This window comes from Agromyces cavernae (genome assembly GCF_021044935.1).
GTDB classification, from domain to species: Bacteria; Actinomycetota; Actinomycetes; order Actinomycetales; family Microbacteriaceae; genus Agromyces; species Agromyces cavernae.
In genome coordinates, this window is the sequence record NZ_JAJNMP010000002.1 from 859,829 (window position 1) to 1,087,874 (window position 228,046).

205 protein-coding genes, 3 tRNA genes and 1 riboswitch are annotated in these 228,046 nt (G+C 70.4%); of the genes, 76 read left to right on the forward strand and 132 right to left on the reverse strand.

The annotated features are described in order from the left end of the window. Positions 1–238: 238 nt before the first annotated feature. The 3 genes from LQ757_RS10040 to LQ757_RS19560 are packed head-to-tail and all read right to left on the reverse strand — an operon-like array spanning position 239 to position 2,892. Entirely contained in the window at positions 239–526 is a 288-nt protein-coding gene (locus LQ757_RS10040) for a DUF3039 domain-containing protein (RefSeq protein WP_372459643.1), read from the reverse strand. Between the two features lie 21 nt (positions 527–547). Next, positions 548–2,122, reverse strand: a complete 1,575-nt coding sequence (locus tag LQ757_RS10045; RefSeq protein ID WP_231047066.1) for a hypothetical protein — start codon at positions 2,120–2,122, stop codon at positions 548–550. Further along, the gene (locus LQ757_RS19560) at positions 2,098–2,892 is read right to left on the reverse strand and encodes an ABC transporter ATP-binding protein (RefSeq protein ID WP_231047342.1); all 795 of its coding nucleotides are present in this window, start codon (positions 2,890–2,892) and stop codon (positions 2,098–2,100) included. Before LQ757_RS19560 ends, LQ757_RS10045 begins: the two co-directional genes overlap by 25 nt. A gap of 874 nt (positions 2,893–3,766) precedes the next feature. Here LQ757_RS19560 and LQ757_RS10055 point away from each other — a divergent pair. Continuing rightward, positions 3,767–4,390: a hypothetical protein gene (locus LQ757_RS10055; RefSeq protein ID WP_231047067.1), complete on the forward strand. Its 624-nt coding sequence runs from the start codon at positions 3,767–3,769 to the stop codon at positions 4,388–4,390. Positions 4,391–4,740: 350 nt separating this feature from the next. Further along, positions 4,741–5,433, forward strand: coding sequence for a phosphocholine cytidylyltransferase family protein (locus LQ757_RS10060; RefSeq protein WP_231047068.1), 693 nt, complete (start codon positions 4,741–4,743; stop codon positions 5,431–5,433). 87 nt (positions 5,434–5,520) lie between these two features. Here LQ757_RS10060 and LQ757_RS10065 read toward each other — a convergent pair whose 3' ends face one another. Beyond that, complete coding sequence (locus LQ757_RS10065) at positions 5,521–6,060, reverse strand: ECF transporter S component (protein ID WP_231047069.1); 540 nt, start codon at positions 6,058–6,060, stop codon at positions 5,521–5,523. Positions 6,061–6,144: 84 nt separating this feature from the next. Here LQ757_RS10065 and LQ757_RS10070 point away from each other — a divergent pair, with 84 nt between their 5' ends. Then, positions 6,145–6,972 (forward strand): ABC transporter permease, encoded by an 828-nt coding sequence (locus LQ757_RS10070; RefSeq protein ID WP_231047070.1) that lies wholly within the window; start codon positions 6,145–6,147, stop codon positions 6,970–6,972. After that, on the forward strand, positions 6,972–7,739 hold the full coding sequence (locus LQ757_RS10075; RefSeq protein WP_231047071.1) for an ABC transporter ATP-binding protein: 768 nt from the start codon (positions 6,972–6,974) through the stop codon (positions 7,737–7,739). The genes LQ757_RS10070 and LQ757_RS10075 overlap by 1 nt, the downstream gene beginning before the upstream one ends. A 188-nt stretch (positions 7,740–7,927) precedes the next feature. Here LQ757_RS10075 and LQ757_RS10080 read toward each other — a convergent pair whose 3' ends face one another. Beyond that, positions 7,928–9,184, reverse strand: a complete 1,257-nt coding sequence (locus LQ757_RS10080) for an HNH endonuclease signature motif containing protein (RefSeq protein ID WP_231047072.1) — start codon at positions 9,182–9,184, stop codon at positions 7,928–7,930. A 298-nt stretch (positions 9,185–9,482) separates the two neighbouring features. On the opposite strand from LQ757_RS10080, the gene LQ757_RS10085 reads away from it, so the two are divergent. Further along, on the forward strand, positions 9,483–10,463 hold the full coding sequence (locus tag LQ757_RS10085) for a hypothetical protein (RefSeq protein ID WP_231047073.1): 981 nt from the start codon (positions 9,483–9,485) through the stop codon (positions 10,461–10,463). A gap of 27 nt (positions 10,464–10,490) precedes the next feature. On the opposite strand, the gene LQ757_RS10090 is transcribed toward LQ757_RS10085, so the two are convergent. The 5 genes from LQ757_RS10090 to LQ757_RS10110 form a co-directional block, all read right to left on the reverse strand. After that, on the reverse strand, positions 10,491–11,792 hold the full coding sequence (locus tag LQ757_RS10090; protein WP_231047074.1) for a CDP-glycerol glycerophosphotransferase family protein: 1,302 nt from the start codon (positions 11,790–11,792) through the stop codon (positions 10,491–10,493). 17 nt (positions 11,793–11,809) lie between these two features. Next, the gene (locus LQ757_RS10095) at positions 11,810–12,727 is read right to left on the reverse strand and encodes a glycosyltransferase family 2 protein (protein ID WP_231047075.1); all 918 of its coding nucleotides are present in this window, start codon (positions 12,725–12,727) and stop codon (positions 11,810–11,812) included. Positions 12,728–12,729: 2 nt separating this feature from the next. Next, on the reverse strand, positions 12,730–13,542 hold the full coding sequence (locus LQ757_RS10100; protein ID WP_231047076.1) for a CDP-alcohol phosphatidyltransferase family protein: 813 nt from the start codon (positions 13,540–13,542) through the stop codon (positions 12,730–12,732). A gap of 5 nt (positions 13,543–13,547) precedes the next feature. Then, positions 13,548–14,603 carry a glycosyltransferase family 2 protein gene (locus LQ757_RS10105; protein ID WP_231047077.1) on the reverse strand — a complete coding sequence of 352 codons (1,056 nt, stop codon included), beginning with the start codon at positions 14,601–14,603 and terminating at the stop codon, positions 13,548–13,550. Positions 14,604–14,716: 113 nt separating this feature from the next. Then, positions 14,717–16,504, reverse strand: a complete 1,788-nt coding sequence (locus LQ757_RS10110; RefSeq protein ID WP_231047078.1) for a S1C family serine protease — start codon at positions 16,502–16,504, stop codon at positions 14,717–14,719. Positions 16,505–16,672: 168 nt separating this feature from the next. Between LQ757_RS10110 and LQ757_RS10115 the strand changes: the two genes are divergently transcribed. After that, a complete protein-coding gene (locus tag LQ757_RS10115) occupies positions 16,673–17,884 on the forward strand; it encodes a pyridoxal phosphate-dependent aminotransferase (protein ID WP_231047079.1) in 1,212 nt (403 codons plus the stop codon). 21 nt (positions 17,885–17,905) lie between these two features. Here the strand turns inward: LQ757_RS10115 and LQ757_RS10120 are convergent, their stop codons facing one another. Then, positions 17,906–18,760 (reverse strand): carbon-nitrogen hydrolase family protein, encoded by an 855-nt coding sequence (locus LQ757_RS10120; protein WP_231047080.1) that lies wholly within the window; start codon positions 18,758–18,760, stop codon positions 17,906–17,908. A gap of 193 nt (positions 18,761–18,953) precedes the next feature. Here LQ757_RS10120 and helR point away from each other — a divergent pair, with 193 nt between their 5' ends. Then, positions 18,954–21,113 carry an RNA polymerase recycling motor ATPase HelR gene (gene helR, locus LQ757_RS10125; protein ID WP_304504432.1) on the forward strand — a complete coding sequence of 720 codons (2,160 nt, stop codon included), beginning with the start codon at positions 18,954–18,956 and terminating at the stop codon, positions 21,111–21,113. A gap of 46 nt (positions 21,114–21,159) precedes the next feature. Here helR and LQ757_RS10130 read toward each other — a convergent pair whose 3' ends face one another. The 9 genes from LQ757_RS10130 to LQ757_RS10170 all read right to left on the reverse strand — a co-directional run bounded on the left by LQ757_RS10130 (position 21,160) and on the right by LQ757_RS10170 (position 32,904). After that, positions 21,160–24,249: an FtsX-like permease family protein gene (locus LQ757_RS10130; protein ID WP_231047082.1), complete on the reverse strand. Its 3,090-nt coding sequence runs from the start codon at positions 24,247–24,249 to the stop codon at positions 21,160–21,162. Next, entirely contained in the window at positions 24,239–24,937 is a 699-nt protein-coding gene (locus LQ757_RS10135; protein ID WP_231047083.1) for an ABC transporter ATP-binding protein, read from the reverse strand. The genes LQ757_RS10130 and LQ757_RS10135 overlap by 11 nt, the downstream gene beginning before the upstream one ends. Continuing rightward, entirely contained in the window at positions 24,934–25,614 is a 681-nt protein-coding gene (locus tag LQ757_RS10140; protein ID WP_231047084.1) for an ABC transporter ATP-binding protein, read from the reverse strand. Before LQ757_RS10140 ends, LQ757_RS10135 begins: the two co-directional genes overlap by 4 nt. Next, positions 25,611–26,474 carry a hypothetical protein gene (locus LQ757_RS10145; protein ID WP_231047085.1) on the reverse strand — a complete coding sequence of 288 codons (864 nt, stop codon included), beginning with the start codon at positions 26,472–26,474 and terminating at the stop codon, positions 25,611–25,613. Before LQ757_RS10145 ends, LQ757_RS10140 begins: the two co-directional genes overlap by 4 nt. A 309-nt stretch (positions 26,475–26,783) precedes the next feature. Beyond that, a tRNA-Met gene (locus tag LQ757_RS10150) sits at positions 26,784–26,857 on the reverse strand. Positions 26,858–26,939: 82 nt separating this feature from the next. Next, positions 26,940–27,821, reverse strand: a complete 882-nt coding sequence (locus LQ757_RS10155; RefSeq protein WP_231047086.1) for a hypothetical protein — start codon at positions 27,819–27,821, stop codon at positions 26,940–26,942. 109 nt (positions 27,822–27,930) lie between these two features. Further along, on the reverse strand, positions 27,931–28,794 hold the full coding sequence (locus tag LQ757_RS10160) for a class I SAM-dependent methyltransferase (RefSeq protein WP_231047087.1): 864 nt from the start codon (positions 28,792–28,794) through the stop codon (positions 27,931–27,933). After that, on the reverse strand, positions 28,791–31,718 hold the full coding sequence (locus LQ757_RS10165; RefSeq protein ID WP_372459644.1) for a UPF0182 family membrane protein: 2,928 nt from the start codon (positions 31,716–31,718) through the stop codon (positions 28,791–28,793). Before LQ757_RS10165 ends, LQ757_RS10160 begins: the two co-directional genes overlap by 4 nt. Positions 31,719–31,788: 70 nt before the next feature. After that, positions 31,789–32,904, reverse strand: coding sequence for a YlbL family protein (locus LQ757_RS10170; RefSeq protein WP_231047089.1), 1,116 nt, complete (start codon positions 32,902–32,904; stop codon positions 31,789–31,791). 215 nt (positions 32,905–33,119) lie between these two features. Here LQ757_RS10170 and LQ757_RS10175 point away from each other — a divergent pair, with 215 nt between their 5' ends. Next, on the forward strand, positions 33,120–34,439 hold the full coding sequence (locus LQ757_RS10175; RefSeq protein WP_231047343.1) for a zinc-dependent metalloprotease: 1,320 nt from the start codon (positions 33,120–33,122) through the stop codon (positions 34,437–34,439). Positions 34,440–35,273: 834 nt separating this feature from the next. Here the strand turns inward: LQ757_RS10175 and LQ757_RS10180 are convergent. Both LQ757_RS10180 and nudC read right to left on the reverse strand, forming a co-directional pair. Then, a complete protein-coding gene (locus tag LQ757_RS10180) occupies positions 35,274–37,028 on the reverse strand; it encodes an ATP-dependent helicase (protein ID WP_231047090.1) in 1,755 nt (584 codons plus the stop codon). After that, entirely contained in the window at positions 37,013–37,969 is a 957-nt protein-coding gene (gene nudC / locus LQ757_RS10185; RefSeq protein WP_231047091.1) for an NAD(+) diphosphatase, read from the reverse strand. Before nudC ends, LQ757_RS10180 begins: the two co-directional genes overlap by 16 nt. An 86-nt stretch (positions 37,970–38,055) precedes the next feature. Between nudC and LQ757_RS10190 the strand changes: the two genes are divergently transcribed. Continuing rightward, positions 38,056–39,342, forward strand: a complete 1,287-nt coding sequence (locus LQ757_RS10190; protein WP_231047092.1) for a phosphotransferase — start codon at positions 38,056–38,058, stop codon at positions 39,340–39,342. Here the strand turns inward: LQ757_RS10190 and LQ757_RS10195 are convergent. Together LQ757_RS10195 and LQ757_RS10200 are read right to left on the reverse strand one after the other, a co-directional pair. Next, complete coding sequence (locus LQ757_RS10195) at positions 39,264–42,644, reverse strand: ATP-dependent helicase (protein ID WP_231047093.1); 3,381 nt, start codon at positions 42,642–42,644, stop codon at positions 39,264–39,266. The genes LQ757_RS10190 and LQ757_RS10195 overlap by 79 nt on opposite strands. Beyond that, complete coding sequence (locus tag LQ757_RS10200) at positions 42,641–45,757, reverse strand: UrvD/REP family ATP-dependent DNA helicase (protein WP_231047094.1); 3,117 nt, start codon at positions 45,755–45,757, stop codon at positions 42,641–42,643. Before LQ757_RS10200 ends, LQ757_RS10195 begins: the two co-directional genes overlap by 4 nt. Positions 45,758–45,850: 93 nt before the next feature. Between LQ757_RS10200 and LQ757_RS10205 the strand changes: the two genes are divergently transcribed. Next, complete coding sequence (locus LQ757_RS10205) at positions 45,851–46,075, forward strand: DUF3107 domain-containing protein (protein WP_231047095.1); 225 nt, start codon at positions 45,851–45,853, stop codon at positions 46,073–46,075. A 2-nt stretch (positions 46,076–46,077) separates the two neighbouring features. After that, positions 46,078–46,383, forward strand: a complete 306-nt coding sequence (locus tag LQ757_RS10210) for a hypothetical protein (protein ID WP_231047096.1) — start codon at positions 46,078–46,080, stop codon at positions 46,381–46,383. 32 nt (positions 46,384–46,415) lie between these two features. Here LQ757_RS10210 and LQ757_RS10215 read toward each other — a convergent pair whose 3' ends face one another. Next, positions 46,416–47,126: a ferritin-like fold-containing protein gene (locus tag LQ757_RS10215; protein WP_231047344.1), complete on the reverse strand. Its 711-nt coding sequence runs from the start codon at positions 47,124–47,126 to the stop codon at positions 46,416–46,418. Between the two features lie 151 nt (positions 47,127–47,277). On the opposite strand from LQ757_RS10215, the gene LQ757_RS10220 reads away from it, so the two are divergent. Next, positions 47,278–48,786 carry a DEAD/DEAH box helicase gene (locus tag LQ757_RS10220; RefSeq protein ID WP_231047097.1) on the forward strand — a complete coding sequence of 503 codons (1,509 nt, stop codon included), beginning with the start codon at positions 47,278–47,280 and terminating at the stop codon, positions 48,784–48,786. 96 nt (positions 48,787–48,882) lie between these two features. Here LQ757_RS10220 and LQ757_RS10225 read toward each other — a convergent pair whose 3' ends face one another. Further along, positions 48,883–49,752 (reverse strand): PHP domain-containing protein, encoded by an 870-nt coding sequence (locus LQ757_RS10225; RefSeq protein WP_231047098.1) that lies wholly within the window; start codon positions 49,750–49,752, stop codon positions 48,883–48,885. Positions 49,753–49,815: 63 nt separating this feature from the next. On the opposite strand from LQ757_RS10225, the gene LQ757_RS10230 reads away from it, so the two are divergent. Beyond that, positions 49,816–50,838 carry an endonuclease/exonuclease/phosphatase family protein gene (locus tag LQ757_RS10230; protein WP_231047099.1) on the forward strand — a complete coding sequence of 341 codons (1,023 nt, stop codon included), beginning with the start codon at positions 49,816–49,818 and terminating at the stop codon, positions 50,836–50,838. 176 nt (positions 50,839–51,014) lie between these two features. Beyond that, positions 51,015–52,583: an aminopeptidase P family protein gene (locus tag LQ757_RS10235; protein ID WP_231047100.1), complete on the forward strand. Its 1,569-nt coding sequence runs from the start codon at positions 51,015–51,017 to the stop codon at positions 52,581–52,583. A 314-nt stretch (positions 52,584–52,897) separates the two neighbouring features. Here LQ757_RS10235 and LQ757_RS10240 read toward each other — a convergent pair whose 3' ends face one another. Together LQ757_RS10240 and LQ757_RS10245 are read right to left on the reverse strand one after the other, a co-directional pair. After that, a complete protein-coding gene (locus LQ757_RS10240; RefSeq protein ID WP_231047101.1) occupies positions 52,898–53,248 on the reverse strand; it encodes a TIGR02611 family protein in 351 nt (116 codons plus the stop codon). A gap of 165 nt (positions 53,249–53,413) precedes the next feature. Beyond that, entirely contained in the window at positions 53,414–54,115 is a 702-nt protein-coding gene (locus tag LQ757_RS10245; RefSeq protein WP_231047102.1) for a YflT domain-containing protein, read from the reverse strand. A gap of 81 nt (positions 54,116–54,196) precedes the next feature. Here LQ757_RS10245 and LQ757_RS10250 point away from each other — a divergent pair, with 81 nt between their 5' ends. Genes LQ757_RS10250 through LQ757_RS10265 form a run of 4 tightly spaced genes read left to right on the forward strand, consistent with a single transcriptional unit; the run spans position 54,197 to position 58,109 of the window. Beyond that, positions 54,197–55,525: a magnesium transporter MgtE N-terminal domain-containing protein gene (locus tag LQ757_RS10250; RefSeq protein ID WP_231047103.1), complete on the forward strand. Its 1,329-nt coding sequence runs from the start codon at positions 54,197–54,199 to the stop codon at positions 55,523–55,525. Further along, positions 55,512–56,036, forward strand: a complete 525-nt coding sequence (locus tag LQ757_RS10255) for a DUF1003 domain-containing protein (RefSeq protein ID WP_231047104.1) — start codon at positions 55,512–55,514, stop codon at positions 56,034–56,036. The genes LQ757_RS10250 and LQ757_RS10255 overlap by 14 nt, the downstream gene beginning before the upstream one ends. Further along, positions 56,023–57,225 carry an Mrp/NBP35 family ATP-binding protein gene (locus tag LQ757_RS10260; protein WP_231047105.1) on the forward strand — a complete coding sequence of 401 codons (1,203 nt, stop codon included), beginning with the start codon at positions 56,023–56,025 and terminating at the stop codon, positions 57,223–57,225. The genes LQ757_RS10255 and LQ757_RS10260 overlap by 14 nt, the downstream gene beginning before the upstream one ends. Positions 57,226–57,230: 5 nt before the next feature. Continuing rightward, a complete protein-coding gene (locus LQ757_RS10265; RefSeq protein WP_231047106.1) occupies positions 57,231–58,109 on the forward strand; it encodes a hypothetical protein in 879 nt (292 codons plus the stop codon). Positions 58,110–58,304: 195 nt separating this feature from the next. On the opposite strand, the gene LQ757_RS10270 is transcribed toward LQ757_RS10265, so the two are convergent. Together LQ757_RS10270 and LQ757_RS10275 are read right to left on the reverse strand one after the other, a co-directional pair. Then, a complete protein-coding gene (locus LQ757_RS10270) occupies positions 58,305–59,870 on the reverse strand; it encodes a pyridoxal phosphate-dependent decarboxylase family protein (protein WP_231047107.1) in 1,566 nt (521 codons plus the stop codon). After that, positions 59,867–61,246: an MFS transporter gene (locus tag LQ757_RS10275; RefSeq protein ID WP_231047108.1), complete on the reverse strand. Its 1,380-nt coding sequence runs from the start codon at positions 61,244–61,246 to the stop codon at positions 59,867–59,869. The genes LQ757_RS10270 and LQ757_RS10275 overlap by 4 nt, the downstream gene beginning before the upstream one ends. A 55-nt stretch (positions 61,247–61,301) precedes the next feature. Here LQ757_RS10275 and LQ757_RS10280 point away from each other — a divergent pair, with 55 nt between their 5' ends. Next, a complete protein-coding gene (locus LQ757_RS10280) occupies positions 61,302–62,852 on the forward strand; it encodes a succinic semialdehyde dehydrogenase (RefSeq protein WP_231047109.1) in 1,551 nt (516 codons plus the stop codon). Between the two features lie 59 nt (positions 62,853–62,911). On the opposite strand, the gene LQ757_RS10285 is transcribed toward LQ757_RS10280, so the two are convergent. Next, entirely contained in the window at positions 62,912–63,307 is a 396-nt protein-coding gene (locus LQ757_RS10285) for a sec-independent translocase (protein WP_231047110.1), read from the reverse strand. 93 nt (positions 63,308–63,400) lie between these two features. On the opposite strand from LQ757_RS10285, the gene LQ757_RS10290 reads away from it, so the two are divergent. Beyond that, positions 63,401–64,033, forward strand: a complete 633-nt coding sequence (locus LQ757_RS10290; protein WP_231047111.1) for an O-methyltransferase — start codon at positions 63,401–63,403, stop codon at positions 64,031–64,033. Between the two features lie 62 nt (positions 64,034–64,095). Here LQ757_RS10290 and LQ757_RS10295 read toward each other — a convergent pair whose 3' ends face one another. The 3 genes from LQ757_RS10295 to dapE form a co-directional block, all read right to left on the reverse strand. After that, positions 64,096–64,269 carry a DUF3117 domain-containing protein gene (locus LQ757_RS10295; RefSeq protein ID WP_067875042.1) on the reverse strand — a complete coding sequence of 58 codons (174 nt, stop codon included), beginning with the start codon at positions 64,267–64,269 and terminating at the stop codon, positions 64,096–64,098. 146 nt (positions 64,270–64,415) lie between these two features. Continuing rightward, positions 64,416–65,663, reverse strand: a complete 1,248-nt coding sequence (locus tag LQ757_RS10300) for a putative hexosyltransferase (RefSeq protein ID WP_231047112.1) — start codon at positions 65,661–65,663, stop codon at positions 64,416–64,418. 10 nt (positions 65,664–65,673) lie between these two features. Next, positions 65,674–66,771 (reverse strand): succinyl-diaminopimelate desuccinylase, encoded by a 1,098-nt coding sequence (gene dapE / locus LQ757_RS10305; protein ID WP_231047113.1) that lies wholly within the window; start codon positions 66,769–66,771, stop codon positions 65,674–65,676. Positions 66,772–66,850: 79 nt separating this feature from the next. On the opposite strand from dapE, the gene LQ757_RS10310 reads away from it, so the two are divergent. Further along, entirely contained in the window at positions 66,851–68,077 is a 1,227-nt protein-coding gene (locus LQ757_RS10310; RefSeq protein ID WP_231047114.1) for a carboxylate-amine ligase, read from the forward strand. Positions 68,078–68,129: 52 nt separating this feature from the next. Here LQ757_RS10310 and LQ757_RS10315 read toward each other — a convergent pair whose 3' ends face one another. Beyond that, on the reverse strand, positions 68,130–68,765 hold the full coding sequence (locus LQ757_RS10315) for a hypothetical protein (RefSeq protein ID WP_231047115.1): 636 nt from the start codon (positions 68,763–68,765) through the stop codon (positions 68,130–68,132). A gap of 174 nt (positions 68,766–68,939) precedes the next feature. On the opposite strand from LQ757_RS10315, the gene LQ757_RS10320 reads away from it, so the two are divergent. The 4 genes from LQ757_RS10320 (at position 68,940) to LQ757_RS10335 (ending at position 75,514) form a co-directional block, all read left to right on the forward strand. Then, complete coding sequence (locus LQ757_RS10320) at positions 68,940–71,006, forward strand: sensor histidine kinase (RefSeq protein WP_231047116.1); 2,067 nt, start codon at positions 68,940–68,942, stop codon at positions 71,004–71,006. After that, positions 70,999–71,733 (forward strand): response regulator, encoded by a 735-nt coding sequence (locus tag LQ757_RS10325; protein WP_231047117.1) that lies wholly within the window; start codon positions 70,999–71,001, stop codon positions 71,731–71,733. The genes LQ757_RS10320 and LQ757_RS10325 overlap by 8 nt, the downstream gene beginning before the upstream one ends. A 3-nt stretch (positions 71,734–71,736) precedes the next feature. Continuing rightward, a complete protein-coding gene (gene dapD / locus LQ757_RS10330) occupies positions 71,737–72,702 on the forward strand; it encodes a 2,3,4,5-tetrahydropyridine-2,6-dicarboxylate N-succinyltransferase (protein WP_231047118.1) in 966 nt (321 codons plus the stop codon). A gap of 184 nt (positions 72,703–72,886) precedes the next feature. Further along, on the forward strand, positions 72,887–75,514 hold the full coding sequence (locus tag LQ757_RS10335; protein WP_231047119.1) for a penicillin acylase family protein: 2,628 nt from the start codon (positions 72,887–72,889) through the stop codon (positions 75,512–75,514). A gap of 25 nt (positions 75,515–75,539) precedes the next feature. Here the strand turns inward: LQ757_RS10335 and LQ757_RS10340 are convergent, their stop codons facing one another. Further along, the gene (locus LQ757_RS10340) at positions 75,540–75,971 is read right to left on the reverse strand and encodes an Lrp/AsnC family transcriptional regulator (RefSeq protein ID WP_231047120.1); all 432 of its coding nucleotides are present in this window, start codon (positions 75,969–75,971) and stop codon (positions 75,540–75,542) included. A 122-nt stretch (positions 75,972–76,093) separates the two neighbouring features. Between LQ757_RS10340 and ocd the strand changes: the two genes are divergently transcribed. Beyond that, the gene (gene ocd, locus LQ757_RS10345; RefSeq protein ID WP_255681174.1) at positions 76,094–77,122 is read left to right on the forward strand and encodes an ornithine cyclodeaminase; all 1,029 of its coding nucleotides are present in this window, start codon (positions 76,094–76,096) and stop codon (positions 77,120–77,122) included. A gap of 3 nt (positions 77,123–77,125) precedes the next feature. Then, the gene (gene ctlX / locus LQ757_RS10350) at positions 77,126–78,157 is read left to right on the forward strand and encodes a citrulline utilization hydrolase CtlX (protein WP_231047121.1); all 1,032 of its coding nucleotides are present in this window, start codon (positions 77,126–77,128) and stop codon (positions 78,155–78,157) included. Here the strand turns inward: ctlX and LQ757_RS10355 are convergent. From LQ757_RS10355 to LQ757_RS10375, 5 genes are all read right to left on the reverse strand, one after another. Beyond that, a complete protein-coding gene (locus LQ757_RS10355; protein WP_231047346.1) occupies positions 78,142–79,440 on the reverse strand; it encodes a citrate synthase in 1,299 nt (432 codons plus the stop codon). The two genes, ctlX and LQ757_RS10355, sit on opposite strands and share 16 nt — an antisense overlap. 166 nt (positions 79,441–79,606) lie before the next feature. Further along, complete coding sequence (dapC, locus tag LQ757_RS10360) at positions 79,607–80,722, reverse strand: succinyldiaminopimelate transaminase (RefSeq protein ID WP_308195605.1); 1,116 nt, start codon at positions 80,720–80,722, stop codon at positions 79,607–79,609. 2 nt (positions 80,723–80,724) lie between these two features. After that, positions 80,725–81,045 carry a ferredoxin gene (gene fdxA / locus LQ757_RS10365; protein ID WP_231047122.1) on the reverse strand — a complete coding sequence of 107 codons (321 nt, stop codon included), beginning with the start codon at positions 81,043–81,045 and terminating at the stop codon, positions 80,725–80,727. A gap of 38 nt (positions 81,046–81,083) precedes the next feature. Further along, complete coding sequence (locus tag LQ757_RS10370) at positions 81,084–81,551, reverse strand: hypothetical protein (protein WP_231047123.1); 468 nt, start codon at positions 81,549–81,551, stop codon at positions 81,084–81,086. 11 nt (positions 81,552–81,562) lie between these two features. Further along, positions 81,563–82,021, reverse strand: a complete 459-nt coding sequence (locus tag LQ757_RS10375; RefSeq protein ID WP_231047124.1) for a hypothetical protein — start codon at positions 82,019–82,021, stop codon at positions 81,563–81,565. A 138-nt stretch (positions 82,022–82,159) separates the two neighbouring features. Between LQ757_RS10375 and LQ757_RS10380 the strand changes: the two genes are divergently transcribed. After that, positions 82,160–82,975: an enoyl-CoA hydratase/isomerase family protein gene (locus LQ757_RS10380; RefSeq protein WP_231047125.1), complete on the forward strand. Its 816-nt coding sequence runs from the start codon at positions 82,160–82,162 to the stop codon at positions 82,973–82,975. Positions 82,976–83,122: 147 nt separating this feature from the next. Here LQ757_RS10380 and LQ757_RS10385 read toward each other — a convergent pair whose 3' ends face one another. The 6 genes from LQ757_RS10385 to LQ757_RS10410 form a co-directional block, all read right to left on the reverse strand. After that, positions 83,123–83,800: a M23 family metallopeptidase gene (locus LQ757_RS10385; RefSeq protein ID WP_231047126.1), complete on the reverse strand. Its 678-nt coding sequence runs from the start codon at positions 83,798–83,800 to the stop codon at positions 83,123–83,125. A gap of 324 nt (positions 83,801–84,124) precedes the next feature. Continuing rightward, the gene (gene typA, locus LQ757_RS10390; RefSeq protein ID WP_231047127.1) at positions 84,125–86,029 is read right to left on the reverse strand and encodes a translational GTPase TypA; all 1,905 of its coding nucleotides are present in this window, start codon (positions 86,027–86,029) and stop codon (positions 84,125–84,127) included. Positions 86,030–86,270: 241 nt separating this feature from the next. Then, a complete protein-coding gene (locus tag LQ757_RS10395) occupies positions 86,271–87,989 on the reverse strand; it encodes a dipeptide ABC transporter ATP-binding protein (protein ID WP_231047128.1) in 1,719 nt (572 codons plus the stop codon). Continuing rightward, entirely contained in the window at positions 87,986–88,954 is a 969-nt protein-coding gene (locus tag LQ757_RS10400) for an ABC transporter permease (protein WP_231047129.1), read from the reverse strand. Before LQ757_RS10400 ends, LQ757_RS10395 begins: the two co-directional genes overlap by 4 nt. After that, positions 88,947–89,873 (reverse strand): ABC transporter permease, encoded by a 927-nt coding sequence (locus LQ757_RS10405; RefSeq protein ID WP_231047130.1) that lies wholly within the window; start codon positions 89,871–89,873, stop codon positions 88,947–88,949. The genes LQ757_RS10400 and LQ757_RS10405 overlap by 8 nt, the downstream gene beginning before the upstream one ends. A 131-nt stretch (positions 89,874–90,004) precedes the next feature. Then, positions 90,005–91,627 (reverse strand): peptide ABC transporter substrate-binding protein, encoded by a 1,623-nt coding sequence (locus LQ757_RS10410; protein WP_231047131.1) that lies wholly within the window; start codon positions 91,625–91,627, stop codon positions 90,005–90,007. A 211-nt stretch (positions 91,628–91,838) separates the two neighbouring features. Here LQ757_RS10410 and LQ757_RS10415 point away from each other — a divergent pair, with 211 nt between their 5' ends. Continuing rightward, the gene (locus tag LQ757_RS10415; RefSeq protein ID WP_231047132.1) at positions 91,839–92,600 is read left to right on the forward strand and encodes a CPBP family intramembrane glutamic endopeptidase; all 762 of its coding nucleotides are present in this window, start codon (positions 91,839–91,841) and stop codon (positions 92,598–92,600) included. Here LQ757_RS10415 and LQ757_RS10420 read toward each other — a convergent pair. Then, the gene (locus LQ757_RS10420) at positions 92,542–92,982 is read right to left on the reverse strand and encodes a hypothetical protein (RefSeq protein ID WP_231047133.1); all 441 of its coding nucleotides are present in this window, start codon (positions 92,980–92,982) and stop codon (positions 92,542–92,544) included. The genes LQ757_RS10415 and LQ757_RS10420 overlap by 59 nt on opposite strands. 301 nt (positions 92,983–93,283) lie before the next feature. On the opposite strand from LQ757_RS10420, the gene LQ757_RS10425 reads away from it, so the two are divergent. Beyond that, the gene (locus LQ757_RS10425) at positions 93,284–93,481 is read left to right on the forward strand and encodes a hypothetical protein (protein WP_231047134.1); all 198 of its coding nucleotides are present in this window, start codon (positions 93,284–93,286) and stop codon (positions 93,479–93,481) included. 43 nt (positions 93,482–93,524) lie between these two features. On the opposite strand, the gene LQ757_RS10430 is transcribed toward LQ757_RS10425, so the two are convergent. From LQ757_RS10430 to LQ757_RS10440, 3 genes are all read right to left on the reverse strand, one after another. Further along, positions 93,525–94,019 carry a COG4315 family predicted lipoprotein gene (locus LQ757_RS10430; protein WP_231047135.1) on the reverse strand — a complete coding sequence of 165 codons (495 nt, stop codon included), beginning with the start codon at positions 94,017–94,019 and terminating at the stop codon, positions 93,525–93,527. Positions 94,020–94,132: 113 nt separating this feature from the next. Then, positions 94,133–94,852: an anti-sigma factor family protein gene (locus LQ757_RS10435; protein WP_231047136.1), complete on the reverse strand. Its 720-nt coding sequence runs from the start codon at positions 94,850–94,852 to the stop codon at positions 94,133–94,135. Continuing rightward, positions 94,849–95,355, reverse strand: coding sequence for a sigma-70 family RNA polymerase sigma factor (locus tag LQ757_RS10440; protein ID WP_231047137.1), 507 nt, complete (start codon positions 95,353–95,355; stop codon positions 94,849–94,851). The genes LQ757_RS10435 and LQ757_RS10440 overlap by 4 nt, the downstream gene beginning before the upstream one ends. 106 nt (positions 95,356–95,461) lie before the next feature. On the opposite strand from LQ757_RS10440, the gene LQ757_RS10445 reads away from it, so the two are divergent. Continuing rightward, positions 95,462–95,980, forward strand: a complete 519-nt coding sequence (locus LQ757_RS10445) for a DUF2231 domain-containing protein (protein ID WP_231047138.1) — start codon at positions 95,462–95,464, stop codon at positions 95,978–95,980. 215 nt (positions 95,981–96,195) lie between these two features. Here the strand turns inward: LQ757_RS10445 and gcvP are convergent, their stop codons facing one another. From gcvP to LQ757_RS10470, 5 genes are all read right to left on the reverse strand, one after another. Beyond that, positions 96,196–99,081, reverse strand: coding sequence for an aminomethyl-transferring glycine dehydrogenase (gene gcvP / locus LQ757_RS10450; protein WP_231047139.1), 2,886 nt, complete (start codon positions 99,079–99,081; stop codon positions 96,196–96,198). A 16-nt stretch (positions 99,082–99,097) separates the two neighbouring features. Beyond that, on the reverse strand, positions 99,098–99,469 hold the full coding sequence (gene gcvH, locus LQ757_RS10455; protein WP_231047140.1) for a glycine cleavage system protein GcvH: 372 nt from the start codon (positions 99,467–99,469) through the stop codon (positions 99,098–99,100). 49 nt (positions 99,470–99,518) lie between these two features. Further along, positions 99,519–100,709: a glycine cleavage system aminomethyltransferase GcvT gene (gcvT, locus tag LQ757_RS10460; RefSeq protein WP_231047141.1), complete on the reverse strand. Its 1,191-nt coding sequence runs from the start codon at positions 100,707–100,709 to the stop codon at positions 99,519–99,521. A 139-nt stretch (positions 100,710–100,848) separates the two neighbouring features. Beyond that, positions 100,849–100,952, reverse strand: a riboswitch (glycine riboswitch). Between the two features lie 46 nt (positions 100,953–100,998). After that, positions 100,999–102,924, reverse strand: a complete 1,926-nt coding sequence (locus LQ757_RS10465) for a multicopper oxidase family protein (protein WP_231047142.1) — start codon at positions 102,922–102,924, stop codon at positions 100,999–101,001. A gap of 42 nt (positions 102,925–102,966) precedes the next feature. Then, positions 102,967–103,455: a DUF6220 domain-containing protein gene (locus tag LQ757_RS10470; RefSeq protein ID WP_231047143.1), complete on the reverse strand. Its 489-nt coding sequence runs from the start codon at positions 103,453–103,455 to the stop codon at positions 102,967–102,969. A gap of 248 nt (positions 103,456–103,703) precedes the next feature. Here LQ757_RS10470 and LQ757_RS10475 point away from each other — a divergent pair, with 248 nt between their 5' ends. From LQ757_RS10475 to LQ757_RS10500, 6 genes are all read left to right on the forward strand, one after another. After that, a complete protein-coding gene (locus LQ757_RS10475) occupies positions 103,704–104,408 on the forward strand; it encodes an NUDIX hydrolase (RefSeq protein WP_231047144.1) in 705 nt (234 codons plus the stop codon). Beyond that, entirely contained in the window at positions 104,405–105,727 is a 1,323-nt protein-coding gene (gene nadA / locus LQ757_RS10480; RefSeq protein WP_231047145.1) for a quinolinate synthase NadA, read from the forward strand. The genes LQ757_RS10475 and nadA overlap by 4 nt, the downstream gene beginning before the upstream one ends. Before the next feature lies 1 nt (position 105,728). Beyond that, positions 105,729–107,336: an L-aspartate oxidase gene (gene nadB / locus LQ757_RS10485; RefSeq protein WP_231047146.1), complete on the forward strand. Its 1,608-nt coding sequence runs from the start codon at positions 105,729–105,731 to the stop codon at positions 107,334–107,336. After that, positions 107,336–108,208 (forward strand): carboxylating nicotinate-nucleotide diphosphorylase, encoded by an 873-nt coding sequence (nadC, locus tag LQ757_RS10490; protein ID WP_231047147.1) that lies wholly within the window; start codon positions 107,336–107,338, stop codon positions 108,206–108,208. The genes nadB and nadC overlap by 1 nt, the downstream gene beginning before the upstream one ends. Beyond that, complete coding sequence (locus LQ757_RS10495) at positions 108,205–109,350, forward strand: cysteine desulfurase family protein (protein ID WP_231047148.1); 1,146 nt, start codon at positions 108,205–108,207, stop codon at positions 109,348–109,350. Before nadC ends, LQ757_RS10495 begins: the two co-directional genes overlap by 4 nt. A 224-nt stretch (positions 109,351–109,574) precedes the next feature. Beyond that, complete coding sequence (locus tag LQ757_RS10500; RefSeq protein WP_372459654.1) at positions 109,575–111,068, forward strand: DHA2 family efflux MFS transporter permease subunit; 1,494 nt, start codon at positions 109,575–109,577, stop codon at positions 111,066–111,068. Positions 111,069–111,149: 81 nt separating this feature from the next. On the opposite strand, the gene LQ757_RS10505 is transcribed toward LQ757_RS10500, so the two are convergent. Next, positions 111,150–112,865, reverse strand: coding sequence for a VWA domain-containing protein (locus LQ757_RS10505; protein ID WP_231047150.1), 1,716 nt, complete (start codon positions 112,863–112,865; stop codon positions 111,150–111,152). A gap of 475 nt (positions 112,866–113,340) precedes the next feature. Here LQ757_RS10505 and LQ757_RS10510 point away from each other — a divergent pair, with 475 nt between their 5' ends. Then, a complete protein-coding gene (locus LQ757_RS10510; protein ID WP_231047151.1) occupies positions 113,341–114,033 on the forward strand; it encodes a phosphoribosyltransferase in 693 nt (230 codons plus the stop codon). Here the strand turns inward: LQ757_RS10510 and LQ757_RS10515 are convergent. Next, entirely contained in the window at positions 114,022–114,822 is an 801-nt protein-coding gene (locus LQ757_RS10515) for a putative protein N(5)-glutamine methyltransferase (RefSeq protein ID WP_231047152.1), read from the reverse strand. The genes LQ757_RS10510 and LQ757_RS10515 overlap by 12 nt on opposite strands. Positions 114,823–114,882: 60 nt before the next feature. Then, positions 114,883–115,368, reverse strand: coding sequence for a nucleoside deaminase (locus tag LQ757_RS10520; RefSeq protein ID WP_231047153.1), 486 nt, complete (start codon positions 115,366–115,368; stop codon positions 114,883–114,885). Between the two features lie 147 nt (positions 115,369–115,515). Between LQ757_RS10520 and LQ757_RS10525 the strand changes: the two genes are divergently transcribed. After that, complete coding sequence (locus LQ757_RS10525) at positions 115,516–116,079, forward strand: hypothetical protein (protein ID WP_231047154.1); 564 nt, start codon at positions 115,516–115,518, stop codon at positions 116,077–116,079. 67 nt (positions 116,080–116,146) lie between these two features. On the opposite strand, the gene LQ757_RS10530 is transcribed toward LQ757_RS10525, so the two are convergent. After that, on the reverse strand, positions 116,147–116,734 hold the full coding sequence (locus LQ757_RS10530; RefSeq protein ID WP_231047155.1) for a GNAT family N-acetyltransferase: 588 nt from the start codon (positions 116,732–116,734) through the stop codon (positions 116,147–116,149). 54 nt (positions 116,735–116,788) lie between these two features. After that, a complete protein-coding gene (locus tag LQ757_RS10535) occupies positions 116,789–117,649 on the reverse strand; it encodes an Fpg/Nei family DNA glycosylase (RefSeq protein WP_231047156.1) in 861 nt (286 codons plus the stop codon). A gap of 193 nt (positions 117,650–117,842) precedes the next feature. Here LQ757_RS10535 and LQ757_RS10540 point away from each other — a divergent pair, with 193 nt between their 5' ends. Continuing rightward, positions 117,843–118,067: a hypothetical protein gene (locus LQ757_RS10540; RefSeq protein ID WP_231047157.1), complete on the forward strand. Its 225-nt coding sequence runs from the start codon at positions 117,843–117,845 to the stop codon at positions 118,065–118,067. A 19-nt stretch (positions 118,068–118,086) separates the two neighbouring features. Beyond that, on the forward strand, positions 118,087–118,452 hold the full coding sequence (locus tag LQ757_RS10545) for a DUF4180 domain-containing protein (RefSeq protein WP_231047158.1): 366 nt from the start codon (positions 118,087–118,089) through the stop codon (positions 118,450–118,452). A gap of 13 nt (positions 118,453–118,465) precedes the next feature. Here the strand turns inward: LQ757_RS10545 and LQ757_RS10550 are convergent, their stop codons facing one another. From LQ757_RS10550 to LQ757_RS10570, 5 genes are all read right to left on the reverse strand, one after another. After that, on the reverse strand, positions 118,466–120,184 hold the full coding sequence (locus LQ757_RS10550; RefSeq protein ID WP_231047159.1) for a cell wall-binding repeat-containing protein: 1,719 nt from the start codon (positions 120,182–120,184) through the stop codon (positions 118,466–118,468). Positions 120,185–120,314: 130 nt separating this feature from the next. Beyond that, the gene (locus LQ757_RS10555) at positions 120,315–121,175 is read right to left on the reverse strand and encodes a DNA-formamidopyrimidine glycosylase family protein (protein WP_231047160.1); all 861 of its coding nucleotides are present in this window, start codon (positions 121,173–121,175) and stop codon (positions 120,315–120,317) included. Positions 121,176–121,233: 58 nt separating this feature from the next. Then, positions 121,234–122,607, reverse strand: coding sequence for a hypothetical protein (locus LQ757_RS10560; RefSeq protein WP_231047161.1), 1,374 nt, complete (start codon positions 122,605–122,607; stop codon positions 121,234–121,236). A 92-nt stretch (positions 122,608–122,699) separates the two neighbouring features. Further along, a complete protein-coding gene (locus tag LQ757_RS10565) occupies positions 122,700–123,896 on the reverse strand; it encodes a hypothetical protein (RefSeq protein ID WP_231047162.1) in 1,197 nt (398 codons plus the stop codon). 71 nt (positions 123,897–123,967) lie between these two features. Then, positions 123,968–124,540: an RNA polymerase sigma factor gene (locus LQ757_RS10570; RefSeq protein WP_308195606.1), complete on the reverse strand. Its 573-nt coding sequence runs from the start codon at positions 124,538–124,540 to the stop codon at positions 123,968–123,970. A gap of 263 nt (positions 124,541–124,803) precedes the next feature. Here LQ757_RS10570 and LQ757_RS10575 point away from each other — a divergent pair, with 263 nt between their 5' ends. Next, positions 124,804–125,829: a Vgb family protein gene (locus LQ757_RS10575; RefSeq protein WP_231047163.1), complete on the forward strand. Its 1,026-nt coding sequence runs from the start codon at positions 124,804–124,806 to the stop codon at positions 125,827–125,829. Positions 125,830–125,949: 120 nt separating this feature from the next. Here LQ757_RS10575 and LQ757_RS10580 read toward each other — a convergent pair whose 3' ends face one another. Then, on the reverse strand, positions 125,950–126,489 hold the full coding sequence (locus LQ757_RS10580) for an RBBP9/YdeN family alpha/beta hydrolase (RefSeq protein WP_231047164.1): 540 nt from the start codon (positions 126,487–126,489) through the stop codon (positions 125,950–125,952). A 167-nt stretch (positions 126,490–126,656) separates the two neighbouring features. Between LQ757_RS10580 and LQ757_RS10585 the strand changes: the two genes are divergently transcribed. The 4 genes from LQ757_RS10585 (at position 126,657) to LQ757_RS10600 (ending at position 131,912) form a co-directional block, all read left to right on the forward strand. Further along, complete coding sequence (locus LQ757_RS10585; RefSeq protein WP_231047165.1) at positions 126,657–127,232, forward strand: 1-acyl-sn-glycerol-3-phosphate acyltransferase; 576 nt, start codon at positions 126,657–126,659, stop codon at positions 127,230–127,232. Positions 127,233–127,351: 119 nt separating this feature from the next. Further along, positions 127,352–127,828, forward strand: a complete 477-nt coding sequence (locus LQ757_RS10590; protein ID WP_231047166.1) for a DUF2975 domain-containing protein — start codon at positions 127,352–127,354, stop codon at positions 127,826–127,828. Further along, positions 127,828–128,076 (forward strand): helix-turn-helix domain-containing protein, encoded by a 249-nt coding sequence (locus tag LQ757_RS10595; RefSeq protein WP_231047167.1) that lies wholly within the window; start codon positions 127,828–127,830, stop codon positions 128,074–128,076. Before LQ757_RS10590 ends, LQ757_RS10595 begins: the two co-directional genes overlap by 1 nt. Next, positions 128,073–131,912 carry an SCO7613 C-terminal domain-containing membrane protein gene (locus LQ757_RS10600; RefSeq protein WP_231047168.1) on the forward strand — a complete coding sequence of 1,280 codons (3,840 nt, stop codon included), beginning with the start codon at positions 128,073–128,075 and terminating at the stop codon, positions 131,910–131,912. The genes LQ757_RS10595 and LQ757_RS10600 overlap by 4 nt, the downstream gene beginning before the upstream one ends. Positions 131,913–132,192: 280 nt before the next feature. Here the strand turns inward: LQ757_RS10600 and LQ757_RS10605 are convergent, their stop codons facing one another. Both LQ757_RS10605 and LQ757_RS10610 read right to left on the reverse strand, forming a co-directional pair. Beyond that, positions 132,193–132,741 (reverse strand): GNAT family N-acetyltransferase, encoded by a 549-nt coding sequence (locus LQ757_RS10605; protein ID WP_231047169.1) that lies wholly within the window; start codon positions 132,739–132,741, stop codon positions 132,193–132,195. A gap of 83 nt (positions 132,742–132,824) precedes the next feature. After that, a complete protein-coding gene (locus tag LQ757_RS10610) occupies positions 132,825–133,400 on the reverse strand; it encodes a dienelactone hydrolase family protein (protein ID WP_231047170.1) in 576 nt (191 codons plus the stop codon). Between the two features lie 65 nt (positions 133,401–133,465). Between LQ757_RS10610 and LQ757_RS10615 the strand changes: the two genes are divergently transcribed. Next, on the forward strand, positions 133,466–134,029 hold the full coding sequence (locus tag LQ757_RS10615) for an ArsR/SmtB family transcription factor (RefSeq protein ID WP_231047171.1): 564 nt from the start codon (positions 133,466–133,468) through the stop codon (positions 134,027–134,029). A 660-nt stretch (positions 134,030–134,689) separates the two neighbouring features. Here the strand turns inward: LQ757_RS10615 and ychF are convergent. Both ychF and LQ757_RS10625 read right to left on the reverse strand, forming a co-directional pair. Further along, a complete protein-coding gene (ychF, locus tag LQ757_RS10620) occupies positions 134,690–135,763 on the reverse strand; it encodes a redox-regulated ATPase YchF (protein WP_231047172.1) in 1,074 nt (357 codons plus the stop codon). Between the two features lie 6 nt (positions 135,764–135,769). Beyond that, the gene (locus LQ757_RS10625) at positions 135,770–136,678 is read right to left on the reverse strand and encodes a DMT family transporter (protein ID WP_231047173.1); all 909 of its coding nucleotides are present in this window, start codon (positions 136,676–136,678) and stop codon (positions 135,770–135,772) included. A gap of 116 nt (positions 136,679–136,794) precedes the next feature. On the opposite strand from LQ757_RS10625, the gene LQ757_RS10630 reads away from it, so the two are divergent. Beyond that, positions 136,795–137,478 carry a hypothetical protein gene (locus LQ757_RS10630; RefSeq protein WP_231047174.1) on the forward strand — a complete coding sequence of 228 codons (684 nt, stop codon included), beginning with the start codon at positions 136,795–136,797 and terminating at the stop codon, positions 137,476–137,478. Positions 137,479–137,497: 19 nt separating this feature from the next. Here the strand turns inward: LQ757_RS10630 and LQ757_RS10635 are convergent, their stop codons facing one another. Beyond that, on the reverse strand, positions 137,498–138,289 hold the full coding sequence (locus LQ757_RS10635; RefSeq protein ID WP_231047175.1) for a class I SAM-dependent methyltransferase: 792 nt from the start codon (positions 138,287–138,289) through the stop codon (positions 137,498–137,500). 192 nt (positions 138,290–138,481) lie between these two features. On the opposite strand from LQ757_RS10635, the gene LQ757_RS10640 reads away from it, so the two are divergent. Next, positions 138,482–139,099 carry a 3'-5' exonuclease gene (locus tag LQ757_RS10640; RefSeq protein ID WP_231047176.1) on the forward strand — a complete coding sequence of 206 codons (618 nt, stop codon included), beginning with the start codon at positions 138,482–138,484 and terminating at the stop codon, positions 139,097–139,099. 11 nt (positions 139,100–139,110) lie between these two features. Here the strand turns inward: LQ757_RS10640 and LQ757_RS10645 are convergent, their stop codons facing one another. Beyond that, on the reverse strand, positions 139,111–140,085 hold the full coding sequence (locus LQ757_RS10645) for a helix-turn-helix transcriptional regulator (protein WP_231047177.1): 975 nt from the start codon (positions 140,083–140,085) through the stop codon (positions 139,111–139,113). 136 nt (positions 140,086–140,221) lie between these two features. Here LQ757_RS10645 and LQ757_RS10650 point away from each other — a divergent pair, with 136 nt between their 5' ends. Beyond that, the gene (locus LQ757_RS10650; protein WP_231047178.1) at positions 140,222–140,617 is read left to right on the forward strand and encodes a RidA family protein; all 396 of its coding nucleotides are present in this window, start codon (positions 140,222–140,224) and stop codon (positions 140,615–140,617) included. Between the two features lie 161 nt (positions 140,618–140,778). Next, positions 140,779–142,203: a DNA recombination protein RmuC gene (locus LQ757_RS10655; protein WP_231047179.1), complete on the forward strand. Its 1,425-nt coding sequence runs from the start codon at positions 140,779–140,781 to the stop codon at positions 142,201–142,203. A 72-nt stretch (positions 142,204–142,275) separates the two neighbouring features. Here LQ757_RS10655 and LQ757_RS10660 read toward each other — a convergent pair whose 3' ends face one another. The 4 genes from LQ757_RS10660 to LQ757_RS10675 form a co-directional block, all read right to left on the reverse strand. Then, positions 142,276–142,671, reverse strand: a complete 396-nt coding sequence (locus tag LQ757_RS10660) for a VOC family protein (protein WP_231047180.1) — start codon at positions 142,669–142,671, stop codon at positions 142,276–142,278. Between the two features lie 89 nt (positions 142,672–142,760). Next, entirely contained in the window at positions 142,761–144,143 is a 1,383-nt protein-coding gene (locus LQ757_RS10665; RefSeq protein ID WP_231047181.1) for an MFS transporter, read from the reverse strand. A 46-nt stretch (positions 144,144–144,189) separates the two neighbouring features. Then, positions 144,190–145,191 (reverse strand): class II fructose-bisphosphatase, encoded by a 1,002-nt coding sequence (gene glpX / locus LQ757_RS10670; RefSeq protein WP_231047182.1) that lies wholly within the window; start codon positions 145,189–145,191, stop codon positions 144,190–144,192. Between the two features lie 343 nt (positions 145,192–145,534). Then, on the reverse strand, positions 145,535–146,527 hold the full coding sequence (locus LQ757_RS10675; RefSeq protein WP_231047183.1) for a fructose-bisphosphatase class II: 993 nt from the start codon (positions 146,525–146,527) through the stop codon (positions 145,535–145,537). A gap of 56 nt (positions 146,528–146,583) precedes the next feature. Here LQ757_RS10675 and fbaA point away from each other — a divergent pair, with 56 nt between their 5' ends. Next, positions 146,584–147,648 (forward strand): class II fructose-bisphosphate aldolase, encoded by a 1,065-nt coding sequence (gene fbaA / locus LQ757_RS10680; protein WP_308195608.1) that lies wholly within the window; start codon positions 146,584–146,586, stop codon positions 147,646–147,648. An 8-nt stretch (positions 147,649–147,656) separates the two neighbouring features. After that, positions 147,657–148,289: a DUF6264 family protein gene (locus tag LQ757_RS10685; RefSeq protein ID WP_231047185.1), complete on the forward strand. Its 633-nt coding sequence runs from the start codon at positions 147,657–147,659 to the stop codon at positions 148,287–148,289. A 49-nt stretch (positions 148,290–148,338) separates the two neighbouring features. On the opposite strand, the gene LQ757_RS10690 is transcribed toward LQ757_RS10685, so the two are convergent. Further along, positions 148,339–149,376 (reverse strand): 4-hydroxy-3-methylbut-2-enyl diphosphate reductase, encoded by a 1,038-nt coding sequence (locus LQ757_RS10690; RefSeq protein WP_231047349.1) that lies wholly within the window; start codon positions 149,374–149,376, stop codon positions 148,339–148,341. Between the two features lie 63 nt (positions 149,377–149,439). On the opposite strand from LQ757_RS10690, the gene xseA reads away from it, so the two are divergent. Genes xseA through LQ757_RS10715 form a run of 5 tightly spaced genes read left to right on the forward strand, consistent with a single transcriptional unit; the run spans position 149,440 to position 153,743 of the window. Then, complete coding sequence (gene xseA / locus LQ757_RS10695; RefSeq protein ID WP_231047186.1) at positions 149,440–150,699, forward strand: exodeoxyribonuclease VII large subunit; 1,260 nt, start codon at positions 149,440–149,442, stop codon at positions 150,697–150,699. A gap of 24 nt (positions 150,700–150,723) precedes the next feature. Beyond that, positions 150,724–150,963, forward strand: coding sequence for an exodeoxyribonuclease VII small subunit (locus LQ757_RS10700; RefSeq protein WP_231047187.1), 240 nt, complete (start codon positions 150,724–150,726; stop codon positions 150,961–150,963). Further along, positions 150,963–151,604, forward strand: coding sequence for a DUF4245 domain-containing protein (locus LQ757_RS10705; RefSeq protein WP_231047188.1), 642 nt, complete (start codon positions 150,963–150,965; stop codon positions 151,602–151,604). The genes LQ757_RS10700 and LQ757_RS10705 overlap by 1 nt, the downstream gene beginning before the upstream one ends. Before the next feature lie 10 nt (positions 151,605–151,614). Continuing rightward, positions 151,615–152,271 (forward strand): carbonic anhydrase, encoded by a 657-nt coding sequence (locus LQ757_RS10710; RefSeq protein ID WP_231047189.1) that lies wholly within the window; start codon positions 151,615–151,617, stop codon positions 152,269–152,271. Positions 152,272–152,330: 59 nt separating this feature from the next. Then, entirely contained in the window at positions 152,331–153,743 is a 1,413-nt protein-coding gene (locus LQ757_RS10715) for a class II fumarate hydratase (RefSeq protein ID WP_372459645.1), read from the forward strand. 64 nt (positions 153,744–153,807) lie between these two features. On the opposite strand, the gene phoH2 is transcribed toward LQ757_RS10715, so the two are convergent. From phoH2 to LQ757_RS10730, 3 genes are all read right to left on the reverse strand, one after another. Continuing rightward, positions 153,808–155,211: an RNA 5'-3' helicase PhoH2 gene (gene phoH2, locus LQ757_RS10720; protein WP_372459646.1), complete on the reverse strand. Its 1,404-nt coding sequence runs from the start codon at positions 155,209–155,211 to the stop codon at positions 153,808–153,810. 222 nt (positions 155,212–155,433) lie between these two features. After that, positions 155,434–156,555, reverse strand: a complete 1,122-nt coding sequence (locus tag LQ757_RS10725) for an aminotransferase class V-fold PLP-dependent enzyme (protein ID WP_231047190.1) — start codon at positions 156,553–156,555, stop codon at positions 155,434–155,436. A gap of 49 nt (positions 156,556–156,604) precedes the next feature. Continuing rightward, positions 156,605–157,390, reverse strand: a complete 786-nt coding sequence (locus LQ757_RS10730; protein ID WP_231047191.1) for an isoprenyl transferase — start codon at positions 157,388–157,390, stop codon at positions 156,605–156,607. A 74-nt stretch (positions 157,391–157,464) separates the two neighbouring features. On the opposite strand from LQ757_RS10730, the gene trhA reads away from it, so the two are divergent. Next, on the forward strand, positions 157,465–158,268 hold the full coding sequence (gene trhA, locus LQ757_RS10735) for a PAQR family membrane homeostasis protein TrhA (RefSeq protein WP_231047192.1): 804 nt from the start codon (positions 157,465–157,467) through the stop codon (positions 158,266–158,268). A 51-nt stretch (positions 158,269–158,319) separates the two neighbouring features. Here the strand turns inward: trhA and LQ757_RS10740 are convergent, their stop codons facing one another. Continuing rightward, positions 158,320–158,643: a hypothetical protein gene (locus tag LQ757_RS10740; RefSeq protein ID WP_231047193.1), complete on the reverse strand. Its 324-nt coding sequence runs from the start codon at positions 158,641–158,643 to the stop codon at positions 158,320–158,322. An 84-nt stretch (positions 158,644–158,727) separates the two neighbouring features. Between LQ757_RS10740 and LQ757_RS10745 the strand changes: the two genes are divergently transcribed. Together LQ757_RS10745 and greA are read left to right on the forward strand one after the other, a co-directional pair. After that, positions 158,728–159,138, forward strand: a complete 411-nt coding sequence (locus LQ757_RS10745) for a DUF4307 domain-containing protein (protein ID WP_231047194.1) — start codon at positions 158,728–158,730, stop codon at positions 159,136–159,138. 90 nt (positions 159,139–159,228) lie between these two features. Then, positions 159,229–159,720 carry a transcription elongation factor GreA gene (gene greA, locus LQ757_RS10750; protein WP_231047195.1) on the forward strand — a complete coding sequence of 164 codons (492 nt, stop codon included), beginning with the start codon at positions 159,229–159,231 and terminating at the stop codon, positions 159,718–159,720. Positions 159,721–159,793: 73 nt separating this feature from the next. Here greA and ilvA read toward each other — a convergent pair whose 3' ends face one another. Both ilvA and LQ757_RS10760 read right to left on the reverse strand, forming a co-directional pair. Then, a complete protein-coding gene (gene ilvA / locus LQ757_RS10755) occupies positions 159,794–161,041 on the reverse strand; it encodes a threonine ammonia-lyase (RefSeq protein ID WP_231047196.1) in 1,248 nt (415 codons plus the stop codon). Continuing rightward, on the reverse strand, positions 161,038–162,273 hold the full coding sequence (locus LQ757_RS10760; protein ID WP_231047197.1) for an AI-2E family transporter: 1,236 nt from the start codon (positions 162,271–162,273) through the stop codon (positions 161,038–161,040). The genes ilvA and LQ757_RS10760 overlap by 4 nt, the downstream gene beginning before the upstream one ends. A gap of 42 nt (positions 162,274–162,315) precedes the next feature. On the opposite strand from LQ757_RS10760, the gene LQ757_RS10765 reads away from it, so the two are divergent. Beyond that, positions 162,316–163,548 carry a winged helix-turn-helix domain-containing protein gene (locus tag LQ757_RS10765; protein WP_372459647.1) on the forward strand — a complete coding sequence of 411 codons (1,233 nt, stop codon included), beginning with the start codon at positions 162,316–162,318 and terminating at the stop codon, positions 163,546–163,548. Here LQ757_RS10765 and LQ757_RS10770 read toward each other — a convergent pair. Together LQ757_RS10770 and LQ757_RS10775 are read right to left on the reverse strand one after the other, a co-directional pair. Further along, positions 163,545–164,417, reverse strand: a complete 873-nt coding sequence (locus LQ757_RS10770; protein WP_231047198.1) for a M48 family metalloprotease — start codon at positions 164,415–164,417, stop codon at positions 163,545–163,547. The genes LQ757_RS10765 and LQ757_RS10770 overlap by 4 nt on opposite strands. Positions 164,418–164,426: 9 nt before the next feature. Continuing rightward, positions 164,427–164,993, reverse strand: a complete 567-nt coding sequence (locus LQ757_RS10775) for a LemA family protein (protein WP_231047199.1) — start codon at positions 164,991–164,993, stop codon at positions 164,427–164,429. A 133-nt stretch (positions 164,994–165,126) separates the two neighbouring features. Between LQ757_RS10775 and LQ757_RS10780 the strand changes: the two genes are divergently transcribed. From LQ757_RS10780 to LQ757_RS10790, 3 genes are read left to right on the forward strand one after another with little or no spacing between them, the layout of a single operon-like run. After that, positions 165,127–165,822, forward strand: a complete 696-nt coding sequence (locus tag LQ757_RS10780; protein WP_231047200.1) for a TetR/AcrR family transcriptional regulator — start codon at positions 165,127–165,129, stop codon at positions 165,820–165,822. Beyond that, complete coding sequence (locus LQ757_RS10785) at positions 165,812–166,651, forward strand: ABC transporter ATP-binding protein (protein WP_231047201.1); 840 nt, start codon at positions 165,812–165,814, stop codon at positions 166,649–166,651. The genes LQ757_RS10780 and LQ757_RS10785 overlap by 11 nt, the downstream gene beginning before the upstream one ends. Continuing rightward, positions 166,648–167,382, forward strand: coding sequence for an ABC transporter permease (locus tag LQ757_RS10790; RefSeq protein ID WP_231047202.1), 735 nt, complete (start codon positions 166,648–166,650; stop codon positions 167,380–167,382). The genes LQ757_RS10785 and LQ757_RS10790 overlap by 4 nt, the downstream gene beginning before the upstream one ends. 132 nt (positions 167,383–167,514) lie before the next feature. On the opposite strand, the gene LQ757_RS10795 is transcribed toward LQ757_RS10790, so the two are convergent. The 4 genes from LQ757_RS10795 to LQ757_RS10810 are packed head-to-tail and all read right to left on the reverse strand — an operon-like array spanning position 167,515 to position 171,996. After that, a complete protein-coding gene (locus LQ757_RS10795; RefSeq protein WP_231047203.1) occupies positions 167,515–168,885 on the reverse strand; it encodes a D-arabinono-1,4-lactone oxidase in 1,371 nt (456 codons plus the stop codon). Beyond that, positions 168,882–170,129: an amino acid deaminase/aldolase gene (locus LQ757_RS10800; RefSeq protein ID WP_231047204.1), complete on the reverse strand. Its 1,248-nt coding sequence runs from the start codon at positions 170,127–170,129 to the stop codon at positions 168,882–168,884. Before LQ757_RS10800 ends, LQ757_RS10795 begins: the two co-directional genes overlap by 4 nt. Next, positions 170,129–171,403 (reverse strand): MFS transporter, encoded by a 1,275-nt coding sequence (locus LQ757_RS10805; RefSeq protein WP_231047205.1) that lies wholly within the window; start codon positions 171,401–171,403, stop codon positions 170,129–170,131. The genes LQ757_RS10800 and LQ757_RS10805 overlap by 1 nt, the downstream gene beginning before the upstream one ends. Continuing rightward, the gene (locus tag LQ757_RS10810) at positions 171,400–171,996 is read right to left on the reverse strand and encodes a TetR/AcrR family transcriptional regulator (RefSeq protein ID WP_231047206.1); all 597 of its coding nucleotides are present in this window, start codon (positions 171,994–171,996) and stop codon (positions 171,400–171,402) included. The genes LQ757_RS10805 and LQ757_RS10810 overlap by 4 nt, the downstream gene beginning before the upstream one ends. Before the next feature lie 86 nt (positions 171,997–172,082). Here LQ757_RS10810 and LQ757_RS10815 point away from each other — a divergent pair, with 86 nt between their 5' ends. Next, entirely contained in the window at positions 172,083–173,009 is a 927-nt protein-coding gene (locus tag LQ757_RS10815) for a Ppx/GppA phosphatase family protein (protein WP_231047207.1), read from the forward strand. Between the two features lie 8 nt (positions 173,010–173,017). Here LQ757_RS10815 and LQ757_RS10820 read toward each other — a convergent pair whose 3' ends face one another. Next, positions 173,018–173,815, reverse strand: a complete 798-nt coding sequence (locus LQ757_RS10820; protein ID WP_231047208.1) for a thioesterase family protein — start codon at positions 173,813–173,815, stop codon at positions 173,018–173,020. Further along, positions 173,812–174,516, reverse strand: a complete 705-nt coding sequence (locus LQ757_RS10825; RefSeq protein WP_231047209.1) for an RraA family protein — start codon at positions 174,514–174,516, stop codon at positions 173,812–173,814. Before LQ757_RS10825 ends, LQ757_RS10820 begins: the two co-directional genes overlap by 4 nt. A gap of 107 nt (positions 174,517–174,623) precedes the next feature. Here LQ757_RS10825 and LQ757_RS10830 point away from each other — a divergent pair, with 107 nt between their 5' ends. Next, positions 174,624–174,995 (forward strand): Lrp/AsnC family transcriptional regulator, encoded by a 372-nt coding sequence (locus tag LQ757_RS10830; protein WP_231047210.1) that lies wholly within the window; start codon positions 174,624–174,626, stop codon positions 174,993–174,995. 93 nt (positions 174,996–175,088) lie between these two features. On the opposite strand, the gene LQ757_RS10835 is transcribed toward LQ757_RS10830, so the two are convergent. The 10 genes from LQ757_RS10835 to hisS all read right to left on the reverse strand — a co-directional run bounded on the left by LQ757_RS10835 (position 175,089) and on the right by hisS (position 184,667). Further along, positions 175,089–175,385, reverse strand: a complete 297-nt coding sequence (locus tag LQ757_RS10835) for a Dabb family protein (protein ID WP_231047211.1) — start codon at positions 175,383–175,385, stop codon at positions 175,089–175,091. A gap of 120 nt (positions 175,386–175,505) precedes the next feature. Next, positions 175,506–175,579 (reverse strand) — tRNA-Leu (locus LQ757_RS10840). A 34-nt stretch (positions 175,580–175,613) separates the two neighbouring features. Continuing rightward, the gene (locus tag LQ757_RS10845; protein WP_231047212.1) at positions 175,614–177,107 is read right to left on the reverse strand and encodes an NAD(P)/FAD-dependent oxidoreductase; all 1,494 of its coding nucleotides are present in this window, start codon (positions 177,105–177,107) and stop codon (positions 175,614–175,616) included. 35 nt (positions 177,108–177,142) lie between these two features. Beyond that, positions 177,143–178,432, reverse strand: a complete 1,290-nt coding sequence (locus LQ757_RS10850) for a S8 family serine peptidase (protein WP_231047213.1) — start codon at positions 178,430–178,432, stop codon at positions 177,143–177,145. After that, positions 178,429–178,992 carry a DUF501 domain-containing protein gene (locus LQ757_RS10855; protein ID WP_231047214.1) on the reverse strand — a complete coding sequence of 188 codons (564 nt, stop codon included), beginning with the start codon at positions 178,990–178,992 and terminating at the stop codon, positions 178,429–178,431. Before LQ757_RS10855 ends, LQ757_RS10850 begins: the two co-directional genes overlap by 4 nt. Continuing rightward, positions 178,989–179,558, reverse strand: coding sequence for an FtsB family cell division protein (locus LQ757_RS10860; protein ID WP_231047215.1), 570 nt, complete (start codon positions 179,556–179,558; stop codon positions 178,989–178,991). Before LQ757_RS10860 ends, LQ757_RS10855 begins: the two co-directional genes overlap by 4 nt. A 77-nt stretch (positions 179,559–179,635) precedes the next feature. Then, entirely contained in the window at positions 179,636–180,916 is a 1,281-nt protein-coding gene (gene eno / locus LQ757_RS10865) for a phosphopyruvate hydratase (protein ID WP_231047216.1), read from the reverse strand. Between the two features lie 188 nt (positions 180,917–181,104). Then, entirely contained in the window at positions 181,105–182,070 is a 966-nt protein-coding gene (locus LQ757_RS10870; RefSeq protein WP_231047217.1) for a putative endonuclease domain-containing protein, read from the reverse strand. Between the two features lie 151 nt (positions 182,071–182,221). Continuing rightward, entirely contained in the window at positions 182,222–183,376 is a 1,155-nt protein-coding gene (locus tag LQ757_RS10875) for a glycosyltransferase family 4 protein (RefSeq protein WP_231047218.1), read from the reverse strand. A gap of 28 nt (positions 183,377–183,404) precedes the next feature. Beyond that, positions 183,405–184,667 carry a histidine--tRNA ligase gene (gene hisS / locus LQ757_RS10880; RefSeq protein WP_231047219.1) on the reverse strand — a complete coding sequence of 421 codons (1,263 nt, stop codon included), beginning with the start codon at positions 184,665–184,667 and terminating at the stop codon, positions 183,405–183,407. A gap of 126 nt (positions 184,668–184,793) precedes the next feature. On the opposite strand from hisS, the gene LQ757_RS10885 reads away from it, so the two are divergent. Together LQ757_RS10885 and LQ757_RS10890 are read left to right on the forward strand one after the other, a co-directional pair. After that, on the forward strand, positions 184,794–185,714 hold the full coding sequence (locus LQ757_RS10885) for an ABC transporter ATP-binding protein (protein ID WP_231047220.1): 921 nt from the start codon (positions 184,794–184,796) through the stop codon (positions 185,712–185,714). Further along, entirely contained in the window at positions 185,711–186,793 is a 1,083-nt protein-coding gene (locus tag LQ757_RS10890) for an ABC transporter permease (RefSeq protein WP_231047221.1), read from the forward strand. Before LQ757_RS10885 ends, LQ757_RS10890 begins: the two co-directional genes overlap by 4 nt. Before the next feature lie 113 nt (positions 186,794–186,906). Here LQ757_RS10890 and LQ757_RS10895 read toward each other — a convergent pair whose 3' ends face one another. Further along, positions 186,907–187,440: a ferritin gene (locus tag LQ757_RS10895; protein WP_231047222.1), complete on the reverse strand. Its 534-nt coding sequence runs from the start codon at positions 187,438–187,440 to the stop codon at positions 186,907–186,909. Further along, positions 187,437–188,180, reverse strand: a complete 744-nt coding sequence (locus LQ757_RS10900; RefSeq protein ID WP_231047223.1) for a nucleoside triphosphate pyrophosphohydrolase — start codon at positions 188,178–188,180, stop codon at positions 187,437–187,439. Before LQ757_RS10900 ends, LQ757_RS10895 begins: the two co-directional genes overlap by 4 nt. Positions 188,181–188,332: 152 nt before the next feature. Here LQ757_RS10900 and LQ757_RS10905 point away from each other — a divergent pair, with 152 nt between their 5' ends. After that, the gene (locus LQ757_RS10905; RefSeq protein ID WP_231047224.1) at positions 188,333–189,535 is read left to right on the forward strand and encodes a Na+/H+ antiporter NhaA; all 1,203 of its coding nucleotides are present in this window, start codon (positions 188,333–188,335) and stop codon (positions 189,533–189,535) included. A gap of 50 nt (positions 189,536–189,585) precedes the next feature. Here the strand turns inward: LQ757_RS10905 and LQ757_RS19400 are convergent, their stop codons facing one another. Both LQ757_RS19400 and mfd read right to left on the reverse strand, forming a co-directional pair. Further along, the gene (locus LQ757_RS19400) at positions 189,586–190,779 is read right to left on the reverse strand and encodes a cytochrome P450 (protein WP_231047225.1); all 1,194 of its coding nucleotides are present in this window, start codon (positions 190,777–190,779) and stop codon (positions 189,586–189,588) included. A gap of 64 nt (positions 190,780–190,843) precedes the next feature. After that, positions 190,844–194,545 (reverse strand): transcription-repair coupling factor, encoded by a 3,702-nt coding sequence (mfd, locus tag LQ757_RS10915; RefSeq protein ID WP_231047226.1) that lies wholly within the window; start codon positions 194,543–194,545, stop codon positions 190,844–190,846. A 187-nt stretch (positions 194,546–194,732) separates the two neighbouring features. Here mfd and LQ757_RS10920 point away from each other — a divergent pair, with 187 nt between their 5' ends. Beyond that, positions 194,733–195,419 carry an RNase H family protein gene (locus tag LQ757_RS10920; RefSeq protein WP_231047227.1) on the forward strand — a complete coding sequence of 229 codons (687 nt, stop codon included), beginning with the start codon at positions 194,733–194,735 and terminating at the stop codon, positions 195,417–195,419. A gap of 18 nt (positions 195,420–195,437) precedes the next feature. On the opposite strand, the gene pth is transcribed toward LQ757_RS10920, so the two are convergent. The 10 genes from pth to LQ757_RS10970 form a co-directional block, all read right to left on the reverse strand. Beyond that, positions 195,438–196,070, reverse strand: coding sequence for an aminoacyl-tRNA hydrolase (pth, locus tag LQ757_RS10925; RefSeq protein WP_231047228.1), 633 nt, complete (start codon positions 196,068–196,070; stop codon positions 195,438–195,440). Positions 196,071–196,198: 128 nt separating this feature from the next. After that, the gene (locus tag LQ757_RS10930; RefSeq protein WP_231047229.1) at positions 196,199–196,843 is read right to left on the reverse strand and encodes a 50S ribosomal protein L25/general stress protein Ctc; all 645 of its coding nucleotides are present in this window, start codon (positions 196,841–196,843) and stop codon (positions 196,199–196,201) included. 247 nt (positions 196,844–197,090) lie between these two features. Further along, on the reverse strand, positions 197,091–197,624 hold the full coding sequence (locus LQ757_RS10935) for a gluconokinase (RefSeq protein WP_231047230.1): 534 nt from the start codon (positions 197,622–197,624) through the stop codon (positions 197,091–197,093). Beyond that, complete coding sequence (manD, locus tag LQ757_RS10940) at positions 197,621–198,859, reverse strand: D-mannonate dehydratase ManD (RefSeq protein WP_231047231.1); 1,239 nt, start codon at positions 198,857–198,859, stop codon at positions 197,621–197,623. The genes LQ757_RS10935 and manD overlap by 4 nt, the downstream gene beginning before the upstream one ends. A gap of 3 nt (positions 198,860–198,862) precedes the next feature. Beyond that, positions 198,863–200,389 (reverse strand): glucuronide transporter, encoded by a 1,527-nt coding sequence (gene uidB / locus LQ757_RS10945; RefSeq protein ID WP_231047232.1) that lies wholly within the window; start codon positions 200,387–200,389, stop codon positions 198,863–198,865. A gap of 34 nt (positions 200,390–200,423) precedes the next feature. Further along, complete coding sequence (gene uidA, locus LQ757_RS10950; RefSeq protein ID WP_231047233.1) at positions 200,424–202,196, reverse strand: beta-glucuronidase; 1,773 nt, start codon at positions 202,194–202,196, stop codon at positions 200,424–200,426. Between the two features lie 174 nt (positions 202,197–202,370). Then, positions 202,371–203,834, reverse strand: a complete 1,464-nt coding sequence (locus LQ757_RS10955) for a mannitol dehydrogenase family protein (RefSeq protein WP_231047234.1) — start codon at positions 203,832–203,834, stop codon at positions 202,371–202,373. Next, on the reverse strand, positions 203,831–205,237 hold the full coding sequence (gene uxaC, locus LQ757_RS10960; RefSeq protein ID WP_231047235.1) for a glucuronate isomerase: 1,407 nt from the start codon (positions 205,235–205,237) through the stop codon (positions 203,831–203,833). Before uxaC ends, LQ757_RS10955 begins: the two co-directional genes overlap by 4 nt. 168 nt (positions 205,238–205,405) lie before the next feature. Further along, positions 205,406–206,467, reverse strand: a complete 1,062-nt coding sequence (locus LQ757_RS10965; protein ID WP_231047236.1) for a LacI family DNA-binding transcriptional regulator — start codon at positions 206,465–206,467, stop codon at positions 205,406–205,408. Between the two features lie 139 nt (positions 206,468–206,606). Then, entirely contained in the window at positions 206,607–207,458 is an 852-nt protein-coding gene (locus LQ757_RS10970) for a sugar phosphate isomerase/epimerase family protein (protein WP_372459648.1), read from the reverse strand. Positions 207,459–207,847: 389 nt separating this feature from the next. Between LQ757_RS10970 and gnd the strand changes: the two genes are divergently transcribed. Both gnd and LQ757_RS10980 read left to right on the forward strand, forming a co-directional pair. Continuing rightward, positions 207,848–209,260 carry an NADP-dependent phosphogluconate dehydrogenase gene (gene gnd / locus LQ757_RS10975; RefSeq protein ID WP_231047353.1) on the forward strand — a complete coding sequence of 471 codons (1,413 nt, stop codon included), beginning with the start codon at positions 207,848–207,850 and terminating at the stop codon, positions 209,258–209,260. A gap of 25 nt (positions 209,261–209,285) precedes the next feature. Continuing rightward, positions 209,286–209,648, forward strand: a complete 363-nt coding sequence (locus LQ757_RS10980) for a hypothetical protein (protein ID WP_231047238.1) — start codon at positions 209,286–209,288, stop codon at positions 209,646–209,648. 76 nt (positions 209,649–209,724) lie between these two features. Here LQ757_RS10980 and LQ757_RS10985 read toward each other — a convergent pair whose 3' ends face one another. The 5 genes from LQ757_RS10985 to LQ757_RS11005 form a co-directional block, all read right to left on the reverse strand. Continuing rightward, positions 209,725–210,219, reverse strand: a complete 495-nt coding sequence (locus LQ757_RS10985; RefSeq protein ID WP_231047239.1) for a hypothetical protein — start codon at positions 210,217–210,219, stop codon at positions 209,725–209,727. Positions 210,220–210,221: 2 nt separating this feature from the next. After that, the gene (locus LQ757_RS10990; protein WP_231047240.1) at positions 210,222–211,922 is read right to left on the reverse strand and encodes a long-chain-fatty-acid--CoA ligase; all 1,701 of its coding nucleotides are present in this window, start codon (positions 211,920–211,922) and stop codon (positions 210,222–210,224) included. A 12-nt stretch (positions 211,923–211,934) separates the two neighbouring features. Beyond that, entirely contained in the window at positions 211,935–212,912 is a 978-nt protein-coding gene (locus tag LQ757_RS10995; protein ID WP_231047241.1) for a ribose-phosphate diphosphokinase, read from the reverse strand. 35 nt (positions 212,913–212,947) lie between these two features. Then, on the reverse strand, positions 212,948–214,405 hold the full coding sequence (glmU, locus tag LQ757_RS11000; RefSeq protein WP_231047242.1) for a bifunctional UDP-N-acetylglucosamine diphosphorylase/glucosamine-1-phosphate N-acetyltransferase GlmU: 1,458 nt from the start codon (positions 214,403–214,405) through the stop codon (positions 212,948–212,950). A gap of 1 nt (position 214,406) precedes the next feature. Then, positions 214,407–214,478 (reverse strand) — tRNA-Gln (locus LQ757_RS11005). 127 nt (positions 214,479–214,605) lie between these two features. Between LQ757_RS11005 and LQ757_RS11010 the strand changes: the two genes are divergently transcribed. From LQ757_RS11010 to LQ757_RS11020, 3 genes are all read left to right on the forward strand, one after another. Then, complete coding sequence (locus LQ757_RS11010; RefSeq protein ID WP_231047243.1) at positions 214,606–214,926, forward strand: ArsR/SmtB family transcription factor; 321 nt, start codon at positions 214,606–214,608, stop codon at positions 214,924–214,926. After that, positions 214,923–215,360, forward strand: a complete 438-nt coding sequence (locus LQ757_RS11015; protein ID WP_231047244.1) for an SRPBCC family protein — start codon at positions 214,923–214,925, stop codon at positions 215,358–215,360. The genes LQ757_RS11010 and LQ757_RS11015 overlap by 4 nt, the downstream gene beginning before the upstream one ends. A 92-nt stretch (positions 215,361–215,452) precedes the next feature. Continuing rightward, positions 215,453–215,944 carry a MarR family winged helix-turn-helix transcriptional regulator gene (locus LQ757_RS11020; RefSeq protein ID WP_231047245.1) on the forward strand — a complete coding sequence of 164 codons (492 nt, stop codon included), beginning with the start codon at positions 215,453–215,455 and terminating at the stop codon, positions 215,942–215,944. Positions 215,945–216,089: 145 nt separating this feature from the next. Here LQ757_RS11020 and LQ757_RS11025 read toward each other — a convergent pair whose 3' ends face one another. From LQ757_RS11025 to rsmI, 11 genes are all read right to left on the reverse strand, one after another. Beyond that, complete coding sequence (locus tag LQ757_RS11025) at positions 216,090–216,749, reverse strand: methionine ABC transporter permease (RefSeq protein WP_231047246.1); 660 nt, start codon at positions 216,747–216,749, stop codon at positions 216,090–216,092. Then, positions 216,749–217,777 (reverse strand): methionine ABC transporter ATP-binding protein, encoded by a 1,029-nt coding sequence (locus LQ757_RS11030; RefSeq protein ID WP_231047247.1) that lies wholly within the window; start codon positions 217,775–217,777, stop codon positions 216,749–216,751. Before LQ757_RS11030 ends, LQ757_RS11025 begins: the two co-directional genes overlap by 1 nt. A 96-nt stretch (positions 217,778–217,873) precedes the next feature. Continuing rightward, positions 217,874–218,770, reverse strand: coding sequence for a MetQ/NlpA family ABC transporter substrate-binding protein (locus tag LQ757_RS11035; RefSeq protein ID WP_231047248.1), 897 nt, complete (start codon positions 218,768–218,770; stop codon positions 217,874–217,876). Positions 218,771–218,962: 192 nt separating this feature from the next. After that, positions 218,963–220,867 (reverse strand): ABC-F family ATP-binding cassette domain-containing protein, encoded by a 1,905-nt coding sequence (locus tag LQ757_RS11040; RefSeq protein ID WP_231047249.1) that lies wholly within the window; start codon positions 220,865–220,867, stop codon positions 218,963–218,965. Positions 220,868–220,932: 65 nt separating this feature from the next. Next, positions 220,933–221,865, reverse strand: coding sequence for a 4-(cytidine 5'-diphospho)-2-C-methyl-D-erythritol kinase (locus tag LQ757_RS11045; protein ID WP_231047250.1), 933 nt, complete (start codon positions 221,863–221,865; stop codon positions 220,933–220,935). A gap of 41 nt (positions 221,866–221,906) precedes the next feature. Continuing rightward, complete coding sequence (locus LQ757_RS11050; protein WP_231047251.1) at positions 221,907–222,449, reverse strand: DUF4287 domain-containing protein; 543 nt, start codon at positions 222,447–222,449, stop codon at positions 221,907–221,909. Between the two features lie 9 nt (positions 222,450–222,458). Further along, positions 222,459–223,337 (reverse strand): 16S rRNA (adenine(1518)-N(6)/adenine(1519)-N(6))-dimethyltransferase RsmA, encoded by an 879-nt coding sequence (rsmA, locus tag LQ757_RS11055; RefSeq protein ID WP_231047252.1) that lies wholly within the window; start codon positions 223,335–223,337, stop codon positions 222,459–222,461. A 15-nt stretch (positions 223,338–223,352) separates the two neighbouring features. Further along, complete coding sequence (locus LQ757_RS11060) at positions 223,353–224,243, reverse strand: TatD family hydrolase (protein ID WP_231047253.1); 891 nt, start codon at positions 224,241–224,243, stop codon at positions 223,353–223,355. A gap of 10 nt (positions 224,244–224,253) precedes the next feature. Continuing rightward, entirely contained in the window at positions 224,254–225,813 is a 1,560-nt protein-coding gene (gene metG / locus LQ757_RS11065) for a methionine--tRNA ligase (RefSeq protein WP_231047254.1), read from the reverse strand. A 30-nt stretch (positions 225,814–225,843) separates the two neighbouring features. Then, positions 225,844–226,983, reverse strand: coding sequence for an NADP-dependent oxidoreductase (locus LQ757_RS11070; RefSeq protein ID WP_231047255.1), 1,140 nt, complete (start codon positions 226,981–226,983; stop codon positions 225,844–225,846). A gap of 115 nt (positions 226,984–227,098) precedes the next feature. Further along, complete coding sequence (gene rsmI / locus LQ757_RS11075; protein ID WP_231047256.1) at positions 227,099–227,923, reverse strand: 16S rRNA (cytidine(1402)-2'-O)-methyltransferase; 825 nt, start codon at positions 227,921–227,923, stop codon at positions 227,099–227,101. Positions 227,924–228,046 lie beyond the last annotated feature (123 nt).

Below are 228,046 nucleotides of genomic sequence, written 5' to 3' on the forward strand. Positions count from 1 at the left end.
CCAAGCCCAAGGTTGCGATGAACGCAATCACCCCGGCTGCCGCTGCCTTCCTCGTGAGAGACATCGTGGTTCCTCCCTTCGGGATGCGAGCACGGAGGTCGCACTCAGGGCCCATTAACCTCCGATCTCCGCGCCGCCACAAGGGCTCGACGTGTGAGCAGGGTAAACGGCAGACGCTTGCGCACGCGGCGCAGGCGAACCCTGGCGCACCGGAGGCCGACCTCAGCGGCGTCGCGAGCTACTCGGCCTTGAGGCGTTCGTAGATCTCTTTGCAGGTCGGGCAGACCGGGAACTTCTCGGGGTCGCGACCCGGGGTCCACTTCTTGCCGCAGAGCGCTTTCACGGGCTTGCCCGTGAGTGCCGACTCGAGGATCTTCTCCTTCTTCACGTAGTGCGAGAAGCGCTCGTGATCACCGGGTTCGATCGCCTCGTCTTCGAGGAGCTTCTCGAGCTCGCGGTCGAGAACCGACGTGCCGCCCCCGGGTGCATCGGGGTCGGCGATGCTCATACGCACGGTGTGGATCATGCGCTCGATTCTACGCGGGACTCACGCGCGCAGCGCCGCCGCGAGCATCTCGGGGCCGCGCGCATCGAACACCCGGCCGCCGTACCAGACCCCGAACGCGAGCACGAGCGCTCCGAGGCCGACGCCGGCCGCGAAGGATGCCGCGTGCCACGCCGGGTCGACGAAGAGCCCGAACGCGCCGAACACTCCAGCGGGGAGCGCGATGAGCAGCGCGCCGAACATCGCCAGCGACTGCACGAGCGCGGTGATGGTGCCCGACGACTGCGGCTGCTGGAACGGGCTGTCGCCCGGCTTGACGACCGGGTACGGAAGTCGCGCCGAGGTGATCGAACCGATGCCGAGGCCGCCGAGCAGGAGCGCGGTGCTGACGCCCAGGAGCGACGGCAGCAGACGCCAGTCGTTCAGGATGAACACCGTCACCGCGCTGCCGAGCCCGATCACGATGATTCCGCCGATGAGCACCGGGATGAGTCGCCCGATACGGTCGGAGGTTCCGCGAACGCCCGATGCGACATGCAGCCAGATCGCCGTGGAGTCGTAGGCGACGTCGTTGTGCAGGCTCCAGCCGAGGAACAGGCAGACGAGCGGCACCGGGATGAGCCACAGGTAGAACTGCGGAACGCCCGCGAGCGCGAGGGGGATCATGACGAGCAGCGGCGCGATCGGAACCATGACGAACGACACCCAGTAGCGGGCGTCGCGGAACCAGTAGGTGAGGCCGCGCGCTGCGACGGCGCCGGTCGCGCCCTGGGGCATCCGATCGAACCAGCCGAGCCCGCGGTAGCTCCGCGACGACGCCTCGCGCCCCGGCGTCACGAGCATCTTCGCGACGAGCGCCTGCCAGGCCAGCCAGATGAGCCAGAGGGTCGCCGCGGCGATGAGGAGTTTGAGGATCGACGCACCCCATTGCCCTTCAGCCGCATCGCCGGGCACGGCGAATGCGGCGCCGAGCGGGGTCCAGCCGAGCACGTCGGCGATGCTGCCGAGCAGGGTGAGCCCGGAGTTCGCCCAGTCGAGCGTGGCCAGCCCGACGACGATCGGCGCGGCCATCACGATCAGGAGGACGCCGACAACGCCCATCACCTCGCGTGAGCGCCGCGTCGCGAGCAGGAACGACGCGAGCGACGTGGTCACCCGGGCGATCAGGAGGCAGGTGCCGAATGCGAGTCCGGCCGCGAGGATCGCGAGCAGGGTCTCGGCGACGCCGCGCGACCACGTCACGACGGTGCCGAGCAGCACGATCGCGAGCACGAGCGCCGGAATGCCGACGAGCGCGGCGACGGCGAGCCCGAGCGCGAGGGTGCGGTCGGGCAGCGCGAAGAACGCGAAGCGCCGCGGGTCCATGGTGTCTTCGCTGCCGAACACGAGCGGGAGCACGATGAAGCCGACCACGGTCGCCGAGCCGGCCACGATGAGCGCGTCACGGATGATCGCGACGTCGTCGACGAGGCGCAGCCCGACCAGGGTGAAGAAGAGGAGCGCCGCGAGGCCGAGGCCGTAGATGAGGCCGACGACGATGCCGACGACCTGCCACGTGCTGCGACGGAAGATGTTCGCCAGTAGGCGCAGTTTCAGTCTGAGAAACTGTGCAACCATTCCATGCCTTCCGCAGCCTTGCGCCCGCCCGCGAGCTCGACGAACCGGTCTTCGAGAGTCTGCCCCGCGCGCACCTCGTCGAGGGTGCCCGAGGCGAGCACCCGTCCGCCGACGATGATCGCCGCGGAGTCGCAGACCCGCTCGATGAGGTCCATGCCGTGACTCGAGAGCACGACGGTTCCACCTCCGGCGACGTAGCGTTCGAGGATCTCCGTGAGGTTCGCCGCCGAGACGGGATCCACCGACTCGAACGGCTCGTCGAGCACGAGCAGCCGCGGCGAATGGATCATGGCGCACGCGAGCGCGACCTTCTTCGTCATGCCCGCCGAGTAGTCGGCGACCAGCCGGTCGACGGCGTCTTCGAGGCCGAACGCGGCGATGAGGTCGGCGCTGCGCTCATGCACGGTGCGCGCGTCGAGGCCGCGCAGCACGCCCGAGTAGTAGAGCAGCTGGGCGCCCGTGAGCCGATCGAAGAGCCGAAGCCGGTCGGGCAGCACGCCCGTGGCACGCTTGGCGGCGCGGGGGTCGGCCCACGCGTCGATGCCGTTGATGCTGACGGCGCCCGCGTCGGGACGCAGCAGACCCGTGACCATCGACAGCGTGGTCGTCTTGCCGGCGCCGTTCGGGCCGACGATGCCGAAGAACGACCCGGCGCGCACGTCGAGGCTGATGCCGTCGACGGCCGTATTCTCGCCGAAGCGCTTCACGAGCCCGGTGATCGACAGCACGGTCGGAGCGTCGGGCGCCGGTGCCGCGCGTGCGACACGCAGCGTGCGCTTCTTGCGCGGCGCGGTCTGCTTCGGCGCGGGAATGACCGCCACCGCCTGCGCGGCGGGTTCGGATACCGCTTCGACGGGCTGCGCCTCCTCGACGGGCGGCACCTCCTCGACGGGCGGCGGCACCTCGTCGACGGGCCGCACCTCCTCGACGGGCGGCGGCACCTCGTCGACGGGCTGCGGCACCTCGTCGACGGGCTGCGGCTCCTCGACTCGCGGTGCCTCCTCGACGGACGGTGCTGCGACCGCGGCTTCTGCGGCCGCAGCTGCGGCCAGCGCTGCGGCGGTCGCTCGGTCGATGGCGTCGGATCGTGCGGGCGGTTCGGTCGGCGCGGTCTCTGCCACCGCGACGATGGCGTCGTCGACGTCGATGGGGTCGTCGACGTCGATGGGGTCGTCGACGTCGATGGGGTCGTCGACATCGATGGGGTCGTCGACATCGATGGGGTCGTCGACAACCACCGAGTCGTCGACGACGGGGTCGGGGTCGGCGACCGACGCGTCCTCGGCCCGAACCTCGGCGTCGATCACCGGAGCCGCCTGGGGGTCCGCGTCCGGCTCGACAGCCGCAACCTCGACAGCCGCAACCTCGTCGGTCACAACCTCGTCGGTCGCGGTCGGAGTCTCGGGCGCGGGCGCCGTCTCGGTTTCGGCTCGCGGCGTTCGCTCGGTGGTGATCTCGTCGATCTTCGATCCTGCAACGGCACCGGGGATGACGGGAGGCTCGCTCGCGGCCGCGGCGATCGTCTGGTCGGCGGGGCGCTTCGCGGGCCGTTCGGCCGCGGTGGTGTCGGTCGTCAGTGCCGCGGCGGTGCGCTGCTGACGCTGCGCCGACGCGGCCGTCGTCGCTCGGCTGCGCGCTGCGGGCGTGCTCGCCGTGCTCCTCGTGGCGGAGGCCCTGGATGTGCGGGAGGCCTTCGCCGCCTCACCGCGCGTCGCTGCGGCGCCGGCTGACGCCGAACGCGACGCGGGCGTGCGCTTCGACGCGGGCTTGGGCGTGTCGGCCTCGACCTTCTCAGGTGTCGCCGCGCTCTTGCGCGCGGCCGTCGCCGCCTTGGCCGCCGCAGTCTTCGCCGCTGCGTTCTTCGCGGCCGCAGCGGACTTGGCCGTGCTGGTGCGGGTGGAGCCGGCACGAGCCGTGCTCGCAGGGCTGGACGTCGTCGACGTCGCGTCGCCGGTCGATGCCGAGGTGTCACCCGCCGTCGCGCCACCCGCGGACGCTCTCGTCGAGCGCGGCTTCGCGGTCGGCGACTTCGCGGAACCCGACTTCACGGCCGACGTCTTGGCAGCCGTCGATCTCGCCGTACTCGGCTTGGCGGCCGGAGCCTTCGCGGCGGCCGGCTTCGCAGCAGCCGGCGTGGTGTCGCCGGGCTTCGCCGCACTCGACTTCGCGGCGCTCGACCTGGCCCCGCCGGACCTCGCCCCGCCGGACCGCGGCGCGCGGGACTTCGCCGCGGCGGTGCGCGGGCTCGATGCTGAACTGCCGGCCTGACCTGACCGGGATCCCCGCTGGTCGGACACCCCCGTGCCAGTGCCTTCGGCAGCCTCGTCGTCGTGATCAGGGCGCGAAACGGAAGTCACCCAAGACAACCTACCAATGACGGGCTGCGAATCGCTCGAACCACGGCGGGACGAACGGCTCAGTAGGCTGGGCATCGTCTGTGCGAAGTATCACAATCGCACTACGACCACGCTTGCGCGCTCGTGAGCCGAGCGAGTCCCCCGGTATCCTGATCTGCGGCATAACGGCGTGTCCACATGTGAACTTCCGGGTGAACTGCAGGCGAACTCTCCAGATCGAGAGCGCCGCGGCGGGTCATCCGCACCACCGAAGGAGATGCAGTGACCACCCAGATCGTGATCCTCGCAGCCGGCATGGGAAGCCGACTCGGGCGTTCCCTCCCGAAGCCGCTCACCGAGCTCAGTGACGGCCGCACCATCATGCGCCAGCAGTTCGACAACATCGAGCACGCGTTCGGCGCCAACGCCAACGTGACCATCGTCGTCGGCTACAAGCTCGAGCACATCATCGAGGCGTTCCCGCAGGCCTCGTTCGTCTACAACGAGGAGTACGACCAGACGAACACGTCGAAGAGCCTCATGCGCGCCCTCGCGGCGTCGCAGTCGGGCGGCGTGCTGTGGATGAACGGCGACGTGGTCTTCGATCCCCGCATCCTCGACCGGGCGCTTCCGTTCATCGCGCGCGACCAGTCGTTCGTCACGGTCAACACCTCGAAGGTCTCCGACGAAGAGGTGAAGTACACCACGAGCGCCGAGGGCTACATCAAGGAGCTCTCGAAGACCGTCAAGGGCGGGCTCGGCGAAGCCGTGGGCATCAACTACATCGCGAGCCGCGACAAGGCCACGTTCCTCGCACACCTGCAGCGCGTCGGCGACCAGGACTACTTCGAGCGCGGCCTCGAGCTCGCGATCGAGAAGAACGGCCTGCTCATCGAGCCGATGGACATCTCCGACCTGTACGCGGTCGAGATCGACTTCGCCGAAGACCTGGAGCGCGCGAACCACTTCGTGTGACCTGCACCACAGCACGCAGCGACACAGCACCCATACGAGAAGAGCGGATGCCCCGGGGCATCCGCTCTTCTCGTACATTCGGGCCGCTCAGGTGAGGCTGCGGGCGACACCCGCCCGGCTGAGTGACGCGGCGATGACGCGGCCGAGCCAGGTGAAGACCACCGGACTCAACGCGAAGAGCGAGAGATAGAGCAACCAGAACCACGGCGCGTAGTGTTCGGCGCCGAGGGCGATGAACGTGCCGGCCGCGAGCACGAGGCCCGACCCCGCTGCGGCGATGTAGTAGAGCCAGGGCGACCAGGTGCGGTAGCGGGTCACGAAGAACGGCAGCTCGAGCAGCGCGCCGACGAGGAGGCCGGTGGCGAGGAAGCGCAGGATCCACTGCGGCGCGAACGCCGCGCCGACGAGGCCGGCGATGAATCCGGTGAGGATCCCGACACCGGGGCGCTTCAGCAGCGCGAGCGCGACCGCGCTCGGCAGGAAGTGCGAACCGATCGTGACGCCGTAGAGCATCGGGGCGATTCCCGCGACGAGTCCGGCGAAATAGCCGGCGCCGGCGGCGAAGAGTCCGCCGCCGACTCCGATGGCCGCGCAGCTGAGGATCACGCGGGTGCTGGTGGCGCGCACGACGCTCCTTCCGACTGGGCTCGGCAGGTCGCCACCCGTCAGCTTCAAATCTACCCCGGCTCGGCATCTACGATGAGAGGCGTGATGAGCACGGCAACTGTCGCGTACGGCGAGGCGCATCCGCTGCAGCGCACACCGCTGGCGCGGTACCGGCATGCGCTGTGGCTGCTCACGACGCGCGACCTCAAGGTGCGGTACTCGACGTCGGCGCTCGGGTACCTCTGGTCGGTGCTCGACCCCCTCATCATGGCGGGCATCTACTGGTTCGTGTTCACGCAGGTCTTCCAGCGCCCGGTGGGCACTGAGCCGTACATCGTGTTCCTGCTGTCGGCGCTGCTGCCGTGGATGTGGTTCAACGGCGCCGTGTCGGATTCGACGCGAGCGTTCCTGAAGGATGCGAAGCTCATCCGCTCGACGAAGATCCCGCGCACGATCTGGGTGAACCGCATCGTGCTGTCGAAGGGCATCGAGTTCCTGCTCGCACTCCCGGTGCTCGCGTTGTTCGTCATCGTGTTCTATGTCATCGGCCTCGGGGCGTCGGTGCACTGGGAGCTGGCACTGTTCCCCCTCGCGATCCTGCTGCAGGCGATCCTCACCGCCGGGATCGCGCTCATCGTGGCGCCGCTCGTGGTGTTCTTCCGCGACCTCGAGCGCGCCGTGAAGCTCGTGCTGCGCTTCCTCTTCTACGCCTCCCCGATCATCTACGGCGTCACCGACCTGCCCAGCGAATTGCACTTCTGGGCGGCGTTCAACCCGCTGTCGGGCATCTTCGGGCTCTATCGGGCCGGCTTCTATCCCGACGAGCTCGACTGGTTCAACGTCGCGATCGCAGCCGTGATGTCGGTCGGGTTCCTCGTCGCGGGGCTCTGGGTGTTCCGTTCGACCGAACGCCAGGTGCTGAAGGAGATCTGATGACCGCATCGACCGCCATCGCACCGGTCACGCACGCGATCCGCACCGAGGGTCTGGGTGTGCGATTCCGGCGCAACCGTCGCGGCCGCCGCTCGTTCAAGGACCTGCTCGCGGGTCGACGGCGCCGGACGCGTCCCGGCGAGTTCTGGGCGCTGCGCAACGTGTCGATCGAGGTTCGCCCCGGCGAGGCGATCGGCGTCGTCGGCCGCAACGGCCAGGGCAAGTCGACGCTGCTGAAGCTCGTGGCCGGAGTCATGCTCGCCGATGAGGGCACCGTCGAGGTCTCGGGCGGCGTTGCGCCGCTCATCGAGATCACCGGCGGCTTCGTCGACGACCTCACCGTGCGCGACAACGTGTACCTCACCGCGGGGCTGCACGGCATGACCCGGTCGCAGATCGACGCGAAGTTCGACGAGATCATCGGCTTCGCCGACATCGGCGACTTCCTCGACACCCCCTACAAGCACCTCTCGAGCGGGATGAAGGTGCGCATCGCCTTCGCCGTGATCTCGCAACTCGAAGAGCCGATCCTGCTGGTCGACGAGGTGCTCGCCGTGGGCGACAAGGCGTTCCGCGAGAAGTGCTACCGGCGCATCGACGAATTGCTCGCGAGCGGCCGCACGCTGTTCTTCGTGTCGCACAACGAGCGCGACCTTCGGCGCTTCTGCTCGCGTGGCCTCTACCTCGACAAAGGCGCCCTCGTGCTCGACGCGCCGATCGACGAGGTGCTCGACCGGTACAACGCCGACCACGGGACATCCGCATAGCAGGTCATCGCATGCGCAGTTCGCACCGAGCGCGGCGCAGCGCGCCGTCGACCTCCCAGCTCGCGAAGGTGTCGGCGCCTTCGGCACTGAGGCCGTGGACGACGATGATTCTGCTTCTTCGTCACGGGTCGCGTTCGGGACGGTGACGATGTCTGCCCGGGTTCGGTTCGCCGACCGGGGCCACCGGATCAGGCCGCAGCCGAGTCGCGCGGAGGATCGGCGAAATGTTCGGGTTCGCTCAGGTGCACTCGCCCGGCCGGACTCGTCCACTGGATGCGCCCGTCGGTCAGCTGCTGTACGCGCCAACCCGTGTGATGTTTCAGCCGGTGATGCTGACGACAGAGATGCGCGAGATTCCGATGGCTCGTGTGCCCGGCGTGCTGCCAGTCGCGGGTGTGGTCGATGTCGGACTCGACAGCCCGACGCGTGCAGCCGGGGAAGCGGCAGCCACCGTCGCGGATGCGCAGGTAGCCGGCGAGGTCGCTCGGTACACGGTAGGTATCGCGCCCGTACGAGAGGTAGGCACCGGTCTCGGGGTGGGTGAGGATGCGGTGGAACGACGGCGCGTGCGACGCAAGGCGACGCGCGGTCGCGGCATCGATCGGCCCGAGTCCATCGAGCTCGCCGGGCTCATCGTCGAGACCGAGCAGGGTGAGCACGGGAACGGTGACGTAGACCTCGGGGCGAACGGCGCCGAGGTCTGGCATCGGATCATTCGCATCGGCCGCTGATCGACCCAGCAGCAGCGACACTGCGCAGTCGACCTCGCGCTGTCGAACGGTGCGCGGGTCGTCGCCGGGTGCACGCAGGGCCAGCCGCCTCATGAACGCGACGATCGCGGCGCCTCGTTCAGCCTCGATGTGGAGGTGCAACCACGCCATGTCGTCATGTTCGGGTTCGAGCGCGATGTGCCGCTCGGTACGAGCCGCCGCATGTCGTTCGACAAGGTCGATCGGGTGAAGCCGCTCGCGCAGCCGACGTGCTGCCCGCCGAAACGCCGGCGGCGTCATCTTCGCCGCCTTGTCGAGTGCCGATGCTTCGAACTCGGTCCGTCGCGGCTCAGGCAGCGTGTGCGCGGTGTCGAGCAGCTGCCGAACATGGTGGAGTCCGATCGTGCCCACCGCGAGGGCGTCGCGCGTTGCAATGAACCGCGTGTCGAGCTCGGTCGCGTCGTGAAGCATACGACCCGCCGAGCGCTCGTGAACCCGCAACGTCGTCGCCAGTTCGGCCGCCATCGCCCGACGCACGAACTCGTCGTCGTCGCTTCGGTTGCGCGACGGGTGCGACTCGATCGCGTGCATCAATCGGTGCGCCGCGGCCACCTGTCGCATCTGTTCTGCCTGCGCCGCGCGGATCTCGCGCTCGAGCCGCTCGATGACGACGAGCACAGCGTCGAGCGCGGCCTCGGGTGCCGGCGCCGGCTCGGGCGGCTGCGGTGTCGTCATGCAACGAGTCAATCACCACCCTCTGACATACAGGTCGCTATGAAACAGCCGATCAAGCACCATTTACCCTGTGGATAGCACCGCCCGAAGCGCACCTGTGGAGGACGAGTCCGATGCCCCAGTGCGAGCGAGCCCGGCTGAGTCAAACGAGCTGTCGCTCCACGCCCGATCGAGTTCACCACCCATCTCGCGATGCTCGGCGTCGACGAGCAGCAGGTGCGCGCCCAGCGTACGGGCGCGCGCCTACCGCTCCAGAGATCGACCGCGTTCCACCAGTCGGCTCACGTATCATCGCCCCATGCCCGAACGTGTGCACAAGATCACCTCGTTGGGATCCGAAGCGCCCCAAGAGTCCGGCCCCGACACCGCTGCCGGCCCCGGCGCCCCCCGCCCCGACGAAGGCCGTGCGCACGGCGTGGAGCGCGCCATCGACCTCGCCCTGTCGGTGCAGCGACCGGTCGTCGTGGCTCACCTGCGGGGCATCCGCCGGCGCGTGCCGAACGCGACGCCCGACCAGCTCATCCGAATCCTCGAGCGACGCTACCTGACCGCGGTCACCACGGGCGGCGCCGCCGTCGGCGCGACGGCGGTGATCCCCGGGATCGGCACCGGCGTGACCCTCGCACTGTCGGGAGTCGAGACCGCCGGGTTCCTCGAGGCCACCGCACTGTTCGCGCAGTCCGTCGCCGAGGTGCACGGGATCCCGGTCGACAACCCCGAGCGTGCCCGCGCACTCGTGATGACCCTTATGCTCGGCCAGGAGGGCAGCGACCTCGTGCGCCAGTTCGCCGGGCAGGCGACGGGAACGGGAACACCGCTGAACACCTACTGGGGCGAGCTCGTGACCAACACCCTGCCGAAGGCGATGATGGGAACTGTCGTCGACCGCCTGCGAAGCGTGTTCATCAAGCAGTTCGCGCTTCGGGGCGGGGCGGGATTCATCGGCAAGGCCATCCCGTTCGGGATCGGCGCGGCCATCGGCGGCATCGGCAACAACGTGCTCGGGCGGCGGGTGCTCGTGCAGTCGCGTCTCGCGTTCGGCCAGGCGCCGATGATCCTCCCTGTCGATCTCGAACCGCGCGGCGACGAGACCATGCTCGTGGCGACCGGCAAGCGCGTCGCTCGAGCGGCGGGCGCCGTCGGCGGCGCCGTCGGCCGGGCGGCGAAACGTCCGTTCGGGCGGTTGGCGGCCGGGCGGACGGATGCGGCCGCCGAAAGGTCGGCAGACGGCGACCCGATCGGCGACGATTCGGATGCCCCGGGGCTGAACGGTCGCTGACGGCGGCCAGGCCCGCTGCGACCGCGCTCAGCCGACGGCTTCGGCGTCCTCCTCCTCGACGTCGGCCTCGACGTCGTGGTCGTCGATCTCACCGTCGCCGGCGTGCAGCGCCGCGAACCGCTCCCACTCGGCCATGAGGTGGTCGATCGCCGCGTGGAACCGCTCGGTCGTGACTCCGGGCGTCGTGTCGCCGAAGTACCGCTCGACCCAGAACCCGAGCCGCGCGAGCGCGTCGGCGTCGTGGGCGACCTCGTCGACGCGGGCGACCATGGTCGCGACATCCGTGGCTTCGAGCCACTCGCACGCCTGCAGGTAGCCGCCCCTGTCGATCTCGGCGGCCGGATTCACGGGCCGCGTGATCAGCAGCGGCTTGCCTGCGGCGAGGCGGTCGTAGACCATCGCCGAGATGTCGACGATCGCGACGTCGGCCGCGGCGAGCTGCCAGCCGAGCTTCGGCCCGCTGTCGAAGATGTGCTGCGCCGACGCGTCGGCGGCGTTGGCTGCGGCGAGCGCCGCGATGATCGCCTCGTTGGCCGCCCCGTAGGCGGGATCGACGACGCCCGAGCGCGGGTGGGGGCGGTAGATCACCCGGTGGCGACCGGTGGCGAGCAGTCCGCGCACGAGGTCGACGCCGTGCGACGCGATCGATCCGTAGGCGGCGGCGTCGCGGTCGCCCTCCCAGGTGGGCGCGTAGAGCACCACGTCGCGGTCGTCGGGGGTGTAGGGCAGCGGCGATCCGTCGAGGTAGTGGTCGGCCTGCGGGCGGCCGATCGGGATCGCGCGCTTGTCGAAGTCGTAGTCCCACAGCACCTTGTCGAGCCGTGCCCGCGCCGCGTCGCCGGCGATCAGGGCGTAGTCGTAGGCCTTGAACTGGTTCGTGGTCATGTACATCTTGTCGGACTCGCCGTGGTTGATGAACACGTGCCAGCGGCGCCCGTAGCGCATCATCTGGAAGTTCTTGGCGTTCTGGTTCACGTACAGGATGACGTGCAGGTCCTGCTCGTGGATCACCCGCTCGAGATCGGCGACGCGGCGCACGTAGGCGACCGGCAACGGCGATTCCTCGAGCAGCTTCAGCGCCGCACCCGAGGCGCGACTCAGGATGAGCACCGGGTGGCGCTCGGCCAGCGCGACGAGCGGGGCGTACCACTGCCGCAGCTGGTAGAGATTGACCTTGCCGTCGGCGAAGTACACGCCGACGCGGAAGCGGTGTGGCTCGAAGTCGGGCCGGTCGGCGAGCTTGACGCCGAGTGCCCGCTGCGCGCGGCGCGACCACATGATGTCCTTGGCGAGCTTCACGGCGCGACGCGCGTCTTTCCTCAATCCCACCGTCCAAGGGTAACGACTCAGACGATCGGCGGCCGCCCTGCGCGGGTCATGCGCCATACGGTGCGCCACGACATCGGGTGACGCTCCCCCGGGTGCTCGCGCCATCCGGCGCGCCAGCCGCCGAACCACGCCTTCAGGGCCGACGGGTTGCGCGCCCAGCGCAACACCTGGATCGCGGTCCACGAGCCGACGTACAGCGGCACGAGCACGGCCGGCAGGTTGCGTCGCGCGAGCCACACCCGATTGCGGGCGTTGAGCCGGTAGTAGTAGTCGTGCCTGGTCTGGTCGATGACCGGATGCCCCGCCTCGAGGTCGCCCGCGTACCACGCGACGTGGCCGCTGTCCCAGACCCGCCACGCGAGCTCGATGCCCTCGTGGGCGTAGAAGAACGGGTCGGCCCATCCCCCGGCCGCGTCGAAGACCGGGCGCGGCATCAGCACGGCACCCTCCCAGCACGAGAACACGTTGCTCGAGTGCGCGGCATCGCCCTTGCGGATGCGCGGGATCCACCGGCGCGGCGAGACGAGCCCGGTCGGATCGACGACGCGGGGCTGGATCAACCCGAGCTCGGGCCGATCGGCGAGCATGCGGCATCCGTCGGCCAGGAACGCGTCGCTCGGCAGGAACGCGTCGTCGTCGAGGAAGAAGAGCACGTCGCCCTCGACCTCGGGAACGCCGCGGTTGCGACCGGCGGGGATGCCGAGGTTCTCGGGCAGGTGCAGCGTCTTGACGCCCGCGGGCAGGGGCGGCTCAGCGGTCGCGGGGTCCCAGCCGTTGCCGACGCACACGATGTCGGTCGCGACGCCGCGCTGGTCGAGCACGCTGCGGATGCCCCGTGCGAGGTCGTCGGGCCGAGTACCCATGGTGAGCACGACCACACCGACGTGCGGCGCCTCGGAGGTGCGCTCGGCGCGCGACGGGTCAGGACCGGCCATGATCAGGCGCGAACACGGCGCGACGCCATGATCGCGACGAAGTGTCCGATCACGGCCAGCACCGCGAGCGGCAGCAGTACCGCGACGACCGCGCGGTCGACGAGCGGCTGGCCGACGAACAGGCCGACGACGGCCGCAACCAGGGCGATGAGCGTGAGCTCGACGGAGTGGTACAGGCGATGGAACGGCACGAACCGGGCCGCCTTGCGCAGCGCGGCCACGAGCCCGCCGCGGGGAGCGGTCTCGCCGTGGGTGTCGGCGAGCTTCGGCAGGCCGGCGTTCGCGCGGGCGACGTGCACCATGTCGTTGAGCGCCTTGTTGAGCACGATGACGAGCGCGAGCAGCGCCGCGAGCGTCGTCCACAGGAAGTCGGCGGGGAACTCGAGCGGGTAGGCGGCGGCGCGGATGCCGAGCGCGAGCGGGATCAGCGCCTCGGTCGAGTAGTGGCCGACCTTGTCGAGGAAGACGCCCGCGGGCGACGAGGTGCGACGCCAGCGCGCGACCTCGCCGTCGCAGCAGTCGACGAGCATCTGCAGCTGGCCGAGCACCACCGCGAGCAGCGCACCCCAGATGCCGGGGATCAGCAGCGCCGCGGCCGTCGACCAGCCCACGAGGATCATGAGGCCCGTGACCCCGTTGGCCGAGATGCGGGTCTTCAGCAGCAACCAGGTCAGGTACGGCGAGAGGTTGCGCAGGTAGAGCGAAGCCGTCCAGTGCTCGGCGTTGCGGCGGCCACGCACCTCGGGCGGTTGGGTGACCGCGCGAAGCTCGGCGATGCTCGACGGCCTCGTCGTGACCGGTTCGGCCTGTGACATCCGCGTCACCTTCCCGTGTGCCTTGCGATGTTGCTCGTCAGTGAGAGGTAGCCGAGCACGAACCCGACGCCCCACGAGACGTGTATGCACGGCAACACTACGAGAAACCGGGCGGCGGTGCTGGCGCCACGGCCGCGTGCGGCGACGAGCGTCGCGACGACGACGAAGAGCAGGTAGACGAACGGGATCGCCAATCCGACGAGCAGCCACGGCGTCGCCCCGGCGAGTGCCTGGATGACGCCCCCGATTCCGGCGAGCAGGCCGAGCACGACGCCGACGACCATGAGCGGCGGGATGAAGTACCGGATGCCGTTCGCCGCGGGGAAGCGCCGTGCGAGCTCCCCGCGCCACAGCCCGGTCGAGAGCATCTGGCGCGCGAGCCGGTCGAAGTTCGAGCGTGGACGATAGGTGACCGCGAGCTCGGGGGTGAACCAGACGGTGCCGCCGGTCTCGCGCAGGCGGCGGTTGAGCTCCCAGTCCTGGCCGCGCTTGATCGTCTCGTCGAACAGTCCGACGCGCTCGAGCGCCTCGCGGCGGAACACCCCGAGGTACACGGTCTCGGCCGGCCCCTCATCGCCGCCGACGTGGAAGGCCGAACCGCCGAGGCCGACCCGGGTCGTGTAGGCCAGCGCCACCGCGTGCTCGAACGGCGTCTCGCCGCGCGCGTCCATGATGCCGCCGACGTTGTCGGCACCCGTGCGCTCGAGCGTTTCGACCGCGATGCGGGCGTAGCCGATGGGCAGCATCGAGTGCGAGTCGACGCGCACGACCACCGGATACTGCGCTGCTCGGATGCCGATGTTGAGGCCGGCCGGGGTCGACCCTGCCTCGTTCTCGAGCACCCTGATGCGCGCATCGCGCGATGCGAGATCGGCGACGAGTTCATTGGTGCCGTCGATCGACGGGCCGAGAGCGATGAGCACCTCGACGGGACCCGAATAGTCCTGCGCGAGGATCGACTCGACCGCCGCACGCACGTGCGTGGCGTCGTTGAGCACAGGCATGACATAGGAGACGCCGACGAGTGACGGGGAGGCCGTCTCTGGGTGGTGCTCGGGCATGTTCCTCACTCGTGCTGGGGTCGATCGAGCCTAGCAGCCGAGGGGCGCACCGACGCCGAAGGCCGAGGTCGCGCGGACCCCGGCCTTCGGCGTGCGATCTGCTCGCGCGGCGATCAGCCCTCGAACGTGTCGAGCGTCACCTGCACGGTCTGCGACTCGCCATCGCGGGTGAACGTGATGTCGGCCTCGGCACCGCCGGGCAGCGCCCGCACCTGCGCGGTGAGGTCGGTCTGGTCGGTGATCGGAACGCCGTTGAACTCGGTCACGACGTCGCCGGACTCGAGGCCGGCCGCCGCGGCCGCGCCGTCGGGCGAGACCTCGGAGATGAGCGCGCCGACGACGTCGCTCGACCCCTCGGCTTCGGCGGAGGTCACCGTCGCACCGAGCAGGCCGTGCGTGGCCGACCCGTTCTCGATGATCTCGTCGGCGATGCGCTTCGCGAGGTTCGAGGGGACCGCGAACCCGACGCCGATGTTGCCGGCCTCGGCGCTCGCGCCGCCCGCCGACAGGATCGCGACGTTGACGCCGATGAGTCGACCCTCGGAGTCGACGAGTGCGCCGCCCGAGTTGCCGGGGTTGATCGCAGCGTCGGTCTGGATGACCGGCAGTGCGACCTGCCCGGAGCCACCGCTCGGCGCCTGCTGCTGGGACTCGCCGCCGTCGGGGTTCGGCAGGTCGAAGAAGAAGTCGAACGGGCTCTGCTCGGACCCGTTGCCCTGGTCGCCCTGGCCGCCCTGGCCGCCCTGGGAGTCATCGGGAGTCGTCGGCGCCGCGGACGACGCGACATCGATCGAGCGGTTGAGCGCGCTCACGATGCCGTTCGTCACGGTGCCGGCGAGGCCGAGCGGGGCGCCGATCGCGATCGCCGTGTCGCCGACGTTCAGCTTGTCGGAGTCGGCGAACTCGAGCGGCGTGAGCCCCGAGGCGTCGACGAGCTTGATGACCGCGAGGTCGCTCAGCGGGTCGGTGCCGATGAGCTCGGCCTGGTAGAGGTGCCCGTCGTTGGTCTTCACCTGGATGGTCGGGTCGCCGGTGGCGCCGTCGAGCGTCACGACGTGGGTGTTCGTGAGCACGTAGCCGTCGTCCGAGAGGATGATGCCCGAACCCGTGCCGGCACCCTGGTTGCCCGCGACCGAGATCGTGACGACGCTCGGGCTCGCCTTCGCGGCGACCGCGGTGATCTGGTTCACGGACTCGGAGTCGTTCACGACGATGTTCTGCGCCGATCCCGCGGACTCGCTCGAGGCCGGGCTCTGGTTGCTCGTGATGAGCGCCGTGATGCCGGCGCCCGATGCTCCGCCGATGAGGGCGGCCGCGACGATTGCCGCGGCGACGCCGAGGCCGACCCTGCGCGGCTTGGGCGCGGCAGGTGCGGATGCCCCGGGCGCGGTGCCGTTCGGAACGCCCGCCAGCGGCGCCGTGGGCTGGGTCTGCGTGGCCTGGGGACCGCCGAACGCGGGCGGCACCTGACCGGGCAGAGGCCCGGTCGTGCCGGCAGCAGGGGCCGGAGCGGCCTGCTTCGTGTACTGCGGTGCGTGGTAGGGCTGCGGTGCCTGGCCCGGCTCGTACACGGTGCCGGTCGCGGGCGGCGCGGCCGGTGCGGCGGGCGCGGGAGCGGCGGGCACAGCCGGTGCGGCGGCCTCGACCGGAGCAGGAGCCGCGGCAGGGACATCCGCTGCCGGAGCCGCCGGCGTCTCGGCGACCGGTGCCGCCTCGGGGGCCGGTGCCGTCTCGACGGCCGCCGGTGCCGTCTCGGGGGCCGGTGCCGTCTCGGGGGCCGCCAGTGCCGTCTCGGGGGCCGGTGCCGCCTCGGGGGTCTGGGCCTGCGCCGGGGCGGGGGTGGTCTCGGTGACGTCGCCGTCGCGGGGCTCCCCCGTGGCGCCGTTCGTGGTGTCAGTCATGTCTGCTCCTTCCAAAGCCATGCCAGCATCCCGCTGCAAGCTGTGCACGCGATCGGCGGAGTCTATGACTCTGCTATCTGCGAGCGGTGATTCCCCCGAACACACGGAACCCGCTTCACCACGGCCCCGGGCAAGCGTACTCGCCCGACCCTCGCGTACGGTGTGAGCGTGAGCGACTTCTCCCCCGCACCCGGACTCTCACCCTGGCAGCGCACCGCCGCCGGCGCCGGCCTCCTCGCCGACGACGGCCGCATCGCCGCGACGATCTTCGCCGAGATGAGCGCACTCGCGCTGCGCACCGGGGCGATCAACCTCGGCCAGGGCTTCCCCGACGAGGACGGCCCGGCCGAAGTGCTCGAGGCGGCCCGGCAGGCCATCTCCGACGGAGTCAACCAGTATCCGCCGGGCATCGGCCTGCCCGTGCTTCGCGAAGCCGTGGCCCGCCACCAGCACCGGTTCTACGGCGTCGACGTCGACGTGGCATCCGAGGTGCTCGTCACGGCCGGCGCAACCGAAGCGCTCGCCGCGACGATCCTCGCGTTCGTCGACACGGGCGACGAGGTCGTCACCTTCGAGCCCTACTACGACGCGTACGCGGCACTCATCGCGCGTGCCGGCGGCCTGCATCGCACCGTGCCGCTCCGCTTCCCCGAATGGCGACCCGACCCCGACGAGTTGCGCGCCGCGATCACCGACCGCACGCGGCTCATCATCGTGAACTCACCGCACAACCCCACAGGCGTGGTGTTCGACGACGAGATCCTCGAACTCGTCGTCGAGCTCGCCACCCGCCACGACGCGATCATCGTCACCGACGAGGTCTACGAACATCTCACCTTCGGCGTGCCGCATCGCCCCATCGCGACGCTGCCGGGCGCTTGGGAACGCACCGTGTCGATCTCGTCGGGCGGCAAGACGTTCTCGACCACCGGTTGGAAGATCGGCTGGCTCACCGCGCCCGCGCCGCTCGTGACCGCGGTGCTCGCGGTCAAGCAGTACCTCACCTACGTGAACGGCGCGCCGTTCCAACCGGCGATCGCCGCAGGACTCGAGTTGCCCGACGCGTTCTTCACCAGCGTCGCGGCGTCCCTCGCCGCGAAGCGCGATGTGCTCGTCGGCGGACTCGCCGCGGCCGGGTTCACGGTGTCGACGCCGCAGGCCGGCTACTTCGTGATCGCGGATGCCTCGCCACTCGGTGTCGACGACGGTGCCGCCTTCTGCCGTCGACTGCCCGAGCGGGCAGGCGTGGTCGGCGTTCCGGTCTCGGCGTTCGTGCATCCCGACCGCCACGACGCCTACCGCAGCCTCGTGCGATTCGCGTTCTGCAAACGGCTGCCGGTGCTCGAGGAGGCGTCGGCACGCCTCAGCCGTCTCGGATGAGGCGACGCAGCGGAGTGCTGCTCAGGCCGTGGAATCCCCCACGACGCGCTCGGTCACGCCGAAACGACGCAATGCGAGGGCCGGGTTGATCCTGCGTACGGCGTCGATGCGTTCGCGGGAGATCCAGGCCACCGCGACGTCCGTCGTCTCGCCGACCGTGGCGACCTCGACACCCATCGGGTCGACGACCATGCTGTTGCCGGCGCCGACCGGCGGCGCGTGGTCGGCCGCCGCGACGAAGATCGTGTTCTCGAGCGCTCGCGCCGTCGTGAGCACGCGCCAGTGGGCCTCCTTGAGGGGGCCGCGCACCCACTCGGCCGGCATGCACACGACATCGGCGCCCGCATCGACGATGCGCCGGGTGACCTCGGGAAACCGTGCGTCGTAGCAGGTCTGCAGGCCGAACGTGAGGCCGCCGGCCTCGAACAGCTCGGGCGGGGCGATCTCACCAGGAGCCACCCACTCGGACTCGCGCTGCCCGAACGCGTCGTACAGGTGGAGCTTGCGGTACCGCGCCACGACGCCCCCGCCGGGCGCGACGCCACCGCTCGGCGCGACCGCGACGACCGTGTTCGCGACGCGGGACTCGCCCTCGAGTCGCTCGATCATGCCCGCGACGATATGCACGCCGACGCGGTCGGCGAGGGCGACGAGTGCCTCGGTGAAGGGTCCGCCGACGGGCTGGGCGGCATCGGCCCAGTCGGCGCCCGGCTGCGGAGTGAAGTAGCTCGAGTACTCGGGGAACACGACCAGTGACGCGCCACGCGCGCTCGCGAGCTCGGTGAGGCGGGAGATCTCGGCGAGGTTCGCCTCGGTGTCGTCGCCCGGGGCGAACTGGGCGACCGCGATCGCGAATCCGGCGGTGTCGCTGTGCATGGGCACAGCCTACGGCGCAGTGCGGCGCGGTGGAACGACGTGCGGCACGGTGGAACGGAGAAGGAGAGCACACGGTGCTCTCCACTTTCAGAATATCGGGCAGAGGGGGCCTTGCCGCAAGACCCCCGTCGTGGCGCACAATGGTCGGTCGAGTTGATCGAGTCAAGTTCGACCACGTGAACGAGGAGCAGCCCTGACCACGAGCGTATTCAACCTTCCAGATCGCCTGACCCACAAGGCGGTCCCGACACTGATCGCCGCCGACGAGCAGCACTTCGCCACGATCGCCGAGAGCCTCGAGCAATCGATCGCCGACCTGTCCGAGCGCCTCGATGCCAAGCTCCGGGAACCCGGCCGTGCCGGCGAGCAGGCGCTCGATCGCGACCTCGAGATCCACCGACTGACCGCCCGTCTGCGCACCCTGCGACGCTACGGCGTCGACCTGTGCCTCGGGCACATCCTCAGTGAAGACGACGGGGAGCCCGTCTACATCGGACGGCTCGGCCTCGCCGACAGCGCGGGCCGCCGACTGCTGGTCGACTGGCGATCCCCCGCGGCGGAGCCGTTCTTCGGCGCGACCCACGCCGATCCCATGGGGCTGGCGAGCCGACGCAGATACCGCTGGACCCGCGGGCGCATCAGCGACTACTGGGACGAGGTGTTCACGCCCGACGGCTTCGAAGGGCACCGCGCCGCCCTCGACGACCAGTCCGCGTTCATCGCGAGCCTGGGCGACACCCGATCGAGCCGCATGCGCGACGTGCTCGGCACGATCCAGGCCGACCAGGACGCCATCATCCGCGCCGGTTCTCGCGGAGCGCTCGTCGTCGACGGCGGTCCGGGTACGGGCAAGACCGTCGTCGCCCTGCACCGGACCGCGTGCCTGCTGTACTCCGACCCGCGGCTCGGCCACCGGCGGGGCGGCGTGCTGTTCGTCGGCCCGTCCCAGCCCTACCTCGACTACGTCTCGGATGTGCTTCCCGGCCTCGGCGAGGAGGGCGTGCAGACCTGCACCCTGCGCGACCTCGTCCCCGGCGGAGCGACCGTGCCGATCGAGACCGACGCCGAGGTCGCCCGCCTGAAGGCCTCGGCCGACCTCGTGAAGGCGATCGAGGCCGCGGTCGGGCACTACGAGGCGCCGCCCGGCGAGGAGATGGTGGTCGAGACGCCATGGTCCGACGTCTGGATCGGCCCCGACGAGTGGGGCGAGGCGTTCGGCGCACCCGAGCCCGGCACCCCGCACAACGAGGCACGCGACGAGGTCTGGGAGGCGCTGCTCACGATCCTCGTCGATGATCACGCGGGCGAAGACGTGCCGGCGCAGCTGCTCCGCCGGTCGCTCGCGCAGAGCACCGAGTTGCGCACGGCATTCAGCCGGGCCTGGCCGATCCTCGATGCGGCCGGCGTCGTCGCCGACCTGTGGACGGTGCCCGCCTACCTGCGGAAGTGCGCTCCGTGGCTCGCACCGCACGACGTCGCGGCGCTGCAGCGTGGGGACGCACGCGCGTGGACCGCGTCCGATCTCCCCTTCCTCGACGCGGCGCGACAGCGCATCGGCGACCCCGAGGCCTCACGACGCCGGCGTCGACACGAAATCCAGGTCGCCGCCGAACGCGAGCACTACTCCCGGGTCGTCGACGACCTGATCGCAGCCGACGACAGCGACCTGCTGCTCATGTCGATGCTGCGCGGACAGGACGCCCAGAACTCCCTCATCGACGAGTCGGCGCTTCGCAGCACGGACCCCGACCTGCTCGCCGGCCCCTTCGCGCACATCGTCGTGGACGAGGCGCAGGAACTGACCGATGCGGAATGGCAGATGCTGCTCGCCCGCTGCCCGTCTCGGAGCTTCACGATCGTCGGCGACCGCGCCCAGGCCCGGCACGGCTTCACGGAGTCGTGGCCCGAGCGGCTCGCGCGCGTCGGCCTCGACCGGGTCGAGCTCGCCGCCCTGAGCATCAACTACCGCACGCCGGAAGAGGTCATGTCAGAGGCCGAGCCCGTCATCAGGGCCGCGCTCCCCGACGCCAACGTTCCGACCTCCATCCGCAGCAGCGGCATCCCCGTCGAGCACGGATCCGTCGCCGAGTTGGGCACGATCCTCGAGACGTGGCTCGCCGCAGACGCCGACGGGATCGCCTGCGTCATCCGCAGCGGGGCCGCATCCGCCGGAGCATCCGAAGCGACGCCCCGAGTGCGGTGGCTCACTCCCGAACTGTCGAAGGGACTCGAGTTCGACCTGGTCGTCCTCATCGACCCCGAGTCGTTCGGCACGGGCATCGAAGGGGCGGTCGACCGCTATGTCGCGATGACCCGGGCGACCCGACGGCTCGTCATCCTCACGAGCACGTGACAGCTCGGCCGGATGCGTCGCTGCCCTGGCCGGCGATCTCACCGGATCACTCGTCGCGCAGGAGTTCGGTGGGCTTCAGCGAGTTGACCAACCGGGACGCCACGATCGACGAGACCAGCGTCGCGCCCAGAACCAGCAGGAGGATCGGGACGAGCTCGGCGAACGGCAGGATGTACTCGGGCGTCAGGACGAACAGCGGCCGAAGCACCATCACGAAGTAGTAGCCCATGACACCACCGACGAGGATCCCGCCCAGCGCCCCCGCCAGCGCGGTGAGCGCGGCCTCGGCCGAGATCAGCGACCTCACGGTCGAGTGCCCGAGTCCCTGCGCGCGGAGCGTCACATATTCCCGTCGTCGCTGAAGGAGGATTCCGAAGACGAACACGACCATCGTGACGGTGGCCATGGCGAGGGCGAAGCCGGAGTCGAGGGTGACGAGCCCCGAGATGTTGAGTGCGGCCAAGCTCGACTGGTCCCGATCCAACGTCGTCGTCCTGGTGTCGATCTGGAGGGTGTCCGCCGACGCGGGGCCGACTCGGAGTTCATCGACGGCCTGGACCAGTGCCGCTTCGTCGGGGCCGGTGGCTGCGAGGAAGAAGTCCGGGTTCTTCGACGGCACCAGTTCGGTGTGCGTGCTGATGTTCATGACCGCGTCGGCACCGTCGGGGAAGCCCGGGACGCGCTCGAAGAGCCCGGCGATCGTCATCTGCGCCTCGACCTGCTCGTCGGTGGAGCGAACGAGGAGGACGAACAGCGGGTCACCCACCTCGGCGTGGAGGTAATCCGCCATCTCCTCGCTGACCAGGATCGCATTCGGGTCATCTTCGAGGCCGGTCAGCATGGTCGCGACGGCCTCATCCACCGGCGCCACGGCCGCGAATCCGCTCGGGTCGACGGCGGCCAGGCTCGCCGGATCCGACGTGCGGGCGCTGCGCAGGATCACGTTGTTCACGCCGTAGATGACCGGTGTCACCTCGGAGATGTGCTCCGTGCGGAACACCTCGGCGTCTCCGGCGGCATACGTGAGGCTCGATGTCGGGCTCGGGCTGATCTTGATGTCCGAGCCGTTGGCGTACCGGGCGTCCGCAGCCTTCGCGGCGTCGTATGACGCGGTGAAGGCGGCGAGGCTGACCGCCAGTCCGACGATGAGCGACACGACGATGGTTCCCGTGCTGATCGCCCAAGGACGCCGACCGACACTGCGGCGCACGAGTCCCGGCGCAGGTCGACCGAACGTCGGCCTCGACGGGGGCCGGAGGCGGGTCAATACGCCGCCGGTGAGCCGGGCGATGATCAGGCTGCCGGCCAGCCAGGCGGCGAGCGGCAGGAACAGCAGCGCGAGATTCAGTTCGACCGAACGCCCGAAGTACACCGACCCCGACTGCCCGCTGAACGCGTTCATGCGCAGCGCGATCACCGTGCCGAGGACGAGCACGGCGACCGCGACCAGGTCGAGCCGAAGGCGCTGCCACAGCGGGGCTCGCTCTCGCAGAAGCGCTCGGTCTTCGTTGATCTCCTGGTCGATCGATCGCCGGCCGGTGAGGTAGAGCGCCAGCCCGGTCGCCAGGAAACCGCCGAGCGTCCCGATCCAAGCCGACGTGATCAGGCTGGCGCTGCTGGCGCGAGCCAACGACTCCTGTCCGAGGATGATGCTGGCGGCGAAGTATCCCGCGACCAGCCCGATGATCGCACCCACGGACGTCAGCAGGCCGGTCCGCACGGCGAGCATGCGCAGCAGGTGTCGGCGGCTCGCCCCCCTGATCCGCAGTGTCGCCTGCTCGCGACGCTGCGCGTGCGCGAGCACGCTGCCGGAATAGGCGGCGAGGATCGCGGCGAGGAGCCCGCCGGGCACCCCGAGGAAGACGAACAGGCTCTTCGCCGTGCTCGCGTCACCGGTGGCGACATCGAGGGTGTTCGTGATGTTGTCGAGCAGGTGGTCCGGACTCGGGGCGGCCACGCCCATGACCTCGGCAGCGATGGCTCGGGTCTCGCCGACCGCGGTCGCCGGATCTGCATCGAGCAGCTCGCGGTCGACCGTGATGTCGATCTCCCGGAGGGGTGGGTTCTTGAATCGCCCGGCGCCCTCCTGCGCGATCGCTCGCTCGTACGCGGGGAAGATGCGCTCGGCGAACAGCGGCGGTGAGACGATCACGGCGTTCCGGCTGTAGATGAAGGTCTCGAGGTCGCCGCCTCTGCGGCTCGAGAAGAGCGACCGCGACCGCGAGAGGTCCGCGACCCCGGTGACCTCGAGCTCGAGCTCGGACCCGTCTGGCAACGCAACGGTCACAGGATCGCCCGGCGCCACACCCAGCGCATCCGCGGCCTCTGCGCTCACGACCGCGCCTTCGGCGCTGAGGCCACCGGCCACGATGGAGATCGTCTCATCATTGCCCGCGTACGCCTCGTCGAATCCGAAGATCCTCGTCGGGCCGAACGCGGTCGACGATGCGGTCGTCAGAGCGTCCGAGCCCAAGTCCGCGAAGGAGAGCTCGCTGGCGTGGGCCACGCCCGGCAGCTCCGAGATGCGGGTGGCGAGGTCGGTCAACCCGGCCGAAGCCGCTCGGTTCGCGGCCACCGGGAGGACGGACTCGCGGCTGGAGTAGGTCGAAGCGACACTCGAGTCGTCGAGCTGCGTCTCGGACGCCGACTCCACCGCGTACCTGATGCTGTGGGTGGCTCCGGGTGCGAGCGTCCCGAGGTTGAATCCGGCCTTGCCCTGTCCCGACGCCAGGGGGTTGTCGGAAAAGCCCGTGATCGGCTGACCATCGAGCGCCGCGGATGCGACGACGAAGTTCAGGCCGTCCGCCGGCATCGACCTGATCGTGACGTCGTTCGACTGCACCTCGCCGTCGTTGCGGACCGTGAGGTCCACCCACGTGCGATCGCCGGGACGGAGGACGCCGGTGCCCTCCACCTGCTGGGTGAGGGTGATGCCGTCGGCTGCCTTCTCGGTGACGATGCGCTGCATGTCCAGCGCGAGCGGTTGCACTGCTCGCTGCGTCATCGACGCGGAGAGGCCGTCGACGAAGAACAGGACGCCGCAGAACAGCCCGATGCCGAGGCTCACCCCGATCAGCGCCGAGAGCGTCCGACGCGGGTTGCGCCACAGATCGGTGACGACATACCTAGTCAGCATCGGTCGCCGCATCGTTCGGGATCGGCTGCTCGAGCGCGATGATGCTGTCGGCGCGAGCGGCGATCTTCGGGTCGTGGGTGACGAGCACGAGCGTGGCGCCGATCTTCCGTTGGCTGTCGATCAGCGTGTCGATCGCACGCTCCGCGTTGTCAGGATCGAGCGATCCGGTGGGTTCGTCGGCGAGGATGACCGCCGGCAGGTGGATCACGGCGCGCGCGATCGCCGCTCTCTGGCGTTGCCCGCCCGACAGCTGGTCGGGGAGCCGATCGGCCAGTGCGGCAAGGCCGAGACGCTCGAGGAGTGCGTGGACATCGCCGTCGGGTTGCTCGCCCGGTCGGGCGATGGCCAGCTGGAGGCCGACGTTCTCCTCGACGGTGAGATGCGGCATCAGGTTGTCCTGCTGGTAGAGCATGCCCAGGTTCTCGCGGCGGAACTGGATCCGTGCCTTCTCGGCGAGGGACGAGATCTCGGTGCCGCCGATGGTGACGGATCCCGATGTGGGTCTGGCGAGACCGCCGAGCAGCCCGAGCAGGGTCGACTTGCCGCATCCGCTCGGGCCCATGATCGCGACACTCCCACCGCCCTCGACCTCGAGGCTGCGGTGATCCAACGCCGGCACCGTTCCACGCGCGGTCCGATAGACGACGACGAGATCGCGCGCGCTCACGGAGTTGTCGGCGAGGTTCATCGGAGTCGCACCTGGTGGTCCGTGATCTCGTAGCGGGTGCTGACGCGGTCGGCCAATGCGGCGTCGTGGGTGACGTAGAGCACGGCGACGTCGACCGCGAGAACCGTGTCGATCACGTGTTCGGCGGTCTCGGCGTCGAGTTGCCCGACGACCTCGTCGGCCAGGAGCACGGCTGGATGATTGGCCGTCGCGACGGCGAGCGCGACTCGCTGCGCCTCGCCGCCCGAGAGATGCCGCGGAAGATGGTCGGCACGGTGACCGACCCCGAACTGCTCCAGAAGCTCACGGGCGGCTGCCGGCGCGCGACGTCGTGCGACCTCGCCGCCGAACCCGAGCGCGAGCTCGACGTTCTCGCGGGCGGACAGGAACGGGATGAGGTTGTCCGACTGCAACGCGATGCCGATCGTCCGTGCTCGGACGCCGGCCCGTTCATGCTCGCTCCGGCTCGTCAGCGGCGTGCCGTCGATCTCGACGATCCCGGAATCGGGTTCCAGCAGACCGGCGATGAGCGCGAGCAGCGTCGACTTGCCGGTGCCCGAGGGCCCGATCAGGCTCGCCTTCTCACCGGACTCGATCGTGAAGTCCACCCCACTGAGCACCTGGATCGGCTCTGCATCCGGCAGTGCGTACGACTTGGACACCCCCGTCAGTTGCACGGCCGGTGCGGGGTTCATCATTCCGCCCGAGTCGAGACGGGTTCGCTGCCGTACACGTCGGGAGCAGCGCTTTCGCGAGCGTGGGCCTCAAGGTCCAGCACCAGGTTGCTGGCCTCGGTCAACCCAGAGGGGCTGAGCTCGACGAAGTTCAGCAGTTCGAAGCGGTCCTTGTGGATGCTCGCATCCAGGGGCACGTTCTTGATCACCCCGACCCCCGGGGCGTAGTACTTGTTCTCGTTGTCGGGTGCGCCGGCCGTGCCCTCCTGAACCACGCGCACGTCGTCGTAGCATCCGAACGCCACGCACTCTTGGACGCCGACCTCGGCCGGCATGCCCACCTCGCCGTCCTCGCCCGGTATCTCACCGATGCACCACATGGGCGTGTCGATCGTGACCTCGGCTGGCGCGAGGATGCCCAGCGTCTGGCCCTCCGCAGCGCCGAGCCACGCGTCTTCAGTGTTGGTGTACTCGCCGCCCTCGTAGTCCTCGGTATATGCACCGAGGATCCACACGTTGCCATCCCGGTCCAGCGCGAAGTAGTCGATGCCCACCTGATTGATCTCGCCCGAATCAGTCCCCTCGTCGAGCATGGCGATGGCGGGGACCCCGTCGATGATCCGGATGACGTCGGTCATGGTGGAGATGACCTCGTACGGCACTTCGCGTCCACCGACCAGCGTCGAGCCGCCACGAACCCACTGCAGCCCGGGTTTGGTCGGGTAGTAGGGATTCGTGTTCAGCGTCGGGTCCACGAAGTTCTGCGCGTCGAACGGAACCTCGGTGCCGCAGCCGCCGGACCCACCGCCATCGGGTGACGCAGACGAGTCCGGTCCTGCAGTGCAGCCGGTCAGCGCCACGACGGCTGCGGCGATGGTCGCCATCACGACTGAGCGTCGTGATGGCGAAGCCCATCCTCGGGCATTCCGTCGCGACGTGACTTCACTGGACGTGACTTCACTGTGTGGGCTCACGCAGGACCTCCCGTGTGGCTGGCAACGCGCTCATTATCACATCCATGGGATGCTGACGACTATCCATGAGGTGTGCTGAAACCAGCCTGAACAACCCCGACGTGCCGTGTCGGTCAGCGGCTCGGTCGCGTCCCGATCGGGTCGGCGATCCCCGATACAACGCGAAACGCCCGGCCTCCGAAGAGACCGGGCGTTTCGGGCGTTCTGACGAACACAGCGTTGCGGGGGCAGGATTTGAACCTACGACCTCTGGGTTATGAGCCCAGCGAGCTACCGAACTGCTCCACCCCGCGGCACAAGAGATAACACTAGCATGCAGTTCGAACGTCGTCCAATCGGGCGCAGCGTACGGGAGATCGAGCATGCCAAGGGCCCCTAACTCGACGGCGCCGTCTGGCCGTACACGTCTGCACTGACCTCGTACGCATGAGCCTCGAGTGCCAGCGCTTCCGCACGGATCGCCGCAAGTGCCTCGGGACTCAACTGAGTCACGCTCTCGAGCTGCAGACCCTCCTTCTCCTCGGGTTCGCCGCGCCATCCGACGCTCACTTCGCCGATGCCCTCGGCGTAGTGCTTGAGCTGGAAGATGTCCTCCTCGCCGAGGCTCGATTCAGCGATGACCAGCGTGTCTTCGAAGCACTCGGCATCGGTGCAGGTCTCCACACCCATCTCGTCGATGGTGCCGTAGTCGGTCCAGTCGACCGACTCGGCATAGCCCTGGAAGTAACTGGGCATCCCCACCTTCGGGTCGGCCCACATCTTGACACCGGGGAGCGCGCCATCGTAGCCGGCGATCCAGGTCGGAGCGGCAACGACCTCACTCTTGTCGTATTCCACCGGATGCTCGCCGAAGTACCAGACGTCGCCGTCGACGTTCTGGGCATAGAAGGCGATCTCCTTCTCGACGATTTCGCCGTCGGTGACGTCGACGATGAACGCCACCGCCGTGCTCACTCCCTGGATCTCCTTCGTCAGGTCGGTGACCGTGAACTCGATGGTGTGCGGGAGCGTCTCCTCCGGCGTCTCGAGGAAGCCGTCGTAGATCCACTGGGTGCCGGGAAGCATGACGAGCCACGGGTTGTCGATCACCGCTGACGAATCGTCGAAGGCCGCTGGATCGAACTCGATGTGCTCCGGTTCCGTCGGCGCCACGGTCGCGTCGGGCGCGTCGGTGCGATCCGTCCCCTGCGTCGAAGCGCCCACGGCACAGGCCGACAGCGTCGCCATGAGCACCAGTCCGAACGCCGGCAGCGCCATTCGAGATTCTCTCATCTCGTCCCCCGGCCCCATGCTACCGGTGGTCCGCCGAAATCAGCTACCCGAACGTAGCGCTCTCGGAGCCCCCGATCAGGGGGCTCCCGGCCCGTCAGCGCGACGAGCTCGGGGCTCGGGCGACCAGCTCGAACGAGAGCGGAAGCCAGCGCGTGTCGGGCCAGCCGAACATGCCCTCGCCGAGCGGCACGGCGGCAGGAAAGATCTGCCACGGCACCGAGTAGTGCTCGGTGTAGGTCTCGAGGTCGAGCCCTGCGTCGCGCAGAGCACGCAGCACCTCGTCGGTCGGATGCGTCCACTCCCACGTCGTGGCGTTGACCAGTTGCGCCTCGGGGTCGGCGTAATCGCCCGGGTCGTCGACGACGTCGGGTCGGTCGTTCGAGTATGCGTAGGTGAACGCCGGCAGCCTGCCCGGGCCGCCATCGCCTTCGAACACGAGTGCGCTGGGGTGACCGTCGGCGAAGTAGAGCCGGCCGCCGGGCTTCAGGAACCACGCGACGATGCGGGCCCACTCAGCCACATCGGGAAGCCAGATGATGGTGCCCCAAGTCACGAAGACGAGGTCGAACGACTCGGGCTCGGGCAGCATGTGCCGTGCGTCGTACACGTTCGCCTCGATGAATCGGGCACGGTGCGAGAGACCGATCTCGTCGGCCATGCGCCTCGCCTCGGCGACTGCGGCCGGCGCGAAGTCGATGCCGACGACGGTCGCGCCGAGGTTCGCGAGCGACAGCGAGTCGGAGCCGAAGTGACACTGCAGGTGCAGCACGCGCACACCCTCGAGCCCATCTGGGTGGAGCCGCTCGATGCCCGCACGGGTGATGGGGTCGAGCACTCCCCCGCCCTCGCGCAGCGGTGCCTGGTCGTAGAAGTCGGATGCCAGATGCACGCCGACCCGCTCGTCCCAGCTGGCGCGATTGTCATCGAGCCACTCGCCGCCGCGGAGGTCGGCGGTCATTCGCCGGTGTCTGCGGGGGCGTTCTGCGTGCCGGTGAGCGTGAGCAGGCTCGCGATGATCTCGGCGAGCTTCGCATCGGCCGCACCGTATGCCGCCCAGTCGCCCTCGGCGAGCGCGGCCTGCTTGTTCTGAAGCTCTTGCGCCGCCTCGTTCAGCAGGGCCTGCACCTCGTCGCTCGGCGCGACCGGCGTGGTCGGCGGGGTCTCGCCGCCTCCCTCGGTCGGCGGAGTCGTCGGGGTGGCGCCGGGATCGACCGGCTCATCGCCCGCCGCGGCACCGGAGTCGCCACCGAAGAGCACGTCGAGCGCCTCATCGAGGGTGTCTTGGAAGGCGATCTGGTCGCCGAATGCGACGAGCACCTTCTGCAGCAGCGGGAAGCTCGTGTTTCCGGTCGACTTCACGTAGACGGGCTGCACGTACAGCAGGCCGCCGCCGACGGGCAGCGTGAGGAGGTTGCCGTTGATCACGTCGGACTGCCCCTGCTTCAGCAGGTTGAGCGACTGCGAGACGCTCGGGTCGGAGTTGAATTTCGCCTGCACCTGACCCGGGCCGGGCACGTTGTCGTCTTCGGGCAGCGAGAGCAGCCTGAGCTTGCCGTACCCCTCGGCGCGTTCACCGGCGGTGGCGCCCGCGTCGGCGTCGACCGCGAGGTAGCCGCGCAGCACGTTGCGGCTCTGGTCGCCGCTCGCCTCGGGGATGAAGGTCGAGTAGAGCGAGTACGTCGGCGCGTCTTGGCCGGGCATCTGCATGGTCAGGTAGTACGGCTGCTGCAGGATCGTGGTGTTCGCGCCCGCGGTCGGGTCCTTCGGGGTCGTCCACGCGTCGTCGCGCGAGTAGAACGAGCCCGCCTCGGTCACGTGGTAGCGGCCGAGCACGGCACGCTGCATCTTGAACAGGTCTGCCGGGTAGCGCACGTGGCTCATGAGCTCGCCCGACATCTCGCTCATCGGCTCGATGGTCGCCGGGAAGACCTTCTGCCAGGTCTGCAGGATCGGGTCCTCGTCGTCCCACGCGTAGAGCGTGACCGAACCGTCGTACGCGTCGACGGTGGCCTTCACCGAGTTGCGGATGTAGTTGACCTCGTCGAACGCGAGCGTCGGCGCGACGCCTTCGCTATCAGCGATGGCATCGCTCATCGAGACCTTGTTCGAGTAGGGGTACTGGTCAGACAGCGTGTAGCCGTCGACGATCCACACCATGCGGCCGTCGACCACCGACGGGTACGTGTCGCTGTCGAGCGTGAGGTACGGGGCCACCTTCTGCACGCGCTGGATGGGGTCGCGGTCGTAGAGGATCTGCGACTCGTTCGTGACCTCGTCGGAGAGGAAGATCTGCTCGGACTGGAACTTGAGCGCGTACACGAGCTTCGTGAAGAGGTTGTCGAGCGCCGGACCACCGTCGCCCTCGAACGTCGTCTGCGTCTGCCGTTCGTTCTCGCCGCCCGCCGGGTAGTCGAGCTCGATGGGGTCGGCTCCTTCGGGTGCGCCGACGATCGAGTACTGCGGCGAACCCTCTCCGAAGTAGACGCGCGGCTCGAACTCGCCGAGAACGCCCGACTGGGGAATGCCCGACTGGAGGAAGACCGGCTGGCCGTCGACCGAGCGCTGGTTGCCCGCCGCCGCCACCAGGCCGTAACCGTGCGTGTAGACGAGGTGGGAGTTGAACCACGTGTCGGCGTCGCCGAGGCCCGAGACGTTCACGTCGCGCACGGCGACCACGGTATCGCGGGTCGCGCCGTCGATGTCGTATCGGTCGACGTCGAGGGCGTCGGGGAACTGGTAGTACTGGCGGAACTGCTCGAGCTGCTGGAACGCCGGCGCCATCACGAGCGGGTCCATGAGGCGGATGTTCGCCGTGGTCTCGGCGTCGGCGCGCAGCGCCCCCTGCTCGGCGTCGGTCTTGGCCGCGAACGGGATCTCCTCGACGTCGGCGACACCGTAGGCGTCGCGTGTGAGGTCGATGTTGCGCTGTACGTAGGGCGACTCCAGCGACTTCGCGTTCGGTTCGACCTGGAAACGCTCGACGACCCACGGGTACAGCGAGCCGATGATCAGGCTCGTGACGATGAGCAGGGCGGTACCGACGAGCGGCAGCCGCCACCGGCCGATGATCGCGGTCACGAAGAAGAGGATCGCGACGACGCCCGCGACAGCGGCGAGGATGCCCCTGCCGGGGATGACGGCGTTCACGTCGGTGTATGCCGCACCGGTGATGAGCGAGCCGGTCTCGGTGACGGTCGCGTACTGGTCGAGCCAGATGCTGACGGCCTGCAGCAGCAGGTAGAGGCCCGCGGTGATGGCGATCTGCACGCGCGCCGACTTCGAGATCACGACCTCACGGCCGCTCACGCGAATGGCGCCGTACAGGTAGTTGGTGGCGATGACGAGCAGCACCGAGAGCAGCACGACGGCCGACGCGAACCCGACGATGGAGCGGTAGAACGGCAGCTCGAAGACGAAGAATCCGACGTCGAAGCCGAACTGCGGGTCGGTCGTGCCGAACGGGGTGCGGTTCAGCCACGCGAGCGCGCCCTCCCACCGACTCGACGCCGAGACGCCGGCGAAGATGCCGAGCACGACCGGGATGCCGTACATCGCGAGGCGGCGCAGCGGTTCGAACACCTCTTGGTAACGATCGAGTTGCGAATTGAGTTTCGCGTAGACCGGGCGGGTGCGATAGGCGATCTGGATCGATGCCCAGACCGGTACGGCCATCGCGAGGAACCCGATGACGAACAGCACGATCCGGGAGACCCACTCGGTCGTCAGCACCGGGAGGTAGCCGAGCTGGTCGTACCACAGGACGTCGGCATAAAGCCCGGTGAACGCGAAGAACGCGATCACGAGAGCAGCCACCGCCCCGATGGTTATCGCGATCGGCGCGCGCCGTCGCGGGTTCCTCGGTTCTTGGGTCTGTGCTGACACTCTCGGCCTCGATGTTCGGTCGGATGGGATCGACAATCCATCCTATGGTCGCGATTCTTGGAACGGGCTGTCACCCGGCGGCGCACGACGGGTATGAGCCCGAGAGCTCACCGTCGGCGACGTCTTCGACGATCGTGCGCGCCTCGTCGAGGGTCTCGACCGCGAAGACGCTCAGACCGTCGGGCACGTGGTCGACGACCTCGTCGCAGTTCGACTCGGGGGCGAGGAACCACTCGGCGCCGGCATCGAGCGCACCCCAGAGCTTCTGGCGAACGCCTCCGATGGCTCCGACCGCCCCTGCCGAGTCGATCGTGCCGGTGCCCGCGACGATCTCGCCGCCGGTCATCGCGCCGGGGGTGAGCTTGTCGACGATGCCGAGTGCGAACATCATGCCGGCGCTCGGCCCGCCCACGTTGTCGAGCTGCAGCTCGACGTCGATGGGGAACTCGTATTCCATGCGCACGCCGACACCGAGCACGGCGTTGCCGTTGCGATCGACCGGCGTCACCTCGACGGTCTGCTCGACGCCGTCGCGCACGAGCACGATCGACGCCGGGCCCTCGGAACCGTGCTCGCGCACCGCCCTCTGGAGTTCCCCGACCGAGTGCACGTCGGTGCCGTCGAGTGAGAGGATGACGTCGCCCTCTTCGATGACGCCGTCGGCCGGTGACTCGTCGAGGAGGGTGACGACCGTGACCTCGCGCGGGAAGTCGTAGCCGAGCTCGACGAGCGCCGCGGCGATCGCGTCCTGCTGCGAGTCGACCATCGCTGCCTGGTTCTGCTCGTCGCGCTGCTCGTTGGTGATGCCCGGGGGGAAGATCGCCTCGACCGGCACGACCGAGCGGGTGCGGTCGAACCAGGCGCCGAGCACCTCGAGCCAGTTCGGCGTCGCGCCCGGGCGCCCCACGACCGACACCGTGAGCAGGTTGAGCTCGCCGTCGGTGGGGTACGTCGTCTCGTCGGGGATCTCGATGAGGGGCACCTCTTCGCCGTCGCCGTTCTCGGCGACGCCGAGGGTGTCGTAGACGGGGCCGGGCTGCTCGATCACGTACGGGGACGGCATCAGGGCGAACACGATCGCGATGACCGTGGCGACCGTGATCGCGCCCCACCCGATGCGCTCGCGACGCGAACGCCGCTCGAAACGGGCATGCGGCGACGCAGGCTCGTCGGAGAAGAGGGCCATCGGTGTTCCTTCCGGGGCGACGGGTCGTCGCAGGTGCGCCGGGGCCGGCGCTGTTCGCGAAGGGCGGACACCCGGAACGCCCAGCCTAGGCCATTTCCCAGACAGGCTGCGGTGCAGCGGCGTTACGGTTGAGAACACGAAATGTGGAGGTGACGGCAGTGGCCGATCAGCGCGACGAGCCCGGCGAGCCCAACCCCGAAGACGAGTTCCGCGAGATGCTGCGCGAGCTGCTCTCGGGCTCGGGGGGCATCGATCCCTCGAGTCTCGCGGGTGCCGCCGGGCTGCCCAACGACCGGGCCGCGCTCGCTGCGCTGTTCGCCCAGTTGCAGCAGGCCATGAACAAGGCCGACGACGGCATCGACTGGAGCGTGGCGCTCCGCCAGGGCGAAGAGCGCGCGGCGTCGGCGCAGACCCAGATCACCGACGACGAGCGCGCACGCTTCGACCAGGCCTTCCAGGTCGCGTCGTTGTGGCTCGACGAGGCGGTCGACTTCTCGTCGCTGCCGCAGACTCCCGAGGTGCTCACGCGGCGAGCCTGGGTGTCGGCGACGATGGCGATCTGGTCGCAGCTCGCCGAGCCGGTCGCGCTGTCGATCTCCGACGCGCTCACGCGCGTGATGACCGAGCAGGCTCCAGAAGAGATGCGCTCGATGATCGCGGGCGCGAGCCGCATGATGCGCGGCATCGGCGGTGCGCTCTTCGCGATGCAGCTCGGTCAGGTCGTCGGCCAGCTCGCCACCGAGGTCGTCTCGGGCGGCGACGTCGGCATCCCGCTCCTCGACGACGGTCGTGCCGTGATCCTGCCCCAGAACGCCGCCGAGTTCGGTGCCGGCCTCGACATCCCCGACGACCAGGTCGAGCTGTACCTCGCGGTGCGCGAGCTCGCGCACGCACGCCTGTTCCGTCACGCACGCTGGCTTCGCCTGCACCTCATCACCGCGATCACGGCCTTCGCGCGCGGCATCGACATCGACACCGACCGCCTCGAGCAGCTCGCCGAGGGATTCGATCCGTCGAACACCGAAGAGCTGCGCAACGCGGTCGTGAGCGGAGCGCTCATCCGGCCCAAGAGCGAAGCGCAGCAGGCCGCGCTCGACCGACTCGAGACGATGCTCGCCCTCGTCGAGGGCTGGGTCGACGCGGCGACCGCCGATGCGACGTCGCGCCTGCCGAAGTCCGACGCCGTCGCCGAGTCCATTCGACGCCGCCGGGCGTCGGGCGGGCCGGCCGAGTCCGCCTTCGCGACCCTCGTCGGCCTCGAGTTGCGGCCGCGTCGCCTCCGCGAGGCGACCGCGATGTGGCGCGCCGTGACCGAAGCGGTCGGCGTCGAGGCGCGCGACGCGCTGTGGGCGCACCCCGATCTGCTGCCGACGTCGGCTGATCTCGACGACCCGAGCGGGCTCGTCGCCCGGCTCACCGGCGCCGACAGCGCCGAGGCCACGGCCGAAGACGAGTTCGACCAGGCGCTCGAGCAGCTGCTGCGCGGCGAGACGCCCGCGGCGCCCGGTGAAGAGGGCGAGCCGCCGAAGGGCTGAGCCGAGCAGGCCGGCGCGTCTCGAGACGCTCCGCTCCTCGACCCGCGCACCCCTGTGGAAGGATTCCGCGGCGGCTCCGACGATTCGGGCATGCTCTCGACATGGCCCCCCGCATCGACCCCGCACTCCCCCTCGTGTGGCGCTCGCCCGCCGAGCTGCAGCTCGGCGGGCTGACCCCGCGCGTCGTGATCCGCGACCCGGGCGCGCTCGAGACCGGGCTCGTCGCGGCGCTGCGACACGGCGCCGGCCTCTCGACCCTCCGCACGATCGGCTCGGGACTCGACGGCTCCCCCGCCGAGGTCGATCGCGTACTCGCGTTGCTCGCACCGGCGTTCGACGAGGCGACGGATGTCCCGCGCCCCGCGCCCGACCGGCGCACGGGCCGAGTCGTGGTCGACGGCGACGGCGAGGTCACCCGCCTGTTGCTCGCGAACCTCACCGCCCTCGGCCACAACGCGGTCGGGCTCGACGACGTCGATGCCGACGACGAGGTCGCCCTCGCAGTGATCGCCGCCGCGTGGGTGATCCCGCCCGCACGGCACCTGCCGTGGTTGCGGCGCGATGTGCCGCATCTCGCCGTCGTCGACGACGAACGCGGCATCACGGTCGGGCCGCTCGTCGAACCGGGGCACGGCCCGTGCCTCCGCTGCGTCGAACTCGACCGCCGCGACGCCGACGGGGCCTGGCCCGCGATCGCTGCGCAGCTCGCGGGGCGACCCGCCCCGCACCCCGGGTTCCGCTCGGCGTTTCACGCGGCCGCGGCAGCGGCATCCGTCGTCGACGATCACCTGCGACTCGGCCGCAGCGCCGCCGGCGGGGCGTCGCTCACGCTCGCTACCGGCGCTCCCCCGTCGCTCGTGCCGCACCGACTGCACCCCGAGTGCGGCTGCCGAGCTCCTGCAGGAACCTCGACGGCTCGCGTTCGCCTCGATGCGCGCCGCCCTGGCGTGCCCAGCTCAGTTCGAGCCGACGCCGTGCCCGCGTGATGCCGACGTAGAGCAGACGTCGCTCTTCGTCGATCGCGTCGAAACCCTTGGCGTAGGCGATCGGCAGCATGCCTTCGCTGAGCCCCACGAGGTACACCTCGTCCCACTCGAGGCCCTTCGCCGAGTGCAGCGTCGCGAGCGTGACGACCGCGAGCGCCGGTTCGTGCTGCGCCTCGGCGCGCGCGCGCAGGTCGTCGGCGAACCGGCGGAAGGTCGTGCCCTCGGGCGCGTCGTCGACGAGCCGTGCGATCGCGTTGAGCGACTCCCAGCGGCTGCGCACCGCACCGGGGCCCTCGGGCGGCTGCACGCTCCAGCCGAGCGAGCGCAGCACGTCGCTCACCGACTTGAACAGGGGCTCGCCCGAGATGGTGAGGGCGGCGGCGCGCAACGCGTGCACGGCCTCGCGCACCTCGGGCTGGTCGAAGAACCTCGCGGCGCCGCGCACGCGCGAGCCCACCCCGACCTCGTCGAGGGCGCGCTCGAGGATCGCCGACTGCGAGTTCACGCGCATGAGCACGGCGATCGATTCGGGCGCCGCGCCCTCGTCGATGCGATTGCGGATGCGGGTCGCCACGCCCCTCGCCTCGGCGAGCTCGTCGGCGTAGGCGATGATGCCGGGCTCCGGGACATCCGCCCCGTTCTCGCCTTCGATCGCCGACTCGAGCCGCAGCGCGCCCGCTCGGCCTCGCATCAGCCGGTTCGCGGTGCCGACGATCTCGGCGGTCGATCGGTAGTTGCGCTCAAGCCGCACGACCGTGGCGTCGGCGTAGCGCCGCTCGAACCCGAGCAGGTACTCCGAGCTCGCACCCGCGAACGAGTAGATCGTCTGGCTCGCGTCACCCACGACGCAGAGGTCGTCGCGATCGCCCAGCCACAGCTCGAGCAACTGCTGCTGCACGGGCGAGACGTCCTGGTACTCGTCGACGATGAAGTGGCGGTAGCTCTCGCGCACGTGCATGGCGACAGATGCCTCGGACTCGATCATTCCCGCGGTCGCGAGCAGCACGTCCTCGAAGTCGAGCATGCGCCGTTCGTCCTTCAGCTGCTCGTAGGCCTCGACGAGCGCGAGGAACTGGTCGGGCGTGAGCTTGCCGGGCGCGCCGCGCGTCGCGAGTCTCGCGTCGAAGGCCTCGCGGCCGCGCCCGCTCACCTTGCGCCACTCGATCTCGGCCGCGACGTCGCGCAACGTAGGCAAGTCGACCCTGAGGCGCGCGCGCTCGGCGGCCTGGCCGAGCAGGCGTCCCTTGTACTCGAGCACCCGCGGCGCCGAGCCGCCCGCGACAATCGGCCAGAAGTGGTTGAGTTGCGCGAGCGCCGCTGCGTGGAACGTGCGTGCCTGCACGGCACCCGCGCCGAGTCGGCCCAGACGCGCGCGGAGTTCGGCGGCCGCACGCGCGGTGAACGTCAGCGCCATGACCCGGCCCGGGTCGTACGAACCCGACGCGACTCCGTAGGCGATGCGATGCGTGATCGCCCGGGTCTTTCCGGTGCCCGCGCCGGCGAGCACGCACACCGGGCCGTTCAGCGCCTCGGCGACGACGCGCTGCTCGTCATCGAGCGCCGCGAGCAGCGGATCGTCGACCGTCGTCACGACGTCGGCCATGCAGGCAGGCGCCCCTCGGGGTCGATGGGGCCGCCGTACCAGCGTTCGATGAGCCAGCGCGCGATCGACGTCTCGCCAGGCAGCACGACGCCGCCGTACGCCGCGGTGATCTCGTTGCGGGTGAACCAACGCAGCTCGAGGATCTCGTCGCCGTCGGGCTTGGCGGCTGCAGGATCGACGCCGGGTGCCAGGCGCGCCGTGAACCCCAGCATGAGGCTCGCGGGCAGCGGCCACGGCTGCGAGGCGACGTACTCGACGCGATCGACGTGCAGACCCGCCTCTTCGCCGATCTCGCGGACGACCGCGGACTCGAGCGACTCGCCCGGCTCGACGAATCCCGCCAGCAGCGAGAAACGGCGCTGCTCCCACAGCGCGTTCGAGCCGAGCAGGAGCCGGTCGTCGTCGTCGGTGACGATCACGATGACCGCGGGATCGGTGCGCGGGAAGAGGAGGTTGCCGTCGCGTTCGCAGCGCCGCGCCCAGCCGGCCTGCACGGGCTGGGTCGCCGCGCCGCAGCGCGGACAGAACGCGTGGCCGGCGTGCCAGTTCGCGAGGGCGATCGCTTCGACGGCGAGGCCGGTGTGGTTCGCGGGCAGCACCGGCGCCGCGGCGCGCAGCCCCTGCCAGTGAGCGGCCTCGGGCTCGATGAGGTCGGCCGATGCCTCGTCGAAGACGCGGAGCTCGACAGGCGTGTCGCCGTCGCGACCCAGATAGGAGCGCAGCGTCGGTTCAGGCAGGTCGGCGGGATGCCGCAGCTCGAGAGCGGGCTCCGATCCCTCGACGCGCTCGGCGAGCAGCACGCGGTGACCGCGCACCGCGACCACGCGCGCGGTCGGATCGGCGTCGAACCGAGCGGCGAACGTCGGGTCGTCGCGCTCGGCCGCGTCTCGATCGATGACGGCGCGAGCGAACGGCGGCGCCGACAGGTCGGGATCGGTCACAGTGCACCCTTCGCGGCTCGATGCGGTGTCGGCCCGAACGCGTGGCGGTCGCCCGAAGCCGGAGATGCCTGCTTAAGCTGTGTGCCATGGCCAGACCTCCTCTCACCTTAGCCGCGTTGGCCACGGCGGCAGTGCCCGGCCTCGAGGTGCGCGCCGCCCGCGCGCACACCCGGCGCAGCCACGGGGCGTTCGACGCGGTCGAGTTCCACACGACCGACGACCGGCACCTGCTCATCCGGGTGCCGCGCTCGCAGACCGCCGAGACCGAGCAATCGGCCGACCTCGTCGCCCTTCGTGCGATGACCCCCGGAATCCGCTCCAGACTGGCGTTCCGCGTCCCCGCCTTCGTCGGCCAGGCCCCCATCGACGGCACCCGTGGCGTCGTCACCGAGTTCATTCCCGGCGCAGTGCTGGGTGCCGACGAGCTGACGGCGCACGACCGGCTCGCGGCATCCGTCGGTCTCGCCGTCGCGGCGATCCACTCGCTGCCGACCGGATTCATCGCCGACGCCGGGCTGCCCCGCCAGACGGCCGAGCAGGCGCGCGACGCGGTCGTCGAACTCGTCGGCCGGGCGGCCGACACGGGTCGCCTGCCGGCCGCGATCCTGCGCCGTTGGGAGGAGGCGACCGACGACGCCGCACTCTGGCGTTTCCGTCCGACGGTTGTGAACGGCGCGCTCACGGCCGACTCGATCGTCGTCGACGGCGACACCGTCAGCGGGGTGCTCGGCTGGGCGGCGCTCGCCGAGAGCGACCCCGCCCGCGACCTGCACTGGCTGCTCACGTCGCGCGGCCAGGCGGCCGAGGCGGCGCTGGCCGCGTACGTCGGCGCACGCAACGGGGGCGCCGATTCGCACCTCCCGCAGCGCGCCCTGCTGTACGGAGAGCTCGAGCTCGCCCGCTGGCTGCTGCACGGCGTCGACGCCCGAGATGACGCCATCGTCGAAGACGCGGTCGGCCTGCTCGACGGACTCGTCGAGAGTGTTCACGACCGGTCGAGCGAGCCGCTGTCGCCCGAGACCGGACCGATCCTCGCCGTCGACGACGTCGAACGGATGCTCGACGAGACGCCTCACGACCGGCTCGCCCGCGAGCGCGGCGGCGCACTGTTGACCGACAGCTACGACGTCTCGGAGTTCGAACGCCACGCGGCGGGCGAGCGGCCGACCCCGCCGATGGACGCGACCGCGCCCATTCCGCTCGACCTGAGCGACTGGGGCGACGCGGCGCCGGTTCGACCCGCCGATCGAAGGGTGGGTGCCGATCGCACGGCGGACCGGGCGACCGGCGATGATCAGGCCGTGGCCGACGACCCGTCGGATGCCGCCGTCTCGACCGACGACCACGCTCGGCGCAACGCTGCCTCGTCGTAGAGCCCGTCGGGCCTGATGACGCGGTCGTCCTCGACGAAGTAGAACACGGCGTCGACCGACTCGGGGTCGATGCCGGCCCAACTCGCGTACGCCAGCCGGTAGAGCGCGAGCTGCGTCTGCTTGAGCTCGAGGTCTCGAGCGTCGCGCGGCGACTTTCCGGTCTTCCAGTCGACGACCTGCACACGGATGCCCCGTGCCGCGAGTTCGCTCTCGGGATCGACATCGTACACGGCGTCGAGCTTGCACACGAAGACGTTCGCGCCGATCGGCAGGTGGAGCTCGAGTTCGACGGCCCGCGGCCTGCGACGGCCCCACTCGGAGGCGGCGAACGTGGCCTGCAGCGCACGCAGCCGCTCAGGCGAGGCATCGTCGACCACGGTGCCGCGCCCATCGCCGAGGTCGCCGGTGCCGAACCCGGCGGCGGTGGTGCCGGTGCCGGTGCCGGCGACGGAGCCGAGATCCAGGCCGGTGCCGAGAGCGAGACCGAGACCGAACGGGTCGAGCTGGTCGAGGTCGTCGAGCGCCGATGCCGCTCCCTCTCCGGTCGAGCGGTGCTCGACCCAATCGTGGAAGAGCGTGCCGACGCGGGTGGCCCGGAACGGCCGCTGCGGCATCGGCCGGCGCAGCGCAGCGCCCACCGCGGCAGGGTCGTCGACGTAGTCCTTGAACCGCGACGCCGGCACCCGGGCGGGGATCTCGATGACCGGGTCGCCCTCGTCGCGGCGACGACGCTCTTCGAGGAGCAGCCGCAGGTGCTCGGCGAGTCGTGGCCCGATGCCCGACCCGCTCGGCAGTTCGGCCGCGGCGCGCACGGCATCGGCGGCGGCCACGACCGCCGTGCGTCGTGCTCCGAGCGGGTCGAGCGGCCAGCGCGGGCGCTCGCCGAGATCGCCGCGGGGGTTCTCGTCGTCGCTCGGTGCGGTCGGCAGGACGTCGACCGGGATGATGCCCGCCTGCGCGAGCTCACGCAGGAACGGGCTGGGTAGTCGGGGTGCCTTCTGGGTCGACCACCACGATCCGGTGAGCAGGAGCTCGCCGCGAGCACGGGTGAGGGCGACGTAGGCGAGCCGCCGCTCTTCATCGGCGTGCCGCTCGCGGTTCTCCTCGGCGAACGCCGAGACCGCCTGGTCGAACTCGGCCTGGCTCTGCACGCCGCGCCACTGCAGTTCGGGCAGTTCGTCGGCATCGCCCTTGAACTCGTTCGGCAGCTCGCCGAACGCCAGCCAGCCCTTCGCGGAGCGCGGCTTGGACGGCAGCTCGGCGTCGACGAGCCGCGGAATGGCGACGAGATCCCACTCGAGTCCCTTGGAGCCGTGGATCGAGAGCACCTGCACGGCACCCGGTTCGGGTTCGTCTTGACGAGGTGCGAGGCGGTCGCGCTGCTCGGCCTCCGTGAGCCAGCCGAGGAAGGCACCGAGCGTGGGATGCTCGGCCACGTCAACGAACGCCGACAGGAGCTCGTCGAACGCCTCGAGGCTCGGGCCGGCAAGCGGCTGCGCGGCATTCGCGGCGACCTCGATGTCGAGGAGCAGCTCCTGCTGCACGAGACTCACGAAGTCGACGAGGCCGAGACCCGCGCGGCGGCGCAGGGACTGCAGCTGCGCGCCGGCGCGCCGCATGCGGGCGAGGCCGATCGCGCTGAAGTCGCGAAGTGCCGAGTGCGTGTCGGGGGCGTTCAGCAGGAAGTCGAGTGCGTCGACGATCGAGGGCGACTCGTCGGCGGCGATCGAGGCCCGCAGGCCGGCGCGCACGTCGTCGCCCAGGCGACGCGTGGAGAGGTCGCGGTCGACGAGCCACTTCGCGAGGCCGTGCAGCGCCGCGAGATCGGCAGGTCCTATGCGCCACCGGGCGCCTCCGAGCACGCGCACGAGTTCGGAACCGGCGGTCGGGTCGTGCAGCACGCGCAACGCGCACACCAGATCGGCGATGACCGGCTGGTCGAGCAGCCCGGCCATGCCGAGCACGTGCACGGGCACGCCACGCGCTCGCAGCGACGCGGTGAAGACGGCGACGTTCGCGAAGGTGCGACAGAGCAGCGCACCGGTCGCACCGTCGCCCGCGCCGCGCCCCAACCGCCGCGCGAACCAGTCGGCGACGCGATCGGCCTCGTCTTCCACGGTCTCGGCCCAGACGACGTCGAGCCGGCCTGGGCCGGCGAAGGGCGACGCGCTGAGCGGCGCCTTGGGGATCCCCGCGTCGAGCGAGGCGATGAGCACGTTCGCCGCGTCGAGCACGATGCGCGGGTTGCGCCAGCTGGTGGACAGGTCGTACACGCTCGCCGGCGCCTGTCGTGCGAAGTCACGCCCGAAGCGGGCGAGGTTCGCGGCGCTCGCGCCCCGCCAGCCGTAGATCGACTGGTCGGGGTCGCCGACCGCCATCACCGGCTGGTCGGCGAACAGCGTCGAGAGCAGTCGCGTCTGCACGACGCTCGTGTCCTGGTACTCGTCGAGCAGCACGGTTCGATACCGCTCGCGGTGCGCCGCCACGACCTCGGGGTGCCGTTGGCAGATCGCGAGCGCGAGCGCGATCTGGTCGGAGAACTCGACGTAACCGCGTTGCTGCTTCGCCGCAGCGTAGGCGTCTGCCAGCTCGAGCAGCGGCGGCAGGGCGTCGACGACGCCGAGGGCGTCGACGAACGAGGCGAAATCGGTGCGCTTGCGCGGCGCCTCGATCGGCAGGCCACGCATCTGCAGGAAGTCGCGTGCCATCGCCCGCACGTCGCGGCTGTCGGCGACGTTCTCGGCGAGCGACCGGCTGAGCGAGAGGACTGCACCCGTGATGCGGTCGAGCGTCGCGTCGAGTTCGACGAGCCGAGGGTCCGTCGATGCGACGACGACCGATCGGGCCAACTGCCAGGCGGATGCCTCGCCGAGCACCGCCGCGTCGGGCTCACGCCCGATGAGCATCGCGTGCTCGCGGTAGATCGAGCTCGCGAAGGCGTTGTAGGTACCGACCGACGCGGACTCGAGCGGATCGAGCGAGACGTCGGCGATGCCCTCGTCGACGAGTTGCGCCACGCGCTGGCGTACGCGGTCGGCGAGTTCGGCCGCGGCCTTGCGCGTGAAGGTCAGCCCGAGCACCTCGGGCACGTCGACGTGGCCGTTCGCGAGCAGCCAGACGACGCGGTTCGCCATGGTCTCGGTCTTGCCACTGCCGGCCCCCGCGACCACGATGCTCTGGCCGCGTGGGTCGGCCTCGATCACGGCGCGTTGCTCGGGGGTGGGCGCGTGCAACCCGAGCCGCGTGGCGATCTCGAGCGCGCTGAGGACCGTGGGCGTCGCGGCCGCGCTCGCACCGCTCACGCGGACACCGCCGGGACGAGGTGCACGCGGTACTGCCAGCCCGCGAAGCGCGATCGGTAGCCGAGTTCGGCGGGTCCCTCGAACTCGCTGCCGGACATGGTGCGACCGACCGCGGCGAGCCGCTCGCGGAACGCCGCTTCGGCCTCGTCGTCGAACGGCTGCTGCACGCGCTCGGTGTACGCGACGCCACGTGCAGGCTTCGCCAGGTAGACGAGCTTGGCACCGCCGAGCACGCCGCCGCTCGGGATGTCGCCTGCGCGAGCCGCGAGCTGGTAGGCCGCGAGTTGCGGATGCGCCGCCGTCTGCTCGCCCGTCGGGGGCGTGCGGCCCGTCTTGAGGTCGACGATGACCGTCGTGCCGTCGGCGGACGACTCGACCCGGTCGATCGTGCCCGAGATGCGCACCCGATCGACGACGAGCGTGAACCGCCCCTCGGCGCCGAGCAGCACCTTGCCGTCGTCGGCGAAGTTCGCGAGGTAGTCGGCGGCGCCCTCGGCCATCTTGCGGGCACCGCGCCGCTCGCGCTCGGCGACCCAGCCCGCCTCGAACCGCAGTTCGCGCCACCGCGCCTCGACCGCCGACCAGATCGTCTCGATGCTCGTGTCGCCGTCGTCGCGGGCGCCGACCTCTTCGACGACCGCGTGCACGAGCGTGCCGATCGACGCGGCGATACCCGATGGCGGTGACGCGACGTGGTCGATGAACCAGCCGAGCGGTGACTCCTCGGCGCGATCGATCTGCGACGGCGAGATCGGCACGAGCGCCTCGGGATCGCCGTCGAGATCGACGAGCGGGGCGACCGTCGAGGGGGCGGCGAGGCCGTACCAGTCGGCGGGATCGGCGCCGGGGACCCCCGCCTCGGCGAGCAGGGCGAGCGCGGCCGCAGCCTCGCCCGCCGGGGAGGCCACCGCCTCGTGGCGAAGCGCGCCGACGAGCCCGCGGAGGTGCAGCGGTCGCCGTCGCCCCGCACGGATGCGCTCGGGGGCGTAGCCCATGAGCATCGAGGGCTGCTCGTCGTCGTTGGCGGTGCAGCTGAGCACGAGTTGTCGCTCGGCGCGCGAGGCCGCGAGCGCGAACAGCCGAAGCTCGTCGCCGCGCACCGACGCGCGGGCCTCGGCCACGCCCTCGGGCGAGGGCGACGACGCCCCCGACCGTGCGGCCGCCGCGGCACGGGCGAGCAGCCCCGCGTGCAGCAGGGTGCCTCGCGGACGCAGGTTCGGCCAGACGCCGTCTTGCAGGCCGGCGACGACGACCACGTCGAAGGAGCGGCCGATGAGGGCGGGCGGCGTGGCCACGACGACGGTCTCGGCGCTGCGCTGCGGCGCCAGCGAGTCTTCGGGCAGCTCGCTCGCGAGCACCTCGTCGACGAACCGCACGGCCGAGCCGTCGGGCTCGCGCTCGACATGGCGCTGGGCCGCCGCGAAGAGCGCCACCGCGGCGTCGAGCGCGCGGTTCGCCTCGTCGGCGAGCACACCGGTGCCGCGTGCCTGCGCGCCCCACTCGGTCGCGAGGCCGCTGCCGTCCCACAGCGCCCACAGGATGTCCTCGATCGAGCCGCCGCTCACGGCGACGGCTCGTGCTGCGCCGAGCACCTTCGCGAGCCGGGCGGCGCGACGCGCGGGTGCGGCGTCGATCGTCTCGAAGCCGCCGGGTGCGGCGAGGGCATCGACGAGCAGCTCGTCGCCCGTGCGGTCGCCGCCCGCCGCGAGCTCGTCGTGCCGAAGCGCCAGTCGGAGCCGACGAAGACCGACGCCGTCGAGGCGCCCGATGGGCCCGGTGAGCAACGCGATCGCCAGTTCTGGACCGAGCGGCTCACGGTCGAGCACGAGCGACGCAGCCGAGAGGAGGGCGGCCGCCGCCGGTGCGTCGCGCAACGCCGTGCGGGCTGCGCTGCCGGCGGTGGGGACGTCGGCGAGCGCGAGCCCGCGTTCGAAGGCGGGCACGTCGCCGCCGGACCTCAGCACGACCGCCATCTTCGACCACGGCACCCCGTCGAGCAGGTGGCGTTCGCGGAGCACCCCGGCGACGGCCTGGCACTCGGCCGCGTGCGAGGCCGCCTCGATGCCGAGAACCGGAACGAGCGCGTCGAGAGCCGGCTCGGTGGAATCGGACGAGGTCGCCATCGCCGCGGTGCGATGCCGCCCGCCGAGCGCCGTGCCGATGTGCGCGGTGGCCGACTGCACGACACCGCGCAGTGCCGCGTTGCCGCGGTGCACCGACGGCAGCTCGACGCGGCTCACCTCGGCACCGTCGAGCACGGCTGCGAGCGAGCCCAGCAGCTCGGGGCGGCCGCCTCGGAAGCCGTTGCTGGCGACATCGGGGTCGCCGAGCGCCACCACCTGGGTGCCTCGTGCGGCGAATGCGCCGAGCAGCGCGGCCGTGGTCTCGGTCGCCTCTTGCGCGTCGTCGACGACGAGCAGGCGCAACCCGGCCAGGGTGCCGAGCGCCCGTGCCGCATCGGGATCTTCGACACTGCGCCGCACGATCGCCGCGGCGAAGGCGCCGAGCTCGCTCGAATCGAACTGGGAGGGGCGCAGCTGCTCTTTGACCTCGGCGTACTCTGCGAGAAACGCTGCTGCTGCGACCCATTCGGGCCGGCCCCCGCGCCGCCCCAGCTCGCTGAGCTGCTCGGCCCCGACGCCGTGCTCGACCGCGCGCATCATGAGGTCGCGCAGCTCGGATCGGAACCCGCGAAGCACCCGCACGTCGGGCGTGAGGGGTTCGGGCCACTCGGGCCCGAAGCCGTCTCGGATGCCGCCCTCGAGGAGCTCGCCGATGATGTGGTCGTGCTCGGCGCCCGTGAGCAGCGTGACCGGCGACCCGGTGTACGCCCGAACGAACTGGAACGCGATCGAGTTCGCGGTGCGCGCGAGCGGGCCCCGCGTGGTGACCGCGAGTCGCACGGCGAGCGCATCACGCAGGGAGGTGGCGGCCGAGCGCGTGGCCGACACCACGAGAACCTCGTCGCTGGAGTAGCCCAGTCGCTCGACGCGATCCGCCACGAGCTCGATCGCGAGGGTCGTCTTGCCGCTGCCGGGCGCGCCGAACACCGCCGTGTGCTCGCCTGTCGCGAGCTGTTCGAGGAGGTGGGGAACGGACCGGGTGCCCTGCATGGGCGCAACGCTAACCCGTTCCGCCGACAGTGAACGCGAACGGCTCGGCACGTCGGGTGTCGTAGTGTTTCAGGAACAGCAGAAAGGTGCACCGTGGACGTTCGCATCGGCATCCAGAACTCACCCCGTGAACTCGGTTTCGAGACCTCCCAGTCGGCGGCCGAGGTCGAGCAGGCGGTCGCCGCCGCCCTCGCCGGGCAGTCGCCGTTGCTCAAGCTCGCCGACGACAAGGGCACCGTCTACGTGGTCCCGGCCGCCGCCCTCGCCTACGTCGAGATCGGCTCCGAGGAGTCGCGTCGCGTCGGCTTCGTCGCCTGACGATGGAACTCCTCTTCGTCGCCGTCGGCGGGGCGATCCTCGGCGTCGCCGCCCACTTCGCGTTCCACTACCGGCACCTGCGCGGCGTCGTCGTCGTGCCGGCGATCGGCACCGCCGTCGCTGCGGTCGTGTGGGTCGGCCTCACCTGGCTCGGATGGGCATGGGACGGCGGCTGGATCTGGGTCGTCTCGCTCGTCGCGGCCGGGCTCGCCTCCGCGGCATCCGCGTACCTCATCGGCCCGGGGCGCGAGCGCGCCGATGCCGCGCTCTTCGAGCGGCTGTCGCGTCCCGGCAGCGGGCGCGCCTGACCGGCTGAGCGCCGTACGGCTGCCGGCGCAGCTCAGGCGGTGAGGCCGAGCGCGTCCATGCGTCGCGTGTGATCGGCGATGAGCTCGGTGAACACCGGCTCGACACGCTCGCCCGACCGATCGGCCGAGTCGCTCGCGCGAAGCGCCGACCGCGCGATGAGCAACGTGTCGCCGACGATGCTGCGCCCCCAGAGGGCGAGTCGGTCGGCGAGGCCCGGGTCTGCCTGGATCGCCGCGCGCAGCTCGGATTCGAGCACGCTTGCGGCGCCCGCCTCGTTCAGGATGGCGCGCACCCGGGTTCCGAGTTCGGTGGGCAGTCCCTCGGCGAGGCGTGAGAAGTAGCCGTCGAGCATGCCCGAGGTCACGTGGATGCCGAGCAGCAGCTCGTACCAGTCGGCGCCCGCGGTCGACTCGCCGAGCCGGTCGGTCGCCGGCGCGAACGGCGCCATCACCGCCTCGGGCTCGACGTCGAGGCGGCGCAGCTCGGCGATGAGGGCGTGGTGCTTGCGCAGCGCGACGCCGGCGGCGGCACTCAGGCCCTCCTTCGCGGCGAGCGTCGGCGCCGTCGCCACCGCGCGGGAGAGCGACTCGAAGAAGTCGAGCTGGATGTAGGCGGCCTGGCCGAGGAACGCCACCGGCTCGGGGACGAGCTCGGTGAAGTCCATGCGGGTGAACTCGGTCGGGACGACCCGCGGACGCAGCCGCGGCAACTCGGGGCGCGCGCCGCGCCGGTTCGACCACATCACCACGGACACAGCCTATCCGAGGGCTCACAGACAGTCTCCGATAGGGTGGAGGCTGCACGCGGGCGATGGAACCGCGGCCGTGCGCCTGGGGTTGAGAACGGGGCGCATCCTTCACCGTCACTTTCAGGCAACACCGACAGGCAGGCTTTTGAGCACTTTCACCGAACTCGGCATCGCGTCCGACATCGTCGACGCACTCGCCGGGAAGGGCATCGTCGATGCCTTCCCCATCCAGGAACAGACCATCCCCCTCGCCCTCTCGGGCCAGGACATCATCGGCCAGGCGAAGACCGGCACGGGCAAGACCTTCGGGTTCGGCCTTCCGCTCATCCAGCGCCTCGGCGACGACCCCGAGCCCGGCGTCAAGGCGCTCGTCGTGGTGCCGACCCGCGAACTCGCGGTGCAGGTGACCGAAGACCTCGAGCTCGCCACCTCGAACCGGCCCACGAAGGTCGTCTCGATCTATGGCGGAAAGGCGTACGAGGGCCAGATCGAGCAGCTCAAGGCGGGCGCGCAGATCGTCGTCGGAACGCCCGGCCGCCTCATCGATCTCGCGAACCAGCGCATCCTCTCGCTCGCCGACGCGCACGAGGTGGTGCTCGACGAGGCCGACAAGATGCTCGACCTCGGGTTCCTGCCCGACATCGAGAAGATCTTCTCCAAGGTGCCGGCGACGCGCCACACGATGCTCTTCTCGGCCACCATGCCGGGTCCGATCGTCGCCCTCGCGCGCCGCTTCATGTCGCGCCCCATCCACATCCGCGCGAACGACCCCGACGAGGGCCTCACGCAGGCGAACATCAAGCACCTCGTGTACCGGGCGCACTCGCTCGACAAGGACGAGGTCATCTCGCGCATCCTGCAGGCCGATGGTCGCGGCAAGACCGTGATCTTCACGCGCACCAAGCGCGCGGCGGCGAAGCTCGTCGAAGAGCTCAACGACCGCGGCTTCAATGCCGCCGCCGTGCACGGCGACCTGAACCAGGACCAGCGCGAGCGCGCCATGGCCGCGTTCAAGGCCGGCAAGAAAGACGTGCTGATCGCCACGGATGTCGCGGCACGCGGCATCGACGTCGACGATGTCACCCACGTGATCAACCACACGATCCCCGACGACGACAAGACGTACCTGCACCGCGCCGGCCGCACCGGCCGTGCGGGCAAGACGGGCATCGCCGTCACCTTCGTCGACTGGGACGACCTGCACAAGTGGGCGCTCATCAACCGGGCGCTCGAGTTCGGCCAGCCCGAGCCGACCGAGACGTACTCGTCGAGCCCGCACCTCTACGCCGACCTCGACATCCCCGCGGGCACGAAGGGCAGGCTGAAGCCCGCCTCGGCCGCGGCCGCACCGACACGCTCGGCCACCGCCGGGCGCCACGAGTCGCGCTCCGAGGCATCCGGCGACCGTCCGCCGCGAAACCGCACCCGCAATCGCACCCGCGGCGGCCGCCCCGCCGGCGACGCCTCGTCGGCGCCCGCTCCCGCATCGGCCGACGGTGCCGCGGCGGTCGCCCCCGTCAAGGAGGCCGGAACCGGAACCCACGACGGCAAGGGACACGAGCACCACGACGGCAAGCCCGCGCCCCGTCGCCGTCGTCGTCGTGGCGGCCGCGGCGGCGGTCAGGCGGCCGCGGCGACGACCCCGCAGGCCTGACGCCGGGCGCGCCCGTCGCCGAATCGGTGCTGGAGTGCCGGAACGGCGGATCACGCGCTGCACTCGCGCGCCGATCCGGCACTCACGAGGGAGAGATCAGGGCAGCACCGGCTGCGCGCCCCGCCCCTCGGCGAGGACCTTCGCGACCACGTCGGGCGCCGTGCGGCACTCGCCCAGCCGGTTCGGCTTGCCCGTGCCGTGGTAGTCGCTCGAACCGGTGATCTCGAGGCCGAATCGGGCGGCCAGCTCGCGCAGCCGCGGTTTCGCGTCGGCACGATTCTCGGGATGGTCGACCTCGAGCCCGAAGAGGCCGGCGTCGACGAGCTGGCGGAGCCGCCTCGGCGGGACGACCTGCTCGGCACCGCGCGTGCCGGGGTGTGCGAGCACGGGGACGCCGCCCGCCGCCCGGATCAGGCGCACGCCCTCGAGCGGGTCTGGCGCATAGTGCGGCCGGGCGTAGCCCCACTGCGGGTGCAGGATGCTCGCGAAGGCGGCCGACCGATCGGGCGCGTGCCCCCGCGCGACGAGGGCATCGGCGATGTGCGGGCGACCGATGGTCGCGCCCTCGGCGGTCTGCGCGAGCACGTCGTCCCAGGTGAGGGGATAGTCGCGGCCGATGCGGCGCACGATGTCTTCGGCCCGCGAGAGCCGCGACTCGCGGATACGGGCGGTCTCGTCGACGAGCGCCCTGTCGAGCGGATCGATGAGGTAGCCGAGCAGGTGCACGCTCATGTAGCCCTCGCGAGTCGACAACTCCATGCCCGGGATGAGCGCGACACCGGTCTCGGACACGGCCGCGGCGGCCTCGGCCCAGCCGCTCGTCGAGTCGTGGTCGGTCAGGGCGATGCCCCAGAGCCCGGCGGCGGCGGCCTGCTCGAGCAGGCGCGCGGGCGACTCGGTTCCGTCGGACACCGTGGAGTGCGTGTGCAGGTCGGCTTCGCCGTTCCCCGCAGGGGCGTCTGACATCCCTCAATGCTAGTGCGGCGTCTCACCGCCGACTCCCAGCGCGTCGGCCCTATCGTGGATGGAATGCTCCCCCGCATCATCGGCTGGGCCATCGTGCTCGGTACCGCCGCCGTTGCGTTCGTGCTGGTCTGGCCGCAAGCGCTCGGCCTGCAGAACCAGTGGGTCGCCGCGCACGTCGTCGCCCTGCGCGGTGCGGCGGCGGCAGCGGGCATCGCGGCCGCGGTCGCCTTCGCGCTCATCGCGATCCCCCGCGGTTCGCGTCGCTTCGGCATCGCGATGGCCACAGTGCTCGCGCTGTTCGCGGCGGGCAACATCGCCGTGCTCGCCGTGCGCGGCACGGGCGGGGCCGCAGTCGCCGAGGCCGGGACATCCGACACCGTCACCGTGCTCGCGTGGAACACGCTCGGCGAGGTTCCCGACGCGCAGACGATCGCCGGGCTCGCGCTCGACGAGGGCGCCGACATCGTGGTGCTGCCCGAGACGACCGACCCGCTCGGCGAGGCGGTCGCCATCGCGATGCGCGAGGGCGGGAGCCCGATGTGGGTGCACACCCAGGCGTACGACGACATCGCGAAGGCGCGGTCGACGACACTGCTCATCAGCCCCGACCTCGGTTCGTACGCAGTGACGTCGGCGGAGTCCCCCGGGCCGCCTGGCAACACGAACACGCTGCCGAGCGTCGTCGCCGACCCCGTCGACGGCGTCGGCCCGCGCATCGTCGCGGTGCACGCCGTGGCCCCCATCAGGTGGGAGCTGCGCAATTGGCGCAGCGACCTCGACTGGCTCGCCGCGCAGTGCGAGGGCGACGACGTGATCATGGCGGGCGATTTCAACGCGACGCTCGACCACTTCGCCGGACACGGCACCGACGGCGGCGATCTCGGTCGCTGTTCGGATGCCGCGGCCGCGGCCGATTCCGCGGCGCTCGGCACCTGGCCGACCGAGGTGCCGCCCCTGCTCGGCAGCCCGATCGACCACGTGCTCGCGACGCCCGGCTGGACCGTCGAGAGCTTCCGCGTGATCGACGACCTCGACGGCGCGGGCAGCGATCACCGACCCATCGTGGCGACGCTGAGCCGGGGCTGACGGGCCAGCCGGGCGCCGCCTCCGCCTCCCCGCCCTCCCTGACCCGTCTCTCCCCGGCCTCGCCCGCCCCCTCCCCCGTGATGTCGCGCGAATGGTCGTCAACGTCGTCATGAGCGAGCGATTCGCGCGACACCACCGGCCTGAGGGAAGCCGCGGGCGGTGCGAGAATGGGTGGCATGGCGAATTCGAGCGACACCTCCACCACTGAGACCGCGGCTCCGGCCGTCACCGACGAAGAGGCGGGTCGAAACGCGAATCGCTCGACGACGCCGAGCTCCGAGGGGTTCAAGCGATTCATCGGCAGCGGCTGGGCCGACCGTGACGAGACGCTGCCGTCGGCGCGCGAGCAGGCGCCGTACGCCGCGGCCCGGCGCGCGAAGGTCTCGGCCGCGTTCCCCGGCCAGCGCCTCATCGTGCCCGCCGGCGACATGAAGCAGCGGGCCAACGACACCGACTATCCTTTCCGCGCGCATTCCGCGTTCGCGCACCTCACCGGTTGGGGCTCCGACTCCGAGCCGGGCGCCGTGCTCGTCTTCGAGCCCACCGCCGATGGCCACGAGGCCACCGTCTACTTCCGCGAGCGTGCCGGCCGCGACTCCGAGGAGTTCTACGCCAACCCCGCGATCGGCGAATTCTGGATCGGCGCCCGCCCGTCGCTCGCGCACGTCGCGGCCGACCTCGCCGTGGCGACGCGCGGCCTCGACGAGTTCGACCATGTGGTCGACGCCGTCGACACCGCGACCCTCGTGCTGCGCGAGGCCGATGCATCCGTCACCGAGCGTGTCGACCACGCGCGCATCCGGTTCGCCGCAGAGCAGGCGCTGTCGACGAATGCGGCCGACGCGCCGTTCTCGATCGAGGTCGGCGACTCGCACGAGCCCGACGGCGAGCTCGCCCGGGTCGTCTCCGAACTGCGGCTCGTGAAAGACGAGTTCGAGCAGGCCGAGATGCGCGCCGCGATTGCGGCGACCGAGCGCGGCTTCACCGAGGTCATCGCCGAGCTGCCGCGCATCACCTCCGAGGTGCGCGGCGAGCGCGTCATCGAGGGTGTCTTCGCCACGCGTGCCCGCCTCGAGGGAAACGACGTCGGCTACGGGTCGATCGCCGCGGCCGGCCCGCACGCGACGATCCTGCACTGGACCCGCAACGACGGCCCCGTGGTATCCGGCGACCTCGTGCTGCTCGACGCCGGCGTCGAGCTCGACAGCTACTACACGGCCGACATCACGCGCACCTTCCCCGTCAGCGGCACCTACTCGGCGGTGCAGCGCCAGGTCTACGAGGCCGTGCTCGAAGCCGCCGACGCGGCGTTCGCTGTCGTGAAGCCCGGAGCGGTCTTCCGCGAGGTGCACGCCGCCGCGATGCAGGTCATCGCCCGAAAGACCGCCGAGTGGGGCTTCCTGCCGGTCTCGGCCGAGGAGTCGCTCGAGCCCGACAACCAGTTCCACCGCCGCTACATGGTGCACGGCACGAGCCACCACCTCGGCCTCGACGTGCACGACTGCGCGCAGGCGCGTCGCGACATGTACATGGACGGCGTGCTCGAGGCCGGCATGGTCTTCACGATCGAGCCCGGGCTCTACTTCCAGCCCGACGACCTCACGGTGCCCGAGGAATTCCGCGGCATCGGCGTGCGCATCGAAGACAATATCCTCGTCACCGCCGACGGAGCCGAGAACCTCTCGGCGGGCATCCCGCGGACCGCCGACGAGGTCGAGGCCTGGGTGCGCGGCGCGCGCAACTGAGCACGTCGCCACCATCCGATCTGCGGCGCCGCTCGTCCTCCTTCACCGAGCGTGCACTCCGCGCCCTTCGGAGGGGCGACGACTGCACTCTCGGTCTCGCTCGGCACCCGATGCTGCCGCGTCCGATCCTCGAACGTGCATTCCGCCCCTCGGGGGGCGACGACTGCACTCTCGGTCTCGCTCGGCACCCGATGCTGCCGTGTCCGATCCTCAAGTGTGCACTCCGCGCCCCCTCGGGGGGCGACGACGGCACTCTCGGCGCGGCTTCGGCGCGGGTGGCGCGGCTTCCGCGCGGGTGACCGACGTCGCTCGCGTCAGGTCGACGCCGACGCGCTGCGTTCGGCACGGCGGGCGCGCGACCACGCCCAGAACCGGGCGAGCTGGCGCTTGGTGAACGCGGCGAGGCGTTTCGCCCAGGCGAACTCGGTGCCGAGGATCGCGAGCCCGAGGAACACGATGAGCCACCCCGGGCCGGGCAGCGGCACGAGCAGGAGTCCGAGCACGGCGATGGTGCCGCCGAGCATGGCGACGACGAGGCGATAGGCGCGACGCAGCGCCGGCCGGCCCTCGATGCGACGACGGATGCCCCGCAGGAGTCGTCGGATCGGCCGGTCGGGTCGCTCGCCCTCGGCGATCTCGTGCTGAAGTTCGCGCTCGGTCACCATGGTCGACACGATATATCGCGAGTCTGGGAGAGCGCCGAGGCATGCCCGGAATACCGTGCACCACCGAGTCGAGGGTGCACCCCGCGCCCTGCTGAGGGCGACGAACGCACTCTCGACTTCAGGGCGAGGAAGGGGCGGGATGGCCCGGCTCGCGCGTGCGCGGGCTCAGTCGCCCGCGCTTCGGCGCTCGCGCGCGGCGCGTCGCGCCGCGTCCTGCGCCTCGCCGTAGGTGAGACCGCGCGGCTCATCGTCGACCGCTTCGTCGTTCGCAGCGTCGGATGACCCGGCCCCGGCGTCGTCCGTCGACCCATCGGTCGCGCCTGCCACCGGCGTGGCCGCGGGCGGCGCGGCCGGTGACGCGACCGGCGCGGCCGGGACATCCGTCGTTCCGAGCACCTGGCGCGCCCTGGTGACGTGCGCCGGTTCGGCGATGATCGCGTAGCGGGTGGCCAGCACCTGCATGGTCGAGGTGAAGTCTCGGCGGCGGCGGTTGACCGAGTAGGAGACGAGGCCGAAGATCATGCCGGCGCCGGCGCCGAGCAGGATCGCCGCCAAGAGGATGCCGACCGAGGTGCCCGTCGGCGAGAAGATGAAGAACAGCAGGCCGAGGAAGGTTCCGAACCACGCGCCCGAGATCGCTCCCGCGCCACCGGCACGCCCCCACGTCAGCTTGCCCGTGATGCGCTCGACCGTGGTCAGGTCGGTGCCGACGATCGCGAGCTCCTTCACGGGGAACTCCGCCTTGGCGAGCGTGTCGACCGCCGCCTGCGCCTCGGGATAGGTCTCGAAGGTCGCAACGGTCTCACCCTTCGGCAGGGTGGGGTATGCGCGGCCCATGCGGCCGCCGAACGGCGATTGGTTCGTCACCTCGCCATTCTCCCATGTCGGCAGTCGACGGCCCGCTCGCCAAGCGGTGGGGTTGAGGCGTGCGGGGGCTAAGTTGGAAGCGTGAGCGCCACGAGAGTCTTCGTCGCCCGACTCGCCGGGTCCCCTGTCTTCGACCCCAATGGCGAGCGGGTCGGAAAGGCGCGCGACGTGCTCGTCGTGTATCGCAAGAACGACCCGCCGCGGGTCGTCGGCCTCATCGTCGAGATCCCGGGCAAACGCCGCGTCTTCGTCTCGATCGGGCGGGTCACCTCGATCAGCGGCGGCCAGATCATCACGACCGGACTCATCAACCTTCGCCGCTTCGAGCAGCGCGGCGGCGAGGTGCGCGTCATCGCCGAGATGCTCGGGCGCAAGGTCGCCTTCAACGACGGCTCGGGAGTCGCGACCATCGAAGACGTCGCGATCGAGGAGCAGGAGCTCGGGGAGTGGGAGGTCGACCAGCTCTTCGTGCGGCGGCCGAAGGGCGCCTCGCCGTTCTCGAAGGGCCAGTCCGCCTACGTCACCTGGCGCGAGGTGCGTGAGGCGAACGCACCCGGCGAGGCGCAGTCGGCCGAGCAGCTCATCGCGACGTACTCCGAGCTGAAGCCCGCCGACCTCGCGAACACCCTGCTCGACCTGCCCGCGCAGCGACGGCAGGAAGTGGCCGAAGAGCTGCCCGACGACCGGCTCGCCGACGTGCTCGAAGAGATGCCCGAGTCCGAGCAGGTTCACATCCTCGCCGGACTCGGCGACGACCGCGCCGCCGACGTGCTCGACCACATGCAACCCGATGACGCCGCCGACCTCATCGCGCAGCTCCCCGACGAGCGCGGCGAGCACCTGCTCGAGCTCATGGAGCCCGAGGAGGCCGACGACGTGCGCTTCCTGCTCTCGTACGGCCCCGACACGGCCGGTGGCCTCATGACGCCCGAGCCGATCATCGTGTCGGCCGACGCGACGGTCGCCGAGGGGCTCGCGCTCATCCGCCGCCACGATCTGCCGCCCGCGCTCGGCGCCGCCGTGTGCGTGACCCTGCCGCCGTACGAGCCGCCGACCGGCCGGTTCCTCGGCATCGTGCACTTCCAGCGCATGCTGCGCTACCCCCCGCACGAGCGACTGGGCACCCTCATCGACCAGGGCCTCGAACCCGTCAGGGCCGACACCTCCGCCGCCGAGGTCAGCCGCATCCTCGCCAGCTACGACCTCGTGTCGGTGCCGGTCGTCGACGAGAAGCATCGACTCGTCGGGGTGGTGACGATTGACGACGTGCTCGACTACCTCCTGCCCGATGACTGGCGAAGTCATCCCGAGGATTCCGATATGGGCCGCCGCGCCGCGGCGCGCGCCCAGCTGATGACCGGAAGTATCCCGATCCCACCCGGAAGGAGGGCAGGAGATGGCACGCACTGACGTCGAAGACCGTCGATTCGACACCCCGAAGGGCACCCGCCGATCCGTGCCCTTCCGCGGGTCGGGCGACAGCGACCGATTCGGCCGCTTCACCGAGTGGGTCGCGCGCGGCATGGGAACCCCGGGCTTCCTGCTCGGACTCACGGTGTTCGCCCTCGCCTGGATGGGCTGGAACACGTTCGCGCCCGAGCCCGTGCGCTTCGATTCGATCGCGATCGGATTCACCGCGCTGACGCTCGTGCTCTCGCTGCAGGCGTCGTACGCGGCGCCGCTCATCCTGCTCGCGCAGAACCGTCAAGACGACCGCGACCGCGTGCAGATCGAGCAGGACCGCCAGCGCGCCGAGCGCAACCTCGCCGACACCGAGTACCTCGCACGCGAGGTCGTCGCACTCCGCCTCGCGATGAAGGACCTCGCCTCGCGGGAGTTCATCCGCGCCGAACTGCGTGCGGTGCTCGAGGAGCTCGACCGTCGCGACGAAGACGACGAGGCGGAGCATGTCGCACGCTGACTCAGGCGGGCACAGCCCGGTGCTCGACCCGACGGCACTCGAGGCGGCGGTGCGCGCCGCGCTCACGAGTGTCATCGACCCCGAGATCCGCAAGCCGATCACCGAGCTCGACATGGTCGACCGCGTCGTCGCCGGCGATGACGGGCGCGTCGAGGTCGGCATCCGCCTGACGATCGTCGGATGTCCCGCCTCCGACCGCATCGAACGGGATGTGCGACAGGCCGCCGAGTCCGTGGCCGGTGCGGGCAGGGCCGTCGTCGAGCTCTCGGTGATGACGCCCGAGCAACGGGCCGCCCTCACCGAGCGCCTGCGCGGCGGTCGGGCTCGCACCAATCCGTTCGGGCCGGGCACCCTCACCAAGGTGCTCGCGGTCACGAGCGGCAAGGGCGGCGTCGGCAAGTCGACGATCACCGCGAATCTCGCGGTCGCGCTCGCGGCGCGCGGGCTCGCGGTCGGGCTCGTCGACGCCGACGTGCACGGCTTCTCCATCCCCGGGCTGCTCGGCCTCGTCGACGATGCCGGGCTCGCGGCACGACCGACCCGGGTCGACGAGATGATCCTCCCTCCAGTGGCTCACGGCGTGAAGGTGATCTCGATCGGCATGTTCGTCGAGCCGAGCGAAGCGGGCGGCCGCGCCTCGTCGACGGCGGTCGCCTGGCGCGGGCCGATGCTGCATCGCACCCTGTCGCAGTTCCTCACCGACGTGTACTTCGGCGACCTCGACGTGCTCCTCGTCGACCTGCCGCCCGGCACGGGCGACGTCGCGATCTCGCTCGGGCAACTGCTGCCCAACGCCGAGGTCGTCGTCGTGACGACGCCGCAACCCGCGGCGGCCGATGTCGCCGAGCGTTCGGGCGTGGTCGCGCGGCAGACGGGTCAGCGCATCGTCGGGGTCATCGAGAACATGGCCGGCCTCGTGCAGCCGGGCGGAGAAGTGCTCGAACTCTTCGGTGCAGGTGGCGGCGAACTCGTGGCCGAGCGGCTCTCGGCAGGTCGAGACGAACCGGTGCCGCTGCTCGCGAGCGTGCCGCTCAGCATGGCGCTGCGCCAGGGCGGCGACGCAGGTGTGCCCGTCGTCATCGCCGCGCCCGACGATCCCGCCGCTCGCGCCATCGAGGCGGCGGCGGCCCGGCTCGCCGCACTCCCCCGCGACCTCGCCGGCCGGCGGCTCGACGTCAGCCTGCGATGACTCCGATGCCGCGCGCCAGTCGGATCGGCCGGTTCCCGGTCGGCGCCGCGATCGCGCTCGTCACGATCGGTCTCACGGGGTGCGCGGCGCCGGCGGGGCCGGCCGGTGTACCCGACGGCATCACCGCCGAGCTGCGGCAGGGACGCTTCGACGTCGAGGATCGGAAGCTCGTCGTGAAGGTCGAGAACGCCGGTCCGTCCGCCGTCGAGATCGAGCGACTCGCGGTCACGGCGCCGGTCTTCAACGCTCCGCTCGAACGAGGGAAGCCGCTCGACCTGTCCTCCGGCGACAGCATCGACATCCGCATCGATCTGCCCGCCCCCCAGTGCGGCACCGGCGAGGGCCGGCCGCTCGTCGAGCTGCGTGGCCGTTCGGGCGACGAGCGTTTCGACGGCTCCATCGCCCCGGCCGACCCGTTCGGCACCCTCGAGCGCATCGGCGCCACCGACTGCCTCACCGCCTCGGTCGATGCCGTGGCTGCGATCACACTCCCCGAGCATCTGCGAACCACGGGCGACGGGGCCGCGCAACGCGCCTGGATCGACGTGGTGATCACTCCCGAGCCGACCGGCGACGCGTCGTTCGTCGTCGATGTCGTGCACGGCACGACCCTGCTCGGCGCCGAAGACGGCCCCGAATGGCCGCTCGCGCTCGAGGTCGCCGCGGGCGGCGAGCCGATCACGGTGCCGCTCGCCGTGCGCCCGGCGCGGTGCGACGCGCACGCGATCGCCGACGACAAGCGCGGCACGATCCTGCCGTTCGAGGTCACGACGGGCGACGGGCTCACCGGACGGATCGACCGATCGTCGGGCGACGCACTGCAGGCCGAGCTGTACGACTACGTGACCGAGCGCTGCGGCCTCGGTACGGTGCCGGTCGAGTAGCGACGCAGGAGCGTATCGAGACCACCGCCGGGATCTCGATACGGCGCTGGCGCGCCTACTCGATCGACGGGCAATGCCGCGCTGGCGCGCCTACTCGATCGACGGGCAATGCCGCGCCGGCGCGCCTACTCGATCGACGGGCAATGCCGCGTCGGCGCGCCTACTCGATCGACGGGCAATGCCGCGCCGGCGCGCCTACTCGATCGGCGAACGCGTCGGCTCCACCACGCGCGCCAGCAGCTCCACGAGCAGCCGCTCGGTGAGCGGCCCCGGCAGCGCCTCGACGAGCGCGAGCACGGGCGCCATCCGTTCGGGCAGGGCGCCACCACCCGGCGCGTCACCCGATGAGCCGTCGCCGAGCAGCCCCGCCGCCCGCAGCAGCGCCGCTGCGCTCTCGGCGTCGAGCCCGTCCCCGGCAGCGGCCGCCGCGGCCTCGAGCGCTTCCGCTCCTCCCGGCACCGCCGATGCGAGACCTGCCACCACTAGTGCACCATCGGCGGCCGGCACCCCGCGCACCGCCTCGGCCGCATCGTCGAGCGCCTGTGTCAGCTCGGGCAGCACCGCCTCGGTGACGGGCGTCACCGTGAGGTGCGTGGTGTGCGGCAGCCGGGTGCCGTCGGCCTGGACGAGCCCGGGCTGCAGTTGCAGGTGCCACCCCGAGGCGCGGGCCGCGTCGGCCCAGTGGTGCGGGTCGACCCTCCGGTCGACGGGCACCGAGTCGTCGGTCGCCACGGCGAGCAGCGGTCCGACGGGCGTGCCGACGACCCGGAGGCCCTCGAGGTCCTCGACGCACGAGCGCAGCGCGGCGGTCGCACGTGCCGCGCGGCCGATGAGCTCTGCGAAACCGGGCTCGCCGAGCGCCTCGATGATGGCCCACGCAGCGGCGAGCGGACCTGCGGGCTTCGACCCCGTCATGGTCGGGTTCACGACGGGATAGCCGGGCCACGCGGTCGTCGCGAAGTACTGGTGGCGCTGCCGGTCGCGTCCGCGCGTGAGCAGCACCGAGACGCCCTTGGGCGCGTACCCGTACTTGTGCAGGTCGGCCGAGAGGCTCGTCACTCCCGGCACCGAGAAGTCCCACGCGGGCAGGCGATCGGGCCAGAACGCGAGCGCGAACCCGCCGATGCACGCGTCCACGTGCAACGCGATGCCCCGCGGGGCCGTGATCGCCGCGACATCCGCCACGGGGTCGAGGCTCGCGAACGGGTACGACGGCGCGCTGACGACCACGAGGGCGACATCGTCGCCGAGGCGCTGCTCGATGTCGGCGACGGCGGGAACGCCGGTCGCGGGGTCGACGGCCACGAGGTCGAGCTCGAGGCCGAGGTAGTGCGCGGCCTTGTGGAATGCGGCGTGCACGGTGACCGGGGCGACGATGCGGGGCACCCGGGGCGTCCCGCGGCGGGCCGAGCGCCAGGCATCGCGCGCGGACTTCACGGCGAGCAGGCAGCTCTCGGTGCCGCCCGAGGTGACCGAGCCGACCACGTCGTCGTCACCGCCGAACACCGATCGCGCGAAGCCGACGACCGCGGCCTCCATCACGGCGACGGACGTGAACGTCGTCGGATCGAGTCCGTTGACCGGTTGCGCGAGCCGAGCCGCCGCCCCCGCGAGCTCGTCCAGCTCGGCGACTCCCGAGTCGTACACGTAGGAGAGCACGCGACCGCCGTGGGTGGGCGCGTCGGCGGCGCGCAGCGCCTCGAGCTCGGCGAGGATGTCGGATGCCTCGCGGCGCAGGTCGATCCGGCGCAGGTCGGTCACGGGGTGCTCCATTCGGGCGAGGCCGCTGCGTCGGCGTTCACGTCGGCCCGTCGCAGCGGGTAGGCACGCAGCACGACCACGCTGACGAGCACGAGCACGGCGGGGATGACGCTGAACGCCACGGCGATGCCGGCGATCGCGGTCGGCGACTGCGTCACGGTCGAAGCGCCGACCGACTCGAGGTAGCCGGTGAGCGCGAGCACGACCGTGAGCAGGGTGGCGCCGAGCGCCATGCCCGCCGTCTCGCCCGCGGTCCACACCCCGCCGAAGCTGCCGGCGCGGTCGACGCCGGTCTGGCGCGCGTCGTGCGAGATCACGTCGGGCAGCATGGCCATGGGCAGCGACTGCATGCCCGCGTACGCAGCACCCGCGACCGCGACGGGCAGGTACACCCACGGCCCCGGCGCCCAGACGAGCACGACCATGCTGAGCGCGGCGACGGCGAACACGAGGCTCGCGAGCCGGAACCCGCGCTCCTTGCCGACCCGCCCCGCGACGCGCTGCCAGACCGGGGCGAGCAGCACGGCCGGCGCGATGAGCGCGATGAAGAGCAGCGTGACCGCCGCCTCGGAGTCGAGCACCCACGTCGCCACGAACTGCGCTCCCGCAAGCATCAACCCGGTCGCGAGCCCCTGCAGCACGAAGGCGCCGAGCAACGCCCGGAACGGCAGGCTGCGCCGGAGCGCCAGGAGGCCCTCCCGGTACCCGTCGGCGGGCTTCGCCGCGGCGGGCGCGGCCGGCGGCGGGACATCCGATCGCTTCGCGGTGCCCGCGCTCACGAACATGCCCGCGCCGATCACGAGGCCGGCGACGATCGCCATGACCAGGTAGCCGACCTGCTCGTCGGCGAACGCGCGACGCAGCTCGGGCCCGCCCGCACCGAACAGCAGGATCGCGATCGTGAGCACGACGACCCGCCAGGTGAGCAACCGCGTGCGCTCGTCGTAGTCGGGCGTCAGCTCGGCCGGCAGGGCGATGTACGGCACCTGGAAGAGGCTGAAGGCGGTCGCGGTCGCGAGGAACGCGACGAAGACCCAGACGCCGGATGCCCCGGGCGCGAGGCCGGCCGGCACCGCGAACGTGAGCGCGAACCCCACGGGAAGGGCGATCGCGCCGACGAGCATCCACGTGCGGCGGGTGCCCGTGCGGGCGAGGGCGCGGTCGCTGCGCGCGCCGATCCACGGGTCGATCACGACGTCCCACACCTTGGCCGCGGTGACGACGAGTCCGGCGATGAGCGCACTCACGCCCAGGGTGTCGGTGAGGTAGTACACGAGCACGAGGCCGGGCAGGGTCGCGAAGCCGCCGGTGCCGATCGAACCGATCGCATACCTGGCCACGACCCCGCGCGAGAGAGGTCGCTCCACTGCGGTCATGGAGGCAGTGTACTCACTGCCCGGCGAAGTGGGTCATTTGACCTAGACTGTGCTGATGCGAGCCGCGATCGCCTCCCCCGCCCTCTTCGAGCGCCTCACCGACGACGTCGTCGCGTCGGGCGCCGAGACCACCGCCGTTCCCACCCCGTCGACCGGGGAGGTGCTGCACCACCTGCCCCGTTCGAGCGCCGACGACGTGCGCGACGCCGTCGCCCGAGCGCGCCTCGCGCAGCTGGCGTGGGCTCGCGCGGGGTTCGCCGAGCGCCGCCGCGTGCTGCTGGCCGCGCACGACCTCATCCTCGAGCGTCGCGAGCTGCTGCTCGACCTCGTGCAGCTCGAGAGCGGCAAGACCCGCGGCCAGGCCTTCGAGGAGGTCTACCAGGCGGCCGGCGCCACCCGTTACAACGCGCTCGCGGCGCGCCGAGTGCTCGGCGGGCGCCGCAAGCGGTCGGGCGTGCCGACCATCACGACCACCAGGGTGCGCTACCGCCCGAAGGGCGTCGCCGGGGTCATCACCCCGTGGAACTACGCACTCAGCCTCGCGGCGATGGACGCGGTGCCCGCCCTCGCGGCCGGCTGCGCCGTCGTGCAGAAGGCCGACGACCAGGGCGCCCTCACGATCCTCGCGCTGCGGCGCGCGTTCATCGATGCCGGCGTTCCCGAGGCGCTGTGGGCGGTCGTCGCGGGTCCCGCGGCCGAGGTCGGTGAGGCGCTGACCGACGAGGTCGACTACATCTGCTTCACCGGATCCACCGCCACGGGCCGCAGGATCGGCGAGAAGGCCGGGCGACGCCTGGTCGGGGCATCCCTCGAGCTCGGCGGCAAGAACGCCCTGCTCGTGCTCGACGACGTCGACCCGGCGCAGGCGGCGTCCGGCGCGGCGCACGCCGCGTTCTCGGCGATGGGCCAACTGTGCGTCTCGATCGAGCGAATCTACGTCGACCAGAAGGTCGCCGCGCCGTTCCAGCGCGCCCTCATCGGGCGACTTCGCGAGGCGAAGCTCGGCTCGGCGCTCGAGTACGACGCCGACTACGGCTCGCTCGCGAGCGCCGCCCAGCTCGAACGGGTCGAGGCGCACCTCGCCGACGCGGTCGCGAAGGGCGCGACCGTGCTCGTCGGCGGCAAGCATCGTCCCGACGTCGGGCCGTGGTTCTTCGAGCCGACCGTGCTCACCGGCGTCACCCCCGACATGTCCGTCTACGCCGAAGAGACCTTCGGCGCGATCGCGAGCCTCTACCTCGTAGGCGGCGACGACGAGGCCGTGTTGGCCGCGAACGCGAGCGACTACGGCCTGAACGCGGCGGTCTTCACCCGCTCACCGAGCCGCGCCCGTCGCATCGCCGACGCACTCGAGGCCGGCAGCGTGAACATCAACGAGGGCTACCGCGGGGCGTTCTCATCGGTCGCCGCTCCCATGGGCGGCATCAAGCAGTCGGGTCTCGGGCGCCGCAACGGCGAAGCCGGGCTGCTGCGCTTCGTCGACCCCGTGACGATCTCGTCGACCACCGGGCTCCTGCAACTGCCGCGCACCGCGGCCGACTACAGCCGTCTGATCCCGCCGCTGCTGCTGCTCGCGCGGGTGCTCAAGGCCGCCCGCCGCGCCTGACGCAGGCGACGCGGCATCCGACCGATCCCGGCGCGCGACGACGCAGCCGCCTCAGCCGCCTAGGTCGCCTCGGAGTCGAACGGCGCGGGCTCTTCGGTGCCGAGCGCCTCGCGCTTGCGCTTGCGCTGCAGGTAAGCCGAATTCTCGTTGACGGCCGCCCGGCCGACGACGGGAGCCGGCGACTTCTCTTCGGCGAACGGGTCGACGTCGGTGAGCGCCTCGCGGATGATGCGACGCGGGTCGTACTGGCGCGGGTCGAGCTTCTTCCAGTCGAGGTCGTCGAAGTCGGGACCCATCTCTTCGCGCATGCGGTCTTTCGCCCCGGTCGCCATGTCGCGCAGCGATCGTACGAGCCGCCCGAGCTGCGCGGCGTAGTGCGGCAACCGTTCGGGGCCCAACAGGAAGACGGCGATCACCCCGATGATGAGGAGCTTCTCGAACGTCAGACCGAACATCCCTACAGGATAGTCGGCGGCGAGGCGTACGAACGCCACGTCTCCTCGCCTTTAGGCTGGGGACTCGAGACATTCACCCGGGAGCCGAGAAACGTGTCCGATCACGACCTGAACTGGAAGTACGTCGACGAGTCCGTCGTCGAGTCCGAGCCCATCGCGAAGGCTCGCCAGCAGTCGCTCGAGCTCGGCGTCGACCCGGTCTCGCCGGCGGTCGGTGCGCAGCTCGCCGTGATCGCCGCGGCCACTCGGGCGGGCTCGATCATCGAGGTCGGCACGGGCGTCGGCGTCTCGGGACTATGGATGCTGCAGGCGTCGCCGCGTGCCCAGCTCACCTCGATCGACACCGAGAACGAGTACCAGCAGCACGCACGACAGCACTTCGCCGACGCCGGCATCGCCGCGGCCCGGGTGCGGCTCATCGCCGGGCGCGCGGGCGAGGTGCTCCCCCGCATGAACGAGAGCTCCTACGACATCGTCTTCGTCGACGCCGATGCACCGTCGGTGATCGAGTACGCCGAGCACGGGCTGCGCCTGGCGAAGCCCGGCGGCAGCGTGCTCGTGGCCCGAGCCCTCTGGAAGGGACGGGTCGCCGACCCCTCGAAGCGCGACGAGGCGGCGAGCGCGTTCCGCACGCTCATCGGCGAACTCGCGACGTCGTCAGCAGTCGCGACGGCGATCTCTCCTGCCGGCGACGGCCTGTTGCAGATCGTCAAGCTCGGCGCCTGAGACGCCGCCCGGAAACACCACGAGCCCCGAGTCTCCTCGGGGCTCGTTGGCGCAGGTGTGACTCAGGCAGGGTTCACGACGCCACCGAGGACGTCGTAGAGCTCCTTGGCCTCAGCGTCGTTCACCGAGACGACGAGACGGCCACCACCCTCGAGCGGCACCCGCACGATGATGAGTCGACCCTCTTTCACAGCCTCCATAGGCCCGTCTCCGGTGCGTGGCTTCATGGCCGCCATTGAGCTCCCCTTTCGTGGCTGAGATTCCATTATCTGTCATCAGCGGCGTTGCTGGGAAATCGCCGCGAGGATGTGGAAAGTCGCTCGTTCGGATTCACATGCCGTTCACCACGCCGACAGCGCATGAAAGTGAGGGTTCCTTCCGATCAGGGCGGAGTCCAGTCGATGCCGTCGACGCCCCACGCGATCAGCAGCCAGCCGACCTGCAGCGCGATGAACACCACGACGATTCCCCACCGGTACCATCGCGCCCGCGGCACGGCGAGTGCGCCCACGAGCGGGAACATCGGCGCGAGGATGCGGAACGTCGACGACTGCGGGAAGAACACCGCGAGCAGGTAGAGCCCGTAGCTCGCGAGCCACAGCCTGATGTCGACGCCGAGCCGCTTGACGGCGGGCAGGAACAGCATCGCCGCGAAGCTCACTCCGATCACGACGACGGCGGCCATGCCGAGCCACGCCGGCAGCCGCACCCATTCGGCCCACCACGCGGCACCCTGGAACCACGCAGTGAACGGCACGAGCTCCTGATATCCGATGTAGGCCGACCGCCACGCGAGCTCGGTCGCCATGTATCCATCGAACTCACCGGTCACGAGCCACACGATTCCCGGCCACGCGAATCCCACGACGACCGCGAAGGCGGTCACGGATGCCGCGACCACCCGCTCGCGAATCGGGAACGGATCGCGCCCCCGGTGCCACCACCGCCACACCCAGTGCAACGCGAGCGTGAGGGCGAATGCCAGCGCCCCCGGACGGGTGAACGCCCACGCCGTGAGCACGGGCACGAGCCATCCGTATCGCCGGTCGACGAGCAGCAGCAGCGCGACCGCGAGCCACAGGAATCCGAGCGATTCGGCGTACCCGAACTGCATGATGGGCGACACGGGCGCGACTGCGAACAGCACGACCGCGAACAGCGCGCGGTCGGGTTCGAGGAATCGCGACATGAGGCGGTGCAGAACGAGGGCCGCGCCGAGGCCGGCGAGCACCGCGATGGCGACGGATGCCACGTTCCACGGCAACCCGATCTGCGTGAGCATCCCCGACAGCACGGGGAACACGGGCAGGAACGCCCACGCGTTCTCGCCGACCTGGCCGGCTTCGGTGATCGGCAGCTCCCGCGGGTAGCCGCCGATCCAGATGATCTGGTACCACCGGGCGTCCCACAGGTTCGCGTACTCGAAGTACCCGGGTCTCGGGCCGGTCCAGGAGTTCGCGGCCTGCCCGCTCGCGAGCACGAGCACGATCGTCGTCGTGATGAGCCGGGCCCCGAAGTAGACGGCGACGACCTTGGCCCACCACGGGGTGAGCCGCCATCGCACCCGCGGCGACCAGCGCGTCGCGCGGAACGGGTCGTGCTCGCGCGCGGCGGCCTCCGACATGCTCATGCGGGATCGGTCAGTGCGCCGCGCCCGTGAGCCACGCCCGCAGGGCGTGCTCGGTCGAGCGGATCTGGTCGAGCGCCACACGCTCGTCGTCGGCATGCGCCTTCAGCGGGTCGCCGGGGCCGAAGTTCACGGCAGGCACGCCGAGCGCGCTGAACCGCGCGACGTCGGTCCACCCGTACTTCGGGCGTGCCTCGGCGCCGACCGCACGCACGAACTGCTGCGCGAGCGGCGCGTCGAGCCCGGGGCGGGCTCCTTCGGCGCCGTCGACGACGGTCACCTCGAAGCCGTCGAAGAACCCGCGCACGAATTCGGATGCCTCGGCGAGGCTGCGGCTCGGAGCGAAGCGGTAGTTCACGTCGAGCACCGCGTCGTCGGGGATGACGTTGCCCGCGACGCCGCCCCGCACGACGACGGCGTTCAGGCCCTCGCGATAGGCGAGGCCGTCGACCTCGACGGTCTCGGCCTCGTACTCGACGAGGCGCGTGAGCGCGGGCGCGAGCTTGTGGATCGCATTCTCGCCGACCCAGCTGCGCGCCGAGTGCGCGCGCAGCCCGGTGGTGCGCACCTCGGCGCGCAGGGTGCCGTTGCACCCGCCCTCGACGTGCCCGTTCGACGGCTCGCCGAGGATCGCGAAGTCCCCCGCGAACAGGTCGGGTCGGTTGCCCGCAAGCCGGCCGAGCCCGTTGAGCCCCGCAGCGACCTCTTCGTGGTCGTACCACATCCACGTGACATCGACGATGGGATCGGTGAGCTCGGCCGCGAGCTTCAGCTGCACGGCGACACCGGCCTTCATGTCGACGGTGCCGCGCCCCCAGAGGTAGTCGACGCCGTCGATGGTCTCGAAGCGCGTCGGCAGGTTCGCGTTGATCGGCACCGTGTCGAGATGCCCGGCGATCACGACCCGGCGATCGCGGCCGAGGTTCGTGCGGGCGACGACGGTGTCGCCGTCGCGGATGATCTCGAGATGGGATGCCCCGGCGAGCGCCGCCTCGACGAGGTCGGCCAGGGTCGTCTCGTCGCCCGAAACGCTCGGCACGTCGCAGATCGCCCGCGTGAGCGCGACGGAATCGGCGGAAAGGTCGAGCGAGGTCGGAGTCTCGGCGGGCATCACCCAAGTCTATGGGCGCTGCTAGGCCGTGCCATGTCGCAAGTCAAGCCCTTCCGCCGCCGCCGCCGTGGACGCACACTTGAGTGGAGACGATCACGTCGGCGAGGGGTGGCTGCGCATGAGCCGGTTCGGCATCGAAGAGGAGTTCATGGTCCTCGATCGCCACCGGCTGGCTCCGGTGGGTCTGGGCGAGCAGATGCTGCGCACACTGCGTCACGGTGCGCACGGTGAGCGCGTCACCGGCGAGTTCCTGGCCGCCCAGGTCGAGTACGCGACCTCGATCCATCGCCAGCTGCGACGGGCGGGCGCTGAGTTGCACGGCTTCAGGAGGGAGCTCGCGTCGGTCGCACACGACCTCGATGTCGTCGCGGTCGGGAGCGGAACGCCGTTCGATGCGTGCGACTCTTCGGCGATGGTGACCGACAAGGAGCGCTACCGGCGCATCGCCCGCGACTTCGGCGACCTCGTGATCGACCACCAGGTGAACGGGCTCCATGTGCACGTCGAGGTCGAGGATCGCGAAGCGGGCGTGCGCGCACTCAACGGCGTGCGGCTCTGGTTGCCCTGCCTGCTGGCGCTCACCGGCAATGCTCCGTTCTGGCGCGGTCATGACACGGGGTTCGCGAGCTGGCGCACGATGATCATGCGGCGACTGCCGACGATGGGATGCCCACCGCAGTTCGCCGATGCCGACGACTACGCCGCGCGCTCGCGGGCCCTGGTCGCGACGGGCGCCGCCACCGACCTGCAGTCGCTCGCCTGGGCCGCCAGGCTCTCCGAGCGGTTCCCCACGATCGAGGTTCGTGTCTTCGACGCCCAGCTGACCGCCACCGATTCGCTGCTGGCGGCGGCGCTCACGCGATCCATCGTGACGACCGTGCTCGAGACCCCGCCGCTCGCCCACCTGCCCCAGGAGATCCTCGACGGCTCGCTCTGGCTGGCGGCGCGCAACGGCATGGCCGCCGATCTCGCCGACCCGTTCACCGGCGATCCAGCGACGGCGTGGTCGGTCGCGGCCGCGCTCGTCGACTACATCGGCCCCGCGCTCGTCGGTCACGGCGATCTCGAGTTCGTCACCGAGGCGCTCGCACTCATCCGCGCGCGCGGCACCGGAGCGCAACGACAGGTCGAGGTCTTCCGGCGAGACGGGCCGATCGCACTTCGCCGGTGGTACGCCGACACCCTCACCGAGGGAGCCGGCACGACGCGCAGCGCCGCCCCGGCCTCCGAGGCACTCAGGCGCGCACGCATCGACGCCCGCCCCCGGCTCGAACGCTCGGACGAGCAGAGCACGGTGGCGGGCTGAACCCCGGTGGTCGGCTGAGCCCGGTGCCGGCTGAGCCGATCGGCGAGACCCGTCAACTCGCGGCGGCGAGACGTCGCGCGTCGATGATGAGGGCGAGCGCGGTGAGCGCCTGGTAGACGCCGAGGTGGATCACGAAGGCGAGCCATGCGGTCGAGCCGAGTTCGCCGGCGACCAGCACGACCCCGACGACCGTCATCGGCCAGCTCGCGGTGAGGAACGGCAGCGCACGTGCCGGCCCACGCCAGCGACCGACGGTGAGGATGCCGACGGCCGCGAGCCAGAACACGCCGAGCGTCAGTGGCGAGAGGAACTGCTCGGCCCGCTCGAGGCTCGTCGCCGGCATCAAGGGGCCGACAGCGAGGAACGCGGTCGTGCCGAGCAGCACGGCGAACGAGATGATGCCGACCGTGCGCCACGCCGTTCGCACGCCGAATGCGCCGCCGCGCAGCGCAATGCCGATGACGATCGCCAGGCTCGCCGTGTACGCCACGGCGGCGATGTCGTCACCGAGGTAGGCGTCGCCGTCCGCCGGCCACGGCATCGCCGTGAACAGCGCGAACACGGCGAGCAGCACCGCCGTGCAGGCACCGGCGACGCGAAGCTGCGTCGGGCTGAGCCGTCGGGTCGGGGCATCCCGCATGGGCCGCGTGTCGGTGCGAGCGGGGGGCGGGCTCTGGATGGTCGTCATGGGGGTTCCTTCCGGTTCGTTCGACAGGGCGCCGGGATCGGCGTCGTTCCGAGCATCGCGAGCGGGCGTCCCGGGCTCCAAGGGCTCGGGCGCCCTCGATCGGCCCGCGGATGTCCCGGAAACGTCGGGACAATCGCCCGAGACAGCAGCGGCCTGCCCTGCCACGATGGAGCCATGCGCCCGGCCCGAGGACTCCACGCCGCACGAGCGACCGCGGTCGCCGCGTTCGCCGTGATCGCGTTGTGCGCACTCGGGGCGTTCGTGCTCGACTTCCTCACCCACGACTCCGGCATCGAGATCCCGGCCGCACCCGGCTGGGTGGCCGCGTGGCGCGGACTCGTGCTCGGCTCCACCGGTGCGCTCCTGCTCGCACGCCTGTCGTGGCATCCCGTACCCGTGCTGCTCACCGCAGGCGGCCTGCTCGCCGCGATCGACGGCCTCGCGCTCGCCTGGCTCAACCACGGCGTGCTGCTGTGGCCCGACGCCCCGATGCTGGGTCTCGCCTTCGTGTTCACGCAGCGACTCTCGGTCGTCGCATACCTGGCGCTGCCGCTCGCGCTCCTCGTCTTCCCCGACGGCCGGTTGCCGCGCGGCCCATTGCGCATCGTCGCCATCGTGACGCTCGCGCTGAACGTGCTGATCGCCGCCGCCGACGTCGCGATGCCCTGGCGGGTCGCGCATGCCGTCTTCGGCAGCCCCGACCCCCGGTTGCTGCAGTGGGCGCGCGGTGACTGGGGCGTCACGCTGCCGCCGTCGCTCTGGCAGTTCGTCGGTGCCGTCTGGATGCCGACGGTCATCGCGAGCGTCGTGCTCACCGCGGCGGTGCTGTTCGGCCGCATGGTCGGCGCCGACTCCGAACTGCGACGGCAGCTCAAGTGGATCGTCTGGTCGGGCCTCGTGTACGCCGCCCTGTTCGTACTCGCCGCCGTCGCCCTGCCGTACCACCTCGGGCAGGCCACCATCATCGTCGGCACCGCCGTGATCTGCGGTTCGATCGTCGTCGCCATCACCCGGCACGGGCTCTACCGCATCGACCGGCTGCTGAGCTGGACGATCGTCTACGCGCTCTTCGCGATCTCGGTCGTCGCGGTCGACGTGCTGCTCGTCGCGAGCATCGGCCGGCTCGTCGAGCACCAGGTGCTCGCGGGCGCAGCGATGCTCATCGTGCTCTTCGCCTACATGCCGCTGCGCGATCGCGTGCTGACCGTTGCGAACCGCCTCGTCAACGGCCGACGCAGCGACCCCTACGGCGTCGTGTCGACGCTCGCGGCCCGACTCGAGGAAGCCGACGAACCCGGCGACCAGCTGCACTCGCTCGCGGCCTCGATCGCGACGGCCTTCGCCTCGCGCTACGTCGGCGTGCGGGTCGAGGCACTCGACGGCGGCCACCTGGTCGCGCAGCACGGCACCCCGACCGACGAGGTCGAATCGATTCCGCTCTTCTACCGCGGCGAGCGCATCGGCGTGCTCGAGATGTCGCCCGGTCGGCGTGCGCGCCTCTCCCCCGGCGATGAGCGCCTGCTCGCCGATCTCGTGCGCCACGCCGCGTCGGCCGTGCGCGCCAGCACCCTGAGCACCGAGCTGCAGCAGATCCGCGAGCAACTCGTGAACGCGCGCGAAGACGAGCGGCGGCGCCTGCGCCGCGAGCTGCATGACGGCCTCGGCCCCGATCTCGCCGGCGTGCAGCTGCGCATCGAGGCCGCCCGCAACGTCGCCGCGAGCGACCCCGCGGAGTCCGACCGGCTGCTCGCCTCGGCGGCAGACGACCTCCGGCTCGCGGTCGGCGAGATCCGCCGTCTCGCCCACGACCTGCGCCCGCCGAGCCTCGACGACGTCGGTCTCGCCGGTGCGATCGAGCAACTCTGCCGTCGATTCGGAGGACCCCCGGCGATCGAGCTCGACTGCGACCTGCCCGCGCGCCTGCCCGCCGCCGTCGAGGTCGCCGTGTACCGCATCGTCACCGAAGCGCTCGTCAACGTGCAACGGCACGCGCACGCCCAGCGGGCGTGGGTGCGCATCTCACGCCGCGAGGGCCGGCTGCTCGTCGAGATCGACGACGACGGTCGCGGCGTCGCGGCCGACGCGCCGGCGGGCGTCGGGCTGCTCTCGATGCGCGAGCGGGCCGTCGAGCTCGGCGGCTCGCTCGAAGTGACCGAACGGCAGGGCGGCGGCACCGCCGTCAAGGCTGCGCTGCCCCTCCCCAGTCCCGTCATCGAGAACGAGGTGACCGCCGATGTCTGAAGCCGCGCTCGGAACACCGATGCACGACGACCCTGCGATCCGGGTGCTGCTCGTCGACGACCACCCCGTCTACCGCGACGGTCTCGCCGTGCTGCTGCGCTCGATCGACGGCCTCGACGTCGTCGGCACCGCGGCCGATGGTGTCGAGGCGGTCGCGGCAGCCGACGAGCTGCGGCCGCACGTCATCGTGATGGACGTGCAGATGCCCCGACTCGACGGCATCGAGGCCACGCGCCGCATCGCGGCGAAGCATCCGGCGATCGGCATCATCGTGCTCACGATGTCGGAGGCCGACGAGACCGTCTTCGATGCCATGCGCGCCGGCGCGCGCGGCTACCTGCTCAAGGGCTCCGGACAGGACGACATCTCGCGGGCGATCCACGCGGTCGCGGGCGGCGACGCCATCTTCGGCCCGAGCATCGCGGCGCGCGTCGCGGAGTTCTTCGACCGTCCGCCCACGGTCGCCGACCCCGTCGCCTTCCCGCAGCTCACCGCGCGCGAACGCGAGATCCTCGAACTCGTCGCTGCCGGACGATCGAACGGTGACATCGCGCGGCTGCTCTTCCTCTCGCCGAAGACCGTCCGCAACAACGCGTCGAACATCTTCGCGAAGCTGCAGGTCTCGGGCCGGGCCGAGGCGGTCATCGCGGCCCGTGATGCCGGGCTGGGGCGCGGTGGTGACGACGTCGCCCCGCGTCACACGCCCGACCCGCCTCGCTACCCTTGAAGCATGCCCGCGAACGATGCCGCCACCACTCCTGCCCGCACCGCCCACGGCGCCGGTCTCGCGACCGTCGCTGCCGACGGCACCGTGCTCGACGCGTGGTTCCCGAACCCCGGCCTCGCGGGCGAAGGCGGTGGCGAGACATCCGCCCTCGCACCTGAGCACCTCGCCCTCGCAGGGCCCGACGAGCGACGCAACGTCACCGTCGAGGCGATCGACATCACGATCGACCTCGACGCCGCACCCGCGGGCACGGCCGACGCGTACCTGCGTCTGCACCTGCTCTCGCACCTCGTCGTGCGCCCGAACACGATCAATCTCGACGGCATCTTCGCGCACCTGCCCTCGGTCGTGTGGACGAACGCGGGGCCGGTGCATCCCGACGACTTCACGCGCCTGCGACCCTCGCTGCAGCGCGCCGGAATCCACGCCGAGGGACTCGACAAGTTCCCACGCCTGCTCGACTACGTCACGCCCGATCGAGTGCGCATCGCCGACGCTGCGCGCGTGCGCCTCGGCGCCCACCTCGCACCCGGCACGACCGTCATGCACGAGGGCTTCGTGAACTTCAACGCCGGCACCCTCGGCACCTCGATGGTCGAGGGACGCATCTCGCAGGGCGTCGTCGTGGGCGACGGCAGCGACATCGGCGGCGGCGCCTCCATCATGGGCACGCTCTCGGGCGGCGGCACCCAGCGCATCGAGATCGGCGAGCGCGCGCTGCTCGGCGCGAACTCGGGCATCGGCATCTCGATCGGCGACGACTCGGTCGTCGAGGCGGGCCTCTACGTCACGGCGGGCACCAAGGTCGTGTTGCTCGGCGGCAAGGGCGAACGGCCCAGCACGGTCAAGGCCGTCGTGCTCTCGGGCGTGCCGAACCTGCTGTTCCGGCGCAACTCGCTGAACGGTCAGGTCGAGGCGCTGTCGCGCTCGGGCGAGGGAGTGACGCTGAACGCGGCACTGCACGCCTGACGACGGGCGGGGCGGCGGGGTCTCGAGACGGCGCTGGCGCGCCGGCGCGCCTGCTCGACCTACGGCGCTGGCGCGCCGGCGCGCCTGCTCGACCTACGGCGCTGGCGCGCCTACTCGACCGTCGGGAGTACCACCATTCCTCGGATACAGTGGTGCTTCCGATCACGCATCACGAAGGAGTGACGTGGGTACCGACGCACCCAGAACCAGCAGGCATCGCGGGCTCAGCTTCCTGATCGGTCTGCTCGTCACCCTGCTCGTGCTCGCCGTCGTCGCCGCAGGCGTCGGCTGGTGGACCGTGCAGCGGTCGTTCCCCACCACGAGCGGCCGCGTGGACGTGCCGGGCCTCACCGCGTCGGTCACCGTGTACCGCGACGACGCGGGCATTCCGCAACTCGTCGCCGAGACCGACCACGACCTCTTCTTCGCCCAGGGCTACGTGCACGCGCAGGACCGCTTCTGGGAGATGGACTTCCGCCGCCACGTCACCGGCGGCCGCCTCGCCGAGCTGTTCGGCGAGTCGCAGGTCGGCACCGACGCCTTCATCCGCACCCTCGACTGGCGCGGCATCGCCGAGCGCGAGTACGAACTGCTCGACCCCGCGTCGAAGGCCTACTACGACGCCTACGCCGACGGCGTCAACGCCTACCTCGCCGAGCGCGGCGGAGCCGACCTCTCGCTCGAGTACGCCGTGCTCGCACTGCAGAACCCCGGCTACGAGCCCGAGCCGTGGTCGCCCATCGACTCGATCGCGTGGCTCAAGGCCATGGCGTGGGACCTGCGCTCGAACCTCGGCGACGAGATCGACCGCGCCCTGCTCGCCACGACGCTTTCCCCCGAAGAGGTCGACTTCCTGCATCCCGAGTACGCGTGGGGCGAGATGCCGACCATCACCGGCGGGCCGCTCGCCGCGGCTCCCGCCGCGACGTCGATCACGCCGCTCGAGACGGCAGGGGCCGCGGAGGCCGAGTCGGCCGCCTCCGCTGGCGAGGCGGGGCGCGAGGCGGCGGGTGAGGCGGCCGGCGCGGCAACGGATGTCCCACCCCCCGGTGTCGCCGACGCCCTCACCTCGCTCAGTGCTGCGATCGACGGGCTGCCCGAACTGCTCGGTCCCGAGGGCGGCGATCTCGGCTCCAATTCCTGGGTGATCTCGGGTGCGCTCACCGAGTCGGGCCAGCCGCTGCTCGCGAACGACCCGCACCTCGGGCCGGCCATGCCCTCGATCTGGACGCAGATGGGCCTGCACTGCGCCGAGGTGCGCGACGACTGCGCCTTCGACGTGTCGGGCTACACGTTCTCGGGACTGCCCGGCGTCATCATCGGCCACAACGACCGCATCGCGTGGGGGTTCACGAACCTCGGCCCCGACGTCGCCGACCTGTTCCTCGAACGGGTGGACGGCGACACCTACGAGCTCGACGGCGAACAGGTGCCCCTCACCACGCGCGAGGAGACCATCGAGGTCGCGGGCGGCGAACCCGTCACGATCACGGTGCGCTCGACCGCGCGCGGCCCGATCGTCACCGACATCCGCGATGACTTCGGCGACGTCGCGGCCGACTACCCCGCGGCATCCGGTTCACCCGACGGCGACTACGAGGTGTCGCTGCAGTGGACCGCGCTCACCGCAGGCACGACGCCGCAGGCGGTGTTCGCGATGAACCGGGCGCGCGACTGGAACGGCTTCCGCGCCGCGGCCGACCTCTTCGACGTGCCCTCGCAGAATCTCATCTACGCCGACGACTCGGGCAACATCGGGTACCAGGCGCCGGGCGACATCCCCGTACGGCTGTCGGGCGACGGCACGGTGCCGCTGCCCGGGTGGACGAGCGCGAACGGATGGTCGGGCAGCATCGACTTCGAGGACCTGCCCTCGGTGCTGAATCCGACCGCCGGCTACATCGTGACCGCGAACAACCCGGCCGCCGGCCCCGACGGCCCGCTGCTCACCGAGGACTGGGATTACGGCTATCGCGCCGTGGGCATCGACCGCCTCATCCGCGAGCGCATCGCCGACGGCGGAAAGCTCACGGCAGACGACCTCGCCGAGATGCAGCTCGACACCGCCGACGCGAACGCGACGACGTTCCTGCCCCTCATCGCCGAGCTCGACCTCGACGGCGACGCCGCCCGCGGCGCCGCCCTGCTCGACGGCTGGAACGGCCGCGCCGACGTCGACAGCGCCGAGGCCGCCTACTTCGCCGTGTTCTGGCGCACCCTGCTCGACGACCTGTTCGGCTCGCTGCCCGAACCGACCCGGCCCCAGGGCGGCGACCGCTGGTACAAGGTCGTGGGCACGCTGCTCGGCGAGCCCGATTCGAAATGGTGGAGCAACGGCTCGGGCGCCACGGGCCGCGACGCCGTCATCGCCGGGGCGCTCGCCGCCGCGTGGACCGAGGCCTCCGAGCTCATGGGCGACAACCCCGACGCGTGGCGGTGGGGCGAGCTGCACACGCTGACCCTCACCAACGCGAGCTTCGGCGAGTCGGGCATCGGGCCCATCGAGTGGATCTTCAACCGCGGGCCCTACGAACTCGGCGGCGGCTCGTCGATCGTGAACGCGATCGGGTGGGACGCGACCCTCGGCTACGGCGTCGACTGGGTGCCGTCGATGCGCATGATCATCGATCTCGACGACCTCGACGAGTCGCGCTGGATCAACCTCACGGGGGCCTCGGGTCACGCGTTCAACCCCCACTACGACGACCAGGCGCCGCTCTGGCAGCGTGGCGAGCTGCGCCCCTGGCCGTTCACGATCAACGCCGTGCAGGACGCCGCGAGCGACACGCTGCAACTGCGCCCGGTCGGCTGACAGGCGACTGATGGGGGGCTGACGCCTACCGCAGCACCGAACTCAGCAGCAGGCTCGTCTCGCTGTTCACGACGCCGTCGATCGACCGGATGCGCCCGAGCACGCGGTCGAACTCGGCGAGGTTCTCGGTGCGCAGCTCGGCGACGAGGTCCCAACCGCCGTTCGTCGTGTGCAGCGCGATCACCTCGGGTATGCCCCGCAGCCCGAAGATGACGTCGTCGGTCGTGCGCCCCTCGACCTCGATGAGCGAGATCGCGTGGATGGCGAGCGGTTCGAGCTCGTCGCGCACGCGCACCGAGAATCCGACGATGATTCCGGATGCCACGAGCCGATCGATGCGGCTGTTCACGGTCGCCCGGGCCACGCCGAGGGTGCGTGCGAGGCCCGCCACCGGTGCACGCCCGTCTTCGCGCAACGCGGCGAGCAGCCGCCGGTCGAGGTCGTCGAGCACCGCCATGCACAGATCGTACATCGATGCTCTACGTTCTGTGCTGTCCTACGACGATTCGTGCACGCTTCGGGCGTTGCCGTTGCATATCGCCGAAATCTAGGCTCGATGGCACGACCGAGAGGATCCCGATGACGAGTTTCGTCGATGTACGCAGCATGGCCGCCTGGGTGGCGAGCACCGGCCCCGAGCAGGTGATCGCGGGCCTGGTCGGCGAACTCGACCGCGACTTCCGGCGCTGGGAGTCGTTCGACAAGTCCCCCCGAGTCGCGAGCCACACGCCGTTCGGCGTCATCGAGCTCATGCCCACGAGCGACCACGAGACCTACGGCTTCAAGTACGTGAACGGACATCCGTCGAACCCGGCACGCGGCTACCAGACGGTGACCGCGTTCGGCGTCCTCGCCGACGTGCACAACGGCTACCCGAACTTCCTCGCCGAGATGACGATCCTCACGGCGCTGCGCACCGCGGCCACCTCCGCACTCGCGGCCCGCGCGCTGGCGCGCCCCGACTCGCGGGTGATGGCGATGATCGGCGCGGGCAGCCAGGCCGAGTTCCAGGCGCTCGCATTCCGCACGGCGCTCGGCATCGATCGCCTGCGCGTCTACGACGTCGACCCCGACGCGGTCGCGAAGCTCGCCCGCAACCTGCTGCCTCTCGGCTTCACGATCGAGGTCGCCGGCAGCGTCGCCGAGGCCCTCGACGGCGCCGACGTCGTCACCACGTGCACCGCCGACAAGGCCCGCGCCACGGTCATCGCCGACGAGCTCGTGCGACCCGGCATGCACCTCAACGCGATCGGCGGCGACTGCCCCGGCAAGACCGAACTCGACGCCGCGATCCTCGACCGCAGCGCGGTGTTCGTCGAGTACACCCCGCAGACCCGCATCGAGGGCGAGATCCAGCAGCGCGGCGACGACTTCGCGGTCACGGAGCTCTGGGAGGTGCTCACCGAGCGGGCACCCGGCCGCACCGACGCCGAGCAGGTGACGGTGTTCGACTCGGTCGGCTTCGCGATCGAGGACTTCTCGGCGCTGCGCTACGTGCGCGAGCGCGTGGCGGGCACGCGCTATGCGCAGGAGATCGATCTCGTAGCCGACCCCGACGACCCGAAGGACCTCTTCGGGCTCGTCGGCGCATTCTCCCCGGTGGGCTGAGCCGTGTCGGTGCAGGCACCGTCGGCGGTCGTCATGGTGCGACCGCACCGCTTCCGCCCGAACGAGGCGACACTGGCCGACAACGGCTTCCAGGCCGATGCCGACGGCCTCGATCTCACCCGAGTCGCGGCGACCGCGTTCGAGGAGGTCACGCGCGCCGCCGAAGCGCTCGACGCAGCCGGCGTCACCGTGCACCTCTTCGACGACGAGCGCGACGACCGGCCCGACAGCGTCTTCCCCAACAACTGGATCTCGACGCACTCGGGCGGGCATGTCGCGCTCTACCCGATGTTCACGGCCAACCGGCGCGGTGAGCGACGCGGCGACATCGTCGACCACCTCAAGGCGCAGTACCGGGTGCAGGACGTCATCGACTATTCGGGTCTCGAGTACGACGATGTGTTCCTCGAGGGCACCGGCGCCATGGTGCTCGACCACGAGTTCCGCATCGCCTACGCCGCCCGCTCGAATCGCGCCGACCCGGTCGCGCTCGAACGGTTCTGCACGAACTTCGGGTACGAGCCCATGGTGTTCGACGCCTCCGACGCACGCGATATCCCGATCTACCACACCAACGTCATGATGACCGTGGCCACCGAGTTCGCCCTCGTCGGCCTCGATGCGATCACGTCGCCGATGCGCCGAATCGAGCTCGCCGAGCGGCTCGCCGGGCGCGGCCGACGCGCCGTCATCGAGCTCACGAGCCGGCAGCTCGACGAGTTCTGCGGCAACGCGATCGAACTCGAGGCGCGCGACGGTCGGGTACTCGCACTCTCGCGCCGCGCGTTCAACGCACTCACCGGCGAGCAGCGCGCGCTCATCGAGCGCTCCGCGCGACTCATGCCGCTCGACGTGCCGACGATCGAGCTCGCGGGCGGATCGGTCCGGTGCATGCTCGCCGGAGTGCACCTCGACCCGCGGCCGCAGCGGGCACCGGAACACGAGGCGCTGTCGACCGTGTCGGCCCGCACGGCCACCCCGGCCCCTGAGGCCGCCTCAGTCCGTGAAGCCGAGCCGGCTCAGATGCCCGGGTAGTGCCGCTCGGGCTCGCCGATGTACAGCTGCTGCGGGCGGCCGATCTTCGTGGCCGGGTCGAGGTTCATCTCACGCCAGTGCGCAATCCAGCCGGGCAGGCGCCCGATGGCGAACAGCACGGTGAACATGCGCGTCGGAAAGCCCATGGCCTTGTAGATGACGCCGGTGTAGAAGTCGACGTTCGGGTACAGGCGCCGCTCTTTGAAGTAGTCGTCCTGCAGGGCGAACTGCTCGAGCTCCTGCGCGATGTCGAGCAGCGGGTCGCTGACGCCGAGCCCGGCGAGCACCTCGTTCGCCGACTGCTTGACGATCTTCGCGCGCGGGTCGTAGTTCTTGTAGACGCGGTGCCCGAAGCCCATGAGCTTCACCCCGTCTTCCTTGTTCTTCACCCGCTCGACGTACCTGCCGACGCCCTCACCCGAGTCGCGGATGCGGGCGAGCATATCGAGCACGGCCTCGTTGGCACCGCCGTGCAGCGGGCCCGAGAGCGCCTGGATGCCGGCCGAGATCGAGGCGTAGAGGTTCGCACCGGTCGAGCCCACGAGGCGCACGGTCGAGGTCGACGCGTTCTGCTCGTGGTCTTCGTGCAGGATGAGCAGCCGGTCGAGGGCCTTCGCGAGCGTCGGGTCTTCGACATAGCGCTCGGCCATGTTGCCGAAGTTCAGCCGCAGGAAGTTCGGCACGAAGTCGAGCGAGTTGTCGGGGTAGAGGAACGCCTGCCCGACGCTCTTCTTGTGGGCGTAGGCCGCGATCACGGGCAGCTTGGCGAGCAGGCGCAACGTGGTGAGCTCGACGTGCTCGGGGTCGTGCGGGTCGATCGAGTCCTCGTAATAGGTCGAGAGCGCCGAGACCGCGCTCGAGAGCACCGACATGGGGTGCGCCGTGTGCGGCAGCGCCGAGAAGAAGCGCTTGAGGTCTTCGTGCAGCAGGGTGTGGCGGCGCACCTTCTCGTCGAACTCGGCGAGCTGGTCGGCGGTGGGCAGTTCGCCGTAGATGAGCAGCCACGCGACCTCGAGGAATGTCGAGTGCTCGGCGAGCTCTTCGATCGGATAGCCGCGGTAGCGCAGGATGCCCTGCTCGCCGTCGATATAGGTGATGGCCGACCGCGTCGAGGCGGTGTTCACGAAACCGTAGTCGAGCGCGGTGAGCCCGGTCTGACGAGTGAAGGTGCCGAGGTCGAGGCTCGAGTTGCCGTCGACCGACCGCTGGATCGGGAACTCGGCCCGTCCGCCGGGGAATGAGAGCGTTGCAGCTGCGGGGTTCTGCCCCTCTGCATTGTTCACGACGTCGCTCACGGCGCCTCCTGTGATCGTCACTTGCGCGGTCACCTGCCTTCTGGCGGCGCGCCGGTCGGCGCGTAGCCCGAGATACAGCCTAGACGTGCCATCGGCACACTGTTGCATCCGCCAAGAGAATCGTCCATCCGTTGGAGAGGCGCACAGACGGATGCTACGGGCGTGCGGCCGCTCGCAGCCTCGAGGCCGCCGCCTGCACTCGCTCATCGGTCGCGGTGAGCGAGAGCCGCACGTGCTCGGGGAAGTGCACCCCGTAGAAATGTCCCGGTCCGCCGACGATGCCGAGGTCGGCGAGACGGCCGATCGAGTCCCACGCGTCGCGGCCCTCGGTGGCCCAGAGGTAGAGCCCCGCCTCGCTGTGGTCGATGCGGAACCCCGCCGCCTCGAGCGCGGGCTTCAACAGGTCGCGGCGCGCGCGGTAGCGCTGCTTCTGTTCGGCCACGTGCACGTCGTCGCGGAGTGCCGCGATCATGGCGTGCTGCAGCGGCTGCGGCAGCATGAGCCCGGCGTGCTTGCGCACCGTCGTGAGCCGCGCGATCACGGTGCGGCATCCGGCGACGAAGGCCGTGCGGTATCCGGCCATGCTCGACTGCTTCGAGAGCGAGTAGATGACGAGGGTGTCGCGACGGCTGTCGCCGACGACCCGCGGATCGAGCAGGCTCGGCACGGGGCTGTCGGCCCACTCGCCCTGCCAGCCGAGCTCGGCGTAGCACTCGTCGCCGACGATGACGGCACCGAGCTCGAGCGCACGCTCGCGGGCGGCCCGCAGCTCGTCGACCGTGAGCACCCGCCCGTCGGGGTTGCCCGGGCTGTTGAGCCACACGAGCTTCGTCGCCGCAGGCCAGGCGGCGGGATCGTCGGATGCCATCGCGGTCGCGCCCACGAGCACGGCACCCATCTCGTAGCTCGGGTACGCGGCGCGCGGATGCACCACCACGTCGCCCTCGCCGAGGCCGAGCAGGAACGGCAGCAGGGCGACGAGCTCCTTCGACCCGATCGTCGGCAGCACGTGCGCTGGCGTGAGGCCGGTGACCCCGCGGCGCCGCGCGAACCACTCGACGATCGTCGCCCGCAGCTCGTCGGTGCCGACGGTCGGCGGGTACGCGTGCGCGTCGGTGGCCGAGGCGAGCGCCTCGCGCACGATGGCCGGGGTCTCGTCGACCGGCGACCCGATCGACAGGTCGACCACCCCGTCGGGATGCGCGGCGGCGCGCTCCCGGAACGGCGTCATGAGGTCCCACGGGTAATCGGGAAGCGCCGCACGCCCCACGGTCAGTGCGCCTGAGGCGGCAGCGCGGCGATGACCGGGTGGTCCTTGGCGATGACGCCGACCTTCGCGGCGCCGCCGGGCGAGCCGATGTCGTCGAAGAACTCGACGTTGGCCTTGTAGTAGTCGGCCCACATCTCGGGCAGGTCGTCTTCGTAATAGATCGCCTCGACCGGGCACACCGGCTCGCACGCCCCGCAGTCGACGCACTCGTCGGGGTGGATGTACAGCGAGCGTTCACCCTCGTAGATGCAGTCGACGGGACACTCGTCGATGCAGGCACGGTCTTTGACATCGACACACGGGAGGGCGATCACATAGGTCACGGCGGTTCGGCGCTCCTTCGGAAGGCTGGGATTCCAGTCTAGGCGTCCGCGGGACCGTCGGCGGCGGCACGGCCGTCGGGGTCGGCGCGTCGCCGGGGCGGCAACTCGGGCCACGCGACCACGAGCACCGCGATGAGCGCGGGGGCGATGCTCCAGATCGTGCCGGAGAGGTCGCCGACGACGAGCACCGATCCGCCCGGACCCGCAAGGGTGAGCAGCGCGATGACGACCACGACGCCGGCGGCCGCGGCAGCCGCCGTCGCGCGGCCCGGCACGACGAGTCGGATGCCGAGGATGAGCGCCGTGACACCCACGAGCGCGGCGACGAGACCCCAGGGGATCGCCAGCTCGCCGATGCGCAGCGTGGCGCGATGACCGATCGTCGCCACGGCGCCGTACAGCGCCCCGATCAAGAAGGAAACGAGGAGCGTGCCGATGCGGCCGCCGATGGCCCCGCTCGACGATCCGGCGGCGGTGCTCGACGACGTGCCGGCCGGCGGGGTCATCGGCGTGACGCTCACTGCTGCGCCGGCTGCGGGGTGACGGTGTACGTGACGGTCTCGCCCTCGCTCGCGAGGAGCACGACGTGCTCACCGTCGGAGTACACGACGGCCCCGCCACCACCGCCCGAGAGCTCGGTGTTCTTCGTGAAGCCGGCGCCCTCGAGCGCCGACACGGCCTCGGCCATGGGATCCGCCGCGGTCGAGTTGATGACCACGATCCAGCCCTCTTCGCCGCCCGTGCCCGCGCTGAACCCGACCTCGCCCTCGATGAGCGGGATGGACTCGGGGAAGCCGGCGGGAAGCTCACCGCCGAGGCTCACGTCGCCGCCCGTGGCGCCTTCGACGGCATCTTCGACGCCCTGGTTGACGAGGTCTTCGACGGGATTCGAGAAGCAGCCCGTGAGCAGCGCCGACGTCAGTGCGGCGAGCGCTGCGGCGGCGGCGGCTCGGCGGGCGAAAGCGGTGGTGGGCATGGTGGCTCCTCGTCGATCGTTGGCGGGCACCGAGCGACGTCGGCCGCTCGCCGCTCCGAGTCTACCGACGCGCGGTCGAGCGGAGCCCATGCCGTAGCGTGGTGCCGACGCCCCGTCGCACGGAGAGGATCGATGACGATGACCGAGACCACGACCGATGACACCGCCGGCGGTGCCGATGTGCGCATCGAGCGCGACGGCGCGATCGCGACCGTGATCATCGATCGCCCGAAGGCCCTCAACGCCCTCTCCCCCGCGGTGCTCACCGCCCTCGCCGAGGCGTTCGAGTCCCTCGCCGCCGAGGGCGCCGCCGTGCGCGGCGTGATCCTGGTCGGCGCGGGCGGGAGGGCGTTCGTCGCCGGTGCCGACATCCGGGAGCTCGCGGGCTTCACGCCCGAGCAGGGCGAGGCGACGGCGTTGCTCGGGCATCGGCTCGCCGCCGTCATCGAGGCGCTCCCCGCACCCGTCATCGCGTGCGTCGACGGATTCGCGCTGGGCGGGGGCCTCGAGGTCGCTCTGGCTTGCGACTTCATCTATGCGACGGATGCCTCGGGGTTCGGCCAGCCCGAAGTGAAGCTCGGTCTCATCCCCGGCTTCGGCGGCACCGTTCGACTGCCGCGTGCCGTCGGCCTCGCCCGCGCCAAGGAGCTCATCTACACGGGGCGGCGCATCGGTATCGACGAGGCCGTCGAGATCGGACTCGTCGTGCGCAGGTTCCCCGACCGCGACGCCCTTCTGGCGGGTGCGCGGGAGACCCTCGACCTCGTCGCCGGGAATGCAGCCCCAGCGGTGGGCCTCGCCAAGCGGGTACTCGTCACGGCGACCGGCACGCCGACCGAGACCGCGAGCGAACTCGAGGTCGCGGGGTTCCGCGACGCGTTCCGCACCGATGACATGCACGAGGGGGTCGCCGCGTTCCTCGAGAAACGCGAGCCCTCGTTCACCGGGTCGTGAGCACCTCAGTGGGTTGAGGAGCGACGAAGGCGGTGGGTTGAGGAGGCGCGAAGCGCCGCCTCGAAACCAGCGTCTCGAAACCCTCGCTGCGTGGCGAGCGGGTTTCGAGACGCTCGCTTCGCTCGCTCCTCAACCAACCCCGGGCGATCAGCCGATGCGCTCCGAGAGCCAGGCGAACCCGTCGAAGCGAACGCCGTCGCCGCCGAACATCTCGAGGTGCAGGTGCGGTCCGGTCGACTGACCGGTCGTACCGACCAGGCCGAGCTGCTGGCCCGCGGTGACGCGCTCTCCGACCGACACCGCGATCGACCCGTACTGCATGTGGGCGTACGAGCTCGTGATGAGCTCGCCGCCGATGTTGTGCTGCACCTCGACGTTCACGCCGAGGCCTCCGCCGTTCTCGGTGGCGAGCACGACGACGCCGTCGGCGATCGACATGACCGGGGTGCCGTCACCCGGGTTGAAGTCGATGCCGTCGTGGAACGTCGAGCAGCCGCCACAGGGAGCGCTTCGCGGACCGAAGCCCGAGGCGCGCTTCTCCCAGCTGACTACGGGCCACACGATGGCGTCGCCCTCGGCGATCGACACCGAGCCTCCGCTCGGGGCCTCGACGACGATGGGCGGCGGAGCTGCTTCGACGTCGTACGCCTCGGCGGCGAGCGTCGAGATCTCGGCCTCCTCGCTGACCTCGAGGGCCTGCGGCTCGTAGCTCACGGTGTCTTCGGCGACGGGCGCGTAGACCGATGCGGTCTCCGTGCCGTCGGTCGCGGTGACCGCGAGCGCGGGCACGCTCGTGGCGAGCATCATCGCGGCCACGAACGACATGGCGAGAGCCGAGAACGTCGGGCGCACCGCGCGGCGGGGGCGGCGCTGGAGTCGGGGGCGGGCAGGGGCTGGGGCGGCCGCACGGCGGCCATGCATGGGGGAAGTCATCAAGTGCGTTACGTATCTGAGATTCGGGTTTCGGGGCAAGGAACTGCCTCGAGATCGAGACAATCTCAGCTACCGTACGCAGTGATTCTGGGAGGTTCATGCGTACGTCATGTATTTCCGCCCAGTATGCGTGAGAGCGATCTCTGCCAGCAACGACGCGGGAACAGCGAAGCGGATGTCGCGGGCCGAGCCCGCGACATCCGCTTCGGGGTTCGCTCAGCCCTGCTTCTTGAGGCGCGACACCGCGCGCGCACGAGCCGTCGCGTCGAGCTCGACCTTGCGGATGCGCACCGCCGCCGGGGTGACCTCGACGCACTCGTCTTCACGGGCGAACTCGAGGCACTCCTCGAGCGAGAGCTGCCGCGAGGGAGTCATCGACTCGAACGTGTCAGCCGTGGACGAGCGCATGTTCGTGAGCTTCTTCTCTTTGGTGATGTTCACGTCCATGTCGTCGGCGCGCGAGTTCTCACCGATGACCATGCCCTCGTACACCTCTTCGGTGGGGTTCACGAAGAAGGTCATGCGCTCCTGCAGGGCGATGATCGCGAACGGCGTGACGACGCCGGCACGGTCGGCGACGATGGACCCGTTGTTGCGCGTCACGATCTGGCCGGCCCACGCGTCGTAGCCGTGCGAGATCGCATTCGCGATGCCAGTGCCGCGGGTCGTGGTCATGAACTCGGTGCGGAACCCGATGAGACCGCGGCTCGGCACGATGAACTCCATGCGCACCCAGCCCGTGCCGTGGTTCGACATGTTGTCCATGCGGCCCTTGCGCGCAGCGAGCAGCTGGGTGATCGCGCCGAGGTACTCCTCGGGGGCGTCGATCGTCAGGTGCTCGAAAGGCTCGTGCGTCTTGCCGTCGACCTGCTTCGTGACCACCTGGGGCTTGCCCACGGTGAGCTCGTAGCCCTCGCGGCGCATCTGCTCGACGAGGATCGCGAGCGCGAGCTCGCCGCGGCCCTGCACCTCCCAGGCGTCGGGGCGGCCGATGTCGACGATCTTCAGCGAGACGTTGCCGACGAGCTCGCGGTCGAGGCGATCCTTCACCATGCGGGCCGTGAGCTTGTGACCCTTGACCTTGCCGACGAGCGGCGACGTGTTCGTGCCGATCGTCATCGAGATCGCCGGCTCGTCGACAGCGATGATCGGCAGCGGCCGAACGTCGTCGGGATCGGCGAGCGTGTCGCCGATCATGATGTCCTCGAAGCCCGCGACCACCGCGATGTCACCGGGGCCGGCGCTCTCGGCGGGATAGCGGTCAAGTGCCTTGGTGAGGAAGAGCTCGGTGACCCGCACGTTCTGCACGGAGCCGTCGTGCTTGACCCACGCGACGGTCTGGCCCTTCTTGATGGTGCCCTGGAAGACGCGCAGCAGCGCGAGGCGGCCGAGGAACGGCGACGCGTCGAGGTTCGTGACGTGGGCCTGCAGGGGGTGCTCGTCGTCGTACGTCGGCGCAGGGATGTGCTGCAGGATCGCCTCGAAGAGCGGCTCGAGGTCGTCGTTGTCGGGCAGTTCGCCGTTCTCGGGCTTGCGGTGGCTCGCGGCCCCGTTGCGGCCCGACGCGTACACGACCGGCACGTCGAGGATCGCGTCGAGGTCGAGGTCGGGCACGTCGTCGGCCAGGTCGGACGCGAGGCCGAGCAGCAGGTCCTGGCTCTCGGCGACGACCTCGTCGATGCGGGCGTCAGGCCGGTCGGTCTTGTTGACGAGCAGGATCACCGGCATGCGGGCCTCGAGCGCCTTGCGCAGCACGAACCGGGTCTGCGGGAGCGGACCCTCGCTCGCGTCGACGAGCAGCACGACGCCGTCGACCATCGAGAGCCCGCGCTCGACCTCGCCGCCGAAGTCGGCGTGACCGGGGGTGTCGATGACGTTGATCGTGACGGGACTGCCGTTCGAGTGCACCCCGTTGTACGAGATCGCCGTGTTCTTGGCGAGGATCGTGATGCCCTTCTCGCGCTCGAGCTCGTTCGAGTCCATGGCGCGCTCTTCGACGTGGGCGTGCTCGGCGAACGAGTGCGTCTGGTTCAGCATCGCGTCGACGAGCGTGGTCTTGCCGTGGTCGACGTGGGCGACGATCGCGACATTGCGCAGGTCGTTGCGGGTGGCGTTCGCCATGGTTCGGTCCTCTGGGCTTGGTGGGCTTCGCGCGGCGCCCCGGTGGCCGCGGATGGCGGCACGACGGGAGCGCGGGAAGCGCTTTTGTGAAGGTCTTTGGGAGAGCGCGAGACGCCGAATCGACGGCGCGCGCCGGTATAGCCTACCGTGCGCTCGATGGAGAAGCCTGCGAACGCCGAACGCCCGGCATCCGAGTGGACGGATGCCGGGCGTTCGCGTGCCCGTCGAGGGCGCCGGAGAGCTACGCCCCGAGCGGGATGTTGGCGCCCGGGATGGCCGCGAGCAGGTCGCGGGTGTACTGCTCCTTCGGGTTGTCGAACACCTCGTCGGTGCTGGCCGCCTCGACCACGCGCCCCCGCTGCATCACGCAGACGTTGTCGGCGATGACGCGCACGACCGCGAGGTCGTGGGTGATGAAGAGGTACGTGAGGTTGAGCTCGGCCTGGAGGTCGGCGAGCAGGCGCAGGATCTGTGCCTGCACGAGCACGTCGAGCGCCGAGACCGCCTCGTCGAGGATGACGATCTCGGGCTTCAACGCGAGCGCACGCGCGATCGCGATGCGCTGACGCTGACCGCCCGAAAGCTCGTTCGGGTAGCGGCTGACGAGGGTGCGCGGCAGCGACACCTGGTCGAGCAGCTCGAACACCCGCTCACGACGCGACGCCTTGGTGCCGACCTTGTGCGTCGACAGCGGCTCGGCGATCGTGTTGCCGATGTTGCGCAACGGGTTCAGCGAACCGTAGGGGTCTTGGAAGACCGGCTGCATGCGGCCGCGGAGGGCGAACATGTCCCTCTGCGTGACCGTCGAGAGGTCGGTGCCGCCCACCACGATCTTGCCCGCCGTCGCGTCTTCGAGCTTCAGCAGCATCTTCGCCACTGTCGACTTGCCCGAACCGGACTCGCCCACGAGCGCCGTGGTGGTGCCCTTTGCGATCTGGAACGAGACGTCGTCGACGGCCGTGAAGTCGCCCGCACCGCGGATCTTGTAGACCTTGGTGAGGTTCTCGACCACGATGGCCGGCGGCTGGGCCGCAGCCGCCTCGAGTGCCTCGACGCGCGCTTCGGCGGTCGCGATCAGGTCGATCGTGTCGCCCGCCGCGGTGGCCGCGTCGCTCGCCATCGCCGTCTCGGCGGCGGCGATGCTGCCCGTCGCCTGGATGCGGCGCGAGGCGAGGCTCGGCGCCGCGGCGACGAGCCGCTGCGTGTAGGGGTGCTGCGGGTTCTGCAGGATCTCGACCGACGGACCGGCCTCGACGACCTGCCCCTTGTACATCACGAGCAGCTGCTCGGCACGCTCGGCAGCGAGGCCGAGGTCGTGGGTGATGAAGAGCAGCGTCGTGCCGAGTTCGCGGGTGAGCGATTCGAGGTGGTCGAGGATGACCCGCTGCACGGTGACGTCGAGCGCCGAGGTCGGCTCGTCGGCGATGAGGAGCTGCGGGTTCGCCGCGAGGCCCATGCCGATGAGCACGCGCTGGCGCATGCCGCCCGAGAACTGGTGCGGGAACTGCTTGAGGCGGCGGTCCGCATCGTGCAGACCGGCCTCTTTCAGCACCTCGATGGCGCGCTTCTTGACGGCCTTCTTCCCGGTGGCGATGCCGTTCGCACGGATCGCCTCCTCGACCTGGAAGCCGATCGACCACACCGGGTTGAGGTTCGACATCGGGTCTTGCGGGACGAACCCGATCTTGCGGCCGCGGATCGATTCCATCTCGCGCTCGTTGACCTTGGTGAGGTCTTGGCCGTCGAGCAGGATCTGCCCGCCCGAGATGAACCCGGTGCCGGGCAGCAGGTTGATGATCGCGTGCGCGGTCGTCGACTTGCCGGAGCCCGACTCGCCCACGATCGCGAGGCTCGAACCACGCTCGAGGCTGAAGCTCACCCCGCGCACGGCCTGCACGAGGCCGTTCTGCGTGCGGAACGCGACTTCGAGGTCTTTGACTTCGAGAAGTGGGGTGCTCATCGCTGTGCCCTCGCCTTCGGGTCGAGGGCGTCGCGGATGACTTCACCCATCATGATGAACGAGAACACGGTGAGCGACAGCGCGATCGACGGATAGATCAGCACCTGGGGTGCCGTTCGCAGGGTCGTCTGCGCCTGGGCGATGTCGTTGCCCCACGACATGATGTTCGTGGGCAGTCCGACACCGAGGAACGAGAGCGTCGCCTCGGCCACGATGGCACCTGCAAGCGCGATCGTGGTGATGACGATCACCGGTGCGATCGAGTTGGGCACGACGTGCGCCCACATGATCTTGAATCGCGAGACGCCGATCGCGGTCGCCGCGGTCACGTAGTCGGAGTTCTTCACCCTCAATATCTCGGATCTGAGCACGCGCGCCGTGACCGGCCAGGCGAACACGCCGATCGCGAGCGAGATGACCCATACGTTCCGGTAGTTCGCGAGGACCGACATGATGACGACGGCCGCGAGGATGTAGGGGATCGAGAAGAAGATGTCGCCGATGCGCGAGAGCAGGCCGTCGACCCATCCGCCGTAGAACCCGGCGAAGGCGCCGAAGAGCACGCCGAGCGTGAACACCAGGGTGGTCACGATGATGCCGACGCTCAGCGACGTGGCGGCACCGTGCACGATGCGCGACCAGACGTCGCAGCCCTGGCGGGTGAACCCGAGCGGGTGCCCCTCGGTGGGGGCGCCGTTGCTGTTGGCGAGCTGGCAGTTCGAGTTCGGCGGCTCGTTCGTGAACAGGCCGGGGAACAGGGCGACGAACACGATGATGAGGATGAGCGCCGCCGAGATCCAGAACATCGGGCGTCGACGCAGGTCGGCCCACGCGTCGATCCAGAGGTTCGACGGCTTGCCCTCGGCCTTGATGGTGTCGATCGCCTCGAGCGGGGTCTCTTCGAGCGGAGCGACGAAGTGCTCGGGACGAGGCTTCGACGTAGTCGTATCAATCGAATCAGGCATAACGGATCCTCGGGTCGAGTACGGCGTAGAGAAGGTCGACCAGGAGGTTCACGACGAGGTACAGCAGCACCATGATCGTCACGAAGGACACAACCGTGGGTCCTTCGCCGCGAAGAATCGCCTGATAGAGGGTGCGACCGACCCCGGGCACGTTGAAGATGCCCTCGGTCACGGTGGCTCCGACGAGCAGCGTGCCGAAGTCGGTGCCCAGGTAGGTGACGACCGGGATCAGCGAGTTGCGCAGGATGTGCACGGGCACGATGCGTCGGCGCGTGAGTCCCTTACTGTACGCGGTGCGCACGAAGTCCAGTCCGGAGGTCTCGATGACCGACGACCGGGTGAGTCGCACGATCTGCGCGAAGCTGATGCTGGCCAGCACCAGTGCAGGCAGGATCAGGTCTTCGAGCGGAGCGCCTGCGCCGACCGTGGGGCTGAACCAGCCGAGCTGGATGCCGAGGAAGTACTGGGCCACGAAGCCGATGACGAAGATCGGCAGCGAGATGAGCACGAGGCTCACGCCGAGGCCGGTCGCATCGAAGATGCCGCCCTTGCGAAGACCGCTGACGAGGCCGACGAAGATGCCGGCGACCATCTCGAAGAAGATCGCGAGCAGGGCGAGGCGGATGGTGACCGGGAACGTGCGAGCCAGGACGTCGTTGACCGATTGACCCGAGTAGGTGACACCGAAGTCGCCTTGGAAGATACCGGCGAGGTAGTAGAAGTACTGAACGATGAACGGATCGTTGAGGTGGTATTGCTCGCGGATCTGTTCGATCACACCGGGCGCCGGCGGGCGGTCACCGTAGAGCGCCGCGATCGGGTCGCCCGGCATGGCGAAGACCATGAAGTAGATGAGGAAGGTTGCTCCGAGGAGCACGGGGATGACTTGGAGGAGACGCTTACCGGTGTACCAGAGCATCAGCTCTCCTCAGTTGTTGTTGCTGAGAGCATTATTTACCGCAATCACGAATCGAGCATAGATCAGCAAGATGTCCGGGGCGTCGCCGCCCCGGACATCTTGCCTCAGGGATTATACAGACGGGTTACGTCTCAGCCCTTGGTGATCTCGGTGTACAGCGGAACCGAGTCCCAGCCGAACACCACGTTGTCGACCGTGTCGGCCGAAGCGCCGGTCACGTTCGAGTACCACAGCGGGATCGTGGGGAGATCGGTGAGGAGGACCTCCTGAGCCTGCTGCCAGAGCGCGGTGGCGTCTTCGACGCTCGACGCCTGGGCGCCGTCGTCGAGCAGCTTCTCGAACTCCTCGCTCGAGTAGCCCTCGTAGTTCGATCCGGCACCGGTGCGGTACAGCGGCGCGAGGAAGTTGTACATCGAGGGGTAGTCGCCCTGCCAGCCGGCACGGACGCCACCGGTCAGCTTCTCGTTCTCGCGGTCGTCGAGCGACGCGGCGAACGTCGGGTACGGCTTGCCGACAGCCTCGATGCCCAGGGTGTTGGCGATGCTGTTCGCGACCGCGTCGACCCAGGCCTGGTGGCCGCCGTCGGCGTTGTAGGCGATGTCGAGGACGGTGTCGCCGTAGGGTGCGATGGCCTCGGCCTCGGCCCACTTGGCCTGCGCCTCTTCGGGGTTGTACTCGAGGACCTCGGCGCCTTCGAGGCTGTCGGTCCATCCGGCGATGACCGGCGAGGTGTAGTCGGACGCCGGCTGACGCGTGCCCTGGAAGATCACGTCGGTGATCTCGTCGCGGTTGATCGCCATCGAGAGGGCAGCGCGACGGAGGTCGCCCTCTTCATCGTCGCCCCAGTGCTCGAGGTAGAACGGCATGTTGAAGCCCTGGAAGATGGCTGCCGGCTGGTTGACGGCACGGTCGCCGAACTCTTCTTCGAAGGTCGCGAGGGCCGAGTCGGGCACGGCGTCGAGCACGTCGAGGTTGCCCGCCTGCAGGTCGGCGTACGCCGTGTCCTGCGAGGTGTAGAAGACGATCGTGAGACCACCGTTGACCGGCGTGCGAACGCCGTCGTAGTCGGGGTTCTTCACGAGGTCGATCTTCTCTTCGTGCGTCCACGCGTCTTCGGCGGCGAACATGTAGGGGCCGTTGCCGACCGGGTTCTGGCCGAAGGCCTCGATGTCCTCGAACGCGACCTCGGGCAGCGGGAAGTACGCCGTGTAGCCGAGGCGCAGCGGCCAGTCGGCCTCAGGCGCGACCAGGTCGACCGTGAAGGTGCGCTCGTCGACCACGTTGAGGCCGGTGAGCTCGCTGTCCTCGGTGTAGCTGAAGCCCTCGATGTTGTCGAAGAAGTAGGAGGCGCTCTGCGCGTTGCTGTAGAGCGCACCGTAGTTCCATGCGTCGACGAACGAGTCGGCGGTGACCGGCGTGCCGTCGGTGAAGGTCTGGCCCTCCTTGAGCGTGACGGTCCAGTGCTGCGAGTCCTCGGATTCGATCGACTCTGCGACGTCGAACTCGATGGCGCCCTCGGCGTCGTACGAGACGAGGCCCGCGAAGAGCGACGTCACGATCTTGCCGCCACCGGTCTCGGTGGTGTTCGTGGGGATCAGCGGGTTCTGCGGCTCCGAGCCGTTGGTCGTGATGATCGCCTCAGGGTCGCCGGCCGGGGCCGTCGGCTCGGCTCCACCGGTCGTGCAGCCTGTGAGCACGAGCGCGCCGGCGGCAGCAAGAGCAAAGGCGGCAACGCCGTATCTCTTGATCTTCAATGTTCCTCCTGGTGAGATGTGCGCGAAAAAGCAGGACGGCTCGTGGCCGCCTGAGCGCTTAGTGCCTTCGACACTACGAACCCTTCCTGAGACTTGCCAACTCGACTCGGAAACCGTTACCGATGCGCAACCTTGCAGCGCGACGACCGACGGAATCCGTCGTGAACACGCACGATTGTTGCGTTCTCGCGCGCCATGCGATGATTGCGGCATGCGTTCCGACAGTCGACTGCGACTCGAGGTGGGCATCGTGCTCGGGCTTTCGCTCGGGGCATCCGCTGTGTATTCGATCGTGTCGATCGTCGCTCGCGTCACTGATACGCGTCCGCTCGCCGAGCAGTCGGCGGCACTCAACCAGTCGCGATCGAGTCGCGAATGGCTCGACCTCACCTACCAGTTCCTCGACGTCTTCTTCGGGCTGTTCGTCGTCGCGCTCGCACTCTACCTGCTCTGGCAGCCGGGGCGCAGCCCGTTCCGCCGCATCGGCCTCGACTTCACGCGACCCGGCCGTGACGTGGCATCCGGCCTCGCGCTCGTCGCCGTGATCGGCATCCCGGGCATCGCGCTCTACGCGATCGGTCGACTTGCCGGCTGGACCGTCGCGGTGGTCGCCTCACCCCTCGACGCGCACTGGTGGACGGTGCCGATCCTCGTGCTCGCTGCGCTGAAGGCGTCGCTCACCGAGGAGGTGATCGTCGTCGGCTACCTGTTCACGAGGCTGCGCGAACTCGGAGTCGGCCCGTGGACGACCATCGTCTCGAGCGCGCTGCTGCGCGGCACGTATCACCTGTATCAGGGCTTCGGGCCGTTCGCCGGCAACGTCGCGATGGGGATCGTCTTCGGATGGTGCTACCAGCGCTGGGGGCGCACCATGCCGCTCGTCATCGCGCACTGGATGCTCGACATGATCTCGTTCATCGGCTACCCGCTGGCGGTCGGCTGGTGGCCCGAGCTGTTCGCCCCGCCCGAGTAGCCAGGAGGCGTCGGATGCCCCGGGCGAGACGCCGTCGCGGACGCGCTCGCCGGGCGACCAGGTGGCGCCCCTGGGGTGTCGACGCGATGGCCGCGGGCCGCACCGGGGGCGCGGTCACGGTCTCGACCTCGTCATCGCCGCTGAGGTGCAGGTTGCGGCGCGAGGGCGTGCAGACGATGACGATCGACTCGAGCCCGAAGAACCCGCCGCGGGCGAGGTCGGTGACGGCCTGCGCGCGGCGCACCGCCTCGGCGGTGGCGGGGTCGCCCCGGTCGAGCCGCCGAAGGCGCTTCTCGATGCCGGTGACATCGGCCGTGGCGGCGCTCACTCCGATGAAGGCCGCGACGAATCCGATGACCGTGAGGACGTCGAGGGTGAGCATGCGGCACCTCCCTGTGCGAATGATCCTCAGTTTATCGCGCGAGGGCGTCCGGCGACACGGTTGCAGGCGTGTGACCCGGCACGTGCCGCGCCGCGCCGGATCACACGCGTCCGTGAGCTGTTCAGCGGGTCAGGGCGCCGGGACTCCCCGGGCTCGTGGAGTCCCGATCGACTGCACGCTCACAACTCGGTGCAGGCCCCGACGAGGCGTTCGGGAATGCCCGGATCCCCCGCGCCGCGACCGCGACCAGCATTGGAGGAACGCGGCCGATTTCCGCCGCACCGACGAAACGAACGGAACCATGGATCTCGCACACGCCATCGTCGCGGGCGGCCTCGCAGCCCGCCGGACGGACCGCCGGTTCACTGCGACCGAGGCGGAGATCCGCGCTGCGGAGCTCCGCTTCCTGGAGCGCCGCACGGGTGCCGTCGTCGCGTCCGGCCGCCGTGAGTACACGGAAGCTGGCCGCCACGCGGCACCCCGACCTGCCCGCGCGTGAGCGGCGGCCCGACGCGCTCGCCGGGCGACCGCTCGTACGTCGGTCAGGGCCCGATCTTCTCTCCGGCAGGGCTCAGCACCCACCAGACCTCTTGGACGCCCTGGCCGTTCGTGTCGCCGGCGGCCTCGTCGCCGATGAAGTAGTAGAGCGGCCATCCGTTGAGCGTGACCTGGGTGGAACCGTCGACGCCCGTGATGGTGCCGACCTCGCCGGTCACCCCCTCGACCTCGGGGCTCTCGGAATCCGTGGTCACCGCGGGCCAATTGGTGGCGCACTCGCCCTCGCAGACGCTCGCGTCGGCCCCCTGGGTGTCGTTGTCGAACATGTAGACCGTCATGCCCTCACCGTCGACGACGATCTCGCCGAGCGACGACTGTGCCGTGGTCAGCACGGACGACGACTCCGCGGGCGCCTCGGTCTGGGTCTCGGTCGGCGTGGCGGTGTCGGCCGGTGGCTCCTCGGCCGCTGGTGTCGTACAGCCTGTGAGCGCGACCGCGAGTGCCGCGACGGCGAGTCCGGCTGCAATGCGCAGTTTCATGCGAAGACCCTTCTCTCGTGCTCGCGACCGCCATGCGCGGCCACGTCGGAAACACGAGACGCCGGCCCGAAAGGTTCACCGGCGCGGAGTTCGTTCAACGCCGCGGGGTTCGTTCACCGCGGCGGCGGCTCGCCCGAGACGCCGCGCATGAGCACCTCTCCGCTGGCCATCGCCCTGATCTCGAGCGAGGCGATGTCGTCGAGGTCGGCGGCCGAGGCGGCCGACAGGCGCGCGCCCGCGCCGGGGCGTGCACGCCAGCTCGAGACCTCGCTTCGCGTGCCGTCGCGTTCGATCACGACGAGCGAGTACGGCCATCCGCCCGCGGGCACGTCGATGTCGCCGTCGCCGTCGCCGTAGCGACAGTCGAGCTCGATCCTCGTACCCCACCCGACCTGGGTGAGGGTGGCCGTGGCGGTGAGGGGGATGTCGACGGCCGCTTCGAACGCGACCGACTCCCGCGCCGTCGCGGGTTGACCCAGGTTCAGCGGCAGCACGATCGCCAGGACGGCAACCGCCGCTGCCGCCGCCACGGCGCCCCACCAATACCGCGTGCGACGTGCACGGCGACGCCGATCGGCGCGGCGTACCGCCTCGAGCAGGTCGTCGCGAGGCACCGGTGCGGATGCCCCGTCAGGGTCTTGCGCGAGAGCTCGGGCCCGATCGGGTGCGAGCCGGGCGAGCAGCCCGGGCATGGAGGCGAGTTCCGCGACGGCCCGCATGCACAGCTCGCAGGTCTCGAGGTGCTCCTCGAACTCGCGCCGATCCGTCGGCGACAGTGCGCCGAGCACATAGGCCGAGTCCCATTCCGCGAAGCGCGCGTGATTCGGGTTCATCGCGTCACTCCCTTCTCCTGCAGCGCGAGCCGCAGGGCCCGGAGTCCGTAGTGCAGTCGTGACTTGACCGTGCCCTCGGGGATGCCGAGGCGCCGCGCGACCTCGGCCACGCTGCATCCGCCGTAATAGGCATGAACGATCACCGCACGATGCTCCACCGACAGTGTCACCAGGGCCTCCTCCACCAGCAGGCTCTCGAACAGGGCGTCGGTGGCGTCGTCGTGCGCGCGTTCGGGGAGTTCGGCCACCCCGACCTCGTGGCGGCGACGGGCGCTCCGCACCTCGTCGATCACGAGATTGCGGGCGACCGTGAACATCCACGACCTGGTCGACGCGGGCTCCTGGGCGAGGATCCGGGGACTCCTCCAGGCCCGCAGCAGGGTCTCCTGCACGATGTCGTCGGCGCCGGCCGCGTCACCCGTGAGGTGCACCACGTACCGCCACACCGACGGGCCGTGCGCGTCGTACAACGCGACGAGGCGGCTGTCATCATCGGGGGGCATCCGTCACCTCCTGCCCTTCACAACGAGGCGGCGGCACGATCGGTTCACCGATGCTGTGATCGGCGTTCCGGTGAACCGGGAACGGGTCGGGCATCGTGTTCTCGGTATGGATGCCACCGACCTCGGCCCGCTCGCCTCGGAGGATGTCCTCCAGATCGGCGGCCTGCCCCTCCACCCGCTCATCGTGCACGCCGTCGTCGTGCTCACACCGCTCACGGTACTCGCCCTGCTGCTCGGCACGTTCTGGCCGGCCGCCCGACGACGGCTCGGCATCGTGACCGCGCTCGGCGCCCTGCTCGTGCTCGTGATGGTGCCGGTGACGGTCGCCGCCGGCAAGTCGCTCGCCGCCGTGCTCGGCCCCATCCCCGCGGTGGAGCGGCATGAGGCGCTCGGCGAGATGCTGCTGCCGTGGGTGATCGGCCTGTTCGTCGTGGCCGCAGCTCAGTGGGCGTGGTACCGGTTCGGCGACGAGAACGTGCGGCGCGATCGGCCGGGGCTCGCGCGCGGCGTCGTGATCGCGCTCGGCGCGGCCGCCGTGATCGTCGGCATCGGCACGCTCGTCATGGTGGTGCTGATCGGCGACTCGGGAGCCCGCGCCGTGTGGGGCGGGCTCCTGAGTCAGTAGCGCCCGGCCGCGCCGGGGCGCCCCCGCGCCCCGGCACCCCCGCCCCCTGGCGCCCTGGCGACCCGGCACCCCCGCCACCCCTGGCGCCCACCGAGCGTTTCCATTCCTGCCGAACGTTTCCGCCCGAGAAGGCACGGTCGGTCGGAACGGAAACACTCGACGAGGTGCAACGCGGGGATGCCCGCGTTGCACCGCGCGACACGCAGGTGCAGCGGCTAGGCGAACGCCTCCACAGGCGGGCACGCGCACACGAGGTTGCGGTCGCCGTACGCCTGGTCGATGCGGCGCACGGGCGCCCAGTACTTGTTGCGCACGAGCGCGTGCACCGGATACACGGCCTGCTCGCGCGTGTAGGGGTGGGTCCAATCCCCCGCGATGACCGACTCGGCGGTGTGCGGGGCGTTGCGCAGCGGGTTGTCGTCGACCGGCCACTCGCCGCGCCCGACGGCGTCGGCCTCGGCCTTGATCGCGATCATCGCCTCGACGAACCGCTCGAGCTCGGCGAGGTCTTCGGACTCGGTCGGCTCGACCATGAGCGTGCCCGCGACGGGGAACGACATGGTGGGCGCGTGGAACCCGTAGTCGATGAGCCGCTTCGCGACATCGTCGACGGTGACGCCGGTCCCGGCGGTCAGCGGGCGCAGGTCGAGGATGCATTCGTGCGCGACGAGCCCGTTGTCGCCCGTGTACAGCACCGGGAAGTGGTCGCGCAGGCGTGACGCGACGAAGTTCGCCGCGAGCACCGCCGTGGCGGTCGCCTGCTTGAGGCCTTCGGCACCCATCATGCGGACGTACGCCCACGAGATCGGCAGGATCGACGGGCTGCCGTAGGGCGCCGCCGAGACGGGCCCGCCGTCGTGGGTGACGCCGCCCGAGTGGTCGGCGCGCTGGGCCATCGGGTGTCCGGGCAGGTATGGCGCCAGATGCGCCTTCGCCGCGACCGGTCCGACGCCCGGGCCGCCGCCGCCGTGCGGGATGCAGAACGTCTTGTGCAGGTTCAGGTGCGACACGTCGCCGCCGAAGTCGCCGAAGCGCGCGAAGCCGAGCAGCGCGTTGAGATTGGCGCCGTCGACGTAGACCTGGCCGCCCGCATCGTGCACGGCCTGCGTGATCTGCTTCACCTCGTGCTCGTAGACGCCGTGCGTCGACGGGTAGGTGATCATGAGCGCGGCGATGCGGTCGGCGTGCTCGGCGATCTTCGCCCGCAGGTCGTCGAGGTCGACGTTGCCGAGCTCGTCGGTCGCGACGACCACGACGCGCAGGCCCGCGAGCACGGCGGAGGCCGCGTTCGTGCCGTGCGCGCTCGACGGGATGAGGCAGATGTCGCGCTCGGCCTCGTCGTTGGCGAGGTGGTAGCCGCGGATCGCGAGCAGGCCGGCGAGCTCGCCCTGGCTGCCTGCGTTCGGCTGCAGCGACACGGTGTCGTAGCCGGTGACCTCGGCGAGCCAGGTCTCGAGCTGCTCGATGAGGCCGAGCGACCCGACGACGTCGGCCTCGGGCGCGAACGGGTGCAGGTTCGCGAAGGCGGGCCAGGTGACCGCCTGCATCTCGGTGGCCGCGTTGAGCTTCATCGTGCACGACCCGAGCGGGATCATGCCGCGGTCGAGCGCGTAGTCGCGGTCGGCGAGCTGCTTGAGGTAGCGCATCATCTGCGTCTCGGAGTGGTGCGTGTTGAACACCGGGTGCTCGAGATACGGCGCCGTGCGACGCAGCGCCTCGGGGATCGCGTTCTGCGTGATCGGCCCGTCGAGGTCGCGCTCTTCGGGGCCGCCGAATGCGCGGGTCACGAGGTGCAGGTGTTCGATCGTGGTGGTCTCGTCGACCGACACGAGCACGGTCGCCTCGTCGGCCTCCCAGAGCAGCACGCCGAGCTCGCGCCCGCGCGCGACGACGTTCTTCGCGAGGCCGGGCACGTGCACGCTCAGCGTGTCGAAGTACGTGTCGTGCGCGATGTGCTGGCCGAGGTCTTCGAGCCAGCCGGCGAGCAGCTTCGCCTTGCCTGCCGCCTGCGTCGCGATCGAGCGGATGCCCCGGGGCCCGTGGTAGACCGCGTACATCGACGCCATCACGGCGAGCAGCACCTGCGCGGTGCAGATGTTCGACGTCGCCTTCTCACGGCGGATGTGCTGCTCGCGCGCCTGCAGGCTGAGCCGGTAGGCGGGGTGGCCCGCGGCGTCCTGCGAGACCCCCACGAGGCGCCCCGGCAGCTGCCGTTCGAGGCCGCTGCGCACCGCCATGTAGCCCGCGTGCGGACCGCCGAAGCCCATGGGCACTCCGAAGCGCTGCGAGGTGCCGACGGCGACGTCGGCGCCGAGCTCGCCCGGGCTCGTGATGAGCGTGAGCGCGAGCAGGTCGGCGGCCGCCACGACGAGGGCGCCCTGCGCCTTCGACGCGGCGATGACCGAGGCCGGGTTCCAGACCCGGCCCGATGCGCCGGGGTACTGCACGAAGAGGCCGAAGTGCTCGCCGAGGGCTGCGACGTCGGTCGTCTCCCCCAGCTCGGCGACGACGAGCTCGATGCCCACCGCATGCGCCCGGGACTCGAGCAGCGCGCGCGTCTGCGGCAGTGCGTCGGCGTCGACGATGAAGCGGTTCGAAGCCGACTTCGACGCGCGGCGCGTGAGCAGCATGCCCTCGACGACCGCCGTGCCCTCGTCGAGCATCGACGAGTTCGCCGTGTCGAGCCCGGTGAGGTCGGAGACCATCGTCTGGAAGTTGATGAGCGCCTCGAGCCGGCCCTGCGAGATCTCGGGCTGGTAGGGCGTGTACGCCGTGTACCAGCTGGGGTTCTCGAGCACGTTCCGCTGGATCACCGCGGGCGTCACCGTGCCGTAGTACCCGAGCCCGATCATGGGCGTGCGCACGGTGTTCTGCGATGCGAGCGCGGCGAGTTCGTCGAGCGCCTCGCGCTCGGTGGCCGCGGCGGGGATCGCCGAGTTCAGCACCTCGCCCATGCGGATCGACGTCGGCACGGCCGCCGACATGAGCGCGTCGAGCGAGTCGTAGCCGAGGGCGGCCAGCATGAGCCCGTGGTCGGCGGGGGTCGTGCCGATGTGGCGTCGCCCGAAGGCGTCCACATCGAAGGCGGAGGAGACGGTCATGTGGTTCTGTGGTTCCTTACTCGCCGACGAGGGCGCGGTATTCGTCGTGCGTGAGCAGCTTGGGCAGGCTCGAGGTGCGCACCTTGAGCAGCCAGCCCGCGCCGAACGGGTCGCTGTTCACGAGCTCGGGCGAGTCGACGACGGACTGGTTGGCCTCGACGACCTCGCCGTTGACGGGCGCGAACAGCTCGCCGACCGACTTGGTGGACTCGATCTCGCCGACGACGGTGCCCTCGGTGACGGTCGTGCCGGCGGCCGGCAGGTCGACGTAGACGACGTCGCCGAGCTTCTCGGCGGCGTAGTCGGTGATGCCGATGGTGGCGACGTCGCCGTCGACGTCGACCCATTCGTGTTCTTCGGTGTATTGCAGTTCGCTGGGCTCGGTCACGGTGTGCTCCTCGAGGTCGGTGGTGCGTTGGTTGCGGTGGTGGGATCGGTCAGGCGTCGCGCTTGTAGAACGGCGGCTTCACGACGGATGCCGCGATGCGCGTGCCGCGGACGTCGAGGAAGAGTTCGCGGCCCACCTCGGAGACCTCGGGCGACACGTAGGCCATCGCGACGGGGTGGCCGAGCGTCGGCGAGAGCGCGCCGCTCGTGATGACGCCGACCTTGGCCGCGTCGGCGCCGTCGCCGTCGTATACGTCGTAGTGCGCCCGGGCGGCGCGGCGGCCCTCTGCTGCGAGACCCACGAGCACCGGGGCATCCGCCGACTGGCCCGCCTCGATCGCGGCGCGGCCGACGAAGTCACCGTCTTTCGCGAGCGCGACGACGCGGCCGAGACCCGCCTGGGCGGGTCGGATGTCGCGGCTCAACTCGTTGCCGTACAGCGGCATGCCCGCTTCGAGTCGCAGCGTGTCGCGGCTCGCGAGGCCGCACGGCACGACGCGGGATCCGCCGGTCTCGCGCAGGGCTTCCCAGAGCCGGGCGGCTCGGTGGGGCGCGAGGTACAGCTCGAACCCGTCTTCGCCCGTGTAGCCCGTACGAGCGACGAGCACCGGCTCGCCCTCGAAGGTCGCGGGGAACGCCCGGTAGTACTTGAGCGCGTCGATGGCCGCGTCGAAGTCGTCGGCGTCGTTGCCGGGGCCGTCGACGCCGAAGCCCGGTGTCTCGACGAGCACGGCGCGCGCGTCGGGGCCCTGCAGGGCGATGAGCGCGACGTCGTCGCTCTCGTCGGAGACGATCGTGTCGAACCCATCGGCGCGCGAGCGGAGTTCATCGGCGACGACGCCCGCGTTCGAAGCGTTCGCGACCACCATGTAGCGGTCGTCGCCCGTGCGGTAGACCACGAGGTCGTCGATGATGCCGCCGTCTTCGGCGAGCAGCAGCGAGTACTTGGCCTGGCCGACCTCGATCGCCGACAGCTTTCCGGCGAGCGCGTAGTCGAGCGCCGCGGCCGCCTCGGGGCCGATGAGCACGATCTCGCCCATGTGCGAGAGGTCGAAGAGACCCGACGTGGTGCGCACGGCGTGGTGCTCGGCGAGGTCGCTCGAGTAGCGCACCGGCATCTGCCAGCCGGCGAAGTCGGTGAAGCTCGCGCCGGCGGCGCGGTGCACGGCATCGAGCGGGCTCAACCGCTCGACCGCCGCAGCGGATGCCTCAGGGGTGGTGGTACCGGGTTCGGGGGTCACGAGTTCTCCAGACGTGCCTGTCGCGCGGCGGTCGCCGCTTGAGAACTCCCCCTCTGTCATGAGCCTGAGAGTTTCACGCAAGCTGCGCTTTCACCGTGGGCGGAGGGTCGCTTGCGCGACGCTCACTTTTCAGAGCGGCCTCGTCATCGCGGTGTGTGACCTGAGAGATTGGCGGGGAGGCTTGCTCCTTCGGTGCCGGCCAGTGCTGTTTCGAGTACCGCCCGGCTCTCCCGCGACGCGTCGATGGCCCGGTATGAGGTTGTACCGCCGATCCTAGCAGCGACGGATGCTACTCAGGTCGGTTGCCGTGGGCGCCGGCGTGCTCGAACGGGGTCGTGACGCCGTCGTACGCGAGCGTCATCATCATGCCCTGCGCGGCGTGCGCGAGGTCGTGGCAGTGGTCCATCCAGATGCCGGGATTGTCGGCGACGAGCGCGAGTTCCCACACCTCGCCCGGGCGCACGTCGACCGTGTCGAGCCAGAGCGGCGCACCCGTCGCGGCGACGCCGTCGCGCGAGAGCACGAGCACGTGGTGCCCGTGCACGTGCATGGGGTGCACGTCGAATCCCCGGTTCGCGACGGTGATCTTCACCACGTCGCCCTCGCGCACCTCGATGGGGGCGACATGCGGGAACACCTCGCCGTTGACGGTGTACGCGTACGTCGGCGCACCGCCGAGGAACCGCGGCATCCGGTCGAGCACGAGCTCGCCCTCGGCCGTGAAGGGACCGATGTCGGGCCGGGCGCCGCTGCCGTAGGCGAGCAGGTCGAGCTCCGGGACATCCGTCACCTCACGCGGCAGGTCGGCGGCCACCGTGCCGCCGGCCGGCGCGATGTCGACGACGGATGCCTCGGACAGGTCGGTCTCGAATCGCACGCCCGTCGCGGGCATCGTGAAGACGAGGTCGGCGCGGGCACCTGCACCGAGTCGCACGGATCGTTGCTCGACCTCAGCACCGCCTTCGATGTCGCGGCCGTCGATCGCGGCGACGCGGAACGGCGCACCGGCGATCGTGACCCGGATGGGTGTCTGCTCGGTGTTCGCCACCCGGAGGCGCACGGTGTCGCCCGCGGCCGCCTCGAACGACTGCGGTCCGTCGGTCGCGCCGATCACGACCTCGCCGCCGATGCGGTGCACGGGCAGGGCGAGGTCGAGCGACTCGGCGACCCCGTTCCTCGGCTCGACGACGAGCATGCCGTAGAGGCCCCTGCGCACTCCTTCGGACGCGGCCTGGTGGGTGTGGTACCAGTAGGTGCCCGGCTGGTCGGCGGTGAAGCGGTAGGTGAATCGGTCGCCGGGGGCGACGGAGTCCTGGGTGACGCCCGCGACGCCGTCCTCGCCGTTGGGGACGTCGTACCCGTGCCAGTGCAGGGTGACGCCGTCGTCGATGTCGCGGTTCTCGAGGGTGACCTCGACGAGCTCGCCCTCGGTGACGCGCAACTCGGGACCGGCGACGCCGTCGCCGCCGAAGCCCCATGCCTCGATCGTGTCACCCGACGCGAGGGTCACTTCGTGTCGTGCCGCGGTCAGGGCCACGGCGTGGACGTCGCCGGGCGCGTCGTCGGGCGTGCGGAGGTCGGTCACCGGAATGGCGGCTTCGCCGCCCGGCGTCGCCGCGTCATGGCCGTGCCCACCGGTCGCCTCGATGCTCGGCGCGGCCATGTCGCTGAGCCACGACCAGCCGAGCCCGCCCACGAGCAGCACCGCGATCAGGCCCGCGAAGCCGACGACCGCGCGTCGGCCCCGGTGCGCCAGGAGCGCCCAGGTGAGGCCGGTGGCCAGGAGCACCGCCGCGAGCAGCACGCCCGCGGCGGTCGGCTGCGGCGGGTATCCGACGAGCCACGTGGCGAGCACCCCGGCCGCCATGGCGTACCCGCCCCCGAGCATGAGCGCGCGAGCGAGCGGCATCCGGATGTCGCGGAGCCACCAGACGAAGCCGACGGCGCCGGCGGCGAGGCCGACGATCTGGAAGGGAATGCCGACGGTGACCTTCTCACCGGCGAACCACCAGCCCCGACCCGCGAGCAGGGCGGTGAGCACCGCGGCGGCCAGGAGCGCGAGCGTGCCGCCCGCGGCGAGCGCGAGCACGGTCATCCGCTCGCTCCGGGTGCGCCGATCGGCGGCCGACCCGGCGGTGAATCCCGCAGCGAGCCAGAGCCCCGCTCCGGCGATCGCCGCGACGGCCTGCAGCAGGAGGAGGGCGGCGGTGGTCATCGCGCCCTCCTCACTGCCCGGCCGGGATCGGCTGGGGTTCGGTCACGCACCCGGCACGACGGCCGGCGTCTCGTCGACGTCGGCGACACCCGCGGTGTCGACCGACTTCGCCGGTGCGCCCTCGCGTACCAGCCGACGGGCCCGCACGATGAGCAGCACGCCGATGAGCAGGATCGCCGTGCCGTTGATCGCATGGAGCGACACGACGAGGGTGGCCGCGAGCGGCGGGTCGGCGATGCTGGATTCATCGAGCCCGAAGATCACCCCGGTGAGGATGAACAGCACGGTCTGGAACAGGATGAGCACGAGCGGCAGCACGCTCAGCCAGATCGTGCGCTTGCCGGCACGGGCCAGCGCGGCGGTCACGATGAGCAGGAGCGCGAGGATCGGCAGCACGAAGCGGCCGTTCATGGCGTGCCAGGAGAAGAGCTCGTCGTCGGGGTTCGAGAACACGCCGACGGCGGCGAAGTAGAGCTGGAGCACGACGGCGGCGGTGAACAACCACGCGATGGTCAGGAACAGTTTTCGCATTGGGCGGATCCTCTCGGGGAGCGCCGGCGCACGCCTTGAGCGCCGGGGACTGCACCATGCTGGCGCCCGGGGAGCGGCGTCACATCAGTGCTAGTACTCAACCCGTCGCCCGTGCAATCCCTCCTTGAGGGCACAACGTGTGGGCATGACACCGAGAGCGTCACACGTTTGGTGTTCAGGTCATGATGACTGTAAGCTGCACGCAAGCATGGTTCGAGTCATCCTGACTCGAAGATCGGAGGTGACGGATGCCGCAGCACGACGGCGCATCCGTGCGCCTCGCGGTCTCGACCGTGATCTTCGCCCTGCGTCCCGACCACACGGGCCAGCCGGTGCTCTGGACCCCGCTCGTGCGCCGCACCCGCGAGCCGCAGCGCGGGCTCTGGGCGCTGCCGGGCGGATGGCTGCCTCCCAACGAAGAGCTCGAGGCGGCCGCAGCCCGCACCCTGCGGGCCACGACCGGCCTCGCGCCGAACTACCTCGAGCAGCTCTACACCTTCGGCGATGTCGATCGGTCGCCCGACGACCGCGTCGTCTCGGTCGTGTACTGGGCGCTCGTGCAGAGCGACGAGGCCGAGCAGTCGGCCGCAGGCCCGAACGTGCGTTGGGTTCCCGCCGACACGATGCCCGGACTCGCGTTCGACCACAACCGCATCGTCGAGTACGCCCTGTGGCGCCTGCGCACCAAGGTCGAGTACGCCGAGCTCGCCCACGCGCTCCTCGGTGCGACCTTCACGCTCGCCGAGCTCCGCGAGGTCTACGAGGTGGTGCTCGAGCGCCGACTCGACCCAGCCAACTTCCGGCGCACCATGATCGCCTCGGGCCGGCTGCGCGAGACCGGCGAACACGTCTCGGGCGCACCGCATCGACCGCCCAAGCTCTACCGCTACGAGACCGGCCCAGCGACGGCCCAGACCCGCGAACCGTTCATGAGAGAGAGGCCAGCATCATGAACCCCACGATCGAGCAGACCCGAGCCGCGGCATCCGTCGACCGCACGATCCAGCTCATCTCCACCGGTGCGACGCCGGGCGAGGCGTGCACGCCAGACCTCGCGAAAGGGCCGTGGGAGTTCGACGCCGGGCCCGCCGGCTACGGGCCGGGATCGTCGATGGGCGACGTCATCCCCACCGGCTCGCCACTCCAGGGCGCCCTCCCCGAGGCGTACCGCACGGCCTCCAACGACGAACTGCACGCGCGCATCCGCGCCGCGAAGGCCGCGCTCGGTGACCGGGTCGTCGTGCTCGGCCACTTCTACCAACGAGACGAGGTCATCGAGCACGCCGACTTCGTCGGCGACTCGTTCCAGCTCGCGAACGCCGCGCTCTCGCGGCCCGACGCCGAGGCGATCGTGTTCTGCGGCGTGCATTTCATGGCCGAGACAGCCGACCTGCTCTCGGCCCCTGAGCAGTCCGTGATCCTGCCGAACCTCGCCGCGGGCTGCTCGATGGCCGACATGGCCGACGAGTCGAGCGTCGAGGAGTGCTGGGAGCAGCTCGCCGACGTGTACGGCGACCTCTCCGCGGTCGACGCCGACGGCCGAGTGCCGGTGATCCCGGTCACCTACATGAACTCCTCGGCGGCGCTCAAGGGCTTCGTGGGGCGGCACGGCGGCATCGTCTGCACCTCGTCGAATGCGAAGACGGTGCTCGAGTGGGCGTTCGAGCGCGGACAGCGCGTGCTGTTCTTCCCCGACCAGCACCTCGGCCGGAACACCGCGAAGGCGATGGGGGTGCCGCTCTCGCAGATGCCGATGTGGAACCCGCGCCGCCCGCTCGGCGGCAACGACGCAGCTGCGCTCGACGACGCCCGCGTCATCCTCTGGCACGGCTTCTGCTCGGTGCACCGGCGCTTCACGGTCGACCAGATCGCCGCCGCTCGCGAGGCGCATCCCAGCGTGCAGGTGATCGTGCACCCCGAGTGCCCGATGCCCGTCGTCGATGCTTCGGATGCCGCGGGGTCGACCGATTTCATCGTCAAGGCCATCCAGGCCGCGCCCGCCGGGTCGACCTTCGCCATCGGCACCGAGATCAACCTCGTCCAGCGGCTCGCGGCCGAGTACCCGCAGCACACGATCTTCTGCCTCGACCCAGTGGTCTGCCCGTGCTCGACGATGTACCGAATCCACCCGGGCTACCTCGCGTGGGTGCTCGAGGAGCTCGTCGAGGGCCGCGTCGTGAACCGCGTCACCGTGCCGGCCGACGTCGCCGACCCCGCCCGGCTCGCGCTCGAGCGCATGCTCGCGGCGAAGCCCGCACCCGTCGGAGCCTGAGATGACCCGCGTGCTCGTCGTCGGCGGCGGCATCGGCGGCCTCTGGACCGCGGTGAAGGCCGCCGATGCCGGCTGTGCGGTCGTGCTCGTCACCAAGACCGAGCTCGCCGAGACGAACACCCGGTACGCCCAGGGCGGCATCGCCGCGGCGCTGTTCCCCGACGATTCCGCCGATCGGCACTTCGCCGACACGCTCGACGCCGGGGCCGGGCTCGCCGACCCGGCAGCGGTGCGGGTGCTGTGCGACGAGGGCCCCGCGCGAGTGCGCGACCTGATCCGCTTCGGCGTGGAGTTCGACCGCGGCGAGTCGGGGCTCGAACGCGGTCTCGAGGCGGCGCACTCGCGGCCGCGCATCCTGCACGCGGGCGGTGACGCCACCGGGGCGGCGATCGAGTCCGCCCTCGTGGCGACCGTGCGGCGTCGCGCCGTGCACATCGCCGAGCGCACGATGCTCGTCGACCTCATCGTCGAGGACGGTGCGGTCGTCGGCGCCCGGCTGCTCGACGAGCACGGCGCGGTCACCGAGCACCTCGCCGACGCGGTCGTGCTCGCGACCGGCGGCAGCGGATGCCTCTACCGGCATACGACGAATCCCGCGGTCGCAACGGGCGACGGCGTGGCCGCAGCTTGGCGCGCGGGAGCGGAGGTCGCCGACCTCGAGTTCACCCAGTTCCACCCCACGGCGCTCGCGGCTCCGGGCACTCCCCTCATCTCCGAGGCGGTGCGCGGCGAGGGCGCGGTACTGCGCGACCGCGACGGCCTGCGTTGCATGCTCGATGTGCACCCCGACGCCGAACTCGCGCCGCGCGACGTCGTCGCCCGCGCGGTCTGGCGGCAGATGCGCGCGCAGGGCGGTGCCCCCGTGCTGCTCGACGCCACGGCGCTCGGCGCCGAGTTCCTCGCCAGGCGGTTCCCCGGCCTCGACGCCGTCGTGCGCGACGCGGGCTTCGACTGGTCGCGCGAGGCCGTGCCCATCACGCCCGCCGCGCACTACGCCATGGGCGGCGTCGCCACCGACCTCGACGGGCGAACGAGCCTGCCGGGACTCTACGCCGTGGGCGAGACTGCGCGCACCGGCGTGCACGGCGCCAACCGGCTCGCCTCGAACTCCCTGCTCGAGGCCGCCGTCTTCGCCGACCGCGCGGCGCGAGCCCTCGCCGCCGGCCGCTCCCACGCACCGGCCCAGACCCCCACGGCACTCCCCCACGTGCCTGCGAATGCAGGAACTTCGCCGCGACACGCCGGCGGGACCTGCCCGGTCAACGGCGTGTCGCCCGATTGTTCCTGCGTTCACGAGGAGGAGCGCGACCAGGACCCGTCCGAGTCCGTCGACCGCGAGCAGCTGCGGGAGCTCATGTGGCAGGCGGTCGGGCTCGAGCGCGACGCGGCGGGGCTCGCCGCGGCATCCGCTCGCCTCGACGCCTGGCGGGCACCCGACGTGCGCGACCGGCGCACCGCTGAAGACCGCAACCTGCTCGATCTCGCCCGCCTCACCGTCGCGGCCGCGTTCGCGCGCCGCGAGAGCGCAGGCGCACATTTCCGAACGGATGACCCGGCGCAGGCCGCCGCGTCGGCAGCGCCTGCCGCACCCGAACTGGAGGCCGCCTGATGACCGACGCCCGCGAGATCGACCGCATCGTCGGCGCCGCGCTCGACGAGGACGCCCCCTGGGGTGACCTCACCTCCGAGACGCTCATCCCGGCCGGTGCGACCGCGACCGCCGAGCTCGTGGCGCGTGAGCCGGGCGTGCTGAGCGGCATCGATGTGTTCGCGGCGGCGTTCCGCCTCGTCGACCCGCGCATCACGATCGAGGCGCTCGCGCGCGACGGCGAGCCCTTCGATGCCGGCGCGACGCTCGCCCGGGTCGAGGGCCCCGCGCGTGGCATCCTGCGCGCCGAGCGCATCGGCCTGAACCTGCTGCAGCGCATGTCGGGCATCGCCACGCTCACGGCTGCGTACGTGGCCGCGGCGGGAGACACGGGCGCCCGTATCGTCGACACCCGCAAGACCACGCCGGGCCTGCGCAGCCTCGAACGGCAGGCCGTGCGCGACGGCGGCGGCCGCAACCACCGCCGGTCGCTCTCCGACGCGGTCATGGCGAAGGACAACCACCTCGCCGTGCTCACGGCGGGCGGGCAGGACCTCGCGACCGCCCTGCGCGCCGCACGCGAGCGGATGCCCCATACGGCCCACCTCGAGGTGGAGGTCGACCGGCTCGACCAGGTCGAGTCGGTGCTCGCCGGTGGAGCCGACACGGTCATGCTCGACAACTTCGGGCTCGACGACCTGCGGCGCGGCGTCGAGCTGATCGCCGGCCGCGCGGTCGTCGAGGCGTCGGGCGGCGTCACCCTCGCCACGGTCGCCGGGATCGCCGCGACCGGGGTCGATGTCATCTCGGTCGGCGCCCTCACGCACTCGGTGCGGTCGCTCGATCTCGGGCTCGACGTCGTCGTCGACACGCAACCTGCGGGGCGCCCATGATCTTCCTCGACCACGCCGCCACCACGCCCGTGCGCCGCGAGGCGCTCGAGGCGATGTGGCCGTTCCTGTCTGGATCCTTCGGCAACCCGTCGAGCCACCACGGGCTCGGCGACGAGGCGGCCCGGGCGCTCACGGCGGCCCGCGCCGAGGTCGCCGCCGTCGTGGGCTGCCGGCCCGGCGACGTCGTGTTCACGAGCGGCGGCACCGAAGCCGACAACCTCGCCGTGAAGGGGCTCGCGCTCGCGAACCCGCGCGGGCGCCACCTGGTCGTCTCGCCCATCGAACACGAGGCGGTGCTCGAGTCGGCCGCGCACCTGGCACGGGTGCACGGCTTCGAGGTCTCCGAGGTCGAGGTCGATGCGGGCGGAGTCGTGCACCCCGAGGCGCTCGCACGGGTCATCCGGCCCGACACGACGCTCGTCTCGGTGCAGCTCGCGAACAACGAGATCGGCACGGTGCAGCCCGTCGCCCGGCTGGCCGCGATCGCCCACGCGGCGGGCGCGCTCATGCATACCGACGCGGTGCAGGCCGCGGGCTGGCTGCCGCTGTCGATCGACGCGCTCGGCGTCGACGCGCTGTCGCTCGCCGGCCACAAGGTCGGCGCGCCGAAGGGCACCGGAGCACTCATCGTGCGCGGTCGCCTACCGCTCGAACCGGTGCTGCACGGCGGCGGGCAGGAGCGCGGCCGCCGCTCGGGCACCGAGAACGTCGCCGGCGCTGTGGCGTTCGCCACGGCGCTGCGGCTGGCCGAGCACGAGCGGGCGGATGCCGCGACCCGCGTCGCGACGCTGGGCGAGCGCCTGACGCACCTGGTGACGAGCGGGGTACCCGGGGCGACGCTCACGGGCGACCCCGTCGACCGGCTGCCCGGCACGGTGTCGTTCGTCTTCCCCGGCACGAGCGGCGAGGCGGTGCTGCTCGAGCTCGAGCGCGACGGCGTCGTCTGCTCGAGCGGCTCGGCGTGCGCGGCGGGCAGCGACGAGCCCTCGCACGTGCTCACGGCCATCGGGATTCCGGGCGAACTCGCGCAGACGGCGGTGCGCTTCACGCTGGGCGCCCAGACCACGGTCGACGAGATCGACGAGGCCGGGGCATCCGTCGCCCGTGCCGTGTCGGCGGTGCGCGGTATCGTCACGACCTGACGCTGCGACGCAGCGCCGCGACCGCGGGATCCATGCATCGCGATGGAGCTCGCGATCCGGGAATACCGGGTCTCACGGCTCGGGTTGTCATATCTGTTCGACTGAATCAGACACTCTTCCGGCACCGTGCGCCGATACCGATTGGACCCTATTCCGTGACCGAACGCGCCCTTCCAGACCTCGAGCCACCCGGTACCGCCGATCGTGGCATCCCCGGTGACGGCATCATCGACTCTCCGGCCGACGCCGCCGCGCAAGACGCGGCGGTCGTCGCACACCAGCCCGACCACGGCGCGCGCAACTCGCGCGTCATCTGGCTGCTGCTCGGCGCGACCTTCGTCGTCTTCCTCAACGAGACGATCATGGGCGTGGCGATCCCGCACCTCGTCACCGACCTCGACATCACCCTCTCGCAGGCCCAGTGGCTGACCACTGCCTTCATGCTCACGATGGCGGTCGTGATCCCGATCACGGGGTTCCTGCTGCAGCGCATCGCCACCCGTCCCGTGTTCATCACGGCGATGAGCCTGTTCTCGGCAGGCACGCTCCTCGCGGCGCTCGCGCCCGGCTTCGAGGTGCTGCTGCTCGCCCGCGTCGTGCAGGCAACCGGCACGGCCATCATGATGCCGCTGCTCATGACGACCCTCATGACCCTGGTCGCGCCGTCCGATCGGGGTCGCTTCATGGGCCGCGTCTCGATCGTGATGTCCGTCGCGCCCGCCATCGGCCCGACGATCTCGGGGCTCATCCTGAGCTTCCTGTCGTGGCGGTTCATGTTCTGGCTCGTGCTGCCGATCGCGCTCGTGATGCTCGTCATCGGCATCCGCCGCGTCGAGAACGTGAGCGAGACCCGCGTGCTGCCCATCGACGTGCTCTCGGTCATCCTGTCGGCATTCGGCTTCGGCGGGCTGGTCTACGGCCTCAGCCTCGTCGGCGGCGTCGTCAGCGGGCGTTCGGCGGCCGACGCACCGGCCATGTGGATCGCACTCGCCATCGGCGTGCTCGGCATCCTCGCGTTCGTCGGTCGGCAGCTGATGCTGCAGCGCCGTGATCGCGCACTGCTCGACCTGCGCACGTTCCGCTCGCGCAACTTCTCGGTGTCGGTCGCGCTCATGGTCGTCATGATGGCCGCCCTGTTCGGCACCATCATCCTGCTGCCGATCTACCTGCAGAACGTGCTCGGGCTCGACCCCCTCCTCACCGGCCTGCTGCTGCTGCCGGGCGGGCTCATCATGGGCCTGTTCGGTCCCACCGTCGGTCGGCTCTACGACCGCTTCGGGCCCACGCCCCTGCTGGTGCCGGGCAGCATCGTGGTCGCAGCGGTCCTCTGGTCACTCACGATGGTCACCGAGCACACCCCGCCGTGGATGATCCTCATCGCGCACGTCGTGATGTCGACCGCGCTCGCGTTCATGTTCACGCCGCTGTTCACATCGGCCCTCGGATCGGTCGAACCGCGACTGTACTCGCACGGCTCGGCGATCGTCGGCACCATCCAGCAGGTCGCCGGCGCGGCGGGAACGGCGCTGTTCATCACGGTCATGACCGCGCGCGCAGCGACCGAGGCGGCGGCGGGCACCGCGGCACTGGCCGCCGAGGCGGCGGGCATCCGCGCCGCGTTCCTCGTCGGTGCGATCATCTCGATCTCGGCCGTCGTCGGTGCGTTCCTCGTGCGCAAACCCGCCGACATGTCGCATGAGGCGCCGGCCGATCACTGATACGCGGCGCTGATGATGGAGGGCGGGGGAGCACAGCTCCCCCGCCCTCCGTCGTTTCCGTGACCGGTGTCGGCGCGCCGCTCAGCCGCAGTTCGGCCGACAGGTGCGCTGCGAGAGCGCATCGACGAGCACGATGCCGAGGTCTTCGGGCTTCGAGGCCGAGTATGCGGCACCCTTCGTGACCTGGGCGATCTGCTGCATCGCCGCGAGATCGGTGTCGGGCCCGAAGCCGATCATGATCACCGGAACGGGCTTGGTGGGATCATCCATCTTCTTGAGCTCGGCCAGCAGCGCGTCGAGGGAGATTCCGTTCTCGTCCTCGTTCTTGCCATCGGTGATGAGCAGCACCGAGTTGACCTTCTCAGGGTCGTAGCTCTCGCGCACGCGCTTCACGGCAGCGAGGGTCGAGTCGTAGAGCCCGGTGGCCCCGCCGAGCCGTTGGGGCAGCGACTGGATGATGCCCGCGATCTGCTGGGTGTGCGCCGCGTCGGCGAGCGGCGCGATCGGCGCCAGGTCTTCGTAGTCGAGTTCGCCGTTGCGAGCGGTCGAGAACACCCACACGCCGAGCTCGACCTCACCCGAGAACTTCTGCATGGCACCGACCGCGGCCTGCTGGAAGATGTCGATGCGGCGCAGCCCGTTCTCGGCCGGTTCCTCCATCGATCCCGACACGTCGATGACCGCGAGCATGCGCGAACGCAACGTGAGCACGCCCCAGGCGCGCAGGATCTCGAGCTGCGCAGCTCCGTCGAGAGCGGCCTCGGCCGTGGGCGCCTCGGCCCCGATGCCTGCGAGGTCGAGCGTGCCCGAGCCGTCTGGGGCGCGGAACCCCGCGGCCGGGAGCACGTCGGTGTCGTCGCGGACGGCCGCCTCGAAGTCGTCGAGCAACTCGGCCCTGGTCTTGACGCCCTCGGCCTCGGCCTCGGGCTCGGCCGTCGCGGTCTCCTCTGACGACGCGGCCTCGGGCAGCACGACGAACGGATAGTCGAGCGCGACCGTGCCGTCGGTCGGGTATGCCGCGACGAGCGGCTCGGCCTGTTCCTCATCGTTGTAGGCGGCGACCTGCGCCTCGCTCGTGATGACGATCGTCGGCGCGTCGTTCGCGTTCAGCGCGCCGAGCGCGGCAGTGGTCGACGCGGGGATCGACTTGCCGAGCGCGATCATCGCGCCGGCGAACTGCCGCGGGTCGTCGGGAGACGAGTGCCCGCGGAGGGCGTACAGGCCGGCGAGGCTCGCAGCGGATGCCTCGGGGTCGGGCAGGATCGTCGGCAGGGCGCCGCCGAGCACCCTGGTCCAGCTCACGGGTTCGCTCGCGAGCTCGGTAGCCTTCGTGGCCGCGGCGGCGAACACAACGGGCGACGAAGCGACCCCCTCGCGCACTTCCACTTCGGGCGCGGTCTGCCCGAGCGACGTCGCGGTCGCGTTCATGCGGTCGAGCCACACGCTCGACTCCGGCACCCAGGCGTCGGCGGCGGCGTTGCCCGAGGCGAACACCGCGGCCGTGTCGGCCGAGTCCTGCGAGGTGATCTCGGTCGCGACGCAGCCGTCTGAGGCGGCGTCGAAGTCTTTCGCGATCTCGGTGAGTGCCGGCGCGATGGTGGGATCGGCGACGACGACGAGTTCCTCGGGTTCGGAGCATCCGCCATCTGCCGCCGCGAGCAGCGGGTTCAGGTGACCGCCGACCCAGAGGTAGACCCCCGAGCCGACCAGGGCGACGACCGCGACCGCCCCGATGATGGACATGACGATTCGGCGGCGCGGCATCGACGCCGGCGCCGCGACGGTATGACGTCCCACGGGCTCTCCAAGCCGGCGGGGCGCGAGCCCGCCGAATCCTTGTTCGGGTTCCCCCGATCGGGGGGAAGGATTCGTTCAGTGTAGGCGACGCGGCTCGATACGCGAACTTCGCTCGCTACTTGGCGGTGTTCCACAACACCTCTCGATCGCCGCCTGATCACGTTGGCGTGCAACGACAAAATCGGCGTGCGACGACGGCTACGACGTCGGCGTGCGAAGACGAGAACGACGCGGTGAGGCCGGACGGTCCCCGCCGCCCGGCCTCGTCCCCCACCTGCTCGACCTCTCCCTCGACCGTCGCACAGGTGACCCGTCGACTCCCTTGCCGCCAGCTCGAACCAGGCTTGCCGCCGGTTCGTGGGTTCGACCGTACGCACCCCGCCGAAACCGCGACAAGGGGTTGACGAACCGGGTGCCGGGCACTATCTCCCGCGCGCGATCCTGAGGGTGGCCGCCGGCCCGGCCGCGTGCGAGCATGGAATCACCGCAGGCCCGGCATTCGACGGCCATTCACCTCATGGAGCGTTTCACCGACAGGGCTGACGCAGGCAGGCGCCTCGCCGCCCGCCTGATCGACATCGACGCGCCCGATCCGGTCGTGCTCGGACTCCCGCGCGGGGGTGTGCCGGTCGCGGCGCCGGTCGCCGTCGCGCTCGGCGCCCCGCTCGACGTGCTGGTCGTGCGCAAGCTCGGTGTGCCCGGGCAGCCCGAGCTCGCAATGGGCGCGATCGGCGAGCAGGGCGCCCGCGTGCTGAACGACGACATCGTCTCCCACGTTCGGCTCAGGTCGGGCGAGCTCGCCGCGATCGAGCGGCGCGAGCGCGACGAGCTCGAAGCCCGGGTCATCCGGTTCCGCGGCGAGGCGGGCCCGGTCGATCTCGCGGGCCGCACCGCGGTGATCGTCGACGACGGCATCGCGACGGGCGCGACGATGCGCGTCGCATGCCTCGTGGCACACGCCAGGCGCGCGCGACGCATCGTCGTGGCGACGCCGGTGGGTGCGCCCGACAGTATCGGGGAGATCGCGTCGATGCCCGAGGTCGACGAGGTGATCTGCCTGTCGGCGCCGCCCGGGTTCATGGCCGTCGGCATGCACTACCTCGACTTCGCGCAGACACCCGACTCCCAGGTCGCGGCACTGCTGGCGGCGGCGCGCTCAGCGGGCTGAGCGGAGCGCTCCGACGACGATCGTGCCCTCGTCTTCGTCATGCAGGATGCGCGGCACGAGCCCGCCCTGCCGCATGAGGTCGGCGGCCGTGTCCGCCTGCCGCTCGCTGGTCTCGATGAGCAGCCTCCCGCCGGGTGCGAGCCATCGAGCAGCGGATGCCGCGACACGGCGATGCACGTCGAGCCCGTCACGACCGCCGTCGAGCGCGACGCGCGCCTCGTGGTCGCGCGCCTCGGGCGGCATGAGCGCGATCTCGTCGGTGGGCACGTAGGGCGCGTTCACGGCGAGCACGTCGACGCGCCCTCGCAGCTCGTCGGGGAGCGCCTCGTAGAGGTCGCCCTCGAAGACCTTCGCGCCGCGTGGCTCGAGGTTGCGTCGCGCCGCGCGAACGGCCGCCGCATCGATGTCGGCGGCGACGAGATCGATCGGCCCCGCGACATCCGTGATCTTCGCGCCGATCGCGCCGATGCCGCAGCACAGGTCGACGACGACGGGCGGGGCGCCGTTCCGGGAGGCCGCCAGGTCGCGCGCGAACTGCGCTGCGACCGTTGCGAGGAACTCGGTGCGATGCCGGGGCACGAATACCCCGGGTTCGACGTGCAGGCGCAGCCCGCCGAAGCCGGCCCAGCCGAGCACCTGTTCGAGGGGCTCGCCCGCGACGCGACGCACGATGAGCGCCTCGAGCGCGTCGGCGTCGTCGGTCGCCTCGAGCAGCAGGTGCGCCTCGTCTTCGGCGAAGACGCAGCCGGCCGCCCGAAGTCGGGGCACGAGTTCGGCTTCAGCACGCATCACAGCATCGTAGGGCGCGTCGGGCCGAGCGGATGCTCGTTCCGAGTCGCGATGTGCGCCTCAGGTGTCGGCGATCGGGCCGGCGAGCAGTGCGCGCACCTCGGCGCCGAACTCGTCAACCGGACCCTCGACCGTGATGTCAGGTGCCACGGCAGAGATCGGCAGCACGGCGACGGGCGACGCCGGTGCACCCCATTCGGCACGCCAATCGCTGATCTGCGTCGAACTGACGGCGAAGACGATGCGCCCGAGACCGACCCATGCATGCGCTGCCGCGCACATCGGGCAGTGCTCGCCCGAGGTGTACACGGTCGCCGCCGCACGCTCGGCGGGCGTGAGGTGCCCGGCCGCCCACCGGGCGATCTCGAACTCGGGGTGCCGGGTGGGGTCGCCGGTGGCGAGCTCGCGGTTGCGATCAGCGAATCGCTCGACGCCGTCGGCATCGACGAGCACCGAGCCGAATGCGCCGTCGCCCGCCGCCGCAGCCTCGGCGGCGAGGTCGACTGCGCGGCGCAGATGCCTGAGGTCCTGTTCGGAAACGGTCATGGATGAAGTCTGCCGCACCCGCGATCCGCGCAGGCTGCACGCGGCGACGGCATAATGCACCACTCCCGGTCGTTTGGCAAGGCATTGCGCACAACCGATTCTCCGCGCTTGGCTGGATCGAATCCCAACTCGAGGAGGCGGTTCACCGTGGAAACGAGCACGATCATCTGGATCATCGTCGCCGTAGCCGTCGTCATCGCGATCATCGTGGTCGCCATGCTGGTCACCAGCCGCAGGCGCCGCGAGGCGAAGCTGGAGTCCGAGCGCCGCAAGGCGGCCGACCTGCGCCAGACCGCGTACGAATCCGATGTCGAGCGGCGCGAACGCGAGGCCGATGCGGTGAGCGCTGCAGCAGCGGCGAAGCAAGCCGAGGCCGAGGCGATGCAGGCCAAGCTCGAGGCCGAGCGCCTGACGCAGGAGAGCGCGTCGCATCGCGCCGACGCCCAGCAGTTGCGCACCGAGACCGACGAGCGGTTGACCAAGGCCGACGAGGTCGACCCCGACATCGGCACCGACGAGACCGCGGCCGCCCGCGACGAGACCGCCCGTGATGAGGCCGCCCGCGATCAGACCGCCCGCGAACAGGCAGCTCATGATTCGGGAGCCCCGACGCACGGCGGGCACGACGATGTCGGCTCCCGGCACGTCGCCGACGAGCCCGTGCGCGACCCGGCGCAGCGCCCCGACGCGGACTCGGGTCAACGCATCTGAGACTCGCGCGCGGGGCCGGCGACCCCATGGCCGGCACCGCGCGCGACCGACCTCGCGGACGGTGGACTCACCCGAGCGCGATCACCGCTTCGAGCGTCGCGTCGTCGAGCGCGCGATCGGCGAAGACCAGCCGCTCGAGGTGGGTCGTGTCGTCGGGCCCCTGGGCAGTCGCGCTCGAAGCGCCCTGCCACGCCAGTTCGAGACCGAGTCGCTCGAGCACGCGCACCGAGGAGCGGTTGTTCGTGAGAACCCGGGCGGTGACCGGCGTCTCGGGTCGGACCGATTGCGCGGCGGCGAGCGCGAGGCCGGCCGCCTCGGTCGCGAGCCCGTTGCCCCACGCCTCGGGCGCGAACCGGTACCCGAGGTTCCACGCATCGAACTCGAGCATCGCGGCACCGGCCGACCCGACGAACATCCCCGCGCGGAGCGCGCCGACCGGCTCGCGCAGCACCACCGCGCAGTGCCCGAAGCCCGCGGTTCGGCGGCTCAGCATCGAGCGCTCGATGGCTCGCGCGGACTCGCCGCGATTCGTGTGACGCCGACCCGGCAGGTGCTGCCAGGTGCGCGCGTCGCCGTAGACGCGGAAGTAGTCGTCGACATCGTCGAGCGTGAGCGGTCGGAGCAGCAGTCGTTCGGAGAAGAGTTCGTCGGTCATCCCCGCCAGTCTCGCAGCAGCCACCGACGCCGCAGCGGCCCGTGCTCGGCACCGTCATTTCAGTAGACGGGAGAGCACGCGGTCGGCGAGCGGCTTGCCGCCAGTCTGGCAGGTCGGGCAGTACTGGAACGTCGAGTCGGCGAAGATGACTTCGCGCACGATGTCGCCGCACACGGGGCACGCCTGACCAGTGCGGCCGTGCACCTGCATATGGCTTCGCTTGTTGTCTTTCAGCTCGTCGGGTCGCTTGTCGGATGCCTCGGCGATCGCCTGCTCGAGGGTGCCGCGCATCGCGTGGTACAGGTTCTCGACGTCGTCGGGGCCGAGCTTCGCGGCGAGCGCGTAGGGCGACATCTTCGCGGTGTGCAGGATCTCGTCGGAGTACGCGTTGCCGACCCCCGCGAACACCGACTGATCGCGGAGGAGCCCCTTGATGCGCGTGCGGCGGTCGCGCAGGATCTCGGCGAAGTCGGCGAGCGAGAAATCGGCCGACGTGGGGTCGGGACCGAGCCTCGCGATGCCGGGGATCTCCGCCGGATCGCGCACGACGTACACCGCGAGCGACTTCTTGGTGCCCGCCTCGGTGAGGTCGAATCCCGAGCCGTCGTCGAGGCGCACTCGCAGGGCGATCGGCGACTTGCCCGGCTTGATGAGCGTCTTCGGCACCTCGTCGTACCAGCGCAACCAGCCCGCGCGGGCGAGGTGGAACACGAGGTGCAGGCCCGCTGCGTCGAGGTCGATGAACTTGCCATGCCGATGCACTGCGACGACCTGTCGGCCTGCAAGGTCGGTGAGGGGCGGGTCGAACGTCTTGAGCGCCGCGATCGCCGCAACACTCGCCGACGCGACGGCGCGCCCGACGGCGAACTCGCGCAGGTACCGCGCGAGCGCTTCGACCTCGGGAAGTTCAGGCACTCCCCCATCGTGGCACCGGCCGACGACATCTGCGAACGAACTTTCCGGTGTCGCTGGGTGGCCCTACGATCAGCCTGTGGACCCGAACTCCGCGAGGCAGGTGTGGCGTTGATCACCGTGGGAGCCTTCGCGATGGCGGGCTTCGCGACCCAGGCGGCGACGGCGGCCGGCGACACGATCGAGGCCATGGCAGATGGCGGTGTTCACCGAGGCCGACTGTGCGACGTTGGATGTCAGCCTCGGCTTCACGCTGTACCACAGCCCCCAGAGCGAGCCGATTCACTTCGAACACGTTGCGCGACACGACGTCCGCGCCGGTCAGGCCGTCGAGATCGTCTTCGGCCAAGACGAGTACCCGTATGGCCTGATCAGCGACGTCACGTGCCTCGACGCGGCAGCGCTCGACTCCATGGGCTGAGGGTCACTAGGGTCGATCCATGCGCATCGACGAGAGCACCGGCATCCGAGTCCTCCACATCGCAGCCGAAGGCGCCCCGATCTCGACACCCGACGACGCCGCAGACCTCGTGGGCGACGCCTGGGCGAATCAGGCCGAGCTCGTCGCGGTGCCCGTCGAACGACTCGACCCCGCGTTCTTCGACCTCCGCACCGGCATCGCCGGCGAGATCACCCAGAAGCTCGTCAACTACCGACTGCGCCTCGCGGTCGTCGGCGACATCGCCCAGCACGTCGACGCCAGCGCAGCACTGCGCGACTACGTGTGGGAATCGAACCGCGGCGCGCAGGTGTGGTTCGTCGCCGACGATGCCGCGCTCGAGGCGAAGCTCGCAGGGGTGCGCTGACCCGCGCGCCGGCTCATCCGAGCCGGATTCCACGAAGCGCCATGAACGGGGCGGGATCGATCTGGACTCCGCCCTGGTAGACCTCGAAGTGCAGGTGGCACCCGGTCGCGGCACCGGTCGCACCCGACCAGCCGACCTGCTGGCCGGCGCGAAGGAGCTGGCCGACCCGGACGAGGATCCCGCCATTGGCGAGGTGGGCGTAGCCGGTGTCGATGCCCGAGCCGTGAGCGATCTTCACCCAGTTGCCGTAGGTCCCGAGCCAGCCTGCACTGGTGACCCGCCCACCTGAGGCGGCGTAGATCGGCGCCCCGCAGCCGGTGCCGAGGTCGATGCCCCGATGGAACGACTGCGAGCATCCACCGGGCGTGCAGATCGGGGCGCGGGGACCGAACGCCCCGGTGATGCGGCCGACTGCCGGTTTCGCCCACACCATCGCACATGCCGTGCCCTGCTCGACCGCATCGCTGACCACATTGGTGCCGCCGAGGACCACGCGCGCCGCCGGGGCGCGCTCGTTGAGGGCGACCGACACCACGTGGGGAATGCACTCGCTGCGGGTGAGGTAGAGCGGTGCGCCGATCCCGCCTGCGAGTGCCGCACCCGCGAGGGCATCGGCGAAACCGCTGCCGGTGGTGATGAACGCGCTCGACAGCGACACGACACCTCCGAACACGGCCTCATTGATGGCAGCAGCAGTCAAGTACCGATCGACGCCCTGGTGGCGCATCACGGTGAAGCCGTTCAGGGCGAATTGCTGCCCGACCGCTGCGCCGACCGCGCCCGTGCTGCCCGCGATCCGCACGGTCTGCACTCCGAGGTTTCGCAGGGCGGCGACGGTACTCGGTCGAACCGACCCCGAGAGCCCGTCCACGAGGAACACCGGTGCGTCGAGCCGTCCGGCCGCGGCAGATGCGGCGAGTGCGTCGGGGAAGTCGCGGCTCGTCGCAACGAAGGCCTGGGTCGACGCGGTGAAGGCTCCGGCGATGAGGAGTTCCGCGGTCTCGAAGCGATCACTCCCGCCGACCCTGCTGATGCTGGGCGTCATCGTCGCGAGTTCGTCGTAGACCGCGGAGCCGACGACTGCTTCGCCGCCGGCCACGACGATGCGCGCGGGCGCAAGGCGCCCGATCTCCTCGCGCACCACGACAGGTAGCGCATCTGCTCGTGTCAGGAGCAGTGGTCCGCCCTGGTGCGCCGCTGCGGCCGCTGCGGTCAGCGCATCGGGAAAGTCCGCGCCGGTCGCGACGTAGAGCACCGGCACCACCGGTGCGAACCGCTGCGAGATCGCGACCGCGGTCTCGTATCGGTCGGCTCCGGCCAGGCGGTGTGCGCCCGGGGCGAACGGCGTGATGTCGGTGAGCGCCGCGTGCAGGGGCGGGATCGTCGGGTCGGGCTCGACCGGATCACCTGGGGGCGCCAGTGGGTCGGGCTCCGGATCCGGATCCGGTTGGTGTTCGGTCGGGGCCGTCGGCAGCGGGGGCGGCGGCGACGGCATCGGCGAGTCGGTGGTCGGCGCTTCCGGACCAGCGGGGATCGGTGCTTCCGTCGTCGGCTCCGCAGGAAGCGGCTGCTCCGATCCCGGCCCGCCGGGCGCGGTCGGTGACACCGTGACGGCGGGCGCCTCCCCCTGACCGGGTACCGGCTCGAAGGCCTCGGCCGGAAGAGTCGTTCCGAATCCGATGATCGCGGCCGCTGCGATCGCGACGACCCCCGCTCGCAGCCTGCGACGCATGAAGGACCCCTCCCCCTTGCGAACGACGGCCGCCGACAGCGTCCCCTCCTGACGTTCGCCCTTCGCAGTGTACGGGTCCGCCTCGACGACATCGAGGAGGCCGCGCGATGCACCGAGGATGCGTCGACGGCTACTGCGATTTCAGAGGCAGCAGCTCACCGTGGGTCTGGCAGGTCGGGCAGTACTGTGCAGTGGTGCTCGCGAACGAGAAATCGCGGATCGTGTCGCCGCACACCGGGCACGCCTCGCCCGTCCGGCCGTGCACCCTCATGGCCGCGATCTTCGCCGGCTTGAGCCCGTCGATCGGAACTCCACGACGCGCATCGGTCGCGTGCACGACGACGCCGACAGTCGAGTCGAAGAGTCGGTCGAGCTCGTCGGGAGTCAAGGCTGCGGCGTGCCCGACCGGCGAGAGCTTCGCCACGTGCAGGATCTCGTCGGAGTAGGCGTTGCCGATGCCGGCGAGCGATTCCTGCTCCTGAAGGACCGCCTTGACCTGCTTGCGCCGCCCGACCATCGCTCGGTCGAAGTCCGCCCGCGAGAAACCGGGGTCCACAGGGTCGGGGCCGAGCTTCGCGATCGCCGGCACGTCGGTCGGATCGTCGACGACCCAGCAGCCGAGCGACACCCAGTCGCCGGCATCCGTGAATTCGAGCACCTCGCCGTCGTCGAGGGTGAACGCGATGAGCGTCGGCGGGGCGACGCCGGCAGGGTCATCCGTCGGTGGAACGTCCCCGCCTTCGACGCGATACCGGGCCCACCCATGGCGGCCGAGCGACACGACCAGGTGCTGGGTGTCGCCGACACCGATGTCGACGTGCTTGCCGCGTCGCGAAGCACCCCGCACCCGTTCGCCGACGAGCGACGAGGGTGGACGCCCGCGCGTCTTCTCGACACGGAACTCCACGACGTCGACGTCGCTGATCTCGCGGCCGGTCAGCCGTGCGCCGAGATCGTCGACGAGCGCCTGCACCTCGGGCGACTCTGGCATGCGCCCAGCCTTGCATGCCGACCGGCGCCGGGGAAGGGCCGGCGCCGGAGCATCCGCGCTACTGCTGCGAATCGAAGTCGAGCATCGAATCTTCGACGGCGATGACCGACCACGTGCCGCCGTCGGCATCGGTGAACTCGTAGGCCGGAGCCACGAGGACGCTTCCGTCGGGCTGCCACTGGCTCGCGAGACCGAGGCGCGCGCTGACGATCTCGACCTCGTTCACGGGCCACGAGAGCGAGGCGCCCTCGGTCGGGGTCGCGGGCGGCTCGGTCGGAGCCACCCACTGCTCGCCTTCGATCGCCGCCTGCTCGCGAGCGGCGAACGGCATGATCCCCATCTGGGCGCCGAACCGCGGATCCGAAAGGCGTTCGAAGCCCTCCTGCTCGCTGATGATGTCGTAATCGCCGAGGGCGATGATCGGCGCCAGGGCTCCGGAGACGCTGTACACGCCCTGCGAGGTGAGTTCGAGAGACCAGCTCTGGTCGATGCGCTGTCCGTCGACGACCGGCCAAGCCTGTGCCGGACGGGCCATCGCGCCCTCCCAGGTGTCCGAGGTGAATTCGAACGTCTCCGGGTCGCGACCCGTCGCGACGATGATCGAGCGCAGGGCTTCGATCGCGGCATCCTCGCTGGGCAGGTCCGCCGGCGGCGCGCAGGGGTCGACGGTCACGGTGTCGTCGACGGCGACGCCCTTGCCGCACGCCGCCCACGGGTCGACTTGCGGGTTCGAATACCAGAAGCTGAGCGTGCCGTCGAGGCTCACCCCGAGGTAGGGAGCGGTGCCGTCTTGCGGTCCGACCGACCATGCGCCGTCCTTGAGCACGGCTGATCCGTCGGTGCCGAGCGCGGCGGCGAGCGCGTTGATCGTCTCGGCGCTCGATGCGCCGCGTGCGTCGTACGCGTACGCAGGGGCCGCGCCCTCCTCAGTGGAGAGGCCCGACGAGCTGAAGCTGTTGCGGCCTCCGAATGGATACGGGTACAGCATGTCGGTGGTGGCCGCCCCCGTGTCCCTGAATGCCTGGTCCGCCGCAGCGTCGGTGGGTCCGCCACCCGGCATCGCACCACTCGCTGCCTCGCCGCCGCTCGTGCCGGCATCACCCTGCAGCGAGATCGGCGGGGCGGCACCGTCGGCGAGGTTCGTCGCCCCGCCCGTCGTCGATCCGATGCCGTATCCGGCGGCACCGACGATCGCGATGGACGCTGCGACCGCGGCGATCGGGAGCCAGCGCGGGCGGCGGCGGGCGCGTGCGGCGGCGATGTCGGTCACGGGTGCCGAACCGGCCGACGTCTCAGCGCCCTGATCGGCCGTCGCCTCGGCGGTCACGCGAGCGACGACCTCGTCGGCGAATCCTTCACGGGGTTCGACATCGCCCGCAGGGTCGGCAGCGCGCAGGCGCGCCACCGGGTCGAGTTCGTCGTGGTCGTTCATGTCTGATCAGCCTCCGTGAGTGCGGTTCACCTACGGATATGTGCGGAAGGGGCCGTATCTTGCAGGAGCGCCTGCCATGTCGGAGCGCCTGGCTAGTCCGAAACGAAGTCGAGCATCGAATCGGCTACCGCGATGACCGACCACGTGCCGCCCTCGGCATCGGTGAATTCGTATGCCGGAATCACGAGCACGCTGCCGTCGGGCTGCCACTGGCTCGCGAGCCCGAGGCGGGCGCTCACGATCTCGACCTCGTTCACGGGCCACGAGAGCGAGGTGCCCTCGGTCGGGGTTGCGGGAGGCTTGGTCGGCGTCACGAGCATTCCGCCTTCGCTCACCACGAGCGCAGGACCGTCGAACGGCGTGAACCCAAGCTGGGGGTTGAATCGAGGGTCGGAGAGGCGTTCGAAGCCCTCCTGCTCGCTCACAACGGGGTAGTCGCCGAGGGGGACGATCGGGGCCAATGCGCCCCGAGCGCCCAGCACTCCGTCGTTCGTGAGCTCCAGCGACCACGCCATGCCGAAGCGCTGCCCATCGACGACGAGCCATGCCTGGGCACTCCGCGCCATCGCCTGATCCCCGTCGGACGTCACCGATTCGAATTCGAAGGCGTTCGGGTCGTGACCGACCGACATGATGAGTGACCGCAGCGCTTCGATCGCGGCCTCCTCGGTTGGAATATCGCCCGTTGCCTCGCACGGCACGGTGACGCCTGCGTCGTCGAGGCAGTAGTACGGGTCGATCGGCGGGTTCGTGTAGAAGAAGTGGGACGCGCCGTCGGGGCCGATGCTCACGTGCGGGTCGGTGCCGCCCTGCTGCCCGACCGTCCAGCTGTCGTCCTTCAGCTCAGGAGTTCCCTCGACACCGAGCGCTGCGGCGAGCAGGCTGGCCGTCTCGATGTTCGACGCGGCGCGCGCGTCGAAGGCATACGTGCCTGCGGTGCCGTCGTCGGTGGCGAGACCGGAGGCGCTGAACTGGTCCCGGCCGTAGCCGTTGGGGTACGCGAAGTCGTCGGCCGCGAAGCTGGATGACATCGTCTCCTGGTCGGTCGCGATGCCAGGGGCGATCACGGGTCCGCCTTGCATCGTGCTCGACTCAGGGCCACCGGGCTGCAGCGAGATCGGCGGCGCAGCGCCATCCGCGAGACTCGTCGCCCCGCCTGTCGACGTTCCGAGGCCGTATCCGGCGGCACCGACGATCGCGATCGACGCCGCGACCGCGGCGATCAAGCGCCAGCGCCGGTGGCCGCCGGCACGCTCCGAGGTCAGGTCGAGTTCGCCGTGGTCGTTCATGTCGATCAGCCCTCCATGAGTGCGGTTCACCTACGGATATGTGCAGGAGAACCGGAATCATGCAGGAGCGCCTAGAACGACAGCCGCTCGCCCCACGCCTCGCGCAGGCGCTTGCGAGCCCGCGAGAGCGCGGCATCGGCTCCCGATCGGGAGATGCCGAGCACCTCGGCGAGTTCCTCCCCGTCGAGGCCCTCCCATGCGTGCAACAGCAGGATCTGCCGGTCGCGTCCGCCGACGCTCGCGAGCGCACCTCGGAGTTCCGCGTCGAACAGCACGCTCAGTTCGGGGTCCTCGCTGACGCGCGCGGCGCCGGTCTCTGGCACCTCGTCGACCGGGAGGTCGATATGCTTGCGGCGGTGGTTCGCGAGCGTGAACCCCGCCGTACGGTAGAGCCACGGCAGCACGGCCTCCCGTGGCACGTCGTCACGACGACGCCAGGCGGTCGCGAAGACCTCGGCCGCGAGGTCCTCGGCGTCCTGGCGCGGCCCGCGACGGGCGAAGTAGCGCACGAGCGCCGTCGAGTGCTCGCGGACGACTGCGGTGAACCAGTCCACCTCGGCACTCATCACGGGCGAGTCGGCGCCCTCGGGCATCGCCACCCCCTCGGTCACATCGGCGGCTGCTGTGGCACTGGCGATCCTCACGCCATGTATGTGTCGCGCCTGGCGCGAGTCTTGCACGGGATGCGCCGATTGCTCTGGAACCGCTGGTCCGGCGCGGCCGGGGGCCAACGAGGGATCCTGCCAGTTGCCGCCATCGATGCGGCCTAGCGGGATCGCGCGGTCTGCCATACGCTGCGAATGCGCCCTCGGGTGAACCTCGCCTCCGGGTGCTCTGCTGCCCGTCTCTCGCTACGCCGCAGGCGTTTTCGGGCATACCTCGTGCGGCCGGGTCAGGGGGAATCCACATGTCACGACGAATGGGCCGGGTGCTGACGGCAGCGCTGGCGGCGACACTCACGGCAGGACTCGCGTTGTCCGCGGGAGCGGCGGTCGCCGCACCTGGCGCGAAGCTGAAGCAGTTCCGCGTGCCGACGGCCAACAGCGAGCCGCGCGACATCACCAACGGCTCCGATGGCAATCGCTGGTTCACCGAGGGCACCGAGTTCACGGCAGCGCCGGCGAAGATCGGTCGCATCACCCCCGCCGGCGTGATCACGGAGTTCGAGGCCATCCTGGCCGACGGATGCAACTTCTGCATCCTCACCGACATCGAGCAGGGGCAGGGCGACCTCGTCTACATCACCTCCAACGACGCGACGCTCATGCGGTTCAACGTGCAGACGCAGGCGTTCGAGGCGCCGGTCGCGATGCCGAACAGCAGCGCGCTCGCCGGCAGCCTCGCCGTGCACGGCGACTTCGTCTTCATCACCGACTTCAACAACGACGTGGTCTGGCGCTATGACAGCGTCGGCGGAACGTTCGTCTCGTTCGCGGCCAGCAACCCGTCCGATGTGGCGGTCGATGCGGCGGGCAACGCCTGGTTCACCGAACCCCAGGCCAACGTCGACCTCACCACCAACATCGCGCGCATCGACGCCGTCACCGGCGTGGTCACGCGAACCGTCGTCGACCCCGCGGCGCGTGCCATCACGGTCTCGCCCGTAGATGGAAAGGTCTGGTTCGCCGTGCGATTCATCACGCTGCTCTCGCCGCAGGGCGTGGGATTCCTCGATCCAGCCGATGCGAACAGCGTGACGTACTTCCCGGTCGACGCTACTGGTCCCTCAGGTATCGCGGCGGCGCCCGACGGCACGATCTGGTTCACCCAGGAGACCGAGGGCAACGCCGCCAGCGTCACGAATGCGGGCGTCATCACCCAAGGCAAGACGGTCAAGAACAGCGATCCGGCCGGCATCACCGTGGCGCCCGGCGGCGACCCGTGGTACGCCATGCGGGCGGCGAACAAGATCGGCACGTTGCAGGCCCAGTAGCCGCGAAAGCCGATTCACCGATCGGATGCACCACCGCGCCGTCAGCGCTCAGGTCGAGCTCTGCGCCTCGACGAGAGGAACGGCGTGGTGGTGCTGATCCCGGGGGTCGGGCGTGAGGTCTCAAGCCACCCGGCGGGCGACGGCGACGAGGTCGTCGAGCAGTTCCCGGCCCTCCGGCCACGCTCCGATCCCGCTGTCGGCATTGATGTGCCCAAGAGGCCCGACCGAGACGAACCCGGCGCCCCAAGTCTCGGCGAGGGCGGCGGCGTACGCCCGGGTCCCGTATGGGTCGTCCTCGCTCGCCACGACCAGGGTGGGCGGCGCGAGCGGATGACGGCCGATGCGGGCGAACTCGAATGCCTCGACGGGATACCGTGGCCCGTCGGGGTCGGGCGGCGCGACGAGCAACACCGCTGAGGCGCGGCTCGGGTCGAGCGCGACCCATTCGGCGGCCGCGAGGCATCCCATGCTGTGCGCGATGATCACCGCACCCGGCCCGACCTCATCGCTCGCGCGGTCGAGCGCTGCGAGCCAGTCGTCGAGGCGCGGCTCCTCCCACGACGACGGATCGATGCGGACGGCGCTGAGGTCGCGCTCCCAGAGCGTCTGCCAGTGCGCAGGCCCCGAGCCGCCGATGCCGGGGACGATGAGGTGAGTCATGACCTCATGCTGCCAACCCGCGCCGCTCGCGGCATCTTCTGTGACGGCCTGCGTCCGCAGATATCCGGACATTTCGCCGACGGAGCACTCGGACCCGGCCCCCGTGCCGGTTGGATGGCTCCCTCCGCATACCGTGGCAGACATATGCGATCACATACGGTTGCGGGATGCTTCGCCGCCTCGTCTCCCGTGTCTACTGGGCTCTCAGCCGGTGGACCCTCACCGGCGAGACGGCCCCCACGCGCCCCTCCGTGCTGATCGGGGCGCCGCACACCTCGAACTGGGACTTCGTCCTCATGCTCGGCATCGCCTGGCGGCTCGGCATCGACGTGCGCTGGCTCGGCAAGAAGAGCCTGTTCGCCGGATGGCGCGGCCCGACGATGCGCGGGCTCGGTGGCATCCCCGTCGACCGCGCCGACCCGAGCCGCGTTGTCGGCGAGGTCGTCGCGCGGATTCGTGCGGGCGAGGTCTTCGGCCTCGTCGTCACACCCGACGGCACCCGCGGCGCGCATGAGTACTGGAAGTCGGGCTTCTACCGCATCGCCCGAGAGACCGGCCTGCCCGTCACCCTCGGCTTCGTCGACCGCTCCACGATGACGACCGGACTCGGCCCCACGATCGAACTGACCGGTGACGTCGCCGCCGACATGGACCGCATCCGTGCCTTCTACGCCGACAAGGCGGGTGTCCGCCCCGATCAGCGCGTCGAGCCGCGCCTGCGCGAAGAGCACACCGCCGGCTGAGGCCGAGTCGGGCACCCGCGCCTTCCAGCCTGTCGACGTCATGTGTGGCGCTATCGATTTCCCCTGTCGGTTGTGTATCGTTTCTCGATAGGTGTCTACCGATAATCGATAGGAATCGCATGCAACGGCCGACCATTCTCGTTCTCAAGGCGCTCATCGCTGTGATGATCCTGCTGATCCTCGCCTGCCAGCTCTTCCTCGTGCCCCCGACCGCGCAGGGTATGAGCCGGGTGTACCCCGAGTTCGCCGACCTCGTCGTGCCGGGCATCGTGATCGCCGAGCTGTTCCTCCTGTGCATCCAAGTGGTGAACGTGTGCGTGTGGCGGCTGCTGTCGATGGTCGGCGAGCAGAACATCTTCAGCACCGACGCGTTCCGCTGGGTCGACGTGATCCTCGGCGCGATCATCGCCGCGACCCTGCTCATCGTCGTCGCGTTCGCGACGCTGTTCGCCGCCGGCGTCGCCAACCCCTCCGTGCAACTGCTCTGCGCACTCGGCGTCGTCGTCGGCTCGGGGCTCTCCTTCCTCGTCATCGTCATGCGGGGGCTGCTGAAGAACGCCGCTCAGCTGCAGCAGGACCTCTCCGAGGTGGTCTGATGCCCATCGTCATCGACCTCGACGTCGAGCTCGCGAAGCGCAAGATGTCGGTCGCCGACCTCGCGGCGGCGATCGACATCACCCCCGTGAACGTTTCGGTCTTGAAGAACGGCCGCGCCAAGGCGGTGCGCTTCTCGACGCTCGACGCGATCTGCCGGGTGCTCGAGTGCCAGCCCGGCGACATCCTGCGTTGGGTTCCCGATGAGACGGATGCCGCGTCCGACGCCGAATCGGAGGTGTCGGCATGACTCAGCTCACGGCCTCCGTAGCGCGCGGATGGAGCGACGCCGCAGTCGCGTACCTGCTCGACTTGACCGTGTGCCCGGTCTGCTCGGGCGATCGCCTCAGCGACGGGCGATGCCCGACCTGCGGCGCGCTCGTCGACGCCGAGCTCGGCTCGGCGCTCGTCGCCGCGTCCGAGCGGGCGGCCGCGGCGCTCCGCGACCGGCAGTCGGTCGTCGACCGGATTCCGGTGCCGGTCGCCGTGGGTGACCGGGTCACGGCAATGGATGTCCCGGCCCCCGCTTCTCGGGCAGCCGTCGGCTCCGAGGCATCCGACACGATCGCGCCGCCGCCGAGCGCGAACACGCCGGGAACGCCCGCCGCAGCGCGTCCCGAATCGAGCGCCACGGTCCAGTCGGTGCTCGCCGTCGCGGGCGCCGGGCTGCTCGCCGTCGCCGCCGTCGTCTTCACCTATTTCAACCCCGACCTCACCGACCACGGCGTGCGCAGCACGATCATCGCGGCGATCACGTTCGTGTTCCTCGGCGGGGCGTGGTGGCTCGCCCGACGCGGCCTGCGCTTCTCGGCGGAGTCGGTCGGCGGTCTCGGGCTGGTGTTCGGGGCCCTCGACGTCGCCGCGGTCGTCGAGCTGGCAGCCGACCCGGCGAGCGCATGGCTCAGCGCTGCGGTCGCCACGCTCCTCGGCGGTGCCGCGATGGCGGTGTTCGGGCTCCTGGCACGAATCCGCATCTGGATCTGGGCGTCGCTCGTCGCGCTCGCAACCGTTCCCGCGATGTTCGGGTACGCAGGCGAAGACGTCGGGACCTCACTCGCCGGCCACCTCGCTGCGGCGTACGCCGCGTTCGGCCTCATCGCGATGGCTCGGCGCATCGCACCGCGGTTCGGCGGTCGCCTCGTCGCAGAGGAACGCACCCTCACGTTCCTGCAGATCGTCGCCGTGCCGCTTGTCATCGTGCTGGTGCCGTTCGTCGACGCGACGTCGAACGCGACCCGCTGGCTCGTCGTCGCGGGCACCCTCGCGAGCATCTCGGTGCTCGGCGTGCTCTCGTCGCGCCACCCTGCGCGCGGGTTCTGGAGCGCGCTCGCGGGCTTCACTGGCATCGCCGCGGTCGCGGTGCTGCCGTTCGCGACCGGCCTCGGCGACGACCTGCCGGCGTTCTGGGCGATCACCGTGCTCGTCGGGGGTGCGCACGTCGGACTCATCGCGGCGTGGCTGCTCGCGCCGGCTCTTCGCGGCGTGGCGCCGCAGGCGTATGCAGCCGGCGCGCTCGGCGCGGTCGCGGCATCCGTCGCCGTTCCCGCGTTCACCGGAGCCATAGCGGTCCTCACCACGCTCGCCGGAACACTCACCCCCGTGCCGTACGAGGCACCGCTCACCGAGACCGGCGACATCGTCGCGGTCGCGTCGGCGTGCGCGATCTCAGCGATCGGCCTCGCCTCGATCGCGGTGATCACCGCACGTCGGCTCCGCCTCACGACCGCGCCGTCCGAGGCGGCTCCGCAGCGCGGGACCGACGGAGTACTCGGCACCTTCGCAGCGTTGCTCGGCATGCTCGCCTGGCTCCTGTTCGCCTGCCCCCCTGCGTTCGCCGTCGGGGTGCGCATCGCGATCGCGCTGACGCTCGTGCTCGTGGTCGTCGTGGCCCTGCGAATCTTCGCCGTGCGCCCCGGCACCCTCCCGGGCGGCTCACTCCTCGGAGGAGCGCACGTTGCGATCCTGCTGGGTGCGCTGCTCGCGGGCACGGATGCCACGACCCAGCCGTGGGCCGGAATCGCGGTGCTCGTGGCACTCACGGCGCTCGCCCTCGAAATGCCCGCGAAGGCGCGCTTCCTCTACGTCGGCACCGGCTTCGCCTACGCGCTGTCGGTCGTCGCAACGGTGCTCGGCACGACCGCGCTCGGGGGCATCGCGCAGTGGTGCCTCACGACCGCGGTCGCCCTGCTCGTCGCGATCGTCGCGACGTTCCTGCCGCGGGTCGGAGCGCGCTCGTGGTGGGCGATCCTCGCGGTCGCCGCCGTGCCCTTCGGCATCGGCATCGTGCAGGTCGTGTTCGAGCGCAGCGGCTGGACCGCGCTCTCGACGGGGCTCATGCTGCTGCTCGCGGCGACCCTCGTGATCACACGCCGCCCCGGACTCGGCGTCGGGCTCCGCACCGCGGCGGCGGCGCTCATCGTGCCGAGTGCCGCCGTGGTCGTGGTCTGCCTCGGAGCGGAGGTGCTCGCCGCCAGCGCCTCCCCCGTCGTGCTGCCCGTGATCGCGGCGATCGTCGCGGCGGTCCTGCCCGCGACTGCGGCCATCGGGCGGGCGCTCGAACGTCACGGCCTCGACGCCGTGGCATCACGCGCCGCGCGCATCGCCATCGAGTGGTCGACGCTCACGACCGGCGCGATCGCGGTGCTGCTCTCGCTCGTACGCCTCGCGGCAGGCCTCGAGACGACACTCGTCGTGCTCGTGGTGCTCGGACTCGGTGCCACCGCGATGGCCGTCGTGCAGCGCCGTCGGCTCGGTTGGTGGCTCGCTGCAGCGAGCTTCACGGGCGCGCTCTGGAGCATTTGGGGCCTCGCCGGCGTCACCGAGATCGAGGCGTTCCTCGTACCGCCGGGCCTGACCGCAGCGCTCGTCGGCGCGGTGCTCACGGCTCGTGGTGCGCGCGGGTTCGCGCTCGTGGCATCCGGGCTGCTCGTCGCGGTGCTGCCGACGCTGCTGACGCTCGGAGTCTCATTGCTCTCGATCGCCGAGGGCGACGGCGCCGACGGCGCCGCCGACCTGCGCGGGTGGGCGCTGATCGGCGCGGCCTGGCTGCTCGTCGCGATCGGACTGATGATCGGCCGCAGAGGCGGCGACAGCGGTTCGCCGCGCGCTGCGCGGCTTCGGACGCTGCGACCGGCGGTCTTCTCATCGGCGATCGTCGCCGCCGCGGCCGGTGCGCTGCAGGGCGCGCGCCTGGGTGTCGACGGCATGCCCGCGTCACCCCTCGTCGGCATCCCGCTCGTGCTCGTGTGCGCGGGCGTCGGCCTCATCGGCGCGGCGGCGGCGACGACGGCGGGGCGTGCGATCGCCGCGGGCGCCCCAACCGGTTCGGCGCTCGCTCGATCGCGATGGCTGACCGCTCCGGCGCTCGTCTACCTCGCGTTCGCGGCGTGGCCCGCGATCCGCACCGAGTGGCCCGAGATCTGGTCGATGTGGGCGCTCATGCTCGCCCTGCTGGCCGTCATGCTGCTCTCGGCGGTGCGCTCGCTCACCGCCAGCACGAGCCTGCCGCCCGTGTGGTTCGCCTTCGCGGTCGCGTTCGTGACGGCGGTGGTCGCGTGGAGCCCGCGCGAACTGCGCGTGGAGTGGTTCTCGGTGCCGCTCGGCCTGTTCCTGCTCGCGGCCGGCGTGGTCGCGCTTCGGCGGGGCGGGGCCGACGACTCGATGCGGGATGCCGCGGCAACGACCGATGACGTACGTCGGCGCTCGCTCGCGGCCTGGCCGGGGGGTTGGCGCGGATCGTGGGTGCTGCTCGCCCCCGGGCTCGTCGTGCTGCTCTCCGCGTCGATCGCGGCGACCTTCACCGACCCGCAGACGTGGCGGGCCATCCTCGTCATCCTGTTCGCGCTGACCGCGATCCTCGTCGGCTCGGCCAGGAAGCTCGCCGCGCCGTTCCTCATCGGCATCATCGTGCTGCCGATCGAGAACGTGGTCGTCTTCGCCGTGCAGATCGGCCGCGGCATCGAGTCGATGCCGTGGTGGATCACCCTCGCCGTGGTCGGCGCCGTGCTGCTCATCATCGCCGTCACGACCGAGCGGCGCGCGGGCGCCCAGCAGGGCATCGCCGCGCGGCTGGGTGATCTGCGATGAGGTGGGCGGTGGCCGGGCCTAGACAATGTGAAAGGCCCTGGCGTCTGTCGACTCGTCGGGCCTTTCTATGCCGAAGCGTCCTTCGGTGGTGAGGATGATCATACGCCGCTCGTCGCAGGATGCAAGAGGTTCGTGACATTCGCTCACATCCAGTGTCAGCCTTCGCCTTCGGCGACCTCGACTGCGAACCGCAGCCCAGCCTGCGGCCGGACGCTGCCGTAGACGGTCACCGCAGCCACTGCAGGAAGACGCGGCCGACACGCCGCTCGCCTTCGCGCGTTCAGCGCTCCCAGTCACGCTTCAGCAGTCCGTACACCCAGGTGTCGGACACGTCGCCGTTGACGATGCAGTCCTCGCGCAGGGTCCCCTCGCGCACGAAGTCGAGCTTCTCGAGCACTCGGGCCGAGGCCGCGTTGCGGGTATCGGTCTCGGACTGGACCCGATTGAGATCGAGCGTGTCGAAGGCCCATCCGAGGATGGCGCGCGCCGACTCGGTCGCATAGCCGTGGCCCCACGCCGCCTTGGTGAAGCAGTAGCCCAGGGAGGCGCTGCGAAAGTCCGGGTTCCAGCTGTTGAAGGTGCACCAACCGATGAACGCCTGGTCGGCGACGCGCTCGATCGCTACGCGGGCACCACTGCCTTCCTCCGCCATCCGTCGGCAGCCGTCCATGAAGCGCGCGATCGAGGCTCGGTCGACCCACGGCGGAGAGTCCCAATAGCGCAGCACCTCGGCGTCGCTCTGCAACGCGAAGAGCGCATCGGCATCGTCGTCCGTGAACGGACGAAGTCGCAAGCGTTCGGTTTCCAAGGTCGGGGTCGGTAGTGCCATGGAGTCACCCTCGCAGGACACGGTTCGCCCTGATCACTCGATCAGGGCGAACCGGAGTTCGATGACGCCACGCACCGCCGACCTCAGGGTCCGATCTCGGCGAGGAACCCCTTCACCCGCTCCATGAGCAGTGCGGACGCCTCCGGGTCGTACGTGTCGAGCGAGGAGTCGGCGAAGAGATGCTGGTCGCCGGGGTAGACGAACAGCTCGGCGTGGCTCGTCGAGCCGACGAGTTCGTGCGCGGCCGGCAGGTCCTCGTCGAAGAACTCGTCGCCCTCCTTGCCGTGGATCTGCACCGGCACCCCCTCGGGCCATACTCCCCCGAACTCCGCGACCGGAATGCAAGAGTACATGAGCAGCGCCCCGCGGGCACCGGGCCGGGTCTGCGCGAATCGCTGGGCGATCATCACGCCGAACGAGAATCCGGCGTAGACGAGCTCAGTACCGAGCTCCTCCGCCGCGGCGGCGCCGCGCTCCCGGATGGCGTCGAGCCCTGTCTCGCGCGCGAATCCGAAACCCTCCTCGATGCTGCCGAACGTGCGCCCGTCGAACAGATCGGGCGTGTGCACGGTATGGCCGGCCTGTCGCAGGTCGTCGGCGAAGGCCTGCACACCGTCGGTCAGGCCCTGGATGTGGTGGTACAGCAGCACTTCGGCCATGTCAGCGACTTCCCTCCGATTGATCGATTCTTTTGGATCATTCCACGATGCTAGTCTGTTCGGTCATGGCGGACAACCCTCCGGACTACGAGCTCGCCGATCGGATGGCACTGACCGAGCCGGCCCAGGTGAGAGCCATCGGCCACCCGGTCCGCACCATGATCCTGCAGCTCCTCCACGAGCGGGCTGCGACCGTCACCGAGTTGGCGGCGGCGATCGCACGCCCGAAGAGCACGGTCGCGCACCACGTGGACGTGCTCACCCGCAACGGCTTGCTCCGGGTGGTGCGCACGCGGAAGGTGCGGGCGATCGACGAACGCTTCTACGGGCGCACCGCGCGCATGTTCTCCGTGGCGGCGGAGCCGTCATCCACCGGCGGAGCGGCGTCGGGCGACTTCAACGACTTCGAGGTCGCTGCACGCGAGTCTGCGACGGCGTTCGAGGAGGGAAGGCTCTGGGGCTTCATCCGGCATGCGCGCATCTCGGAGGATCAGGCCTCCGAGTTCTGGGACCGCATGGCCGAACTGGTCGATGAGTTCGACCGACTGCCGAGGTCCGGCGAGACGGTCTACGGGTTCGCGATCGGCATCTACCCCACCGCCTACCCGGCCCTACCGGCCGCAGAGTGAGGCCTGCCACTGCCGGCTTTACCCGCCCTCACGAGTTGAACCTGAACTCCACCACGTCGCGGCTCATCGCCTGCGACACGACCGCGGCCAGTTGCGAATCAGCGATCGAATCTTGAAGATCAAGTACACCGTCAACGTTGCGCTTGTCGCGCCAAAGCCAGCAACTGCGGCCCCAAGGGTGCCCTCTCCCCAACGGCCGCCTAGATCGATGGGTGCGCCCATGTCGCCGTCGACCTCAACCCAAACACTCGCCAGTCCGATCACGAAGATACCGAGGACGACAACGCTGACGGCAACGCTCGCCACTTCGCCGTAAGGCTTTTTCCTATCTCTGCGCCGACGAATCATCGCATGCTCTTGGTTGCAAGAGGTGGTTTCATACGGAACCCGAGCACGTCACCGGTCATCGAAGCACTCCAGTCACTGCCGCGACTGCAACTCCGATCCCGACGAGGCCGAACAGCACACCGCCGACTCGGTACCAGATGATGATCGCAGCACTCGGGGCGAATCGCTCGCGTAGCCGCTTCGTCGTTCGAGTACGATCCATGTTCCGTCGGTAGATCGCCTCCATGCGCTCCGGATGCCGCACGAACACATATGCCAATCCGACTGCTAACACTCCCCAGAAGTACGCGAAAACCTGAGGGCCGGACATCACTACACGTTGAACCGGAACTCGACGACGTCGCCGTCCTGCATGACGTAGTCCTTGCCCTCCATGCGGGCCTTGCCCTTGGCGCGCGCTTCCGCGACCGAGCCGGTCGCGACGAGGTCGTCGAACGAGATCACCTCGGCCTTGATGAAGCCGCGCTCGAAGTCGGTGTGGATCACGCCGGCGGCCTGCGGAGCCTTCCAGCCCTTGTGGATGGTCCACGCGCGCGACTCCTTGGGGCCGGCTGTGAGGTAGGTCTGCAGCCCGAGCGTGTCGAAGCCGACTCGGGCGAGCTGGTCGAGGCCCGACTCGTCCTGTCCGGTCGACGCGAGCAGCTCGGCGGCGTCGTCGGGGTCGAGGTCGATGAGCTCCGACTCGATCTTCGCGTCGAGGAACACCGCTTCGGCGGGCGCGACCAGCTCGGCGAGCTCGGCCTTCTTCGCGGCATCCGTCAGCACCGCCTCGTCGACATTGAAGACGTAGATGAACGGTTTCGCGGTCAGCAGCCCCAGTTCGCGAATCGGCGCGAGATCGACGGATGCCGCGGAGAGGGGTGTGCCCTTCTGAAGCGCCTCCTGCGCCTCCTTCGCGGCGGCGAGCACCGACGGGTCGAGCTTCCTGCCCTTGACCTCTTTCTCGTAGCGCGCGATGGCGCGTTCGAGGGTCTCGAGGTCGGCGAGGATCAACTCGGTGTTGATGGTCTCCATGTCGGCCTTGGGGTCGATCGTGCCCTCGACGTGCACGACGTCGGAGTCGTCGAACCCGCGCACGACCTGCGCGATCGCGTCGGCCTCGCGGATGTTCGCGAGGAACTTGTTGCCGAGCCCCTCACCCTCGGACGCGCCCTTCACGATGCCGGCGATATCGACGAACGACACAGCCGCGGGCAGGATGCGCTCGGAGCCGAAGATGCCGGCGAGCGTCTCGAGCCGCGGGTCGGGCAGGTTCACCACGCCGATGTTGGGTTCGATCGTCGCGAACGGGTAGTTCGCCGCGAGCACCTGGTTCTTGGTGAGCGCGTTGAACAGGGTGGACTTGCCGACGTTGGGCAGGCCGACGATGCCGATAGTGAGAGCCACGAGGGTCTATCGTACCTGCGTCACGCCCGGGACATCCGTGCTCGCTCCCACCCGCCGTACGCGCAGCGTGAGGTACACCCCGACGACCACGACGGCGCCGCCGGCGAGCGCGACCGGATCGAGCGCCTGCCCGAGCAGCACGGCGATGGCGACGGTGAACACCGGCAGCAGGTTCAGGAACACCCCTGCCCGCGACGGGCCCGCCGCCGCTGCCCCGAGGTTCCACAGCGCGTAGCCGAGCATCGAGGGGAACAGCACGATGTACGCGAGCCCCGCGATCCCGGCTGCCGATTCGGGCAGCGTCACACCGGTCACCGCGATGAGCGGCAGCATCGTGACGACCGCGAACACCGACTGCACCGCGGTCGCCGTGATCGGCGGGGTCGCGAGGCGGCGCGCGACGAGCGAGTACGCGGTCCACGCGATGACGGATGCCACGACGAGGACATCGCCGAGGCGGAAGCCCTCAGCGACGAGCGACCCGAGGTCGCCCCCGGTGAGCACGATCACGACGCCGACGAAGGCCACGGCGATGCCCACGATCTGCATACCCCGCAGGCGTTCCCGCAGGAAGAGCGCGGCGCCGAGCGCGATCATCGCCGGGTTGATCGCCGAGATCACGCTCGCGGCGACGGCGCCGGTGAGCCCGAGCGCGCTGTAGAGCAGCAGGGTGTACCCGGTCAGTCCGAGCATCGACTGCAGCAGGTGCATCGGCCATTCGCGCACTGCTGTTCGCCAATCGGGCCGCTCGATCGCCCAGGCGAGCAGAAGCAGCGGCACGGCCGCGAACGCCCAGCGCCAGAACGTGAGCGACACCGGTGAGACCTCGGACGTGACCATCTCGCCGAAGACGTAGTTGCCCGCCCAGAAGAGGTTGGCGAGGACCAGGAACAGGATGACCCGACCGCGCTTCATCCCGCGATTCTACGGGCGGGGCGGATCAGCCGTTCCTCGTGCGTTGCAACCGGTCGGGCCGGGATCGTTATCCGAGCGTCATCCAGTCGTGACAGGAGATCCGCCATCATAAATGGATGAGGACACTCCGTTTCGCCGCGGTCGCGCTCGCCGCTGTCGCACTCACCGGCTGCGCCGCAGCCGCCGCCGGACCGAGCACTCCGTCGCCGACCGCCGTAGTGACCGAGACGCCGACTCCCGCCCCCGAGCCGGTCGCCGCCGAGATCGTCGTGAGCGGCGTCGGCTTCACGCTCGTCGACACCGCCGGCGAGACGGTCTTCACGCACGCCTGGGCCGACGAGGTCGCGCCCGCGGTCGCCGCCCTCACTGGGGCGTTCCAGTCCGAACCGACGATGTCGCTGCGCGACGGGTCGGGCGGGCACTTCGCGGACTTCGACCTATATACGTGGGGCGCTTTCACCCTCGGCGACGCGGTCGACCTCGAGAAGCCGCGAGCCGACTACTTCCTGCCCTCGCTGGTCGAGGTCACCGAGCCCGAGGTCGCAGGCATCACCGTGGTGACATCGAGCGGGTTCGCCGTCGGTTCCACGGTGGCGGCCGTCAGCGAGGTCGAGCCCCTTGTCCGCGAGGCGCGCGACGCCGACGACTACTTCGAGTACCGGGTCGACCCCGAAGACCCCGCCCTCGTACCCCCGGCCCCTGGCGGGGAGACCACAGACATGGTGGGCCTGCAGGCCGATGCGACCGACACGACCATCACCCTCCTCAAGGCACCCGTGCTCTCGTACTACCCGTTCTGATCGCGCGGGCGCCCGACCGTTATCCGATCAGCCGCGTGCGGTAGCAGTGCGTGACATACGGCACCTCGAGCTCGTCGGCGCCGGCGAGGTCGGGATGGGTCTCGAGCAGGGTCTCGAGGGCGGCGAGCATCGCGTGCTGCTCGGCCTTGCTCGCGGTGATGAAGTACGAGCGCGATCGAACGAGATCGAGGAACCGCTGCCGGGACATCCGCTCGACCCATTCGACCGTGTGCTCCTCGATGGCGCCGAACGGCGGCCCGACCTTGACGTACGTCTCGAACGTTGCGCTCGCGTCGTGACGCTCGTGCATGATCTCGCCGGCCTGGCGAAGCCAATCGGCACGGATGTCGCGACTGTTCCACACGAGACCGAGCACGCCGCCCGGCCGCAGGACCCGGGCGATCTCGGGGACCGCGCGCGCGGGGAGGAACCAGTGCCAGGCCTGACCGGCGACGACGGCGTCGACCGAACGGTCTTCGAGAGGGATGTCCTCGGCCGTGCCGAGGATGCGCGGCACGCCGGGCACCGCGATCTCGAGCTCCTCGAGCATCTCCTCGACGGGGTCGACGGCGATGACGTCGCGGTCGAGTTCGACGAGCGCCTCGGTGAGCTTGCCGGTGCCGGCGCCGAGGTCGAGCACACGCGCCGCGTCGCCGACGAGCCATTCGATCGCCGCCGAGGGGTACCCGGGGCGCGACCGGTGGTACACCGAGGCCGCCGCACCGAAGGAACGCGCAGACCTGACCGTCGCCGGATCTCCCGGGTCGGCCACGAGTCCGCCGCGTGTCGCGTCCGACCGCTCATCGCCCATGAAGTGCCCTCTCGTCGTCGCCGCCGCCGGTGCCATTCCACGCCCTGCGTGCGGCATCCGTCAACCTTCGTCGGTCGATGAGCGACGAAGTCGCATCTCGAGACCCGCCGGTCGAGCAGCGACGAAGTCGCGTCTCGAGACCCGCCGCTGCGCAACCGGGGCCGTGTCCGACCGCCGTGCGACGATACGTGCGTGCCAGTGGACTTCACCGCGATCGATTTCGAAACCGCCAACTCCTCTGGCGCCTCAGCCTGCTCGGTGGGCCTCGTCAAGGTGCGCGACGGACGTGTCGTCGACCGCGTGCACTGGTACATCAGGCCGCCGTTCCCGCACGACGAGTTCTCGCAGTGGAACGTGCGCATCCACGGCATCACGCCGGCGATGGTGGCGGATGCCCCGGGGTGGGGCACCCGCGTCGCAGGGCTGCGCGAGTTCGCGGGCGACGACGTGCTCGTCGCGCACAACGCAGGGTTCGACATGGGCGTCATCGTCAAGGCTTCAGAGGCGCTGGGCATCCCCGTGCCCGACTACCGCTCGCTGTGCAGCCTGCAGGTCGCGAGGCGCACGTACCACCTCGACTCGTACCGGCTGCCCGTTGCGGCGAGGGCCGCCGGCTTCGAGGATTTCTCGCACCACGACGCGCTCGCCGACGCCGAGGCCTGCGCGGCGATCGTCGTGCACGCGGCGGCACGCCACGAGGCGGGCGACATCGAGCAGCTCGCGCACATCACGCGCGTCCGGCTCGGAGCGATCGGGCCCGTCGCGCTCCGCGACGACCGCGCCGCGCACGGTCCGATGGCGCTGCAGTAGCCAGGCGGTCCTCAGACCGGGTGCGCGTAGCGGGCGGCGATCGCCGCGGCGCGGTCGCGCAGGAAGTCGCGCAACGACTGCGGGGCCAGGGCTTCCGCGTCCGTGCCGAGTTGCCACAGCGCCCATTCGGCGTGCCGTGAGTCTTGGAAGGTCGCCTCCAGCAGCAGCCAGCCGTTCTCGTCGGCTTCCTCCACGAGAACGGCCAGCGCCGTGTCCACCAACTCCGCTCGCCGCGTCGGGTGCAGTCGTACGCGCACCGCGACCTGCTCGCCGCCGGTCCGGAACTGCGTGCTGCGCTCCTGCCAGATCTGCTCCAGGTCGACGCGGTCGGGTCGCTGCGCCCGCTCGGGAAGCTCCTCGGCGGCCAGGATCCGTGACAGCCGGTACGTGCGATCCGCGCCGGACGTCGTGGCCAGCAGGTATCCCTTGTCGCGCACAGTGACGAGTCCGATCGGGTCGACCGTGCGCCACCTCGGGGCACGATCCACCGCTGCGTAGTGGATGCGCAGTCTGCGACCGGCGAGCACCGCACGCCGGACCTCGACCATGACGGCCTCGGGCACGTCCTCGGTGACGTGTCGGCGTGCGAGCAGGTCGGTGGCCGGGTCGACGAGGAATCGCTCGGCCACGTCGACGGCGGTGACCTGGTGGCTGTCGGGCAGCGCGTCGACCACCTTGCGCATGGCCGAGGCGAGCGCTGAACCCAGGCCGAACACCTGCTCACCGCGCTTCGATCCGGCGGTCAGCAGGGCGAGGGCCTCGTCGTGGTTCAGGCCGGTGAGCTCGGTCCGGAAACCGGGCAGCAACTCGAACCCGCCGTGCCTGCCGCGCTCGGCATAGACCGGAACCCCTGCCGCGGACAGCGCCTCGATGTCGCGCAGCACGGTGCGGGTGGAGACCTCGAGCTCGCGGGCCAGCGTCTCTGCGGAGAGCCGACCGCGCTGGCGCAGCATCAGCACCAGCGAGACGAGACGATCGGCGCGCATGCCGAAAGGCTAGCGAAATACCTGACAGAGGATGTCGTGATTCATTGGAAGGCTCGTGATGCGGCCTCGAATCCGGCGGCTCCCGAGCCGACGGACGTGCGCCGTTCCCAAAGGATCGAATGGAGCTGATGCAGCGATGGAACGAGTGGCAGTCAACCCGGTGACGTGGTCGGCGGAGATGGGATTCAATCAGGGGGAGGTCGTCTCCGGGCACTCTCGGACCCTGTACATCTCGGGGCAGACCGCGATGAACGGCGACGGCATCCCCCAGCACGACGACGACCTGGCGGCGCAGTTGGCGCTGAGCATCGACAACCTCGAGGCCGTGCTCGGTGAGGCCGGCATGTCCCTCGCGAACCTGGTGCGCCTCAACGTCTACACCACCGATGTCGATGCGCTGTTCCCGCACTACGGCGTGCTGGCGTCGCGGTTGGGCGCCGCCGGGGTGGCGCCGACCACCACGATGCTCGGGGTGATGCGGCTGGCGATCCCCGGCCAGATGGTCGAGCTCGAGGGGACCGCCGTCGGGTGATACGCGCCCGCCGCCGCTGCTCGGGCCGATCGAAACCGGCGCGAGCAGCGGGGCGGTGGGTGAATTCGGATGCTCGGGTGCTGATTGCGGATCCGCGCGTCATGCGCACTCGCCGCGAGCCGAACCGTCCGATGTCGGCGGCCGCTGCGACACTCGATGACATGGAGATCCTGCTGCTCGTCATCGGCCTCGTCGTGGGCGTCGCGCTCGGCGCGCTCGGCGCCTGGTTCCTCGTCCAGCGGCGCGCCGCCGCGGCGGCGGGCGACGTCGCCGTCGCCGTCGAGAACCCGGCACTCGTCGAAGCGCGTCACCAGCAGGCGCTCACCGAGTTGCGCGCGGCCGCCGAGGCGCAGCTGTCCCGCGCACTCGCCGATGAGCAGGCCAAGCAGGCCGCGCTCGGCGCCGAGCTCGCAGCAGTCGAGGCGACCGCTGCCGGGCTGCGCGAGCAGATCGAGGCCGCGCGGGCCCAGTACCGTGAGATCGTCGAGCGCCAGCAGCTCGAGCAGCGCGAGCGCGAGGCTCGCGAGGCGGCCGACAGCAGGGTGTTGCAGGCGCTCGGCCCGGTCAAGCAGACACTCAGCGACATGCAATCGAAGGTCACGGCACTCGAGACCCAGCGGCACCAGCAGCACGGCGAGCTGAGCCAGCAGCTGAAGATCGCGGCCGAGAACGAGGAGCGGCTGCGTTCGACGGCGGAGTCCCTGGCATCGGCGCTGCGCTCGAACAGCACGCGCGGCGTATGGGGCGAGACCCAGCTGCGCAGCGTCGTCGAGGCGGCGGGCCTCATCGAGCGCGTCGACTTCGACACGCAGCACTCCGTCACCACCGACGCGGGCGCCGGTCGCCCCGACATGGTCATCCACCTGCCCGGCGGAAAGCACATCGCCGTCGACGCCAAGGTGCCGTTCAACGCCTACCTTGAGGCGAGCCAGATCCCGGCGACCGCGTCGGGCGCTGACGGTGCGCAGCGCGACCGCCTCATGAAGGGCCACGTCAAGGCCGTGCGCGACCACATCACCGCGCTCGGCGGCAAGACCTACTGGGAGGGGCTCGGCGCCTCCCCCGAGATGGTCATCGCGTTCATTCCGAGCGAATCGCTCATCTCGAGTGCGCTCGAAGCCGACCCGTCGCTGCTCGAGTTCGCCTTCGCGAAGCGCGTCGCGCTCGCCTCTCCGGTCACGCTGTGGTCGGTGCTCAAGACCGTCGCGTTCAGCTGGCAGCAAGACGTCCTCACGAAAGAGGCGAAGACCCTGTTCGACCTCAGCCGCGAGCTCTACGCGCGCCTCTCGACCACGGCAGGCCAGATCGAAAAGCTCGGTCGCACGATCGAGCGCAGCGTGAAGGACTACAACGCCTTCGTCGGCTCCCTCGAGTCGCGCGTGCTACCCACCGCGCGCAAGCTCAAGGCGCTCGACGAGACCAAGGTGCTCGCGACTCTCGAGGGCATCGAAGAAAGCCCGCGCGAACTGACGGCCTACGAGTTCACGACCGGGACCGCAGAGGATTCACCGGCCGAGATCGAGGCACTCATCGAGCACGACGACCTCATCGCCGACATCGATCCCGAGATCCGCTCGTCGCTCTAGGCAGCATGCATCGCCCGCGCGTCGCGTGAGCGGGTGTCCCGCGAGCGGCGGCGGCACTGGTCGGGTGAACCGTCAGGTGGCGAGGACGCTCAGCACGTTTCCGGCAGGGTCGCGGAACCACGCGATGTCGGGTCCTTGGCCGCTTTGGCTCCCGCGAGCAATGCCCCGCCCGTCGGTGCCGTAGTCGTCGGGTGCCTCGTAGATCTTCGTCACGACGCCGGCGGAATTCAGCTCGTCGACCGCCCGATCGATGTTCTCGACGACGAAGTTGAAGATCGTGAACGTGGCCGGCACGTGATCGGGCTTCGGGTAGATGAACACCGACTGCCCCGACGGCAAGGTCAATTGCAGTGCGCCGGCCATCGGTTCGTCACTCACCGGAAGCCCGAGCTTTGTACCGTAGAACTCCCGTGCCGCCTCGATGTCGTCGACGCTGAACCCCGGGAACGCATCTCGAATGGTGACCATGTGGGTCCTCCTTCAATCCCGCCAAGACTCGCACTCCGAACGGCTCGCGTCGAGAGCTCGAACGCACACGGGTCGATGCGCGCGCACATTCAGCCCGGTTCGGGCTCGGCGCGACCCGACCGCTCGGCCCGTGGGTGCGGCTCGTCGACCGGCGGCTCGAACCCCGCCGCGGCCTCGGCGCCCGTCACGATCGTCGCGTCGGCGTGTGCGTCGAGCGGATGCGCGAGCTCGTCTTCGCCGAGGCGCGCCAGCGCAAGCGTCGCGAGCGCGAGGAACGGCGGGACGAGGCCCGCGATGAGGAACGCCGGCACGAGCCCGATGGCTTCGCCGACCGGCCCGGCGACCGCCATCGAGATGGGCATGAGCGCAAGTGACACGAAGAAGTCGAGGCTCGAGACCCGGCCGAGCATCGACGGCGGCACCCTGCGCTGCAGCAGGGTGCCCCACACGACCTGTGCCCCGTCGAACAGCACGCCGACGATGAAGAGCGCGATGACCATGACCCACAACCAGGACGTCAGTCCGACGATGGCGAGGGGCACGCAGCCGAAGCCCCAGGCGAGGATCATGAGCGTCAGGTACCGCCGCGGAATGCGAACCGACGCCACCGTGAGCGAGCCGACCGCACCGCCGACGCCGAACGCCGCGAGCGCGAGCGCGAATGCACCGGCTCCGCCGCCGGTCTGGTCTTTCACCGCGAACGGCAGCAGCACCTCGATGGGCCCCATGATGAGGAACACGAGGATGATCGAGAACACGAGCGTGGCGAACAGCCACCGCGTCTGCAGGAGGTAGCGGAACCCGTCGCGCATGTCGATGAACGACTGCCGCACCGGATGTACGACGACCTCGTCGGGATCACGCCGCACCGCGGTGGTGCGCATGACCAGCAGTACCGCCGCTGCCCCGCCCTGCAACACAGCGACGACCGCGAACGCGAGCCATGGCGCCTGCACCGCGATGAGCGCGCTAGCCAGCGCGGGGCCGGCGGCCTGCATCACCGCTGGCCGCAGCACTCCCTCGACCCCGTTGGCGGCGAGGAGCTGCTCGGACGGGAGGATCGCGGGCAGCCACGCCGAGTAGGCGGGATAGAAGAAGCCGTCGGCGACACCGAGCACGAACGAGAGCACGGCGATGTGCCAGACCTCGATGACACCCGAGGCGGCGAGCACCGCGGCGACGGCGAACGTCGCCCCGCGCACGATCTCGACCGCGAGCAGGATGTAGCGCTGCGGGATGCGGTCGGCCGCGACGCCCCCGAACAGCACCGCGAGCACGAGCCCTAGGCTCGCGCCCACCGCGACGTACGAGAGGTCGATCGGCGACCCGCCGAGCTCGACGACCTGCCAGACCGCGGCGACGAGCCAGGCGCCGGCCGACAGCAGCGACGCGGAGAGCGCCGCCACCAACAGGCGGTACTGGCCCGACGAGAACGGGCGGAGCGCGCGCGGAAGACGACTGGCGTCGGTCATCGGTACATTGTGCCCGGAGCCGCCGACATCCGCCCGCGAGATCAGGTCATCGGTCGGCTGCGTCGAGCCATTTCTCGACGAGGTGGTCGGCGACGATGCGGCGAATCGTGCCCGACTTGCCGCGCAGCACGATCGACTCGGTGCGGATGATCGGCCCCTTCTTGCGCACGCCGTCGACGAGTTCGCCGTCGGTGACGCCGGTCGCGACGAAGAAGGTGTTGTCGCTGCGCACGAGCTCGTCGAGCTCGTACACCTTGTCGCAGTCGAGCCCGGCCGCCTCGCCGCGTCGGCGCTCGGCGTCGTCCTTCGGCGCGAGCCGCCCCTGCATGAATCCACCGAGCGCCTTGATCGCGCACGCCGTGGTGATGCCCTCGGGGCTGCCGCCGATGCCGACGCACATGTCGATGCGCGACTCGTAGCGGGCGGCGTTGATGCCGCCCGCGACGTCGCCGTCGCTGATCAGCCGCGTGCCGGCGCCGGCTTCGCGGATGTCGGCGATGAGCTGCTCGTGCCGCGGCCGGTTCAACACCGCGACCCGCAGTTCACCCACGTCCTTGCCCTTCGCGGCAGCGAGCGCGCGCAGGTTCTCCCCGATGGGCTTACGGATGTCGACGACACCGATGCCCGCGGCATCCGTGACGATCTTGTCCATGTAGAAGACGCTCGACGCATCGAGCATCGTGCCGCGATCGGCGACCGCGATCACCGACAGCGCGTTCTGGCGGCCCGCGGCCGTGAGCGAGGTGCCGTCGATGGGGTCGACCGCGATGTCGCACGCCGGGCCGCGCCCGTTGCCGACCCGCTCGCCGTTGAAGAGCATGGGCGCCTGGTCCTTCTCGCCCTCGCCGATGACGACGACACCGTCGAAGTTCACCGTGCCGAGGAACGCGCGCATCGCATCGACCGCGGCGCCGTCGGCGCCGAGCTTGTCGCCGCGCCCGATCCACGGGTACGAGCGGATCGCGGCCGCCTCGGTCGCCCGCACGAGCTCGAGCGCGATGTTGCGGTCGGGGTGCAGGTAGAGGGTTTCGGTGTCGGTGCTCACCATCGAGGGGTCCTCCGGGACGCGTGTGATCGACCTCGCCGAGGTCGGGCTGAGTGGGCGATCGCCCGGTTCCAGCCTAGGCACGCGGCCGACCGTCGGCACCGGATTTCCACCGTCGCGGAGGTGAAAGATCGTCGAATCTTAAGAATTCGATCGCGGCGCCCGCACCCGCAACGTCCCGTCCCATCCCGCCCCTTCCCTCCCCATCCCCGTCCCGTCCCGTCCCGCCTCGTCCTGTCCCGTCCCGTCCCGCATCTTCGCGTCCCGTCCCGTCCCGCTCCGTCCCGGCCCGAAAACAGGAAGACACGCCGCCGCCGCACCGAGAACAGGAAACCTTGCGGCGTGTCTACTGGAGGTTCCTGTTTTCGGCACGCAGTCGCCGCGTTCCGGGATCACGCAGTCGCCGCGTTCCGGGATCACGCGGCCGCCGCGTTCCGGGATCACCGGGGCCGACGCGCCACGACTCCCCCGGCGCCAGTTCGGCGCCCGAGCCGAACGAGCACGGCGTGACGGCCGCGACGAACAGCCACGCGTCGGCGCCGCACAGGTCGTCGAGACTGAGCACATGGGTCTCCGAGAGCCCCGCCGCCACGATGCGCGACCGCTCGGCCGTCGACTGCGGCGCGAGCCTCGCGTGCATCGATCCGCCGAGTGCACGCACCGCCGCCGCGGTGAGCACCCCCTCGGGCGCGCCGCCGATGCCGGCGACGACGTCGAGGCCGCCACCACGCCGCGCGGCACGGATGCACCGTTCGACGTCGCCGTGTTCGAAGAGCTCGACGGATGCCCCTGCCGCCCGGGCCTCGGCGACGAATCGCTCGTTGCGCGGCCGATCCTGCACGGCGACCCGCACCTCGGCCGGGGAGACCCCGCACGCCGCGGCCGCGCGCCCGACGATCTCGACGATCGAGGCGCCGGCCGGGACATCCGGCACCCAGGTCACGTGCTTCTCCATGTAGTGGGCCGCACCCAGCGAGGCGAGCGCGCCACCCGGCGCGACCGCCATGACCGCCATCGCACCCGGCCGACCGGCCGCCGCGAGGCGCGTGCCGTCGACGGGATCGACGGCGAGGTCGACGACCGGGCCCGCACCGGTGCCGAATCGCTCGCCGACGAAGAGCATGGGCGCCTCGTCCTTCTCGCCCTCGCCGACGACCACGACGCCGTCGACGGCGAGAGGCGCGAGCGCCGCGCGGAGGGCGCGCACGGCGAGCCCGTCGATGTCGTCGCCACGACCCGAACCGACGAGCGGCGCCGCGGCGAGCGCCGCCCCGACGGCAGCCGCCTCGAATCCGTCGGCGAGGCCGGTTGCGGCGAGATCGAGGGGGTCATGCACCATGGCACCATCATCGCCCAGCCTCAGTCGTGAGCCTCGCTCGGCAACTCAGTAGACTCGTGGCGAACCCAACAGTCTTCCGAAGGAGCACCATGCCCATCGCCACCCCCGAGCAGTACGCCGAGATGCTGGACACCGCGAAGGCGAAGGGCTTCGCGTTCCCCGCGTTCAACGTCTCCTCCTCGCAGACCCTCAACGCGGTGCTGCAGGGCCTCACCGAGGCGGGTTCCGACGGCATCATCCAGGTCACCACGGGCGGCGCCGACTACTTCGCCGGCCACACCGTGAAGGCCCGCGCGGCGGGCGCCCTCGCGTTCGCGCGCTTCGCGCACGAGGTCGCCAAGAGCTACCCGATCACCGTCGCGCTGCACACCGATCACTGCCCGAAGCCCGCTCTCGCCGACTTCGTGTTCCCGCTCATCGAGGCCTCCGAGGCCGAGGTCAAGGCCGGCCGCAACCCGATCTTCCAGTCGCACATGTGGGACGGCTCGGCCGTGCCCCTCGACGAGAACCTCGAGATCGCGAAGGAGATCCTTCCTCGCATGAAGGCGATCAACGCGATCCTCGAGGTCGAGATCGGCGTGGTCGGCGGCGAAGAAGACGGCGTGAAGCACGAGGGCTCGAACGAGGCCCTCTACACGACGCTCGACGACGCCGTCGAGACCGTCGAGGCGCTCGGCCTCGGCGAGCAGGGCCGCTACATGGCCGCCCTCACATTCGGCAATGTGCACGGCGTCTACGCACCCGGCAACGTGAAGCTGCGCCCGGCGCTCCTCAAGGAGATCCAAGACGGACTGGCCGCCAAGTACGGCACCGGTGAGAAGCCGCTCGACCTCGTCTTCCACGGCGGTTCGGGCTCGACCGATGACGAGATCGCCGAGGCGGTGCGCAATGGCGTCGTGAAGATGAACATCGACACCGACACGCAGTACGCGTTCACGCGCTCGATCGCCGGCTACATGATGCAGAACTACGACGGCGTGCTGAAGGTCGACGGCTCGGTCGGCAACAAGAAGCAGTACGACCCGCGCGCGTGGGGCAAGATCGCCGAGTCGGCGATGGCCGTGCGCGTCGGCGAATCGACCCGGCAGCTGGGTTCTGCCGGCCAGTCGATCACGGCATAGGGCGACGGATGTCCGACGACGAGGCCGCTCGAAACACCGGTGACGCCGGGGCCGGTGACGGAGGTGCAGGCGCTCCCGCGCCGACGCCGGGCGCCGCACAGCCCGCCGCGGGCCGTGACGAGCGGCCTCGTCCCCAATACGGCGAGTACGCCCCAGAGGGGTGGACGTGGCAGCCGCCGGCAGCGGCGCAGCACACCGATGACACGCCCGTCGTGGCGGCGGCCGCCCCGGTCGCCGCGGTTGCCGGTACGACGGCAACGCGCCGGCCCGTCGATCGGGCCTGGACCATCGCGCTGCTCGTCTTCGGTGTCTTCGGCGTCATCTACAACAGCGCGTCGCTCATGCTCCTGCCGCAGAACCTGCTCGAGTCGATGCAGCTCTCGGCGGCGATCCTCGGCGTCGAGCCGGCGACCTCGTTCACGCCCGGCCCCGCCGTGCCGACGATCGTCGCGATCGGCGTCGCCGTGCAGGTGCTGCTCTGGCTCGGCGCCGCGCGCTGGTCGATCGTTCGCATACGCTCGGGCCGTCTCGCCTGGTGGGTCCCGCTCGTCGCGGGCGCCGTGGCGTTCGTCGCGGTCGTCATCACGAGCAGCCTGATCATGGCGAGCGACCCCGACTTCCTGACGTCGCTCACCCCGTAGGGCGCCCGCGACAGGGCGCCCGCGACACGGCGCCCGGGCCGCCTCAGCCCTACGCGGGCCGGTTGCGGCCGCCGAGCGCCCGCTCGTCGCGGTTGCCGGCGAGGTCTTTGCGCAGCTCCTTCGGCAGCGAGAACATCAGGTCTTCCTCAGCGGTCTTCACCTCGGAGACGTCGCCGTACCCGGCGTCGCTGAGGGCGAGCAGCAGCTCCTGCACGAGCTCTTCGGGCACTGACGCGCCGCTCGTGACGCCGACGGTCGCGACGCCGTCGAGCCACTCCTGCTTGACCTCGCTCGCGTAGTCGACCCGGTAGGCCGCCTTCGCGCCGTACTCGAGGGCGACTTCGACGAGGCGCACGCTGTTCGAGCTGTTCGCCGATCCGACGACGATGACGAGGTCGGCGTCCTGGGCGACCTTCTTGATCGCGACCTGGCGGTTCTGCGTGGCGTAGCAGATGTCGTCGCTCGGAGGGTCTTGGAGATTCGGGAATCGCTCGCGAAGCCGGCGCACGGTCTCCATGGTCTCGTCCACGCTCAGGGTGGTCTGCGAGAGCCATACGACCTTGTCGGGGTCTCGCACCTCGATGTCGGCGACCTCGTCGGGGCTGCCAACGAGCGTCACGTGGTCGGGCGCTTCGCCCGCGGTGCCCTCGACCTCTTCGTGGCCTTCGTGGCCGATGAGCAGGATCTCGTAGTCGTCGCGCGCGAACCGCACGGCCTCGCGGTGCACCTTGGTGACGAGCGGACACGTCGCGTCGATCGCGTGCAGCCCCCGATCGGATGCCGCGTTGACGACCGCCGGCGAGACGCCGTGCGCGCTGAACACGATGTGGGCACCCGCAGGCACCTCGTCGACCTCGTCGACGAAGATCGCGCCCATGGCCTCGAGCTCGGTCACGACGTGGATGTTGTGCACGATCTGCTTGCGCACGTAGACCGGCGCGCCGTAGTGCTCGAGCGCCTTCTCGACCGCGATCACGGCACGGTCGACGCCGGCGCAGTAGCCGCGAGGCGCGGCCAGCAGCACGCGCTTGCGCCCGGGGACGGGGATATCCTTGAGCCGGCCGCGCACGCCCGGGACTCTGGGCATACCGAGGCCGATTCGCGGGGTATCCGTCATGCTCGTCACGGTGTCCATCCTACGCGGCTGGACTTGGCGGGCGGCTGGGAGGCCAGAGTGACCGATGCACCGGCGACGCGCGAGGCGCCGTGGCCCGTCGCGCTCCTCTCGGGGAAGATCAAGCAGTACCTCGACCGGCTCGGAACCGTGTGGGTCGAGGGCGAGATCACCCAGTGGGGCGTCTCGGCGGGCAACGTGTACGGCAAGCTCAAGGACCTCGATGCCGACGCGACCGTGTCGTTCCAGGTGTGGTCGTCGGTGCGCGCGCGCTTCACCGAGCAGTTCAAGCAGGGCGACCGCGTCGTCGCCCTCGTGAAGGTCAGCTGGTGGGTCAAGGGCGGCTCCCTCTCGATGCAGGTCTACGAGCTCAAGCACGTCGGCCTGGGCGATCTGCTCGAGCGCCTCGAGCGGCTGCGCACGCGGCTCGCCGCCGAGGGGGTCTTCGACCCGGCGCGCAAGCAGAAGCTGCCGTTCCTTCCGGGCGTCGTCGGCCTCATCACGGCAAGAGACAGCGACGCCGAGCAGGATGTGCTGCGCAACGCCCGCCTGAGGTGGCCGTCGGTCGAGTTCCGGGTCGCGCACGCGGCCGTGCAGGGCGACCGCACGGTGCCCGAGGTGATCTCGGCGCTGGCGCGCCTCGACGCCGACCCCGAAGTCGAGGTCATCATCATCGCGCGCGGCGGCGGCGACTTCCAGAACCTGCTCGGGTTCAGCGACGAGCGTCTCGTGCGGGCCGTCGCGGCAGCGTCGACGCCCGTCGTCTCGGCGATCGGCCACGAGGCAGACCGGCCCCTGCTCGACGAGGTCGCCGACCTGCGCGCCTCGACCCCGACCGACGCGGCGAAGCGGGTGGTGCCCGACGTGGGCGAGGAGCTCGTGCGCGTCGGCCAGGCGCGGGCCCGGCTCGGCATGCGCCTGCAGCACCAGCTCGCGCACGAGATCGACCGCATCGGCCACCTTCGATCGCGCCCTGCCCTGGCCGACGGCGCGTGGATCGTCGACCGCCGCGCCGAAGAGCTCACCCGTTGGGTCTCCCGCGGCGTCGAACTCGTCGAGCGTTCGCTCGAGCGCGCTGACGCACGCGTCGCCGAGCTGCGCGGACACCTGCGTGCACTGTCGCCGCAGGCGACGCTCGATCGCGGCTACGCGATCGCGCAGTTGCCCGACGGGCACGTGCTGCGTGCAGCAGGCCAGGCGCCCGAGGGCACCCGCTTCACGCTCGCGCTCGCCGACGGCGCGATCGCCGCGGAGTCGGCCGGTGCCGCGCAGGCGACGGTCGGCGGCGCCGAGTAGGCAGCGCCGAATAGAATGGTCCTCATGCCCCCCACCAGCGATATCGCCGAGCTGAGCTACGAGCAGGCACGAGACGAGCTCGTGCGCGTCGTAGGCGAGCTCGAGCAGGGGTCCGCCACCCTCGAGCAGTCGCTCGCGCTCTGGGAGCGCGGCGAGGCCCTCGCTGCCCGGTGCGAAGAGTGGCTCATCGGCGCCAAGGCCCGCCTCGACGCCGCCCGCGCGGCAGCGGCATCCCATCAGGCGACCGAAGGCGGCGCTCGCTGATGGTCCAGCGCCCACCAAGGGTCGTCGCCGAGCTCGGCCGCCCCGAGACTCCCGAAGAGACCGCCGCCCGCAAGGCCGAGGACTCGCGCAACCACCGCCAGCGCCAGACCGTCAAGAACCTGGTGCTCGCCCTCGGCGCGAGCCTGCTCGTGGTGCTCGTCATCGTGCTGATCGTGCCCCGCACCGACTCCCCCATCGAACCCGATATCGACGTCGCCGCCGTCGCCCAGCAGGCGCAGATCGCGATCGAGGACCAGCTCGCGGTTCCCGAGCTGCCAGAGGGCTGGCGAGGGAATGCGGCTGAGATCCGCACGAGCGCAGCCGACGGCGTCACCGCCTGGTATGTCGGCTACCTCACCCCGAGCGACGAGTACGTCGGCGTCTACCAGGGCATCGAGGCGAACCCCACTTGGGTCGCCGGGCTGCTCTCTCGCACGCTCGCGACCGGCACGACGTCGATCGACGGCATCGAGTACACGATCTACGACAACCGCGAGTCGAGCAACGACGTCGGCAACGCCCGCTACGCGCTCACGACCGAGGCGGGCGGCACGACGTTCGTGCTGCTCGGCACCGCATCCGAAGAGGAATTCACGACGCTCGCGTCGGCGCTCACGCCGACGATCGAGGCGCAGAACTGAAAGGCACCGCGTGACCGAGCAGCCGACCGACCGACCGCAGACCCCGGCTGCCACGTGGCGCGAACTGCGCCGCGGCAATGAGCGATTCGTGGCGGGTCAGCCGCTCCACCCTCGTCAGGACATCGACCGACGCACGTCGCTCGCGCACGCCCAGCGTCCGATCGTCGCCATCTTCGGCTGCAGCGACTCGCGGCTCGCGGCCGAGATCATCTTCGATGTCGGCCTCGGCGACGCGTTCGTCGTGCGCAACGCCGGACAGGTGGTCTCCGCCTCGGCGCTCGGCTCGCTCGAGTACGCCGTGGGCATGCTCCACGTGCCCGTCATCCTCGTCCTCGCGCACGACGCGTGCGGCGCCGTGCGCGCCGCCATCGATTCGCAAGCGGCCGACGCGGCACCGCTGCCGCCGCACATCGCCGGGCTCGTCGAGAAGATCGTGCCCGCCGTGCGAAAGGTCGCCGGCGGCGCCGATGACGCCCCCGTCGACCCGTCGCACCTCGACGCCGGGTTCGTCGGTCGTGAGCACCTGCGCAACACCGTCACCGAGCTCGTCGACAGCTCCGAGATGATCAGCGACGCCATCGCAGCGGGTACGCTGGCTATCGTCGGCGCGAACTACCGCCTGTTCGAGGGTCGCGTCGAGACCGACATCGTCCTCGGTCGCATCTGACGCCGCTCCTCGGCTCGCCGGCGGAGCCGGCACCCCGCAGAACCGAAAGGGATCACACCGTGGTGGACAACGCCGCCGACTACCGCATCGAGCACGACACGATGGGCGAGGTGCGGGTCCCCGCATCGGCGCTCTACCGGGCGCAGACGCAGCGCGCGGTCGAGAACTTCCCCATCTCGGGCTCCGGGCTGGAGCCCCAGCAGATCCAGGCGCTCGCCCGCATCAAGAAGGCCGCCGCGCAGGCAAACGCGCAGCTCGGCGTGCTCGACGCCGACATCGCCCGTGCCATCGAGGCCGCCGCCGACGAGATCATCGCCGGAGAGCACGACTTCGCCGCTCACTTCCCGGTCGACGTCTACCAGACCGGCTCGGGCACCTCGTCGAACATGAACATGAACGAGGTGCTCGCGACCCTCGCCACCACGAAGCTCGGCAGCGCGGTGCACCCGAACGACCACGTCAACGCATCGCAGTCGTCGAACGACGTGTTCCCGACGTCGGTGCACATCGCCGTCACCGCGGCGCTCATCGACGAGCTCGTGCCCGCACTCGACCACCTCGCCGTCGCCCTCGAGGCCAAGGCCGCCCTGTGGGCCGGCGTGGTGAAGGCCGGTCGCACCCACCTCATGGACGCGACGCCGGTCACCCTCGGCCAGGAGTTCGGCGGCTACGCCCGCCAGGTGCGACTCGGCATCGAGCGAGTTCGCACCGCGCTTCCCCGCGTCGCCGAGGTGCCGCTCGGCGGTACCGCCGTCGGAACCGGCATCAACACGCCTGCGGGCTTCCCGCAGCTCGTCATCGAACTGCTGCAGCGCGAGACCGAGCTGCCGATCACCGAGGCCGTCGACCACTTCGAGGCGCAGGCCAACCGCGACGGCCTGGTCGATGCGTCGAGTGCGCTGCGCACCATCGCGGTGAGCCTCACGAAGATCGCCAACGACCTGCGGTGGATGGGCTCGGGCCCGAACACCGGCCTCGGCGAGCTGCAGATCCCCGACCTGCAGCCCGGCTCGTCGATCATGCCCGGCAAGGTCAACCCCGTCGTGCCCGAGGCCGTGCTCATGGTCTGCGCACGGGTCATCGGCAACGACGCGACGATCGCGTGGGCCGGGGCATCCGGTGCCTTCGAACTGAACGTGCAGATCCCCGTCATGGGAACCGCGCTGCTCGAGTCGATCCGCCTGCTTTCGAACGCGGTGCGCGTGCTGGCCGACAAGACCATCGACGGCCTCGAGGCGAACGTCGATCGCGCGACCGAGCTGGCGGGCATGTCGCCGTCGATCGTGACCCCGCTGAACAAGCACATCGGCTACGAGAACGCCGCGAAGATCGCGAAGCACTCGGTCGCGAACGGCATCACGGTGCGCGAGGCCGTCGTCGCCCTCGGCTTCCTCGAGCGCGGCGAGCTCACCGAAGAGCAGCTCGATGCCGCCCTCGACCTGCTCTCGATGACGCGCCCGCCGCAGGCGTAGTCAGCCATCGTCACGACGGCCCACGACCTGCTCGGTTCGGGGGCCGTCGTCGCATGTGCGGTGCCTAGGTCAGCTCGGCGCCGTCGAGCATCTCGGACACGAGTGCGGCGATCGCCGAGCGCTCCGAACGGGTCAGCGTGATGTGGGCGAAGAGCGGATGCCCCTTCAGCGTCTCGATGACCGACGCGATGCCGTCGTGGCGGCCGACGCGCAGGTTGTCGCGCTGCGCGACGTCGTGAGTGAGCACGACACGCGAGTTCTGTCCGATGCGACTGAGCACGGTGAGCAGCACGTTGCGTTCGAGCGACTGCGCCTCGTCGACGATGACGAACGCGTCGTGCAGCGACCGCCCGCGGATGTGCGTGAGCGGCAGCACCTCGAGGATTCCCCGCTCGACGACCTCGTCGAGCACGTTGTCGCTCACGACGGATCCGAGCGTGTCGAAGACCGCCTGCCCCCAGGGGTTCATCTTCTCGCCCTGGTCGCCGGGCAGGTAGCCGAGCTCCTGGCCGCCGACTGCGTACAGGGGCCGGAACACCATGATCTTCTTGTGCTGCTGGCGTTCGAGCACCATCTCGAGGCCGGCGCACAGGGCGAGCGCCGACTTGCCGGTGCCCGCGCGGCCGCCGAGCGAGAGGATGCCGACCTCGGGGTCGAGCAGCAGGTCGATGGCAAGCCGCTGCTCGGCCGAGCGGCCGTGCACGCCGAACACGTCGCGGTCGCCCCGCACGAGCTTGACCTCGCCCTCGCCGACGACTCTGCCGAGGGCCGAGCCGCGCTCGGAGTGGATGACGAGCCCCGTGTTCACGGGCATGCCCTCGACCTCGGGCGTCGTCATCGCCTCGTGCTCGTAGAGCTTGGCCATGTCGTTCGAGCCGAGCGAGAGCTCGCTCATTCCGCTCCAGCCCGAGTCCAGCGCGAGCTCGGCACGATACTCCTGTGCGTCGAGGCCGATCGAGGCGGCCTTCACGCGCAGCGGCAGGTCTTTCGACACGACCGTCACGGCGACACCGTCGTTGGCGAGGTTCGCCGCGCACGCGAGGATGCGCGAGTCGTTGTCGCCGAGCTGCAGGCCGCTCGGCAGTACCGACGGGCTCGAGTGGTTGAGCTCCACGCGAAGCGAACCGCCGTCGCCCACCGGGATCGGGAAATCGAGCCGCTCGTGCTCGACACGCATCTCATCGAGGATGCGCAGGGACTGCCGCGCGAAGTACCCGATCTCGGGATCATTGCGCTTCGACTCGAGCTCGGTGATCACCACCACCGGCAGCACCACCGCGTGCTCCGCGAACCTGAACAGCGCCCGGGGATCCGACAGGAGCACCGAGGTGTCAAGTACGTACGTCCGCTCGGCCTGTGCGGTGTGCACGGGCGTCGACGCGTCGGGTTCGGCCTTGCGGCGCCCCGTGCTTCGACCGACGGACTCAGAGGATTCCAGAGAAGCCACGACCGCTCCTGCCCCGAGCATCTGCTCGGCTCTCGCGCCGGCCGGCGAATCCTCCTACGAGCGGTTCACGAGCCGACTCGTTCAGGCACCTTGCCTGATGTCTCAGACGCTACGACGCGCTTCGGACATCCGTGTCAGCGACACGCGAAACGTCATCCGCCGTTCACATTCCGGGCGGTCAGGCCGGGTGCGCGAGCAGGAGCAAGCGAGCGAGCAAGAGCGGGCGGATGGCGCTGCCCGAGCTCAGTACGAGGCAGCCGTGCCGTACGACACGAACGCGCCGCGCAGCATCTCGAACGTCTCCTCGGACGTGGCGGCGTGGATCGAGAGCCGCACCTGGCCGAGTCTCGTGCTCGCCGTCACCCCGTGGTTGTGCAGCGAGGCGGTGAGCAGGGTGACCTGCTCGGCGGGGGGTTCGAGCACGACGATGCCGGCGCGCTCCTGCTCGTCGCGCGATGAGACGACGGCGAGCGCGTACTCGTCGGCGAGTTCGATCGCACGACTCACGCGTTCGGCGACCGCGGCATTGATCGCGGACACTCCGACATCGGCGATCTCTTCGAGGCTCGCCGCGAAGCGTGCCTCGGCGATGGGGTCGGGGTTCGACACCCGGTAGGCGCGGGCGTCGGGGGCCGGCGGGGGCACGTGCCCCCAGGGCTCGCCCTCCTCGGTTCCGGTGAAGCCCGAGAACACCGGCGTCAGGCGCTCGACCGCGCGGTCGGACAGGGCCATGATGCCGGTACCCCATCCGGCTCGACACCACTTCTGGCCGCCGCTCAGCACGACGTCGGCGGCCGCCCAGGGCGCGTCGACGACGCCGAGCCCCTGAATCGCGTCGACGATGAGCAGACGGTCGCCGATCACCTGTCGGATGCCCTCGATGTCGCAGAGATACCCGGTGCGCGAGTCGACGAGGCTCACGGCGACGGCCTCGACGTTCTGTTCGAGCTGCTCGCGGATCTGCCCGGGCGTCACCTTGCCGTGGTCGGTCTCGAGCCACACCGGTTGCACGGTGTGCAGCGCCTCTTGGGCCCGCACGGCCGAGATGGTGACGCTCGGGAATTCCTCGGCCGAGAGCAGCACGCCGCCGGTGAGCCCGAACATGGCGTGCATGAGGCCCTGCGTGGTGTTCGGCTGGAACACGATCTGCTCGGCCGGGAACCCGATCACCTCGGATGCCGCGGCACGAACACGCGCGTCCTGCTCGCCGAACACGTCGAGACTTCCGTGGCGGGCTCGCTGCAACACCTGGGTGAAGGCGAGCGCCTCTTCGGCGGCCGCCGTCGAGAGCGGCCCGACCCGGCCGTAGTCGAGGTAGCCCGGCTCTTCTGCGAATGCGGCGATGAACTCGTCGATGGTGGTCACGTGTTGGTGCCCCCTTCCGTCGAACATCTTGGCAGACCGTGGAGGCCCATCACCCGCCGAATCGACGATGGCGCGTCGCATAGTCGCGCAATGCCCGCAGGAAGTCGACCTGCCGCAGGTCTGGCCCGAGGGCCTCGACGAAGTAGAACTCGCTGTGCGCGGCCTGCCAGAGCATGAAGTCGCTGAGCCGCTGCTCGCCCGACGTGCGGATGACGAGGTCGGGGTCGGGCTGGCCGCCCGTGTAGAGGTGTTCGCCGATGAGGTCGGGCGTGAGCCGCTCGGCGAGGTCTTCGAGGCTGCGACCCTCGGCGTGATGGGCCGCGACGATCGAGCGCATGGCGTCGGTGATCTCCTTGCGCCCGCCGTAGCCGACCGCGAGGTTGACGTGCAGGCCGCGCTTGCCGACCGTGCGGTGCTCGGCGGCGTCGAGGGCGGCGACGAGCGGTTCGGGCAGGCCCGCATCGGAGCCGACGTGCTGCACCCGCCAGTCGCGGTAGTGCGAGAGCTCTTCGGCGAGCTCGGCGATGATCTCGATGAGGTCGGCGAGTTCGTCGGTCGGGCGGTTGCCGAGGTTGTCGCTCGAGAGCAGGTAGAGCGTCACGACCTTGATGCCCAGGTCGTCGCACCACTCGAGGAACTCGCGCATCTTCGCGGCTCCCGCGCGGTGGCCGTGCGCCGCGGTGTCGTAGCCGAGCTGCTTCGCCCAGCGGCGATTGCCGTCGATGATCATCGCGACGTGGCCCGGCAGCGATTCCGGGTCGAGACCGCGGCGGAGTCGGTTCTGATAGAGGCGGTAGAGGATGCCGCGACCGAGGGGCTGATCGCTCTTCTGCACGGCACTACGCTACCCCCAACGGCCGCCGGCGGACTCACAGCGGACAGTGATCGGCGAGGCCCTACGCTGTGAAGATGAACCGTGAGCGCCGCCGTGAGCCCCTCGACCTCGGCGAGGAGCTGTCACAGCCCGTCGCGCCCGCCGACCCCGCCGACGTCGCGGTCACGCAGGCCGACCACGGACCGGACCTGCCGAACATCCCGATCCTCGACGATGGGCTGACCCACGCCGAAGAGGTCAAGCCGACGTGGCGCGGGTGGATCCACGCGGGGACCTTCCCGGTGACGATCGCGGCGGGCATCGTGCTCATCGTGCTCGCCGAGGGCCCGTGGGCGAAGTGGGCGAGCGCGGTGTTCACGCTGACGTCGATGCTGCTGTTCGGCAACTCCGCGCTCTATCACCGGTTCAACTGGAAGCCGAGGGCGAAGGTCGTGCTGAAGCGCATCGACCACGCCAACATCTTCCTGCTCATCGCGGGCACCTACACGCCGCTCGCGATCCTCGCGTTGCCGCCCGACAAGGGCTGGCTGCTCCTCGCGATCGTGTGGGGCGGCGCACTCATCGGCATCGGCTTCCGCGTGTTCTGGATCACGGCGCCGCGCTGGCTCTACGTGCCCATCTACCTGCTGCTCGGCTGGGCGGCGGTCATGTACATCGGCGACCTGCTCGCGGCGAGCGTCGCCATGATGGTGCTCGTCATCGTGGGCGGGGTGCTCTACACGGCCGGCGCGATCGTGTACGGCCTCAAGAAGCCCAACCCGTGGCCGGGCGTCTTCGGTTTCCACGAGATCTTCCACACCTGCACGGTGCTCGCGTTCATGTGCCACTGGACCGCGACGCTCATCATCGCCATCGCACCGGCCTACCATGCGGGCTGAGGCGCCCGCGGGTTGAGGGGCGAGCGCAGCGCGCGTCTCGAAACCCCCGGGTCAACGAGCAGCGTCGGGGCGACCGTCCTCGTCGCGTGGGGGCTCGTCACCCTCGTTCGGCGGTGCATCGTCGGCCGCATCGATCGCCTGGCCGTCGGCTTCGGCGAGCTCGGCATCGCGGGCGGCCGCCTCGGCCTCGGCCGCGAGTTGCGCCTGCACCTGCGCGCGCATGTTGACGCGGCGCATGCGCCGTGTCATGTCGAGGATGAGCAGCACGACGACGACCATCACGAGGAACGTGAGCACGAAGCCCCAGACGCCCGGCGTGACCGTGTTCGGGTCGAATTCCTCGTCGGTGGCGAGCACGGCGGGCACGACGAGCATCGGACTCCTTCAGGGCGGATTCGGGCCTTCTCGGGCGGTTAGGCTTGATTCAAGCCTAGACGATGCGACCCGAAGGAGGCTCCGGTGACCGTGCCCGAGAGCGACGTGCTGGCCGCCCGCTACGGCCGAACGCGCGCCAATCGCACGCGCGACCGCGTGCTGCTCATCGCCGGCGCCGCGTTCGCCGCGATCGTCCTCGTCGCATGGGTCGTCTGGGCCGGCCTCGACGGCCAGAAGCCGCAGGTCGAGGTCACCGATACCGGGCATCGCCTCATCAACGACGAGCGGGCCGTCGAGGTGAGCTGGAACCTCTCGGTGCCGCCCGGCAACGACACCGCCTGCATCGTGCAGGCGCTCAACGAGGACTTCACGGTGGTGGGCTGGAAGGTCATCGACGTGCCGGCGTCGACGCAGCACATCCGCAGCCTCACCGAGACCGTGCGCGTCGCTCAGGAAGCGAACACCGGCTTGATTTACCGCTGCTGGCTCACCTAATATTAGAGATTCGCTCCGGCAGACGCCGGGGCGACACGTCTATACATGTCTTTCCACGAACGTGGAGAAACATACACGGGAGTGTGCATCATGGCGCAGGACGCCACCGTCACCTGGCTCACCCAGGAGGCCCACGACCGCCTCGCGGCGGAACTCGAGCACCTCTCCACCCACGGCCGCGAAGAGATCGCGAAGCGAATCGAGGCCGCGCGTGAAGAGGGCGACCTCAAGGAGAACGGCGGGTACCACGCCGCCAAAGACGAGCAGGGCAAGCAGGAGGCCCGCATCCGTCAGCTCAAGGAGCTGCTGCGCACCGCGGAGGTGGGCGACGCACCCGAGTCGACCGGCGTCGTCCAGGCAGGCACGGTCATCACGGCCGTCATCGCCGGCGACGAAGAGACCTTCCTCATCGGCAGCCGCGAGATCGCCGGCGACTCCGAGCTCGACGTCTGGAGCGAGCAGAGCCCGCTCGGCGCCGCCATCATGGGCCTGAAGGTCGGCGACAAGACCAGCTACACCGCGCCCAACGGCCGCGAGATCGCCGTCGAGGTCACCGGTGTCGAGACCTGGGGCGGCCAGTAGGCGCTGCCCGAGACCGGCCCGGTTCGCAGAACCGACGACGAAGAGCGGATGTCCCGGGGCATCCGCTCTTCGTTCATTCCTCGTGGATGACGGGGTCGTACCCGGCCCGCCGCAACACCTGGATGACCTCGTCGCGGTGCTCGGCTCCGCGGATCTCGACCGAGAGCTTGAGCTCGACCTCGGAGATCTGCAGCTTCGAGCCGTGCCGCGTGTGCAGCACCTCGATGACATTCGCGTTCGCCTCGGCCAGCAGTTCGGCGATGCGCGCGAGCTGGCCGGGCTTGTCGGGCAGGCCGATGCTGAGCGACAGGTAGCGGTCGGAGGCGGCGAGTCCGTGGGCGATGACCCGCTGCATGAGCAGCGGATCGATGTTGCCGCCCGAGAGCACGGCGACGACCGGGCCGTCGCACCGCACCGCACCGGTCATGAGCGCCGCCACCGAGACGGCGCCGGCCGGCTCGACGACGAGCTTCGCCCGCTCGAGCAGCACGAGCAGCGCGCGGGCGATGTCGTCTTCGCTGACCGTGATGACCTCGTCGACGGCATCGCGGATGATGGCGAAGTTGAGCTCGCCCGGCCGGTACACGGCGATGCCGTCGGCGATCGTCGGCACCACCGGCACCTGCACCGGCGATCCGGCGGCGATCGAGGCGACATAGGGCGCGGCGTTCTCGGCCTGCACCCCCACCACCCGGATGGTGCGGCCGAGCTCGGCGGCCCGCTGCTTGACCGCGCTCGCGATGCCGGCCGCGAGCCCGCCCCCGCCGATGGGCACGACGATGGTCGTCGCGTCGGGCGCCTGCTCGAGGATCTCGAGGCCGAGTGTGCCCTGGCCGGCGACGATGTCGTGGTGGTCGAACGGCGGGATGATGACCGCGCCGGTCTCGGCGGCGAACGCGGCGGCGGCCTGCAGCGTCTCGCCGACGGAGTCGCCGTGCAGGACGACGTCGGCGCCGTAGGAACGGGTGGCCGCGAGCTTGGGCAGCGCGACGCCGACGGGCATGAAGATCGTGGCGGCGATGCCGAGCTCACGTGCCGCGTATGCGACGCCCTGGGCGTGGTTGCCCGCCGAAGCGGCGACGACGCCCCGTGCGCGCTCGTCGTCGCTCAGGGCCGAGAGACGGTTGTAGGCGCCGCGCAGCTTATACGAGCCGGTGCGCTGCAGGTTCTCGCACTTGAGGTACACCGGGACGCCGACCGTGCGGCCGAGGAAGCGCGACGACTCCATGGGCGTCTGGCGGGCGACCCGGCCCACGACGGTGCGAGCCTCGACGAACTCGGCGAGGCTCGGCCCCGCGATGGTGGTGCTCACGTCGTTCATTCTCCTCGTTGGAATCCCGGTTTCTGCGGCACCGTGGTCCACAGCGGGGACCGCACCTCGGTCGCCGGCGGACCCGGAGCACCCTTCCACGAGCCTCGCGACACGAACACGATCATCACGTTGAGCACTGCCGCGACAGGCACCGCGAACAGCGCACCCGGGATGCCGGCGAGCAGCGACCCGGTCGCCACCGCGACGACGACGCCGAGCGGATGCACCTTCACGGCCGTGCCCATGATGAGCGGCTGCAGCACGTGGCCCTCGACCTGCTGCACGAGCAGCACGATGCCGAGCATGATGAGCGCGATGACCAAGCCGTTGTAGACCAGGGCGACGAACACTGCGAGGGCGCCGGTCACGACGGCACCGACGATCGGGATGAACGAGCCGAGGAACACGAGGATGGCGATGGGGATCGCGAGCGGAACTCCGAGGAGGAATGCGCCGAGGCCGATGCCGATCGCATCGATCGTGGCGACCAGGATCTGCACTTTCACGAAGTTCTGCAGGGTCGCCCAGCCGGCGGAACCGGCGCCGTCGACCGCGGCGCGGGCGCGCTTCGGGAAGATGCCGACGATCCAGTTCCAGATGCCGCGGCCGTCGATGAGGATGAACAGGGTCGCGAAGAGCGCGAGCAGCATGCCCGCGAGGAAGTGGCCGAGCGACGAGCCGACCGAGAGGGCACCGGTGACGAGCACCCCGCTGTCTTGCTGCACCGAGGTGATGATCTGCTCGACGAAGTCGTTGAGCTGCCGCTCGGTGATGTGCAGGGGGCCCTCGAGGAGCCACTCGCGGAACTGGTCCCACGCCACGAGCGACTGCGCGGCGAGTTCGTCGGCGCCGCGCACGATCTGCGTGATGCCGAGCGTCAGGAGCCCGCCGACGACAGCGAGCGCCGAGAGCATCGCCACGGTGACGCCGAGCCATTTCGGCCAGCCGTGGCGCTGCAGGAACGCCGAGAACGGCACCAGCAGTGCACCGAGGAGTACCGCCACGAGGACCGGGATGACGATGAGCCGCAGCTGGATGATGAGGAAGATGACGACCGCGATCACGCCGCCGACGAGCAGCAGTCGCCATGACCACGCGGCAGCCAGCCGCACGCCGTAGGGAATCCCCTCGGTCACGTCGCGAGGCGGTTCGGCCGGCGGCGCGGATGACTCGTGCGCCCGCCGCGCTCGGCGTCGGGCGATGCGCCCGGCCCGTCGTTCCCCGTGCGTCGAGTCCGCCATTGGTCCAGTCTAGGCGCGGTGTATGCGCTCGACGGTATGTCGGTGGTCCGCGCTAACGTCGATCTCACCATGGTCGACGTCGTCTCTCCCGCCCTCGCCCGCCGCATCGCGCTCGCCGCACAGGGCTTCGGTCGCCCCCTGCCCGAGGCCGCGGGCACGCGAGCGCTCAACGGCGTGTTCGACCGCCTCGGCCTGCTGCAGATCGACTCGGTCAACGTGTTCGAGCGCAGCCACTACCTGCCGGCGTTCAGCCGCGTCGGCCACTATGATCGGGGGCTGCTCGACCGTCTCACGAGCGGGCGCCGCGGGCGCACGGTCGAGTACTGGGCCCACGAGGCGGCGTTCATCCCTCGCGAGCTGTGGCCGCTCTTCGAGTTCCGCCGGCGCGAGTTCGCGCGCACGGGCAGCGACTGGGGCGGGTGGGTCGCCGAGAACCGCGACCTCGCCGCGTGGCTGCGTTCCGAGCTCGCCGCCAACGGTCCCATGCGCGCGAGCGAGATCGAGCACGACGCCAATGTTCGGCAGGGTCCATGGTGGGGCTGGTCCGACGTCAAGCGCACCCTCGAGTGGATGTTCCGCACCGGCGAGGTCGTGTGCATCGAGCGCCGTCGGTTCGAGCGCGTCTATGCGCTCCCAGAGCAGGGCCTGTCGGCCGAGCTGCTCGAGCAGCCGCCGGCAGAGGCCGACGCGGTGCGCACACTCGTCGCACTCGCGGCATCCGCGCAGGGCATCGCGACCGAGGCCGACCTCGCCGACTACTGGCGGTTGAAGCGCGCACGCGTCAAGCAGGCCATCGGCGAGCTCGTCGACGCGGGGGTGCTCGTGCCGGTCGAGGTACCGGGGTGGACGACGGGCAGGCGGGCGACCCCCGCCTGGCTCCACCGCGACGCACGTCGGCCTCGGCGCATCGAGGCTGCCGCCGTGTTGAGCCCGTTCGACCCGGTCGTCTGGTACCGCCCGAGGGCCGAGCGCCTGTTCGACTTCCACTACCGCATCGAGATCTACACCCCCGAGGCCGAGCGCAAGTTCGGGTACTACTCCCTGCCGGTGCTCATCGACGACCGCGTCGTCGGGCGGGTCGACCTCAAGAGCGACCGCAAGTCGGGCGTGCTCCGGGTGCAGTCGGCGTGGACCGAGCCCGACGCGCCGTCCGAGACCGCAGCCAGACTGGCGCCGGTGCTTCGTCGTGCCGCGGCATGGCAGGGGCTCGACGACATCGTGGTCGCGGGTCGGGGCGACCTCTCCCCCGCTCTCACGGCCGAGCTCGCAGCCTAGAAGCTGCCGCCCATGTGCTCGAGTCGCTTGATGCGCTCGCCGATCGGCGGGTGGGTGGCGAACAGGCGGTCGACGATGCCGGGCCGCAGCGGGTCGGCGATCCAGAGGTGCGCCATCGACGAGTTCTGCCGCTTCATCGGTCGGCCATAGGCCTCGAGCTTCGCGAGCGCGCGCGCCAGCGCGTCGGGGTGGCGGGTCGTCATGGCGCCCGTGGCGTCGGCGAGGTACTCGCGCTGGCGCGACACCGCGAGCTGCACGAGGCTCGCGACGAGCGGCGCGATGAGCATCGCGACGAGCCCGAAGATCAAGACGACGGGGTTGCCGTTGTTGTTGCGGCCGAAGAAGGCCATGCGCACGAGCATGTCGGAGATGAACCCCACCGCGACGACGAGCCCGAACACGATCATCGACAGCCGGATGTCGTAGTTGCGCACGTGGCCGAGCTCATGCGCCATGACGCCCTCGAGCTCGGCGTCGTCCATGATCTCGAGCAGGCCGGTGGTCGCCGCGACGACGGCATGCTGCGGGTCGCGGCCGGTGGCGAACGCGTTGGGGGCGGGGTCGGAGATCACGAACACGCGCGGCATCGGTGTTCCGGTCGTGATCGAGAGGTTCTCGACTGTGCGCCACAGGCGCGGGTGGTCGGCCTTCGAGCCCAGTTCTACCGCACCCGACATCGACAACGCCTGCTTGTCGGCGGTGAAGTACTGGAACAGGGCGTACGCCGTGGCGATGGCGAGCGTCACGATGACGATCGTGAGGTCGTTGTAGATGGTGGCGGCCAACCAGCCCAGCCCGCCGATGATGGCGAGGAAGAACAGGATGATGAAGACGGTGTTGCGTTTGTTCTTGGCGATCGCTCGGTACAACGCCGGCCCTTAGAACTGCACGCGCGGAGGCTCGGCGATCGCGGCCGGCTCGGTGACCTCGAAGAAGTCGCGCTCGTGGAAGCCGAGGCCGCGCACGAACAGCGTGTTCGGGAACACCTTGATCTTGGTGTTGAGCTCGCGCACACCGCCGTTGTAGAACCGGCGCGACGCCTGGATCTTGTCCTCGGTGTCGACGAGCTCGGCCTGCAGTTGCAGGAAGTTCTGGCTCGCCTGCAGCTGCGGGTAGGCCTCGGCGACGGCGAAGATCGACTTCAGCGCCTGCTGCATGTGGTTCTCGGCCGCACCTGCCTCAGCGGGGCCCTGCGCCGCGAGCGTCTCGGCCCGGGCCTTCGTAACGTTCTCGAAGACGGCCTTCTCGTGTGCGGCGTAGCCCTTGACCGCCTCGATGAGGTTCGGGATCAGGTCGGCACGACGCTTGAGCTGCACCGTGATGTCGCTCCACGCCTCGTCGACGCGCACGTTGAGCGTGACCAGCGAGTTGTAGGTTGCCCAGAGGTAGATGCCGATGATCAGCACGAGTGCGACGACGATGATGACGGGGATGAGCCATTCCATGGCACGGACTCCTAGCGCGGTGAGCGTCTGATCTGGGCTTGTCCCTCATCCTACCGAGGGGGTCCGGCGGCGACCGTCGTTCCCATGAGACTCGAAGGAACCCTGGAAGCGACTCCGGGCGTAGGCTCAGCCTGTGACGGAGCGGCTCCACCACCCCAGGCGCCCCGGCCGGCCCCGCGGCGCGAAGTCCGGCGACACTCGGGCGCGCATCCTCGCGGCCGCGACCGACGAGTTCGGCGAGCGCGGCTACGAGGCCGCCTCGATGCGCGCGATCGCCCGCCGCGCCGGAGTCGATCCGGCACTCGTGCACCACTACTTCGACGACAAGCAGAGCCTCGTCGCCGAGGTGGTCGAGGTGCCGCTGCGTCCCGATCGGCTCGTCGGTGCGGCGCTCGACGGCCCGATCGATGAGCTCGGCGAGCGCCTCGTGCGGGCGGTGCTGACCGCCTGGGACTCGGCGACCGTGCGGCCCGCCGCGGTCGCGGCCCTGCGCTCGGCGATCGGCCAGGGACCGGTCGCGCGCATGCTTCGAGAGTTCCTCCGCCGCGAGATCATGCATCGCATCGCCTCGCGTCTGGGCGACGACGATGACGCCGAACTGCGGGCCGAGCTCGCCGCGTCCCAGCTCGTCGGCGTGATCATGATCCGCTACGTGCTCGAGTTCGACCCGGTCGCGTCGCTGCCGATCGACGAGCTCGTCGCCCGCGTCGGGCCGTCGGTGCAATGGCACCTCACCGGCCGGCCGCCCGGCGGTCCGAACGGTCCGAACGGTCCGAACGGCCTTGACAGCGAGGCGGCACGGGCGAAGAATTCAGCACATGATGAATAGCTCGGATGCCGCGACCGGCGCCGCGAGCCCGGCCGCCGCGATCATCGTCGAAGACCTCCACGTGCGCCGCGCCAAGATCCGGGTGCTCGACGGGCTCAGCCTGGCCGTGCCGAAGGGTCGCATCGTCGGCCTGCTCGGCCCGAGCGGCAGCGGCAAGACGACGCTCATGCGCTCGATCGTCGGCGTGCAGGTCGTGCAGTCGGGGCGCATCGAGGTGCTCGGCCTGCCGGCCGGCTCACGCGAGCTGCGTCGCCGGGTCGCCTACGTGACCCAGCAGGCGAGCGTGTACGACGACCTCACCGTTCGCCAGAACCTGGGCTACTTCCGCCGCGTGCTCGGCGCCGAGGCATCCGACGTCGATCGCGTCATCGAACGCACCGACCTCGGATCCGTCGCGAACCGGCTCGCAGGCACGCTCTCGGGCGGCCAGCGCGGCCGCGTCTCGCTCGCCGCCGCCCTGCTCGGCACCCCCGAGGTGCTCGTGCTCGACGAGCCCACCGTCGGACTCGACCCGGTGCTGCGCGTCGAGCTCTGGGGGCTCTTCAGGACCCTCGCCGATGAGGGCGCGACACTGCTCGTCTCGAGTCACGTGATGGACGAGGCCAAGCGATGCGACCGGCTGCTGCTCATGCGCGACGGCGAGCTGCTCGCCGATGACAGTGTTCGCGGGGTGCTCGAGGTCACGGGCACCGACGACGTCGAGACCGCCTTCCTTCGGCTCATCGATCGGGGCACGCCCGACCTGCGCCCGATCGACGAGTCGGCGCGGTTCGCGCAGGCCGCGGAATCGACGGCCGACCCCGACTCCGGAAGCGAGGCGGCGCGATGACCCTCGTGCGCACGTTCTCGACCGCAGGCCGGGTGCTCACCCAGATCCGGCACGACCCGCGCACCGTCGGGCTGCTGCTCGTCGTGCCGAGCCTGCTCATCGGCCTCGTCGCCTGGATCTTCACCGACACCGACGTGTTCGCGACGATCGGGCCCGCGATGATCGCACTGTTCCCCTTCATCGTCATGTTCCTTGTGACGAGCATCGCGACGCTGCGCGAGCGCCGCAGCGGCACGCTCGAGCGACTCTTCTCGATGCCGATGGGCAAGGGCGACTTCATCCTCGGCTACGCGCTCGCGTTCGGCTTCCTCGCGATCTTCCAGACGGCGATCGCGGTGTCGTTCGCGGTGTTCGTCTGCGGCCTCGAGATCGAGGGCTCGATCTGGCTGCTATTCGCGGTCGCCGTCTCCGACGCGCTCCTCGGCACGGCGCTCGGGCTGCTCGCGAGCGCGTTCGCGCGCACCGAATTCCAGGTGGTGCAGTTCATGCCGGTGCTCGTGTTCCCGCAGATCCTCCTCGGCGGCATCTTCCTGCCCACCGACCAGCTGCCCGAGGGACTCGAAGCCATCAGCGAGTGGCTCCCGCTCACCTTCGCGATCGACGCGCTCACGGCCGTGGCCGACGGCTCCGAGGACGCCGAGTGGATCCTGTCGAAGATCCTCGTGATCGCCGCGTGGATCGTGGGATCGATCGTGGTCGGCTCGATCACCCTGCGGCGTCGCACGCCGTAGGGCTCACGCCGTCGGGGCCCGGGCCGTCCGGGCTCACGCCGTCAGGCCCGCGCCGAACGTTCTGGGGGTGCTTTCGCGCCATGTCGGACGCGATTCACCGGCAAATGTGGCGGGAAAGCGCCCCCGGAATGCTCAGGCGCCGACCGTGCCCGACACCGCGCCGGGCCGTTGTCCGTCGCCCACTCCCCCGAGCACGCGCTCGAGGTAGGCGTTGACGAACCGGCCGTCGGGGTCGAGTTCGTCGCGCACGCGCAGGAAGTCGTCGAAGCGGGGGTACACCTCGCGGAGCGACTCGGCCGTCTGGGTGTGCAGCTTGCCCCAGTGGGGCCGGCCGCCGAAGCCCCGCATGATCGCCTCGACGCCCGCGAAGTACTCGCGATGGTCTTCGCGGAAGTAGCGGTGCACGGCGATGTACCCGCTGTCGCGGCCGTACGCCGTCGAGAGCCAGTTGTCGTCGGATGCCGCGGCACGGACCTCGATCGGAAAGCTCACCCGCGACCCCGACCGCTCGATGAGCTCGCGCACCTCGCGGAACGCCTCGGGAACGGCCTCGAGCGGGATCGCGTACTCCATCTCGCGGAACCGCACGGCACGGTGCGTGGTGAAGACGGCCGGTGCGAAGTCGGCGAAGTCCCGGTCGCCCGTGTGCTTCGTGGCGGAGTCGACCAGTCGGGCGAGCGGCGGCGTGAGACCGGGCGCGAGCCGGCCCGCGGCGCAGATGCCTCGGTACAGCCCGTTGGCGAGCACCTCGTCGTCGAGCCACCGCGACACGCGGCTCAGCGGGTTGCGTGCCGCGTCGCCCGGCAGCCGGGTGTTGGTCTTGGTGAGCGCCGTGGCGGTGTGCGGGAACCAGTAGAACTCGAAGTGGTCGGCGTCGCGCACGCGACGCTGCCAGTCGTCGAGCACGTCGTCGAGCGGCTCGGGCTTCTCGACGGCATGCAGCACGAACCGCGGCACGAGCTGCAGGGTCACCTCGACGAGCACGCCGAGCGCGCCGAGGCCGAGGCGCACGGCCGGCAGCAGTTCGGGCCGCACGGTCTCGCTCACGGTGAGCAGCTCCCCCGCGCCGGTGACGAGCTTCGCGGCGACGATCTGCGTCGCGAGCCCGCCGAAGCCGAGGCCGGTGCCGTGCGTGCCGGTCGAGGTCGCGCCCGCGATCGTCTGGCGGTCGATGTCGCCCATGTTCTGCAGGGCGAGGCCGTAGGGGGCGAGCAGCGCGGGCAACTGGTGCAGCCGAGTGCCGGCGGCGAGGGTCACCCGGCCGGTCGCGACATCCGCATCGATCACACCCGAGAGGTCGGTGAGGTCGAGCTGCACTCCGGGCGCCACGGCGATGCCCGTGAAGCTGTGCCCCGACCCCACGGGCTTGATGCGAAGATCGGATGCCGCGGCGGCCTGCACGGCCCGCTGCACGGCCTCGGCCGTGGCCGGGCGCTCGACCCGCACCGGCCGCACGGCCTCGGTGCGAGCCCAGTTGCGCCACATCGCTCCGGTCGCGGTCACAGGAAGGCCTTCCCTTCTCCTCGATACGTCGGGACGGTCTCGACGACCTCGTCGCCGTCGACGACCGCGAACTCGTTCAGGTGCTCGGCGAGCTCGCCCGACTTCGTGTGCCGGAACCAGACGCGATCGCCCGGTGCGAGCCGTCGCGCCGCGCTGCCCGAGACCGGAGTCTGCACCTCGCCCGCCATCTCGCGCGGCTCCATGCGAAGGCCCTCGGGCCACACGATGCGGGGCAGCCGGTCGGCTGCGGGCGGGCCCGAGGCGATCCATCCGCCGCCGAGGATCGTCGCATGCACCGGGCCGGGCCGCCGCACGACGTCGAGCGCGAACGCCGCAGCGGGGGCGGGCGTGAACTGCTCGTAGCCATCGAACAGGTGGCCGCCGAAGATGCCCGATCCCGCCGCGATCTCGGTGATCGACGGGTCTGCCGAGGTGCGCTCGAGCGAGCCCGTGCCGCCGCCGTTGACGAACTCGAGTTCCGTGTGCTCGCGGACCGCCGCCACGGCGCGTGAGCGACGCTCGACGAGCTCGGGCATCGAGCGCGACTGCATCCACCTGTTCACCGCGCCGTCGACCGGGCGCCCCTCGGGCCGGTTCACCACCCCGGCGATCTGCGCCTCGTACGACATCAGCCCGACGAGGTCGAAGCCGGGTCGCGCGACCACGTATGCCGCGAGAGCGCCCGCGTCGGCGGGGTCGTGCACGGGCGAGCGACGCACGCCGAGGTGCCCGAGCAGGGGGGCGTCCCACGATGCGTCGAGCTCGAGGCAGACGCGGATGGGCTCGCGGGCACGGGGCGGAAGCACGCTGTCGATGAGGTCGAGCTGCGCGGGTGAGTCGATCATGAGGGTGATACGGCGGGCGAGTTCGGCATCGGTCGCGAGCCGGCGGATGCTTCCCAGTTCGGCCGTGGGATACCCGACGACGAGGTCGTCGACGGTGTCGGCCAGCCACAGCGCCTCGGCGAGGGTGTAGGCGAGCACTCCGCGGTAGCCGGGCAGGCGCAGCAGCGCCTCGACGACCTCGCGAACGCGCAACGACTTCGACGCCACGCGGATGGGCATGCCGTTCGCACGGCGCAGCATGTCGAGCGCGTTGTGCCGCAGCGCGCCGAGGTGCAGGGCGCCGACCGGCGCGTCGAGATGCCGTGTCGCCTCGGTGAGGGCCGGCCAGTACTCCTCGGGCGACGTCCAGGTCGCGGCATCCGCTGCCGGAATGCCGCGCTTGCGCAGGTCGAGTGCCATCAGCGCACGCTCCTGACCCGCGCGACGGCGAAGGCGCCGGCGAACGAGAACGCGGCCCCGAGCAGGAAGACGAGCATGAACGAGCCCGAGACCACGACTGCCGCGGCGCCGATCATCGGCGCGACGGCCTGCGGCACGGCCGAGGCGATGTTCATGATGCCGAGGTCCTTGCCGCGCGAGGCCGCGTCGGGCAGGACCTGTGTCGCGAGCGCCTGGTCGACCGACAGGAAGCATCCGTAGCCGAGGCCGAGGAGACCGGCGCCGACCATGGCGACGGTGAGGTCGGGGAAGAGCCCGAGCAGCAGCGCGGCGAGGCCCTGCAGGGCCGATGCGACGAAGACGAACATCTTGCGACGACCGAGGCGATCGGAGAGCTTGCCGAGCAGGAGCGAGGCCAGGATCACGAACACCATGTAGATGAGCGTCAGCACGATGAGGTCGTCTTCGGCGTTCTCGTCGTCGAGCTGGAACATCAGGAAGTACAGCAGCAGGCTCGTGCCGAGCGCGTTGCCGACCGAGACGAGCACGCGGCTGAGCAGCGTCCAGCCGAAGTCGGGGTGTTTGCGGGGGCTGATCCAGAATCCGGCGAGGATGCTCTTGGCCGTGACGCGTTCGCGTTCGCTCAGTGCGAGCGGCTGGTCGGCGCGCGTGAGGAACGGGATGGCGAGCACGAGGAGGATCGCGGCGAGCAGGACATAACCGAGCGACGCGTCGGTCACGAGTTCGGTCACGAGCACGAGGCCCACGATGATGCCGACGGCCTGCGGTGCCGACATCCAGCCCGAGACGAACCCGCGCTGGTTCACGGGCACCTGGTCGGAGATCGTCGCGGTGAGGGCGGCCGTCATGATGCAGAACCCGACGGATGCCGCGACCCACGTCGCCCCGATGGCCCAGATCTCGGTCTGGGCGCCGAGCGTGACGAGCGAGAGCCCGAAGACCACCGCCCCGATCGCGATCCACGGGCGGCGGCGGCCGAAGCGCGACGTCGTGCGGTCGGAGAGGGCACCGGTGAGCGGGTACGCGATGATCGTCGCGATCGCGGCGACGCCCGAGATCATGCCGAACGCGACGACGCTGTCGACCCAGTTCTCGGGGTGGAGCTGCGCGTCGATCTGTGCGGGCAGCAGCAGCTGTACCGGCGTGAGCTGGGCCATCCAGATGCCGAACCAGACCGTCGTGAACGAGGCGATCCAGCCGGCGCCGACTCGGCGCGTCGGTTCGGCGAGCGCACTCGTCGCGGCATCCGTCAGGGGCAGATCGGCACGCGTCATCGGGTGTCGGCCATTCTCGTGAGGGCGTCGGCGGCAGCGGCTGCGACCGCGCGGGCGGCATCGTCGTCTCGATCGACGAGCCAGGTGAGGGTGAGTCCGTCGGTGAACGCGACGAGCACGCGGGCGACCCGGTCGACCGGGGATCGCCACCGCACGCCCGAATGCTCCGCGGCCACGTCGAGCGCATGAGCCGCGAGCTCGGTGTAGCGCGCATACTGTGCCGCGGCGAGCGGATGGCGCTCGGGCGACCGCAGCGCGTACTGGGTGAGCTCGAGCATCGCCTGCTCGTGCTCGGGATCGGCGCGCAGGTGCTCGAAATAGCGCAGCAGTCCGGCCTCGAGGATCTCGTGCAGCGTCTGCCCCGGGATCAGATCGGGCAGCACCGCCTGCTGCTCGCGGCTGATCACCGTCGTGATGAGCTCGTCGACGAGCTCGTCGCGCGACGCGAAGGCGTAGTGGAAGCTCGCGAGAGACATCCCCGCCTCGGCGACGATCGCCCGGGTCGTGGCCTGGGCGAGGCCGTTCCGCGAGACGACCCGCAGCGCCGCATCGATCAGCGCCGCACGCCGCTCGGTCGCGGGGATTCGGGTCACGGTGCTCCTCTCGACGCCGGTGCCGACCGAAGTGGGACAGTTGTCCCAGTCGGATCAGTATGCACGAAAACGGCTACGCTCGCAGTATGCGCCTCGGTGTTCTCGACGTCGGATCCAACACCGTGCACCTCCTCGTGGTCGACGCCCATCGCGGCGCGCGGCCGATCCCGATGTCGTCGCACAAGTCGGTGCTGCGCCTCATGCGCTACCTCGAGCCCGACGGCGCGATCAGCGAAGAGGGCGTGGCGGCGATCATCTCAGCAGTCGGCGACGCAGCGGCGATCGCGCGCGAGTCCGGCCTCGACGAGTTCCTCCCCTTCGCGACCTCGGCCATCCGCGAGGCCGCCAACGGCGAGGAGGTGCTCGACCGCGTCGCACGCGAGACCGACGTCGAACTGCAGGTGCTCCCCGGCGAAGACGAGGCGAACCTGACGTTCCTCGCCGTGCGGCGCTGGTACGGCTGGTCGGCCGACAACATCCTGCTCTTCGATATCGGCGGCGGCTCGCTCGAGCTCACGCAGGGCGTCGACGAGGTGCCCGACGTCGCACGCTCGGTCCCCCTCGGCGCGGGTCGCTCGACGGTCGAGTTCCTGCCCGACGACCCGCCCTCCGAAGACCAGGTCGCCCGCCTGCGCGCGCACGCGCGCGAACTGCTCGCCGCCGAGGTCGGCGCCTTCCGCCACCTGCCCTCACCCGACCACGTCGTCGGCTCCTCGAAGACCATCCGCTCGCTCGCGCGGCTTGCGGGCCACATCGCCGAGGGCGTCGGATCGAGCGATCGCTACGTGCTCACGCGCCGCGGCCTCGACGACTGGACCCCGCGCCTCGCCAAGATCCCGGCCGACTCACGACCCGCCCTGCCCGGCATCACCGCCGACCGCACGTTCCAGATCGTCGCGGGCGCGGTCGTGCTCTCCGAGGCCATGCGCGCGTTCGACGTGCGAGAACTCGAGGTGTCGCCGTGGGCGCTGCGTGAAGGACTCATCCTGCGGCGCCTCGACATCATGGAGTGACGAGCTGATCACGGCCTCGGCGGTCGCCGGCCGGGCCTCACCGTGAGGACCTGGTTCGCGAAGCCGACGGGGCCGGCGACGTCGTGGAGCACCGTGCTCGTCACACCCTGCCCGGAGGGACCGAACGTGGTCGTGGTGTCCAGGCCGACCCAGTGCCCGCCCGGCTGACGGTGCAGGTGGATGGTCAGGTCCATGTTGGGGAACATCCATTCATCGGGACGCTCCCGCGCACCGAGGCCGTTGGCGATGTCGATGAGCGCGACGTACGAGGCGAGCGGGCTCGCGACTTCACCGGCGACGAGGTCGACCGCGGTCGTCACCCATGCGGTGGCGCGGCCGGGCTGCAGCGGACGGACCGGGCGGACCTCGAGCGACGCGACGAAACCTCCGGGCCACATCGAGCTCATCTGCCACCGCGCGAGGGTGTCGGGCTCGGCGAGCGGATCGGGTCCGCCGCCGGCGACGGACGTCGTGTCGGTCTCGGTCAGGTACCAGGCGTGCGCGCGGGCAACGTCGCGCCCTGCGATGCGCACGATGGCGTCGACGAGCTCGATGGTGCGGCCGCCTCGCGCGGTGGTGACGACGATCTCGCACTCGTCTGACGAGAGGCGTCCGAGGATGTCGAAGCTGATCCGGCCGAGCAGCATGCCGTTCTCGGGGCTGCCCGCCCGATGCCGTTCGATCGCGTGCACGATGAGACCACCCAGTGGGCTGAAGTGCAGTTCGGTCGGGTCCCATCCGCCGCCGGTATGGGCGGTGGGCCGGAACCGCCGCTCATCCACACGCTCGAAGTAGGCCTCGTTCATTCCTCGATGGCCCCACCGATGGAACGGAGGTGCTGACGGAAGGTCGTGCCGTCGCGATCCCTCGCCGCCAGGAACTCGGTGAACCGGGCCTGCTCGCGGAAGCCGGTACCGAGGTTCATGCGGGCGGCCTGATGGCGTTCGGTGTCGCGGATCGTGGTCGCGAGTGCGGCGATCTCGGCGGCGCGGTCGAAGGGCAGGAAGAGCACACCGTCGTCGTCGCCGAGCACGAAGTCCTCCGCGGTCACCGTGTGCATGCCGAACCTGGCGGCGGTGAGCGCGTCGGCCTCCTGGTCGTCGAGGCGTTGCGGGCCGCCGGGCAGCGTGCCCCGGCTGAAGACGGGCAGCCGGATGTCGCGAAGCTCACGCGAGTCGCGGTGCAGGCCCCAGATCACGATGCCCGCCAGCCCGGCATTCCGGGCCTCCAATGCGACGAGATCACCCACGCACGCCTCGTCCTCCCGGCCGGCGTTGTCGACGACGAGCACATCGCCCGGCTCGGACCGCTCGAAGGCCTCGAGGAACACGTCGACGCTGCCGACATGACGTGCCGGCCGGGCGCGTCCGACGACATGCGTGTTCAGCCAGATCGGGCGGATGCCTGCGGGAGCCTGACGGACCGGAATCCCCAGGCGCATGATGGCGTCGGCGACATGCGGGGTCGTGAGGTCCAGGTAGGTGCGTTGCAGTTCGACGGCGTCCATGATTCTCCTCAGTGGGCTGGGGTCGGAACAGGTGGGTTCAATCTTGCTCCTACGCCATCGCCGGCTGGGTGGCGTGGATCAGTTGCTCGACCAGCAGGACCGCACCGATGCCGAGCGTTTCTCCATGCCACCGTCGGCTGAAGGCACTCGAGCACGCCGGAGTCATCAGCGGATACCACGCGCACCTCGACCCGAGCACGGTGGGTCTCAACTTCGAGACCCTCGTGTTCGTGACCATGCACGCCGCCGACCGCACGACCGTGGACGCGTTCGAGCAAGCCGTCACGGAGATCCCGCAGATTCTTCAGGCACAGCGGCTCTTCGGTGACCCCGACTACCTCCTGCGTGTCATCGCGAAGGATCTGCCGCTTTCCAGCAGTTGTACGACGAACGCATTCGCCACGCTCCCGGGCGTGCAGCGCCTCAGTTCCACCCTCGTCATGAAGAGCGTCGTCGAAGACCGGCCGCTTCCCATCTGACCGGGTTCCACGGGTCGTGAAGCAGCAGCAGGCGTCGCACTCTCGGGGTGCCCCTCCGGAGGAGAGTCTGAGCACGGCGGCCCAGCCAGCCGGTCAGCGGTCGATGAAGTCGTACTCCTGGAACGCGGCGACTTCGGGCACCCAACGCTCAGCGACGAAGGCGACGTGCGCGGGGTGCGCGTCGTAGGCACGGTACGCCTGTTCGTCGGCGAACACCATCGAGAACTGCAGTGTCAGGTCGCTCTTCGCACTCACTTGATCGCGGATGCGGAAATCCTGTACTCCGGGGATGCCGGTGAGGATCTCCCGCGCGTCGACGAGGAACGCGTCGTACTCCGTGCTCCCCTTCTCGTGATTCAGGCGGAAGACGACGGTGTGCGCGAGAGACATTCCCCCAGCGTACTGAGTGCGAGTCGGCAGCGGCAGGCGTTTGCCGGGCTGCGAACGCAGAAAAGGCTCGAACCCCAGCCCTGCGATTCCTCGGGCCGAGGTTCGAACCTTGTGCCCGGGTGCTCCCGCTGGGATTCGAACCCAGACTGAGGCGAGTTTAAGTCGCCTGCCTCTGCCGATTGGGCTACGGGAGCGCGGCGCCGCACGGTGGCGGCGCCGCGACCCACACTACTTCGCGGCGACGGGCTGCGCGGCGACGACCTTCGCGGCGGCTGAGCCCGCGGACTTGGTCTCGGTCGTCTCGCCGGCATGCGGCTCGAGCGCCGCCTTCGCCTTGGGCTCGGCCTTCTTGGGCGCGGATGCCGCGGGGGCGGCCTTCGGCTGCGGTGCAGCCTCGGCTGCGAGCTTCGGCCGAGCGGCGAACGCCTCGAACTGCGCACGCGGCTGCTGCACCGCGGTGAGCGAGACGATGTCGCGACCGAGCCAGAAGTTGTTCCACCAGCCCCAGAACACGCGGAACTTGCGCTCCCAGCTGGGCATCGCGAGGCCGTGGTAGCCGCGGTGGGCGAACCAGGCGATGAGGCCCTTCAGCGCGATGTTGCCCGACTGGAACACGCCCGAGCCGATGCCGAGACCGGCGACCGCGCCGAGGTTCTTGTGGAAGTACTCCTTCGGCTCCTCACCGCGCAGCACGGCCACGATGTTCTTCGCGAGCAGCTTGCCCTGACGCACGGCGTGCTGTGCGTTCGGCACGCAGTAGCCGCCGACGCCGCCGCCCGTGAGGTCGGGAACCGCGGCGATGTCGCCCGCAGCCCACGCGTCGGCCACCCAGTCGTCTTCGTCGCCGACGCGCAGGTCGGCACGGGTCAGGATGCGGCCGCGCTCTTCGACGGGAAGGTCGCTCGAGCGCACGATGGCCGGGTTGGCCATGACACCCGCCGTCCACACGATGAGGTCGGACTCGAAGCTCTCGCCCGTCGACAGCTCGATGTTGCCGTCGACCGCGCTCGTGAGCTGCGTGTCGAGGTGGATCTCGGCGCCACGCTGTGCGAGGTGCTTGATGACCCAGTGGCTGGTCGGCAGCGAGACCTCGGGCATGATGCGACCCATGGCCTCGATGAGGTGGAAGTGCGTGTCGTCGAAGGTCAGCTGCGGGTAGAACTCGAGCAGCGAGCTCGCGAAGGAGCGCAGCTCGGCGAACACCTCGATGCCTGCGAAGCCGCCGCCGACGACGACGAACGTGAGCAGTCGATCGCGCTCGGGCCCGGCCGGGAGGTTGGCCGCCTTGTCGAAGTTGGTGAGCACGCGGTCGCGGATGGCGACGGCCTCTTCGATCGACTTCAGGCCGATGGCGTTGTCGGCGATGCCCGGGATCGGGAACGTGCGCGAGACGGCACCGCCGGTGACGACGATCACGTCGTACTCGAAGTCCCACGGCTCACCGAGCTCGGGGGTGATCGTCGCGGTCTTCGCCGCGTGGTCGATGCGCGTGACCTTGGCGGTGATGACGCTCGTCTTCTTGAGATGACGACGCTGCGAGACGACGGAGTGTCGCGGCTCGATCGACCCTGCAGCCACCTCGGGAAGGAACGGCTGGTAGGTCATGTACGGGAGCGGGTCGACGATCGTGACCTCGGCCTCGCCGGGTCGCAGCCACTTCTCGAGCTTCCACGCGGTGTAGAACCCGGCATAGCCGCCACCGACAATGAGAATCTTGGGCACGGTGAAATGGACTCCTCGTTTGCTTGAACGTGCGATCACTGTTCGCGATTGCGGACAGTCCGCCTGAGATGCCGAGTGGCGCCGATGCCCAACAGCGCACCTATCGTACCAAATCCAGCGACCAGCGAGAGCGGGACCGTGATATATGCGAGCGTCCACGGTGTCGGGAGCAGCGTGTTCGTCGCATCGTCTTCGGGCAGCGGCGGGTCGGCGATCGGTACGATCTCGGGTGTCTCGGCCGAGGGAGCCGGGGTATCGCTCGTCGCGCGCCGGTGCAGGGTGATCCAGTCGGTGAGGAGTTCGAGAGGGGTGACCTCGGCAGGATCGACCTCGGACTCCAGCGCCGCGACCGGGTCGATGAGGCCGTATCCGTAGAGCGGGCTGGGTACTTCATGCCCGTTGGGATCAGCGGTCTGGGTGACGCGTTCGATGACGTCGGCGGCATCGAGTTCGGGGTACTCCGAGCGCACGAGTGCGACGAGCCCCGAGACGAGCGGGGCCGCGCCGCTCGTGCCGCTCCAGATCGCGACCCGCCCGTCGGGTTGCACGCCGACGAGGTCTTCGCTCGGCGCCGCGACCGCGATCGAGATGCCCTGCGAGCTCGCGTCGAAGCTCGCGTTCTTCTCCTTGTCGACGCCCGCGACCGTCAGCACGCCGGGGATCGTCGCCGGGGCGCCGACCTCGCTCGTGCCGCTCCCCCGGTTGCCGGCGGCCGCGACCACGACCACGTCGTTCTCGAAGGCGTACGTGAACGCGTCGTCCCAGCTCTCGGGCCAGTCGCGGGTGTTGCGGGTGAGCGACATGTTGATGACGTCGGCGCCGTTGTCGACCGCCCAGCGCACGCCCTCGGCGATCTGCTCGTCATTCGTCTTCTCGGCACCGGTGTCCTGGCCGAACGCGACCGAGACGGCGAGCAGTTCGGCCTCGGGCGCCACGCCGATCACGCCGCTGCCCTCACCCGTGCCCCTCCCGGCGAGCAGCGAGGCGACCATCGTGCCGTGCGCGCTGTCGTCGGGGTCGCCCACGGGTGTCTGACCGTCGGGCGTACCGAGGCCCGAGACATCCGTGCCGCCGGTGACGACGCCGCGCAGTTCGGCGACGTTGCCGTTCACGCCCGTGTCGATGACGGCAACGGTGACGCCCTCGCCGCGCGAGGTGTTCCACGCGGTCGTGAAGCCGTAGTCGCCCAGCCAGTACTCGTAGTCGCGCACCGTGTCGGCGTGCGCAGGAGCGGCTCCGGCGAACACGATCGCGCCCATCGCGGCGACCGCGGCGGCGATGCGCGCTGTGCGCCCGAGGGAACGGATGCGTTCTGGCCGGGTCATCCGCTCAGCTCTTCGGATGTCTCATCGAGCGCCGCCTCGGCGGGCTCGTCGACCCCGTAGTCGGGGCACTGGCACACCTCGGGCGACCACGACGAGCGCTCGAGCGCGAGGTCGCCGATGGGATTCGCGCCCGGCCCCGCCGCGAGGGAGTGCGCGGCGAGCGCATGCAGGCACTTGACCCGCGTCGGCATGCCGCCCGCCGAGATGCCGGCGATCTCGGCGACGTCGCCGAACAGGCCGCGATCGGTCAGGAAGTCGCCGTGCGCACGCCGGTAGGCGGTCCGCAGGTCGGCGTCGCCTGCCAGCAGCTCGGTGCACTCGACCATGAGCTGCGCCGCCTCGAGGAACGACATGGCGGCCGTCGCGACCGGGTGCGAGAGGTAGTAGAACGTCGGGAACGGGGTGCCGTCGGCCAGCCGCGGCGCCGTCGCGACCACGGTCGGCGCGCCGCACACGCACCGGGCGGGGATGCCGACCACGTCGCGGGGGCGGCGGCCGAGCTGCGCGGTGACGATGCGCAGGTCGCGCTCGGACACCGGCCCGAAGGGCGGGCGGGTCATCGTTCGCCCGATTCGGTCGCGGCAGGCGCGAGCCCCGCGGTCATCACGGAGTCGAGCAGCGTGCGCATCCAGTCGCCCTTCGTTTCGGTCACTTCGGCCGAGACCTCGGTTGCGGCATCCGCCGTCGTCCCCGCCGCCCGGTCGTCGATGACGAGGTAACTCACCTCGCCCGGCATCACGTAATAGAGCCGCTCACGTGCCTGCGTCACGATGAACGTCTCGTCGTTCCAGCGCTCGCGCTCGTCGCGCAGCCGCTGCACCTCCTCCTCCTGTGCGGAGACGGCGGCGCGAAGCTCCGCGATCTGCTGCCGCTGTTGCGCGAACGCCGTGATCGACGGCGCGAGCACCACGACGGCGAGCACGAGTATTCCCATCATGATGAGCGAGAAACCTGAGAATCGGATGCCCCGGAGCCATCCCGCGCGTGCGGCCTCGGTCGCGCCGCCCGTCGTCGTGCGCGGCGCGGGCCGCCGTTCGGCCGCAGCCGGCGGCTTTCGACCGCGCGGCGGCCGGGAGCCGGCCGGGTTCGCCGGTCGACGGGGTGCGCGGCCGGAATCGCCGTTCATCACCCCTCCTCATCGCCGACCGGGAAACCACGACGGGGGTGGCCACCCGGCCACCCCCGTCGCTGTCAGCTACGCGATCACGCCGTGAAGCGAGGGAACGCCGTGCGGCCGGCGTACACCGCGGCCTCACCGAGCTCTTCTTCGATCCTCAGAAGCTGATTGTACTTGGCGACGCGTTCCGACCGGGCGGGCGCGCCCGTCTTGATCTGACCCGCGTTCGTCGCGACCGCGAGGTCGGCGATGGTCGTGTCCTCGGTCTCGCCCGAGCGGTGCGAGAGCACCGCCGTGTAGCCGGAGCGCTGCGCGAGCGAGACGGCGTCGAGGGTCTCGGTGAGCGTGCCGATCTGGTTGACCTTCACGAGGATCGAGTTGCCGGCGCGCTTGCCGATGCCGTCGGCGAGGCGGGCGGGGTTCGTGACGAACAGGTCGTCGCCGACGAGCTGGAGCTTCTGGCCGAGCTCGGTGGTGAGCTGCGTCCAGCCCTCCCAGTCGTCTTCGGCGAGCGGGTCCTCGATCGAGATGAGCGGGTATGCGGCGGCGAGCTCGGCGTAGTAGGCGCTCATCTCGGCCGAGGTGCGGTCCTGACCCTCGAAGCGGTAGACGCCGTTCTCGAAGAACTCGGTCGCCGCGACGTCGAGGCCGAGCGCGATGTCGGTGCCGAGCGTGAAGCCCGCCTGGCCGACGGCCTCGGAGATGAAGTCGAGCGCGGCGCGGTTGTGCTCGAAGTCGGGCGCGAATCCGCCCTCGTCGCCGAGGCCCGTCGAGAGGCCCTTCGACTTCAGCAGGCTCTTGAGCGCGTGGTAGGTCTCGACGCCCCAGCGCAGGCCCTCGGAGTAGCTCGGCGCGCCGATCGGCAGCACCATGAACTCCTGGATGTCGACGCCGGTGTCGGCGTGGGCACCGCCGTTGATGATGTTCATCATCGGCACGGGCAGGACGTGCGCGTTCGGGCCGCCGAGGTAGCGGAACAGCGGCAGGTCGGCCGAGTCGGCCGCGGCCTTCGCGACGGCGAGGCTGACACCCAGGATGGCGTTCGCGCCGAGGCGGCCCTTGTTGTCGGAGCCGTCGGCGTCGATGAGTGCGGCGTCGACGAGGCGCTGGTCGCTCGCGTCGAGGTCTTCGATGGCGGGGCCGAGGTCGTCGAGCACGGCGTCGACGGCCTTCTGCACGCCCTTGCCGAGGTAGCGATCCTTGTCGCCGTCGCGCAGCTCGTACGCCTCGAAGGCGCCGGTCGACGCACCCGAGGGCACCGCCGCGCGGGCCAGCGTGCCGTCGTCGAGGAGCACCTCGACCTCGACGGTCGGGTTGCCACGAGAATCGAGAATCTCGCGCGCGCCTACTGCTTCGATGAATGCCACAGTGAACTCCTCTGTGATGGGGGTGACTGGTGGACGACTCCGTCGTGATCCGCGTCACAGTCTAGTAATGCTCACGAGTGCCGCTCGGCCACGTGACATCCGCTCGCATTGCGCTGCGTATTCACGACCCGCGCGGCCCACCCGAGCCCATGCAGACGGCGATCCGGCGCAGAATGCCCACTCGCGAGTCACCCGTGGGCGGTTTGCGACGGTTCGCCGCTACCGAGCGATGCGAGGCGGCGTTCGGCGAGGCGGATGACGCTCCTCACGCGCGCGATGAATGCCGCACGATCGACGAACAGGTCGTCGGACGTGACTCGGATCACGATCCATCCGGCTGCCTCGAAGTCGCCCTTGCGGGCAAGGTCCTGCTTCCAGCGCCGACGGTCGGTGCGGTGACCGTCGCCTTCGTACTCGAACAGGATGCGCACGTCGCGCCACTTCAGATCTGGATGGAGCACCCGCCCGTCGCCCACGATGGTCGCATTGTTGACGAGCGGCTCGGGCAGTCCGGCATCGATCAGGCAGAGTCTCGTGAGGGTCTCGGGGCGGGAGTCGACACCCGTGCGTATCAGCGGGAGAGCCGAAGCAAGTCGACGCGCGCTACGGCGTCGCCCCCACCGCTGCACGGCGATCGCCAGCTGAGCGTGTGTCGCGAGCGGGTCTGAGCGTCGGCCACCCGAGCGCCGCCGTCCGCCGACGATCGCATCGCCGAGGGCCACGAGGTCGTCGCGCCCCAGGGAGCCGGCAAGCTGGCACCACGCGAGTGTCGCAGGCACGATCGGGTGCACGTCGAGAAGCACCGATTCGAACGGTTCGGATGCCTCGTGCCCGACCACGCCGCGTGCACGTGCCCGCGCGACACCCGGCTGCGAGATGATGTGGAGCTCAGGTGTCGAAGCGGGAAGCGGGAGGCCGAGGAGCTCTGCTGCGGTCGAGTGGCTGAACGCGTCGCCCGGACGCAACAGCGGCGCGTACGCGAGAGCACGGTCGGAGATGCTCGTCAGGTCGAGCCCGACGGAGCGGACGCCCGTGAACGGTCGTTGCAGGTCGCGGCCGCGCAGCCGCTTCGGCGTCACTCCGTGGAACTCCGTCTCGTGCACGTGGAACGCCACGCCGTCGAGGTGCGACGGGAGTGGCTGTCGAGCTGGCATCCGCCTACTGTGCCGCGTACGCGCCAGGCGGGTTCATGGCTGTCCACAATGCGCCATCAGCGTCGAGTCGATCCGTCGCGGATCGCCCATTCCGGTCAGGTTGAAGGGCCATGCGCGACGGATCGCGGAACACTGTGAGGTCGGCGTCTGCTCAGTCGACCGAGCGCACGAGCTGCTCCAATTGCCCCGCCGCGCGCGACCAGTCCAGCTCGACTGCGCGCGCCCGACACGCTTCGGCGGTACGGCGGAGAAGATCGGGGTCGCCGGCGAGGTCGCCGAGCGCCGCCGCGAGGGCGGCGGCATCGCCCGGAGGGACGAGGATCCCGGCGCCGCGAACCGTCTCGGGGATGCCTCCGATGTCGGACGCGACCACCGCGGCGCCCGCCGCCATGCCCTCGAGCGCCGTGAGCGCGAACGGCTCGCGCCACGTCGACGGGACGACCACGATGTCGGATTCGCCGAGGATGCGCACGACCTGCTCGCGCGGGACGAACGGCGTGAACTGCACGCGATCGCCGAGGGGCTCGGCCGCCCGCCTGAGCTCGCGCTCGAAGTCCGTGAGCGCCGCACTCGAATCGAATCCGTCCGATCCGACGATCCGCAGCCGCAGATCGTGTCGGTCGAGGCGTCGGAACGCGTCGATCACGACGCCGGCACCCTTCTCGCGCAGCATCCGGCCGACGAACGCCACCTCGAGCAGCCGGCCGTCGTCGCGCCTCGGCGCACGCTGGAACACCCCGGTGTCGACGCCGTTGTGCACGACCACGACTCGCGCGTGCATCGACGACGGCAGGTGCTCCTTCATCTCGTCGGCGAGCGACCTGCTCACGCAGACGATGAACCGGGCGTGGCGCAGCACCCGACCCGACTCCGCGCGGGAATACGAGCGCAGCAGGTTGTTGTGCGCGTAGAGCACGGGCACGTGCCGCCGGTGATCGACGAGCGGGATCGCCTGCGGCGCATTGTGGCAGAACACCACCGAGGGCGACCACGAGGCCTGGCCGGCAAACGCCGGCCGGAACGTGCGCCGGACCACCGGCCGCGGCATGCCGAGCAGGGCGAGTGCCGTATCGACGACCCTCCGCGGTGCGACCCGCTCGAGCGGCCACGCCGGCGCCTGCTCGTACTCGATCGCCCGGGCGCTCGGGTACCGGTCGGGGTAGGTGCCCCGGGCGACGAGGACCGACGGCTCGGGAGTCCCGGCGGCACGCGCCCGGCTCAGCCCGTGCACGACCGTGGGAATGGCGCTGCCGGTGCTCGGCGAGAAGTGATCACCGGGTGTGATCAGGTGGATGATCTCGCGCACCGCGCTCCTTCGGCCGAGCGGGTGACGTTCAGGCGGCGAGCTCGCGGAACGAGAGCGAGGCGGCGTCGGTCGTGTCGGGGGTCACTGGTGCCCACGCGTCGAAGCCGTCGGCGGTGACCCGATCGAGGAGGCCGCGCACGTTCTTGACGCGGCGCTCGAGGCGCACGCGCGTGCCGCCCGCGATGAGCTCGTCCTTGAGCCCGAGCAGGGTCGAGGCCGGGACATCGGGGTCGTGGACGAGGACGACCGCGCGGGGGCGCGAGTGATCGCGGATGGCGAGCAGGTCGACGATGCGCTCGAATCCGATCGAGAAGCCGCACGCGGGAACCTCCTGCCCGAGGAAGCGACCGATCATGTGGTCGTAGCGCCCCCCGCCGCCGAGCGAGTACCCGAATTCGGGGTGCGCGATCTCGAAGATCGTGCCCGTGTAGTAGCCCATGCCGCGCACGAGCGTGGGGTCGAACTCGATCGCGGCGTCGGGCAGGGCGGCGCGCAGCGCGAGCAGGTCGGCGTACGCGGCCTGATCGAGCCAGGCGGGCGGGGGAACCACGCCATCGTGCAGGCGCCAGTTCGCCGCGGTGAGCGCCTCGAGCTCGGCTGCGACATCCGCTTGCTCGACGCCGAGTTCGGCGAGCTCGGCCGCGACTCCCCCGGTGCCGATCTTGTCGAGCTTGTCGATCGTGATGAGGGCGCGCTCGCGCAGCTCGTCGGGAACCCCCCAGGAGCCCAGGATGCCCGCGAGGATGCGCCGGTCGTTGATGCGGATCGTGCAGCCGCCGAGACCCAGCGCGTCGAGCGTCGCGACGGTCGCCGTGAGCAGCTCGAGCTCGGCGAGCTGCCCGGCGTCGCCGATGATGTCGATGTCGCACTGCACGAACTGGCGGTACCGACCCTTCTGCGGGCGTTCGGCACGCCACACCGGGGCGATCTGGATGGCCCGGAACACGGGCGGCAGCGCAGCCCGGTGCGTCGCGTAGAACCGGGCGAGCGGAACCGTGAGGTCGTAGCGCAGGCCGAGGTCGGCGAGCGAGAGGGCGTCGCCGGATGCCGCTGCCGCGGCCAGATCGTCGGGCGTGAGGCCGCGCTTCATGACGGCGAACGCGAGCTTCTCGTTGTCGCCGCCGAGACCGGCGTGCAGCCGTGACGAGTCCTCCATGACGGGCGTCTCGATCTCATCGAAGCCGTGCGCAGCGTAGACGCCGCGGATCACGCCGAGGGCGTGCTCGCGCCGGGCCTTCTCGGCGGGGAGGAAGTCGCGCATGCCGCGCGGAGGAGTGACGGATGCGGCCATGCCGATCATTCTTCCAGCACGCGGACGGGCGCGCGCGCACCGCGGCGCCCGCGGCTCAGTGGTTCCCCGGTGCCGACGCGTCGCTCCGCGCCCCTAGACTGCGACGAGCAGCGAACGGGAGGCAGTGTGAAGGGGATCACGGTCGAGGGCGTCGCCCGGTCGTTCGGCGAGGTGCACGCCGTGCGCAGCGCGACGTTCGACGTCGCGCCGGGACAAGTGGCAGGCCTCATCGGGCCCAACGGCGCGGGCAAGACGACCCTGCTGCTCATGCTCGCGTCGCTGCTCGCACCCGACGCGGGGTCGATCCGCATTGCGGGATACGACCCGGTCACCGAGCCGCACCAGGTTCGGCGGCGCATGGGCTGGATGCCCGACGCGCTCGGATCGTGGCCCTCGCTCACCGTGCGAGCCGCCCTCACCACGAGCGGGCGCATGTACGGCATGAGCTCCGATGCGGCATCCGATCGCGCAGCCGACCTCATCGCGCTCGTCGATCTCGACGCGCTCGCCGACCAGCCCGCACGCGTGCTCTCCCGCGGGCAGAAGCAGCGACTCAGCCTCGCGCGCGCCCTCGTGCACGATCCCGAGGTGCTGCTGCTCGACGAACCCGCCTCGGGCCTCGACCCGGCGGCGCGCGCCTCGCTGCGCGAACTCGTGCGACGGCTCGCCGGCGACGGGAAGACCGTGCTCGTGTCGAGCCACGTGCTCGCCGAGCTCGAGGAGATGGCCGACACCGCCGTATACCTCGCGGAGGGCGTCACCGCGGCACCCGACGACGTGGCGCGAGCCGGCCAGACTGCCAGGGGCTGGCGCATCAGGTCGCTCGACGCCGAACGACTCGGCGCCGCGCTCGAGGCCGCGGGATTCGGCGCCGTCGCCGTCGTCGAACGCTTCGGCGCGGTCGTGCCGCTCGCGAGTGAAGCCGACGCCGCCCAGCTGCTCGCCCACCTCGTGGGCGTCGGCGTGCCGATCTCGTCGTTCGCGCCTGCCGTGGGCGATCTCGAGCACGTGTTCCACGACCTGAACCGCCAGGGAGGCGAGGCATGAGCGGGTTCCTTCGCGGCATGTGGCTCATCGTCACGCTCGACCTGAGGCAGCGTGTGCGCGGAGTCGCGTGGTACGTACTGCTCGGCGTGTTCGTGCTGCTCGTGAGCCTCGTCACCGTGCTGACGGTGATCGCATCGAACGCGTGGGACACCGGCGGCGGCGCCGTCTTCTCGGGCGTCGTGTTCTTCGTCCTGCTGCTCGGCACCCTCGTGTCACCCGCACTGTCGGGCAACGCCATCAACGGCGAGCGCGACGCGGGCACCCTCGCGACGACCCAGGTGACGCTCATCACGACGGCGCAGCTCGTGATCGGCAAGTGGCTCGCGGCCTGGCTGACCGCGCTCGCGTTCCTCGCGGCATCGGTGCCGTTCCTCGTGTTCGGCATCGTGCTGGGGCAGATCTCAGCGGCGACGATCGTGATCTCGGTGCTCGTGCTCGCGGTCGAGCTCGCCGTCATCGCCGCCGTCGGCGTCGGACTCTCGGGCGTGCTCTCCCGCCCGCTGTTCTCGGTGGTCGTGACGTACCTGGTCGTCGCCGCGCTGTCAGTCGGCACGCTCATCGCCTTCGGGCTCGGCGGCGCGTCGATCCAGTCGAACGTGCGGCAGACCCTCATCGCGGTCGACTACCAGGCGCTCGATGAGAACGGCCTCCCGCCCGAGAGCGGCGAGGTGCCGTGCCTGACGCCTACGGTGAACACCTACCAGACGCCGCGGTTCGACGCCGTGTGGGGCTTCCTCGCGGCCAACCCGTACGTGGTCGTCGCCGACGCCTCGCCGATCACGTTCGACGAGCTCGGGTCGCCGCGCGACCTGTTCGGATGGATCGCCGTCGGGGTTCGGCAGGCGCAGCACGCTCCGGACCTCGAGCCCGTCTCCGACGAGTGCTCGACGTTCAAGCCCGACGGGTTGTGGCAGGACTCCGACTACGAGAGCCCCCAGGAGGTCTACGACCGGTCGGTGCCGTCGTGGTTCGTGGGATTCGCGATCCACCTGCTGCTCGGCGCGGGAGCGCTCGCGTGGGCGTGGCGGCGCTCGGACGTGCCCGTGCGTCGCCTTCCCGCGGGCAGTCGCATCGCCTGAGGGCGGCCGGGCCTTCGACCCGGCCCGAACCACAATTCGATCCGTCAGGAAACGCACCGAGACCGGTCGAGTCGAGCGTTTTCCGACGGATCGAATCCCTGGGCGCGGGCGACCTACAACGCGCCGCCCGCGGCCTCGGGCGCACCGGCCTCGACGCCGCCGTCGCCGATGCGCTCGCGGGCGACGAAGTTCTCGATGTCGAAGAGGTTGTCGCCCGCGCGCTTGGCGATCGTGAGCAGCGTGTCCATCGACGAGACCTCTTCGACCTGCTCCTTGAGGAACCAGAGCATCGCCTGCTCGCCGAGCGCATCGCCCTCGGCCCGGGCGGCCTTGAAGAGCGCCTCGATCTGCCCGGTGACCTCCTTCTCTTGGGCGAGGGCGAGCTCGAGCGGCTCGACGACGCTCGAGAAGTCGTTGCGCACTGCGGGGACGCCGGGGATGGTGACGCCGAGATGGCGGTCCATGCGGTACTGCACGAGCATCATCGCGTGATTGCGCTCTTCGACCGACTGCCGGTAGAAGTGCGCCGCGAGCTGCGGCAGGTCGTGCTCGTCGAACCATGCGGCGATCGCGATGTACTGCTGCGATGCCGCGAACTCGTTGCCGATCTGCGTGGACAGGAGGTCGTTGAAGGAGTCGCCGCTCATGCCTCGACGCTACTCGCCTGCTCTGTGCGACGCACCTGGTCTTCGAGATCGCGCACGGCACCGCGCAGCGCGCGTTCGGCGTCGAGCCCCTGCGCGCGGGCCGACGCGACGATCTCGAGCAGCATTCGCCCCAGTTCTGGCTCGGTCGCCGGCGCGACGGCGGGCGACGCGCCCGCCACGGCTCCGCTCGTCGCCGGGACATCCGCCGCCGTCACGTTCACCTTCTCGGCCTTGTCGAGCACCTTGCGCGCGAGCGCGAGCGCCGGCATGCCGCGCGGCACACCGTCGAGCACGCTCGTGCGGTGCGGTTTCTCGTCTTTCTTGAGGTCTTCCCAGAACGCGACGACGTCGGCGGCAGTGTGCGCCTCACGATCGCCGAAGACATGCGGATGCCGCGACACCATCTTCGCCGTCATGTGACGAGCCACGTCGTCGATGTCGAAGGCTTCACCCGGGGTGTGCCACGCGATGTCGGCGTGGAAGAGCACCTGGTAGAGCACGTCGCCGAGCTCCTCGATCATCTCGGCGCGATCACCGGTCTCGATGGCGTCGATGAGCTCCCAGCACTCCTCGACGAGGTACTGCACGAGGCTCTCGTGGGTCTGGTCGGCATCCCAGGGGCATCCGCCCGGCGCTCGCAGCAGCGCGACGGTCTCGATCAGCTCGTCGAGACCCCCGTGAGGGCCCGCCCCGACCTCGTACCGCCCGGCCGCGATGCGCCCCGCCTCGATCTCGCTCACTCCGTCAGCCTAACTGCGCCGATCGTGAGCCGAATAGGATGGCAGAGGAGTGCCGGGAAGTCTGGTCGGCCGACGAGCGATCGTCGTCAGTGTTTTCCGACGTCATGACGCGGCCCGCCCGCCGCCAGTGCGCGACTTCCGACAGGGGTCCCATGAACTTCCTCCGCTCCGAGCGCTGGGCCGCCGCCCTGCTGCTGATCGCCGCCGTGCTCGGCCTCGTCGTCGCGAACCTCCCGTTCGGCGCAGCGGTCGTGGCGGTGAAGAACGACCACATCGACCTCGCCTGGCTCGGTCTCGACCTCTCGCTCGGCCATTGGATCAGCGACGGGCTGCTCGCGATCTTCTTCTTCATCGTCGCCGTCGAGTTGAAGCGCGAGCTCGTGATCGGCGAGCTCAACAGCCCGTCGAAGGCGCTGCTGCCCGCGATCGCGGCCGTCGGCGGGGTCGTCGTGCCGGCGCTCATCTACATCGGGTTCACGGCGGGCACCGAGACGGTCGACGGCTGGCCGGTTCCCACGGCGACCGACATCGCCTTCGCGCTCGGCGTGCTCGCGATGTTCGGCACCTGGATCCCGACGCGCGTGCGCGTGTTCCTGCTCGCGCTCGCGGTGCTCGACGACCTCATCGCGATCATCATCATCGCATTCTTCTTCACGAGCGACGCCGACCTCGGCGCGCTCGGCTTCGCGGGGATCGCCATCGCGCTGTTCGGCGCCGTGAGCAGGCTGATGAAGCCGCGGTCGAACTGGATCCTCTCGCGCCGACCGCAGTGGCCGGTCAATGCCGTGCTCATCCTGCTCGGCGTCATCGCGTGGTACTTCGTGTACCAGTCGGGCGTGCACGCGACCATCGCGGGCGTCGCCCTCGGCCTCGTGATGGCCCGACGCCCGGGCGGCCGGGCGGTGCACGCGCTCGAGCCGTGGTCGAACGGCGTCATCCTGCCGCTGTTCGCCTTCTCGGCGGCGATGGTCGTCGTGCCCCAGGTTCGCCCGAGCGAACTCGATCCGGCGTTCTGGGGCATCTTCATCGCCCTGCCCGTGGGAAAGATCATCGGCATCACCCTCGCGGGCGGGCTCGGCGGCCTCGTCGCGCGCCGCCGATCGGGCACGCCGCTCACGTTCGTCGACCTGGTCGTGGTCGGCGCCCTCGGCGGCATCGGGTTCACCGTGTCGCTGCTCATGAACGAGCTCGCATTCGCGGAACTGCCCGAGGTTGCCGACGAGGGAACGCTCGCGGTGCTGCTCGGCTCGGGCGTCGCAATGGTCGCCTCGGCGATCTTCGTGAGCCTGCGCTCGGCGCACTACCGACGTCGCGGCCACACGCAGCCGGGCGTGGGCGGAGCATTCTCGCGGTGAACCGCGCGGCGCGCTGGTCCGCGCGGCGCTTAACCGCACCCGCCGCCGCGTCAGGCGTCGGGCGTGAACCGGAGCGGGAAGCGCACTGGGCCCGTGTTGCCCGAGACGGGGAGCCATTCGCCGGGGCCGTCGGCTGCGACATCCGGCATCCGCTGCGCCAGCAGAGGAAGGGCGACGCTCATGTCGGTGCGTGCCACGAAGTGGCCGAGGCAGTGGTGGACCCCGCCGCCGAAGCCGCTGTGCAGGGGCCGGTCGTCGTAGGCGATGTCGAACGGCACGTGCTCGCCCATCGCCCGCGGGTCGGTGCCGATCGCGTGCGAGAGCACCTGGACGATGCCGCCCTTGGGGATGTGCAGCGCGTTCAGGTCGACGTCGTCGATCGCCTCGCGCGTGACCCACGTGACGGTGGGATTGACCCGCATGACCTCCTCGACCGCGCGGGCGCCGAGCTCGGGTCGCTCGGCGAGCAGCGCCCACTGGTCGGGGTGCGCGAGGAAGGTCTGCATGGCGAGGCCGAGCTGGTTGCGCGTCGTCTCCATGCCCGCGAACGCGAGGAACACCAGGGCCGAGCTGAGCTCGCGACGGCTCAGCGCGTCGCCCTCCTCGTGGGCGGCGATGAGCGTGGTCACGAGGTCGTCGCGCGGGTGGGCCTGTCGATCGGCGATCACCGCTTCGATGTAGCCCGTCAGGCCGTCGAGCGCGGCCTCGATGCGCGGGAGGTCGCGACGCACATTGATGCCGAACGACTTGCCGAGATCGTCGGCCCAGTGTGCGACCTGCGGCCACTCGTCGTCGGGAAGGCCGAGCAGCAGGCAGAGGATGCGCGACGAGTACGGCTCGGCGAACTCGCTCACGAACTCGACCGTGCCGCGCGGCGCGAATTCGTCGATCAGGTCGTTCGCGAGCGCCTGGAACTGCGGGCGCATCGCCTCGATCGTCTTGCTGCGGAAGGCGGGGCCGAGCAGGCGCCGAAGCCTGAGGTGGTCGTCGCCCTCGATGCTGAGGAGCGTGTGCTGCCACCACTCGCGCCACGGTCCGTCGTGGATGCCGTTCTGGTCGGGCCAACGGCCGTTGCCCTGCTGGAAGCGCCGGTCCTTGAGGAGTGCGGTGCCCTCGTCGTACCGCAGGATGGCCCACCCGTACGGGGTCTTCGCGTACCAGCTGTCGACCTGCGCGCCGTGGACGGCGTCGCTGGTCACGTCGAACGTCGAGTCGGCGAGGTCGAGGAAGGGAGTACCGGTCACACGCGGAGTCTACGGCCGTGCGCGCGCCGGTGACGCCGACCCGCCCGGTGTCAGCCCGCGGTCGTCAGCCCGCGGTCGCGGATGCCCCCTCGGCAGCCGCCGCCTCGACGGGGAAGATCGCCGTCACGAGCCTCGACACCCACTCGATGAGGTCGGCGTCGCCCGGCAGTTCGCCGTTGACGACGGGGAACGGCACCAGGATGACGTCGTTCTGCGCGAAGTGCTTCGCACCCGAGTAGAGGCGCTCGAGGCGCACGCGACGCGAATCGGGGATGTTCGCGGGCGCGATGCGGAGCTTCGACCCGGTGGCGATGACGTCGGACAGCCCCGCGAGCTGCGCCTGCCGTCGAAGCCGGGAGATCGCGACGAGGTGCTTCACCTGCTCGGGCGGCGGGCCGTAGCGGTCGACGAGTTCGTCGAGCACCGAGTCGATCTGTCCCTCCTTGGCGGCCGGACCGCTCGCGGCCGACAGCTTCTGGTACGCCTCGAGGCGCAGGCGCTCGCTGTCGACGTACTCTTCGGGGATGTGCGCGTCGACGGGCAGTTCGAGCCGCAGCTCGATCTGGCCTTCGGCCACGTCGCCGCGGAACGCCGACACCGCCTCGCCGATCATGCGCAGGTAGAGATCGAATCCGACGCCCGCGATGTGGCCCGCCTGTTCGGCGCCGAGCAGGTTGCCGGCACCCCGGATCTCGAGGTCTTTGAGGGCGATCTGCATGCCGCCGCCGAGCTCGTTGTTCGCGGCGATGGTGGAGAGCCGGTCGTGCGCTGTCTCTGACAGCGGCTTTGCCGGGTCGTAGAGGAAGTACGCGTAGGCGCGCTCGCGACCGCGACCCACGCGCCCGCGCAGCTGGTGCAGCTGGCTCAGCCCGTACTTGTCGGCGCGGTCGATGATGATGGTGTTCGCGTTCGAGATGTCGAGGCCGGTCTCGATGATGGTGGTCGAGACGAGCACGTCGAACTTGCGCTCCCAGAAGTCGACGACGATCTGCTCGAGCACATGCTCGTTGAGCTGGCCGTGCGCGACCGCGATGCGAGCCTCGGGCACGAGTTCGGCGAGCTGCGCCGCCACCCGGTTGATCGATGACACGCGGTTGTGCACGAAGAACACCTGGCCCTCGCGCAGCATCTCGCGCCGGATCGCCGCGGCGACCTGCTGCTCGGAGTACGGGCCGACGAATGTGAGGATCGGGTGCCGGTCTTCGGGCGGGGTCGCGAGGGTCGACATCTCGCGGATGCCGGTGACCGCCATCTCGAGCGATCGCGGGATCGGGGTCGCACTCATCGCGAGGATGTCGACGTTCGTCTTGAGCTTCTTGAGCGAGTCCTTGTGCTCGACGCCGAACCGCTGCTCTTCGTCGATGATGAGCAGGCCGACGTCTTTGAACTGCACCTTCTCGGTGAGGATGCGGTGCGTGCCGATGACCATGTCGACGGTGCCGTCGGCGAGGCCCGCGACGGTGTCGCGCGCCTCCTTGTCGGTCTGGAAGCGGCTGAGCGCGCGCACGTGCACGGGGAAACCGGCGAATCGCTCGTTGAACGTCTCGAGGTGCTGCTTGACGAGCAGCGTCGTCGGCACGAGCATGGCGACCTGCTTGCCGTCCTGGATGGCCTTGAATGCGGCGCGCACGGCGACCTCGGTCTTGCCGAATCCGACGTCGCCCGCGAGCAGCCGGTCCATGGGAATGGGCCGCTCCATGTCGGCCTTCACCTCGTCGATGGTCTGCACCTGGTCGGGCGTCTCGACGAACGGGAACGCCTCTTCGAGCTCGTGCTGCCACGGGGTGTCGGCGCCGAACGCGTGGCCCTTGGCCGCCATGCGGGCCGAGTAGAGCTTCACGAGCTCGACCGCGATGTCGCGCACCGCCTTGCGCGCCCGGCCCTTGGCCTGAGCCCAGTCGCTGCCGCCCATCTTCGAGAGTGCGGGCGCCTCGCCGCCGACATAGCGGCTCAGCAGGTCGAGCTGGTCGGTCGGGACGAAGAGCCGATCGCCCGCCTGACCGCGTTTCGACGGCGCGTACTCGAGCACGAGGTATTCGCGCACCGCGGTCGGCTGCTGCGCGATGCCCGCGGTGCGGCTCGGCCCGGTGGGGCGGCTGCCGGTGGCGACCTCGCGCTGCACCATCTCGACGAACTTGCCGATGCCGTGCGTCTGGTGCACGACGTGGTCGCCCTTCTTCAGCTGCAGCGGGTCGACGACGTTGCGGCGGCGACTCGCGAGCTTCTTGCCCTGGCGTGCGTCGTAGCCGGCGGCGCGGCCGTAGAACTCGGTTTCGGCGATGAGCCCGAGCTTCGCCTCGGGCACCTCGTAGCCGCGCGCCGCGTCGGCCTGGACGAGATAGGCGACGCCGCCCTCGAGGTCGGCGGGCACCTCGTCGACGAGGCGCGCCGCGAGGCCGGCTTCGGCGAGCACGTCGCGTGCGCGCTCGACGAGTCCGTGACCGGCGGATGCCACGACCAGGCTCCAACCGTCGCGAAGGCGCTCGGCGGCATGGTCGACCGCGCCCGCCACGTTGCCCTGGAAGCTCGGCATGGAGTCGGCGGCGACGCGCACGGTGGTGCCGGCGGCGCGGGCGGCGCCGGCCGGGTCGGCCGCATCGCCGCCGACCGCGGCGACGACCTCGGCCGCGTCGCCGATGTCGAACGATGAGAAGTTCCACCAGACTCGGCGCGGATCGGGCTCGCCGGGGGCGCTGAACAGTGCGGCGTCGCGCAGCTGGCGCACCGTGAGGAAGTCGCCGGCGGCAAGGTCGATCGGCGCCTCGGCCCCGGCGGTGGCGGCGCTCCAGGCAGCGCTCAGGAACTCGCGGTTCGTCTCGCCGAGGCTGACGGCGCGCCCCGCCACCCGCTCGGGCGCGAGCACCGCGACCGCGGCGCCCTCTGGCAGGTAATGGCTGAGCGGCACGAGGCGCTCGAGCAGTGCGGGTGCGAGCGATTCCATGCCCTCGACGGGGATGCCCTCGGCGACCTTCTCGAGCAGGCCCGCGAGACTCGGGAACTCGTGCACCATCTCTCGCGCGCGCTGGCGCACGGGCGCGGTGAGCAGCAGTTCGCGACTCGGCGCGAGCGAAACCCGCTCGATGGGCTCGGGCAGCGATCGCTGGTCGGCGACCGAGAACGAGCGCACCTCTTCGACCTCGTCGCCGAAGAACTCGACCCGAACGGGGTGGTCGGCGGTCGGCGGGAACACGTCGAGGATGCCGCCGCGCACCGCGAACTCGCCGCGTCGTGCGACCATGTCGACCCGGGCATAGGCGAGGTCGACGAGCTGCACCGCGATGGCGGAGAGGTCGTGGCCACGGCCGCCCGCGACGAGCTCGATGGGCGCGAGCGCGGCGAGGTTGTCGGCGAGCGGCTGCAGGGCGGCGCGCACCGACGCGACCACGACGAGCGGATGCCCCGCACCGGACTTCGACCATTCGTGCATGCAGCGCAGCGCATGGAGTCGCCGTCCGACGGTCTCGGCACTCGGTGACAGGCGCTCGTGCGGCAGGGTCTCCCACGCGGGGAACTCGAGGATCTCGGCGTCGGCCGGCAGGTACGGTGCGAGCGAGGCGCGCAGGGATTCGCCCTCACGGCTCGTCGCGGTGATCGCGAGCATCGCCGGCGGAAGCCCGGCCTCGACGCGGCGGGCGAGCAGCCCGGCGAGCAGCGGCGCATCGAGGCCGGCCGGTGCCGAGAAGTCGGTGCTGCGCAGGGCCTCGCGGAGTGCGACATCGATCGTGGAGGCGCGCGAGAGCGCCGTGAGCAAGCCCTGGAGGTTCACCCGACGAGTCTACGCGCGGCCTCCGACGCCACATCGCGGGTTGAGGAGCGCCGAAGGCGCGTCTCGAATCCGTGTCGCACGTGCGGGTGGGTTTCGAGACGCTCGCTCCGCTCGCTCCTCAATCGGCTCAGAGTCAGGGCCTGCCGATACGATTGGCGCCGCACGACTATGCCAGGAGGCACCATCCATGATCATCGCCGCCGCCGACGGTTCGGCCCTCGGAAACCCCGGCCCCGCCGGCTGGGCTTGGTACGTCGACGACGACTGCTGGGACGCCGGCGGGTGGAAGCACGCCACCAACAACCAGGGCGAGCTCAAGGCCGTGCTCGAACTGTTCCGCGCGACCGAGCACCTCGACGACGACCTGCTCGTGCTGTGCGACAGCCAGTACGTGATCAACGCGGTGACCAAGTGGATGCCGGGGTGGAAGCGCAAGGGCTGGCGCAAGGCCGACGGTAAGCCCGTCATGAACCTCGAACTGCTGCAGGAGCTCGACGCGGCCCTCGCGAGCCGTCGTTACCGGTTCGAGTGGGTCAAGGGGCACATCGGGCATCCGCTCAACGAGGCCGCCGACGAGCGGGCACGCGCCGTCGCCGAGGCGTTCCAGCGCGGCGCCGCAGTCCCGTCGGGTCCGGGGTGGACGCGCAACGGCGGGACCGAGCGGGCGACCCGAGACACGCGCGATGTCGACGAGATCATCGACGACGCACTCGACGACGCGGGTCCCGACGACGCGCTCTTCGCGCTCGACGACCTGTCCGCGGCGTGGCACACGCTGACCGTCGAGCTCTCGACCGAAGAGCACGACCGACTCGTGCAGCGGGCCCGCGCCGAGGGGCTCTCGCCCGAGGACTACCTGCGCGGCCTGATCTGAGCTGCCGGGGCGAGCCGCTCAGGCCGGCGAGTGGAACCGCTGCTGCGCGGCCACGATGCCCTCGCTCGCGACGGCCTCGACGGCGTCCGCGGCATCCGACAGCAGATTCGGCAGGGCGGCGCGCTCGGTCGACGAGAAGTCCTTGAGCACGAAGTCCGCCGCGTCCTGACGGCCCGGCGGGCGGCCGATGCCGACCCGCACCCGGGTGAACGCCCCGCCGTCGGTCGCCTTCGAGACGTCGCGGATGCCGTTGTGCCCGCCATGGCCGCCAGCCTGCTTCAGGCGCACCGTGTCGAACGGGATGTCGAGCTCGTCGTGGATGACGATGAGCCGTTCGACGGGAACCGAATAGAACTTGACGAGCGCGGCGACGGGCCCACCCGACGTGTTCATGTAGCTGTTGGGCTTCGCGATCACGAGTTTGGGGCCACCAGGCCGCAGGAACCCCTCGGCGACCCGCGACGGAGTCTTGTGGCTCTTGAAGGTCGCGCCGATGCGCGAGGCGAGCTCGTCGGCGACCATCTGGCCGACGTTGTGCCGATTGCCCGCGTACTGCGCACCGGGGTTGCCGAGCCCGACCACGAGCCAGGTGTTGTCGGCCACGGCCTCATCTTTCTGCTGGCGGGGGCGGAGGAAGTCGAAGAGCCCCATGGTCATCCGTTCTGTGGGCGCCGCGCCGCGGCGCGGCGGCGGGCAGCGGTCGGCGAGCGACGCGAGAGGGCCTGCGGCCCGCACTCCGAGCGTACCCGGGTGCGGCGCCGCAGGCCCTCTCGGCGGACCTACTCCGCCGACTCGGCAGCGGCCTCTTCGGCGGCCTCGCCCTCGGCGGCCTCGCCCTCGACGGCCTCCTCCTCGGCGGCCTCGGCCTCTTCGCCCAGGTCGACCTTCTGCGGCACGTGCACGTTCACCACGAGCGTCTCGGGGTCGTTGATGAGGGTCGCGCCCTTCGGCAGCTCGACCGCACCGGCCAGGATCTGCGTGCCCTCTTCGAGGCCCTCGACCGACACGACGACGTTCTCGGGGATGTGGGTCGCCTCGACCTCGAGCAGCAGGGTGTGCGCGTCGAGGTCGGCGATCGTGCCGGCGAACGGCTCGCCCTCGACGTGCACGGGAACCTCGACCTGGACCTTCTCGCCCTTCTTGACGACGATGAGGTCGAGGTGCTCGATGATCTGGCGCACCGGGTCCTTCTGCACGTCCTTGACGAGGGCGAGCTGGCTCTTGCCGTCGATCTGCAGGTCGAGCAGTGCGTTCGCCTTGCGGATGAGCAGGCCGACCTGGTGCGCGGGCAGCGCGACGTGCTTGGGGTCGGTGCCGTGGCCGTAGAGCACGGCGGGGATCTGGCCGGTGGCGCGGAGCTTGCGCGCGGCACCCTTGCCGAACGACTCGCGCGCGGCGGCCTCGACCTTGTTGTCTTCGTCCATGGTGGTTCTCCTTGCGGGCTCGCGGCCCAGATCGTGTGTCTGTTGTTTCGACTCGAACGTGCGCACGCCGGTGCGCGAAACGTGAGGAAAAGCCGTGAAGCCTGCTTCCGCCGCGTCGATCACGGATGCCGCTGCCGGGCGAACCCGAGCCGGCGGCATCCCTCGCCGAAGTCCAATGGACGAGTCTACATCGCTTTGGACGGGAGTGCTGCCGCCACGACCCCGACGCCGGTGGCGCGCCGGGTCGTCACGCGGACCGTCGCCCGGTGAGTCGCGACACCGCGTCGTCGAGGATCTCGGCCACGGGCCGGTCGATGTCGACGACGATGCCCGGCTCATCGGAGTCGAGCGCCTCGAGCGTGGCGAGCTGCGAGTCGAGCAGGCTCGTGGGCATGAAGTGGCCGGTTCGCCCCTCGGTCCGGGCGGCGAGCACGTCGCGTGTTCCGTGGAGGTGCACGAAACGGGTCTCGGGAGCCTTCGCGAGGATGATGTCGCGGTACACGCGCCTCAGCGCCGAACAGGCGACCACGAGACCGGCTCCCGTCCGCCCCGCCTCCGCGAGCGTCGCTCCCACGGTCTCGAGCCACGGCCGGCGGTCGTCGTCGTCGAGGGGAACGCCCGACGCCATCTTCTCGATGTTCGCGAGCGGGTGCAGGTCGTCGGCATCGGTGAACGGCACGCCGAGGTCGCGCGCCAACAGGGCGCCGATCGTGGATTTTCCCGCGCCCGAGACGCCCATCACGACGACGACGGGCGCCTCGGGCTGCGACGAATCGGTCACCAGTCGTGCACCGTGCCATCGGCGAGGCGGTTGTACGGCAGGTACGCCTGCTCGTAGGGGTACTTGCCCGCCTCGTCCTGGTTGAGTTCGACGCCGAGCCCGGGCTCGTCGCCGGGGTGGAGCATGCCGTTCTCCCAGGTGTAGGACTGCTCGAACACCTGGTCGGTCCTCTTCCCGTGCTTCATGTACTCCTGGATCCCGAAGTTGTGGATCGAGAGACCGAGGTGCATGGCTGCCGCCATGCCCACCGGGGAGATGTCGGTCGGTCCGTGCATGCCCGACTTGATCTGGTACTGGGCAGCGTACTCGAGCGTCTTCTTCAGAGGCGAGATGCCGCCCATGTGCGTGACCGCGCCGCGCACGTAGTCGATGAGCTGGTCGCGGATGAGGTCCTTGAAGTCCCACACGGTGTTGAAGATCTCGCCGATCGCGAGCGGGGTCGTCGTGTGCTGGCGCACGAGGCGCAGCGCCTCCTGGTTCTCGGCCGGGGTGCAGTCCTCGAGCCAGAACAGGTCGTACGGCTCGAGCGACTTGCCGAGCTTGGCCGCCTGGATGGGCGTCATGCGGTGGTGCCCGTCGTGCAGCAGCGGCAGGTCGGGCCCGAACTCGTTGCGCACGGCCTCGAAGACTCCGGGCAGGTGCTTCAGGTATGCACGCGTGTCCCAGTCCTCCTCGGTCGGCTTCGCGCCGCGGCGGGCAGGCTCGTGGTCGTAGCGGACGTCGGCGTCCGTCGTGTCCATGGACTGCGAGGCGATGCCGTAGATGGCCTTCAGGCCCGGCACTCCGGTCTGCACGCGGATGGAGCGATATCCCTCTTCGAGGTGCGATCGGATCGAGTCGAAGATCTCGGGCATCTCCTTGCCCGAGGCGTGGCCGTAGGCCATCAGCCCCGTGCGGCTGGCGCCGCCCAGAAGCTGGTACACCGGCATCCCGGCCGCCTTGCCCTTGATGTCCCACAGCGCCATGTCGACGGACGCGATCGAAGCCATCGTGACCGGTCCGCGACGCCAGTACGCGCTGCGGTAGAGGAACTGCCAGGTGTCTTCGATGCGGCTCGCGTCGCTGCCGATCAGGAGCGGCGCCACGTGGTCCTTGAGGTAGCTCACGACGGCGAGCTCACGACCGTTGAGGGTCGCGTCGCCGAGGCCGGTGAGCCCGTCCTCGGTCGTCAGCTTCAGCGTCACGAAGTTGCGGTCGGGGCTCGTGACGATGACCTCGGCCTTGGCGATCTTCATGGGTCAGGACTCCTTGGTGTCGGTGGTGTCGGTGGTGTCGATTGCGTCTGGGTCGTCGGGCGACGGCGTCTCGTCGGGCGCGATGCCGTCGAGGTCGGACGTATGGCGGCCCGCGGCGAACGCAGCGGTCGACAGGCCCGGCTCGATGACGGGCCCGCTGCGACGGCGCTCCTCGATCTCGGCGACGATCTCCCGGTGGCGGGTGTCGGTGAGCGGGTAGAAGAACATGAGGAGGACGGCGAGCCCGGCGGCCGCGGCCGGCAGCAGGCCCGCAGCGGCGCGGATGCCCCACTCGGCCTCGACCGACTGCGCCTCGGCCCCGGCGACGTAGCCGCCGATCGCGAGGGCATACGCGGCGAGGGCTCCGCCGACGGCCTGGCCGGTCTTGCGCGTGAACGAGAAGAGGGCGTAGATGATGCCCTCGGCGCGCACGCCGGTCTTCCACTCGCCGTACTCGACGGTGTCGGCCTCGAGCGCCCAGACGAGCATGTTGACGAGGACGAGGCCGACGTAGCAGAGCACGAGGCCCGCGAAGGCGAGCCACACGGCGCTCGGCGGCGAGAGGAACACGATGAGTCCACCGACCACCATCGTCATGCCGCCGCCGATGTAGCCGGTGCGCTTGCCGAACCGGCGCACGATCGACGGCACGACGGCCGCCAAGCCGAACGTGAGCACGATCTGGATGATCGAGAGCACCGCGTACAACGGCAGCGCGTGCAGGACGTCGCGCAGGTAGTACAGCTGCACGGTGCTGAGCGCGAGCATGCCCGTGAGGAACACGAACGAGCTGAGGCACAGCAGCAGCAGCGGGGTGTTGCTCTTCAGGATCGCGAAGCTCTGCTTCATCGACACCTTTGCCACGTCGCGCTTCACCGTCTCTTTCGCGGTGAAGAACGTGAAGAGGTAGAGCGCCGTGCCGACGACCACGAACCCGAGGGTCATGGACGTGAAGAGGGTCTGCAGGTCGCGGTCGGGCGTGATCAGGGGGGCGACGAAGATGCCGAGGCCGGCACCCACGACCATGGCGCCGATGGTACGGGCGCTGGCGAGCTTGGCGCGCTCGCTCGAGTTGCGGGTCATCGCACCGGCGAGCGAGCCGTAGGGGATGTTGACGAGGCTGTACGCCAGTCCGAGCGCCGCGTACGTGAGGTACGCGTACAGCAGCATGCCCGTCTCGCCGATCTGCGGCACCGAGAACGTCGCGACGCTGAGCAGGAGCAGCGGCACCGACCCGAAGAGGATGAAGGGCCGGAACTTGCCGAGGCGCTTGCTGTAGGTGCGGTCGACGACGCGACCGGCGAACACGTCGGCGAATGCGTCGAAGACGCGCACGACGAGGAGCAGCGTGCCGGCCGCGGCAGCCGAGATCCCCGCGACGTCGGTGTAGTAGATGAGCAGGAACATCGTGGCTGTGGTGAAGGCGAGGTTGTTCGCCGCGTCGCCTGCGCCGTATCCGACGACGCTCAGCTTGCCGAGCTTCTTCTCGGTGCCGACGCCGTTCTCGCGCATCGTGGTGCTTTCTGACATGGTTCGGGCTCCCTCACCCTGTGCCGGCCGGCGGCTACTTCCTCAGTCCGGTCCAGCGGGCGCGCAGCGTGTGTGCGGCAGCCTTCGGCTTGCGGTCGCGGGTGAACACGCCCTTCTTGTTGCCGTCGACGCGGGCGAACCCGTTCTTGGTCTGGAAGTCGGCGAAGTTCCACACCTGCTCGCCGATCATCGCCTCGACGCGGTCGTGCACCCGGTGGTACATGTCGAGGAAGTTCGTCTGGTATTCCTCGGTGAACGGGGTGTCGTAGATCGAGTGGTAGCCGGCGACCGTGTCGGCGCCGTACTCGGTCATGATGAGCGGGCGGGCGAACTTCTGCTGCCAGCCGAGGAGCTCGGCCTCGAGCTTCTGCTCGGCGGCCGCGAGGTCGCCCGAGTCGACGTACCAGCCGTAGTAGCGGTTCAGGCAGATGACGTCGAACAGGTCGGCGATGAGGTCGGCCTCGTGGTTCGAGAACATGACGTTCACGAAGGTCACCGGGCGCGTCGGGTCGAGCTCGCGGGTGAGGTTCACCAGCGGCTCGAAGTACTCGCGCGCGCCGGGCTCGTTCGACGCCGGCTCGTTGGTGATCGACCACATGACCACGCTCGGGTGGTTCTTGTCGCGGTCGACGAGTTCGCGGATCGCCTGGGCATGCGTGGCCTGCGTGCCGTCGTTGATGCTCTCGGGGGCGAATGTCGGCTTCGTCTGGCCGCCGAAGATGCCGCCGCCCATCGCGAGGTTGAGCCCGACGGCGCCGACCTCGTCGATGACGACGATGCCGTGGCGGTCGGCGAACTCCATGACCTCTTCGGCGTAGGGGTAGTGCGACGTGCGGAACGAGTTCGCCCCGATCCAGTCCATGAGCTGGAAGTCGTGCACGAGGTAGGCGTTGTCGTGGCCCTTGCCGCGGACGGCGCTGTCTTCGTGCTTGCCGAACCCGGTGAAGTATAAGGGCTCGCCGTTGATCAGGAACTGCATGCCGCGGACCTCGACGGTTCGCACGCCGACCGGCAGCGAGTACTCGTCGACGACCTCGCCGCCCGCGATGGCCTGTGCCGTCAGCGCGTAGAGGTAGGCCGCACCGGGCTGCCAGAGCTTCACGTCGTCGATGCGCACGACCCCGGCGATTCCCTCGGCCGAGCCCACGACGGCGCCCTGGGCGTCTCGCACGGTGACCCGCACCGCGTCGGCGCCGGTGGTCTCGATGTCGAAGCCGATGACGCCGGTCGCGCCGTCGACGTCGGTCGTGACCGTGAGGTCGGTCACTCGTACGACCGGTGCGCTGTAGAGCCATACCGAGCGGGCGAGGCCCGCGTAATTGTAGAAGTCGTGCAGGTAGTCCTGCTTGCGGCCGCCTCCGTCGGTGACGGTGATGCTGCCCGGCGGGATCGTGGTGTTCGTGAGCTCGTTGTTGACGCCGACCGTGAGGCGGAACTCCGCACCTGCGGCCACGAGCTCGGTGATGTCGGCCTCGAACGGGGTGTAGCCGCCCACGTGCTCGGCGACCTTGATGTCGTCCACGTAGACGACGCCCTCGTGGGTCGCCGCATCGAGGCGCACGAACACGCGCTCGCCCGCCCAGCCGCGCGGCACGCGCACCGTGCGCTGGTACCAGACCCAGCCGACGTGGTCGCGGATCGCCGCGTCGGCGAAGAGGTCGTTGTAGCTCGCGGGAACGGCGGCCTCGAGCGTGGTGTCGAGCGGAGCCTGCCACAGCGTGTGCGGCGTGCCGGGGTCGACGGCGAATTTCCAGAGTCCGTCGAGGTTGACGAGCTCACGAGTCGGGCTGGTCTGCGGCTTCAGCATGATGGCCTTTCTGTCGCGCCGTTGCGAAAATGTCGCCTCACTGCGCTCTGCACTGTCGATCGACGGATGCTCCGGGGACCGGGTATGACACCAGTGAACCATGTTCCGGCCGATTTGGCAACCGATTGCCAAAAGTGGGCGGGAAGCGCCTCAGGCCAGGATCTCTGGACGGCGTCAGACCTCTGCGAATGCGTCGGCGGCGCGCCCCACAGCCGCGACGACGGTCGCGTCGTCGAGCAGCTCGGGATCGACGAGCCGCAGCAGCTCGACCACGGCGCGCTCCCCCGACTCCGACGCGGCTCGAGCGAGCGCATCGCCGGCGCGGTCGGCCGGGAGTCGTCCGTCTCGGGCCGCGGCCACCCATGCGCCGAGCACGAGCACCGATGCCTCGCCTCCGCGGCCGGCCGCACGCTCGGCGCGCAGCACCGGAGCGACGCGGACGCGAAGCTTCGTCGTTCCGTCCTGGCCGATCTGGCGGAGCAGGTGTTGAATGCGGGCATTGTCGAACCGATCGAGCAACGCGGCACGGTAGTCGTCGAGGTCGAGGCCCTCGGACGGCAGGTTCCGCACCGCCTCGTCCCAGAACTGCTCGACCCAAGAGCGCACCTCGGCGTCGCCGACGGCTTCGGCGACGGTGCGGTGCCCGCGGGCCGCACCCGCGTACGCGAGCAGCGTGTGCGAACCGTTGAGCAGCCACAGCTTGCGACGCTCGAACGGGTCGATGTCGTCGACGAACCGAGCCCCGGCCTTCTCCCAGGCGGGGCGCCCGGCGCGGAACTCGCCGCTCAGCACCCAGTCGTGGAAGGGCTCGGTGACGACCGGCGAGCGATCGCGCCAGCCCGTGGCCGCGGTCACTGCAGCGACATCCGCCGGCGTCGTCTTCGGCGTGATGCGGTCGATCGAGGTCGACACGAACGTCACGTGCTCGGCGAGGTGCTCGCGGGCGGCCGTCGCCGCGGCGAGTTCGGCGAGCTCGAACAGGCTCGACCTCGTGAGCTCGCCGTTCTCGGGGAGGTTGTCGCACGAGACGATCGCAAGCGCTCCGGCGCCCGCCCGACGACGCGCCTCGACGCCGGTGAGCAGGCGGGCGAGCGCGGTGCGGGGCGCATCGGCGAGGTCGAACGTCACGGCGCCGAGGTTGCGACGCAACCACGCGACATCGGCGTCGACCGCCGGGTTCGCGAGGTCGGGTCGCCCGTCGGCGTCGAGCGCGTATCCGGCCTCGGTGACCGTCAGTGTCACGAGGGCGGTCGCCGGCGCCGACACGTGCTCGACGAGCCGGTCGACGCGGGCTCCGTCGACCGCCTCGGAGATGCTGTCGACCACCGTGACCGAATCGCCGTCGACCGAACGCTCGAGCAGCGCGTAGAGCCCGTCCTGCGCGGCGATCTCCTCGGCGGCCTGCGGGCTTCGGCCCGTGAAGGCCGCGATGCCCCACTCGTTGGCCTCGTCGGCCACGTCGGTGTACCACGCCTGGTGTGCACGGTGGAAGGCGCCGAGCCCGAGGTGCGCGATGCGCACGGGCGCCGGCTCGGACGCGTTCCCGGTGCGTGCGGCGAGGTTGCGACGGTTCAGGTCGAGGCCGTCGGCAGCGGCGGACGCGCCTGCCGCCGGTTCGGTCGTGGACGTGTCGCTCACAGCTTGAACACCTTCCGGGGAATCGCGTCGACCAGGTCGAGGGCGATGCGCTCGGCCGCGCCGAGCGAGACGCGGCCCTCGCGCACGAGGCGTGCGAGGAACGCCGAGTCGAGGCGGCGGGCCATGTCGTGACGCGCCGGGATCGAGAGGAAGGCGCGGGTGTCGTCGATGAAGCCCGAGCCGCGATAGAACCCTGCCGTCTCGGTGACGGCCGCACGGAAGCGCAGGATCGCGTCGGGTGCGTCGAGGAACCACCACGGCGCCCCGATGAACACGCTCGGGTAGAACCCCGCGAGCGGCGCGACCTCGCGCGAGTAGATGGTCTCGTCGATGCCGAACAGCACGAGGTGCAGGCCGGGCTCGAGCCCGTGCTTCTCGAGCAGGGGGCGCACGTTCGCGGTATAGGTCGTCGTCACCGGGATGTCGTGGCCGGTGTCGGGCCCGAGCCGCTCGAACGTCGAGCTCGAGTGATTGCGGAACACACCCGGATGCACGGTCATGACGAGTCCGTCGCGCGCGCTCATGCCCGCCATGCGCAGCAGCATGTTGCCGCTGAACTCGCGGGCACCCGCAGCGTCGAGATCACCGGCGACGGCACGCCGGAAGAGCGCGGATGCCTCGTCGTCGGTCAGGTCGACGGTGTACGGCTCGCCCACCCCGTGGTCGGCGGAGACGGCGCCGTGCGCGATGAAGTACGCCCGACGCGACTCGAGGGCCGCCAGGTAGCCGCCGAAGTCGTCGGGTGCGGTGCCGTTCGTCTCGGTGAGCCGCTCGATGCGCTCGGTGAAGCCGGGCGCGGTCGGGTCGAGGTAGGCGTCGGGCCGGAACGTGGGGAGCACGCGGCCCGCGAACGACGGGTCGGCGGCGAGCGCCGAGTGCGCCGCAAGGTCGTCCAGCGGGTCGTCGGTCGTGGCGAGCACCTCGATGCCGAAGCGCTCGAACAGGGCGCGCGGGCGGTACGCGGGTTCGCCGAGGCGGGCGGTGATCCGTTCGTAGACGTCGTCCGCCGTCTCGGCCGAGGGCTCGACCTCGATCTCGAAGAGCGTCGAGAGCTCGTGAGTCAGCCAATAGCCCGAGGCGGTGCCGGCGTAGAGGTGCCAATGGCTCGCGAACATGCGCCAGGTCTCGCGTGGGTCGGCGGGCCCGCTGCGGCCCACGCCGAGCGTTGCGAGATCGACGCCGGCCGCGTGCAGCAGGCGCGTGACGTAGTGGTCGTACGTGATGAACAGGTCGGCCGGGTCGGAGAACGGCTCGTCATCGAGGAGCAGCGACGGGGCGACGTGGCCGTGCGGGGAGATGATCGGCAAGTGCGCCACCGATTCGTACAGGCCCCTCGCGATGTCGCGGGTGGCCGGATCGGTCGGGAACAGCCGGTCGGGATCGAGATGCAGCTTCGTTGACACAACCCCCATGATGGTCTGGCATCCGAAACATGTCAACCGGTTGCCAAATGATGCCGTGGGCGTCGGATGCCGGGTCGACTGGGCGAACGGGATGCCGGGTCGACTGCGCGACGGGAAGCCCGCGCCACCGCGACGGGACGCCCGCGCCAGCGCGCCGGCAAGCCGGCGTCAGGCGCCGGCGTCGGCCAGCGGATGCCCGGTGGAACCGCGCACGACGAGCTCGGTCGGCAGGAGCGACTCCACATTCACCCGACGACCGTCGGGCTGCGGCGAGACCCGGCTGAGCAGGTGTCGCACGGCGCGCTCCCCCGCCTCGGTGAGCGGTGTGCGCACGGTCGTGAGCGCCGGCGAGGTGAAGTCGCTCCCGAAGATGTCGTCGAAGCCGGCGATGCTGAGCTGCGACGGCACGGCGATGCCGCGCTCGAGCGCGACCCGGAGCAGCCCGATCGCCATGAGGTCGTTGAACGCCACGACCGCGGTCACGCCCGAGGCGATGACCCGCGAGATCGCGGCGGTTCCGCCGTCGAGCGTCGGAACACCGGGCCCGATCTCGACGATCGTCATGCCGCGTTCCGGTGCCGCGGCGAGCAGCGCCTCCCAGCGTCGGCGGCTCACCCATGAGGTCTCGGGACCCGACACGAATGCGATCGAGCGATGCCCGAGTTCGGCGAGATGCGCCACGAGCTGGCCGACGCCGCGCTCGACGTCGGGCAGGATCCCGGTCACGCCTTCGAGCGCGCGGTTGATCACCACCACCGGCTTGCGTGCGGCGATCTGCTTGATCTGCGCGTCGGCGAGACGGCTCGTGGCGAGCACGAGACCGTCGACCGATGGCATCACCCGTTCGATCGCGGTGGCTTCACGCTCACCCGACTCCTGCGACTCGGCCACTACGAGGGTGTAGCCGGCGTCGGCCGCGGCACGCTCGGCCCCGCGGACGATGCCGAAGATCACCGGGTTGGTGATGTCGGCGACGATGAGACCCAGCGTGTTGGTGCGGCCGGTCGGGAGTGCCCTGGCGATCGGGTTCACCCGGTAGTTGAGCTCCTTCGCCGCCGCCTGGATGCGCTCCTCCGTCTTGACGTTGATGCGGCCGGGTTGGCTGAGGGCCCGCGACACCGTCGACGGATTCACCCCCGCGAGCTTCGCGATGTCGTAGATCGTGGGCGCCGAGCCGCCACGGGAGCGCTTCGATTGGCGGGGCATCCCCTCGGATTGCTGGTCACTCATCTCGGCTCACCTCCTCGGCGTACGCGGCCGCCCACCACCACGGTAGCGTGCGACCAACCCGCAGTATCCGCGTGCCACGAAGTTGTCGCACGACGTCTTCAGCGAAGCCGGTGTTGCGGCGTTCCGGTCGATCCGGTGGTCACTTGGTCGTGACGCCGATCTGCGAGATGAGGCCCGCGAAGGCGCGGGCCGCGTCGCCGAATGCGGCCGGGCCCGAGAACCCTCCGAGTTCGTGCGCGGCCGCGAGGTGCGGCTCGAGGGAGGCGAAGCCGGTGTAGCCGTCGTCGCGCAATGCGGTGAGCGTGGCGAGCACCTGGCCGTCGCCGTGTCCGGCGGGGACGACCTCACCGGTCGCGGCGACCGCGTCCTTGACCTGCAGGTAGTCGAGGTGCGGCCGCAACATGGCGTAACCGTCGTCGTGCGGGTTGGCGATGCCCACCTGCACGAAGTTCGCGCTGTCCCATGCGAGGCGCAGGGCCGACGAGCCGACCGACTCGACGAGGTCGAGCACCCGGTCGGGGGTATCGCCGTAGATGTCCTTCTCGTTCTCGTGCAGCAGCGTCACCCCGGCGCGCTCGGCTTCGTCGGCGAGCAGGCGCATGCGGAGAAGCACGTCGTCGCGGATGCTCTCGACCGTGACGCCCTCGCCGCGGAAGAACGAGAAGATGCGGATGTTCGGGGTGCCGAGTGCGTCGGCGACGCGGATGACGCGACGAAGGCGTGCGACTTCGAGGTCGGCATCGAGCGACACGTCGACCTTGCCGATGGGCGACGCGACGGCCGACGCCGGCATCTCATGTTCGCGAAGGAGTGAGCCGAGCGAAGCGACCTGCTCGTCGTCGAGGTCGACGACGTTCACGCCCCACGCGCTGCGGACTTCGATGTGGCGAGCGCCGAGCGCCTTGAGCACGGCGATCTGCAGGCGAGGATCGGGGTCGATCTCGTCGCCGAAGCCCGAAAGGTCCCAGGCCACCGGTTGAGTTGACGTCACGATGATGCACTCCACTTCTCAGGTGTCACTTCGTCGGGAACCCCGGGTGGTTCGCTCGTGAGGTTCGTGCACATGGTAGGCAAAGATCGAAGCCATCAGCAACCGATTGCCACAATTGCAGTTCATGACGCATTCGGCTTGAACTGACAGGCGACAACCGGTTGTCACGACGGGGTGCCCTGTGAACACAGGGCCGAGAGCGATCTCACGTCGCGGGCGTGACCCCCGCCCGCGTGGCCCGAGATCGCGGCCGCTCGACGGCCTCACTGCAACGACGCGCAACGGTGAGCCTCGCTCACAGTACGCTGGTGTCGATCCCAGAATTCACGAGGAGAGTGTTCGTGCCCGCAACAGCATCTGCAAACATCGGCGTCGTCGGCCTCGCGGTCATGGGGTCCAACCTCGCGCGCAACCTCGCCAGCCGCGAAGGCAACACCGTCGCCGTGTTCAACCGCTCCCCCGAGCGCACGCGCACGCTCGTCTCCGAGCACCCCGAAGCCGGCTTCGTCGCCTCCGAGAGCTACGACGACTTCGTCGCCTCCCTCGCCAAGCCCCGCACGGCGATCATCATGGTGCAGGCCGGCAAGGGCACCGACGCGGTCATCTCCGAGCTCGCCTCCCGCTTCGAGCCGGGCGACATCATCGTCGACGGCGGCAACGCGAACTTCCACGACACGATCCGCCGCGAGGCCGAGATCAGCCCCACGGGCATCCACTTCGTCGGCACCGGCATCTCGGGCGGCGAAGAAGGCGCACTCAACGGACCCTCGATCATGCCGGGCGGCTCGGCCGAGTCCTACGAGACCCTCGGCCCGATCCTCGCCTCGATCGCCGCGGTCGCCGAGGGCGAGCCGTGCGTCACCCACGTCGGCACCGACGGCGCCGGCCACTTCGTGAAGATGGTGCACAACGGCATCGAGTACGCCGACATGCAACTCATCGCCGAGGCCTACGACCTCATCCGCCAGGGCACCGGCAAGAGCCCCGCCGAGATCGCCGACATCTTCGCCGAGTGGAACACCGGTGAGCTCGAGAGCTACCTCATCGAGATCACCGCCGAGGTGCTGCGCCAGATGGACGCATCGACCGGTCAGCCCCTCGTCGACGTCATCCTCGACGAGGCGGGCGCCAAGGGCACCGGCGCCTGGACCGTGCAGAACGCACTCGACCTCGGCGTGCCGACCTCGGGCATCGCCGAGGCCGTGTTCGCCCGCAGCCTCTCCTCGAAGCGCGCGCAGCGTGAGGCATCCGCCGACCTTCCCGGCCCCTCGGGCGAGTGGACGGTCGCCGACGCCGATGTCGATGCCTTCGTCGAAGACGTGCGGCGCGCGCTGTACGCGTCGAAGATCATCGCCTACTCGCAGGGCTTCGACGAGATCATCGCGGGCGCCGAGCAGTTCGGCTGGGACGTCAAGAAGGGCGACATCGCCAAGATCTGGCGGGCCGGCTGCATCATCCGCGCACGCTTCCTGAACCGCATCGCCGAGGCGTACGCCGACGACCCCGCGCTCGTCGCGCTCGTCGTCGCCCCGTACTTCCGCGACGCCGTCGCCGGCGCGCAGGAGTCGTGGCGCCGCGTCGTCGCGATCTCCGCGCAGGCCGGCATCCCGACCCCCGCGTTCTCCTCCTCGCTCGCGTACTACGACGGCCTGCGCGCGCCGCGCCTGCCCGCCGCGCTCGTGCAGGGCCAGCGCGACTTCTTCGGTGCGCACACCTACAAGCGCGTCGACAAGCCCGGCGTGTTCCACACGCTGTGGTCGGGCGACCGTTCCGAGATCGAGACGACGCCGTCCTCGCACTGAGGCGACGACGGCACCAGAGTCCGCGATGAGCGAACTGCAGCGCGGCCTCGACGACGAACCGCACGACGACCGACCGGTCTACGGTGAGCGGCGACGTCGGGTGCTGCGCATCGCGGTCCTCATCGCGCTCGGTGCGCTCGTGCTGCCGCTCATGCTCTCGGCCTACGGCGTCGCCCGGTCGGCGGCCGATCGCGCCTGTGCGGTCTACGTCGACCGGTTCGATACCGACGCCGCCGGGTTCCGGGTCTCATTCGAGCTCTTCGGCGACGGCGGTCCCGGCTGGGAGTGCTCGGCGGTGTCGGCGAGCGGCGTCGCGACACCGCTTGCGAATCTCGGCGTCCTGCCGGCCGCCCCGCGCCCGATCTCGCCAGCGGAACGCGGAACCTGAGCCCGGGTCATCCGCAGCCCGAGCCATCCGCCGCTCCGGGTCATCCACAGTCCTGGGTATCGGTCGCCGGGCGCCGTCACGCCTCGGGCAGGAACACCCGCTTGTACGTGCGCCCATCGGGCAGCTCGACGGTTCGCGCCTCGAGCAGGCCCCGGTTGACGCGCTGGTAGATCGCCTGCGGCGTGACACCGAGCCGCCGCGCCGCCTCTGCGACCGACAGGCCGGGCAGGTCGGTGGGCACGCTCGACGGACGATCGCGCTTGCGCTTGCGACTGGCCTCCTGCCGCGCCGCGATGGCCTCGTCGTCGCCCGACCACCGGTACTTCGCGGCCGACGGACTGAGTCCCGCCGCTTCGGCGACGTCGTCCCAGCTCGCGCCGGCGTCGACGGCTTCGCGAACGGTCGCGAGCAACGCCGGGTCGGCTTCGAGGGCGGCGATCAGCGAGCGGATGCCCCGGAGCCGGTCGAGCGGCGTCGTGTCGGCCGCCCCGGGCACATCGGCGCCGTGCAGCGCGTCGAGCACCACGAGTTCGGCGAGCGCCCGCGCCGCATCGACCGAGAGGAATCCCATGCTCACCCGTTCAGCAGGCCGTTGCGCACCTCGCGGCGCAGCACCTTGCCGATGAGCGAACGCGGCAGGTCGTCGGCCTGCACCACGCGCTTGGGAACCTTGTACGCGGTGAGGCTGTCGCGCGCGAACCCGCGGATCGCCTCCTCGTCGAACGTCGCCCCGTCTCGCAGCACGACGACGGCGACGACCTGCTCGCCCGAGTGCTCGTCGGGCAGCCCGACGACCGCGGCGTCTTCGACGTCGGGGTGCGCGCGGAGCGCCTCTTCCACCTCGCTCGGGGCGACGTTGAACCCGCCCGTGATGATGAGCTCCTTGATGCGGTCGACGATGCGTACGAAGCCCTCGGCGTCGATCGAGACGATGTCGCCCGTGCGGAACCACGCAGCGCCGCCGTCGGGGTCGGCGACGAACACGGCCTCGGTCTCTTCAGGCTTCTTCCAGTACCCCGAGAACACCTGCGGGCCGCGCACGACGAGCTCGCCCTCGGTGCCGGGTGCGACGTCGGCCATCGGGTCGTCGGGATCGACGACGCGCGCCTCGGTCGAGGGCAGCGGCAGGCCGACCGTGCCGGCCTTGCGACTCGGGGCGACCGGGTTCGCCATGAGCACGGGCGAGCACTCGGAGAGCCCGTAGCCCTCGACGAGGTATCCGCCGCTCGCGGCCTCCCACGGCTCGACGACGTCGGCCGAGAGCGGCATCGCCCCCGAGATCGCGATCTGGATGCCGTCGAGCGACACGCCCTCGGCTGCGGCCGCCTTCGTGAGCCGGTCGTAGATCGGCGGTACGGCCGGCAGGAACGTCGCCGGATGCTTCTTCACGACCTTGAGCACGAGGTCGGGGTCGAACTTCGGGAACAGCACGAGCCGCGCTCCCATGCTCATCGCGAACGTGAGGCACAGCGTGAGCCCGTAGGCGTGGAACATCGGCAGCACCGCGTAGACGACTGCGGTGCCGCGCGGCACGTCGGGCACCCAAGCGCGCGCCTGGGCTGCGTTCACGAGCAGGTTCGCGTGTGTGAGCGTGGCGCCCTTGGGGCTGCCGGTCGTGCCGCTCGTGTACTGGATGAGCGCGACGTCGTCGACGGTCGGCGCGATGATGTGCGGGTCGATGGGTGCGGATGCCGCGAGCTCGTGCCAGGGCAGCGTGCCGCGCACCTTCGTGGTGAGCGCTGAGCGCGACTCGCGCGCCTTCGCCACGGGCAGCCGCAGCATCGCGCGCATCATGAACGGCATCGCACGGGTGACATCGACCGAGATGACGTGCGGCACCGCGACATCGGCCGGGAACGCCTGGATCGTCTCGACGACCTTGTCCCACGCGATGACGACCCGGGCGCCGTGGTCTTCGAACTGGTGGCGCAGCTCTCGCGGGGTGTAGAGCGGGTTGTGCTCGACCACGATGGCGCCGAGCCGCAGCACGGCGTAGAACGCGACGATGTGCTGCGGGCAGTTCGGCAGCACGAGCGCGACGGGATCACCCTTCTGCACGCCGAGCAGGCGCAGTCCTTCGGCGACGCGCTCGATCTCGGCGCCGAGCTCAGCGTAGGTGGTCGTGCGTTCGAAGAACTCGAGGGCGACGTTGTCGGGGTACTGCTCGACCGACGCATGGATGAGGTCGTACAACGAGCCCTCGGGAGCGTCGACGTCGTCGGGCACGCCCTCGGCGTAGCTTGCGAGCCAAGGCCGGGGGGTCGTGATCGCCATCGCGGTGCGCTCCTACGCCGCGCCGTCGAACATGCTCGTCACCGAGCCGTCTTCGAACACCTCGTGGATGGCGCGTGCGAGCAACGGCGCGATCGGCAGCACCGTGAGCCGGTCCCAGCGCTTCTCGTCGGGGATCGGCAGCGTGTCGGTGACGACGACGCGGTCGATGAAGTCGGACTGCAGGATCTGGGTGGCGGGGTTCGAGAACACCGCGTGCGTGGCGGCGACGACGACGCCGACCGCCCCATTGGCCTTCAGCGCCTCGGCGGCCTTGACGATGGTGCGTCCCGTGTCGATGAGGTCGTCGACGAGCAGGCAGACCCGGCCCTCGACGGTGCCGACGATCTCGTGCACCGACACTTGGTTCGGCACGAGCGGGTCGCGGCGCTTGTGGATGATGGCGAGCGGCACGCCGAGCTTGTCACTCCAGATGTCGGCCACCCGCACGCGGCCCATGTCGGGCGAGACGACCGTGAGGGTCGAGGGGTCGAGCGAGTTCTTGAACTCCTCGAGCAGCACCGGCATCGCGAAGAGGTGATCGACCGGGCCGTCGAAGAAGCCCTGGATCTGGGCGGCGTGCAGGTCGATCGACATGATGCGGTCGGCGCCCGCCGCCTTGAACAGGTCGGCGACGAGGCGGGCCGAGATGGGCTCGCGGCCGCGGCCCTTCTTGTCTTGCCTCGCGTAGGGGTAGAAGGGCGCGACCACGGTGATGCGCTTGGCCGAGGCGCGCTTCAGCGCGTCGATCATGATGAGCTGCTCCATGAGCCACTCGTTGATCGGCGAGGTGTGCGACTGGATGACGAAGGCGTCGGAGCCGCGAACGCTCTCGTCGTAGCGCGCGTAGATCTCACCGTTGGCGAAGGTGCGCGCATCGGTCGGGACGAGCTCTGATCCGAGCTCCTCGGCGATCTCGGCGGCGAGCGCGGGGTGCGCCCGGCCGGATACCAGCACGAGTCGCTTCGATCCGGTGGTCTCGATTCCCGACATGTGGTCTGTCCTCTCCACCGGTACGGGCCGGTGCGTCAGTCGGCGGCTGCGTCGTGCGATGCCGGGCCGGATGCCTCGTCGGCGGCCTCGGCCGCCTGAGCGGCCGCGGTGCCGGGCCGGTGCGTCTGGACCCACCCCTCGATGTTGCGTTGCGGGGCCACGTTCACGGCGAGTGCGCCCGCCGGGACATCCTTTCGGATGACGGTGCCGGCGCCCGTGTAGACCCCGTCGCCAATCCTAACGGGCGCGACGAAGACGCCGTGCGAACCGGTGCGCACGTGCGAACCGATCTCGGAGTGGTGCTTCTTCACGCCGTCGTAGTTGGCGAAGATCGATCCGGCGCCGATGTTCGACTGCTCGCCGATGGTGGCGTCGCCGACGTACGAGAGGTGCGGCACCTTGCTGCCGTGGCCGATCTTCGCGTTCTTCGTCTCGACGAACGCGCCGATCTTGCCGTCGGCGCCGAGCACGGTGCCCGGCCGCAGGTAGGAGAACGGGCCGACGGATGCCCCGGCACCGACGACCGCCAGGGTGCCGTCGGTTCGCCTCACCTCGGCGTTCCGGCCGATCTCGCAGTCGACCAGTGTCGTGTCGGGGCCGACGATCGCGCCGGTCTCGACGACCGTGGCGCCCTTCAGCTGCGTTCCGGGACGGATCGTGACGTCGGGCTCGATGCGAACGGTGAGGTCGATCCAGGTGGTCGTGGGGTCTTCGATCGTCACGCCGGCCAACTGCCAGCCGCGCACGATGAGCGCGTTGAGTCGCGCGGCGGTCTCGGAGAGCTGGGCGCGGTCGTTGATGCCCGCGACGAGCCACGGCTCGGAGACGGGGACGGCCTCGACCTCTGACCCGGCGGCGCGCAGCAGCCCGATGACGTCGGTGAGGTACTTCTCGCCCTGGGCGTTGTCGGTCGTGAGGTTCGCGAGCTGGTCGCGCAGCGCGGCGGCTCCGAAGGCGTAGATGCCGGCGTTGATCTCGGCGATGCGCCGCTCGTCGTCGCTCGCGTCCTTCTGCTCGACGATGCGGTCGAACCGGCCGGTGATGTCGCGTACGACGCGACCGTAGCCCGTGGGGTCGTCGTAGATCGCCGAGAGCACCGACGCCTCGGCGGCATCGGCGCGGTGCTGCCCGAGGAAGGCGGCGAGGGTGTCGGCGTTCAGCAGGGGAACGTCGCCGTTCAGCACGAGCACTTCGCCGTCGAAGTCGGCGGGGAGGGCATCGACGGCCTGCTCGACGGCGCGACCCGTGCCGGGGATCTCGTCCTGGTCGACGATGACGGTGCCCGGAAGCTCGGCCTCGACCGCCGCGGCGACGAGGTCGCGCTCGTGCCGCACGACCGCGACGACGTGGGCGGCCTCGAGCGTTCGCGCCGTGGCGAGCACGTGCGCCACGATGGGCGCGCCGGCGAGGGGATGCAGCAGCTTGGGCGTCGCGGACTTCATGCGGGTGCCCTGCCCGGCAGCGAGCACGATGATGGCGAGGTTGTTGTCCATGCTCCGCCACCAGGATTCGAACCTGGTCCTCACAGCTCCAAAGGCTGTCGTGCTGCCGTTACACCATGGCGGACCGCTCGCACCGTTCGGGTGGATCGAGCGCCCTCCAGTCTGCCAGACGCGGGCGAGACATCCGATTCGACGAGTTCGTCGCGATTCCCCTTGATAGGTGACCGATTAGTCACGTATTCTGGGGAGCGATGGATGATGACGACGCGGTGTTCAAGGCCCTCGCCGACCCCACGCGGCGGCGACTGCTCGACCACCTCTTCGAGCACGACGGGGCGCGTCTGACCGACCTCGAGGCACTCGCCGAGATGACGAGGTTCGGCGTGATGAAGCACCTGCGCGTGCTCGAGGATGCCGGGCTCGTGGTCACTCGGCGCTCGGGTCGCGAGAAGCTGCACCACCTGAACGTCGTGCCGATCCGGCTCATCCACGACCGGTGGATCGACAAGTACCGGGCCGGGCCGGCCGCGTACCTCGCCGATCTCAAGCGAGAACTGGAGCAGGAGACATGAGCAACTCGACGCAGGTCTATCACGTGTTCATCCGCGCGACGGCGGAAGACATCTGGCAGGCGGTCACGAGCCCCGAGCGCACCGCGCAGTACTTCTACGGCACGGCGATCGAGGTCACGCCCGAGGTGCGCACCACGGTTTGGCAGGACCAGGACATGGGCACAGACGCTGTACTGGAGTTCGACCCGCCGCGTCGTCTGGTGCACGAATGGCGCTCAGCGTACAACCCCGACGCCGCCGGCGAGCCGGCAAGCCGGGTCACCTGGGAGATCGAGCCGCGCGGCGACGGCATGTGCCTCGTGACGCTCACCCACGATCGGCTCGAGGCATCGCCCAAGACCGCGGCCGACGTCAGCGGACCCGGCTGGATGTACGTGCTGAGCTCGATGAAGACGCTGCTCGAGACGGGTGCGGGGCTGCCGAGGGCGAGCTGAACTCGGCGGGTTCGGGCTGCGCGCCTCGCCCGCGTGCCCACCCGCCGCCGCCGGTGCACCCGACCCGGAGTGCGGGCGGCGATAATGGCGGGATGACCGATGCCGACGAGGTCGACCGCATAGTCGACGACTGGATGCGCGAGCGCCCCGACCTCGACTTCGCCCCCCTGCAGGTGCTCTCGCGCGTCGCCCGGCTCGCGAAGCACCTCGATCGCGCGAGGCGCGATGCGTTCGCCCGGTCGGAGCTCGAGGCATCGGAGTTCGACGTGCTCTCGGCCCTGCGGCGCGCGGGTGCGCCCTTCCGGCTCTCCCCCAAGCAGCTGTTGCAGCAGACGCTCGTGTCGAGCGGCACCATGACGAACCGCATCGACCGGCTCGTCGAGCGCGGACTCGTCACGCGACAGACCGACCCGAACGACGGGCGCGGCATCCTCGTCGAGATGAGCCCGGCGGGGGTCACGCGCGTCGACGCCGCGATCACGCGACTCGTCGATGCGGAGGCGGTGCTGCTGCGCAGCCTGCCGGCGGCCGAGCAGAAACGCCTCGCCGACCTGCTGCGCAAGCTGAGCCTCGGGTTCGACTGAGGTTCGGCCCGCCGCTCACCGGTCCCGCCGCTTTCGCCCGCCGAGTGTTTCCGTTCCCACCGATGGTTCCCGTAGCTGGGGCAACACTCGGTCGGAACGGAAACACTCGGCGCGCGTCGGCGCCGCGCCGACGTTGTGGCTCGCCCTACCGCCGCATCACTTTGCGCGCGAGCCAGTTGCCGAGGAACTGCAGGGCCTGCACGAAGATCACGATGAGCAGCAGCGCCGCCCACGTGATGGCCGGCTCGAACTGCCGGTACCCGTAGACGAGGGCGAAGTTGCCGAGCCCGCCGCCGCCGATGAACCCCGCCATCGCGGTCATGTCGACGATCGCGACGACGATGAACGTGTAGCCGAGGATGAGCGGGCCGAGCGCTTCGGGGATGACGACGGTGCGCAGGATCCGCACCGGGCCGGCGCCCATCGCCCGTGCCGCCTCGATCGCACCGGGCGACACCGTGATGAGGTTCTGCTCGACGATGCGCGAGATCGCGAACGACGCGGCGATCGACAGCGAGAAGATCAGTGCGTCGTTGCCGATGCCGACCCCGATCACGTACCGCGCGAGCGGCTGCACCGCCGCGAGGAAGATGATGAACGGGATGGGGCGGAAGAAGTTGATGACGACGTTCAGCACCGTGAAGACGACCCGGTTCGGCAGCAGGCTCCCGGGTCGCGTGCTGTACAGCACGACGCCGAGCACGAGCCCGATGGCCCCGCCGATGATGAGCGTCGCCGCCACCATGTAGAGCGTCTCCGCCGCGGCGACCCAGAACTCCGAGCCGAGTTCGAACAGGCGATCCATCAGGCTGCCTCCGTCACTTCGGCACGTTCGGCGATGCGGGCGAGCGCGGCCTCGGTGGCGTCATCCGACCCCCTGATCGCCAGCGTGAGGTGACCGAACGCGCGCCCCTGGATGTCGTTGATGCCGCCGTAGACGAGTTCGAACTCGAGTCCGGCGTTCGCGAGCTCGAGGAACACGGCCGCCTGCGAGGCGTCGCCGTCGCGGAACGAGATCGTGACGATGCGGCCCTCGTGGCGTTCACGCAGCACCGCGAGCTCCGCGGGCGACGGAATGCCCTTGACCACGGTCGCGACGAATCGCTGCGACGACGGGTTCTGCGGCGTCGAGAACACCTCGAACACGTCGCCGTCCTCGATGACCCGACCGCCGTCCATGACCGCCACCTTCGTGGCGATCGACTGGATGACGTCCATCTCGTGCGTGATGACGATGATGGTGACGCCGAACTCGCGGTTCACCCGCTTCAGCAACTGCAGCACCTCGTGCGTCGTCTCGGGGTCGAGCGCGCTCGTCGCCTCGTCGGCGAGGAGCAGCCGCGGCGAGGTGGCGAGCGCGCGAGCGATGCCGACGCGCTGCTTCTGCCCGCCCGACAGCTGGTCGGGGTAGTTCTTCGCCTTGTCGGTGAGGCCGACGAACTCCAGCAGCTCCGAGACGCGGGCCGCGATCTCGGTCTTCGACCAGCCCGCCACCTTCAGCGGATAGGCGACGTTGCCCCAGACGGTCTTCGAGTTGAACAGGTTGAACTGCTGGAAGATCATGCCGATGCCGAGACGGATGCTGCGGAGCTCGCGTTCCGGCAGGCCGGTGAGCTCTCGGCCGTCGAACGAGATGCTGCCCGAGCTCGCCGGCTCGAGCGCATTCACGAGACGGACGAGCGTCGACTTGCCCGCTCCCGAGTACCCGATGATGCCGTAGACATCGCCGGGCTCGACGTCGAGGGTCACGTCGTTCACCGCGACGACGGCTCGGCCGCCCTTGTCGGGTGCGGGGTACGTCTTCGAGACGTTGGTGAGGCTCACGAGAGCCATGTGGTGCTCCTTCCGCACGCGGCGACGGGCGGCAGGGCCGGATTCCGGCGCCCACCGCCCGTTCGCGCAGCGATCGATCCGAGGATCGGTCGCGGACTACTTCGCCGCCTCGGTGTCGGCCTCGACCTTGGCGAGCGACTCGACCAGGTCGGGGACGGGGGTCTGCACGGCCAGGCCGGTGCCGGCCGACGACTCGAGCAGGCCGGCCTGCACGGCTTCATCGGTCTGGAAGATCTCGACGAGCTTCAGGTAGGTCTCGTTGTCCTTGTCTTCGGCGCGGGTCGCGAAGATGTTGACGTAGGGCAGCGCGTTCGGGTCTTCGGGGTCGTCCTTGGCGATCGCGTCCTCGAACGCGAGGCCGGCGTCCTCGACGAAGTCGTTGTTGATGATCGCCGCGGCGAGGTCGGGCAGCGACGTCGGGGTGAGCGAGGCCTCGAGCGCGGTGACCTTGACCTTCGACTTCGCCTCGTCGATGTCGGCGAGGTCGGAGAAGATCGTGCCGCCGCTCTTCAACTCGATGAGGCCGGCCGACTGCAGAACGAGCAGACCGCGGGCCTGGTTCGATGCGTCGTTCGGCACGGCGACGGTCTCGCCCTCGGGGATGTCCTCGACCGACTCGTACTTCGTCGAGTAGAGGCCGAGCGGGTAGATCGCGGTCGAGCCGATCGGCGTGAGGTCCTCACCGGCGGACACGTTGTAGTCGGCGAGGTACACGATGTGCTGGAACTGGTTCAGGTCGAGCTCGCCCTCGGTCGTGGCGGGATTCGGCTGCGCGTAATCCGCGAAGTCCACGATCTCGATCGTGATGCCTTCTTCGGCCGCGGCCTCTTCGAACGCGGCCCACTGCGGGTCGCCCTTGCCGACGACGCCGATCTTCACGACCTCGCCCGAGGCGTCGCCCCCCTCGCCCGCGGCCGGCGTCGCGCAGGCGGCGAGCCCGAAGACGAGCGGTGCCGCGAGGAGTGCGGCGATGAACTTGGAGCGCTGTGACATGTGAGTGGGTTCCCTTCGCGTTTCGGCGCGCCGCGATCTGGTGCTGATGAGCAGTTGGGAGACATGGCTCCGCCCCTGTTCGTGACAGTGGGAGGGCGACGATGCCGCGAGCGCGGGCGCAACATCCACGTTAGGCGAAGGTTCTTTGCCTTCTGGCCGTGACGGTCACAGTCCGTCACAGATCCTGCGATGCTAGCCCTCGAGGAGTTCGGAAACTTCGAGCCAGCGAGTTTCGAGGTCGGCGACGGATGCCTCGAGCCCCGCCAGCTCGTCGCCGAGCGCCCCGAGCCCCACGTAGTCGGACTGGTCGTGGCGCGCGAGCTTCTCGTGCTGCGCGGCGATCTCGGCCTGCAGCCGTTCGAGCCTGCGGTCGATCGAGCTGAGCTCCTTCTCGGCGGCGCGGCGTTCCGCGCCGGCGAGTGCGGGTGCGAGCGCGGGCTGTGCAGGTTGAGGAGCCCGCGCAGCGGGCGTCTCGATACCCCGTCGCGCGTCCGGCGCAGCCGCTCGTGCCGCATCCACGCCCCTGCGCAGTTCGAGATACTGCTCGACCCCGCGCGGAAGGTCGCGCAGGTGCCCGTCGATGATCGCCAGCTGCCGGTCGGTGACCCGCTCGATGAGGTAGCGGTCGTGCGACACGACGAGCAGCGTGCCCGGCCACGAGTCGAGCAGGTCCTCGATGGCGGCGAGCATGTCGGTATCGAGGTCGTTGGTCGGCTCATCGAGGATGAGCACGTTCGGTTCCTGCAACAGGATCAGCAGCAGCTGCAGCCGACGCTTCTGCCCGCCCGAGAGGTTCTTCACCGGCGTCGAGAGCTGCGCGTTCGTGAAGCCGAGCCGCTCGAGCAGCTGTCCGGGCGTGAGCTCGACCGACTTCGAGCCTTCGCCGACCTTGTACGACGTGCGCTGTTCGGCGACGACCGCGCTGACCCGCTGGTCGGCCCACTCGGCGAGTTCGGCGAGCTCCTGGCTGAGGGTCGCGATCTTCACGGTCTTGCCGCGCTTCACTCGCCCCGTCGTGGGCGCCACCGCGCCCGTGACGAGGCCGAGCAGTGTCGACTTGCCGGCGCCGTTCACGCCGAGGATCCCGGTGCGCTCCCCAGGCGCGATGCGCCACTCGAGTTCGTGCAGCACGGTCTTCACCGCTGGTTGAGGAGCGCCCGGCGAAGCCGGAGGCGTCTCGAGACCGCCGGTCGCGGCATCCGCAACCGGGTATTCGACCGACACGTCGATGAGGTCGACGACGTCCTTGCCGAGCCGCGACACCGCGAGCCGGCTGAGCTCGACCGGGTTGCGCACGGGCGGTTCGTTCTCGATGAGCTGGTTCGCCGCCTCGATGCGGAACTTCGGCTTCGAGGTGCGCGCGGGCGCGCCGCGACGAAGCCAGGCGAGTTCCTTGCGCATGAGGTTCTGGCGCTTCGCCTCGGATGCCGCGGCCATGCGATCGCGTTCGACGCGCTGCAGCACGTAGGCGGCGTACCCGCCCTCGAAGGGCTCGACGATGCCGTCGTGCACCTCCCACGTGGCCGTGCAGACCTCGTCGAGGAACCACCGGTCGTGGGTGACGACGACGAGCGCGCCGGCGTTCGCACCCCACCGTGCCTTCAGGTGCCCGGCGAGCCAGGCGATGCCCTCGACGTCGAGGTGGTTCGTGGGCTCGTCGAGGAACACGACGTCCCACTCGCCGACGAGCAGTGCGGCGAGCCCGACCCGTCGCCGCTGCCCACCCGAGAGGCTTGCGATCTGCGCCTGCCACGGGACATCCGCCAGCAGGCCGGCGATGACATCGCGGACCTTCGCGTCGCCTGCCCACACGTGTTCCTCGATGCCGCCGACGACCGCCTCGGCGACCGTGAGGCCCGGGTCGACGACGTCGGCCTGGTCGAGCATGCCGATGCGGATGCCGCGACGCAGCGTCACCCGTCCGCCATCGGGTTCGAGGCGGCCCGCGAGCAGCTTCAGGAGGGTCGACTTGCCGTCGCCGTTGCGGCCGACGACGCCGATGCGGTCGCCCTCGTCGATGCCGAGGGTGACCTCGTCGAAGACGGTGCGCGTCGGGAACTCGAGGTGCAGGCGCTCGGCGCCGAGGAGGTGTGCCATGTCCAGTCGAGCCTAGTCGCCGCGCTGCGGCGCGAACTCAGCGGCGAGACCTCAGCGGCGAGACCTCAGCTGTGCAGTACGCGTGCCCCGTGCACCGGGCCGTGCACGTGCACCGCGGTGAGCCGCGCGGCGGACAGCGCGACCTGGAGATCGATCGCCGTATCGGCGTCGTCGACGAGGAACGCGATCGTCGGCCCCGATCCCGACACGATCCCCGCGAGCGCTCCGTGCACTTCGCCGAGCTCGAGGATGCCGCCGAGTCCGGGGGCGAGGCCGATCGCGGCCGCCTGCAGGTCGTTGTGCAGGGCGTCGGCCAGCAAGCGAGGGTCGCCGGCGCGCAATGCCTGCAGCACGCCGGTGTCGACCGCCGGCGCCGCGCTACCGGGATTCAGGTCGGGAAAGCCCGCGCGCCGCCGGTCGAGCTCGCGGTACACGCCCGGTGTCGAGAGCCCGAACTCCGCGACCGCGAGCACCCAGTGGAACGAGCCGGTGGCGAGCGCGGGGCTCAGCCGGTCACCCCGCCCCGTGCCGATGGCGGTTCCCCCGGTGAGCGCGAACGGCACGTCGGCGCCGAGCTTCGCGGCGAGCGCGTGCAGTTCCTCCTTCGGCAGTCCGGTGCCCCACAGGGCGTCGCACGCGACGAGCGTGGCCGCGGCATCGGCCGAGCCGCCGCCCATGCCGCCCGCGATCGGCACGTTCTTCTCGATCTCGAGGCGCACGCCGCCGGGCACTCCGACGGTGCGTGCGAGCAGCTTCGCCGCCTTGATCGCGAGGTTCGACCCGTCGGTGACGAGGCCCGACGTGTCGATCGAGCCGCTGAAGCTGACGCTGAACTCGTCGTCGCTCCAAGCCCGCACGTCTTCGTAGAGCGAGACGGCCTGGTAGGCCGTGGCGACATCGTGATATCCGTCGGGCTGCACCGCGCCGACTCGCATGAACAGGTTGATCTTGCCCGGCGCCCGCACGTGCACTGCCTCGTCGGCCCAGGCGATCGTCATGGTTCCACGCTATCCCACGGGTCGCCGGCGACGTCGGCGGCTCAGCCGACGGATGCGAGCCATCCGCGCATGCGCGTCTTGACGTCGACGAGGCGCGCGTCGTCGGGCATGCGGCCCCACACGAGCCCGATCGACGCCTTGCCGCCCGGGCGATCGCTCGATGAGGCGAGCACGTACTCGCCGTCATCGAGCGGGAACCGCGCGGTCGGGTGCTTCGCGTCGAGGTTGAGCGCGAGCGGCTCGGTGCCGAGCTCATCGGTCACGACCGCGACGAGCGCGCGCAGCGCCTCGGTCTTCTCGAGCGCGACCGTGCGGGTGACGCTCGCCTCGAAGGTTCCGTCCTGCCGTTGACCCGGGCGGCGGATGCCCCGTGCCTGTTCGTAGGCGACGGTGATGTTCTGGCTCCACCACGGATCGACGCGCTGCTCGCCTACGAGCCAGGTCGCGATGTCGCGGTGCTTCCACCCGGCGGCTCCCGCCGCATCGAGCAGGCCGAACCACTCGTCGCGGCCGCGGCCCGTGGCCGCGCGCACGGCGTCGTCGCCGACGCCGTCGGTGTTGGAGCCGACTGCATGTGATGCCATGAGTCGACGCTACCGCGCCCGCGCGATGCGCAGGAAGTCGTCCACGGTCAGCTGCTCGCCGCGCGACTCGGGATCGATCTCCGCCCGCGCGAGCACCGCGGTCGCCGCCGCCGAGGATCCGCCGAGCACGCCCGAGAGCGCCTGCCGCAGCATCTTGCGCCGCTGCTGGAACGCCGAATCGATGATCGCGAACGTGGCGGCACGTTCGGCGTCGGTGCCGGGGGCGTCACCGCGCTCGAAGCCGACGAGCACCGAATCGACGTTCGGCACGGGCCAGAACACCATGCGCGACACCTGGCCGGCGATGCGCCAGCGGCCGTACCAGGCGGCCTTCGCACTCGGTGCGCCGTAGACCTTCGATCCGGGCTCGGCGGCGAGGCGATGCCCGACCTCGGCCTGCACCATGACGATGCCCGACCGCAGCGACGGGAAGTGTTCGAGCAGGTGCAGGAGCACGGGCACCGAGACGTTGTACGGCAGGTTCGCGACAAGGCGCACCGGTTCGCGCGGCAGCTCGGTGACCCGCAGCGCGTCGTCATGCACGACGGCGAGCTCGGTGCCGGGCTGCATGATGCGCACCGTGTGCGGCAGCTGCTCGGCGAGGCGGCGGTCGATCTCGACGGCGACGACGGATGCCCCGGCCTCGAGCAACCCGAGCGTGAGCGAGCCGAGTCCGGGGCCGATCTCGAGCACGGTCTCACCACGCACGACGCCCGCGGTCTGCACGATGCGCCGCACGGTGTTGGCGTCGTGCACGAAGTTCTGCCCGAGTTTCTTCGTGGGCGTGACGTCGAGCAGCTGCGCGAGGTCGCGGATCTCCGCCGGCCCCAGCAGCCGCGGCGTCGCGACGGCTCCGTTACCCTCTGCCTCATGCCGGTGGGCGTTCACGCCGCACCCCGCTCATCAGTCCCCCGCACGGGGCTCATCATGCCACGAGCCGTACACCGCCACGGTATTCGACGCGAGCTGCGCGCAGAACTCGTCGAGATCGGCCCCGAGAACCTCTGCCATGAACCGCGCGGTGTGCGGCACCAGGTAGGGCGCGTTCGGGCGGCCGCGCAGCGGCGCCGGGGTGAGGTACGGCGCATCGGTCTCGACGAGGATGCGGTCGGCCGGCAGCACGCGCAGCGCCTCGCGCAGGTTCTCGGCGTTCTTGAACGTGATGTTGCCGGCGAACGAGCAGTACCAGCCCTCGTCGCCCGCGAGTCGCGCGAGGTCGTCGTCGCCCGAGAAGCAGTGGAACACGGTGCGCTCGGGCGCCCCCACGCGGCGCAGTGTCGCGACCACGTCGTCGTGCGCATCGCGGTCGTGGATCTGCAGCGCCAGCCCGTGCCGCTTGGCGATGTCGATGTGCGCCTCGAACGAGCGGAACTGGGCCGGCCGGCCGGCCTCGTCGGTACGGAAGTAGTCGAGCCCGGTCTCGCCGATCGCGCGCACCCGCGGCCGGGCGGCGAGCTCGTCGATGACGGCGAGCGCCGCGTCGAGGGCGCCGGATGCCTCGAGCTCGGGAGCCTCGTTGGGGTGCAGCGCCACCGCGGCGAGGAGGCGCGGCTCGCGCTCGGCCACCTCGGCCGACCAGCGGCTCGTCACGACGTCGGTGCCGACCTGCACGGCACCCGCCACCCCGACCGACGCCGCACGCTCGAGGTGCTCGTGCACATCGAGCGGCAGGGCGCCGTCGGCGATCTCGAGATGGGTGTGGTTGTCGTACACGGGCACCGCGAGCGGTTCGGGCGCGGGCGGGTACTCGACCGCTCGGCCGCCGTCGGCGCGCGTGCGCAGGTGCGCGGTCACGTCGTACCGCTCACTCGGCGACCTCGACGCGCGGGAACAGCGCCTCGAGCGGCGCGACCTGCGTGCCGACGGGCCACTCGTTCGCACGGTCGATGCGCTGGTCCTGCACGTCGCCCGGCGCGCCGAGCGCGGTCCAGAGCTTGGCCGTGGCCACGGGAAGCACGGGCGAGAGCAGCACGGCGAGCGTTCCCAGCCCGTGATAGGCGGTGGCGAGCACCGTCTCGAGCCGCTCGCGCTTCGCCGGGTCCTTGGCGAGCGTCCACGGCTCTTCGATCGTGAGGTAGCCGTTCAGCGCGTCGACGAGTTCCCACGCGGCGCCGATCGCGTCATGGATCGCGATGCGCCCGATGGCCGACCACGAGTCATCCGTCGCCCGCTGCTCGATCGCACCGATCTCGCGGTCGGCGTCGGAGAGTTCGCCGGCCGACGGCACCGCGCCGTCGCAGTAGCGAGTGATCATCGCGATGACGCGCGATGCGAGGTTGCCGAAGCCGTTGGCGAGCTCGGCCTGGTACCGCGCCGCGAGGTCTTCCCACGAGAACGAGCCGTCTTGGCCGAACGCGATCGCGCGCAGGAAGTAGTAGCGGAACGCGTCGGAGCCGAAGGTCTCGGTGATCTGCTCGGGCGCGATGCCGGTGAGCTTCGACTTCGACATCTTCTCGCCGCCGACGAGCAGCCAACCGTGCCCGAAGACGCCCGTCGGCACCTCGAGGCCGGCCGCCATGAGCATCGCCGGCCAGATGACGGCGTGGAAGCGCAGGATGTCTTTGCCGATGAGGTGCTGCGCCGGCCAGCGGCGCGCGAACTGCTCGTCGTCGTCGCCGTAGCCGACGGCCGTGATGTAGTTGAGCAGCGCGTCGAACCACACGTAGACCACGTGGGACTCGTCCCACGGGACCTTCACACCCCAGTCGAACGTGGATCGCGAGATCGACAGGTCGGCCAGGCCCGACTTCACGAACGAGACCGCCTCGTTGCGCGCCGACTCGGGCTGCACGAAGTCGGGCCGCTCGTCGTAGAGCGCGAGCAGCTTGTCGGCGAACGCCGACATGCGGAAGAAGTAGTTCTTCTCGTGCAGCAGCTCGACGGGCTTCGAGTGGATCGCGCAGACGAGCTGGCCCTCGTACTCCCCCGTTCCCTGCACGAGCTCGGACTGCTGCTTGTACTCCTCGCAGCCGACGCAGTAGTAGCCCTCGTACTCGCCCGTGTAGATGTGTCCGTCGTCGTAGAGCTTCTGCAGGAACTTCTGCACGTTGCGCTCGTGGCGCTCCTCGGTCGTGCGGATGAAGTCGTCGTTCGCGATGTCGACCGTGGCGAGCAGCGGCTCCCACGCCTCGTCGACGAGCTTGTCGGCCCACTCCTTCGGCGTCACGCCGTTCGCCGTCGCCGTGCGCAGGATCTTCTGGCCGTGCTCGTCGGTGCCCGTGAGCATCCACGTGTCGTCACCCGCCTGGCGGTGCCAGCGCGCGAGCACGTCGGCGGCAACCTCGGTGTAGGCGTGCCCGATGTGGGGCACGTCATTCACGTAGAAAATGGGCGTGGTGATGTAGAACGAGGAGCCGTCGGCCATACGTGCAATCTTATGGGCGAGCGGATGACCCTACTCGACAGATGACTGCGCTGCCGCCTTCCTCTCCCGCTCCTCGCGGTGCCGGCGCCGCACGCTGCCGTCGCCGATTGCCGGCGGTACGGCCTCCTCCACATCGAGATGCGCATGCGGCGTCGGCACGCCCAGTGTGACGTCCTGTTCCTTGATCGCGGGTTCCTTGACCTTCTGCCCGGGGTAGTCGACGACCCGCAGCCCGAGCACGATCTTTCCGGGCGCCTCACGACGGTCGAGCGCCCGGTAGGCGTCGGCGATCGAGTCCAGCGGGAACACGTCGGCGATGGGCAGACGTGCACGACGGGCGGCCACGAGCGCGGCGACCCGGCCGAGGGCGACGACGTCACCCGGGTAGAGCTCGACCGCGTCGGATCCGCGCACCGCATCCCAGTCCAGGATCGTGAGGATCCGCGAGCGCGGCACCCCGAGCTTGATCGCCTCGTGCGTCTGCCCGCCGAGGAAGTCGAGGAACGCGCTCACCGGGCGGCCGCCCGCGGGGTGGTTGGGGTCGTCGCCCAGTGCCCGCACGCGATCGGCGAGCCCGGGACCGTACGCCATCGGAATGACGCCGAACTGGCGCAGGAAGTCGAATCGCATCTCGGCGCAGGTGCCGATCACGGTGGCGCCCTTCATCCGCGCGAACTGCGCGGCGAGGCATCCGACCCCGCCCGCCGCCGCGGTGATGACGACCTCGTCGCTCGGTCCCAATCCCAGGCCCTCGATGGCGGTCCACGCCGTGGTGCCGGCGACGTACAGCGAACCGGCCACCTCCCACGTCAGCGATGGCGGCTTGGGCAGCAGTTGCCGCTCGGGCACGGCGACATACGTCGCCTGCGCGCCGCGGTCGACGTACCCCATGACCTCGTCACCGCGTGCGAACTGCTGCACGCCGGGTCCGACCGCGACGACGACGCCGGCGAGGTCGCGACCCTGCGGCGACGGAAGCTCGACCGGCCACCGCTCGGGGTGGTCGCCGCGCCGTATCGCGCTCTCGACGGGGTTCAACCCCGTCGCGAACACCTCGACGAGCACCTCGCCCTCGCCCGGCTCGGGCGTCGGCACCTCGACGACCTCGAGCACCTCTGGGCCGCCGAACTCGGCGAATCGGACTGCGTGGGTTCGAAGCGTGTGGTCCATGCGCACCTCCACCGTCGTTCGGCACCAGTTGTGCATTCGGCACCGTCGTGCTAGTGCAATTGTCCGCCAGATCCGGTGGAAACGACAGGGGCTTGTGCCCCTTCCGGGGGACGCGCTACGCGTCGCGGCGAGCGGCGAGGGCCGCTTCGTACAGGTCGCGCTTGCCGAGGCCGGTCTCACCGGCGACGAGCGCGGCGGCGTCCTTCAGCCGGGTTCCGGATGCCGCGAGCTCGAGCACCCGCCCGAGTGCGCCCTCGGGGTCGGCCGCGACGACGTCGGCACCGCCCACGACGATCACGATCTCGCCCCGCACCCCCGTCTCGGCCCACTCGGCGAGTTCGCCGAGTGGGCCGCGTCGCACCTCCTCGTGCAGCTTCGTGAGCTCACGGCACACCGCGGCGGGCCGGGTGGCGCCGAAGCCCTCTGCGAGCGCCGCGAGACTCGCGGCGAGCCGAGACGGCGACTCGAAGAACAGCAGGGTGCGCCGGTCGCCCGCGAGCTCGGCGATGCGGCGGGCTCGATCGCCGGCCTTGCGCGGCAGGAACCCCTCGAACGCGAAGCGGTCGGTGGGCAGGCCCGACACGGCGAGCGCGGTGACGACCGCCGAGGGCCCCGGGATCGCGGTGACCTCGACTCCCGCCTCGGCGGCCGCGGCGACGAGCGGGAACCCGGGGTCCGAGACGGTGGGCATGCCCGCGTCGCTCAGCACGAGCAGGTCGGTCTCGCGTGCCAGCTCCACGAGTTCGCCCGCTTTCTGCCGCTCGTTGTGCTCGTGCAGCGCGATGAGTCGTGGCCGGTTCGCGATGCCGAGTCCGGCGAGCAGGCGCTGCGTCACACGGGTGTCTTCGGATGCCACGACCGTGGCCGTCTCGAGCGCCTCACGCAGTCGCGCCGACGCGTCGCCGAGGTTGCCGATGGGCGTCGCCGCGAGGATGATCATGCACTCAGTCTGCTCTACAGACCGCAACGGTCACCCATGCTGCGGCCAGGCGAGCGGTCCTTCGTTGTCGGCGCGGCCCCCTGACTCGGGATGGCGGCACCTGGCGGGTGCGGGGAGGATGGA

Excerpts from the sequence above, each read along its gene's own strand:
- LQ757_RS10260 (WP_231047105.1), top strand. The coding sequence starts at position 56,023 with ATGTCGCACGCTGACTCAGGCGGGCACAGCCCGGTGCTCGACCCGACG.
- LQ757_RS10860 (WP_231047215.1), bottom strand. The coding sequence starts at position 179,558 with ATGAACGGCGATTCCGGCCGCGCACCCCGTCGACCGGCGAACCCGGCC.
- LQ757_RS10555 (WP_231047160.1), bottom strand. The coding sequence starts at position 121,175 with ATGCCAGAGTCGCCCGAGGTGCAGGCGCTCGTCGACGATCTCGGCGCA.
- LQ757_RS10080 (WP_231047072.1), bottom strand. The coding sequence starts at position 9,184 with ATGACGACACCGCAGCCGCCCGAGCCGGCGCCGGCACCCGAGGCCGCG.
- LQ757_RS10495 (WP_231047148.1), top strand. The coding sequence starts at position 108,205 with ATGATCTTCCTCGACCACGCCGCCACCACGCCCGTGCGCCGCGAGGCG.
- LQ757_RS10440 (WP_231047137.1), bottom strand. The coding sequence starts at position 95,355 with ATGCCCCCCGATGATGACAGCCGCCTCGTCGCGTTGTACGACGCGCAC.
- LQ757_RS10650 (WP_231047178.1), top strand. The coding sequence starts at position 140,222 with ATGGAACGAGTGGCAGTCAACCCGGTGACGTGGTCGGCGGAGATGGGA.
- LQ757_RS10655 (WP_231047179.1), top strand. The coding sequence starts at position 140,779 with ATGGAGATCCTGCTGCTCGTCATCGGCCTCGTCGTGGGCGTCGCGCTC.
- LQ757_RS10610 (WP_231047170.1), bottom strand. The coding sequence starts at position 133,400 with ATGGCCGAAGTGCTGCTGTACCACCACATCCAGGGCCTGACCGACGGT.
- LQ757_RS10180 (WP_231047090.1), bottom strand. The coding sequence starts at position 37,028 with ATGGCCGACGTCGTGACGACGGTCGACGATCCGCTGCTCGCGGCGCTC.
- LQ757_RS10095 (WP_231047075.1), bottom strand. The coding sequence starts at position 12,727 with ATGGCCGGTCCTGACCCGTCGCGCGCCGAGCGCACCTCCGAGGCGCCG.
- LQ757_RS10800 (WP_231047204.1), bottom strand. The coding sequence starts at position 170,129 with ATGGCACTCGACCTGCGCAAGCGCGGCATTCCGGCAGCGGATGCCGCG.
- LQ757_RS11015 (WP_231047244.1), top strand. The coding sequence starts at position 214,923 with ATGAGCAACTCGACGCAGGTCTATCACGTGTTCATCCGCGCGACGGCG.
- gcvP (WP_231047139.1), bottom strand. The coding sequence starts at position 99,081 with ATGACCGTCTCCTCCGCCTTCGATGTGGACGCCTTCGGGCGACGCCAC.
- gnd (WP_231047353.1), top strand. The coding sequence starts at position 207,848 with ATGGGGTCCAACCTCGCGCGCAACCTCGCCAGCCGCGAAGGCAACACC.
- LQ757_RS10215 (WP_231047344.1), bottom strand. The coding sequence starts at position 47,126 with ATGTGGTCGAACCGGCGCGGCGCGCGCCCCGAGTTGCCGCGGCTGCGT.
- LQ757_RS10415 (WP_231047132.1), top strand. The coding sequence starts at position 91,839 with ATGCGTTCCGACAGTCGACTGCGACTCGAGGTGGGCATCGTGCTCGGG.
- LQ757_RS10585 (WP_231047165.1), top strand. The coding sequence starts at position 126,657 with ATGCTTCGCCGCCTCGTCTCCCGTGTCTACTGGGCTCTCAGCCGGTGG.
- dapE (WP_231047113.1), bottom strand. The coding sequence starts at position 66,771 with ATGCCCGCCGAGACTCCGACCTCGCTCGACCTTTCCGCCGATTCCGTC.
- uidB (WP_231047232.1), bottom strand. The coding sequence starts at position 200,389 with ATGTCAGAAAGCACCACGATGCGCGAGAACGGCGTCGGCACCGAGAAG.
- LQ757_RS10255 (WP_231047104.1), top strand. The coding sequence starts at position 55,512 with ATGGCACGCACTGACGTCGAAGACCGTCGATTCGACACCCCGAAGGGC.
- LQ757_RS10815 (WP_231047207.1), top strand. The coding sequence starts at position 172,083 with ATGCGCCTCGGTGTTCTCGACGTCGGATCCAACACCGTGCACCTCCTC.
- LQ757_RS10615 (WP_231047171.1), top strand. The coding sequence starts at position 133,466 with ATGGCGGACAACCCTCCGGACTACGAGCTCGCCGATCGGATGGCACTG.
- LQ757_RS10605 (WP_231047169.1), bottom strand. The coding sequence starts at position 132,741 with ATGGCACTACCGACCCCGACCTTGGAAACCGAACGCTTGCGACTTCGT.
- LQ757_RS11035 (WP_231047248.1), bottom strand. The coding sequence starts at position 218,770 with ATGTCACAGCGCTCCAAGTTCATCGCCGCACTCCTCGCGGCACCGCTC.
- LQ757_RS10850 (WP_231047213.1), bottom strand. The coding sequence starts at position 178,432 with ATGACCCGGCCAGAACGCATCCGTTCCCTCGGGCGCACAGCGCGCATC.
- LQ757_RS10510 (WP_231047151.1), top strand. The coding sequence starts at position 113,341 with ATGGAATCACCGCAGGCCCGGCATTCGACGGCCATTCACCTCATGGAG.
- LQ757_RS10225 (WP_231047098.1), bottom strand. The coding sequence starts at position 49,752 with ATGTCAGACGCCCCTGCGGGGAACGGCGAAGCCGACCTGCACACGCAC.
- LQ757_RS10890 (WP_231047221.1), top strand. The coding sequence starts at position 185,711 with ATGAGCGGGTTCCTTCGCGGCATGTGGCTCATCGTCACGCTCGACCTG.
- LQ757_RS10530 (WP_231047155.1), bottom strand. The coding sequence starts at position 116,734 with ATGACCGACGAACTCTTCTCCGAACGACTGCTGCTCCGACCGCTCACG.
- LQ757_RS10560 (WP_231047161.1), bottom strand. The coding sequence starts at position 122,607 with ATGAACGACCACGACGAACTCGACCCGGTGGCGCGCCTGCGCGCTGCC.
- LQ757_RS10135 (WP_231047083.1), bottom strand. The coding sequence starts at position 24,937 with ATGAACCTCGCCGACAACTCCGTGAGCGCGCGCGATCTCGTCGTCGTC.
- nadA (WP_231047145.1), top strand. The coding sequence starts at position 104,405 with ATGAACCCCACGATCGAGCAGACCCGAGCCGCGGCATCCGTCGACCGC.
- LQ757_RS11010 (WP_231047243.1), top strand. The coding sequence starts at position 214,606 with ATGGATGATGACGACGCGGTGTTCAAGGCCCTCGCCGACCCCACGCGG.
- LQ757_RS11040 (WP_231047249.1), bottom strand. The coding sequence starts at position 220,867 with ATGGCACACCTCCTCGGCGCCGAGCGCCTGCACCTCGAGTTCCCGACG.
- typA (WP_231047127.1), bottom strand. The coding sequence starts at position 86,029 with ATGGCGAACGCCACCCGCAACGACCTGCGCAATGTCGCGATCGTCGCC.
- LQ757_RS10895 (WP_231047222.1), bottom strand. The coding sequence starts at position 187,440 with ATGAGCGGCGACTCCTTCAACGACCTCCTGTCCACGCAGATCGGCAAC.
- LQ757_RS10665 (WP_231047181.1), bottom strand. The coding sequence starts at position 144,143 with ATGACCGACGCCAGTCGTCTTCCGCGCGCGCTCCGCCCGTTCTCGTCG.
- LQ757_RS10830 (WP_231047210.1), top strand. The coding sequence starts at position 174,624 with ATGCCGAGCGTTTCTCCATGCCACCGTCGGCTGAAGGCACTCGAGCAC.
- LQ757_RS10660 (WP_231047180.1), bottom strand. The coding sequence starts at position 142,671 with ATGGTCACCATTCGAGATGCGTTCCCGGGGTTCAGCGTCGACGACATC.
- rsmI (WP_231047256.1), bottom strand. The coding sequence starts at position 227,923 with ATGATCATCCTCGCGGCGACGCCCATCGGCAACCTCGGCGACGCGTCG.
- LQ757_RS11025 (WP_231047246.1), bottom strand. The coding sequence starts at position 216,749 with ATGGATCGCCTGTTCGAACTCGGCTCGGAGTTCTGGGTCGCCGCGGCG.
- LQ757_RS10545 (WP_231047158.1), top strand. The coding sequence starts at position 118,087 with ATGCGCATCGACGAGAGCACCGGCATCCGAGTCCTCCACATCGCAGCC.
- LQ757_RS10435 (WP_231047136.1), bottom strand. The coding sequence starts at position 94,852 with ATGAACCCGAATCACGCGCGCTTCGCGGAATGGGACTCGGCCTATGTG.
- nadC (WP_231047147.1), top strand. The coding sequence starts at position 107,336 with ATGACCGACGCCCGCGAGATCGACCGCATCGTCGGCGCCGCGCTCGAC.
- LQ757_RS10230 (WP_231047099.1), top strand. The coding sequence starts at position 49,816 with ATGCTCCCCCGCATCATCGGCTGGGCCATCGTGCTCGGTACCGCCGCC.
- LQ757_RS10595 (WP_231047167.1), top strand. The coding sequence starts at position 127,828 with ATGCCCATCGTCATCGACCTCGACGTCGAGCTCGCGAAGCGCAAGATG.
- LQ757_RS11045 (WP_231047250.1), bottom strand. The coding sequence starts at position 221,865 with ATGACGATCGCCTGGGCCGACGAGGCAGTGCACGTGCGGGCGCCGGGC.
- LQ757_RS10930 (WP_231047229.1), bottom strand. The coding sequence starts at position 196,843 with ATGGACGAAGACAACAAGGTCGAGGCCGCCGCGCGCGAGTCGTTCGGC.
- LQ757_RS10130 (WP_231047082.1), bottom strand. The coding sequence starts at position 24,249 with ATGCTGACTAGGTATGTCGTCACCGATCTGTGGCGCAACCCGCGTCGG.
- LQ757_RS10160 (WP_231047087.1), bottom strand. The coding sequence starts at position 28,794 with ATGACCGCCGACCTCCGCGGCGGCGAGTGGCTCGATGACAATCGCGCC.
- LQ757_RS10550 (WP_231047159.1), bottom strand. The coding sequence starts at position 120,184 with ATGCGTCGCAGGCTGCGAGCGGGGGTCGTCGCGATCGCAGCGGCCGCG.
- LQ757_RS10470 (WP_231047143.1), bottom strand. The coding sequence starts at position 103,455 with ATGCGAAAACTGTTCCTGACCATCGCGTGGTTGTTCACCGCCGCCGTC.
- LQ757_RS10515 (WP_231047152.1), bottom strand. The coding sequence starts at position 114,822 with ATGCGTGCTGAAGCCGAACTCGTGCCCCGACTTCGGGCGGCCGGCTGC.
- LQ757_RS10285 (WP_231047110.1), bottom strand. The coding sequence starts at position 63,307 with ATGTTCGGTCTGACGTTCGAGAAGCTCCTCATCATCGGGGTGATCGCC.
- manD (WP_231047231.1), bottom strand. The coding sequence starts at position 198,859 with ATGAAGATCGCCAAGGCCGAGGTCATCGTCACGAGCCCCGACCGCAAC.
- LQ757_RS10600 (WP_231047168.1), top strand. The coding sequence starts at position 128,073 with ATGACTCAGCTCACGGCCTCCGTAGCGCGCGGATGGAGCGACGCCGCA.
- LQ757_RS10170 (WP_231047089.1), bottom strand. The coding sequence starts at position 32,904 with ATGGCCCTCTTCTCCGACGAGCCTGCGTCGCCGCATGCCCGTTTCGAG.
- LQ757_RS10520 (WP_231047153.1), bottom strand. The coding sequence starts at position 115,368 with ATGACCGTTTCCGAACAGGACCTCAGGCATCTGCGCCGCGCAGTCGAC.
- LQ757_RS10405 (WP_231047130.1), bottom strand. The coding sequence starts at position 89,873 with ATGCTCTGGTACACCGGTAAGCGTCTCCTCCAAGTCATCCCCGTGCTC.
- LQ757_RS10465 (WP_231047142.1), bottom strand. The coding sequence starts at position 102,924 with ATGACCACCGCCGCCCTCCTCCTGCTGCAGGCCGTCGCGGCGATCGCC.
- LQ757_RS10785 (WP_231047201.1), top strand. The coding sequence starts at position 165,812 with ATGATGAATAGCTCGGATGCCGCGACCGGCGCCGCGAGCCCGGCCGCC.
- LQ757_RS10565 (WP_231047162.1), bottom strand. The coding sequence starts at position 123,896 with ATGAACGACCACGGCGAACTCGACCTGACCTCGGAGCGTGCCGGCGGC.
- LQ757_RS10315 (WP_231047115.1), bottom strand. The coding sequence starts at position 68,765 with ATGACGACCATCCAGAGCCCGCCCCCCGCTCGCACCGACACGCGGCCC.
- ilvA (WP_231047196.1), bottom strand. The coding sequence starts at position 161,041 with ATGAACGACGTGAGCACCACCATCGCGGGGCCGAGCCTCGCCGAGTTC.
- LQ757_RS10105 (WP_231047077.1), bottom strand. The coding sequence starts at position 14,603 with ATGCCCGAGCACCACCCAGAGACGGCCTCCCCGTCACTCGTCGGCGTC.
- greA (WP_231047195.1), top strand. The coding sequence starts at position 159,229 with ATGGCGCAGGACGCCACCGTCACCTGGCTCACCCAGGAGGCCCACGAC.
- LQ757_RS10280 (WP_231047109.1), top strand. The coding sequence starts at position 61,302 with ATGCGAGCCGCGATCGCCTCCCCCGCCCTCTTCGAGCGCCTCACCGAC.
- LQ757_RS10820 (WP_231047208.1), bottom strand. The coding sequence starts at position 173,815 with ATGAACGAGGCCTACTTCGAGCGTGTGGATGAGCGGCGGTTCCGGCCC.
- LQ757_RS11070 (WP_231047255.1), bottom strand. The coding sequence starts at position 226,983 with ATGGACCACACGCTTCGAACCCACGCAGTCCGATTCGCCGAGTTCGGC.
- LQ757_RS10740 (WP_231047193.1), bottom strand. The coding sequence starts at position 158,643 with ATGCTCGTCGTGCCCGCCGTGCTCGCCACCGACGAGGAATTCGACCCG.
- LQ757_RS10870 (WP_231047217.1), bottom strand. The coding sequence starts at position 182,070 with ATGCCAGCTCGACAGCCACTCCCGTCGCACCTCGACGGCGTGGCGTTC.
- LQ757_RS10400 (WP_231047129.1), bottom strand. The coding sequence starts at position 88,954 with ATGCCTGATTCGATTGATACGACTACGTCGAAGCCTCGTCCCGAGCAC.
- LQ757_RS10320 (WP_231047116.1), top strand. The coding sequence starts at position 68,940 with ATGCGCCCGGCCCGAGGACTCCACGCCGCACGAGCGACCGCGGTCGCC.
- phoH2 (WP_372459646.1), bottom strand. The coding sequence starts at position 155,211 with ATGCTCGGGGCAGGAGCGGTCGTGGCTTCTCTGGAATCCTCTGAGTCC.
- LQ757_RS10625 (WP_231047173.1), bottom strand. The coding sequence starts at position 136,678 with ATGAAGCGCGGTCGGGTCATCCTGTTCCTGGTCCTCGCCAACCTCTTC.
- LQ757_RS10425 (WP_231047134.1), top strand. The coding sequence starts at position 93,284 with ATGGATCTCGCACACGCCATCGTCGCGGGCGGCCTCGCAGCCCGCCGG.
- LQ757_RS10985 (WP_231047239.1), bottom strand. The coding sequence starts at position 210,219 with ATGGGATTCCTCTCGGTCGATGCGGCGCGGGCGCTCGCCGAACTCGTG.
- LQ757_RS10210 (WP_231047096.1), top strand. The coding sequence starts at position 46,078 with ATGGAACTCCTCTTCGTCGCCGTCGGCGGGGCGATCCTCGGCGTCGCC.
- LQ757_RS10295 (WP_067875042.1), bottom strand. The coding sequence starts at position 64,269 with ATGGCGGCCATGAAGCCACGCACCGGAGACGGGCCTATGGAGGCTGTG.
- LQ757_RS10430 (WP_231047135.1), bottom strand. The coding sequence starts at position 94,019 with ATGAAACTGCGCATTGCAGCCGGACTCGCCGTCGCGGCACTCGCGGTC.
- LQ757_RS10835 (WP_231047211.1), bottom strand. The coding sequence starts at position 175,385 with ATGTCTCTCGCGCACACCGTCGTCTTCCGCCTGAATCACGAGAAGGGG.
- LQ757_RS10580 (WP_231047164.1), bottom strand. The coding sequence starts at position 126,489 with ATGACTCACCTCATCGTCCCCGGCATCGGCGGCTCGGGGCCTGCGCAC.
- LQ757_RS10100 (WP_231047076.1), bottom strand. The coding sequence starts at position 13,542 with ATGTCACAGGCCGAACCGGTCACGACGAGGCCGTCGAGCATCGCCGAG.
- LQ757_RS10855 (WP_231047214.1), bottom strand. The coding sequence starts at position 178,992 with ATGACCCGCCCGCCCTTCGGGCCGGTGTCCGAGCGCGACCTGCGCATC.
- ocd (WP_255681174.1), top strand. The coding sequence starts at position 76,094 with ATGACGAGTTTCGTCGATGTACGCAGCATGGCCGCCTGGGTGGCGAGC.
- LQ757_RS10145 (WP_231047085.1), bottom strand. The coding sequence starts at position 26,474 with ATGGCGACCATCGCCGCAGCCGTCGTGGCGCTGACCGGCTGCACTGCA.
- LQ757_RS10690 (WP_231047349.1), bottom strand. The coding sequence starts at position 149,376 with ATGCCCAGAGTCCCGGGCGTGCGCGGCCGGCTCAAGGATATCCCCGTC.
- LQ757_RS10920 (WP_231047227.1), top strand. The coding sequence starts at position 194,733 with ATGATCATCGCCGCCGCCGACGGTTCGGCCCTCGGAAACCCCGGCCCC.
- glpX (WP_231047182.1), bottom strand. The coding sequence starts at position 145,191 with ATGGTGAGCACCGACACCGAAACCCTCTACCTGCACCCCGACCGCAAC.
- LQ757_RS10705 (WP_231047188.1), top strand. The coding sequence starts at position 150,963 with ATGGTCCAGCGCCCACCAAGGGTCGTCGCCGAGCTCGGCCGCCCCGAG.
- LQ757_RS10175 (WP_231047343.1), top strand. The coding sequence starts at position 33,120 with ATGCTGCGCGAGCTGCTCTCGGGCTCGGGGGGCATCGATCCCTCGAGT.
- LQ757_RS10675 (WP_231047183.1), bottom strand. The coding sequence starts at position 146,527 with ATGGTGCATGACCCCCTCGATCTCGCCGCAACCGGCCTCGCCGACGGA.
- LQ757_RS10200 (WP_231047094.1), bottom strand. The coding sequence starts at position 45,757 with ATGCAGGGCACCCGGTCCGTTCCCCACCTCCTCGAACAGCTCGCGACA.
- LQ757_RS10370 (WP_231047123.1), bottom strand. The coding sequence starts at position 81,551 with ATGACCCCGCCGGCCGGCACGTCGTCGAGCACCGCCGCCGGATCGTCG.
- LQ757_RS10120 (WP_231047080.1), bottom strand. The coding sequence starts at position 18,760 with ATGCACAGCGACACCGCCGGATTCGCGATCGCGGTCGCCCAGTTCGCC.
- LQ757_RS10990 (WP_231047240.1), bottom strand. The coding sequence starts at position 211,922 with ATGGCGATCACGACCCCCCGGCCTTGGCTCGCAAGCTACGCCGAGGGC.
- LQ757_RS10685 (WP_231047185.1), top strand. The coding sequence starts at position 147,657 with ATGTCCGACGACGAGGCCGCTCGAAACACCGGTGACGCCGGGGCCGGT.
- LQ757_RS10240 (WP_231047101.1), bottom strand. The coding sequence starts at position 53,248 with ATGGTGACCGAGCGCGAACTTCAGCACGAGATCGCCGAGGGCGAGCGA.
- LQ757_RS10190 (WP_231047092.1), top strand. The coding sequence starts at position 38,056 with ATGGCCAGACCTCCTCTCACCTTAGCCGCGTTGGCCACGGCGGCAGTG.
- LQ757_RS11050 (WP_231047251.1), bottom strand. The coding sequence starts at position 222,449 with ATGGCATCACATGCAGTCGGCTCCAACACCGACGGCGTCGGCGACGAC.
- LQ757_RS10760 (WP_231047197.1), bottom strand. The coding sequence starts at position 162,273 with ATGGCGGACTCGACGCACGGGGAACGACGGGCCGGGCGCATCGCCCGA.
- LQ757_RS10045 (WP_231047066.1), bottom strand. The coding sequence starts at position 2,122 with ATGGTTGCACAGTTTCTCAGACTGAAACTGCGCCTACTGGCGAACATC.
- LQ757_RS10075 (WP_231047071.1), top strand. The coding sequence starts at position 6,972 with ATGACCGCATCGACCGCCATCGCACCGGTCACGCACGCGATCCGCACC.
- LQ757_RS10575 (WP_231047163.1), top strand. The coding sequence starts at position 124,804 with ATGTCACGACGAATGGGCCGGGTGCTGACGGCAGCGCTGGCGGCGACA.
- LQ757_RS10790 (WP_231047202.1), top strand. The coding sequence starts at position 166,648 with ATGACCCTCGTGCGCACGTTCTCGACCGCAGGCCGGGTGCTCACCCAG.
- LQ757_RS10340 (WP_231047120.1), bottom strand. The coding sequence starts at position 75,971 with ATGGCGGTGCTCGACGACCTCGACCGGCGGCTGCTCGCCGCGTTGCGC.
- LQ757_RS10385 (WP_231047126.1), bottom strand. The coding sequence starts at position 83,800 with ATGTCGTTCGTGGCCGCGATGATGCTCGCCACGAGCGTGCCCGCGCTC.
- glmU (WP_231047242.1), bottom strand. The coding sequence starts at position 214,405 with ATGGACAACAACCTCGCCATCATCGTGCTCGCTGCCGGGCAGGGCACC.
- LQ757_RS10590 (WP_231047166.1), top strand. The coding sequence starts at position 127,352 with ATGCAACGGCCGACCATTCTCGTTCTCAAGGCGCTCATCGCTGTGATG.
- LQ757_RS10085 (WP_231047073.1), top strand. The coding sequence starts at position 9,483 with ATGCCCGAACGTGTGCACAAGATCACCTCGTTGGGATCCGAAGCGCCC.
- LQ757_RS10980 (WP_231047238.1), top strand. The coding sequence starts at position 209,286 with ATGAGCGAACTGCAGCGCGGCCTCGACGACGAACCGCACGACGACCGA.
- LQ757_RS10540 (WP_231047157.1), top strand. The coding sequence starts at position 117,843 with ATGGCGGTGTTCACCGAGGCCGACTGTGCGACGTTGGATGTCAGCCTC.
- LQ757_RS10300 (WP_231047112.1), bottom strand. The coding sequence starts at position 65,663 with ATGAGCATGTCGGAGGCCGCCGCGCGCGAGCACGACCCGTTCCGCGCG.
- LQ757_RS10805 (WP_231047205.1), bottom strand. The coding sequence starts at position 171,403 with ATGACGCGTGCCGATCTGCCCCTGACGGATGCCGCGACGAGTGCGCTC.
- hisS (WP_231047219.1), bottom strand. The coding sequence starts at position 184,667 with ATGGCCGCATCCGTCACTCCTCCGCGCGGCATGCGCGACTTCCTCCCC.
- LQ757_RS11020 (WP_231047245.1), top strand. The coding sequence starts at position 215,453 with ATGACCGATGCCGACGAGGTCGACCGCATAGTCGACGACTGGATGCGC.
- LQ757_RS10905 (WP_231047224.1), top strand. The coding sequence starts at position 188,333 with ATGAACTTCCTCCGCTCCGAGCGCTGGGCCGCCGCCCTGCTGCTGATC.
- uidA (WP_231047233.1), bottom strand. The coding sequence starts at position 202,196 with ATGCTGAAGCCGCAGACCAGCCCGACTCGTGAGCTCGTCAACCTCGAC.
- LQ757_RS10265 (WP_231047106.1), top strand. The coding sequence starts at position 57,231 with ATGCCGCGCGCCAGTCGGATCGGCCGGTTCCCGGTCGGCGCCGCGATC.
- LQ757_RS10965 (WP_231047236.1), bottom strand. The coding sequence starts at position 206,467 with ATGAGTGACCAGCAATCCGAGGGGATGCCCCGCCAATCGAAGCGCTCC.
- LQ757_RS10445 (WP_231047138.1), top strand. The coding sequence starts at position 95,462 with ATGGATGCCACCGACCTCGGCCCGCTCGCCTCGGAGGATGTCCTCCAG.
- LQ757_RS10635 (WP_231047175.1), bottom strand. The coding sequence starts at position 138,289 with ATGGGCGATGAGCGGTCGGACGCGACACGCGGCGGACTCGTGGCCGAC.
- LQ757_RS10325 (WP_231047117.1), top strand. The coding sequence starts at position 70,999 with ATGTCTGAAGCCGCGCTCGGAACACCGATGCACGACGACCCTGCGATC.
- LQ757_RS10700 (WP_231047187.1), top strand. The coding sequence starts at position 150,724 with ATGCCCCCCACCAGCGATATCGCCGAGCTGAGCTACGAGCAGGCACGA.
- pth (WP_231047228.1), bottom strand. The coding sequence starts at position 196,070 with ATGGGGCTCTTCGACTTCCTCCGCCCCCGCCAGCAGAAAGATGAGGCC.
- LQ757_RS10235 (WP_231047100.1), top strand. The coding sequence starts at position 51,015 with ATGGCGAATTCGAGCGACACCTCCACCACTGAGACCGCGGCTCCGGCC.
- LQ757_RS10070 (WP_231047070.1), top strand. The coding sequence starts at position 6,145 with ATGAGCACGGCAACTGTCGCGTACGGCGAGGCGCATCCGCTGCAGCGC.
- LQ757_RS10275 (WP_231047108.1), bottom strand. The coding sequence starts at position 61,246 with ATGACCGCAGTGGAGCGACCTCTCTCGCGCGGGGTCGTGGCCAGGTAT.
- LQ757_RS10140 (WP_231047084.1), bottom strand. The coding sequence starts at position 25,614 with ATGATGAACCCCGCACCGGCCGTGCAACTGACGGGGGTGTCCAAGTCG.
- LQ757_RS10475 (WP_231047144.1), top strand. The coding sequence starts at position 103,704 with ATGCCGCAGCACGACGGCGCATCCGTGCGCCTCGCGGTCTCGACCGTG.
- LQ757_RS10375 (WP_231047124.1), bottom strand. The coding sequence starts at position 82,021 with ATGCCCACCACCGCTTTCGCCCGCCGAGCCGCCGCCGCCGCAGCGCTC.
- LQ757_RS10155 (WP_231047086.1), bottom strand. The coding sequence starts at position 27,821 with ATGGCGCTGCCGGCGTTCGGACTGGTGCTCATGGCGACGCTGTCGGCC.
- nadB (WP_231047146.1), top strand. The coding sequence starts at position 105,729 with ATGACCCGCGTGCTCGTCGTCGGCGGCGGCATCGGCGGCCTCTGGACC.
- LQ757_RS10420 (WP_231047133.1), bottom strand. The coding sequence starts at position 92,982 with ATGCTCACCCTCGACGTCCTCACGGTCATCGGATTCGTCGCGGCCTTC.
- LQ757_RS10110 (WP_231047078.1), bottom strand. The coding sequence starts at position 16,504 with ATGACTGACACCACGAACGGCGCCACGGGGGAGCCCCGCGACGGCGAC.
- LQ757_RS10040 (WP_372459643.1), bottom strand. The coding sequence starts at position 526 with ATGATCCACACCGTGCGTATGAGCATCGCCGACCCCGATGCACCCGGG.
- LQ757_RS10630 (WP_231047174.1), top strand. The coding sequence starts at position 136,795 with ATGAGGACACTCCGTTTCGCCGCGGTCGCGCTCGCCGCTGTCGCACTC.
- LQ757_RS10825 (WP_231047209.1), bottom strand. The coding sequence starts at position 174,516 with ATGGACGCCGTCGAACTGCAACGCACCTACCTGGACCTCACGACCCCG.
- trhA (WP_231047192.1), top strand. The coding sequence starts at position 157,465 with ATGAACCGTGAGCGCCGCCGTGAGCCCCTCGACCTCGGCGAGGAGCTG.
- LQ757_RS10395 (WP_231047128.1), bottom strand. The coding sequence starts at position 87,989 with ATGAGCACCCCACTTCTCGAAGTCAAAGACCTCGAAGTCGCGTTCCGC.
- dapD (WP_231047118.1), top strand. The coding sequence starts at position 71,737 with ATGCCCGCGAACGATGCCGCCACCACTCCTGCCCGCACCGCCCACGGC.
- LQ757_RS11030 (WP_231047247.1), bottom strand. The coding sequence starts at position 217,777 with ATGGCTCTCGTGAGCCTCACCAACGTCTCGAAGACGTACCCCGCACCC.
- LQ757_RS10380 (WP_231047125.1), top strand. The coding sequence starts at position 82,160 with ATGACCGAGACCACGACCGATGACACCGCCGGCGGTGCCGATGTGCGC.
- LQ757_RS10645 (WP_231047177.1), bottom strand. The coding sequence starts at position 140,085 with ATGCGCGCCGATCGTCTCGTCTCGCTGGTGCTGATGCTGCGCCAGCGC.
- LQ757_RS10775 (WP_231047199.1), bottom strand. The coding sequence starts at position 164,993 with ATGGAATGGCTCATCCCCGTCATCATCGTCGTCGCACTCGTGCTGATC.
- LQ757_RS10995 (WP_231047241.1), bottom strand. The coding sequence starts at position 212,912 with ATGTCGGGAATCGAGACCACCGGATCGAAGCGACTCGTGCTGGTATCC.
- metG (WP_231047254.1), bottom strand. The coding sequence starts at position 225,813 with ATGGCCGACGGCTCCTCGTTCTACATCACCACGCCCATTTTCTACGTG.